The following is a 209,147-nucleotide window of genomic DNA, read 5'->3' as shown; positions in this document are numbered from 1 at the left end:
ATGACAAGCGCGACTACATCTTCAACGGCACCCTGACCGTCACCGCGATCGTCATCTGGCTTCGCGACATCGTCCAAGAGCCATCAGAAGGGCCCAAGCAGGCCACTCCGTCACAGAAGGTACGCCGGGAGTTGTGCCCGGCGTACCCGCCTGTGCGAGAGTCCCCCCACCATCAGTACACGTCGGTACACATCCGCATGGAGGCATTCGCTTCATGGTGTTTCTCGATCCCCCCACGGATGAGGAACTCACCCGCAGGGCCCAGTCCGGAGAGACCGCGGCCCTCGGGCTGTTGTTGGCCCGCCACCAGGCGCCGATGCGCGCGGTGGCGCTGAGCCTGCTCGGCCACGGCCCCGACGCGGAGGACGCGGTGCAGGACGCCGTGGTCACCGCGCTGCGGCGGATCGGCGACGTACGGGATCCGGCGGCCGTCGGCGCGTGGCTGCGCGCGATCGTGCGCAACACCTCCCGGATGCGGCTGCGCGCCGACCGGGAGGAGACACCCGGTCTGGACCAGCTCGACCAGCTCGACCGGCTGGCCCCGGGCACCGACGGACCGTCGCACCCGGAGCGGGTCGTCGACCGGCACGCCATGCGGGACTGGATCTGGAACGCGATGGCGGAACTGCCGCAGCAGCTGCGGCTGGTGCTGATGCTGCGGCACTTCAGCGGCATCACCTCCTACCAGGAGATCGCCGGTGCCTGCGAGATCCCGGTCGGCACCGTCCGCAGCCGGCTCAGCCAGGCCCGGGGAAAGCTCGCCGAGGTGCTGCTGAGGACCGCCACGGAGGCCCACGACGACGCGTCCCGTCTCGTCGAGGACAGCCGCAAGGAGGCCGAACTCACACTGGACGGCGCGATGCGCGGCCGTCAGCCCAGGGAGATCCTGGAGCTGTGGCCGGCGGAGACCGAACTGGTCGGCATCCTCCGCACGCCGGGCGAACGCTGCCACCCCTTCCCGGCCATGGAACGGACCCGGCAGAGCGGGATCACCCAGCACCTGCGCCATGTGGTGGCCAGCCCGGACATCACCATCTGGGAAATGACGACCGCCAACCCGGACGGCATCCCGAACCCGTGCCCGCCGAACCTCGCCTGGCTCATGATCCGCAGGCCCGACAGGAGGGTCCGGAGCCTCCGCGTGGTCTTCCCGGGGCGGCCCGCGTGATCCGGGAGACCGCCGGGGCCGCCCTCGCCGAGGACACGGCGCTCACCCTTGCCGCGCAGGCGGGCGAGGTGACCGCGCTCGGTCTGCTGCTCGAACGCCATCGTGCGGGCATGCGCGCGGTGGCGCTGAGCATCCTGGGGCCGGGCCCGGACGCCGACGACGTACTCCAGGAAGCGGCCCTGACCGCACTGCGGCGGATCGGCGACGTCCGTGATCCGGGGGCGGTCGGCGCGTGGCTGCGGATGATCGTCCGCAATGGTGCCCGCTCCCTGCTGCGGGCCACGGTTCCCGCCCGCCCGGTGGACGAGGGCCTGCAGTTGCCGGCGACGGAGGCCGGTCCGGAGCAGTGGCTCGAACAGAGCGCGCTGCGGGACTGGGTCTGGGAGGCCCTGGAGGAGCTGACCCCGGTGCTGCGGCTGCCGTTGGTGCTGCGCCACTTCACCACCGGGGTCAGCTCCTACGAGCAGATCGCCCATGCCTGCGGGGTCCCGGTCGGCACCGTCCGCAGCCGGCTCAGCCAGGGCCGGGCCAAGCTCGCGGCCGCGCTCGCCGCCACGGCGGACACCGCGCACGGCGACACCGGCCGGCGCGCCCGGGAGACCCGGACCCAGGCGCGGGAGACGCTGGCCGCCGCCGAGAGCGGGCACTTCGCCCGGCTCCTGACGGAACGCTGGTCCCCGGAGATCGCCCTGCTCAGGGGGAACGACCGGGTCGGCGGCGGCGACCTCCTGGTCCGTGCCATGGACGGCGACATCGAGGCCGGGGTGCGGCAGCGGCTCGCCCATGCCGTTGCCGGACGGACGCTGGCCGTCTGGGAGATGGACATCGTCAATCCGTCCGACGACCCGGAGCACTGCCCGCCCACGGTGGCCTGGCTGATGACGCTGGACGAGGCCGGGCGGGTGCACCGGCTGCGGCTCTTCCATCCCCGGCCGTTGCCGACCATGGAGCTGCTTCCGGTGCTGTGACCCGATGACGGGGCGGCCCCCCGGGTGTTCGGGCCCGTCAGGCGCCGGGGGCGGCTCCCGCATCGGCTCCGACCTCGACCTCGACCTCGGCTTCGGCTTCGGCTTCGGCGGCGAGGACCTTGGCGCGTACGTCGGGCGGGAAGACGCCGTCGAAGGTGGCCTGCCGGGCGCGGCCGTGGCCCTCCGCCGGGAGCAGCGCGTCGTGGACGACGACGGCTCCCCAGCCGTTGTGGAGTTCCTCCTCGGTGAAGCACGGGTACCAGGGCATGATCGGGCCGTGCCACTGTTCCTGGCGGAGGGTGGGATGCACGCGGGTGGCCAGTGCCCACAACAGGTCCGAGTCCTTGGCCGGGTCCACGTCGTCGTCGAGGACGTAGACGACCGGGGAGAGCCGCCCGACCCGGGTGCCGTTGAGGACCTCGCCGATGCGGTGGACGAAGCGGGCGGTGTCCATGCCCGGCATCAGGTCACGCCAGTCGGAGGGGACGGTGATGACGGTCCAGAAGCAGGCGGCGCCGAGCGGCAGCCAGGCCGTGGTGACGGGGAGTCCGGCCTTGCGCAGCTCCGAGACGACCTCGGCGGAGATCCCGGCGGCGGGTGCCACATGGGAGTCGTCGACGGGCCGGCCGGCCGGGGCGAGCGGCCAGACGGGGTCGCTGCGGTAGGTGATGGTCTCGATGCTGAAGAGCGGCTGGGGTGAGGTCTCGGGCAGTGCCCAGCCGTGGAACTCGGCGAACGGGCCCTCGACCGCGTCCCGCGTGGCGGAGAGGTGGCCCTCGATGACGACCTCGGCGGAGGCCGGGACCTCGAGGTCGTTGGTCTCGCACTTGACGACGTCGACGGGGCGGCCGAGGAGTGCGCCGAGGTAGGCGCCCTCGTCGACCTCGGTGGGTACGGTCATGCCGCCGACGACGGCGGCGCCTGGGTCGCCGCCCTGGAACAGGGCGTAGGGCATCGGCTGGCCGATGGCCTCCCATTCGCGCCAGATCATGCCGAGGTGCTGGCCGGGCAGGACCAGTCCGGTCATGTGCCGGCCGTCGATCATCATGATCCGGGAGATGGACCAGTTGGTCCACCGGCCGTCGGGGGTCCTGGCGACGATCACGCCCCAGGTGTTGACGTAGGGGCCGCCGTCGCCCTCGTGGACGACCGGGATCGGGAACCGGTCCAGCCGGGCCTCGTCGCCGGTGAGGACGTGCTGCTTGCAGGGTGCGCCGTCGCCGGTCACCCGCCTGGGCGGGAGCAGTTCCCCGGTGCCGGCCTGGGCGAGTCGTTCGACGAGTTCGGCGGCGGTCGTCGTGTACGGCAGGCCGAGCGAGAGGGAGATCCGGGCCAGCGGATGCCCGGGAATGCTGGACAGCGCGCCCGGGGCGCCGACCATGCGGAAGCCCTCGCCGGCGCCCTTGAGGTGCTCGAAGAAGGGGGCGGGACGGCCGTTCTCGGTGGAGCGCCGGGTGACGGCGGACGCCTCCAGGTCCGGATCGACCACCCGCGAGATGCGCTGGAGGTCGCCCAGCTCTTCGAGCCTGGCGAGGTAGGACCGGAAGTCAGTGGTTTCGGACATCAGTTGATTGCACCTTTCGGTTCCGAGGGGCGGGGCATCCCGTCCCAGCGCTGCGCGGACGGCACCTGGATGCCGAGCTGGTCCAGCACGCGGACGGCGATGTGCCCGACCAGGTCGTCGATGGTCGTCGGGCGGTTGTAGAAGGCCGGCATCGGCGGCACGATCCGTACCCCCATCCGGGAGAGCGCCAGCATGTTCTCCAGATGGATCTCGCTGAGCGGGGTCTCTCTCGGCACCAGCACCAGGGGACGCCGTTCCTTCAGCGTGACGTCGGCGGCGCGCGGGATGAGGCCGTCGGCGTACCCGGTGCGGATCCCGGCGAGGGTCTTCATGCTGCACGGCGCGACGATCATCCCGTCCACCGGGAACGACCCGGACGAGATCGCCGCACCCTGGTCGTTCCACGCGTAGGTCACGTCCGCGAGGTCGGTGACCTCGCGGACCGAGAGGTCGGTCTCCAGATGGATGGTCGCTCTGGCCCACTGGGACAGCACGAGATGGGTCTCCACGTCGGGCTGCTCCCGCAACCGGCGCAGCAGTTCGACACCGAGGACGGCGCCGGTCGCCCCGGTCATCCCCAAGATCACTCGTCGAGGCATGAACAACACCTTCCGTACGCGGTAAGTCCGTACACGGAATAACGTAGAACACTTGACTTGCGATGGCAAATGATCCGCGTACGGAATGACAGTAGGCGGAGGTAACCTGGGCCCATGACGACAGGGGCGCGCTACGACGGAACGCTGGAAGACGGCATGGCCCACCAGCTACGACGGGCCTCGCAGGCGGTGAACGCCTCGTGGCAGCTGCACTGCGGAGGCGACCTCACACCACCGCAGTTCGCCGTGCTGCATGTCCTCGACGAACAGGGAAGCCTCGATCAGAAGTCCCTCGGCGCACACGCCGCGATCGACCGGTCGACGCTCACTCCCCTGCTCGACCGGCTGGTGGCGCGTGGCCTCGTCACCAAGAACACGGATCCCGACAACCGCCGCCGGCAGCTGATCACGCTGACCGACGCCGGGCGCGAGCGGGCGGCGCTGGGCCGCGAGCAGGTGCGGGAGACGAGCCGCTGGATCGAGGAGCTCCTCGGTCCCGACCGCCTCGCGACCCTGACCCTCCTGCTCAAGGAACTCGGGGACGCGGGCCGCGCGCAGTAGCGCCCTTCGCGTTAATCCTCAAGTCATCGTGCCGTGCTCAGCGCACGGGCGAGTCGACGCGCTGGAGGATGCGCTCGGCGTCCTGGCCCAGCCGGCGAAGACGCTCGGGAGAGAGGTTGTCCACGACGAGATGCCGGACGTGGGCCGCGTGGCCGGGTGCGGCCGACTCCAGCTTCCGTATGCCGTCGGGCAGCAGCACGGCGTTGGTGAAACGCCCGTCGTCGGGGTCCGGTTCGCGCCGGACGTAGCCGCGCTTCTCCAGCCGTTTCACCAGGTGCGACAGCCGGGACAGGGACGAGTTGACGACCTCGGCCAGGATGCTCATGCGCAGGGTCCGGTCGGGGGCCTCGGAGAGCATGGCCAGGGCCATGTACTCGACCATGCTCAGATCCGCGTCCCGCTGCAACTGGGTGTCCAGGGCCCAGGGCAGCCGGGTGATGAGCCGTACCACCGACATCCATGCGGCCAGTTCGGCCGGCGTGAGCCACGGATCGGCGGGCTCGCCGGTCCCCGGCGACGCGTCGGAGGTCGTCATTTCGGGAGCGTACCAGCCTCCGAGCGCCGTTCGGGGGCCCGCGGGAGCGGTTCGGGCACGACGCCGCACGGGATCGGGCACGGCCCGCCCGATCCGGTCGGATCACTTGCCCCTTCATGTGATCCGATCCGTTCGGGGCCGGCCGGGCCGGTCCGGCGCTCCGGGCACGTCGGCCGGCGGCACGATCTCCCTCTTGAGGATCTTGCCGGTGGGCCCCTTGGGCAGGGTGTCCACGAGCCACACCCTCCGCGGATACTTGTAGGCGGCGACCCGGCCCTTGACGTAGGCACGCAGTTCCTCGGCGGTCGTCCGGGCCCCCGGCCGGAGCACGACCGCCGCGCCCACCTCCTCGCCCAGATCGGGGTCGGGGATGCCGACGACCGCGGAGTCGGCGACCGCCGGGTGCTCGTACAGCACGCCTTCGATCTCACGGGGGTACACGTTGTACCCGCCCCGGATGATCACGTCCTTCTTCCGCCCGACGATCCAGAGATACCCGTCCTGGTCCAGCCGGCCGAGGTCGCCGGTGTGGAACCAGCCGTCCCTGATCGCGGCGGCCGTCTCCGCGGGGCGCCGCCAGTACCCCTTCATCACGTTGTGCCCGCGGACCGCGATCTCGCCGGCCTCCCCCCGAGGTACCTCCCGGCCGTTGTCGACGTCGACCACCCGTACCTGGACCCCCGGGATCGGGACGCCGACCGAACCGGGCCTGGGCCCGGCCCGCAGGGTGTTGGCCGCGACGACCGGCGAGGTCTCCGACAGCCCGTAGCCCTCGAGTACGGCGCAGCCGAACGCGGCCCGGAAGTCGAGCTGCACCTGGACGGGCATCTCGGCGCCTCCGGCGAGGCACACCCGCAGCCGGGAGACGTCGTAGTCCGCCCTGCCGGGCTCCCGCACGAGCCTGCTGTACACCGTCGGCACCCCGGCGAAAACGGTCACCCCGTGCTTCTCGACCATCTCCAGGGCCCGCGCCGCGTCGAAGCGCGGCAGCAGCGTGAGACACGCGCCGGAGGCCACGGCTGCGTTGAGGGTGCAGGTCTGCCCGAAGGCGTGGAACAGCGGCAGCCCGCCGAAGATCACGTCGTCGGGCGTGAGACGGAGCAGTTCGGTGGCCACGACGTCGCAGTTGCGGGCGAGGTTCGCATGGGTCAGTTCGGCGCCCTTCGGCTGGCCGGTCGTCCCCGAGGTGTAGAGAACGACCGCGGTGTCGTCGTCATGACGATCCGTCATGTCCGACGGCAGCGAGGTGGCGTCCGGCAGTTCGTCGAGGGAGCCCGGATCGACGACGACCGCCTCCGCGTCGACCTGCCGCGCACCGGCCTGTGCCTCGTCGGCGAAGTCGTGCCAGGCGAACAGCAGCCGGGCGCCCGAGTCGCCGAGGTGATAGGCGACCTCCCGGGACTTGAGCAGGGGATTCATCGGGACGACGACGCCACCGGCCCGGAGTACGCCGTAGTACACGAGGGCGAACTCCGGCACGTCGGGCAGCATGATCGCGACTCGGTCGCCGGGCCGCACGCCACGATCGCGCAGCAGCCCCGCCATCCGCGCACTGCGCCGGTCCAGCATGCGATAGGAGACAGTGGCGTCCCCGAGACGGAGCGCGGGGCGGTCCGGATGCGTCCGGGCGCTGTCGACCACGTGGTGTGCGAGGTTCATGTGTGCCGACGCTAGGCGTGCGGCGCACGGAAATCACTGGGCCCGCGATACGACCCCGGGGCCCGAATTGGTGCCGCTGGACCATTCCGCGAGTAGCTTTGAGGAATGACTCCGGAGCACCCAGAAGTCGCAAAGCAACTGTCCGTGGTCGCGGCGAACGTAGGGTCACGTCTCCCGGAGGTCGGCAACGACATCGGGCAGTATGTTCTTGCCGAGATAGCGGAACTCAGGGGCGACTCCACCATTGTCACAATGCTGCAGGCGAGCGTCGCGGAAAACGCCGGCACACTGCTGCATGTTTTCGAGAACGACATTTCTCTGGACAAGGTCGAGGCGCCCGCGGCCGCGCTTGAGTACGCCAGGAGACTGGCTCAGCGGGGAATTCCCCTCAGTGCGTTGATCAGGGCCTACCGGATCGGGCACTGGCGTTTTCTGCAGTGGTGTCTGGACGAGCTCAACCGGCAGAACGCCGACGAGGAGCTGGCCGTCACGACCAACCGGCGCATGCTGCACGTGAGCTTCGGCTACATCGACCGGGTCACCGAGCAGGTCATCGCGATCTACCAACATGAACGGGACAACTGGCTGCTCAGCCAGACCGCGGCGCGCGCCGCCCGCGTGCGCGACATCCTCGCCACGAGTGACGTCGACCTCAACTCGGTGGAACCGGCGCTTGGTTACCGACTTCGGCAGAATCACCTCGGGCTGGTGGCGTGGCTGCCCGCCCTGACCGACGAGGGTGCCGGACTCGCCCGGCTGCACCGGATCACGGACGAGATCGCCCAGTGGCTCGGCTGCACCTCCAGGCCGCTGTTCGTCCCCCGGGACGCGATGGTCTCGTGGACCTGGCTGCCGCTGGGCGCGAACAGCGACGTCACGTGGCACGAGGTGTCGGACGTGCTGGAGCGCGGCGATCCTTCCCTGCACATATGTGCAGGGAGCGTGGGATACGGAATCGAGGGATTCCGCGCCACGCACCGGCAGGCACTGCGCGCACAGGAACTCGCGGCGGTGGCCGACCCGGTCCCCCGGTTCACCGAATTCTCCACCGTCGCCCCCATCGCCCTGATGGCCACGAACATCGACGACATCCGCGCATGGGTGTGGGGAATTCTCGGTCCGCTGGCCGTCGACGACGAGAACAGCGCTCGGCTTCGGGAGACCGCTCAGATCTTCCTTGACAGCGGGTGCAGTTACACCGCCACCGCCGCCGCGCAGATTCTGCACAAGAACACGGTGCAATACCGCATCCGAAAGGCCGAGGAGATGATCGGCCATCCGGTCCAGAGTGAGCACACCGATCTGGAGATCGCGCTGCGCGCCGTCCGGTACCTCGGCTCGGCGCTCCTGCGCACGAGCGCCGAGTGAAGTGGCCGGGCGTTCAGGGGGTGTTCGGGTCAGCGGCGCTGCCAGTGCGGTTGGCGTCGCTCCGCGAAGGCGTGGGCGCCCTCCTGGGCGTCGTGGGACGCCAGCACGGGTGCGGTGATCAGGTCCTGGTCGAGGAAGGCGTCCTGGTCGCTGAAGGCCCGCCGTTCGTTGACGACGCGTTTGACGGCCTCGATGGCCAAAGGCGCGTTGAGCGCGATGCTGCTGGCCAGTTCCAGGGCCCGCGTCAGGGCCTGGCCCGGTTCGGTGAGCTCGTTGACCAGGCCGAACCGCTCGGCGCGCTCGGCGGGCAACGACTCGCCCGTGAGGAGGAGTTCGAGCGCGATGTTGTGCGGGATGCGCTCGGGCAGCCGGACCATGCCCCCTTCGGGCGGCACGATGCCGTAGCGGACCTCGGTCTGGCCGAAGGTGGCGTTCCGCGCGGCCACGATCATGTCGCAGGCGAGCGCCATCTCGGTTCCGCCGCCCAGCGCGTAGCCCTCGACGGCGGCGATGAGCGGGGTCGAGATCCTGGCCCGGGTGATGCCCGCGAAGCCCCGGCCCTCGATGATGGGCAGGTCTCCGGCCGCGAAGGCCTTGAGGTCCATGCCCGCGCTGAAGACACCGCCGGCGCCGGTGAGGATGCCGACCCTGAGGTCCTCGTGGGCCTCGAGGTAGTCGACGGCGGTGGCGAGGGCCCGTGCGGTGGCCCCGTCGATGGCGTTACGGGCCTTGGGCCGGTCGATCGTGATCACGAAGATGCCGTCGATCTCCTCGGTGCGTACGGTCGGTGTGTTCGAGTCCGTGGTCATGACGTGTTTCCCTTCTCTCCCTCACGCTGCTGGCCGTGACGATCCCTCGCGCCGTGGGGCCCCGGCTTCATCCGACGGCCGCGGCCTTGCGCAGTTCCTCGATCCCGGCGGCGTCGAAGCCGAGGTCATGGAGCACGGAATCGGTGTGTTCGCCCAGATCGGGGGCCGGGCGCGGGGGGACCTTGGGCTCCTGGTCGAGCCGCACGGGGCTGTCGATCGTCAGGTGCGGTTCCGCGTTGCCGTCGTCGATCGGCACAAGGATCCGGTTGGCGACGAGTTGGGGGTCGTGGGCGAACTCCTCGAGCGTCTGGGCCACTCCGTAGGTGAGTCCCGCGGCGTCGAGCACCTCGCGCCACTCGGCCAGCGGACGGGCCGCGAACGTCTTGTCCAGCACGCCGACGATCTCGGCGGCGTGGGCGCGGCGGCTCTGCGAGTCGGCGTAGTGCGGGTTCTGGGCGGCCTCTGGGTGGCCGATGGCCTGGAGGAACAGGGGGACCTGCTTGTCCTCGTTGGCGAAGGCCAGCAGCAGCCAGCGGTCGTCCGCGGTGCGGTAGGCGTTGGCCAGCGCGTTCGGCGGGTCGGTCCGGTCGACCGGCCGGGGTGCCTTGCCGCCGACCAGTACGGCCTGCAGCCACATGCCCGCCGCCCAGGCGCCCTCGGCGACCAGTGACGCGGTGACGCGTGCGCCCTCGCCGGTCCGCTCCCGCCGGTACAGCGCGGTCATGATCCCGGCGAACAGGCTGATCGCCGTCGGGTGGTCGCCCGATCCGAACGCGTTGATCGCCGGCGGCGCGTCGTGCTGGCGTGTCACGTCCATGAGGCCGCTGCGCGCCCAGAACGCGGTCACGTCGAACCCGGGCAGGTGGGCGTCCGGGCCCTGTTCGCCGAAGCCGGTGACATCGGCGTAGATCAGCCGGGCGTTCAGCGGGGCCAGGTCGTCGTACTCCAGCCCCAGCTTGGCGCGGGTGTGCGGCGGGAAGTTGGTCACCAGCACGTCCGCCCAGGTCACCAGCCGTTCGACGACGGCCCGGGCCTCGGGCGACTTCAGGTTGAGGGCGATGCTGCGCTTGTTGCGGTTGTCCAGCTGCCAGGGGTAGTTGACGCCCTCGACACGGGGGTTCGGCGGTATACGGCTGAGCGACCGGTAGGCGTCGCCGGAGCCCGGTGGTTCCACCTTGACGACATCGGCGCCGAAGTCGCCGAGGATGGTGGCCGCGGCGGGCCCGGCGATGAAGCTCGCGAGATCGACGACGTGCAGTCCCTGCAGCAGGGGCGTGTTGCTCATGACGACTCCTTTGACGACTCCTTGTCCCCGATGTGTGCTCCATGGGCCGGGTCAGTGGTGGCTGGGCGCCACGGGCACGAAGGCGTTGTAGCCGGTGATGTCACGGCCGACGATCAGCGCCTGCACGGTGTCGGTTCCCTCGTAGGTGTCGATCGCCTCGATGTCGCAGAGGTGCCGGGCCACGTGGTAGTCGAGCAGGATCCCGTTGCCGCCGAGCATGTCGCGGGCGTCGGCGAGGATGGCCCGGGCCCGTTCGGTGTAGTGCATCTTGGCCAGCGCGACCCGGGGCATCGAGTACTCGCCCTCGTCCAGGAGCTGGCTCAGCCGGAACTGCATGCACAGCATGTCGGTGATGTCCGCGAGCATCCGGGAGAGCCGGTACTGGACGAGCTGGAACGCGGCCAGCGGCATCCCGAACTGCTTGCGCTGCTTGGCGTAGGCCAGCGCCGTCTCGTAACCGGCGACGGCGGCTCCGATCGACTCCCAGGCCACGCAGAAGCGCGAGGCCAGCAGGACCTTCTCGGTGTCACGGAAGGTGTGGACGTTCGCCAGCCGGTTCGCGGCCGGCACCCGGACGTCGGTGAGGGAGATCTGCGCGTTCTGGACACAGCGCAGCGCCGTCTTGCCCTTGATGACCTGGGCGTCGAACCCGGGCGTGCCCTTCTCGACCACATAGCCGCCCACATGCCCGTCGTCGCCCCGGGCCCAGATGATCGAGTAGTCGGCGAAGGTCGCGTTGCCGATCCACCTCTTGTGGCCGTTGATGACATAGAAGTCGCCGTCCTGGTGTGCGGTCGTCTCCAGCTTGACCACGTCCGAGCCGTGCGTGGGCTCCGTCAGGCCGAAGGCGCCGAGCTTCTCCATGCGAGCCATCGCCGGCAGGAAGCGCTGCTTCTGCTCCTCGGAGCCCAGCAGCGCGATCGACGTCATGGCCAGGGCCGAGTGGACGCCCATCATGGTCGAGATACTCAGATCGCCCCGGGCCAGTTCGAGGATCACCAGGCCGGCCGTCACATTGCTCATCCCCGGGCAGTCGTAGCCGGAGATCTGGAAGCCCGCGATGTCCAGCTGCCCCAGCTTGGGGACCAGTTCGAAGGGGAACTCCGCACGTTCCCAGTAGGGGTTGATGACCGGGATGACCTCCTGGTCCATGAACTCGCGGACCTTCTTCTTCAGGGCCCGCTGTTCGTCCGTGAGCAGGTTGTCGAGAAGGAAGTAGTCGGAGTACTCCGGTCCGCCCAGCACAGGCGGCTCGACCCCGGAGGAGTTTCCGTTGGGGCTCGGGAGAGCCTGGCCCTGGCCGACCGGTGCGCCGTGTGTCGCCTTCATCTGCCGTTCCTTCCGATCGGAGGTCCGATGGAGTCAGTACGAACGACGCTAGGAGGGAGCGCGGGCACAGCCACTGGGCGCGGGACACCACGTTGCCCGCCGATTTGGTGTCCGGGTACCAACGCGGAACACGCCCTGTGCCGCGGTACCAAGGAAGCATCCGAATCCTGGGCGCGCGGCCCGATGTGCCGGCCCTCCCGGCGGCCGAGGGTTGCCCCATGCACACCGCGCCCTTCTCGGACCGTCAGGAGCAGTGATCACTCATGGCAACGCACAGGCCCGTCCACCGTGTGGCGATCGTCGGGACCGGGACGATCGGCGCGAGCTGGGCGACGCACTATCTCGTCCGCGGTTTCGACGTCACGGCGACCGACCCGTCCCCGACCGCGGAGGCGGCCCTGCGGTCGTACGTGGAAGGCGCATGGGACACGGCCGCCTCGATCGGACTCGCGCCCGGCGCCTCGCCCGAACGCCTCGGTTTCACCGCCGACATGCGTCAGGCCGTCGCGGACGCCGACTTCGTGCAGGAGAACGCCCCCGAACGCCCGGAGCTCAAGGTCAAGTTGTTCGCCGACATGGACGCCGCCGCACCGCCGGACGCCGTCATCGCGTCGAGTTCGTCGACGATCACCATGAGCGTCATGCAGGCCGAGTGCCGGCACCCGGAACGGACCGTCATCGGCCACCCCTTCAACCCCCCGGACGTCGTCCCGCTGGTCGAGGTCGTCGGCGGCACGAGGACCGCTCCGGAGACGGTCCGGGACGCCATGGAGTTCTACGCCTCGATCGGCAAGAAACCGATCCACCTGAAGAAGGAGTTGCCCGGGCACGTCGCCAACCGCATCCAGGCCGCGCTGTACCGCGAGGTCGTGTACCTGGTCCAGGAGGGCGTGCTCGACGTGGCCGACTCCGACGACGCGGTGTCGTGGGGGCCGGGGCTGCGCTGGGGTGTCATGGGTCCCCATCTGCTGTGGCATCTCGGTGGTGGCGAGGGCGGTATCCAGCACTTCATGGAGACCCTCATGCCGGTCATGGTCGACTCCTGGAACAAGCTGGGCACCCCCGAGTTCACGCCCGAACTCCAGGAGACCATCGTGAGCGGTGTCCTGAAGGAGGCGGACGGCCACTCGGTCGACGACCTGGCCACCCGGCGTGACGCCATGCTCTCGGCCCTGCTGGCCGTGCGCGCGCAGCACGACCCGTCCGGCCCGACCGGCACGGCGGCCACACCGGACGCGAAGGAGGGATCGTGATGGGCGGGAACGTGGCGGGCGACAGGGAAAGGCTGTTCGTGCTGGAGGCGAGCGGCGGCGGCCGGCTGTTCTCCGTGAACCCCGACGGCTCCGACAAGAAAATTCTCGTCACCGGGTGCCGGATCCCCGACGGGGTGGCCGTAGACATGTCGGCCGGGCACATCTACTGGACGAACATGGGTGTGCCGTCGGAGAACGACGGCTCGATCGAGCGCGTGGACCTGGACGGCGGCAACCGGACGACGATCGTCCCCGAGGGGGCCACGCACACGCCGAAACAGCTCCATCTGGAGGCCGCGGAAGGGAAGCTGTACTGGGGTGACCGCGAGGGCATGCGGGTGATGCGCTGCGACCTCGACGGCTCGGACATCGAGACCCTCGTACAGACCGGGCAGGGCGACGAGGACAGCCGCGACGAGACCAACTGGTGCGTGGGCGTAGCCGTCGATCCCGTCGGCGGAAACCTCTACTGGTCCCAGAAGGGCCCCAGCGACGCGGGACTCGGCAGGATCCTGCGGGCCGGCCTCGCCGTGCCCGCCGGGGAGACGGCCGCCCGGCGCACCGACATCGAGGAGCTGTTCGACGGCCTGCCCGAACCGATCGACCTCGAAATCGACCTCGGAGAGCGGACGTTGTACTGGACGGACCGGGGAGACCCGCCGAAGGGCAACACCGTCAACCGCTCCCCGCTGGATCCGCCGGACGGTCTCTGGACGTCCGAGATCCTGCTGACCCACCTGATGGAAGGCATCGGCATCGCCCTCGACCCGGACGGCCACCACATGTATGTGACCGACCTGGCGGGGAGCGTCTACGCGGCCGGTCTCGACGGATCGGACCGGAAGGAGATCCTCGCCGCGCAGGGCAACCTCACGGGCATCGCCCGCGCCGTGCTGCACACCTAGCGCCGGGGACCGTCAGGACGCGAACGGCACCTGCGCCGACGGAACGTCGCTCCTGCCGAAGGGATGCCGCCACAGCCCCTCCGCGGCCAGGCGGGGCAGCACACCTTCCCCGAACCAGTACGCCTCCTCCAGATGCGGATATCCGGACAGCACGAACTCCTCGATCCCGAGGGCCGCGTACTCCTTGATGCGCGCGGCGACCTCCTCGTGCGAGCCGACCAGAGCGGTGCCCGCACCGCCGCGCACCAGCCCGATGCCCGCCCAGAGGTTGGGATGGATCTCCAGCGCGTCCCGCCGGCCGCCGTGCAGCGCCAGCATCCGCTGCTGCCCCGCGGACTCACTGCGGGCGAGCCCGTTCTGCACCGACCGCACGGTCTCCGGGTCGAACCCGTCGAGCAGCCGGTTCGCCTCCGCCCAGGCCTGCTCCGAGGTGATGCACCGCTATGTGCACCGGCTGCTGGCGGACCGCACCCCCGTCTTCTCGTACTCGACCGACGGTGCCGAGATGGGGAAGCTGATGGTCGCGGAGGGGCTCGGGGCGACGGTGCTGCCGGACTTCAGTGTGGTCGGGGACCCGCTGGAACGCGCCGGGACGATCGTGTGCCGGCCCCTGGCCGGGGACACCACCAGGGTGGTGCTGACGCTGCAGCGCCGACGGGCCGAGGCGGTGCCGCAGGCGGCGCGGGATCTGCTGGAGACGTTCGTACGCCGGGCGGCCGAACTGGGCGGAGCGGTTCGGCAGCGCCCGTGACCGTGAGGGCCCGCCGCGCGGTCCTCAGGTATCACCCGGTGCCTTCAGGCGGCTCCGCAGGGCCGTGGTGATCTGTTCCGCCGCGGCGAGTTGGTCCGGGCTGAGCGGGGACACGAAGAGTTCCCGTACGGCGCGCAGATGGGGCAGGGTCGCGTCCCGGAAGGCCTCCGCACCCTCCGGCGTGAGCACCACCTCGGCACCCCGGCTGTCGGTGACGCACTCCTCGCGCCGGACCAGCCCTCGCCGCTCCATGCGCCCGATCTGGTGCGAGAGACGGCTGCGCTCCCAGCCGACGCGGGCCGCCAGGTCGGAAGAGCGCAGCCGCCGCCCGTCCGCCTCCCGCAGTGCGAGGAGCACGGCGTAGTCGCCCGGCGACAGGGACGTCTCGCGCTGCAGGCGTGAGGAGAGCTCGGAGCGGAGCGCTTCCGTCGTCTCGATGAAGTCCCGCCAGACCCGCAGCTCATCAGCGGTGGGGTAGTCGTTCCGTCGCGCTGCCATCGTGCCGCCACTCCCCTCTTGTTGACACGTCAATCATATCGGGATGATGATTGATGCGTCAACCAATCGTGCGGCCGTGCCACCCACAGCCCCAGGACGCAGCAGGAGGGCTCCATGACCGCCCAGGGATTCGAACTGGGGCTCAACTCGTTCGGGGAGGTCGCGACCGATGCCGACGGCACGCTGAGCGATGCCGAGACCGTGCGTCTGATCGTCGAGGAGGCCGGACTCGCCGAATCCGTGGGGCTCGACGTGTTCAGCATCGGTGAGCACTACCGCCGGGGCCACACCGACAGCGCCACCCCCGTCCTGCTCGCCGCGATCGCCACCGCGACGCAGCGCATCCGGCTCGGCACCGCGGTGACGGTGCTGAGCACGAACGACCCGGTGCGGCTGTACACGGAGTTCGCCACCTTGGACGCCGTCTCCGACGGGCGCGCCCAGCTCGTGCTCGGCCGGGCATCGGCCACCGACTCGTTCCCGCTGTTCGGCTACGACCTCGCCGACTACGAGGAGCTGTTCGAGGAGAAGCTCGACCTTTTCATGCGTCTCCAGCGCGAGGAGACGGTGACCTGGTCGGGGCGGTTCCGGCCGCCGCTCGTCGGACAGCGGCTGCATCCCCGGATGCCGCCCGGTGGCATCCCCACCTGGATCGGCGTGGGTGGCAGCCCCAACTCCGTGCTCCGCGCGGCCCGCTACGGTCTGCCGGTGATGCTGGCCGTCATCGGCGGCCGCCCGCAGCGCTTCGCCGGCCACGTCGAGCTCTACCACCGCGCACTCGACCAGTTCGGGCACGCTGGGCGACCGGTCGCCCAGCATTCCCTCGGACTCGTCGCGGACACCGACGAGGAGGCGGTCGAGACCTGGTGGAAGTACTGGCAGCCGGTCGTGGCCCAACTCGCGGCGGAGCGTGGTTTCTACGAGCCGACCCGTGAGCGCTACCTGCGGGAGGTCGACACGGGCGCCCTCTTCGTCGGCTCGCCCGAGACCGTCGCCCGCAAGATCGCCACGATGGCCCGCGACCTGCGCCTGAGCCGTTTCGACCTCAAGTACGACGTCATGAACCTGCCCCGCGAGGCCCGGGCCCGCACCATCGAGCTGCTGGGCCGTGAAGTCGCCCCGCGGGTGAAGCAACTGCTCACGAAGGAGCCCACCCATGTCTGATCTCGTCTTCGGACTCGACACCTTCGGCGATGTGCCTCAGGACGACTCGGGAAAACCGGTGTCCGACGCGCGCGCCATCCGGCAGGTCGTCGACGAGGCCGTCCTCGCGGAGGAGAGCGGCGTCGACGTCATCGCCCTCGGTGAACACCACCGCCCGGAGTTCGCGATCTCGACTCCGGAGACCGTCCTCGCCGGCATCGCCACGCGCACCCACCGCATCCGGCTGGCCTCCGGCGTGACCGTGCTGAGCTCCGACGACCCGGTCCGCGTCTTCCAGCGCTTCGCCACCGTGGACGCGCTCTCGAACGGCCGGGCCGAGGTCATTCTCGGGCGCGGCTCCTTCACCGAGTCGTTCCCCCTCTTCGGATACGACCTGAGCGATTACGACGTGCTCTTCGAAGAGAAGATCGATCTCTTCGCCAAGCTGCTGGAGGAGAAGCCCGTCACCTGGAGCGGCACCAAGCGGGCACCGCTCGAAGGCGCCGACGTCTTCCCCAAGACCGAGTCGGGTCATCTGAGCACCTGGGTCGGCGTCGGGGGTACACCCCAGTCGGTCATCCGCACCGCGCGCTACGGCTTCCCGCTCATGATCGCCATCATCGGCGGCACCCCGGAACGCTTCGCGCCCTATATCGACCTCTACGAGCGCGCCGCCGACCAGTTCGGCACGACCGCCCATCCGGTGGGGATGCACTCGCCGGGCTTCATCGCCGACACGGACGAAGAGGCCCGGGAGCTGCACTGGCCGTACTACCGGGTCATCCGTGACCGCATCGGCGCGCTGCGGGGCTGGCCGCCGGTCCGCAAGTCGGAGTACGAGGCCGAGATCGAACACGGCTCCCTCTACATCGGGTCTGCCGAGACGGTCGCCCGCAAGATGGCCCGCGCCATCAAGGCACTCGGCGTCGGCCGGTTCGACCTCATCTACACCAGCGGGACACAGCCGATCAGCGCCCGCCTGCGCGCCGTCGAGCTGTACGGCACCAAGGTGATCCCCATGGTCCGCGACCTCCTCGCACACTGACGCCCAGAACGGACGGGAAACGGAGAAGAAATGGACACCACCACCGCGGCTGCCGTGCGCACGGTCGGCATCCTGGGCGCGGGGAAGGTCGGGACCGTCCTGGGACGGCTCGCCCTGGCGGCCGGCTACCGCGTGCTCATCGCCGGGTCGGGCGACCCCGCCGGGATCGCCCTCACCGTCGAGGTCCTCACCCCCGGCGCTGTCCCGGTCACCGCCGCACGGGCCATGGCGGAGGCGGACGTGGTCATCCTGGCGCTCCCGCTCGGCAAGTACCGCAGCATTCCCGCCGAGGCGCTCCGGGACAAGCTCGTCATCGACGCGATGAACTACTGGTGGGAGGTCGACGGCAGCCGCGAGGACCTCACCGACCCGCTCACCTCTTCGAGCGAGACCGTGCAGGCGTACCTGCCCGGTGCGCGCGTGATCAAGGCGTTCAACCACATGGGGTACCACGACCTCGAGGACGGCGCGCAGCCCGCGGGGACGCCGGGGCGCAAGGCGCTCGCGATCGCCGGTGACGATCCGGACGGCCTCGCCGTGGTCGCCCACCTCGTCGATGCTCTCGGCTTCGACCCCGTCCTGGCGGGCCCGCTCGCCGAGGGGGTACGGCTCGAACCGGGTACCGAGCCCTTCGGCGCCAACGTCGGCGCCGACGAACTGCGCGCGATGCTCGACCGCTTCCCGGCATCCGACCGCGGACGCACCGTGATCAGCGCCCGGACCGCTGCCGGGACGTCGACCGGACGCGCCGCCTGACCTGGCCCGATCCGGCCGGCTGCGGGCCTGGTGAAAAGCACCGAAGGCCGTCACTCACCGTGAGTGGCTGTGCGGTCAGGAAGATCGGGGCGCTCTGATCCAGCCCAGCGACCGTTCGACGGCCCGCTGCCAGTTGTCGTACTCCGACTCCCGGTGGCCGGGGTCCATTCGGGGCAGCCAGCGAGCGGCAGGGTGCCAGTTACGGCGCAGGACCTCGAGGTCCGGCCAGTAGCCGGCGGCGAGCCCGGCGGCGTAGCCGGCGCCCAGGGAGACCGTCTCGGAGACCATGGGCCGTACGACGGGCACGTCGAGTACGTCGGCGACGAACTGCATGAGCAGGTTGTCCGCCGTCATGCCGCCGTCCACCTTCAGCTCCTTCAACGCGACCGAGGAGTCGGCGTTCATGGCGTCGACGACCTCACGCGTCTGCCACCCCGTGGCCTCCAGGACGGCCCGGGCCAGGTGCCCGCTGGTGATGTAGGAGGTGAGGCCGACGATGACGCCGCGTGCGTCGCTGCGCCAGCGGGGTGCGAACAGCCCGGAGAAGGCGGGGACGATGTAGCAGCCGCCGTTGTCCTCGACGGTCCGCGCGAGCGTTTCGATCTCCGGCGCGCTGTTGATCAGTCCCAGCCGGTCGCGGAACCACTGGACCAGTGCGCCGGTGACGGCTATCGACCCTTCCAGGGCATAGACGGGTTTCCGGTCCCCGATCTTGTAGGCGACCGTCGTGAGCAGTCCGTGCCGGGACCGTATGACCTCGGTACCCGTGTTGAGCAGCAGAAAGCTGCCCGTTCCGTACGTGCACTTGGCTTCTCCCGGGGAGAAGCAGGTCTGGCCGAAGAGCGCCGCCTGCTGGTCGCCGAGTGCGGCTGTGATGGGAACGCCGGGGAGCAGCGCATGGGCCTCGTCGTAGGTCTCCGCGTTGGACCGGATCTCGGGCAGCATCGGACGGGGCACGCCGAAGAACGCCAGAAGTTCCTGGTCCCAGGTGAGGGTGCGGATGTTCATCAGCATGGTGCGACTGGCGTTGGTCGCGTCGGTGATGTGCAGACCGCCGTCGGCACCGCCGGTGAGGTTCCAGATCAGCCAGCTCTCCATCGTGCCGAACAGCACCTCACCGTCCTTCGCGCGCTGTTCCAGGCCCTTGACGTGGTCGAACAACCAGCGGATCCGCAGCGCCGAGAAGTAGGTGGAGGGCGGCAGACCGCACCGGTCGAGGAAGAACTCCTCTCCGGGCCGGTTTCTGAGCTCCTCGACGAGCGGCGCCGTGCGCGTGTCCTGCCAGACGATCGCCCGGCCCAGCGGGACTCCCGTATGCCGGTCCCAGAGCACCGTCGTCTCCCGCTGGTTGGCCACGCCGATGGCGGCGACCTGTCCCGCGTCGACGGCCGTACCGGCTCCGGCCATGGCCTCGGACACCACACGTCGCAGGTTGTGCCAGATCTCGACGGCGTCGTGCTCGACCCAGCCGGGCCTGGGGAAGTGCTGCTGGTGCTCTCTCTGCGCGACGGACACCAGGCGCCCGCCCCGGTCGAACAGGATGCATCGCGTGGAATTGGTGCCCTGATCGATGGACATCACATACCGTTCCACCATGATCGGGTCCGCCTTCCGATGGATCGCGGAGGTAGCCGGGGCCTTACCAGCGGGCGGCGCCCAGGTCTCTGGAGATCGCCCGCGCCGCCTCACGGATCAGCGTGATCAGGCCGGTCCGGGGGTGGCCCTGGCTGTCACAGACCCGCTCGACCGGACCGGACAGCCCGATGGCGCCGACGACCAGGCCGCCATGCCCGCGGATCGGCACGGCGAGCCCGGCCTCCCCCATGCTCATCTCCTGTATCTCGGCGGCCCAGCCCAGTTCCCGGACCTCGGCGAGTGCCCGGGTGAGTTGCTCCTGGGTGACCAGGGTGTGCCGCGTGTAGGCCTCCAGGCCCGAATCCACGGCGGATGCGAGAGGCGCCGTCCCATACGCCAGCAGCACCTTGCCCAGCGAGGAGGCGTGCAACGGCAGCAGCGAGCCCACGTCCAGAGTCTGGAGCGTGTCGTCGGGCCGGAACACGTGGTGGACGACCAGGACCATGCCTTCCAGGGGGGTGCCCAGGCGTACCGCTTCCCCACTGCGGGCGGCCAGGGCGTCGGCCCAGTTGATGGATCGGGACCGCAACTCGTTGACGTCGAGATAACTTGTGCCGAGGTGCAGCAGGGCAGCTCCGAGCTGGTACTTTCCGGTCGTCGCGTCCTGCTCCACGAAATCCACGTGCTGGAGTGTGCGCAGAATGCCGTGCGCGGTCCCCTTGGCCAGCCCGAGGGAGGCCGCCACCTCTCCGAGCCCGAGTCGGCGAGGCCCACCTGCGAGCAGGCGCAGAATCGCGGCCGCCCGTTCGATCGACTGGACCGGACCGGCCATGAAGCGAGCTTATTACCGTCGCGGACGGTCTGCCGTACGTGCGGGGGGCCGCCGCGGCACCGGAGCGGGCAGCGGCGTTCGGTAATGCCGACCGCCATTCATTGACCGACCCGGCGTGGCTCCTTAGCGTGCTAAGAGGCCCGGCAAAGCGCCGAGGCGTCTGACGCGGGGCCTGTGGCGCTCACCTCTGGAGACACAAGATGGCGGTACAGCTCAACACCCTGGTACGGGGGGCATCCGAACAGGTCCTGCCGATGCCGCCCTTCGCCGCTGCCGTCCCGGACGTACGTCGCCGGGCAGGCGCTGTCCTGGCCGCCTGGAAGGTGTCACCGGAGATCGTCGAGGACGCGCTGCTGGTGGTGTCGGAACTCCTCACCAACGCGATCGTCCATGCCGTGCCCCCGGCGGTGCTGCGGCTTTCGTGGATCCGCGAGGCCGGGCTCGGCACCCTGCGCATCGAGGTCACCGACGCGGGGCCCGCACGTACGGCGGGACAACCGCCCGCGGGGATCGACCCGGACGAGCACGGCCGGGGCGAGGAAATCGTCCACGCGCTGGCCACTCGGTACGGCATTGAGGTCCGGCCGGGCGGGATCACCCGGTGGGCCGATCTCGTCGCGGTGTGACCGGGCGCGGTGCTGGTCGCTCAAAGGGTGCCGATGCCGGCTCCCGTACCGTCAGCGGCCCTGACCCGATATGAACGCGGCGCCGCTCCGCTCGGCCGGTCGCCCTCCACCGTCCGGCCCCCGGCGGCTGACCGGCAGCTCGACACCACTGAAACGGACCCTCGTCCGACCTGGTCTCCCGGTTCCGGGACGGCCGCTCCCGGTACCGCCGACTCGGACGTGACCGGTTCGTCCAGGGTCTCCCTACGGAGCAGGAGCAGCGCCGCGTCATCGTGCAGCCGGCCACCCACATGTGCCAGCAGTTCGTCGTGGACCGCGGAGAGGACGTGTTCCGGCTCGTCGGACACGTGGTGGGCCACTCTTTGGGCCAGCGGGTAGAACTCACGGGCACGGTCGCGGGCCTCGGTGACCCCGTCGGTGTAGAGCAGCAGCTGATCTCCGTCGGAGAACGGCAGGATCTCGAGGCAGGGGGGCTCGTCGACGAGGGCGCGCAGGCCGAGGGGCGGAGCCGGACGGGTGGCTTCGACCGCGACGACGCCTCCTGACGCGGGTATCAGCAGCGGAGGCGCATGTCCGCAGTTGACCACTTCCAGTTGCCCCGGGCTCGGGTGTCCGACGACCACGGCGGTGACGAAGTCGTCGGGCCCCAGGTTGCGCGCCAGACTCCGCTCGATCCTGCCGACGACAGCGAGCAGATCGGGCTCGTCATAGGCTGCCTCGCGAAAGACACCGAGGACGAGAGCGGCGATCTCCACCGCCGTCAGCCCCTTGCCGCGTACGTCGCCGACGATCAGCCGCACCCCGTGCGGGGTGGGCACGAGGGCGTAGAGATCACCGCCTATTCGGGCTTCCGCCGCCGCGGCGCTGTAGCGGACCGCGACCCGGAACGGGCCCACGGTCTCCGGGATGGGTTTGAGAACCGCGTGCTGGGCGGCCTCGGCGACCGAGCGGACGGCGGCGAGCACCCGTTCCCGACGGCCGCGCAGTGCGCTGGCCAGGGCACTCGCCAGAGTGACGGCCAGCAGGGCCGAGAGCACGGCCGCCAGCTCGTGCCCCGGACCCCCCTCCCTGGTACCCAGGGTCGCGCCCAGCACCCCGGCGAGGAGTCCCACGCACAGGACGCCCCGGGGACCGTTGGTGCTGGCGGCCAGAGCCGGCCCGGCCGCCAGCAACGGCAGCCAGAAGATCCCTGATCCGCCGAAGACGTCCACGAACACGATGCCGGAGACGACCAGAACCGGGACAACGGGAATACCGGCGGCCAACGGGGCGGCGGCGCGTTTGGGAACCGCCGCCCCCGGGCCCGCCCGCCGTTCGCTGAGCGGCCGCAACGGCCAGTGGCCGCCACCATGGTCTCGCGCCTGCCTCATGTCGCTGTCCGCAATCCTCACCTACAGGGGGCTTTACTCCCGACTTATCCGTTTCATCCAGGAAAGAGGTTCGGTCGGTAAGCCACAAGGAGAGGATTTTCAGATAGTGAGCGAGAGGCCTCTGGTCACGCGGTCGGCGATGGGGAACAGGCGGGCCCCGATCTCCGTGAGTCGGGGGAGCCGATCCGCCGGGAGGGAGACGCCGAGCGAGCCGAGGACGTCACCACGGTAGATGGGTACGGCGACGCACACCGTGCCGAGGGCGTACTCCTCGACGTCGGTGACGGCCGGAGCCATGGGGGAGGACTCGAGCCTGCGGAGCAGTTCCGGGAGGCTGGTGATGGTCCGTGGCGTCAGATCGGCGAGATCGTGCCGGGAGAGGTAGTCACGGCGGGCGTCGTTGTCCAGTTCGCGCAGTACGGACTTGCCCAGCGCGGTGGCGTGTCCCGCGTCCTCGAATCCCACCCAGAGGTCGACCCGGGGCGCGCGGGGGCCGTCGACGATCTCGGCGACACTGATCTCGCCCTCCTCGTAGAACGTGAGGTAGGTGGCGGCGGCCAGCTCGTCGCGGAGCGCGGCGAGTGTCGGCCGGACGCGGGTGAGCAGCGCCTGCACGCGACCCGCGGTGTGCAGGGTCTGCAACTTGTCACCCAGGACGAAGCCGCCGTCGCCCAGCTTCCGCAGGTATCCGTCGTGGACCAGTGTCCGCAACAGGTGGTAGGCGGTCGCCAGAGGCAGCTCCGTCTCACGTGCCAGTTGTTTCGCCGGCGCGCCGTTCTCGTGGGCGCTCACCGCCTCCAGCAGGCGGAAGGCACGCTGTACCGACATGATGAGCGTGGGGCTCTCGTGAACGCTCATGCCACCAGCGTGCGCCGGTCGCCCGCCGCGGGCAAGGCGCAGCTCTCGCGAACACCATGTGGCACCGTCTGCGGCCGGCTGTTCCCGACCAGGTGTCCGGCGGGAGGCTCGCGTGTCCTCCCGCGCCATATGCTCGACGGCCACGTGGGCGAGCGCCCCGACGACCAGGCGCACCGTTTCGCGGGAACGCGACGTCCGGCTGCGTCGATCACCTCGGTCTTCGCCGTCGAGTACGGGCGGCATCGCCCCTCGGACATCGTCTTTGTCGTCGACACCGTGTTGCCGGCGTGTGGGGATCACATCGGCCGCTGTGGAGGTGTCGAAGGCGTGGTCCATATACGGCGTTCGGCGCTCAGTGGGTCGTCGAGGCTGTGCGGGGTGGTGTCCCAGGTCATCGTGGTGCGGCGCCTTTGGGTGTAGCGGGGCCAGTGGGGGCCCGGGTCCAGGTCGCGGACGAAGGCGACCCAGGCGCTGTGTATCGCGTCGGCGAGGGACTGCGGTGGATACGGGCCCGTCGCGGCCGTGACGCGTTCGGCGTTCAGGAGGTCGAAGGCGAACGGGATCTCGATGCAATGGCCGGCGCTGCCCCAGGTGAAGTGATAAAGCAAGGTGGGGAGTTCGTGCTGTGCGCGGGCCTCGGCGAGGGCGAGGGAGGGGCCACGGAAGACGGCGTCAACGCTGGCCCGGCACGGCCTCGGACCCGAAGCCGTGGGTGGCGCCGAGGTTGGAGCCGAGGCCGACGAAGGCGGAGACCATGCCGAACCGGCGGGGAGCCACCCGGTCGGCCATGACGGCGGTCAGCGGGGCCTGGATGACGTTCAGCAGTACCTGGACGGCAACCCACAGCAGCGTGAGCCACAGCAGGGTGGTGGCGTGCGAGATGGCCAGCAGGGCGAGGGTGGCGCCCACGGCGCCGAACAGCATCCAGGGGTGCGGCGGCCCAGACGGCCCCGGGTGCGGTCCGAGAGGGCACCGATGATCGGCTGGGCGAAGAGCGTGACGGTCGACGAGGTCATCGTCACCGGCGCGAGGTTCGATTCCTTCGCGGTGGCGTCGAGGTTCTGGATCTGGGTGGGGAGCAGTAACCGTCATCGTGGGTGCGGCGTCCCGACGCCGTTCAGGTGGTCATGGCCTGGTACACGAGGGTCCGCAACTGGCGGCGCAGGGGCGGGCGGTGCTTGCCCCAGGTGACCACCTGGGTGCAGAACACGGCCGTGACACCGTCGACCGGGTCCACGAAGAAGTGGGTGTTCGCCGCACCGGACCAGCCGAACTCCCCCTTGTTGCCGAACGAACCCGCGGCCACGGGATCCGTGACGACATAGAACCCCAGCCCGAACCCACAGCCGCGGTGTTCGTCGTCGGGGTACAGCCCGAAGGAGTTGAGATCGGCGCCGCCGGGCAGGTGGTTGGTCGTCATGAGCGCGAGCGTCCGGGGGCCGAGCAGCCGCTCGCCGTCCAGTTCGCCGCCGCGCACGAGCATGGTGGCGAACCGGTGGTAGTCCGCCAGGGTCGACACCAGCCCCGGAACGCCGCTGCCGGACGGGAACTGCGCCGGCTCGCGAAACGTGGGCCGCAGTTCCTCGTTCACGGCCAGTCGGCCCGATTCGGGTTCCGGGCTGTAGACCTCGGCCAGGTCCGTCACCCGCTCCGGTGCGAGCGAGAACGTCGTGTCGGTCATCCTGAGCGGGCCGAGCACGTTGGTCTCCATGAACCTGTCGAGGGTCTCGCCGCTGCAGACCTCGATGATCCTGCCCAGGATGTCGACACCGAGGGAGTAGTTCCACGCGGTGCCCGGTTCGAACAGCAGCGGCAGCCCGCCCACATCGGCACACATCTGCCGGAGTGTGGTGCCCGGCAGCGGAAGCACGTCCTGGCCCGCCTGGCGGTACAGCGCGTCCACCGGGTTCATGTGGGCCAGCCCCAGGGTCAGCCCGGCGGTGTGCGTGAGCAGGTGGCCCACGGTCACCGGGTGAGCGGCCGGGCGGACCCGCACGCTCCCCGGTGACCCGCCGTCGTACACCGCCATGTCCGCGAACTCGGGAATGTACGCGCTGACCGGGTCGTCGAGTCCGATCAGCCCCCGCTCCACCAGCATCATGACGGCGACGGACGTCACCGGTTTCGTCATGGAGTAGAGACGCCACAGGGTGGTGGGCTCGACCGGCAGTCCGAGTTCGAGGTCCCGGAGTCCGCCGCCCGCCGCATACACGGGTTCTCCGTCGCGGGCCACGAGCGCCGACCATCCCGGGATGACCCCGAGATCGGTCTGCCGGTCGAAGAACTCGCTGATCCGCCCCAGGCGTTCGGCGCTGAAACCGGACTGCTCCGGGGGCTTGGTGACGCCGAAACCGTCGGCGAACTGCTGCATGTGTGCCTCCGAGTAGTGGAGTTGGGGACCGCTGTCCGCGTCAACGGGCGACGGGAGCCGGGGTTCCGCCGACCCCGGCCGCCGCCAACAGCCGTCGTGTGTAGGGATGTTCCGCGTCGGCGTAGACCTCCTCGGTCGTTCCCCGCTCCACGACGTCACCGCGGTACAGAACGACGATCCGCTGGGCGAGGTGCCGGACCACGGCGAGGTCGTGGGAGATGAACAGGTAGCTGACGCCCGTCTCCCGTTGGAGGTCGGTGAAGAGGTTCAGGATTTGTGCCTGGACCGACAGGTCGAGCGCGCTGACCGGCTCGTCGCACACGATGAGTTTCGGCGACATCACCAGAGCCCGGGCGATCGCGATCCGCTGCCGCTGGCCTCCGGAGAACTGGCGCGGATAGCGGTCGGCCGCCGCGGCCGGCAGCCCCACCAGCGCCAGCACCTCCCGTACCCGTTCCAGGACCACGGCCCGCTCGTCACGCGAATGCACCAGAAGCGGTTCGGCCAGGGTCTGGCCCACGGTCAGCGCCGGATTGAGCGAACCGTTGGGGTCCTGGAAGACGGCCTGGATGCTCTTGCTCAGTTCCCTGCGGCGGGCGGCGCCGGCATGGGTGATGTCCTGGCCGTCGAAGAGGAGCGTGCCCTGCGTGGCGGCCGTCAGACCGAGCACGGCACGGCCCAGGGTGGACTTGCCGGAGCCGGACTCCCCGACCAGGGCGACGGTCTCGCCGGGCCGGATGTCCAGGGACACGTCCCGGATGGCCGGGGTACCCTTGCCGCGACGGTGGTACGACACCGACAGGTCGCGGATGTCGAGCAGGGGCCGTTCGGTCGTGCTCACTTCGGTCGTGCTCACGAGGACACCTCCAGCAGCTCTTCGCCCAGCTCTTCGCCTGCCAGGACGCAGCGGGCGACACCCTGGTCATCGGGCTGTGTCAGGGCGATCGGTGCCTCGGTGCACCGGGCGACACGGTCGGGGCACCGGTCGGCGAAGTGACAGCCGAGAGGCCACTGCCCGGGGGGTGGCACGGTGCCGGGGATGGTGGGAATCGGCTCGCCCACCGTCGCCAGCCGCGGATTCGCGGCGAGCAGCTTGCGGGTGTACGGGTGCATCGGCGCGGCCATGACGCGGTCCGTCGGACCGGCCTCCACCACCTGGCCCGCGTACATGACCAGGGCGGTGTCACAGGCCTCCGCGATGACGTCCCAGTCGTGACTGATCATCAGCAGTGCCATGCCCGTGTCCCGCTGGATCGTGCGCAGCAGCTGGACGATCTCGCGCTGGACGGTGACGTCGAGCGCGGTGGTCGGTTCGTCGGCGACAAGGATGCGCGGACGCCCCGCCAGCGCTACGGCGATGGAGACGCGCTGCGCCATACCGCCGGAGATCTGCGACGGGCGCAGCTTCAGGACCCGGTCCGGATCGGGGAGTTGTACCTGGGCGAGCAGCTCACGGGCCCGGAGCGTGGCTTCCTTGCGGGAGAGCTTCTCGTGGGTGCGCACCGCCTCGCGCAGCAGGTGGCCGATGGTGAACAGGGGGTCGAGGCCGACCATGGGCTCCTGCGAGATGAAGGCGATGGTGCCGCCGCGCAGTGCCCGCCACCGGGTCGCGGAGAACGAGCCGACGTCGGTGCCGTCGATCTCGACCGTGCCCGAGGAGACGCGGGCCCCGCTCGGCAGCAGGCCGAGCAACGCCAGCCCGGTCATGGACTTCCCGCAGCCGGATTCGCCGACCAGTCCCACCGTGCGGCCCTGCCCCACGGACAGGCTCACGTCGCTGATCAGGTCGACCTCACCGTGCTCGGTGTCCGCGGTGACAGTCACCTTGGTGAGCCGTACGACCGGATTCGGCTCCGCCAGCGGCCAGGCGTCGTCGGACTCCGGCACCGCCGCGGCGGCCATCGCCGGGGCGGATGCCTTGCGGCGCCGGGCCGGCGTCGTATGTGACGCACCGGACCAGCGCTCGGCGAGCATGTCGCGCAGGCCGTCGCCGAGGACGATCAGCGCCGCGGCCGTGACGGCGACCAGACCGCCGGTCGGGATGGCCAGCCAGAGGCTCTCGTTCAGAGTCTGCGCGGCGTCGGCCATCATGCCGCCCCAGGACGGAGCGGGCGGCTTCACCCCGAGGCCGATGGCGTTCAGGCCGGACGCGATGAGCAGGGTGTTCACACACGCCAGCGCCGCGTTCACCAGGATCAGGCCGGTGATCCGCGGCAGCACGTGCCGGCGGGCCACCCGCCAGGTACCGAGCCCGGACACCCGCGCCGCGGCGACGTAGGTCTCCCGGCCGACCGTCAGCGACGCCGACCGGACGACCCGCATCATGCCGGGTACCGACAGCAGGCCGATCACGACCATGGCCGCGGTCATGCTCTGCGAGAACAGGGCCAGCACGATCAGCAGCAGAATGATGCCGGGGATCGACATCACCACGTCGGCCAGCCGCATCAGCACCGCGTCGACACGGCCCCGACGCAGACCGGCGACCAGGCCGAGGGGAACCGCGATCACCAGGGTGATCAGCACGGCGATGGCGATCTCCCGGAACGTGTCCGAGCCGCCGTGCATCAGACGTGACAGCACATCGCGGCCGAGTCGGTCGGTGCCGAGCAGGTGCTTCGCGCTCGGCCCGGTCAGTGCCGCGGTGAAGTCCGCCTGCTGCGGTGGGTACGGTGCGAGCCACCGGGCACCGAACGACGCGATCAGTTCCAGGAGCAGGATCACGGCCGGAATCGCGATGCGCGGCCGGCGCAGGACGCGGCGCAGGACGGACACGTGAGGCGGGTGCGCCGGGGCGGAGGCGAGATCGACCGGAGCGCTCTCGGCCTGTTCGGGATGCTCGGGGTTCGTCATCGAAGTCTCCGATGTCTGCTGTGTGCTCATGCGGCGACCGCCTGTGGGTTGAGCCAGCCGATGGCGAGGTCGAGCAGGAGATTCAGTCCGACCACGATGAGGGTGAAGTACACCGCCACTCCCTGGATGACCGGAATGTCGCCGCTGGACGCGGCCGTGACCGCCGCGCTGCCCAGGCCGGGCAGGCCGAAGAGTTCCTCGATCACCACAGCCGATCCGAGGAGTCCGATCAGGTTGTTCCCCGCCACGGTCAGGACCGTGACGGAGATGTGCCGCAGAGCGTGCTTGAACAGGATCGAGCGCTCGCTGACGCCGTTGGCCCGCAGATTCCGTACGAAGTCCCGGCTCAGCACGTCGGCGAACTGCTCGCGCGTCTGCTTGGCGATCACCGTGACCAGGGCGAAGGCCAGGGCGGCCACCGGCAGTACCAGCGAGCGCGCCCAGTCACCGGCGGACGTCCCGAAGAACACGTATCCGTTGGCGGGCAGCAGGCCGAACCGGGTGTTGAAGATCCAGATGCCCAGCAGACCGACCCAGAAGGCGGGGATGGTCATGCCGGCGATGGAGGCGCTGTCCGCGGCGAGCCGCGTGGTGCGGCCACCCCGGGCGCTGGCCATGCCCAGTACGACTCCGACGACCAGCGCGAGGAGGGTGGTCGCGATCACCAGGGAGAGCGTCACTCCGAGCCGGGTGTCGAGGGCACCCGAAACCGACTCGTTGCTGCTGATCGACCGCCCGAGGTCGCCGTGGACCGCGTCCTTCAGCCAGGCCCAGTAGCGCTCCCAGACCGGCTGGTCGAGGTGGAGGCGGTGCCGCAGCGCGGCGATCGCCTGGGGTGAGGCGGTCAGACCTCCGATGGACCGGGCGGCGTCACCCGGAATGAACAACTGGAGGAAGAAGGTGAGGGCCGAGACGAAGAGCAGCAACGGCACAGCCTGCACGATCCGCATTCCGCTGGTACGCCACATGACGTGATGCCTTTCTGGTTGGGGTCACTTGGCGGCGTACAGGGACGTCAGATCCGGCGTGAGGTTCGTGGTCGAGAGGTCGACGCCCTTCAGGCCGGGCCGTACGTAGACGATCTTCTCCATGGAGACCATCGGGATCGTCCAGGACAGGTCGGACAGGCGCTGTTCGAACTTCTGCCAGCCCTGCTCCTGGAGCTGGGCGGTCGGCGCGGAGGCCGCCTGGCCGTAGAGCGTGTCGAGCTGCTTGTCGTTGACCTTGAGCGGGTTGCCCCAGCTGTACAGGAGATCGTTGCCCTGGGCGTACGGCGGGGCGATTCCGGCGCCGTAGTCGAACATCATCCCCGCGTACTTCGCGTAGGTGGAGAAGAGCTCGTTCACGTTCGCCGGGACGTTGATCTTGACGTTGATGCCGATGTTCGCCATCTCCGCGGCGAAGGCCTCCGCGGCCTGGGACTCTCCGACGCCCGTGAGGTTCACGGTGATGGGCAGGGTGAAGCCGTTGGGGTAACCGGCCTCCGCCAGAAGCTTCTTGGCCTTGGCGACGTCGTAGGCGTACTTTCCTTCGCTGCCCTGGGTGTAGCCGCTCGTGTCGGCGAGAACGGGATAGTCCCAGCCCTTGGCGTACGTGCCGTACAGGGCCTTGGCGATCGAGTCCCGGTTGATGCCGTACATCATGGCCTGCCGTACCCGCAGGTCGCCCAGGGCCTTGACCATGGTGCCCGCCCGGTCCTGGATCATCAGCTGCATGATCGAGTAGGGGCTCGAAAGGACCTGGAATCCGGCGGACTTCGCGGATTTCGCGGTCGTGGAGTCGCCGAGCGCGTAGTCGACCTCCCCGGAGCGGAAGGCGCTGAGCGTGGTGTTCTCGTCCTTGATGACCTTGACGACGACCTTCTTCCAGTGCACTCGCGACTTGTCGTAGTACGTGGGGTTGGGGACGTACGTATAGGTCTGGCCGGAGACGGTCCCCGACGCGTCGATCATGTACGGCCCGGCGCCGTGCGTGGTGGTCCCGAGTTCGCTCGTCTTCTCGAGGCCGGTGGGGCTGATGATCTCCCCGGTTGTCGGTCTGGAGAGATAGAGCGGCATCAGCGGATCGGACGTCTTGAGGTGGAGGCGGAGCTTGAGAGGGGAGAGGACGTCGATCGATCCCACGGGGGCCAGGTCGGCCGCCAGTGGACCGCCGGCCTTGGCGTAGTACTGAAGCGATTTCTTCACGCCGTCGGCGGTGAGTGCGGAGCCGTCGTTGAATTTCACGCCCGACCGCAGGGTGATGTCGAAGGTCTTGCTGTCGGAGCCGACGAAGCCCCATTTGGTCGCGAGGGCAGGCGTGTACTTCCCGTTCGGGTCTTGGCGGATCAGCGTGTCGTACGCCAGCTCGAAGAAGTACTGCTGCGGGTCGGAGGAACCGCCCAGAGCCGGGTTGAGGCTGTTGGGCGCGATCGCCGAGGCGACCGTCAGGACGTTCGGGTCCTGGGCTTTCGCGGTGCCGGACGAAGCGCTGTTTCCACCACCGCACGCGGTGGTCAGGAGCGCGAGCCCGGCGGCACCGGCCGTGACTGTGAGAGTAAGACGCGAGCGTGTCATCTGAACCTCCGGCGTTGAGGCAGCGAATGGGAACGCGGGGTTCACCGGGCGTGGGGAAGGAGGCCACCGTCATGGTGGACGCTCCGTGGTGTGGGTCCGCGCGAGGTTGAGGACGGCAGGACGGTCTCTGAGTGGGTGGGTGTCCGGAAAGCCGCAGGCATGTCCCGGCTGGATGCGGAACATCCGAGCCGTGTTCGTGTGGACTGCCTCCGCCGACGGGTGGCGCGGACGCGGCACGTTGAGTAGGGGCCGGACTCCTGAGGCCGGTGTTCGTGGTACTGCACCCAGTGCTGCGAGGACGCTGCTCAGTCGACTCTTGTGGAGGTCGGCCTGAGTAAGGCGTGGGGCGCGACGGGTGCGGTCGGTGCTTTCGCGGCGGTATGACGCATGAAGCCGCCTCTCAGCGGAGCCCCTGAAATCGAGTTCGCTCATTATTCGGCCAACCGGTCCGATCCCCGAACCGAGGTAGTCCGCTGAGCGGACCGCCGGCCAGATCAGGCGCGACTCCCCCGGGCACGTCCGCTCACTGATCGCTCATCGCGGTGACGGTTCTGGTGATGCGCCGGCCCGCCATGTCCAGGCAGCCGACCTTCCAGGACTTCAGCGGACAGCGGGACTGACCGCCCGACGTCACGCCTTCAGGCTCGGCAACGCCGACAAGGACCCGCTACCAGCCGACCGTCAACCCGGCCGAGCAGGCCGCACTCCCCTACGCCTAGCCGCCTGCCCAGACCAGCCCATCACCCTCGCCCGCTGTTGGGCCACTGGCCGCCGGTACCGTTGGATGAGTCAGCGGTGGCCATCGCCGTGGTCGCGGTACTCCCCGCCGCGACAGTGGCCCCAAGCGACCTCGTCGACAAGGCGGTAGGGGTCTGTCCCGCCCGCCCGTTAAACCACGACACTCCGCCGTTCACCCCGATCCCCCGAAGCGCTGCTCACGAGGGGCCTCCAGACCATGCCCCTTTTGGGCCAATATATCGAGACGCACGCCTCGTGGCCCTGTTTCGATGAGTGATGGCCAGCGGACGCTCGCAGCGCCGCCGCACCCGCTCTGACCGGTCCGCGGTGCATTGCGCGAGCCGTTCTCCTCCTCCGCGAAGGGACGTCTCCCTTTCATGCCCAACAACAAGCGCACTGCGTCGGCGCCGAGGAAATCGGCGTCCTCCCAGGACAAGCTGATCGACTCCTTGAAGCAGTACATCCGCACGCGCGGTCCGGACCTGCTCGCAGACCCCAACGTGTCGTCCGTCGGGATCGGGCACAAGCTCAAGAACGGCACCCGCGGGAAACAGATCGCCCTGCAATTCACGGTCGACAGGAAGGCCGAGCCGGAAGCCCTTGAGGCGCTGGGCACGACCCGGATACCGGAGACCGTCACGGTGGACGGGGTGGAGGTGCCGACCGACGTCATCGAACGCAGCTACCAGCCCCAGTTCCGCGTGGTCGCGGAGGCCGAGAAGCCGCAGCGGAAGACCCGTCTCAACCCCATCGTCCCCGGGGCCAGTGTCGGCGGTGAGACGGTCACGGCCGGCAGCATCGGCTGCATCGTGTTCGACAGGACCGACGGCACCCCGTACGTGCTCAGCAACTGGCACGTACTGCAAGGCCCGGACGGCCAGCTTGGCGAGGAAGTCGTCCAGCCCGGCCCGTTCGACGACAACCAGATCTCCCACAACCGCCTCGGCGTCCTGAAGCGGTCCCACCTCGGCCCGGCCGGCGACTGCGCCGTGGCCACCATCGAAGAGGGCCGGACCTTCGACCCCAAGATCATGGAACTTGACGTGGCACCCCAGGAGTTGGGGGAGGCGGCCCTGGGAGACAAAGTCGTCAAGAGTGGACGGACCACGGGCGTCACCCACGGGATCGTCCGCCGCATCCACACCCTGGCCAAGATCGACTACGGTGGCGACGTCGGTGAGAAGACCATCGGCTGTTTCGAGATCGGGCCCGACACCGAGCACCCGGCGGCAGACAAGCAGATCAGCAGCGGCGGTGACTCGGGTGCGATCTGGATGTTCAAGCAGAACGGCCGGGCAAGCAAGGTCATCGCCGGACTGCACTTCGGCGGCGAAAGCGCCGGCGACCCCGACGACCACGCGCTGGCCTGCGTCGCCGGCTCCGTCTTCGAGAAGCTCGACATCACCCTGCAGCAGCCCTCTCCCGAGGAGGTACAGCCCCTGCAGGGCTACAACCCGGACTTCCTCAGCGAGCAGATCGACATACCGCAGCTGACCGCGGAGATCAGCGGGGACGCCATACGCCTCAGTGGCTCCGAGGTCATCCCGTACACGCACTACTCGCTGGCCCTCAGCAAGAAGCGGCACTTCCCCTTCTGGGTGGGTTGGAACATCGACGGCGGGCGCCTCAAGAAGCTCAGCCGGTCCGGCATACCCTTCACCAAGGACCCGCGGCTTCCCGCGAACACGCAGGTCGGGAACGAACTGTACGAGGCCAACCGGCTCGACCGCGGCCACATAGCCCGCCGTGCGGACCTGATCTGGGGCAGCATGCCCGAGGCTCAGAAGGCGAACACCGATTCGTTCTTCTACACCAACATCACCCCGCAGATGGACGACTTCAACCAGAGCGCCAAGAGGGGCCTGTGGGGCGAGCTGGAGGACGCCATCTTCGCCGACGTCGACGTCGACGACCTCAAGGTGAGCGTCTTCGGAGGTCCGGTCCTCCAGGACGACGACCGCGTCTACCGGGACGTGAAGGTCCCCCGTGAGTTCTGGAAGGTCATCGCCTTCGTCGAGCGAGGCGAGTTGAAGGCCAAGGCGTTCTTGCTCACGCAGAACCTGGACCAGCTCGAAGCCCTGGACCTCGACGAGTTCCGCGTCTTCCAGGTCACCCTCGACGAGATCGAGGAACGAGTCCACATCCGCTTCCCCACCGCCCTTCACAAGGGCGACCACCTGCTCGTGCCGGAGGCGGTGGCTGAGCGCAGGCCATTGGACGACCTGGCCGACATCCACTGGGACTGACCGGACGGCCCGCCGGCGTGTCTCGTCGAGCAACAGCGCGCGGGACACGCCACCTCCTCACGGCTCAGGAACCACGGCACGCTCGTCTTCAACCTCGCCCCCTGCGGGACTACGCGCCCATCTGGACCCCGGTGAAACCCCGGGGCTCGAGATGCAAGGGAGCCGCGATTCCCATAATGTAATAATTGGACTCTTTTCGGGGTGTCTTCTCCCTCGTCGGGGAGGTTCGGCGGTAGTTCCCGTCACCGCAAGAATCACCGCACCGTCAGGAGACCTGATGGCCGCCCAGAAAACCCATCCTCGCGCTGTCTCGGTCTACGCGCTCGCCGGCATCCGGCTCTTCAACGGGGTCACCGGACTGCTCGCCCCCGACCTGCTCATCCGGCGCCTCGACCCCGATCGTGAGCCGCCCAGTCCGGCGGCGGTGTACGCCTTCCGGCTCTTCGGGATCCGTACGATCCTGCTCGGCCTCGATCTGCTGACCAACCGCGACGAGCGGTTGCGGGAGGACCTGCGCGACGGCGTCCTGATCCACGGCAGTGACACGGCGACGGCGGCCACGCTGGGCCTGAGCGGCCGGCTTCCCCCGCGTACCGCGGCGCTGACCACGCTCATCTCGGCCGCCAACACGGTCCTGGCCGCCACCTCGCTCGCCAACGCGGAGAAGGCGAAGCGGAAGTGACGGGAGGGCCCGGTGCCGATCCCCCGGCCGAGACGGGTTTCGACTACGTCGTCGTCGGCGCGGGGGCGGGCGGCGGACCGCTCGCGGCCAACCTCGCCGCCGCGGGCATGCGCACCCTGCTGCTCGAGGCGGGCGGCGCCCCGGAGAACGACAACTACCTGGTGCCCGCCTTCCACGCGGATGCCTCCGAGGACCCTGTCCAGTGCTGGAACTACTTCGTCCGGCACTACGCCGACGAGCCGCAGCAACAGCGCGACAGCAAACTCGTCCCGAACCGGGGCATCCTCTACCCGCGTGCCGGGACGGTCGGCGGCTGCACCGCGCACCACGCGCTGATCACCGTCTATCCGTACAACCGCGACTGGGACGCGATCGCGGAGGAGACCGGCGACGCGACGTGGCACAGCACGGCCATGCGCCGGTACTTCGAGCGGCTGGAACGCTGCACCTACCGGCCGAGGCCCAAGCAGCCACCCGCCAATCCGCTGCTGGCCGCGCTGCTGAAGGTCCTGCCCGGCACGGGAGCCCGCTACCGCAACGACGCACGCCACGGATTCGACGGCTGGCTGCCGACCGCCCTCGCCGACCCCCGACTGGCCGTCCAGGACGAACAGTTGCTGAAGGTCATCCTCTCGGCCGCGGAGGACGCCCTGGCCGACTTCCTCGACCGGCCGCTGTCCCCGCTGGAGGGGTTCGGCTCCTTCGTCGACCCCAACGACTGGCGGGCTCAGACGCGTGCCCTGCAAGGGCTCTGGCAGATCCCCCTGTCCACCGCGGACGGGCGGCGCAGCGCCGTACGCGAGCGGATCCAGGCCGTACAGCGATGCCATCCGGCCGGCCTGGTGGTCCGTACGAACGCTCTGGCGGCCCGGATCGTGCTGGACGGGAACGGAACCGCGGCCGGCGTCGACTATCTGGACGGAGCGCACGCCTACCGGGCCGACCCCGCGAACCGGCCGGACGCCGGGCCGCCGGTCCTGCGCAGGGTCCTCGCCTCCCATGAGGTGATCCTGGCCGCGGGTGCCTTCAACACCCCCCAACTGCTGATGCTTTCGGGCATCGGACCGCGTGAGGAGCTGCGGCGGCACGGCATCCCCGTACGGGTCGACCTCCAGGGTGTGGGCGCGAATCTCCAGGACCGGTACGAGGTCGGCGTGGTCAGCCGGATGGACCGCGAGTTCCCGGTCCTCAAGGACTGCGAGTTCCACGCGCCGCGACCCGGGACCGAACCGGACCACTGCTACCGGGCCTGGCGGCGCGGCGAAGGCCTGTACACGACCAACGGCGCCGTCGTCGGTGTCACCCGCAAGTCCTGTCCGGAGCTGGACGCACCCGACCTGTTCATCTTCGGCGGCCCCTTCGACTTCCGGGGCTACCGGCCCGGCTACTCGCTCGACCTGACACTCCACAAGGACCGTTTCACCTGGGCCGTCCTCAAGAGCCGCACCCACAACACCGGGGGCCGGGTGCGGCTGCGCTCCACCGACCCCCGTGACACCCCGCTGGTGAACTTCCACTACTTCGGCGAGGGCACGGACAAGGACGCCGTGGATCTCGACGCCATGGCCGGTGCCGTCGAGTTCGTGCGCCGGATGAACCGCAAGGCCGGCTCCGTGATCCTGGAGGAGCTGTGGCCCGGCAAGGAGATCGACGGCCGCGACGACGTCCGCCGTTTCGTGCAGGACGAGGCCTGGGGCCACCACGCGTCCTGCACCTGCCGGATGGGACGGCAGGACGATCCCTCGGCCGTCGTCGACAGCGAGTTCCGGGTGCGCGGAGTGGACCGCCTGCGGATCGTCGACGCCTCGGTCTTCCCCCGTATTCCGGGATTCTTCGTCGCCGCCCCCATCTACATGATCAGCGAGAAGGCGAGCGACGTGATCCTCGCAACCGCCCAAGGAGCAACCGCCCGAGGAGGACCGCCATGAGCAAGCAACGACGCGCCGCACGAGGTTCCGCGGCCGGATACCGTACGTCACTGCCCTGGCGGATCATCACCGCCGTCGCCCAAGCGGTGGACCGGCGCATCGGCTGGGACAGACTGCCCGTCATTCCGGGCCTGGTGACGCTGCTCGGACTGCGCGTCAGGCTTCGGCAGAAGAACCTCCACGACACCGGCCGGCTGCCCTCGGTCAACCTGCCCGACCCCGGACCCCCCTCCGAGACCCACAAGGTCGACCGGACCGCCGACGGCAGCCACAACGACCTCGACGAGCCTCGCATGGGCATGGCGGGCACCAGGTTCGGCCGGAACATCCCGCTGGACCGGATCGCACCGACCGCACCCGAGGACGTACTGTCCACGCCGAACCCGCGCGAGGTCAGCCGCGCCGTGCTCACCCGCGAGGGGCTCACCCCCGCCGAATCGGTCAACTCCCTGGTCGCCGCCTGGCTTCAGTTCATGGTCCGCGACTGGTTCAGCCACGGGACCAGCCCCACGGAACGGCCCTGGGAAGTCCCCCTCATGGACGACGACCCGTGGCCGGAACACCCCATGCGGATCATGCGGACCCCGGACGACCCGACCCGCGACCCGCAGGCGCCGGCCGGGACACCCGACACCCGCGTCAACGTGTCCTCCCACTGGTGGGACGCGTCGCAGATCTACGGGACGAACGAGACAGAGCAGCGCCTGCTGCGCGCCGGCAAGCTGGGCAAGTTGCATCTGTGGGACGACGAGCAGTCCCCGATCCCCTCGGACCCCTCCCGGGACCCCTCGCACGTCCCCGGCTTCTGGCTGGGCCTCGCCATGATGCACGACCTGTTCGCCCGTGAGCACAACGCGATCTGCGACCACCTGCACGGCGCGTACCCGTCCTGGAACGATGAGGAACTCTTCCAGCGCGCCCGGCTCGTCAACGCCGCGCTCCTCGCCAAGATCCACACCGTGGAGTGGACGCCTGCCGTGATCAGCCACCCCACCACCGTCAAGGCGCTGCGCGCCAACTGGTGGGGCATCGCGGGCGAGCGTGTCCACAACCTCTTCGGCCGGGTCAGCGACAGCGAGGTCGTCAGCGGCATCCCCGGCGGCGAAACGGACCACTACGGCGTCCCGTACTCCCTCACCGAGGAGTTCGTGGCCGTCTACCGCATGCACCCGCTCATCCGCGACGACTGGCACCTGCGCTCGGCCGCCGACGACAAGAGCCTGCGCCACTGCACCCTCCGCGACATCGCGGGCCCCGGGGCGCTGAAGGTCATGGAGACCACCGAGATGGCCGATCTGCTCTACAGCTTCGGCACGCTCCACCCCGGACTGGTCACCCTGCACAACTTCCCCAGGTTCCTGCAGGAGTTCGAGCGCCCCGACGGGCAACTGCAGGACCTCGCCGCCACCGACATCCTGCGCTCCCGGGAACTGGGCGTCCCCCGCTACAACGAGTTCCGGCGGCTACTGCGGCTGAAGCCCGCGGCGAACTTCCTGGAGTTGACGGAGAACCGGGCGTGGGCCGAGCAGATCCAGTGGCTCTACGACGGCGACATCGAGAAGGTCGACCTCATGGTCGGGCTGTACGCGGAGAAGCTGCCGGCCGGATTCGCCTTCAGCGACACGGCGTTCCGCATCTTCATCCTGATGGCCTCGCGCCGGCTGAACAGCGACCGCTTCTTCACCGAGTACTACACCCCCGAGGTGTACTCCAAGGCCGGCATGGCCTGGATCGACGACAACAGCATGATCACGGTGCTGCTGCGCCACCACCCGGAGCTGCGTACGGCTCTTTCGGGGCTGACGAACGCCTTCGTGCCGTGGCACACCGCCGCAGGGACGGTGATCTGACATGGCAGCGACGGACAGGTTCCGCGAGGAACGGGAGCGCCAGGTCGCGGCGGCCGCCGCGCGGTACGACGAGACCGGCGACGAGCGGCGGGCGGTCGAGGAGCAGCAGGACGCCGGGGTCGCCTTCCCGGATTCGGAGGAGGCACTCGCGGCGCGCGCGGCCCGGCTGCTCGACCGGCAGGCGGTGCCCGCCGCCATGGCGGTGGCGGCCGTCCGGGCGGAACCGCTGGCCGCGACCGCCGCGTACGAACGCATCCTCGGGGTGTCCAAGGACCTGCAGGCGTGGAGTTTCCTGCCGCGCGGCGCCCGCGCGGCACGTACCGTCGCCCGGATCTCGGTGCGGGAGAACGGCCGTGAGCTGCCTCTCGGCACCGGCTTCCTGGTGTCGCCGAGTCTGCTGATGACCAACCATCACGTGCTCACCGACGTGGAGGCCGCCCGGCAGTGCTTCGTGGAGTTCGACGCCCAGGTCACCGTCGACAACACGGCCCAGCCGCCGACGCGGCTGGAACTCGACCCGGACGGGTTCTTCGTCACGGACGAACGCCTCGACTTCGCCCTGGTGCTGGTCGCCCCCGGCCCGGACCCGCGGCCCCCTGGGGAGACGTTCGGCTGGAACCGGCTCAGCGCCCAGCCGGGAAAACTGGTGATCGGCGAGCCGGTCAACGTCATCGGCCATCCGATGGGGCGCCTGAAGGAGATCGCCGTACGCGACAACATGCTCCAGGTGCGCCTCGACGACTTCCTCCACTACAAGACGGACACCGAGCCGGGCAACTCGGGCTCTCCCGTCTTCAACGACCAGTGGGAGGTCGTCGCGCTCCACCACAGCGGGGTGCCCAGGACCGACGAACAGGGCCGTACCCTGCGCCGTGACGGACAGGTCTGGCAGCCCGGTGACGGCGACGACGCCATCGACTGGGTGTCCAACGAAGGTGTACGCGTCAGCTCCATCCTGAAGCACCTCGCAGCCCTGCCCCTCGCCTCCCGGCAGCGGGAGCTGCTGGCCGGGATGGGCCCGGAGTCGGGACTGCGCCTCGCGGAGGCCGTCGCCGGGCCGGTTGCGGCTCCGGCTCCCGCCGCCGGTCCGGTGACGGCCCCGGCTCCCGCCGTCGCGGCGCCGCGCCCGGCCGTCGAGAAGGCCACCACGCGTGCGGGCCTGCGCGCCCGGGACGGAGCGTTCGGCGGCACACGGCATCTGGTCTTCTTGCACGGTCGCTCCCAGGAGGGCAAGGACCCCGAGAAATTGCGCCGCGAATGGGCGGCCGGACTCAACCAGGGGCTCGTCCGCGCCGGGCTCCCTCCGGTCGACCCGGCGGACGTCTGGTTCCCGTACTACGGCGACCGGTTGGTGCAGTCCCTGACCGTGCACGAGGCCGTTCCCCACCTCACTGAGGCGCCGACCGCCAGGGCGGCGGAGGCGGTCGCACCCGCCACCGCCACCGCCCGCGCGGTGTACGAGGAGATCATCGGCGAGGCGGCCTCGAAGTGGGACATGCCGCCGGAGGGCCGGCTGGCCACCGAACGGATCGGCCTGGACGACGTGGTCGGGACCCTGCACAAGCGGCTGGGCTGGCTGGCCGCCAGGAGCGACCTCGATGCCTGGGCCATCGCCCTGGTCTTCCGAGACGTGGCCGCCTACCTGGACGACCGGCGCATCCGGGACGAGGTCCTGGACTGTGTACTGGAGACGATGCCGGACGCCGGGGAAGTGGTGCTCGTCAGCCACAGCCTCGGCACGGTCGTCGGCCTGGATCTCGTCACCCGGCTGTCCCCCGGAGTGAACTTCGTCCATCTGACCACGGCGGGCAGTCCCCTCGGCCTGGACAGCGTGTACAGCAGGCTCCTCGTCGGCGGGCCGAAGCGTCCGGACATCGTGGCGGACTGGCTCAACGCATGGTGCCCGACCGACGCGGTGGCCATCGGATGCCCGCTGGTCGACGACTGGGCGGACGGGCTGTCCGACCTCGCCGTCGTCAACGCCCGCGACCGGGCGCACAGCATCGTCGAGTACCTCGCCCACGCCGAGGTCGCCCGGTCGATCGGCGGCCACCTCGGCGACTGACACGTTCCGATGAGGAAGAGCGCACGAGGCTCGCGGGTCTGAGTCCTGGGTCAGTCGGCCAGGCTGTCCGTGCGGGGCAGGGTGGCCAGGACCGAGGCGTACATGCGTGCCTCGATGGTGCCGAGGGTGTCGCCGGCCTTGCTCAGCTGTGTCTCGGCGATCGCCACGGCCGTGGAGCGCACGGCATCCTCGGCGACCGCCCGGTCGACGAGGCCCACGGCCGCGGCATCCGCCCCACCGTAGCGGCGAGCGGTGACCATGGCCTCGTGCGCGGTCTGCGGCGCCAGGCGAGACCGGATCAGGGCGGGCGCACATGCCGGGCGTGAAGGGATCTTGATGTCGGCCTCGGGCAGACACCAGAAGCCGCGGTCCGCACGCGTGACACGGAAGTCGTGCGCCAGGGAGAGCATCGCACCGGCGGCGAAGGTGTGCCCCTGCAGGGCGGCCACGGTGATCACCGGCGTGGACAGCACGCGCGCGAAGAGTTGTGGACAGAGGTGGTGTAGCTCTCATGCTGGTCGGGGTGGGCGCTCAACCACTCCAGGTCCAGACCGTCGGAGTAGAACTTGCCCGTCGCGGCGGTCACCAGGGCCCGTGGCCCGTCTGCCTTGTCCACCTCGTCCAGGGCGGTGTCGACGGCGGTGAGCCAGTCGGGGTGGAAGCGATTCTCACCGTCTCCGAGATCGAGTACGAAGACGTTTTCCTGCCGGTGGAGGGTAGGCATGCGCTGCTCCCGGGTGTAATGCCGACTTCACGGCGAAATCGGACTCGATGACTCCACCCTGCGGGCTTCCCGCGCGGGACGGAATCACCGAATCGCGGCCACCGGTATGACCGCAGCGGTCAAACCCGTGCCCGCGGTCACCTTCGGCGAGGGCGCCGGACACCAGTGTCCCCGTGGCCCAGACGCCCGTGGCGAGCAGTGACGTCCCGACGTCGGCCCCTTGTCCCGTGCGCTCGCGGCGGTAGAGGGCGGTCGTGATCGCCGCGTAGATGGCGATCGCCGTCGTGTAGTCGCCGCTGCCCCAGACCGGCACGGTCGGCGGGGCGCCCGCGTCGCGGGTGGAGGCCAGCAGGCCGCTGCGCGACCAGAAGGCGGTCAGGTCGAAGCCCGGCTGCCGGGCGTCGGGGCCGGTGTCCCCGAAGCCGGTGAGGTCGGCGTAGACGACCCGCGGGTTCCAGCCGGAGACCTCCTCGTAGCCGAGGTGCAGCTTCTCGCGGGTGCCGTGCGGGAAGTTGGTGATCACAGGTCCAGCACCATGCCCCGCTTGTTGTGATTGGCCAGGTGCCAGCTGTCGGAGAGCACGGTCGCCGCGGCCGGTCCCGCGATGAACGAGGACGCGTCGAGGACCTTCAGGCCGGTGAAGACGGATGCGGTGGTCACGGTCGTCACCCCACGAAGGCGCTGTGGCCGGTGATGGACTTGCCGACGATGAGCGTCTGCATCTGGTGGGTGCCGATCAGTTCCTGAGGCAGCTCGGCCTTGCTCCAGGCGTCGTTGACCAGCGGCTTGGCCTCATCACGCATGAACGTACGGGCCTTGAGCAGCATCTTGCGCTCCTCGTCCGGCAGGAGCGACTCGTACAGGTAGAAGTCGGCGGCGAGCTGGTCGTCCAGCTGAGCAACGGGTGCGGCGGCGGTGGTCATCTCAGTTCTCCTTCTCGTTGAGGTTCTTGTCTCCCGGCGTTCGACGACGGGGCGTGCGGCCGACGGCGGTGTAGAAGTCGGCAGCCGAAGGCGTCCTGGACACGCACTTCCGTGGTGCTCATGACTGTGTTTCTCCTGGTGTTTCGTTGAGGCTCAGCGGGTTGCTGCCAGCTCGGCGAGGACCTCCGCGGTGTCCTGGCCCGGCACGGGAGCCAGCCGGCGGATCGTGGCGGGGGTGGCGGAGAACTTCACCGGGATCCCGGTGGTGCGGACCGGACCCTCGGTCCGGTGCACGACCGTCTCGATCAGGTGGCCCTCGCGGACGTAGGGATCCTCGTGCGCGTGGTCCAGCTCCAGCACCGGCCCCATCGCGACGCTGTGCTTCGCGCGGGTTTCGGCCCACTCGGCCGTCGTCAGGGCCGGGGCGCACTCGTCGACCAGAACGGACAGGTCGTCGGCGTCCAGCGGGTCGACGACGGCGCCGTTGACCCGTGGGTCCGCGACCAGGCCGGGACGGCCGGCGGCGGCGAAGAGGTCGCGGTAGTTCTGCGGGTTGGACGGGATCAGGGCGGCCACGCCGTCCTTGGTGCGTCGCGGTGTGTGGTGCTCCGCCAGCGACCGCGGGTAGCCCGTGGATCCCGATGGCGGCTCGAACGTGTGCCCGGCGAGATGCTCGACCAGGTTGAAGGCGATCATCGTGTCGGTCATCGGGATCTCGATCCGCTGACCGTGGCCGGTCTGGTTCCGGTGCACCAGGGCGGCGAGCGCACCGTAGGCGATGGTCAGGCCGCAGATCTTGTCGGCGAGGATGGTCGGCAGGTAGCGCGGCGTGCCCAGCGTGCGGTTGACGATGTCCACCAGCCCGGAGGCGGCCTGCACGGTCTCGTCATAGGCGGCGATGTCGGCCCGGTCCGAGTCGCTGCGGTAGCCCGCTGCCTGCGCGTAGACGAGGCCGGGGTTGGCTGCGGCGAGGTCTTCGTAGGTCAGGCCCAGTCGGGCGAGCGCGCGGGGGCGCATGTTGGTGATCAGCACATCGGCGGTGTGGATGAGCTGCACGGCCTGGGCGTGCTCGCTGTCGTCCTTCAGACAGGACGGGCAGCCGTTCCAGCGGCGGGTCGCTGATGGGTAGATGGACCAGCGCGAACGGGAGTCTGCCCTCGCGCACACCGACGACCAGGGCCTTGGAGCTGCCGGGCCAGCGCAGGAGCTCGCACGTCTCACTGACGCGCTCGGCGAGCGTGTCGACGAGCGACCTGAGTACGGGGTGCACTCCGGGAGGAATGCCCACGAACATGGTGCCGCGCTCGGCCCGGCTCACCTCGCGGAGCCGCCACGGAATGGAGTTGATCTCATCCAGTACGTTCCGGGCGATCGGCGGCAGCGCCTCGCCCGCGGGCGTGAGCGAGACGCGATGGGTGTCGCGCTCGAACAGACCCTGGTCGAGCTCCCGCTCGAGGTCCCTGATCCGCTGACTCAGTGGCGAGGTGGCCATGTGCAGTCGGCGGGCCGCCGCGGAGAAGTTCAGCTCCTCGGCAACTGCCACGAAATATCGCAAATGGAACATCTCCACCCAGTCACGTCACCCCCTGCCGCCGACCCGTTTCCGGGAGGGGCTCGCTGACGCAACCACCCGCCCCCCGGAGCCGGGCGGGTCTGCGGCGCGCTCGCCGATCAGGCGGATACGAGGTGGTTGTAGCGGCTTCGGAAGAACAGCAGGGGTGACGCCGCGCTGTCGGCGTCGAGGTCGTCGACGCGTCCGATGACTATGTAGTGGTCACCGGCGTCGTGCACGGCTTCGATCGTGCAGCCGATCCAGGCGACGACGCCGTCGACGACCGGGTCTCCGTGTGGCCCGGGGTGCCAGGTCACCTCGGCGAACTTGTCGCCTCCCGACACCGACAGAGCGCGGCAGATCCCCTCCTGGTCGGCGGCGAGGACGTTCACGCAGAAGGTGCCGCGCTCGGCGATGACCGGGAACGTCGACGATGTCCTGCCGGGCAGGAACGCCACGAGCGGCGGGTCGAGTGAGACCGAGGTGAAGGACGCGACGGTCATACCGACCGGCCTGCCCTGGGCGTCACGCGAAGTAATGGCGGTGATGCCGCTGGGGAAGTGCCCGAGGACGCTCCGAAAGCGCGCGGCGTCAGGGCCCGGACGCCGAGATTCGAGTGATGTAAGCATGCTGGTATTTTATAAGCATGCTTACTCTCATGCAAGCATGCTGATACTCCGGCCGCCAGGCCATATGCTGCATGGGTGACAAGCGAACTCCCCTACATCAACCCGTTCGACGACGGTCGGTCGCCGGCTGGAGCCACCGCCGGCATGGACGAGGCGTCCTCGATGATCGACGCTGTCTTTCGGTTCGAGCGGGCGGTCACCAGGATCGGCAACACGCGACTGCGTCCATGGAAGATGACGCTGTCCAGCTACACCGCGCTGCGGATCCTGGCCAATCAGCCTCATCTCAGCCTGGCTCAGCTGTCACGCCGCTGCTACGCGCGTCCCCAGACCATGACGCGGATCGTCACCCAGCTGGAGAACCGCGGCTTCGTGGCCCGTGACGCACATCCGGAGAGCGAGCGGGCGCTCTCGCTCCAGGTCACCGAGGCAGGCATGACCGCCTTGGGCGAGATGAGCGACGAGGTCCTCAAGATCAGCGACACGCTGAACACCATGCTCGGGCGGGACGACATCGTCGCCGCCGACCGCCGCCTGCGGGAGGCCGCACTCGCGGTGGAGAACGAACTCCGGGACATGGACCGCCGCGAGGACTAGGGCCCGTCCAGCGGATCGTGCCGCAGACGCGGGGTCTGGCACCGCCGCTTTCCCGCGACTTGATCCGCCGGACAGGCCCCAGGCGCTGACCGGCCGGACCGCGCCTGGCCGGCGTGTCGTGGACGACGGCCCACCTCCGCGATTCCGGCTCCGGCAGCGTCAGCTCGTCAACTTGAGCTCGGAGATGCGGAATTCGCGCTCTTCAGGCCGGGTGAGGCGCCGGCCTGGTCTCGGTCGCGGCAGTGCGTCCGGCCGCACGGCCGAACACCGCGGCGCGCATGAGGGCCGCGCCACCCGGATAGTCGCCGTAGAACAGACCACCGACAGCCTCGCCGGCCGCGTACAGACCGGGCACCGGCACCCCGTCCGGGTCGAGTGCCCGCCCGTCCGGGTCGATCCGGATGCCGCCGAACGTGAAGGTGAGCCCCGCGACGGCGTGGTAGGCGACGAACGGCGGCCGGTCGAGGGGCGAGGCCCAGTGCGACTTGGCCGGCGTGATGTCGGCCGTGCCGCGGTCCTCGCTCGTGTCGTCGCCGGGCGGGCAGGCGTCGTTGAACGTCGCGAGCGTGCGCACCAACCGGCCGGTGGGCACCCCGATCCGCTCGGCGAGCTCCGGGACCGTGTCCGCGACGATGGGCACCGCCGAGCCGGCGAACTCATCAGCCACCCGAGCCGCGGTCCGCTGGTCGAAGATCTCGAAGGCCTCGCACCCGGGCTGACGCATGATCGCCTTGCCCATCTTCGAGTAGTTCCTGACCCATGGGCCGGGGCCCTCGTCGACGAACCGCTCGCCGTCACGGTTGACAAGGACGCCGAGCCAGAAGCCGTGCAGCGGGAACGGCGGTGCGGCCGCGCTGCTCTCCGGTGCGGGCATGGTCGGGTCGACCGCGGCCGAATGGCAGCGCGACCAGCTCCCGGCTCTGTCCGCCCCGGCGCGAAGTGCGGCCTGGATCCCGTCACCCGTGGCAAGGCGGGTGCCACGCAGGCGCACCGTCTCCCACTGCGGCCCGAGATGCTCGCGGCGCAGGTCACGGCTGGCCTGGAAGCCGCCGGTGGCGACGACCACGGCGTCGGCGGGCAGAGTCCGGCCGCCGTCGCCGACCGCGACACCCGAGACCGTGCCGTCGCTGTGCAACACCTCCGCCAGCGGCGTGGACCAGCGGATCTCGACGCCGATCCGTTCCGCGTGCGCGAGCAGTGGCCGGATCACCTCGAACCCGCGCGACATTCCCTCGCCGGTGCACGTCAGGACCTGACCGGGTGGAATGTGCAGGACACCGTCGCGGACCTCGGCCCCCAGCGTGCGGTTGAAGGTGAACCGGACGCCTTTCGAGGCCAGCCATCGGACCGTGTCCAACGACCGTTCGGCGAGCGTGTCGACCAGTCGCGGCTCGGCTCGGCCGCTGCTCATCGCCATCAGTTCGGCCGCGAACGCCTGACGGGTGTAGGGCGGTGCCTCGATCCGGTCGGCCTTCATGCCCGGCTCGAAGTCGTGCGTGATCGACGTCAGATCGTCCGGTCCGTCATAGCGGAACAGAAACAGCCCGCCGGAAAACGCGGCGTTCCCGCCGACGTCCCGGCGGCTTCCCTTTTCCAGCAGCACGACGCGGGCGCCTGCCTCGCGGGCGGAGACCGCCGCGGAGAGCCCGGTCAGACCGGCGCCGGCAACGACGATGGTGGGCATACGTGTTTTCGTCACTGCTCCTCCTTGACCCATGACACTGCGGAGTCATGTGTTGGCCGGCTGTCACCAGGTGAAAGCGAGGGGTGTGCCGGGCCGGGCCGTGCTCGGTACGCAACCGGTCTGCCGGACGAATCCCCTACCGGGCACGCCGACCTCGCCGGCGAGCCAATTGGCCGCATCGATCAGGCCGGACAGGTCGATACCGGTGTCCACCCCGGACAGGTGGAGGAGTTGCACGGCGTCCTCGGTGCACATGCCGCCGCCGTGACTGCCGGGCATGGCCGGGTGGCCGCCACTGCCGGCGAGGGAGGTGTCGATGGCGTGGATACCGAGTTCGAGGAGCGGGAGCAGCGCGGCCAGGCCCATGCCGCGGTCGTCGTGGATCTGCACGGTCAGGTTCCCGGGCGGCACGTGCGCGAGCGCGGCGGTGACGAGTTCGTGGATCTGGGGCGGTGCCGCGTAACCGGAGGAATCCGCGAGGATCCAGTGGTCCACTCCGATGTCGAGAAGTCGCCGGGCCAGCGGCTGGAGTTCCTCGCCGCCACGGGCGGGGCCGGTCGGCCCACCCCAGGCGAAGATGACGTAGGTGCCGAGCACGACGTCCTGGTCCGCGGCGAAGGCGGCCATGCGCTCCAGTTCGCGCAACGAGTCGGCGGTGGACCGTCCGGTGTTGGCGCGGGCGAACTCCTCGTCGGCGGAGAGCAGGAAGGACGCCGTGTCGGCCCCCGCGTCGACCGCGCGGGCGAGCCCGCGCGTGTTGCCGACGCAGCAGCCGAGGCTGAGCCCGGGAACTCGTGGCACCCGGGCGAACACCTCCTCGGCGTCGGCCAGGCCCGGAATGAGGTCGGGCCGGACGAAGGAGGACAGTTCGAAGGCCCGCACGCCGGCGTCGATGAGCCGCCGTACGAGTTCGATCTTCACTTCGGTCGGGACCGTGTGGTTCTGGAAGGTCAACCGGGGCGCGATCTCGCGGATGCGTACCGTGTCGGGTAGGGACATGGTGGTTCCTCAGGTGTGGCGGGTGGGTCGCAGGCCCGCGGAGAGCGCGTCCCAGGCGTCGGTACGGCCCTGGTCACGCAGTCGGTGCTTGCGTACCTTGCCGTTCGGCGTGACGGGGAGCCGGTCGACGACGCGGTAGTAGCGGGGGACCAGGGGTAGGCGAGCAGGACCGACTCGACCTCGTGGGAGGAGATGTTCTCCCCCCGGCGGCGCAACGCGTCCTTCTTGCGGTCGACGAAGTAGAAGTAGCCGTCTTCGTCCGTGTAAGCCAGGTCGCCGGTGTGCCACCACAGATCCTTCATGGTCGCGAGCGTCGCCTCGGGATCGCGGTGGTAGCCGGAGAACATGATGTCCGCCAGGCGGGGCCGGTACACGATCTCCCCGGCCTGGCCGGGAGCGGCACGGTTGCCGGACTCGTCGTGGATCTCCAGGACGGACGATGCGGTGGGCAGGCCCAGCGAGCCGACCTTCCGGGCGCTGAGCGGGTTGTAGAGAACGTTCTTGATCTCGGTGAGCCCGTAGCCCTCGACGATCTGCACGCCGAAGCGCTCCTCGAAGGGATACAGCACCTGGGGCGGGGCGGGCGCGGCGAACACCTTCGTCACCTGGTGGTCGGGGTCGCGGTCGGACGGGGGCCGCGCCAGGAGCACCGGCAGCATGGAACCCAGCGCGTTGAACTGGGTGACCCGGTGGGTGCGCAGCTCGTCCCAGAACCTGCTGGCGCTGAACCGGCTCCCGAGGACCACGGTCGCCCCCGCGTAGAAGCCGTGCAGGGTGATGTTGATCTGCGCGGCGCCGTGGAACAGCGGTAGGCACGTGTAGAGCCGCTCCTCGGCGGCCGTGGCCATCTGTGTCGCGCACTCGCGGCCGGCGACCAGATGCATCAGGTGCGACTGCACCACGCCCTTGCTCCGCCCGGTGGTGCCGGACGTGAGCATGATCGCGACGGGGTCGCGCGGCGCGACGTGCGGGAGCTCTGTCACTGTGCTGCCGGCCGCGAGCAGATCGCTCCACGTCCGTACCGTCACCCCGGGTGGGACGCGGCCGGGCCGGTCGGAACCGAGCAGCACGACGGTTTCGAGGGTGGGCGGTACGTCCGGCAGGTCGGCGACGAGTTCCAGCAGGGCCGCATCGGTGACCAGCACGCGCACGCCGGTGCTGCGGAGTGCGTGGTCGAGGAAGGGGCCCTTGTAGGCGATGTTGATCGGGACTTCGACGAGCCCGGCGCGGGCCGCTCCGAGCCAGGTGAGCAGGTATTCGGGCCGGTTGGGCAGGAAGACACCGACTGAGCTGCCCGGGGCCGCGCCTGTCGACACAAGACCGCGCGCCATGTCGGTGACCGACCCGTCGAGGGCGCTGTAGGTCAGCACGGTGTCTTCGAAGACGAGGGCCGGCTTGTCCGGATGTGCCGCGGCGCGGGCGGCGAGGAGGCCGCCGACGGTGCCGTCGGCCAGATCGGAGAAGTCCTCAGGGCCTCGGGCGCGGTGGTCCGGAACGACGGTTGCCGTCATGCCAGCTCCTTCTTGGCACGGGCGAGAAAGCCCTCCAGCGACGGGTCCCAGGCCGCTTCGGCGCCCGTCGTGACGAGAAACGCGTCGACCCCGAGCTCCTGGTACCTGCGGAGGGTGTCCAGGACGCGCTCCTCGGTGCCGACCAGCGCCTGGGAGTTGGCGAAGCCGCCCAGGAGCTTGGTGAGCCCGGTCCAGAAGCAGTCGTCGTGCAACTCGTCGCCGGTGAGCGCGAGGGCCCGTTGCCGTCCGACGGAGGTGTCCGTCGACGAGGAGCGCAGGAAGGTCGTACTGCCGGCGGCCTCGGCGATCTGCCGCTCGACGGCACGGGCCTGGGCCCAGGCGTCGTCGTCGGTGTCGCCGATGAACAGGCGCAGGCTCAGCGAGAACCGCATCGGGCGGTGGTGGCGCTCGGCGGCCGCGGTGACCCGGTCGATGCGCTCCTTCGTACCGGCGAACGGTTCGCCCCAGAGCATGTACAGGTCGGCGTGCCGGGCGCCGAAGTCCACGGCGTCGTCGCTCTCACCGCCCATGAAGATCGGTACCTGCCCCTGCACCGGCTTGGTTTGCAGCTTCACCGCCTCGGCGGTGAAGTACTCACCGTGGTGGTCGAACGGCTCGGTCTCCGTCCAGGCGCGGCGGACGACGTCGAGGTACTCGACCGCACGCCGGTAGCGTTCGGCCTTGGGCAGGTCGTCCGATTCGCGGCGCAGATCCTTGTCGGAGCCGCCCACGACCACATTGACGGCGAGCCGTCCGCGGGCCAGCACGTCAAGGGTGGCGAAGTAGCGCGCGGCGGCCACCGGCGCCATCACGCCGGGACGGTGCGCGACGATCGGCGAGAACCTCTCCGACGATGCCAGCGCGAAGGGCGCCGTGGCGTGGTTGTGCGGCCAGGTGGAGGAGTATCCGACGAGGACCCGGTCGATGGCCTTCGAGCGGTCCAGTTCCTGAACCCTGGAGATCATTCGGGCGGGGTCGGTTTCCCCGGCCTGAAGGGGCTGCAGCCCGGTGAAGAATTCGACCATGGCGTTCTCAGCTTTCTGCGTGGGATCCGTTACGGGACGGTGATTGGCGCGTGAGCCAGGCCTCGTGGCCGGCGAAATGGTGCGGCCGGCGTGTCCGCAGCTCGGCCCGGGAGGTGGCCAACGCCGCGCCTGCGAAGGCCATTTCGGCGGAGACCTCCCACTCCCTGCCGACGTGCCGTTCGATCCGTGCCAGCACCTGGAGGGGCCGCTCGACCGGAACCGGGCGGAGGTAGGAGACCGCCAACGACTTGGTGACCAGCCGCGGTTCGGCCCGCAGCGCGACCATGTTGAGTACGTCGTCGAAGACGGCGGCCGTCCAGCCGCCGTGCGCGACACCGGGCCCGCCGCGCCAGAACCGTGGACAGACGACGTCGAACAGCACCTCGTCGCCCTGCGTACCGCTGATCTCGACGCCCAGGCGGCAGGAGCCGTGCGGAGCGCAGCCGCCGCACAGGAGTCGGCCCGACGGGGACGGCTCGATCGCGAAGGCGTCGGGGTCCTCAGACATCTCCGGCCACCTGGCGCAGGGCCGCGAGCACCGCTTCGGGCACATCGATGGTGCCTCGGCGCAGTGCCTCGTTCCGGCAGGTCACCGAGCGGTCGAACGGCACCCGGACCGGGCCGTTGCCGTCGACGGGACGGGTGGCGCGGACCGTTTCGGCGAAGGCCGCGACCCTGCGTCGGTAGTCGTCCGCGTCGGTGAGCGTGCCGGGGTCGAACAGCACGATGAAGAAGCCGCAGTCCGAGACACCGGGCGGGTTCGCGGCCGCGCCGGTCATCATGCCGAGCAACTGGACGACCAGAGCGAGCCCGGAGCCCTTGTGGCCGCCCCACACGCCGAACGCGCCAGTGAGCGCGGCGGCCGGGTCGAGCGTCGGGACCCCGGCCGCGTCGTACGCGTGGCCGGACGGCAGCTTCTCCCCGAGCCGCGCCTTCAGCATCACCTCCCCGTACATCACGGCGGAGGTGCCGATGTCCCAGATGACCGGAGCCGAGGTGGCCGGGAAACCGAACGCGATCGGGTTGGTGCCGAACCGGGCCTCGGTGCCGCCGTGCGGGGCCACGACCGCCGGCCCGCTGCCCGCGATCATCCCGGCGAGCCCGGCTTGCGCGGCCTTCTCCAGGTAGTACGAGAACATGCCGGTGTACCAGGTGTTGCGCGCGCCGACGACTGCCACTCCCTGAGTGCGGGCCTTCGCCACGGCCAGCTCCAGCGCCCGCATGCCGACGAGGTAGCCGACCTGGTCGCCGCCGTCCACGGTGGCCGACACCGGTGTCTCGCCGACGACTTGGATCGGTCGCGGTGGCTCCTCGGTGGTGCGTATGCGCTCCGCTATGGACAGCGCGCGGGCGAGCCCGCCGAAGGACAGCCCGCGCAGTTCGCAGTCGAGCAGATGGTCGGCGATGGTCTCCGCGGCCCCGGCGGGATGCCCGCACGCGGTCATCGTCGCCACGGCGAGCGCACGGGCATCGGACAGGGTCAGAGTCGTCATGAGCCGGCCTCCACGGACAGGGACATGGGCGAGGGGGAGGACTGCAAGCGCTGGGCGGCCCGGCGGGTGAGCGCGAACGCGTCGATCGCGCTGAGCGAGGCCGAGCCGAACACCGTGAACGACGACAGCAGCGTGGTCGCAGGGCTCGGCGCAAGGGAGAAGACGTGTGCCGGCGCCCTGCCGCCCTTGGCTCCGCCTAGCGCCTGAGAACGTCTAAGCATGCTGATAACTTATAAGCGTACTTGGTCAAATGCAAGCATGCTGATATCCCTGAAGCGGAGGAAGCCGCACGCCGGGGTACCTACGACGGCAGGCCCGCGCGAGAGCTTCACACGGGCCCGCCATGCGCATCAGGAAAGAGGTCACATCACGGCGTCGGTCTGGAGCGGGCCAGCGGTGATGCGGAGCTCCCGGATGCGAACCGGCTCTTCCTGGTCGAGGTAGAAGATGTGCATGAACGGGGCGCGCACCACCCGGTCCGGCTCGCTCTTCTTGGCCATGGTCGCCTCGCCACGAAGCAGGCGGACGCCGTCGCCGGCGGCCCAGTACTCCAGGACCTCATGGGTGATGTTCAGCGGTGCGTCGATCTTGACGAAGAACGCCTTGATGGCCTCGGCCCCGTGAATGCGTGCGGTGCCGAAGTACATGTCGGTATCCTCGATCACCGGTGCGAAGCCCTCATCGAAGTCCAGGGTGTCGATGGCTTCCATGAACTTCAGGACCCAGTCGGGTACGGCAGTCGCGCGTGCGGTGTCTGTCATGGTGGTGGTCTCCTGTTCAGGCCGCGGCGGGCAGGGCGGCGAGGAACGCGTCGATCTCGGCGTCGACGGCCTCCGGGTTCTCGCGCGCGGCGAGGTGGGCCGTGTGCTGCTCCGCGTCACATCGGAGTGATCAGCGAGGCCCGTCCTCGGCGGGTACCGGCCGCAGGGCGGAAGCCTCGACCGGCCGATGACAGCTGCTGCACGCGAGGTAGGGGTCGGTCGGGTTCCCGCACTCCGTGTGCACCAACAAGTGATGCGTGGCGTCGTCGTCCGCCGCGTTGGCCTCGGCCCACCGCGTGATGGTCACGATGGCGGGGACGACGAGTTCGCGGGCGCTGTCGGTGAGCTGGTACTCGTACCACGGCTTGTCCGGCCGGTAGGCGTGCTTGGTGAGCAGGCCCAGCTCGGTGAGGCTGTTGAGCCGCGCGGTGAGGATGTTGGCCGAGATGCCGAGGGCCCGCTTGAGTTCACCGAACCGGCCGACACCGAAGAACACCTCCCGCAGGATCTGGTAGTTCCAGCGCTCGGAGATCGCGGCCAGGAACTCCTGCCCATGCTGGAAGGTGACGTGACTCGTACGTTCGGACACGGCTTCTCCTCGTCGAATACCCGTTGTAGTATTGAATTGCAAGTAGTTCCCCAATGTTACTAGTGAACCTTGCACCTGGCACCCACCCACAGGGAAGCCCCCAGTGAAGGGGGAAGCCCGTCCGACAGCCCGCGAGGTCTGCGGTGCCTCCTTCTCGACGGTCCGGGCGGCCCGCCGGCAGACCGCATGAGCGACTACCGGGACCGGGCGCCGCTCGCCCTCGCCGCGCCGGCCGCGACGCCGAGTTGCGCGCCACGCACCTGCCCGACATCCGGTCCCCGGCACGGATCGCAACCGTGTCGAAGTCTCCGCCGGAGAGGCTGGACGCCGTGCCGAGTCCGCCAAACGGCACGGCATGGAGGGGCACAGCATGAAGGCCCGGGTCCTGGTCTCGCCGACACGCTGGTTCCTGCCCGAGACGCCGCCGACGACTCGGCCATCCGCTACACGCGCGTATGTGTGCGCCGAGACCAGGGCGAGGAGTGGGCGGCGGCCCGACCAGGGGCCGGCCCGCACGTGGGCACGGTCAGCGAGGACCGGTTCGGACGGCCAGCGAAGCGGGAGGTTCCATGACTCCGCACATGTTCACGTACTGTGCCCGCGATCACGCCCGGCAGCGGCACCACGGGCCCCTTCGAGGTAGCACACCGCGCCCGCCTCCCCGTCCGCGACCCGCTCCGTACTGATCCGTGCTGGTCCGTACTGATCCGTGCTGGCCCGTTTTCAGGAATCGCCATGAACGTTCGCGGACGCCGTCCGGGCGAGGGTGTCCGCCACCGTTGTGCATGCGAGCCGGGCCACGGAGCGCAGCTCGGCGTCCGAGGTGCCGGCACGGCTCAGTACGGCCAGCGACTGATTGACAGCGACGACAAAGACGGCGAGCTCATCGAGCGTCCGGCTGTCGGCAGAGGAGTCCGCCAGTGCCGCGCGCACCCGTTGGCGCTGTAGGTCGAGCAGGCCACGCACCTGCGCGCTGTTCTCCTCCTTCAGCGTCAGCGACTGCGCGGCGGACTGGGCGATGAGGCACCCCACGGGGACCGCCGGGTCGGCGATACGGTCCAGGACGACATCGAAGAACGCCTCGACCGCGCGCACCGGATCACCGGGATGCGCCCCGAGCGCCTGCTCGTACTGCGCGCCGTAGATCGACGAGTAGCGGTCGAGGCACTTGCCGAAGAGCGCTTCCTTGTTGCCGAAGGCGCCGTAGAGGGAGCCGCGGCCGAGGCCGGTGGCCGAACCGAGGGCATCGAGCGAGGCGTCCGCGTACCCGCGCTGCCAGAACACCCGCATGGCCTGGTCCAGCGCCGCACTGATATCGAACTGCTTTCGGCCGGTCACGGCGTGCACCTCCTTCGCGTCCCTGTCACGTCCCTGCTGTGAGACTACTCGCATCTTGGATCGATCGGTCGAATCATCTTTGACCGATCGATCCAAGATGGTTAGCGTGAAGGTCCTGGTTCTCGCACCCGAAAGGCCGCACGATGATCGACGACATCGCGTCAGACGTCCGCGTACAGGCTGTTCCGCCCGCCGACGGGCGCCGGACGCGCGCCGGGTTCTGGCTCATAGCCGGGGTGTACACCCTGGTCATGCTGGGCGGGACACTGCCGATTCCGCTGTATGTGCTCTGGGCGCCGGAGATGGGCTTCGGGCCCTTCACCACAACGCTGGTCTTCGCCGTCTACGCCTTGGGGACCGTGCTCGCGCTGATGGTGTTCGCGTCACTGTCCGACCGTGCGGGCCGCCGACCCCTGCTGGCTGCCGCTGTGCTCGCCGCGGCCACGAGCACGGCCCTGTTCCTCCTGGCCGACGATGTCGGGACCCTGCTGGCAGCACGGTTCCTGTGCGGCCTGGGTACCGGTGTCTTCACCGCCACGGCGACGGCGGCGCTGGGCGAGCTCGCCGGAGCCGGGCACGTCCGGCGGGTGTCGACCGTCTCCACGGCGGCGAACATGGGCGGGCTGGGGCTGGGTACCGTCGTCGCCGGCCTGTTCGCGCAATACGGGGCGGACCCCACGCGCCTGGTGTTCTGGGTCTACCTCGCCAGCCTGGTGCCGGCGTTCCTGGCTGTCGTCGTCACCCCGGAGACCGTCACGGCCCGGCAGCTCCCTGCGCTGTCCGTGCGCCGGCCGGCCTTTCCCGACCGGCGGGCGGCGCGGACCGAGTTCCTGCGGGCCGCCACAGCCGTCCTCGCCGCGTTCGCGGTCAGCGGACTGTTCTCGTCGCTGGTGCCTTCCTTCCTCCGTGAACAGTTGCACGTCCACAACGTCGCGGCTGTCGGCGCAGAGGTCGGGCTGCTGTTCATCGTGGCCCTGATCGCGCAGGTGGCCACCCCGGAGCGGTGGCTCTCCCGGCGCTGGCCGGCGCCGGCGTTCCTCGTGGCGGGCGTCGCGGTGTTCGAGGCCGGGCTGTGGACACGGTCGCTGCCGACGTTCGCCGCCGGAACGCTGCTGGCGGGTACCGGCATCGGCCTGGCCTTCCGCCGCGGTGTCGGGATCACCCAGCGGCTCGCCGACCCGCGGCGCAGGGCGGATCTGCTCTCCACGTACTTCCTGTTCGCCTACACCGGCACGATCGTGCCCACGCTGGCCCTGGGACTCCTCGACCAGACCATCAACCAGGACGTAGCCACCCTGATCCTCGCCGTCGCCGTCGTTGCGACGACCCTCGCCGGCACAGTGAGCCGCCCCGCCACCGCCGTCACCTGAGCGACCGCCGCGCTGAACGAAGGGGACGTACCGCAGTCACCGCGCACCCGAGTAGCTCTGTGTCATCCGCTCCCAATGGCGCACTCCGGCTGGACACCTCAGACGAGTCTGTAATGGCGTTAAACACGCGCACATCGCACACCGATGAAGGAAGACCATGACCGACCCTGCAGTCACCGCCCGTGTCTCCGACAACCCTGTCCGCGACCTGCCGTTGCACGACCTGGCCGGCTTCACCCACCGCTGGGTCGACGCGGGCGGTATCCGGCTTCATGCGGTCGAGGGCGGTCAGCCGGACGGCCCAGCCGTCGTGCTGCTCGCCGGATTCCCGCAAACCTGGTGGGCATGGCGAAAGGTGATGCCCCAACTGGCCGACCGATTCCACGTCATCGCGATCGACCTGCCGGGCCAGGGCCACTCCGAACGCCCGGACGGCAGCTACGACACGCACACGGTCGCCGCGTACGTCCACACCGCCGTGAATGCACTCGGCGTTTCGACATACTGGTTGGCCGCCCACGACATCGGCGCGTGGGTCGCCTTCTCCCTCGCCTTGAAGTACGAGAGCCGGCTGCGTGGCGTCGCACTGCTCGACGCCGGAATCCCGGGCATCACACTCCCCGACGCCATCCCGACCGACCCCGAGGTGGCGTGGAAGACTTGGCACTTCGCGTTCCATCTCGTGCCCGACCTGCCCGAGACACTGCTCTCAGGCCGCGAACGCGAGTACGTCGGCTGGTTCCTGAAGGCCAAGACCCTCTCCCCCGACACCTTCGACGACGCCGAGATCGAGCAGTACGCCGCGGCCGTCGCCGCTGATGGCGGGCTCCGCGCCTCCCTGGCCTACTACCGAGACGCCGCCGAATCGGCGCGGAAGAACCACGAGGCCCTTGACCGACAGCACCTGACGGTGCCGGTTCTCGGGATTTCCAGCAGCCACGGTTCCATCCCGGACATGGCAGCTTCCCTCAGGCCGTGGGCCGACGACATCACCGGGATTGTCGTGCCGGACGCAGGACATTTCATCCCGGACGAACAACCCGACGCCATCGCCGCCGCTCTGGCCGGCTTCATCACTCAAGGCGATTGACACCGGCCGAACTCGCCGTACACGACTCTCGATCCAGAGGGAAACACTCATGGCCCACGCAGACCGTATCGACGTCCACACCCACGTGGTGCCACCGTTCTGGGGCGAGGCACTGCCGAGCCACGGTGGGGACCCGTCGGGTTGGTCCACCCCGCAATGGAGCCCAGAGGCACACCTGAGGTTCATGGACGACAACCAGATCGCCACCAGCGTCCTGTCGCTCACCGCTCCCAGCGTCGTCGGCTGGCAGAGTCTGGAGCGCCGGGACATGGCCCGCAGGGTCAACGAATACGTGGCAGAGCTGGCCACCCGGCATCCGGGGCGTTTCGGCAACTTCGCCACCGTCCCCCTGCCGGACGTCGAAGGCGCCGTGTCCGAGGCCGAACACGCCCTCGACGAGATCGGCGCCGACGGCGTCGTGCTCCTGAGCAACTACGAGGGTGTCTACCTCGGAGACGCGAAATACGCACCGCTCTGGGACGCACTGAGCAGGCGGTCCACCATCGTCTTCATCCATCCCGGCCACCCCCTCGTCCCGCTTCTCGCGGACGTGCCCGGCCCTCTCGTCGACTATCCGTTCGACACCACCCGCAATGCTGTGCAGATGGTTTTCAGCGGCGTTCTGGACAAGTACCCCAACGTCAAGATCGTCCTCGCTCACGCAGGCGGTTTCGTGCCCTACGCGGCGCTCAGGTTCTGTGAACTGCAGCCGGTCCTCGACCCGGAAGGGCCCACCACAGAACAACTGCTCGCCAAGTTCAGGTTCTTCTACTGGGACACGGCGCTGTCGTCCGGACCCGACGCATTCCCCAGCTTCCTGGCCTTCGCGGACCACAAACGCATCCTCTTCGGCAGCGACTTTCCCTACGCCCCCACACCGGTCGCGACGAAATTCACCCGGATCCTCGACACCCACTCCGGACTCACCGACGAACAGCGGGCCGCCGTCAACAACGGCAATGCCAAGAGGATCCTGAAGCGACTCGCCTGACGACGTGAAGGATCATTTCCTTCCCGAGTGTGGCCACTACCCCACCGAGGAAGCTCCAGAGGCGATGCTGTCCACGTCGACGGCGTTCCTGGTGACCCGACGGGCAACAGCCCACCCGCCGGCGGCGTCCGGCGCGGACGGGGTGGGAACCGAATACAAGAGATAGGGGCCGTGGCGGTTGGTCCCGCTGGTCGGTGGAGAGACAACATCCGTGGTGGACCTTCGGTGTTCGGTCCCGCGTGCCAAGCCGCGAAGCCGAGCCCGCTCGGCCCGGTCCGGCCGGGCCGCGACCGTCTCGAAGAACCCGGAGTTGACCGCCGTGCGGATCGTCGCGGCCACAGCGGGCACGTCCGTCAGCTTCGGGAAGCAGCCGAGCCGCCGATACGACTTCAGCCGCACCACCAGGGCCGGCAGGCGCTGCTCGTTCTGGTTCTTACCGCGTGCCCACGCGACCTCATCCGCCGTCGGGTTGAACGCCTCGACCAGCTCCCGCCCGGACACCATCCGTTTGAACCGCGGATAGGCAGTCCGATCCATCGACGCCACACCCGCCGCCCCAGCGAGATCACAGCACCGGAACCTCACCGCGGCCCCTTTCTGGCGTATTCGGTTCCCGCCCCCAGACGAGCAGGAGTTCTCCGCAGACGCCTCACCGGACGGCCACGAGGACACACCCCGCGCTCCCCCGGGCCCGGACCGAACGCCCGCCTCGCGATCCGCTGTGACCCCAACCGGCCGCATAGGCGAGTGGGTCGGGGGTAATCGCGTCGCGAATGGCGGGTTCACGTGAATGGAGGCTTCTGGTGCTGATGGCTCACCCCGCGGTATTGAAGGACCTGGTCGAGCAGTACGAGACCCTGCGCGCACTGCACGCCGAGAACGGCAGCCTCGCCGCACGGCGGCGGATGGACGATGTCGCCTACACGCTGTGCGTCTCCACCGGCACACGGGATGCCGATGTCGCCCTCGTCGCCGCCCGGCACCAACTGCCCGGCGCCCGCCCCCAGGACGACTCCGTACTCACCATCAGCTGACCTCGTGCAGCCGCGAACCGTCGGTCACCCCATGCCGGCGAAGACACTGGAGTCCAGGTGCCCGAAGAGGCCGGCGGCGTCCCGGCAGACCGCCTGGGCACCGGCGGCCTTCACATCCCGGACGGCCGCCCACGAACGCGGCCCGGTGAACACCGCGTTCCCTGTGAGGAATTGGGGGCTCCACCCCTGGCCGAGCGTGCCGCCGAACACGGTCAGGGCCGCGGCGGCCCCGCTCAGGGTGATCGCGTCCCGCGGGGCGCGGGTGAAGAACCAGAACTGCGGCAGGGACACCACGTAGAAGGCGGCCCCGCCGTCCAGGAGGTAGGCCGTCGCGCCCAGGACGAGCGCGAGGACGGCGAGGTAGGCGCGGGGGTGCAGGAGGGGGTTGTCCAGCCGGGTGAGAACGACCGTGTGACACAGCGCGATCAGGGCGAGCAGGCCGAGCAGCCAGTACCTCCGGGACGGTGACGCGTCGAGCACGGCGACGGCCGGGGGCAGCAGACCGAACAGGATCCAGCCTGCCAGGTTCCAGCGAAGGACACGGTCCTGGGTGAGCCGGTCACCCGGCTGCTGCTGCCACTGAGTCACGCTGATTCACCTCGTTCGTAAGGGAGTTGAGAGATCGGCAGTCGAGTCGTTGAGCCTACCGATTCCAGGGTGCGGGGGGGCCTGTTCGGTGGTGCGGCGGGCACGGCGCACTCCGCGGGACGGCCACCAGTTGGCCTCGCCGAGCAGGAGCATCAGGGACGGCAGGACCAGCATGCGGATCACGAAGGCGTCCAGGAGGACGGCGACCGCGAGGCTGAAGCCGATCTGCTTCATCTCGATCAGGTGCAGGGCCGCGAAGCTGGCGAACACCGTGACCATGACCACGGCGGCGCTGGTCACCACGCCCGCCGAGCTGCCGATGCCCTCGATCACGGCCTTGCGGGTCGGGACTCCGCGCAGGGCGGCCTCCCGGATCCGGCTGATCACGAAGACCTGGTAGTCCATCGACAGGCCGAACAGGATCACGAAGAGGAACGCCGAGGACCGGGGCGGCGAGGGTGAGCAGCCCGACAACGGTGACCGTGAGCGTGGCGAGGGGTGCTTGGCGACGGGGCCCAGCACGGCGGCGGTCAGCCGGCCGGGGCCGGTCCTGTGCGCCTTCTGCTTCTTCGGCGCGAGCCCGCGGGCCGCCCGGCGCTCGGCACGGCGTTCGGCGCGCATGCCCAGTTTGGCGAGGACGGCGGGCAGCACGGTCAGGGAGCTGACGAGGGTGACGACGATCGCGCCGGTGGCGATGGACGAGAAGATGACGTCGTCGGCGAGGTAGAGGGTGGCGCTGGAGACGGCGACGGCGAGACCGGAGAGGACGACGGCCCGTCCGGAGGTGGCGGCGGCGAGTTCGACGACGGCCTGCGTGCTCAGTCTGCCGCCGGCGCGCGCCCGCTCCTCACGTTCACGCTTGAGGTAGAAGAGCGTGTAGTCGACGCCGACCGCAAGGCCGATGAGCAGGATGACGTTGGTGCCGACTCCCGCGTCGGGGAAGACGTGCGAGGCCACCATCGACAGGCCGACGGCCGCGATGATCGAGGACAGGGCGAGCAGCAGCGGAACGAGGGCCATCGCCACGGAGCTGAAGACCAGCAGCAGGGTGACGAGGGTGACCGGCAGAGCGATCACCTCGGTGCGTGAGAGGTCGTCGCCGCGCAGCTTGTCGACGCCCTTGCTGATGGAGGGCGATCCGGTCTCCTCGACGCGCAGCCCGGGGTTGGCCTTCTGGACGGCCGCGGTCTGCTCGATCAGCGGGTCGACGTGCTTCTTGCCCTCCAGCTCCGGACCCTTCATGGTGACGGTGACCCGCACCGCCGTGTCGCCCGCGCTGCGGACCGGGTCGGCGACGGAGAGCACCTCGGGCAGCTTGGCCATGCGGGCGGCGACGTCGGCGGCGGCCGCCTCGGCGGCGGCGACGTCGAGCTTTCCGGTGCCCGGCTCTGCGGTGATCAGGACGTGTTCGACGGGGCGCTGCTGCAACCCGCCCTCCGCGGCGATCGCCTCGCCGCGTCCCGCCTCTCCGATGCGGAAGTCCTCGACGGTCGCCGCGTTGGTGCCGACGGAGACACCGATACCGAGGCACAGAACGACGAACACGAACCAGCCGACGATGCCCCGCCAGGGGTGGGCGGCGCTCCAACGAGCCATGCGTACGGGAAGATTCTTCATGTCGTCCATGCTCTTCGTCGGGGGTGTGGTGCCGACAGCAGCGACCGGTTGAACTTGAGGTCCACCAACTGGTGGACCTCCGTCCTGCCGGGTAGTCATGAGGACGACGCGGCTCCTTCGCTCTGGTTTTTGATCATCTGCCGGAGGCTGGTGCGGGCTGCGGTGAGCTCGTCTTCGAGCTCGGTCACCCGGCGTGCGAGACCGTCGGCCTCGGCGGTCTCGGTTCCGAGGAGTGCTTCCGACTCGGCTTTGCCCTGGTTGAGTTCGTGCACCCGGAAAAGCCGTGCGGTGGTGCTCGACCGGCGGCGCCGTTGTGGCCGGGTTGCGGCAACGCGTCAGCCTGTGGGCGTGCCGATCTGGTTGTGCTCCAGGACGGAACGCAACTCCGAGAGGGCCTGCGCTGCGGCCGTCAAGGGGGACGCCTTGAGCGCATCCGCGATCAGTTCGGCCAACCGCTCGGTGAAAGTCGCTTCTGCCGCGTCGACCAACCGCAGGCCGTCGTCGGTCAGGGCCAGCAGGGAGGACCGGCGATCGGATGGATTCGGCTGCCGGACGGCCCATCCGTGCCTCTCCAGACGGTCGACGGTCTTGCTGGTCGCCCCGATGCCGATGGCGAATTCGGCGGCAAGGTCCGCCACGCGGGATCCGGGGTGATCGCGCAGGTGGCGCAGGGCCTCGAACTGTGAGGTGACGATCCCGTGCCGCTCACGAAGCCGGTCGTTGAGGGCGTTGTACAGACGCGTCTCGCATCGGACCAGGTCGGCGAAGAATCCCGGGAGGTCGATCGCGTCACCGCTCGATTTATATGCCATGGCATATAATGTAATGGAAGGCACTTACGGCGGGAGCACACTCATGAGCAAGGAACAGCGCGCCCGGGTCGACGCGATGATGCGGCAGCCGCGCCCCGAGGGTCCCCGGCCGGTCGAGGCGATCCGAGCCGGATTCAAGGCGCTGATGGCCCAGATGATCGTGCCCGACGGCATCCGCACCACGCAGACAGCGCTGGGCGACCGGCCCGCGCTGCATGTCGAGCCGGACAGCGGGCAGCGCGCCGGGACGATCCTCTACTTCCACGGCGGCGGCTGGGTGTTCGGCTCCCCCGAGACCGCCCTGTCCCTGACCGGCCATCTCGTCGTCAAGACCGGCTTCGGGGCGTACTCGCCGGACTACCGGCTTGCGCCCGAGCACCCGTTCCCGGCCGCGATCGAAGACACACTGGGTGCCTACCGCGCACTCCTCGACCGCGGCGAGGACCCTTCGGCCATCGCGTTCGCAGGAGACTCCGCCGGGGGCGGCCTCGCCGTCACCACCTGCCTCGCCGCCCGCGACGCGGGCCTCCCGCTGCCCGCCGCCGTCGTGACGTTCTCCGCGGGCCTCGACGCCACCCGCACGGGCAGGAGCATGGACGCCAAGGAAGGCATCGACCCGATCTTCACCCGCGAGTCCGTGGAACACACCGGAGCCATGTACCTCGCCGGAGCCGACCCGCACCAGCCCCTGCTCAGCCCGGCCGTCCTCGCCGACCTGACCGGCTTTCCCCCGATGCTCATCCAGGTAGGCACGAACGAGATCCTGCTGGACGACTCCACCCGCCTGGCCGCCCGCGCCCACGCGGCCGGAGTGGACGTGATCCTCGACATCACCGCCGACGTACCCCACGTTTTCCAGTCTTTCGCCGGCGTTCTCGACGAGGCCGACCAGGCACTGGACCGCGCCGCCCTGTTCCTCACGCAACACGTCCACGTTCCCGACACAGCAGCCGCGTCAGCCGGGTAACTGCTCGCGCCCCAGCAGCAGATGCTCATGGCCGCCGCCGTCCTCGCATCCCGCTACCCGGCCCTGCCCGTGGCCCTGGGACTCGCTTCCGCAGCACGCCTGACGCCTGACGCCTGAGACAAGCGGGACGTGGTCGGCCTGTCGGGACCGGCGCTTCAGGAGTGCGACGGGCCGTCGTCGTCCGGCCGGTGGCCCTTGGCAGACGGCGGAGCGGTGGCGTGCGCCTCTTCCTGGGCGAGCAGCGCCAGCAAGGAGGCTACGGTGAGTCCGGCTTCAGCCGGGTGCCGAAGAGCCGTGCCCGGTTCGATCCGGTAAATGTTGCCGCGCCCCTCACGGGTGTGGGAGAGGAAGCCGCTCTGCTCCAGATCAGAGATGATCTTCTGGACGGCTCGCTCCGTGAGCCTGCAGTGTGCGGCGATATCACGGACGCGGACATTCTGATCATCCGCGATGGCGGCCAGTACGCGGGCGTGATTGGTGATGAACGTCCACCCGGTGTGCGGTTCCGGTGCTTCACCCATGGGTACATCATACGACCGAAACTTCGCGCTCAAAAACGCGCGAATTTTATTTCCTGTTTCTCTTGACGTGTATCGCCGCCCGGGGTGAATCTGGATCTGGAGAGCGCAGGAATGCCGCGGGGAGCGGGACCATGCGGGAAGCAGAACAGTCCGGCGCCGGGCGGACGCCCGACCGAGCCGGTGCACGCGAGCTGCCGGGTCTCACGATCCGCAGCCGCGACGAGGGCGACCGGACCCTCGTCACGGTGTGCGGCGACCTCGACCTCACGACGGACCAGCAGCTCCAGTGCGCCTTGCGTTCGGCGCTCCTCCGTTCGCTGCGCGGACTCGAGCTGGACCTCGGCGGTGTCGGGTTCTGCGACTGCTCCGGGCTCAACGCCCTGCTGAACATCAGGCGACAGGCCCTCAAGGACTCCAAGAAGGTCACGATCCGCCACGTCAGCCCGGCCGTGGAACGGATACTGGAGATCATGGGCGCCCTGCCGCTGTTCACCCCCGACACCGCGCCGGACGGGCAGCGACACTCCGACGGCGCCCTGAACGCCCCGCCTCCTGTCGACGGTCACGGAATCGACGTGCGCACCGAGGTCGTACAACTGCGGCGGGCGCTACAGACTCGGGACACCATCGATCTGGCCCGCGGCATCCTGATGGCGGCGTTCGTCCTCACCCCCGAGGAGGCGTGGAGTGTTCTGGTGACCACATCCCAGAACACCAACACCAAGCTCCACCTGACCGCAAGGCAACTGGTGGACTCCATCAGGGGCGGCCCGCTGCCCGCGACCACGCAGGAGCAGTTGTCCGCCGCGGTCACTCAGGTCACCGCCGCGCGCGAGACAGCCGAGAACCCGAAATGAGCCGCCGGGCCGGGCACCACCCACAGGGGGCGCACGCCGTACGGCAGGGACCGGCGGCTCGCGTCCTCCGCCTCGGCCGGGTGGAGCGGGATCCGCAGGTCGTCTGAGCGCCGCCAGTCCCGCCAGGCCTTCCGGGGCAGCACACGCAGTGCCATGGGAAACCCGCGTGAGACCGGTCTGCCGAGGCCCCGACTTTCCCCGGTACCCCTCCTCATCCGCGCGACACACCATGCACAACCCGGTGGCCACCGGGGTACTCGGCAGCGGTCCCCACATGGGCGCCCGGATTGTCCTGGCGGAGGAAGTCGACTTCCGGGGTACCCGGTGGCCCGTACCGGAGGAAACCGCGCACCAGCCCGGAGGCCGGCCATGAGCACACGCGTCCCCGCAGACCCCCTAGACGGCCTGGTCACGGCCCTGCGCGCCGGAACCGACGCCGAGGTCCGGTTCGATCCCGGCAGCCGGGGCGCCTACTCCACGGACGGTTCCAACTACCGGCAGGTCCCGCTCGGCGTGGTCGTCCCCCGCACGGTCGAGGCCGGTGCCCGCGCGGTGGAGCTGTGCGCCGGTTTCGACGTCCCGGTGCTGTCGCGCGGCGGCGGCACGAGCCTCGCGGGGCAGACGACGAACGCGGCCGTGGTGATCGACTGGAGCAAGCACTGCGACGCGCTGGTCTCGGCCGACCCCGCCGCCCGCACCTGTGTGGTGGAGCCGGGCATCGTCCTGGACGAACTCGACCGGCGGCTCACCGGCCACCGCCTCCAGTTCGGCCCCAAGCCGTCGACGCACAGTCACTGCGCGCTGGGCGGCCTGATCGGCAACAACTCGTGCCGGGCGTCCGCGCAGGCGCACGGGAAGACGGCCGACAACGTGCGCCGGCTCGAAGTACTGACGTACGACGGGCTGCGGATGTGGGTGGGGCCCACCTCGCGGGCCGAGCGGGCACGGATCGCCGACGGCTTCAGCTGCCGCACGCAGATCGAACAGGGCGGCACCGGACGCCGGGCCCTGCACCTGGCGGAGGCGCTGGCCCTCGCACTCGACGGCCCCCTGCCGAGCGACCGGCCCGAACGGCTGGCCCGGCGGCCCGCCGACCCCTCCGGCACGGCCCGGTGGGCGGCCACCGCCGTCGCCGGGACGCTGGCGGCCACGGCAGCGCTGGGGGCCGTACGCCGGCTGCGCCGCCCGTAATCGCACGTCAACATCAGGAAAGGTTCCGAACATGTCGACGAAGGTCTCCGACTACATCCTCCAGCGGCTGCGCGAGTGGGACGTGGAGCATGTCTTCGCCTACCCGGGCGACGGCATCAACGGTCTGCTCGCGGCCTGGGGACGAGCGGACAACAAGCCCAGGTTCATCCAGTCCCGTCATGAGGAGATGTCCGCCTTCGAGGCCGTCGGCTACGCCAAGTTCTCCGGCCGGGTCGGTGTCTGCGTGGCCACCTCCGGGCCGGGTGCCATCCACCTCCTCAACGGTCTGTACGACGCCAAGCTGGACCATGTGCCGGTGGTGGCGATCGTCGGTCAGACCAACCGCAGTGCCATGGGCGGCTCGTACCAGCAGGAGGTCGATCTGCTGAGCCTGTACAAGGACGTCGCCTCGGACTTCTGCGAGATGGTCACCGTCCCGGAGCAGCTCCCGAACGTCCTCGACCGGGCGATGCGCACCGCCATGGCACGCCGCTCGGTGACCGCCGTGATCGTCCCGGCGGACGTCCAGGAGCTGGACTACTCGCCGCCCGGGCACGCCTTCAAGATGGTGCCCTCCAGCCTCGGCATGCCGCACTACGCCCCGGTACCGGACGACGACGACCTGCAGCGGGCCGCCGAGGTGCTCAACTCCGGCGGCAAGGCGGCCATCCTGATCGGTCAGGGCGCGCGCGGCGCCCGGGCGGAGGTGCAGGAGGTCGCCGACCGGCTCGGCGCCGGGGTCGCCAAGGCGCTGCTGGGCAAGGACGCCCTCGACGACGACCTGCCGTACGTCACCGGCGCCATCGGTCTGCTCGGCACCCGGCCGTCGTACGAGCTGATGCGTGAGTGCGACACACTGCTCGTCATCGGCTCGTCCTTCCCCTACACGCAGTTCCTGCCGGAGTTCGGCAAGGCGCGGGCCGTGCAGATCGACATCGACCCCCACATGGTCGGGCTGCGCTACCCCTTCGAGGTCAACCTGGTCGGCGACGCCGCGCGGACGCTGCGCCGGCTGCTGCCGCTGCTGGAGCAGATGGAGGATTCCTCCTGGCGGACGAAGATCGAGAACAACGTCAAGGACTGGTGGGAGGTGATGCAGCGGCGGGCCGATGTCGACGCCGATCCGATCAACCCTGAGTACGTCACCCACACCCTCAACGGGCTGCTCCCGGACGACGTCATCCTCTCCGCCGACTCGGGTTCCGCCGCCAACTGGTACGCCCGGCACCTGAAGCTGCGCGGGACGATGCGGGGCTCGCTGTCGGGAACGCTGGCCACCATGGGGCCGGGCGTGCCGTACGCGATCGGCGCCAAGTTCGCGCACGGCGACCGGCCGGCGATCGCCCTGGTCGGCGACGGGGCGATGCAGATGAACGGCATGGCCGAGCTCATCACCATCGCGAAGTACTGGCAGGACTGGGAGGATCCGCGGCTGATCGTCGCCGTCTTCAACAACCGGGACCTCAACCAGGTGACCTGGGAGATGCGCGCGATGGAGGGCGCCCCGCAGTTCCTGCCCTCGCAGTCGATCCCGGACGTCCGGTACGCCGACTTCGCCCGCTCGCTGGGTCTGACCGGCATACGGATCGACGAGCCGGGCGGGGTGGCCGGCGCCTGGGAGGCCGCGCTCGCCGCCGACCGGCCGTGTGTGCTCGACTTCGTGACCGACCCCGCCGTACCGCCGATCCCGCCGCACGCCACCCTCGATCAGATCGAGGCCGCGGCGGCCGCCGTCCTCAAGGGCGACAGCGACCGGCTGGCGATGGTCCGGCAGGGCTTCAAGGCCAAGGTGCAGGAGTTCCTGCCGCACCGGCACGAAGCGGGGCGAGGGTGAGCGACCCGCCGATCGCCGAACGGGTGGACAGCACGGTCCGCACCGTCCCGACGGACGCGCCGGAGGCGGACTCCACTCCGGCCTGGGACAGCACCACGCTCGTCCCGGCCACCGTCCGCTGCGGCGAGGTCACCGCACTCGGGTACACCTGCGCCCCGCCGTCGACCGCGAAGGTCATCGACGACCTGCTCGCCGACGTCGCCACCGGCATGCCGGCACTCCACGTGCCGCGCGCCAACGAGGCCACGCACCGCGCCGTACGCGACGCCGGTCTGCCGGGCGTCTCCGCGCAGGCGATCTCCGCCGTCGACATCGCGCTGCCGTCCTCGACCGCTACCTGGCCCGCACCGGCTTCTCCTCCCAGCAGACCGACGCCCCCCGCCCGCCGGGCCCGGACAATCTCTTCACCCCGGCCGACAACTCGCCGGCCACCGATCACGGCGCACACGGCTCCTTCGACGACCGCGCCCACGCCCACTCCTGGCAGGCCGCACTGGCCCGCCACCCGGCCGTCACGGTCGCCACGGCGACGGCGGTGGGAGCGGCCGCGATCGGGATCCGGCACCGCGCGGGTCGCCACCCGTGAACCCGTGGCGGCCCGGCGGACGACAGAGACGTCTGACTGCCGACAGCGTCGGCCCTCACAGCCATGGGACACGCCGCCATCGCCGGGATGACGGCCACCCTGGCCGTCGCGGCCTCTCGCAACGCGTGGCACCGGTCGGCGCGTCACCGGCGTCCTCACGGACCTCGATCACGGCACGGGAAACCGCTGGGCCATTCAGCTCACCTGTGCGTCGCCGTGCGCCACCACCGGCTCCAGCCCGGCGACCGACTCCTGCGCTACGCCGACGGCATCGTCGAGGCCCGGGGCGCGGAGGGCCGCGAGTTCGGGCGGGACCGCTTCGTCGACTCCATCGTCCGCCGCCACTCCGGCCATCGGACACTTCACGAGACCCCGCGCCGGCGTGCCGGACACCAGGACAGCCTCACGCCGTGGCCGGTGGCGCACGCTGCCGGGGCTGAACCAGGTTTCACGCCGGGCCCGTTGGACACTCGGACAAGAAGAAGAACGGGGGCAGAGAAGGATGAATCGGACCTCAACAGGCCGGACTCGGAAGGAAAGTGATCCGCCGTGACTGCGGAAGTCAGCAACCCGACCGCTGTTCGCCGCCCCGAAACGGGCTGGTCGCGGGCGCGCCGCCTGCGCGGGCAAGGCATACGCACCTGCATGCGCGCGACGCTCGACAACAACGCGGGACGGTTGCGACAGAGGGACGACTGGAACGTCGTACGAGGCGAGGACTGAGCCTCGCACATCGCGGCCTCCGACGGCCGCGACGCCGACGGGCGCCGGTATACCTCAGTCCTCGCCCCCGGCGGCGGTGTGGACAGCGTCCACGGGCCGGGACTCAGGGGATCCGCGCCGACGCAGGGTGACCGAGCGGCAGAACCTGGAACGCCCACCAAGCTGATCAACCGCCGCCTCGTCCGAGGAGTTCCGTTTCCTGGCCGGACCCAGCCCACAGGAATGGTGGCAGTCCGTTTCTCGTTTCGAGGGCCGAGCCGCTGCCGTCGGTCTCGACGGTCGTCGCGCAGGCGGTGATTTCCTGAACGGTCCGGCCCGCGACGCTGGATAGGGTCGGGTCGTGGAGCTCAGCAGCAGGCAGCCGGAGGACGCGTTCGCCGGGGAGGCTCGGGGCGAGTTGTCACTCCGTGCGGCCAGGGCGTTGTGGTGGGGGCCGGCTGGTCTGGTGCTCGGCGTCCTGGGCACCTCGGTGCTCGTCGCCGGCGCGGAGCACGGCCGGCGTCTGGCGGTGGCCGTGGCCCTGGTCCTCGTGCAGGTCTGCGCGTTGAGGTGGCAGGCGCGCGCCCCGGTCGCCGTACTGGCCGCGAATACGGCGACGGGACTCGCGGTGTGGGCGCTGCTGCCCGCGGTGAGCTTGACGGGGGCGTTGCTCGCGGCGCAGGTCTCGCTGTGCGTGCTGTCGGCCGTCAGGCCCCGGCGGGTGTCGGTGCGGGCACTCGTGGCGATGTGCCTGCCGGGGCCGCTGGCGTTCGCGGCCGGCGGCGGACCCGCGGGGCTGGCGGTCTATCTGCTGGCGGTGGTTCTGGCGTGGACCGCGGGGCAGTGGCGCGCGGCGCAGCAGGCACGGACGCGGGCGGAGTTGCGCCGGGCTGTGGTGGAGGAGCGGGCACGGATCGCGCGTGAGGTGCATGACGTCGTGGCGCACACTCTGTCGGTGATGGTCATTCAGGCGGGCGCTGCGGACGACGTGTTCGTCCAGCGGCCCGAACAGGCCCGCGAGGCGCTGCGGGCCATCGAGACGGGCGCCCGCTCGGCCCTCGGTGAACTGCGGCTGCTGCTGCGGGCGTTCGGGCCCGACGAGGGGGCGGACGAGGCTGCGGAGGAGCGGGAGCCGGTGCCCTCGCTTGCGCGCCTGGACGAGTTGGCCGACACCGTGCGCGCGACCGGGATGACGGTGCACATGCATCGCGAGGGCGCCACCGCCGGGCTGCCGGCCGCAGTGGACCTGGCGGTGTACCGGATCGTCCAGGAAGCCCTCACCAACACGCTGCGCCATGCGGTCGGCGCCGACGAGGTGAGCGTGCGCGTGACGGCCGAGAGGGAGTACGTGAAGGTCACAGTGGTCGACAACGGGCAGACATCGCAGGGCCGTTCGGCCGTGCCGGGAGCGGGACGCGGTCTGACGGGGATGGCGGAGCGGGCGCGGCTCGTGGGTGGCAGCCTGCACGCCGGTCCGCTCGCCGGAGGAGGCTTCGAGGTGGCGGCGCGGCTGCCGGTGGAGGGCGCGTGATGACGCTGCGTGTGGTGGTGGCCGACGACCAGGCCCTGGTCCGTACCGGATTCCGAATGATCATCGACGCCCGGGACGACCTGGAGGTGGTCGGCGAGGCGTCGGATGGCCGGGAGGCGGTGCGGCTGACACGGGAACTGTCGCCCGACGTGGTGCTGATGGACGTACGTATGCCCGTGCTGGACGGTATCGAGGCGACCCGGCGGATCGCGGCGTCGGGCAGTGGGGCCCGGGTGCTCGTGCTGACCACCTGGGACGTGGACGCGCACGTGGTCGCCGCCCTGCGGGCCGGGGCCAGCGGCTTCCTGCTCAAGGACATGCGCCCCGCCGAACTCGTCGACGCGATCCGCCTCACCGCGCGCGGCGACGCGCTGCTGGCGCCGACCGTTCTGAGCCGCGTCCTCGACCGGTTCCTGCGCACCACGCCCGACCCGGCGCCGCCGCCCTCCCTGCGGGACCTCTCCGGCCGCGAGCGGGAGGTGCTCACGCTGATCGGTCAGGCGCTGTCGAACGCGGAGATCGCCGACCGGCTGCACCTGTCGGAGGCCACCGTCAAGAACCATGTCACCGCGGTACTGCGCAAACTGGGCCTGCGCGACCGCGTCCAGGCCGTCGTCGCCGCCTACGACCACGGCCTCGTGCAGCCGCGCCGACCCTGACGACCCGGTCTCCTCCTCAGGGAGGAGACCGGGTCGCGGTCCTCCTGTGTTCCCAGTGCCGGCCCGTTCCCGCGGCCGATCCGCGGCCTGCGCGCGCGGCCGTAGCGTCGAGATGTGATCGACGACCTGGCCTGCCTCATGTATCTGCTCGCCCACGACAACGCCGCCGAGGGCCCCTACGACCGCTCCCGGACCGAGCTGTTGGTCCGGGCCGCCGCCCTGACCGACCTCGCGCTGCGCGGCCGGCTGGGAGAGGACGGCGGCACGGTCACCGTGACCGGCACACGGTCGACGGGCGACCCGGTCCTGGACGACGTACTGCGCGACGCCGCCGGGCACGGCTGGAAGCACCTCGTACGCCGCCACCGCAAGCGAACCCTGGTCCAGGTGGAGGACCGGCTCGCCGCGGCGGGAGTTCTCACCGTCAAGGCGCCCCGCACCCGCTTCGGCACCCGGCGGCTGACCGTGACCGACCGTGCCGTGCCCGCCGCACTCCGTGCCCGCGTGTCCGCGGTGCTGCACGGACACGGCCCCGTGCAGGAGGTGCCCACTGCCGACGCCGCGCTGCTGGCCCTGGCCGCGGCGGGCCGCATCCGCTCGGTCGTGTCACGGCAGGACCGCACGGCCTTCCGGGCCCGTATCGACGCCTGCACGAGGTCGCTCGCCGTCCTCGCGCCCGGACTGGAGAAAGCTGTACGCGCGCTGCCGACGACCATGATCGCCGCACAGGGCGGCATGGGCGGCAGCTGACCGAACGGGGAGACGATGAGCATGCACCGCGTCCTGACCGCTCTGGGCTGCGCCCTGACCGCCGTGCTCGCGACGGCCTGGTCCGCAGCGCCGCCGACCCAGCCCGACCGGCCCGCCGCAACGACGGTGCGTACCCACGCCGGCGTGGTGCGGGGCGCCGCCCACGACGGCTACCGCACCTTCGAGGGCATCCCCTACGCGGAGCCCCCGGTCGGCGGCCTGCGCTGGGCGCCGCCCCGCCCCGCAGCCCCCTGGCCCGGGGTACGGGACGCGACCCGGCCCGCGAGTGCCTGCCCGCAACCGGCCGGCGAGGTGCCCGGCGGCAGCGCCGACGAGGACTGCCTCCACCTGAACATCACGACACCTGACGGCGCGGGACCCGCACGCCCCCGGCCGGTGATCGTGTGGCTGCACGGCGGCGGGTTCACCACCGGGGCGGGCAGTTCCTACGACGCCCACCGCATGGCCACCCGCGGCGACGTCGTGGTCGTCACGGTCGACTACCGCCTCGGGGCCCTCGGTTTCCTCGCGCCCGGCGGGCTGCCCGGCTCCGGCACCTTCGGCCTGGCCGACCAGCAGGCGGCGCTGCGCTGGGTCCGCACCGAGATCGGCGCCTTCGGCGGCGACACGCACAACGTGACACTGGCCGGCGAGTCGGCGGGCGGCTACAGCGTCTGCGCCCAGCTCGCCTCACCGGCCGCCGCGGCGCTCTTCGACCGGGCGATCATCGAGAGCGGGCCGTGCACCGGTCGCCCCGACCGTCCGTTCGCCCCGTCCTCCGTCCCCCTGTCCACGGCACGCGCCACAGGCGCGGACCTGGCGGCAGAGGTCGGCTGCGGCTCCGCCCACGACGTGGTGGACTGTCTGCGGCGCGTGGCTGTCTCCCGTCTGCTCGCCGCCCAGGACACCGACCAACAGCCCGCGTACAACACTCCATTGCTGCCCAGCGACCCTGCGGCGGCGATCGCCGCCGGTCGCTTCCCTCGCGTCCCCGTGCTCATCGGCAACAACCATGACGAGGGCAACGGCTGGGCCGCCGGGATCGTCCAGGCCGGCAACCCCGTCACCCCCGGCACCTGGCCCGACGTCGTGTCCGCCTTCTTCCCCTCCCCAGGGCAGGCCAAGGCGATCGTCCGCGAGTACCCGGTGCACCGCACCGACGGGGGTCCGGTGTTCGGCGCAGTCATCGGCGACGCGAACTTCGCCTGCCCGACGGCACGCACCGGCGGCCTGCTCGCCGCGCGAGTGCCGGTCTGGCGTTACGAGTTCGCCGACGAGCACGCCCCGTCGCTCACCCCGGGCACGCCGCCGTTCCCGCTCGGCGCGCCGCACGCGAGCGAACTGCCCTATCTGTTCGACCTCGGCGGCCGCCCCCGCGACCTGACCGCGGCGCAACGCCGGCTGGCCGACACCATGATCGACTACTGGACCCGCTTCGCCCGCACCGCCGACCCGAACGGTCCGTCGTCCCCGCCCTGGCCCCGGCAGACGGTGCTGTCCCTGGCGCCGGACCACGTCGTCCCCACCCGCACGGCAGAACTCCGCCACCACTGCACCTTCTGGAACGCCCTCGGATGACCACGGACACGTGACCCGACTCGGCTCAGGCCCGGGGATCCTTCTCGTGAGCCCGTGACGGTTCCGGTCGCCGCCCTGCCGACCCCTCCAGGCGCGATCACACGGGCGAAGGCGTCCAGGACGTACGCCGTGCCCCGCAGGTCGACCTACGCCTGAATCTGCGGGCCATACCGGCCATCCACGCCTACGCCACGTCCAAGTCGGCACAGGTCAGCACGGCACCCCCGGCCACCATGGAGGCCCGGCACCACCTCCATGGTGGCCGCGCGCACTTCTCCACCCAGCTGAAGTGCCCGACCGCGATGCCGAGTGGCTGGCCGTTCTGCCCCCAACTGCGCTCTTCGTCCAGGCCCTGGGACTAAGCCTGGCGATCGGCTTCGCACTCGGCCTGATCAGCGGCCTGACCGCCGGTCTCCTTGGCCTTCTGGCCTCCCCGGCCGACACCGCACGAGCCGTCAGCCCCCTTGCCATCCTGGACACCGACCGGGCCACCGTCATCACACGAGGCGTCACACTGATGACGTCAGCGATCCTTGTCGTGCTCCTCTTCGCCTACACTTATTTGGAAACCGCAGCTGCAGAGACGTGGAAATACGTCGCGATCACAGTCATGATCTGGCTACCCGTCAGCCCCTTGGCCATCTTCCTCAGTTCCTGGTGCTGGCTCCTCATCACCCGACTGTGGCTGTGTACCTCCGGACGACTCCCCTGGCACCTCATGGCCTTCCTCGAAGAAGCCCACCAACGAGGCGTCCTCCGACAAACCGGTGCCGCATACGAATTCCGCCACGCACGCCTCCAAGAACAACTCCACGCCCCCTCCCCACAGGGACAGTCACCGCCGGACTGAACCAGAGCCGGTCGCCTCGATCAGAGGTGGGGGCGCATCCGAGGCGTGCCCCCTGGGGGACTTGGCGTTCCAGCTGGGCGCGGGGCCAGGGAGGCAACTGCTGCAAGACCCCCTCCATCACGTCGCGAGCGTGCCGCACGTCGTCGAAGGAGCTTCGTCGGCACGGAGGCAGGGCCGCGCATTCGAGGAACCTTGTCGCCGGGTCGGCTGGACAGCCGCGAATGCTCGCTGGTGCTGTGACCGCATAGACACCTCACGACCCCAGGTCGTCAAGCCGCAGCGGCCAAGGCAGTGGGGAATGCGGTGTTCTCATCGAACAGTTCGCGTCGCTGGAGGCAGTGGAACATCTGTCCGAGCATGCGGTTGCAGAGGTTGCGCCGGGCGGCAGCGTGCCAGTCCCCGTGCTCATCGCGGCGGCGACGGTAGTGGGCCATGGCTCCGGGCGAGGCCCGAGGGCGGAGAAGGCCCAGAGGTAGCCGGCGTGGTTGAGGCGGTCGTTCTTGACCCAGCGGCGGGTGATGCTGGCCTTCTTACCCGAAGCCCGGGTGATGGGCGAGGAGCCGGCGTATGCCTTCAGGCCGCGGGCGTCGGCGAAACGGCCGCGGTCGTCCCCGATATCAGCGAGCACCCGGGCGCCGAGCTGGACGCCGAGGCCGGGAGGTTTCAGTCCCTTGGGACTCTTTCTCATCTGCCGAGGGCGAATCCGTCTGGAAACACCCAGCGCAGCGAATCATATGCCTGGACTATCCGGCTTGGACCAGGTCTCCCGCGCCATGGTCACGGATGGATGGTCGGTCTTGCACACGGGTATCGGATTCGTCGAAGGCAGCGCAGGCAGTGTGCCAGTCGCTGGCCATTCCCCACTGACAGCTCGGCGCGCGTCTGACGGCCAGCCATCTCGACTCGGTACTCTGTCTCTGCCGACCGGGTCACACGGTCGCGTCCGGCACCCCGCCGGCCCGCGCGATCCGCGCCGAGTGCTCCACCGTGTCCCCGCCCAGAAGGATCTCGGAGACGAGGTCGTGGTCGTAGTCCAGGCCCAACCGCTCCGCGATCAGGAACGAGATCTCCACGGCGGCGAGGGAGTCCCCACCCAGCAGATGGAAGTCGTCCCGGGTGCCCACCTCATCCAGGTCCATCACCTGAGCCCAGATGCTCGCGATCAGCAACTCCAGCCTGGTCGACGGAGCTTCGAACTCTGTGGCAAGGTCCGGACGTCCCTGGGCGGGCGTCGGCAGCCGACCACGGTCCACTTTTCCGTGTGCGGTGAGCGGCAGCTCGTCGACGAGGAGGATGCGCGCCGGGACCGATCTGCTGGGCAGACGGCACATCAGATGGTTCATCAGGTCGCCCACCGGGTCGGGCAGGGCGTGCTCCGGGTCGAGGACGACATACGCCACCAGACCGCCGCGACCCGCCGCCGTCTTGCGCACCAGCGCACAGGCTTCCCGGACCGCGCCGTAGGTGCGCAGCACGTGCTCGGTCTCGGCTAGTTCCACCCGCTGGCCCCTGATCTTGACCTGGCCGTCCCGGCGGCCGAGGAACTCGATCTGGCCGTCGTTGGTGTACTTGCCGAAGTCCCCGGTACGGAAAGTACGCCAGCCTAGGCCCTGCACCGGCAGCGGCGGGGGTGAGAAGCGGTCGGCGTCCTCCTTGCCGACGCCCCGGTAACCGGCCGCGACCCCGAGGCCGTGGATGTAGATCTCGCCGGGTTCGCCGACCGGGCAGATCCGCCGGTCCTCATCGAGGATGTAGAGGTGCGTGTTGGTGATGGGCCGCCCGATGGGGACAGGGTGCCGCGCCGGGCCGTCCGCCGGGAAGTGCGTCACGTCGATGGACGCCTCCGTGGGGCCGTAGAGATTGTGCAGCCGGGCGGTGGACTGGCGACCGAACTCCTCGACCAGGTCGGCGGGAAGCGGCTCACCGCTGCAGAAGACCATGCGCAGCGAGGGGCAGCGGCGGGCCCCCTCCGCTCGCAGGAACAGCCGTAGCATCGACGGCACGAAGTGGGTGACGGTCACCTCGTGTGCGGTGAACAGCGAGATCAGCGTCTCCGGTGAGGTGTGCGCACCGGGCGTCACCACCACTGTGGCGGCACCGGCATACTGCGGCCAGAACAGCTCCCATCCGGCCACATCGAAGGTGAACGGCGTCTTGAGCGCCACCCGGTCGGTACCGGTGAGCGGGAACATCTGCTGCATCCAACGGATCCGGTTGGCGAATCCCCCGTGGGTGCAGACCACTCCCTTGGGCCTGCCGGTCGAGCCCGAGGTGAAGATGACCTGGGAGGGGGTGTCGGGACCGACGGCCACCGGTCGGACGGGTGTCACCGCGGCTCCTTCCGCGGGCAGCTCGAACTGCTTACCGAAGACAGGCCGTGGACCGTCGTGCGGCACCACGACCGCGGTGGCGCCGCTCCGCTCGGCGATGCCCTCGGTCCAGGCCCGCGGCTCGGCCGGGTTCAGGGGACAGTAGGCGTTGCCGGTGAGGAAGATCGCCTGGACCGTGGCAACCAGGTCGGCCGAGCGTTCCATCGCGACGCCGAAGACGGCCGGATCTCGGCCGCCAGGGAGGGGGAAGGCCTCCTGAAGCGCAGCGCAGATCCCGAAGACTCGCTCGCCCAGGTCCCGGTAGGTCCATCGGCGTGCTCCGTCAATGAGCGCGGTGACCGGTCCGCGTTCCATGAGGTGGCGCCTCACTTGCCGGAGGACCTCCTCGGCGTGGACGGGTTCCACCGCTCCCTGCAGTCTCTCGATGATCTCCCGGTCCCGGTCGGTGCATCGGCCCCATACCCCGAGGTTCGGCATGCCCGCAGTCTCCGTCTCAGAAGGTCCGTGCCGTGACCGCGTCCGCGGCGTCGGCCCCGAGCGGCCCCAGCCGCAGGTCAAGGCCGAAGTCCAGGAGGGCCGGAAGGCAGTCGCCCGCGTTCATCAGCGGGGCGACGGTTCCACGGACGGCCGCCAGGTCGATGTCCGGGTCCAGCCCCAGCGCGCAGATCTGGTCGGCGGCGCGCAGGCTGTACAGCAGCGACGGTCCCAGGTAGGGGAACTTCCGCGCCGTGTCCCGCACGTGCGGGACGTCGAGGCGCCCGGCCCGGTGCAGGAGCTTGACGTTGCTCAAGCCCTTCACGCCCGCAGTGCCCAGCACCAGGCAGTCCACATAGAGCCGGTGCAGCAGCACCCAGGACAGCACGCGGTCGGCGAGGGTCGGCACCTCCGTCCCGCCGACCCCCACCCATTGGAGCTGCTCCCACCACACCGGCTCCGCCGGTTTCACCCGGGTGCCGATGTCGTCGGTCAGCAGGTTGAGGCTGTAGTGCAGGTCGATGGAGAGCTTGAAGTGCAGCTCGCCGTCGAGCACGCAGAACTGGGTCGGCATCAGTTCCCGGACGCGGTCGGCCTCGTCCCGCAGTTCCGGTACGGCGACCAGCCGGTCGTAAGGTGCGCACTGGCCGAAGAGATAGACGGACTCTTCCGTCATCCGGCTGATCCGCGCGGGCAGTTGCCGCACCCTGCCGCTGTCGATCCTGAGCTCCGTCCGATACCCGAGGGACTCCAGCAGTTTGCGCGTCTCGGCCAGCCGGACCCGGCGCACCAGGACGTCGATGTCGTTGCTGAGCGAGGGGATGTCCAGGTTGTCCACCAGATGGTCGAGCACCACGCCCTTGTAGGCGATCCACTCAAGTCCTTGAGTATCGAACGCTTCGGCCAGTCGGGCCAGTTCGGCTACCTGCAGGGCACGCACGGCGAGGCCGATCCGCAGCGAGAGCCCGAACGGTCCCTGCTCGTCGCCGACCCCCGGATGCCGGCCATGAACCGCCAGTGCGGCATTGACCAGTTTGCGACGCCTCAGATATCCAAATACGGTATGTACGCCGCGCTCTTCGATAATACGCCCGAAATGCTCGTGATGAACACTGGAGGCAGGCTCGGGGAATGGTTCAAGAATGGATCGGACCAGGGCAATACGGTCGGCAACGGGAAGTGCCCGCAGCTCAGGCAATCCGGCTCCTCATGCCAGTGTGACGGTCAAGAGTTTTGGAATTCCGTATTCCGTCAGGCAAACACGGTTGAGCAGCTTAGATTTGAGCATCCATCAGGATCAAGGATCTTTTCGGCCATGACACCGAGTGCAGGTCAGTTCCGGCCAACATGACCGACCGCGATTGATCGCCGCTTCGAGCAGTGGCTAGAGTCCACAAAGTCGTCTTCGATCAAGCTGTTTGTCTGCGCATCTCAATGCTCGCGATTCCGCTTACGGCAGCTGTGTGAGGTTTCGAATGGAGAGCTCTCGTCTCGGACCGGCTATTTCGATCAGCAACCTGACGCGAACGTTTCGCGGATCCCAGGGGCGCGTCAAACGGGCCGTGGACGGGTTGTCGCTCAGTGTGGAACGCGGCGAGCTGGTCGGTCTGCTCGGGCCGAACGGCGCCGGCAAGACGAGTACCGCCAAGATCCTGATGACTGTCCTGCTGCCGAGCTCGGGGCGGGCCGAGGTGCTCGGCCACAACGTCGTCACCGAGGCACAGCGGGTACGCCGGCTGACCGGGGTGATCCTGGGTGGCGACGCGGGGCTGTACGCCCGTCTGTCGGGCCGAGACAACCTCCTGCTCTTCGCCGACCTGTACGGAATCCCGTACCGGGAGCAGAAACGGCGGATCCCGGAACTGCTCGAGACCGTCGGGCTGCTGGGCAGCGAGCGCAAGCGGGTCGAGACCTACTCGCGGGGCATGAAGCAGCGCCTGCACATCGCCCGGGGGCTGCTCCACGACCCCGAGGTGGTCATCCTCGACGAGCCGACCAACGGCATCGACCCGGTGGGCGCCCGGGAACTGCGGGGCCTCGTCCGGGAACAGCTCCGCCGCGGCCGCACCATCCTGCTCACCACGCACTACATGTTCGAGGCGGACGAGCTGTGCGACCGGGTCGCGGTCATGCGCGACGGCCGGAAGATCGCCGAGGGCACCCCCGACTCCCTCAAGAAGCGGACGGACGGCCAGGTCGTGCTGACCGTGCACGTCAACGGCGTGGGCGAGCATCACACGGCCAGGCTGAGGACGCTGCCCGGGGTCCGTTCGGTGAGCGTGTCGACCGGGGCCGCCGGCCAAGTGCTCGACGTCCACAGCGGCCAGGACACCGACGTGACCGCCGCCGTGCTCACCGAACTCCAGGGTCTGGCGATCCTCCAGGTGCTCAAACGCGAGCCCACGCTGGAGGACGCCTACGTCTCCCTGATCTCCGGGGCCCGCCGGTGACCCCGGCCCGACTCAGGGCGGGCGCCGGCTACCTCTTCCGGGCGTGGCGGCTGGAGCTGCGCCAGTTGCTGCGCAGCCGGCTGTACATCTTTCTGTCGGTCTTCCTGCCTCTGATCTTCGCGTCGCTGGCCTTCTACATGTTCCGCGGCTCTGGCCGGGACGTCGCCCCCATCGAAGTGGCCCTGAGCGCCGGGTTGATGGGTATGTGGTCCTCCACGCTCCTCGGCTCCGGCAACGCGATCAACCGGCTGCGGCTGACGCAGGTACTCGAACCCCTGGTCGCGAGCCCCCGCTCCACCTTCCTGATCACCCTCCCGTTCGCGATCGCCACCTCGTCCCTCGGCGTCTACGGCCTGGGCGCCACGCTGCTGTGGAGCGCCCTGCTGTTCGACATGCCGCTGGATGTCCAGCACCCCCTGCTGTTCGTTGTGGCGGTCCTGGCGACCGTCTTCGCGCTGGGCATGCTCGGGCTGCTGATGGCCTCCGCGTTCATCCTGTATCCGACCGCGCAGTCGCTGGCCAACTTCTTCGAGTATCCCGTCTGGATGCTCAGCGGCATGCTCGTGCCCGTCTCCACGCTGCCGGATCCCGTCCAGGCCGTCTCCCGCGCCCTCGCCCCCACCTGGGGCGTGTACGCGCTGGAGGGGGCGGCCACCGGGACGGCCGGGGCGGCCGCCCGGGCCGTGGGGATGTGCGTCGCGCTCTCCGTCGTCTATGTCGTGATCACCCTGCCACTGCAGAGGAGATTCGAGTGGTTGGCACGTTCCAGCGGCAGCCTGTCGCTGCAGTGACGTTACGGCTGTTCTTCGTCGCGGGATGGCGTTCCCACCTTGCGCTGTTCCGCTGGCTGCGGCCCTCGGCGTTCATCCCCACCGTGCTGGGCGTGCCCGTGGTCCAGCTGATCTGGTTCGTCCGCCTCGGCCGGTATCTGGACACCTATCCCACCGAGTACTACGTGGTGGGCAACGCCCTCAACGCCTCGGCGCTGGTGGGTCTGTTCGCGCCGGCCATGTCGGTGCAGGGCGAGCGGCTCAGCGGCACCCTCACGGCGGTGCTGGCCACCCCGGCCAACCGCGCGGTGATGTTCGCTGGGCGCATCGTGCCCCCGGTCCTCATCGGAGCGTTCGCCACCGCGGTGATGCTGGTCCTCGGGACCGCCCTGGGCTGGGTCTCCGTCCCGGTCTTCGCGGCCCTGCCGCTGCTCGCCGCGGTCCTGGTCACCGCCCTGTCGTGCAGTGCCTGCGGTCTGGTCATCGGAGCCGTCGGGCTGCGTACGCTGGAGTCCACGTTCCTCGCCAACGTGATGCTGTACTCGATGCTCCTGCTGTGCGGCATCAACATCCCCCTGGACCGGCTCCCCGGGTGGCTCGCGGCGCTGGGCACGGTGATGCCCATGACCCAGGGTGTCGAGGCTGCCCGGCGCGCCCTCACCGGGGCCGGAGGAATCCTCGGGCTGCTGGGCTGGGAGCTGCTCAAGGCGGCCGTACTGCTGCTGCTGGCGCTCCTCCTGCTGCGGGTGCTGGAGCGTAGCAGCCGGGCCAACGCCGCCTTGGACCGCAGGTGAGAGGGGTGCAGCGATGACACCGGAAGCCGGGGAAGCCCCGCTGACGTTCGGTCAGCTGTCCGTGTGGCGGGTCATGGCGGACTGGCCGCCCGAGCGCTGGCCGGAGACCTACCTGAGTACGGCGGTGCCGGCCCCGCCGGGCTGCTCCGTCGAGACCGTGGCCGCGGCCTGCCGCCGGCTGTGCGAGCGGCACGAGTCCCTTCGCACGCACTTCGCCGCCACCCCCACGGGGCCCGTCCAAATCGTCCGTCCCGGGCCCGGCCGGGTGGAGATCCAGGCCGTCGAGAAACCGGGCGCCACCGCGGCCGAGGCCGAGGCGGCGGCCCGCGTGCCGGCCGCCGAATGCTTCAGCAGGGCAACGGAGTTCGCCCGCCGTTTCACCGTGGTGACCAGCGAAGGGCAGCCGGTGTACGTGGTCGTCGTCGTCGACCACATCGTCGCCGACGGCTACGGCCTGCGCCGACTGCACCGCGAACTCGCCGCGCTTCTGGGTGACGCGGACGCCGAGGGCCGACGGCTCCTGGACGAGGACCCGCCGCAGCCGCGCGACCTGGCCCTCACCCAGCGCTCACCGGCCGGCCGCGTCCGGCACGAGGCCGCCCTCGCACGCTGGCACCGACTGCTCGACACGCTGCCTCCGCACCTCTTCCCGGTGCCCGACCAAGCCGGGCAGACCCCCGGGCGCATCGAAGCCGTGCTCCACTCACCCGGCGCCCGCCGGGCGTTGGGCACGGCGTACCGGCGGCTCGGGGTACCGCCCCACGGCATCCTTCTCGCGCTCACCGCGCTGGCCACGGCGGCGGTGACCCACAGCCCGCAAGTGGTCCTCACCCTCCAATCGAGCAACCGTTTCACCGCCCCGTGGAACGGCGTCGTCAGCTCCATGAACCAGTACGTGCCGCTGCCCCTGACCATCGGCGGCTCCGGCGCCTTCGCCACGTTCGCCAAGGACGTCCAGGCGGCGGCGCTCACGGCATACCGCTTCGGTTCCTACGACCTCGACACGGTCGCCGACCTGGTGCGCACCGAGCGCGGGATCACTCTGGGCTTCGACCACTTCTTCAACTTCATGGCCCACGACGTCGCCCAGGACAGCCCGGCGGACTCCGGCCCGCGGCCCGGCCCGGGGCACATCGAGGCGACGTATCCGAACCGCCACATCGGCCCCCGGCTGGACGTGAAGATCCGTGGCGGCCCCGACATGCCCGTGGTCGTCCGGGCCGACCCCCGGCTGATCCCGCAGCCCCGGCTGCATGCCCTCCTGGGCTGGTACGACGAGGAGCTGCGGCGGCTTGCCGATGCGGCGGACGCGGACCTGGACGCGGTCCTGTCCAGATGCGCGGCCGCGGCCGACGGGAGCCTGACGCGGTGAGCGGCACAGCACATCGGCCACGTTCCGCATCGACAGGTGAGGTGAATCGCGCGTGCTTCCACTCTCCTTCGGACAGCGCCGGCTCTGGTTCCTCGACCGTCTGGAGGGATCCAGCGCCGGCTACAACCTGCCCCTGGCGCTGCGCCTGACCGGGAATGTCGACATCGGCGCGCTCCGCGCCGCCCTGGCAGACGTCGTCGAGCGTCACGAGCCGCTGCGAACGATGTTCCCCGACCGCGACGGCGAGCCGTACCAGCACATCCTGCCCCCCGAGGCGGCCCGTCCCCGGCTGACGGTCACCGCCGTGCCCACCGAGCGGCTCGCGGCGACGGTGGCGGCGACCGCCGCCGAGGTCTTCGACCTCGGCGCGCGGCCTCCCGTCCGGGCCACCCTGTTCACCAGCGCACCGGACGACCACCTGTTCCTGCTGGTGATCCACCACATCGCCATGGACGGATGGTCGCGCACGCCGCTGCTGACGGACCTGGCACGCGCCTACCGGACGCGGACGGCCGGAGCGAGTACCGACGTGCGGGCGGCCGAACTCCCCCTCGGATACACCGACTACGCGCTGTGGCAGCGGGAGCTGCTGGACACCCCGGGTGTCCGGAACCCTCAGACCGCCTTCTGGCGGCGAACCCTGGAGGGGCTGTCTCCGACCACCGCCCTGCCGGCCGACCACCCACGCCCTGCGATGGCGAGCCACCGTGGCGCCCGGGTGCCCCTGCACTGCTCGGGCGAACGGTACCGGCGTCTGCTGGAGCTGGCCCGCGAGGAACACTGCACGCCGTTCATGGCTGTGCATGCGGCGCTGGCCGTGCTGCTGGCCCGGACCGGCGGGGAACACGACATCCGGATCGGCTCGGTGGTCTCCGGCCGCACGGAGAGGGAACTGCACCCGCTCGTCGGCTTCTTCGTCAACACCCTGGTGCTCCGCACCGACCTGTCCGGCGACCCGTCGTTCCGCGAGGTGCTGACCCGCGTCCGCGCCGCCGACCTGGACGCCTTCGCCCACCAGGACCTGCCCTTCGACCTGGTGGTGGAGGCCCTGAGCCCGGACCGCTCGCCCGCGTACCACCCGCTGTTCCAGGTCCTGCTCGCCTTCCAGAGCCACGAGCACGAGCGATACGACTTCGGCCCGGTGCGCGCCGAAACGTGGCCGGTGGCCAGTCCCACGGCGGCCAAGGTCGACCTGACCTTCCAGCTGGAGGAGACCGGGGAGGGCTCCGGGCGGCGGCTGGACGGCTACCTCGAGTACGCCACGGACCTCTTCCGTCCGGCCACCGCCGAGGCACTGGCCGCGCGTCTCCTGCGGGTCGTCGACGCCGTGACCGCCGAACCGGAGTGCCCTCTGTCACGGCTCGACCTGCTCGGGCCGGACGAGCTCCGACGCGTCCTGGTGGAGTGGAACGCGACCGCCCGCGACCTGCCGGTCGCCACCCTCCCCGACGCCCTGGCCGCGCAGGCCGTCCGGACCCCGCACGCGACCGCCCTCATCTGCGGCGACGCGACCCTCACCTATGCCCAACTGCACGAACAGGCCGACCTGACCGCCCGGCGGCTGGTCGGGCTCGGCGCCACGGCCGGGGACGTCGTGGCCGTCGCACTGCCCCGGTCCGTCGCGTTCGTCACGGCTCTGCTGGGAGTGCTCAAGGCCGGCTGCGCCTACCTCCCTCTCGACCCCGAACAACCGACGCGGCGTCACGCCGGCGTGCTGGAGGAGGTACGGCCGGTGTGCGTGCTCACCGACGGCCCGACCCGGGCGCGGCTGCCCGCTGTCCCGGCACCGGTGCTGCGCGTCGACGACCCGGCCGCCGCGCCACCCGCGGAGTTCCGCCGGCCGGACGTCACTCCCGGGCATCCTGCCTACGTCCTCTACACCTCCGGATCCACCGGCCGCCCCAAGGGCGTGGTGGTCTCGCACGGCGCGATCGACAACCGGCTGCGGTGGATGCAGGCCACCTATCCGCTGGCCCCCGGCGACCGGGTGCTGCACAAGACACCGTGCGGGTTCGACGTCTCGGTCTGGGAGTTGCTGTGGCCGCTGCGCGAGGGCGGCGTCCTGGTCCTCGCCGCGCCGGACGAGCATCGCGACCCGGTCCTGCTGGCCCGCACGATCCACGAACGGCTCGTCACTGTGGCTCACTTCGTGCCGTCGATGCTCGACGCCTTCCTCGCCGCGGCCGACGCCGGTTCGTGTGGCGTGCTGCGCCGGGTGATCTGCAGTGGCGAGGCTCTCGCGCGGGAGACGGTCCGGCGCTTCCACCGGGCCCTGCCCGGCGTCGCGCTGGAGAACCTGTACGGGCCGACCGAGGCCGCCATCGACGTGACGTACCACTCCTGCCGTCCCGGGGACGAGGGACCCGTGCCCATCGGCCGTCCGGTGTGGAACACCCGCGTGTACGTGCTGGACGAGTACCTCAGGCCCGCTCCGCCCGGCACGGCCGGAGAGCTGTATCTCGCCGGTGCCCAGCTGGGCACGGGCTATCTCCGGCAGGGCGCGGCCACCGCCGCGCGGTTCGTCGCCGATCCCTATGGGCCGCCCGGCACTCGCATGTACCGCACGGGCGACATCGCGCGGTGGCGCGCGGACGGCACCGTCGAGTGCCTCGGACGTGCCGATCACCAGATCAAGCTGCGGGGGCAGCGGATCGAACCGGGTGAGATCGAGAGCCGGCTGACCGCCGACGCCGCGGTGGGGGCCGCCTGCTGCGTCCTGCGCACCGAAGGGACGGGCGGAGCGTGGCTGGTGGCCTATGTGACGCCCGCGTCTCCGGCGACGCGGCCCGATCCGGACCGGTTGCTGGACGGGCTGCGCGCCGAGTTGCCCGCCTTCATGGTGCCCAGTGCCGTGGTCGTCCTCGCGCGGCTCCCAGTGACCGTCAACGGCAAGCTCGACCGCGCCGCGCTCCCGGCCCCGGAGCCCCCCGCACCGGTCCGGGGCACCGCCCCGCGCACTCCCCATGAGGACGCGGTCGCCGGGGTCGTCGCCCGAACTCTGGGCCTGCCGTCCGTGGATGTCGAGGCGGACTTCTTCCGGCAGGGCGGCACCTCGATGCTGGCTGTCCGGCTGGCCGCGCGGCTCAGTGAGCTCACCGGCGGGAACGTCCCCGTCCATGAGGTCTTCCGTAGCCCGACGGCCGCGGCGCTCGCCCGCCGCCTGTTCCGCCTCGACGGGGCCGAAGACCACGACGGCACCGGGCCCCTGCTTCCCCTACGGCCGCGGGGCACCGGCCGCCCGCTGTTCCTGGTCCATCCCGGCACCGGCCTGAGCTGGTGCTACTTCCGCCTGCTCCCGCATCTCCCCGCGACCATGCCCGTGTACGGCCTGCAGGCACAGGGCTTGACGGCGGATCGGAGCAACCCGGAGCAACGCGACGGTGCCGGCGGCGGAGAGAAACCACCGCGGACCATCGAGGAGATGGCCGAGGACTACGTCACCCGCATCCGGCAGGTCCAGCCGTCTGGGCCCTACCACCTGCTCGGCTGGTCGTTCGGCGGACTCGTGGCACACGCCATGGCAATCCGGTTGCAGAGCGACGGCGAGGACGTGGCCCGCCTCGTCGTCCTCGACGCCCGTCCAGAGCCGGCCGGGACCAACGCCGTCACGCGAGACGACGCCGCCCTGCTCGCCCTCGCCCTGCACAACCTACTCGGCGGGACGCCCCGACCGCCCGGCGAGGCGGCGCTCTTCGACGCGATACGGGAACGCTTTCCGCCGCTGGCGGGTGCCGACGCCGACGCGATACGGGCGGCCGTGCGCGTCGGGATGAACAACCTCCGGCTGATGGACCGGTTCGTGCCGGGCCGGTTCCGGGGGGATCTGATGCTGCTGACCGCACTCTCCGGTGCGCCGGAGGGCGATGGGGAAGCGAGTCCGTCCGCTGCCTGGCAGCCGTACGTCGACGGCCGGGTGAACGAACGGACCGTCGACTGCCATCACTTCGACATGCTGGATGCGGGTCTGCCCGAGGTCGGCCGGCTGCTCGCGGCCGTGCTCCAGGACACCGGGAATCCCGTACGGGAGAGGACCACCTCGTGATCCATCCGTTCGACGACCACAGCGCCCGCTTTCACGTCCTGGTCAACGCTGAGAAGCAGTTCAAGCAGTTCTCCCTGCGGCCGACGGCGATCCCGACATCCGAGGGCTGGTCGGTCGCCCCGCGCGACCACACCCACGCCGAGTGCACGACCTACATCGAGACCCACTGGACCGACCTACGCCCAGCAAGCCCGATCCGAACCATGGAGGGCTCCGGAGCCGCGCGGGAGCAGGCATGAAGGTCGCGCCGGGCGGAAGCGCCACCCCGGAAACAGAGCGCGGCACAAGCGGAGTGGCGGGAGGAGCCGTGTGGACCGGTTCGGCCACGCTCGCGGGGCTGTTCGCGGAGCAGGCCGCTCGCACGCCCCGGGCCGTGGCCGTAGAGGCCGGCGGGGTGTCGCTGACCTACGGCGAGCTCGACACGCGGGTCCAGCGCCTGGCCGAGGCGCTGGCCGAGGCGGGAGCCGGGCCGGAACGCCTGGTGGCCGTCGCGCTCCCGCGCTCGCCCGACCTGATCGTGGCCCTCCTCGCCGTGGCCAGATCCGGGGCCGCCTACCTCCCCCTCGACCCGTCCCACCCCATCGACCGTATCCGACATATCGTCACCGACGCCCGCCCCGCCCTCCTGATCACCAACGACGCATCCACCCCCCTGACCCCCGGCATCCCGCGCATCCACCCCGTCCCCACCACAGCCCCTGCCGTCCCCCCAGTCCTCGACGGAGAGACCGCGCCGAAGAGGCCGCCCGTACTCGACCACGAAAGCCGCACGAGTGGTGCGGGTGGGCGTAACGACCGAGCCGTAAGCGAAGCCCTCGCCTACGTTCTGTACACCTCCGGCTCCACCGGCGCCCCGAAAGGCGTGGCTGTCACTACCGCCAACCTCGTCAACCTCCTCGGCCACTTCATCCGCGCCCTCCCCCTGGCCCCCGACGACCGCCTCCTCGCCGTCACCACCGTCGGCTTCGACATCGCCGCCCTGGAGATCTTCGCCCCACTGCTCCGCGGTGCCCGCCTCGTACTCGCGGATGACGAGGACCGACGGGACCCGGCCCGCCTCAGCCGGTGCATCACCGACCATGGCGTCACCGTCCTCCAGGCCACCCCCTCCCAGTGGCAACTCCTGCTCGACGGCGCCCGGACGGACCTGTCCGCAGTGCACGCTCTGGTGGGCGGCGAAGCTCTGCCGAGAGAGCTGGCCCACGCCCTGCACGAACGCACCCGCCGGGTCACGCACCTGTACGGCCCCACAGAGACCACCGTCTGGTCCACCGCGGTCACCCTGAGCCCGGACACCCTGGCGCGCCCCCCGCTCGGCGCCCCTGTCACCGCGACCCGGATCCACGTTCTCGACCCCCTGCTCCGCCCGGTCGCCCCGGGACAGAAAGGCGAACTGTACGTCTCGGGCGCGGGCGTCGCCCGGGGCTACCACCGCCACGGCGCCCTGACCGCGGAACGGTTCGTGGCGAACCCCTTCGGTCCGCCCGGCTCGCGTATGTATCGCACGGGCGACCTGGTACGCCGTACGGCCACCGGTGACCTGGAGTTCCTGGGGCGAACCGACCATCAGGTGAAGATCCGTGGTTTTCGGGTGGAGCTCGGTGAGGTAGAGGCCGCGCTCGCCCGCTCCCCTGAGGTCGGCCAAGTGGTGGCGGTGGTCCGGGAGGACCGCCCCGATGACCGCAGGCTCGTGGCGTACGTCGTCCCCCGCCCCGGCCGGGACCCGGATCCGGCGGACCTGCGGGATCGTGCATCGCACGCGCTGCCGGACTACATGGTCCCCTCCGCCGTGATGGTGCTCGACCGGCTTCCCTTGACCCCGAACGGAAAGGTCGACCGCCAGGCCCTGCCCGTACCCGCCCCTGCCCCCGCTCCCGCTCCCGCTCCCGCTCCCGACGGGCCGGTCTCCGCCGACGCACGTCAGACAGCGCTGTGTCAGCTGTACGCCAACCTCCTGGGGCTGCCCCGGGTGGGCCCCAGGGACGACTTCTTCGCCCTGGGCGGCCACTCACTGCTGGCCGTCCGGCTGATCGGACGGATCCGCGACCTGCTGGGGTACGACCTCACGGTCCGGGAGCTCTTCGAGCACCGCACCCCCGCCGCGGTCGCCGCCCGGCTCACCCGACCGGCCCCCGAGCGCCCCGCCCTCGTCCGACAGCCCCGCCCGACGCGGCCGCCCTTGTCGTACGCGCAGCGACGGCTGTGGTTCCTGGACCGGCTGGAGAATTCCGGAGCGACGTACAACATGCCCCTGGTGCTGCGGCTGAACGGACCGCTGGACCATGCCGCCCTCACCGCCGCGCTGGGTGACGTGACGGCCCGGCACGAGGCGCTGCGCACGGTCTTCCCTGAGACCGAGAGCGGCGGGGAGCCCTGGCAACGGGTCCTGGACGCCGCGGACGCCTGCCCTGCTCTCCCTGTCTTCAAGGTCCCGGACCCCGAGTGGGCGGACCAGGTGCGCCGGTCCTTCCTGCGCAGGGGTTTCGACCTCGCCGCCGAGCCGCCACTGCGTGCCGCGCTGCTGACGTCGGCCCCCGAGGAACACGAACTGCTCCTCGTCGTGCACCACATCGCCTGCGACGGCTGGTCTCTGGCCCCACTCGCGCGCGACCTGTTCGCCGCCTACTCCACCCGGTCGGGGGGCACGCGCACGCCCCGGCCGGAGCTTCCTGTCCAATACACCGACTACACCCTGTGGCAGCGGCGGCTCCTCGGCGAAGCGGAGGCCTCCGGCAGTCCGCTGGGCCGCAAGCTGGAGTTCTGGCGATCCGCGTTACATGGCCTGCCGGCCCAGTTGGAGCTCCCGTCCGACCGCCCCCGACCCGCGGTCGCCTCCTACCGCGGCGGTACCACGACCCTCACCATCCGAGCCGACCGGCACGAGGCTCTGCTGTGCCTCGCGCGGCAGACCGGCACCACGGTGTTCATGGTCTTCCAGTCGCTCGTCGCCGTGCTGCTGACGCGTCTCGGGGCCGGCACCGACATCCCGCTCGGCAGCCCGGTGGCCGGCCGCGAGGACAGCATCCTGGACGATCTGGTTGGCTTCTTCGTCAACACCCTGGTGCTGCGCACCGACACCTCCGGCGACCCCACCTTTGAGACGCTCCTGCAGCGGGTGCGCAAGGCCGACCTCGACGCGTTCGAGCATCAGGACCTGCCGTTCGAGCTGCTCGTAGAGGCGCTGTCCCCGACGCGCTCGCCGGCCCGTCCCCCCCTCTTCCAGGTCCTGGTGGTAGCGCAGAACACCGAGCGGCTGGCGTTCCGGCTGCCCGGTCTCGACGTCGCGTCCCTCAGCACGCCACTCGGCATCGCCAAGTTCGATCTGTCGTACAGCGTCGACGAGCGGTTCACGCCCGACGGCGACGCCGCCGGAATCGACATCACCGTGGAGTACGCCACCGACCTCTTCGACCGGTCGACCGTCGAGCAGTGGAACCGGTATCTGCTGCGGCTGCTCACCGCGGCCCTGGCCGCCCCGGGCACACCGATCGGCCGACTGGACCTGCTGTGCGGCGAGGAGCGTCGACGCTTGCTCACGGACTGGAACGCGACCGAGCGCGCCGTGCCCGGTGCGAGCTTGCCCGAACTACTCACTGCCCAGGCCGCCCGTACGCCCGACGCGATAGCGGTCCGGTACGAGGACGAGCACGTCACCTACGCGGAGCTGGAGAGCCGGTCGAACCGGATGGCCCGGATGCTGGCCGCCCGCGGCGTCGGCCCGGAGGACACCGTGGCCCTGTTCCTGCCGCGCTCGGCCGACCTGGTCGTCGCCCTGACCGGCGTGGTCAAGGCAGGTGCGGCCTATCTCCCGGTGGACCCCGGCTATCCGGCCGAACGGATCGCGTACATGCTGGGGGACGCACGGCCGGCCTGCGTCCTCACCACGGCCGCAATGGCCGCCCGGCTCGCCGACGACACCGAGGGTGTCGTGGTAACGGACTCCGCCGAGTTCCGCAAGGAGGTGCGCGGCCGGTCGGACCGTGTGCTGACCGACGTCGAGCGGACGGCACCGCTGTGCCCCGGACACCCGATATACGTGATCTACACCTCCGGGTCGACGGGGCGACCCAAGGGTGTGGTGCTACCGCACGAGGCCCTCGTCAACCTTCTGGCCTGGCATGCCCAGATCATGCCAGGCGGCCCGGGGACGACGACGGCGCAGTTCGCCTCGCTGAGCTTCGACGCGGCGGCGCACGAGATCTTCACCGCACTCACCCTGGGCAAAACCCTGGCCGTCCCCGCCGACCACGTCCGCAAGGACACCCAGGAACTGGTGAGCTGGCTCGACCGCCACCGAGTCTGCGAACTGTTCGCACCCACCCCGGTGGTGGAGAGCGTCGCGGCGGCCGCCCGCGAGCTGGGGCTCACCCTGCCGCGGCTGACCGACATCGCGCAGGCGGGCGAGGCCCTGGTCCTGCACCCAGCCCTGTCGGACTTCTGGACGGCCGTACCCGGCCGCCGGCTCCACAACTTCTACGGCCCCACCGAGACCCATGTCGTCACAGCCCACACCGTCCCCCGCGAGGCGGCCGGGACGGAGCTGACGAGCCCGCCCATCGGGCCGCCGATCTGGAACACCCGCTGCTACGTGCTCGACAGCCGCCTCGGTCCCGTACCGCGCGGCGTGCCCGGCGAGCTCTATCTGGCCGGGTGCCAGGTGGCCCGGGGCTACCTCGGCCGGCCGGCACTGACCGCGGCCCGATTCGTCGCCGACCCCTACGGCCCGCCCGGCACCCGGATGTACCGCACCGGGGACCTGGCCCGCTGGAACCGCGACGGCGAGCTGGAGTTCCTGGGGCGGACCGACTTCCAGGTGAAGATCCGTGGATTCCGGGTGGAGCTCGGCGAAGTCGAGACGGTACTCGCGCAGCTCACCGGCGCGGACCGGGTCGTCGCCGTGGTGCGCGAGGACCGCCCGGGCGACCGGCGCCTGGTGGCCTACGTCGTGCCCGGTCCCGGCGGCCGGCCCGACCTCGCGGACCTGCGCCAGGCGGCCGCGGCCACCCTGCCCGCCCACATGGTCCCGGCCGCCCTGGTCCTGCTGGAGGGCGTCCCGCTCAACCCGAACGGCAAGGTGGACCGCGCTGCGCTGCCCGCCCCCGACTACGCCGCCGGGCGCAAGAGAGCCGAACCCCGCACCTCCGAGGAGAAGGCGCTGTGCCGACTGTTCGCCGAGACGCTGGGGCTACCTGACATCGACATCGACGCCGACTTCTTCGAGACGGGCGGGCACTCCCTGCTCGCCACCCTGCTGATCAGCCGGATCCGCAGCGAACTGCGCTGTGAGCTCGACATCCGCGACCTCTTCGACAGCCCCACCGTGCGGGGCGTCGCCGCCCGTCTCATCCGCCGTCCGGCGCACCGCCCGGCCCTGCGCCGGATGCGGCCCGTGCCAGGCGACCACCGAGGCCCGACATGACCCTCCTCGACGACCTGGGACTGGCCGACGTCGCGGCCGCCTGCCGCGCAACGACAGTGGCGCCCGTACCCCCACAGCCCTGCGCGGCGCCGGTGAGACAGCCGCATCTCCTCGCCCTGGGCTCCCGCTACTTGAGTTGCACGTCCGGGCGCGCGATGATCGACCGCATGTGCCGCAGACTCACCCGCGAGACCGCCACGAACTGACGCGAGACCTGAAGCTCGAACCAAACAACCTCACGAGGAGCCGAACGCTCTTTCACAAATCCTGGATGGTCAGGATGCCAAGAGCTGCCAACTCCCCGATGAACTCGGCGGCGTCGGCGAGAGCCTGCGCCTCCTTGATGCCGTACTCGGCGGCGACCACGGCCGCGACATCCTCCACGGTCCGATGCCCGTCCACACAGCGATAGATGAGTTCCGCCGAGCCGGACAGCTCCAAGGCCTGATCCTTGAAACCGATCACCAGGCCGCTGCCGACCCGGCGTACGCGAAATCCCAGGCTCCTGCGCGGCACGTCGGACGGGCCGACCGAGGCGGCGGTCACACGGTGTCCACGCGCATCGCGATTTCCTGACAGATAGTCAGGACATCGTTGATCCACGGGCGGGGGTCATCCGGGTCGTACCCGCGCATGGTCTCCAGAGCCCAGTAGTCCTCGAACGAGAGGAATTCCGAGGACACGGCCCGGAACCGGTTGGGCCGCCACTTGGGCAACGGACTCCCGTACTCACCCTGCCCTTCCAGAAGTGCATCGACGGCGAATCCCAGTGCGGCACGGGCGGAGAGGGTGGCGCTCTCCAGATTGCCCGCGTCCATCTGCCCCAGCGCGTCCTCGACGCAGTCATCGGCGGCACCCAGTGAGCGAGTCACGACGAACGAGCGAAAAGCGGACTCCGAGAGCCGCTGACGGCTGGCGTCGATCCATTCCTCACCAAGCAGGACCAGGCAGTTCTGTAGACGCGAGAGGGCCAGCTCCTCCCTGGGCGCCAGAACGCGGGCGGACAGGACCCCCCGGTTGTACTCGCCCCAGGACACCTTGGCGAACATTTGCTCGAATTGCCCCTTGAGCCAGTAGGTCGCCTCCCACCTCCTGTCGCTCGCGTAGAACGTCTCAGTCCGCACACGAGGAGGATTGAGGGGCATCGCTATGGTCGCGCAGCTGGTGGACTCCCACTCGTCCGGGCTCACGATGTAGACGTCGAAGTCGCTCCGTTCGTTGTGCCAGCCGCGCGCGGCCGACCCCACGACGAAGGCGGCCAGGCAGTCCCCCGGAATGAGTCCGCGTTCCCGAAGGGGCTGCAGCCAGGTAGCGGTGTCGACGTGTGGCACTCAAGGTCCTTTCGATTGCTGCGGGTTGAGGTCAGCCCGCCTTCGGCATCCGCGCGGTGTCGCTCAGCTCACGACGTCGGGCGACGGGGCTGAGCATGAGGATGGCGGGGGTCACAAGTGCCAGAGCGCATGCCGCCGAGAGTGACAACCTCAGACTGCCGAACGTGGCCAGCAGCCCTGCGAGTACGGCACCCAGCGGCACGGCACCCCAGGAGACGAACCGGACCGTCGCCATGACGCGCGCGAGCAGATCCGGCGGACTCTCGATCTGGCGGTGGGTACGCGTCAGAATGCTGCCGATCACCGCTCCGGCCGCGAGGCCGCCGTATCCGATCCCGAAGAAGTAGGCATTGCCGGGCCTTGTGGTCAGCGGCATCACGAGGGCCAGGCCGGCTCCACCCACGCTCGCGTAAAGGAGGGCGCGCGCGCTGCCCGCCTTCGCCGCCAGCTTCGTTGCGACGGCGGCACCCGCGAAGGAGCCCACCCCGTCCAGGGCGATGAGCACCCCGACCATGAGAGGCGACATCCCTGCCACGCGGACGAGATAGGTGGGCGCGAGCGCCGCCAGGGCCCCGATGACGAAATTCATGGCCGTCGCCCACAGCATGCACGGGAACATGACGGGGTGTCCGACGACGAAGGTCCACCCCTCGCGGATCTGCTGGAGAGGACGCGATCGTGGTGCACTGTCCGCGCGATACTCGGGCAGATCCCTGAGGGTCATGGCCGAGATCAGATAACTCACCGCGTCGATCACCATGGATCCGGCCGGGCCGACGAGCTGGATGAGGACACCGCCCAGCGACGGCCCGCCCGTCTGGGTCATCGCGACCGTCCCCGACATGAAGCTGTTGCGCGAGTTCAGTTCCGCCTTGTCGACGATCTTCGGCAGGAGCGTCGAACTGCCGATGTCGGACAGGACGTTCGCGAAACTGGTGATCAGCGTCGCCACCAGCAACTGCCCGTAGGTCAGCGTGTCCAGGACCCAGGCGAGAGGTATCGAGCCGACGGCCGCCATGCGAACGAGGTCCATGGCTATCCGCAGGCCCCGAAGAGGGAATCTCTGGACGATGACTCCGGCGGGTAGCCCCAGGACCAGCCAGCCGACCTGGCCGGCCGCCGCCAGCAAGCTCACCTGGAAAGTGGACACGTGAAGACTGGAGACCGCGACCAGGGGAACCGCTATCAGCGTTACCGCGGATCCGATGCCGCTGGCCGTGTTCGCCGTCCAGAAACGCCAGAAATATCTCCTGGACGCCGTGTCGTCACCGATGGCCACACTGCCCATTTTCGCCTTCTTCTCCTGCCGTCCGGCCAACGAGGCCTGCTTCTTCGAAGCGTTCTCGGGTCTTCCCGTCGTCGAGGGCTCCGACCTCGACGAAATAGCGGACAGAGCTGGCCGAGGCGTCGGCCATCTGACGGGCCAGTCGGCCCTTCGGCCAGGATTCCGCGAGAACTTGCTCAATCTGCTCGCTCGTCAGGCCGAGCGTCCGGAGATCCCGGGCCGCCCTGGTGTAGTCCGGTTCGAGGAACGCATGGATCGCCGCCGGGACCTGCGGTCCCACGGCTCTGCGTTCTTGTACGGTCAGGGCTGCCCAGAGATGGTGAAGCAGTGAGCGGAAGTAGACGTGGTGCCGCCCTTCGTCCTCGGCATGGTCCCGCACCTGGTCGCGAACCGACTCAGGCAGCCGGCTGTCCCGGGGAATGTCCGACAGAATTCCGGAGATCAGGGTTTCACTCACGATGGCGAAGAGCATCGCTTCCACCCCCCTGATCTTGTGGGGGAGTTGCTCACGTATCACGTCAAGACGCCCGACGAACGCCGACGGCTCGTCGTCCGGGAAAGCCCGCGGAACACCCGAAGCGAGCTCGATCTCGTGCGCGAAATCATACGAGACCTGGGCATGCCACGCCTCGTCCGTGACAATCTTGAACGCGTCCGCCTTCATCCGTTCTGGTAACTGCAGACCGGACCGCCCCCTGCTGATGGCTGTGGCGACCGGGATGACAGCCGCACTTTCGAGTTCCGATGTGAAGTCGAGATAGCCGTAGAGACGACGCAGCAGCAACCACTCCACCTGTCCGTCACCGCGGTCGGCGACCAGCGGGTGCATCGCCACCGGGTACAGTTCCGGCGGAAAGTAGACGGTCCCGGAAATCTCGAAGGACCGCTGCGGCTTGCGGCGGACGCTCGCCAGTTCGTTCCAGCGCCCGAACCGACTGGTGTAGGAGTTCAGTCGTCCTCGCACTTCATGTTCTCCACTGACCGGCGGCTCAGTTACCGTACCTCGGTACATGGTTCAGTCTCCCAGCGAGATGAAACCCAGATCGAGGAGACTGTCCAGGTCGCCGCTGACGTCCGCCATCTCGACATCCGCTGTGGACAGAATGTCGCTCATCTTGCTCACGCCGTCGATTTCCCGGAGGACTTGGAGCACAGGGGCGTTGCCTTCCAACACGAACTCGATCTCCCCGTTCCTGAGGAGATACCATTCGGAGCCGACCGGGTTGGTGAGCAGCAACGTGCCGTCCGTCAGCGACGGAATGCCACCCGCGTCCGGCTCGCCCGTTCGGAAGTGGTCGTCCGCTTCGGCAGCCGCGACGGAACTGCCGGAGTACTGCGCACGGATGGGCCCGGCGGACAGTTCTTCGAGAATGGGCGGATGCGCGGCCATTTCCGCGAGCAGCCCCATGTTCAGTACGCGCATGAGCATTTCCACGGACGGGGAATCCGTTGTGCCCTCCCCCAGCACCTTCACATACGCCCAGACGGATTCCGCGTCGATGAAGTCGCCGGCCCCGGGGGCAGCGAGGGCGCGCTCCACCAGCTCGTACGAGTTGGCCTTCATGACGTCTGCGAGCATGCGGTATGCGTGACGGGTTCCCGATCCGTAGAAGAAGGGGCCCTTGGGACGCTCGGCGATCCGGTCGGGCAGCCGGGTGCCGACCGCGTCCCGGAGTATGCGCTTGTTCCACAGGAGCCGTGGGCGCAACCGGTCCGGCACCACCGCGGTGAGCTCGACGAGTCGGTGGTCGAGGAAGGGCACTCGTGCCTCGATGCCGCTGCCGGCCGCCGTACGGTCCTCGTGCCAGACGTTGTACTGCTGGACCTTCATGTACTCGGACACGATGTAGGAGCGGTAGGTGTCACGCGGCGTGTGCGCACCGCGGCCGTCGAGTGCCTGCTCCGCGATGAAGGAGGGGCCCTCGGCCCACCAGTGACGCAGACGCGGGTGCCGGTCCCATCGCGTATTGCGGTGCAGATAGGCGAGCCCCGCCGCGAAGGAGTCCCAGTCGTCTCCCCCCATCACCTGGGAGTAGCCCCCGTTGAACTCGTCGCTGGCGGCGCCGAGGAGCATTCCGCGCAGCTCGGGTCGTTCCTGGCGGGCGAAGCGGTGGAGTTCGTGCTTGTAGTAGACCTCGGCCCCGCACATCGGGGTTTCCGTCAGCCACAGGAGCCGGACCCACTCCTCCGGTGCGGGGGCGTGGGACTGCGGGAAGATCACCTGATGGTTGGGGGCTCCCAGTTCGCGCGCGATCCACTCGGCGTGCTCGGCGTCGCCGTTGTCCCGGGTACCGCCCGTGAGGACGGTGAAGGTGTGCATGCCCTCGCGCCTGGGGCCGGCGAGTGCGAGCACAGCGGACGAGTCGATGCCGCCCGAGAGGAACAGACCGAGCTCGCTGTCCGCGGTAGCGCATTCTCGGACGGAGTCCTCCAGGATCTCGCCGTATCGCCGGATGAACTCATCCGCGCCGGTGGACTCCTCGGCGTGTGACGGCACCTCCCAGTAACGGTGCTCGGATGTGCGGCCGTCGCGAAGGTCGATGCGGAGGATCGTCGCCGCCGGGACCAGGTGGACGCCGTCGAACCAGGTGGTCACCGACGACTGGTGGAAGCTCGGCGCGGCGGCGAGGGCCGGGGTGGCCAAGGCGCCCTCCCAGTCGAATCGTCGTGGCGTGCCGGGGTCGGCGAACAGGCCCTTGATCTCCGATGCGAGCACGATGCGCTGGTCGTTGCGGTGGTAATAGAGCGGCTTGATGCCGAATCGGTCACGGGCGAGAACCAGCTGGTTGTTCACCCGGTCCCACAGGATGAGTGCGAACATACCCCTGACGTCACGCAGGAATTCCAGTCCGTACTGCCGGTAGAGATACAGCAGGACTTCGCAGTCCGAGCCCGTGTTGAGCCGCACGCCGCCGGGCAATGAGGCTGCGAGCTGCTTGTGGTTGTAAATCTCTCCATTGACAATCAGAACGAGGTTTCCGTCATCACTGACCAGGGGCTGACTGCCGTCTTGCGGGTTGACGAGTGAAAGTCTGGTGAAAGCCAGTCCGACCGGGCCGTCACGGAGTGTCTCCCGCTCGTCCGGCCCTCGGTGATCAAGTATGCGAACCAGTTCGTGCAATACGGCGTCGGCCTCTGGTCCGAGAGCATGTCCGTCCAGACGGGCCACTCCCGCGATTCCACACATGGTAATTCTCCCGGATGTCAGGCCCTGCATCACGGACCGCCTGGGCGAGGATGGGCGCCCTCGGGCAAAGGGCGCCCATCAACTGCTGTGATCAGACGAGGGACTTCAGAATGGTGCTCTGCGAGACCGGCTTCGCCGTCGGCTTGGTGTACTTCTGCATGGTGATCCACCTCCCCCGCGTAACTGGTTGCATTTCAAGGTGAGTTCCACAGACCACGGCCCTGTGACTGCTTTCCGGGGCCGGGGGACGAATGCTATCCGGGCCGGTCCGAAGCACCCACCGTGTTCGTTGACTGACGAACAGGGGTCCGACAAAGCCAGAGATGTCCGGTGGGGGCGGACGTCGCCGTCACGCCAGGGCGAGCTTGATCCGCCGCAGGACTTCGGCTGTCATTCCCTGCCGGGTCGTCGTGGTGGCGCTCCCGATGTGCGGAGTGAGCACCGCCCGGGGATTGCGGCGCAACTCGTCGGGGACCAGGGGCTCTTCCTCAAAGACATCGAGCGCGACTCCACCGAGATGCCCCGACTCCAGCAGCTCGATCATGGCCGACTGGGCAACCACTCTGCCCCGAGACGTGTTGACGATGACGGCTCCGGACGGCAGGGCCGCCATCACCGCCTTGTCGACCATCCGGTCGGTCTGTGAGGTCAGGGGAACATGGATCGTCAGAAAGTCACTGACCCTCGCGAGGTCGCCCAGCGTCGCATGTGGAATCAGGTCCGGTGCGTGGACGGCCTCGGGTCGATGCCGGAGACAGTGGACCTCCATGTCGAAGGCCCGCGCGCGCCTTGCCACCGCCTGACCGATCGACCCCATACCCAGCACCCCGAGCCTGTGGCCGGCGAGTTGCGCACCCAGAAACGCGTCGGGCTCCCAGCGCCAGTCCACCCCGGTCCGGACGAACCGGTCGGCCTCCACGATCCTTCGGGCACAGGCCAGCATGAGGCCGAAGGTGTGTTCGGCCATCGCCGACGCGAGGGTGCCCGCCGCTGTCACGACACGCACTCCCGCGCGGGCACAGGCTTCCAGGTCGACATGGTCCGTTCCGACGGAATAGGTGCCGACCACGCGCAGGCCGGCGCCGGCGGCGCTGAGCAGGGCCTCGTCGACCCGCTCGTTCGCGGTCACCAGCAGGGCATCGCAACCGGCCACCGCTCGCAACAGGCTGTCCCGCTCATGGCCGTGCCACCGTTGCGGGGACAGGGGCTGGAGCAGGGCGGTGGACAGGCCTGGGAGATCGGCGGTGATCAGGATTCTGTGGTCAGCTGTTCGCATCACGGCGCGGTCGCATCCCGTACCTGTGACGGCACAGCGTGGTCGGGAAGACCCGCCCGCCGTCGAGGTTGACCCACTGCCGGAGCAGCAGCCGGCCCTGGCCGCCGGCGGAGGCGTCGGCGAACGCCCGCCGGGAGTGCACGACCACGTTGTTGTTGACGAGCTGCAGGTCGCCCGCGCGCAGGGCATACTCGGTGACCGCTTCCGGCTCGGCCGCGAGCGCCTCGAAGAGGTCCAGGGCGTAGCGCTCCAGATCGCTCACGGGGACGCTGGTCCTGGTCCAGGCCGAGTCGACGTAGTCCCGCAGGAAGTAGCGGCAGGTGAGCTGTCCGTCGTAGTAGCCGAAGACCGCGTTGCGGTAGGCAGGTGGCTCCTCCTCACCCCGGTTCTCGTAGACGAATCCGTTGTAGTAGAGGCCGAGCAGCTCCGGCGCGCGTGTCAGCAGCTCGTTGTAGATCGTCATGGCACTGCTGATCAGCGATGCGCCTCCGTTCTCCGCGGGCCGTACGCACAGCAGCAGCGCGAGGTCGCCGTCGTCGGAGTGGAACCGCAGTGCGCTCGCGGTCTGGTGCCCCCGGACGGCGTTGTTGTCCAGACCGCCCTTGCCGTAGTCGCGCACATCGGCGATGTACTCGCCCTCGGCGTTCTGGATGACCGCGGTACCCATGACCGCGCCAAGCGCACGGTAGAGGCCTCGTATCTCCTCAGGCGACAGGTCGTCCACCGGCAGTCCGCGGAGGACCGCCGTACCGATGTGGGTCTCGGTTCGGTGTGCCGTCGCGTGCGTCAGCGCGGACAGTTCGGGCATCGTCTCCCGGGCGAGGTCGCGCCAGACCGCCCGACCTGCGTGCAGCGACAGTGCGGATTTACCGAGCGCGTTCACGAAGGCCGATATCTCACCGAGGTGCTGGGGCGTCAGTTCGTGCAGGACGCCCTCGGGCCGCGAGAGGTCGGCGGCGACCCACGCCGTGCCGTCCCTGACCGGCTCGGTGAGGATCGCTTGTGGCATGTCAGGAATCGTCATCCGTACTCAGTCTCCTCGTCATCACGAGTACCGTGCCGTCGGTGACCGGCTCGGTGAGGATCCCTTGCGGGAAGTCAGAAATCGCCCACGGCACCCGATCTCCTCAGCGTCAGGAGAACCGTCCCGTCCGTGGCGTCGTGGACGTCCTCACAGTCCAGGCCCCCCGCCCGGGCCACAGTTAGCAGCAGCTCGTCCCTGCTGAAGCGGGCCTCGCGGCCTCTGGCGCGCAAGTGCTTCCGCATCGTGTCACCCGAGATGGCGCCCCATACGGGAAGAGGGATGTCGCGGTCGGGGAGCACCGAGTAGTCGACCTCGCCCACGTCCGGCCGCCAGAACAGCGCCTGCTCCGCCGGTGTGAGAGCCGCGTGGATTTTCGAGTCGCGTGGGTACAGGCCGAAGCGTACGGTGACCGCCAGGATCCCCATCGGCGCGACAAGATCGCGCAGTCCACGGACGCCGGCCGGCAGATCATCCGCACTGAAGCGGTTGACCAGCCGGTCCGCGAGCACAAGCTCGTTCGCCCGCTTCAGGTGCTCAGGGATCGGCCGGGTCACATCAACGAGGTGCCGCCGGTCCTCGGCGAGCCCGAGCCACTGGCCGGCCGCCCCCAGGATGCCGGGGGCGAAGTCGAGTACGTGCAGGTCCGCGCCCGCCTGCTGGACCGCCCTGGACAGCGATACCGTACTGGCGCCGACCACTGCCGTCCGCGCACCGGGCCGAATCCGCCGTGCGAACTCCTTCTGGTGCTCGGGGGCGGGGCCGCCGTAGTAACCGGAGTTCCAGTAGTGGTCGCCGACGAGGTCCCAGGCGCGTGCCTTCCCCTCGCCGTTCACCGGGCCTCCTCCGTGACGGCGGCCTCGATCGCCGCCCGCAGCTTCGAGACGATCTCCACGACGTCCGTTGCGCTGGTGATCAGCGGCGGGCAGAGGGCGATCACATCGCCCAGATCCCGAACAATCAGGCCTGCCGCGCGAGCTTCGGCCGCGACCCGCCGCCCGATCCCGCGTTCGGGGTCGAAGGGCCGGCGAGCGGCGCCGTCAGCCATGAGTTCCACCGCGGCCAGGCCGCCCACGCAACGCACCTCGCCGACGACCGGCAGGTTCAGCAGCTCCTCCAGTGAGGTCTCGAGCAGGGACTCCAGCTCGGCGACGCGCATGTAGAGCTTGCGTTCACGAATGATGCGCAGATTGGCCCGCGCGACTGCCGCGGCGACGGGGTGGCCGCCGAAGGTCGATCCATGGCCCAGGACACCGTGTGTGTCGGCCGCCGCCGCGATCGCGGCGGTGAGGTCGGCGCCCAGCAGAACCGCGCCCAACGGGGCGTACCCGGCAGTGATCCCCTTCGCGACCGTCACCGCGGCGGGTTCGAGACCGAAGCGCTGGTAGCCGAAGAGATGTCCCAGGCGACCGAACCCGCACACCACCTCGTCGGACACCAACGGAATATCCAGTTCTACCAGCAGCCGCGCCATCGCCGGCCAGTAGCCGTCGGGTGGCACGAGCACGCCTCCCGCCGCCATGACCGGCTCAGCGACCATGGCGGCCACGTTCTCCGGCCCGGCTGCCACGATGCGCTCGCGTGTCGTGCGGACGATCCGGGTGACGTACTCGTCCTCGCTCTCACCGTCCAGGTGGTCGCGATAGAAGTGGACCCGGGGCACTCGAACCGCGAACGGCAGCGGCAGATCGAATCCGTCGTGCTGGCGCGGGATCCCCGCCAGAGTCGCGGCGCCGAGGGTGGTGCCGTGGAAACCCGAGTCCCGGGTGACGATGAGCTTGCGGGCGGGGGTACCGCCCGTGTTGCCGGCCAGCCAGAGGAACTTCAGGACCGATTCCACGGCCTCCGACCCCGACGCGCCGAAGTACACGGAGCGGAACTCCCCGCCCGCGGCCTGCAACAGCTCCTCGGCGAGGAGCACCGTCTCGACGCTGGTACGGCCCAAGGCACAGGCGAAGGCGGGAAGTTCGGCGTACGCCGCAGTCGCGGCCGCGATCAGGTCCGGCTCCGAGAAGCCCAGATTGGCGTGCCAGAGACCGGACAGCGCGTCGATGTACTCCGTGCCGTTGACATCCCGGACGCGGATGCCGTCGCCCTCGGCGATGATCAACGGCGGGTCCTGCCGATGCACGCGGTGATCGGTGAAGGAGTAGACGACCGGCTGGGTCGCCAGGCCGGTCATGGAGCGACCTCCGTCACGCGGATGTTGTCGATGAGGCGTACGCCGTCCAGTCGCGCGGCGGCGAACAGCCGTATCGGGACGCGGGAGTCCAGCGTCCGCACCTCGGTCAGCGACTCCTCCTCGCCGGCCACGAGGTACTCGACTTCGAATCCCCGCTCGATGAGGGTGTCGCGAGCCGCGGCGAGGACGGCCGACAGAGCGTCGCCGTCGAGCAACCTCGCCCGTGACTCCAGAAGAACCTGGTGTATGCGGGGTGCCACGGCTCGCGCGTCGGGCGACAGGTTCTTGTTGCGGGAGGACATGGCCAACCCGTCTTCTTCACGCCTGGTGACGCCCCGCACCACACGGACCGGTAGGTGGAGATCCTGGACCAGGGTCTCGATGATGCGCAGTTGCTGGAAGTCCTTCTCTCCCCAGTAGGTGCGGTCGGGTCGGACGAGATTCAGGAACAGCAGGCTCTCCGTGACCATTCCATCGAAGTGCCCCGCCCGTGTTCTGCCGCAGAGCTGATGGCTCAGGCGGGGCACGGACACATGGGTGCCGAAGTCCTGGAGGGTACGTTCGCGTCGCGGGAAGATCTCGGCCCAGTCCGGCAGGAACGCCACACTCGTGCCCCGCGCTTCCAGCTGCTTCAGGTCACGTTCCACGGGCCGTGGATAGGATTCGAAGTCCTCGTCGGGTCCGAACTGCAGCGGGTTGACGAAAATGCTGCAGATGACCAGGTCGCATTGTTCACGGGCCAGATCGACCAGGCTCAGATGGCCCTCGTGCAGCGCGCCCATGGTCGGTACATAGCCGATGACCGAGCCCGCCAGGCGTCCGGTGTCCCACTCGGCGGCGAGCTCCCGTACCGTGCTGATCACTCTCACAGAAGCCCACCCAGCTTCCCCTCGACCGCCTCGACGACTCGCCGGTGCACCTCCTCGGAGGTGCCCTCGGCCTCGATCCAGGTCCATTGGGACGCCTGTGGCAGTTCGGAGTAGGCCGCTCGCATGCGGCTGATGAACCCGAGGTCGATCCACTCCTCGGGGTCACGGGCCTTGACCCGGTCGAACGCCACGGAGGGCTCGAGGTCCATCATCAGGGTGAGGTTCGGTTCCGGCAGCCCCCTGAACATGCCCTCGATCAACCACCGGTTGCTGGCTCCCAGTGCCTCCGCCGCGGCAATCTGGCAGTAGGCGTACCGGTCGGCGATGATGAGGTCGGTGCCGGCCGGCGCGGTGCCCAGCGATGACATGGCGACCCACTTCACGGCCGCGGTCATGACCTTGTGGGTATCCGGGCCGAGCATGGCGAACCGGTCGGCGTGGCCGTGTTCGACGGCGATCTCGTCCAGCCGGGCCGACAGCCCCTGCAGGCTCGGGTTGGGGTGGACGAACACGGAGAGACCGCGGTCTTCGCAGGCGGCCTTCAGCATCTCGATCTGAGTGCTCTTGCCGGCACCGTCGAGCCCGATGAACGCGACAATCGGTGGTGTGGTCATCACAAGCTCACCTTCCGCTGAAGATGGTGGTCCGCGAGTTCGGCGAAGGTGGCTCGCAGCACCCTCGTCCGCCCGTAGCACGGCGCCGCGAACAGCATGATCAGCTCTTCCTCGAGATCGACGACGAAACTGGTGCCGGCGCGCCCCAGCCAGGCGAGACGGCGGGCTTCGGCCGGGCGGCAGTTGCGCGGCCAGATGCCGAAGTTCAGGCTGAATCCCCACCCCGGGCCGGGAATGTAGTCGGGCCCTGTGTCGTGCAGACCGACGATCTGGTCCGCCAGCAGCTCGGCACGCGTCGCCTCGGTCATGAAGGCGGTGCCGGGTGCGGGGAAGAACACGGCCTTGAGGAACGTCAGATAGTCCCGCAGGCTGGCCAGGCCGCCGCTGCCGGCGGACCTGTACCCCGTTCGGCGGTCCAGGTCCGTCAGCGACTCCCCGGTGGGCGGATCCATCGGAGGCTGGAGCACGGAGTCCATCCCGAGGCCCGGTGGCAGGAAGAACCCGCTCGACGCCATCCCGAGCGGTTCGAAGAGATACCGGCGGAAGAGCACGTCAAGCGGTGTCCCGAGGTGGTGTTGGAGCAGCAGGCCGGCCACATCGGCAGAACGGCCGTATTCCCACTGCTCCCCCGGCGGTGCCGAGAGTCGGCAGTCGAATATGCGGCGCAGGAAATCGATCTCGTCCGTGTCGTAGGCGCGGTCGGTGTAGTCGAACGGCAGGACGCCCGCCGCCCGGTACTCCCGCTGCATCTGTTCGTGTTCCTTCGATCCGGCCAGGCCGGAGGACATGTTCAACAGCTGGCGCAGCGTCATCCCGGCCGGCACCCGCACCTCGGACAACCCGGCCGCGAGCCCCTGGACGGGCATGTCGAGACCGGGCAGGAGGCCCGCGTCGATCAGGCGTAGTACCAGCGTGGCCAGCATCGGCTTGGTCATGGAGTAGAGGCGGATCACGCTGTCTTCCGAGACCGGCCGCCCGGTCGGCGCGTTGCGTCCGACGAACACCGCCAGGTCTCGGTCAGCCGCGACGTCATGAATGCATGCCGCACCGCCCACGATACGACCGGCCTCGGCCTCCGCCGTCAGGACGGCGCGACAGGCCTCAGCGATGGCTTCCGGCTCCGGGCGCATCAGCGACCGCCCTTGCCGGGGTGCGGCACCAGGCTCACTCGTCCGCTCTCGTGCCGCTCGGCGGCTGCGAGTGCGTCGTCGATGTCGTCGAGCGTGTACTCGGTCAGGGGGATCTCACGGAGTGGAGTCGGTCCGGACAGCAGATCGACGGCGGCGATGAGATGGCGCTGGTCATAGCGGATCACGCTGGTGACGGTGACACCCTTGCGCGTCAGCACGCCAGGTGTGAAGGACACGGTATCGGTGGGGCGGGTGTTGATGATTCCCATCATGATGATCTGGCCTCCCGGCCGGACCTGCTCCAGTGCGGTCACGAACGACTCAGATGATCCGGCCGCGACCACCACGACGTCGTAGACCCCGTCGAGAGGTCCCGCCGTCGGCGGCACCTCGTGCAGGGCACGCGCGTTCGGGAACCGCGCGGCGAGCCGTCGCCGCGCGGGGACACGGTCGTACACGTCCCACGTCGCCACGGCGGAACCGCCGGCGACGGTCGCGAGCCCCAGCGCGCCGGCGCCGATCACCAGACACGGTCCGTCCACCAGGTCGGGCCTGATCGCGTCCACCACCGCGAGCCCCTGCGCCACCGCGCAGTTGGCCAGAGCCGCCAGCTCGCTGGGCATCCCGGCCGGGATCTTGACTCTGATCTGCTCCGGGTGCATCTGGTAGTGGCTGGCGAACGCGCCGCGGAAATGTGGCCGCCGAAGGCTGGAGTGAGCCCATGAGTCGTAGGCGTGCTCGCACAGATGGGTGCGTCCGAGGATGCACATCACACACGTGCCGCAGACCCGGAAGTAGGTACAGACAAGCCGGTCCCCTTCGGAGAGGGGTTCCCCCCGGGCGTCGACCATCGGGGAGCCGTCCGTTCGCACGATCCGTCCGACGAACTCGTGGCCGAGCACGCAGTCGTGCAGGGTGGGGTGCCCGCCGCGCCATACGTGCACGTCACTGCCGCAGATGTTCGCCCGCTCCACGGCGAGCAGTGCGCCTCCGGGCCGTGGCGGAAGCAGCGCGTGTTCCCGCCGTTCGAGGCCGCCGTGCGCGAGAGCGTTCACTGTGACACCTGTCGGCATGGCGCCCCTCCGGCAGTCCTGAGGAAGTGGGTCTTCGGATGGCACCGGTCGGGCGCGGGCGCCCGACCGGTGTGGTCGGAAAGCTGTCGAGGCGTGGGCTCGTCGCGTGCGGTCATTCGAACGCGTGCTCAGGCCCGGGGAACGCGCCGGTACGCACCTCGCCGACGAATGCGCGGACCGCCTCGTCCAGCGTCCCCGCGAGATCGGCGTACCGCTTCACGAACCTGAGGGGCCGGCCGATCCGCAGACCAGCCATGTCCTGCCAGATCATGATCTGGGCATCGCAGTCGGCGCCCGCGCCGATACCGATGGTCGGCACGGGCAACTCGGTGGTCAGTTGCTTCGCCACCAGCGCGGGAACCATCTCCAGTACCACGGCGAACGCCCCGGCTTCGACCACCGCCCGGGCATCCTCCAGCACGTCGGAGACGGCCTCGCCGCGTCCCTGCACCTGATAGCCACCCAGTTGATGCTCGCTCTGCGGGGTGAACCCGATGTGCGCCATGACCGGGATGCCCGCCTGCACGATCCGGGCGATCTGCGGAGCCACGCGCCGTCCGCCCTCGAGCTTGACGGCCTGACACCCGCCCTCCTTCATGAACCGGACGGCGGTACGCAGCGCCTGTTCCGGCCCCTCCTCGTACGAGCCGAAGGGGAGGTCGCCGACCACGAGTGCGTGCTCCGTACTACGCACCACGGCCTTCACGAGCGGCAGCAGTTCGTCGACCGTGACGGCGATGGTCGTGTCGTGGCCGTAGACATTGTTCGCAGCCGAGTCGCCGACCAGCAGTACGGGCACGCCCGCGGCGTCGAAGATGCCGGCCGTGTACTGGTCGTAGCTGGTCAGCATGGCCCATCGATGACCGGCCGCCTTGGCCGCGCGCAGGTGTCTCGTGCGAACACGGCCACGGGTCGGCCATACGAACATCGCGGGGGAGTCTTCCCTGGACCTCTCAGGCATGACGAATCCTCTGAATCATGATGCTGCGGATCCCCTCGGCAAAGAAATTTCCACCGATACCCAAGGGGAAGTCCCTGAACGGAATGCAGCGGCCACTACAGCCGAAATGTATTCAACCCAGCCATCAATAAAGCGATTCCGATATCACAAGATCGTTTGAGCCGCTTCCGATCCTATCCGAGGCCGGGCGAGAGACACAAGAGTGTTGAACCTCACCCTGACTCTCCATCATATAAACCTGGCCGCACCGTGGTTGACTTCACCCCACCTTCCAGTGATCAACTGCACCCAGAACACACAAGAACTTTCCTCACATCAGGGAAATCCCGTGATCCGACTGCATCTTGATAACGAGAGCCTACGTTCAATCAGACTGGCACTCAGCCCGCTATGGGAGACTCTTGGCAGCCTGGCACTCTTAGCCCGTTATCGCGGCGCGGTTCCGACACCGTACGCAAGTTGGATGCACTACGCACGGCGATCGATGCGTCCGGAGATAATGGGTCCGCTTCTTGATCTGACACGCAGACAAGAAACTGCGTTCCTGAAACGCGCCTACGCCTACATTCCCGACCCGTCCCGGACAACCCTTGCGGCCGAGCTCAACTTCCTGCGACAGGAGGGAAACCCACCGGGCGACGAGCAACTGGTGGACCTGCTCGAACAGTACTGGCACGGAGCGATCGGCCCCTACTGGAACTCAATCCGTACCTCACTGGAGGAGGAAATCCTCTTCAGGGCGCGAACACTGGCCGTCGGCGGTCCGGAGGCGATGCTCGCCGAGCTGGGAGGCCGGGTGCACTGGCGGCGGCCGACATTGACAGCCCCCTACCACCTGGACCTCACCCGTTCTGTCTCCCATGCGCAACTGGTGTTGATACCCAGTGTGTTCTCGGGTAGTACGCGCATGTTTACCGTGAATGACATGGCCATAGCGATGTCGTACCAGGCCCGTGCGGCAGGGTTCCTCTCCTCGGTCGCAGGCAGGAAAGGCGACACGGAGAGCGAGGACCGTTTGGCGCTGCTCATCGGAACCGGACGAGCACGGATCATGAGAGCGCTGGAGATGCCCAAGACCACCACCGCCGTCGCCCAGTCGCTCGGTTTGGCGAAGAGCACGGTCTCCCAGCACCTGGCGGTACTCACCTCGGCAGGCATCGTCTGGAGGCAGCGTCTCGGCGGCCGGGTCTTCTATCAGCTCGATCACAGTGGATTCGCCCTTCTTGAACAGTTAGGGGATTGAGGCGTCGCGCTCGGCCCGGGGCCGGCCACGACCACGCGCCGGTTCCCTCCGGACAACCTTGTTCAGGCCGCGAGCCAGGAGCGGAACCGGTCCGCCACCTCGTGCGGACCGATGGTCGGTCTCCCCAGCCCGGAGACCGACCCCGGCGCGATGCGCAGATGCACCAGGTGGGGACCCTGCCAGGAGGTGAGCCCTTCGAGTACGTTCCTGAACCCGTCCAGGGTGTTGCACCGGGCGGCTGTCCGATAGCCGCACGCCGCGGCGATCCCGGCGAAGTCGACCCCCGGGGAGACCGTCGGCTGACCTCCCGTCGAGTCATGGCCGGCGTTGTCGAGGACGATGTGCACGAGGTTGCCCGGCTGCATGGCCCCGATCGTGGCCATGTTGCCCAGTTTCATCAGCGCGGCCCCGTCCCCGTCCAGGACGACCACGGGCCTCGGCGAGTTCAGAGCCACTCCCAGACCCACAGCGCTGACGCATCCCATGGAGCCCACCTGGTAGAAGTGCTGATCCCGGTCGGCGAGTGTGTACAGTTCACGGCCGCCCTTTCCGGTCGACACCAGGACAGCCGCCTCGTCGGGAACCCACTCCAGGAGGCTCGTCAGGGCCTGGAACCGGGTCGTTCCGGAGAAGGTCTCCCGGAGATCCGTGACTACGCCCGTCAACGGCGCAGTGGCGTGCGGCGCGCTCAGGGGCATGTCCGTCACCGACCCGGCGGCCATGACCAGCGCACTGGTCCGGCGGTCCGCAGCTGCCCGGACAGCCCGGTCCAGGGTCGCCCCGACGATGTCGTCGGCGGCGGGGAAGGACTCGTGCCCGATCTCCAACAGCTCGAGCAGCCCGGGGGTGATCCTGCCCATGAGTTCGTGCTGCGGCTCGTCCGGCTTCCCCGGCTCTCCCCGCCAGGTGCAGATGAGCAGGGTCGGGATGCGAAAAGGTCGGTTCAGCGAGGTCAAGGGGTTGACCATGTTCCCGAGGCCGGAGTTCTGGCACATCGTCACTGTCTGCCGGCCTGCCAGCCAGGCGCCGGCCGACAGGGCGACCGCCTCGCCCTCCGAGGTGGCCGGGACATAATGCAGGTGGTCATCGGAGATCACATGGTTGATCAGAGGTGTCAACAGCGAGCAAGGCACCCCGGAGCAGAAGTCGTAGCCGCGCTCCGCGGCGGACCGGACAAAGGTCTGGGCGGAGATCACAGGGCCTCCTCCCCGAGCGGCACGCTCTGTGGCAGATAGCGGCGCGAGGCCTCCTCCAACTCCCGGTAGCCGAGCAGTTCGAAGACCTCGCTCAGCGGTGCGATGCTGTGCTCCACCCCCGTCACCGTCCGGGTCTGCCTGATCTCCCGGCAGGCGGAGCGCATGGCCGCAATCGAGGCCCGCATCATGTGGTTGGCCCAGATCACCGCGGAGACCCCGTGCTCCTCAAACGCGTTGGTCGGGACAGTGTGGTACGTGGTGGGCGTCACGATGAGCGGGCACCGTTCGGCCCACTCCTGAGCAAACCTCAGGATCTCCTTGCCGTCTGTCTCCTTGGAATGGATGAACACGGCGTCGGCCCCGGCCTCTCGGTACGCCTCCGCTCTGCGCATCGCCTCGCCGAATCCATGGCCGGCCACCAAGGCCTCGACGCGCGCGACCACGCTGAAGGCCGGTACGGTCTGGGCATCCTTGCAAGCCTTGATCTTGCCGCAGAACTCGTCGATCTCCGCCAACGGATGGCGCTCCCCGACAAAGGAGTTCAGCTTGGGGAAGACCTTGTCCTCGATGCACACGCCGGCCACGCCCATGCGGCACAAGCTGGTGACGAGGCGTCTGGCGTTGTTGAAGTTCCCGAAGCCGGTGTCGCCGTCCATGAGCACCGGAGTGCTCACTGCCTCGGTGATCGAGCCCACGACGTCGAGAACCTGCGTCCACGACAGCTCGTTGCTGTCCCTGACGCCGAACGCCGTGGCTATGGAGAGGCCGGAGGCCCAGATCGCGTCGAACCCCTCGTCCTGAACGATCTTCGCGGACAGGCCGCTGTGCGCTTCCATGAGGAAGCCCAGCGAGTCGCTGGTGAGTAACTCGCGCAACTGATCGGCCGGTTGCGAAGAAGCGGGGCCGCGCGGGACCTGTGCTCCCGATCCCTTGACTGTCATCGATGTCTCTCCGTTCTCAGCATGACGCTCGAAGGGCCTGCGGCAGAGGACCGTGCTCACGCCACGCGGCCGAAGCGCGGCGGCTCGCCGGTGGTGAGGATGTCGGCCACCTGCTCGGCAACCCTCGTCCGCTGGCTCTTCTCCGCTTCCTCGGAGAGGAAGGCGCGGTGCGAGCTGACCACGACGTTGTCGAATTTCAGGATCTCCCGGTTGACCTCGCTGCGGTTCGGGTCCTCCGGCGTGAACACGTCCGCCGCGTAGCCCTGCAGTCGGCCTGTCCGCAGCGCCTCCAGCACCGCCTCCGGGCGGACGAGCCCGCCCCGGGCCGCGTTGACCAGTACCGCTCCGGGTCGGAGGTGGGCGAGTGAGGTCTCGTTGACGAGGTACCGGGACGAGTCGTCCAGCGCGGCGTGGAGCAGGACCGCGTCCGACTGGGTCAGCAACGCTTCCAGGCTGTGCGCCTTGCGGACGCCGTGGCCGACCATCAAGTCGCCGTGCACCCAGGGGTCGTAGGCGACGACTCGACCGTAGAAGCCCGATAGCCTCCTGCTGACGGCACGTCCGATGCGTCCGAATCCCACGATGCCTGCGGTCAGTTCCTGAAGCCGCCTCGGACGTCCGCCGGTGAAGATGTTCCAACGGCCTTGCTTCACCGCCTGGTCCTGCACGCAGATGTGCCTTTCGAGGGCGAGCAGCAGCGCCATTGTGTGGGTGACCACCTCGTCGACGCAGTAGTCCGGCACGTTGAAGGCCGGTATGCCGCGGCGGGCCAGGACCGGCCCGTTGAGATTGTCGACACCGACTCCCTGCCGGGCGACGACCTTGCACGTGCCGGCCAGCACATCGGCCAGTTCTTCGGAGACCTGGGCGCGATACACGACGACGGCGTCGGCTCCCGCGATCCACTCCAGGAATTCCGGCCCTTCGGTGACGAACTCCCCGTCGCGCATCATCCCGAGATCGAGTCGGACGTCGTCGGGGAGAGCGGTCCGCTCGATTTCCGCCAGTCGCGGATCTACCTCTCCGCGCTCGCCCAGCGCCCACGCTGGGTCTGTGTAGACGACTCGGTAGTCGGACATGGACTTCCCTTCACGGTTCGTCGGCACGGAAATCGGGTCGGGATCGGGTCTGCGCGTCGTCGTGCGGTGCGGCCCCTCAGAGGATGAGAGTCCGCAGTGTGGTCATCTCGTGGATCGCGAAACGTACACCTTCGCGTCCGACGCCGCTGTCCTTCACCCCTCCGAACGGGATGTTCGGCGAGTCGAACTGGGGACCGTCGTTGACGATGACCGCGCCGACCTCGAGTTCGTCCATGGCTTGGCGGACGGCGCTGAGTCGTTCGGTGAAAAGTCCGGCCTGCAGCCCGTACCGAGTGCCGTTGGTGATCGCGATCGCCTCGTCGAGCCCGCTGACCCGGATGACCGGGGCACACGGTCCGAAGGTCTCCTCTCGGACCAGCGGAATGTGGTGCGGCACCTCGTCGAGCACCGTGGGCCAGAACTGGGCGCCCTCCCGGCGGCCTCCGTGGACGAGCCTGGCCCCGGACCGCACGGCCTCCTGGACGCGTTCCTGGACCACCAGCGCCGCCGCCTCGTCGATCAGCGTCCCCACGTCCGTCCCGGGGTTCCGGGGGTCGCCGACCACGAGGGACGCTGCCTGCTCCCGCAGCAGTTCCACGAATTCTTTCGCCACGCCCTCGTGCACCAGGATCCGTTTGACTCCGCGGCAGGACTGACCCGATGTGGCAAAAGCGCCGGCCGCCGCCGCCCGGGCCGCCGACGGAAGATCCGCGTCGTCCAGGACGATCAGCGCCCCGCTGTCGCCGAGTTCGTAGGTGGACCGGCACATGCCGATGGTGGAGGCGATGTGCCGTCCGACGGCCGCGCTGCCGGTGAAGGTCACCATGTCGATCAAGTCGCTGGTGATGAGCGCCTCCCCCGTCTCCTCCGGCGTGCCGGTCAGCAGCGTCAGCATCGGGGCCGGCAGGCCGGCGTCCAGCAGGCACCGGACGAAGCGCACCGCGGTGAGGGGCGTCTTCTCGGACGGCTTGAGCACCACCCGGTTGCCCGCGGCAATGGCCGGCCCGACCTTGTTGGCCGCCTGGTTGAGCGGTCGGTTGAACGGAGTGATGGCGGCCACCACACCCACCGGGTCCCGCCTGGTCACCGCGGTACGCCGGAGGCGCGCCGCAGTGACGTCAGTGGGTATCGCCTCGCCGTGGATCCGTTTCGCCTCCTCCGCGCAGACCCGCAGCAGTGCGAGTGCGCGGCCGACCTCGCGGTCGGCGTCCTTGCGAGCCAGCCCGGATTCCAGGCAGATCGACTCGGCGAAGCCGTCCGCGTCCGCTTCGATCCCGGCCGCCGCCTCGATGAGAATCTCCGAGCGGTCGAAGGCCGTGAGCCGGGGACGGTAGGCATGTGCCGCACGGAACGCGGTGCGGACCTGGTCCGCATCCGCCACGCCGGCCTCGCCCACGACCTCGCCGGTGTACGGATTGCGGACCTCGACGGTGCGATCGCCGGCGACCCATTCGCCCGCTATGAGAAGGGTGTTCATCCCGCGGGCTCCTGGTCTCCCCAGCCGATGCGGTCATGGCGTCCGCGCCGCAGTGTCGCGTCGGTGTGGAAGGTGTTCGTCATCTCCATGCGGTCCAGGTAGGAGTACCCTTCTCCGCCGCTCATCTTGATGAGCGCTCCCTGACCGCTGAATCCATGGGTGACACAGGCACCCACCCAGAGGCTGTCGTCGACGCCGAGCTCGGTGGAGCGGCTCGTACCGTCCGAACCGGTCCAGTGCAGCAGCGGCGACCCCTCGGTGACGAGGTAGTGGGTCGGACCGTGCTCGCACAGATCCGGCTCGAACTCCGGGGACCGGTTGTCTACCAGGACGAAGAGACCGTACAGGTCCGGCAACTGGGGCGAAGCAGCCATCGAGGCGACGGTGTACGACCTGAATCTGCGAATCCCGGCGATGCTGTCGTCGAACGAACCGTACGTCTTGCCGACCGCGTCGTGGGAGCGGTGCACCGGCAGCAGCGTGCGATAGTCGAGTCCGAGACATCGGGACAGAGCGATGATGTCGGCGGGATCGAGGGCGCTCGTCCGGTCCTGGAGGTAGGCGACCACGCGCTCCGGGTCGACCCCCGCGGCCTCAGCGGCGATCGGCGCGTCGAAGCCCCGGCGGGCCAGTTCGATGGTGAGCAGTGCCGCTCCCTCGGGTGCCTCGCCCAGGTCTGCCGTCAGCCGGGCGAAGGCGGGCTCTCCCCAGGTGTTGAGCCCTTCCGTGAAGCGGTGAAGGTTGGAACGCGTGGTGTACGACAGAATCCGCGCGGGCTCCCTGGACGCCAGGGAGTAGGTGTGCGGACAGTAGGGAGGCTCGACGTAGGAGTCCCCCACGATCCAGGAGTCCGCCGGGTCCCGGTTCGCTCGCAGAACGCTCCACGTGGCATCGGAGAGTTCGTCTCCCCAGCGGCCGTTGATGTCTCCCGGACCGAGATTGACGGTGATGGCCGGCTCGAGGTGGCCGTTGTTCAGCTCGGGCAGCCGGTCGTGCGGGCAGAGGATGTCGAGGATGACCGGGGCGATCCAGCCCAGCGGCGCAGGCAGGGTGTAGTAGTTGTAGAACTCGATCCCGCCGCGTTCCACCGTTCTGCCGGTGGCTTTGAGCTGTTCGGCCGTCTGGTGAAGGACCGTGGGCAGGTCGTCGTCGCCGCCGAGCTGGCCGACCGTGATGTTCAGAAAGTCGGCCAGCTCGGCGGCGTCCCGGCCCGGGAGCCGCGTGCGCCGGTGACGCAGTATCTCGTTCAGGACGGCCGGACTCACCGCGGTGTGCGCGCCGACGAGGTCGGGCGTCACCTTGCGAGCGTTCAGCCAGTGCCTCAGTTTGTAGGGATCGACGACTGATCCGTCCATGTCATCCTCTCCGTCTCGGGGATTCGGGAACCTGAGCCGACTGCGCGCCCGATGCTCCAGGAGCTCATCACGCCGTCCACGACGAGATCGTGTGCCGCGACATATGCGGCTTACGGCGACGCGAGCACAGGACCATGTCCGCGATCTCCTCCGCCGTCCCGATTCGCTCTGAAAGGCTCTCGGCTGCCACGCGCCTTCGCCGGTCCACCTTCTCGCCGGGTCGCGTTGCCCACGTGGGTGTGTCCACGGGCCCGGGTGAGATCGTGTCGATCCGCACGTGCTCCGCGATGAACTCCCTCCCGGCGGCCAGAAGCGGAAGACCGGTCGAGACGGCTTCCGTCCGGCACCGGGTCAACTGGACGAGGAACAGACCGAATCGGCCCATCCGCACCTGGTACAGGGACCCTCGACGAGATCCTCGGTCATGGTGCCCGCTGCGTTGACCACGACGGTGAGCGAGACGGCATGGATGCAGGACCCGATGATCGCGAACCGCCGCCCATCCAGCCCCCCTGCCAGATATGCCACACAGGCGAGGAACAAGAGTGGCGGCACCGCCCTGAAGGACCACCATGCCAGTGCCGCACAGACGCCCGTGGTGGTGAACAGGAGAACCCGTGCGACGGCGCTCTGGGGATGTCCCTCGGCAGCCGCGGTCGGCAACCGGGCCGCCCGCAGCGGGTTCACGTCCGGTACAAAGCACAGCCAGACAGCGAGCATGTCGACTGTGACGGCCATTACGCCCGGGATGGACATGGGGTACACGAGTGCCCCGGCGATCCGCATCGCGGCGGCTGTCAGAAGGAAGAGGCAGCTCGGCAGCGCGCAACGCAGTGTCGTACCGACGGTCCAGGCCGGCGACACTGTGCCGAGACCGGTCCGCCGAGCGAGGATGCCGGTCGGTGTGCCGTCCCACCGAGCGAGCAGCCCACAGCCGGGCTGGGTCTCTTCGGCCGTCAGCGGGGAGTTCGTCTTCCGGGCCGGCAGAGTCGCCGGCCACCGGGTCGCTAAGACCACACACCCGGGGATCACGGCACCGAGGATGTGCTGTTGTCCGGGCTGGGAGGTCATGCTTTGCCCGAGGACCGGCAGCCGCGCACGCGTCCTGTGCCCGGCCAGGCCGGGCCGGGGGTCCTCCCTGTTCCGCAGCGCCGTCATCCGGACGCTCCCGACTCGGCGCCGACCGGACGCCGAACGCTTGCTCAAGCCCGACGGGCTGCACGCGCACGTCCCTGATGACGCCTAACCCCCGGATACCGGAGGCCTTCGTGGCCTTCGTGGCCTCCGTGGCAGTGATACAGGGATCGCTGGAGAGGCTCGTGACCGTGGCCGCGCCGCCGGTCCGCTCCCCCAGGTCGTCGATCGGCAGGTCATGGGGGACCCGCTCTTCCTGCAGGATGACGACACCGGAGGTGAGACGCTCCCTGTCCTGCAGATGGTGACTGATGAGCAGCGGCCCGATGCCCTCGCCCGAAAGTTTCGCCACGGCCGCGCGAAGCCGTTCGTAGACCTTCGACGGCCCGCTGACGACCTTCTTCCTCTCGCTGTAGTCACGGCCGACGCCGTCCACGATGAGCGCGGGGCGGGTCACCGTGCTTTCTCGTTCCCGGTGCCGAGGGATCCGGTCATGTCCTAGCCGGCGGCCCAGGGCAGCTGCCGGCTGATCCACCGTGACGGCGCGGGCCCCGCACTCCAGGCGCCGCTTCGCCGTGTCCGACGGGGGCACCGTCGGACACGGCGACCGTCCACTGGGCAGAGCAACCGGCCAGAGGGGGCTGAGTAAGACGCCGCGAGCCACCTTCGCCTTGCACGTCTCCATTCCGAGACGGAGCTCTGTGACACCTTTCCGCTGCGTATATCCGATTGGCGCGCAGTATTCGAAGAATTTGGCCATCAGTGCGTAATCGAGCGCCACCGTCCACACATAAAGCGCGTCACCGAATACATACAGATACGACAGCATCCCGTCATCACATGCATCGTGACCGTATTTGTGCTGCAACCGCCCAAGCGGCGGGACCGCTCCCTCGCAGCAGATCGCCGGTTTTCCCGCTGCGAGTTCATACTCCGCGTTCAAAAAGATGGCGTACTCACGTCTCGCAACGGTTATCGGCTTGCTCGGCGGAGTCGTCAGACAGCCACCGAAAGAGACACCGCGTTCGCCTCGGCGCCCCGCCTCCGCCGAGAAAGTACCAGGCAGCCCTAACTCGCACCCCCGCGGCGCTCTCACCACGGCCCATGCCTCCAGCTCGCACGGCAAGATACACAACCCCCGTCCACCGCCGCGATCACGTGCATCAATGAGGAGTAACCGACCCATAGATCGACACAGAATTAGATAAACTCTATGGGGGAAATGGCCACCCTCTCCAGGCGCACCCCTATTACCTAACCAGGACCACTCCACTCCACACAGTGAAGTGGGTCACACTACCACCAGCGCGACCGGATTGTCCGGAAATTAAGGTGCAACCCCCATTTTAACCTCAGGCAACCTGGACATTCCCGAATCGCCACTCCAAAAAAATCGCTTGCTCCCGCAACACCCGGGTGCTTTACTACTCCCGGAATCTAGTAGGGTGCCTTGCCATGCCCATCGTGCCGTGAACTGGATTTTCGGGTGACATATCAATCAGGCCTTGCGGATGCATTACTTCAGGGGAAATCATCAATGCCGACCGCACGCCGATGTCCATGGACGCCGCCCTTCCGGCTGGCGCTCGCGGGCCGGTCGTGTACGACACCCTGTCCGAAGAACTGCGGCGCCTCTCGCTCCCTGGACTTCGCCGGGCCTTCGGTTCGCCGTTCGACACCACCACCACTCATGGCAGAGCGCCTCGACAGACGGCGGAGCCCTGCTCATGATCCTGGGCGCCTCGCACGGGTACTGGGTTCATCCGACGTCCGCGGGAGCCGATTTCGTCGCCCCCGGCCCGTGGCCGACCGATACTCCGCACACCCGTAGTCGGCCCTGCTGCACGGTCCCGCTTGCCGAGTGCTGCCAGCGCGCAGGGCCGGCTCACGAGTGGGGCCAGGGTGCCCCCTGGCAGGCGCGGGACACCCGGGACGCCCCGCCGTCGCGGGCTCGCCCGGGGCTGCATCTGGTCGACATCTCCCGCGCCGACATCCTCGACCAGAACGACCGACCTGGGCTCCGCAGGGCACCGTCGCTGCCGCGGCCGCGGCAGCGACGGTGCGAACGTACAGTGCCAGGGTGAACCGAGGCGCTGGCCCGTCACCCCCATGGACAGTCGCGCCCGCGGACGACCCGGCCGATGCCCCGCCCCCGTCCTTCCCGACCTCACCTCGTGGTACACCGACCACGGAGCCGACGTCGTCCCGCCCACACTGGGGGTTTTTCCCGGAGGCAGCCGATCCGGGCGAACTGAGCACATGGCGGCGGTCAGCAGCCTGTGCCGGCAAGCGGATTTCTCTCTCGGCCCATCGTGATCCCCGCTCAGGAGAACACCATGTCCTTCATCACCATCAGTACCCCGGCCGCCCCGGAGCCGGTCGGAGCCTACAGCCAAGGCCGCCGCATAGGCCCCTTCCTACAGGTCTGTGGTCAGATCGCCACGGACGCCGCGACCGGTGCGGTCCTTCGAGCCGACATCGCCGAACAGACCCGACGTGCCCTGAAGCAGGTGGAAGCGGTCCTGGCCGCCGATGGAGCCGGATGGCAGGACGTCCTGATGGTCCGTGTCCATCTCGCCCACGACGACGACTTCGAAGCCATGGACGCCGCCTACCGCGATGTCCTCGTCGGGCCGTTCCCCGCGCGTACCACCGTCACCGTCGGACTTGCCCCCGGCGCGCTCGTCGAAGTGGACGCGCTCGCGGTCCGTCCGTGACCGCCGGCTTCCAGGGCTGCCATGTCCACGCCGCGGCCGGGCGGCGGTGACCCGGTGACCGGCTCGCCCGGCGAGCGCGCGTCAGGCACCTGGCCGACCGAGGACGACCCGGCAGGTTTCGCCGACGCCTGGCCCGGCCTGAAGCGCATCCCTGGCCACCCGGCAGCCTATGTGGGCCGTGGGGCCGCGGAATGTCTGGGGGAGGCGCTGGCCCAGCTACGCGTCAAGCGGCTCCTGGTGGTTCACGGCCGGACCTCCTATGAACGCTCGGGCGCCCACCGGTTCATCGCGGCCCTGTCAGCGCGGCACGAGGTGGAGCACTTCGACGGCGTACAGCCCAACCCGGGCATCGAGCAGATCCGGGCCGGGATCACCACCATGCGGCGCTTCGAGCCGCAAGCGGTGATCGGTATCGGCGGCGGCAGCAGCCTGGACGTGGCCAAGGCGATAGCAGTCTTGGCCGAGCAGCGTCGCAGCCCGGAAGAGTGTCTGCGGCACCCCGAGGTCATCACCGAAGTCCGCCGGTGCGCACTCGTGCTGATGCCCACCACCGCGGGCTCCGGGAGCGAGATGACACAGTTCGCCACTGTTTACGTCGAAGGGCGCAAGCAGTCCCTCGACGTGGACCAGGCCAGGGCCGACCTGGCCCTCGTCGACCAGGACCTGACCGAATCACTGCCGCTCGGGGACTCTGTCTCGACCGGTCTCGACGCCCTGGCTCAAAGCATCGAGTCGTACTGGTCCGTCGCGGCTACGCCGGCCTCACAGACGCTGGCGTTGGACGCGCTGGGCAAGCTACTGCCCGCGCTCGCCCTCGCGGCGGACACCGGCGTCTTCTCGGATCCACGGGTACGCACCGAGTTGGCCCTTGGCGCCTCCCTGGCGGGGGCCGCGATCAACATCAGCCGCACCACGGCGGCACATGCCTTGTCGTACGACCTGACCCTGCGCCTCGGACTGGCCCACGGCACAGCCGTGGCCCTGCACCTGCCCTGGCTGCTGGAGCGGCACGCCAGGCTGACCGACCCGGACTGTCGGCATCCGCAGGGCTCCGCGGCCGTGCGCGACGCGGTGGCCGACATCGAGAACATCGCGCACACCCAAGCCGGGCGCGGGGTAAGGCAGTTGACCGAACAGCTACTGGCCTTGGCCGACCGACCGACCGGAATCGAACAACTCGCCCTGCCCGCGGACCGTTGGCTTGCCCCCATGACGGCGGCTCTGGCTTCCGGCCGAGCCGCCAACAATCCCTGTGTGCTTACTGTGGCCGACTTGCTGCCACTCCTTGACTGAGTGATGAGGGAGTCTGGAAAGTTGCGGCCTCGCCTCGCAATGCCGTGCAGTTGCTGAGCCCTTCCAGCGGGGCCACTGATCGGGTGACGACACAGATATCCGCAATGCACGAGGCTCTCGTGCCGTTCTCGTCGGCAGTCGGTGTCTCCTGTGACGGCGGCCTCTACGGTGGAGTCGACCGCGCCCGCGGACTCCCACACCGAAGCCATGGTGTTGAGCAGAGTCGGTTGGGCGGGCTGCCTCCCAGAGTCGCACCTGGTCGCAGGTGGCCTCACCATCCGTCAGCGACCGCGAAGCCACCGGGACCGATCCACACCGAGCGCCCCGCTCCCTTGCGCGCCACGCGAGCCGGCGTGGCGCGTTTTCCGCGTATTGCCACGCCAGTCCGGGTGTTCTAATATCTCGCGACGATAAGTTGGAAAATCCAACTCTGCGCGCAACGCGCGGATGGAGCTGCCGCATGGGTGAGTCAACGCTCAGTCCCATCGCCTCGACGCTCGACCCCGCCGAAGCGATGGCTGCACTCGGTACCCCCGCGGGCCGGGCCAACCCCTATCCGATCTACGAGGCGTTACGGGCTCACGGCCCGGTGCTGAACCTCGGCCCCCTGGCCGTCCTGACCGGCTACGAGGAGTGTGCGCGGGCGCTGCGCGAACCGGCGTTCGTCTCCACCGACCCGACGATGCGCGACCGACTGGTGCCGGGGTGGCGGGAGCAGCCCGCCTGGCGGTCCATCTGCACCACCATGCTGTTCCACAACGACCCGATCCACGAGCGGCTGCGGCGGTTCTCCACGACCCCGTTCAGCCCCACCGCCGTCAGCGCGATGCGGCCCATGCTGGAACGGCTCACCGAAGCGGCCGTCGACCGGGTGGAGAAGCTCGGCGCGGGCGGCGAACCGGTCGAGTTCATGGACACCTTCGCCTGCCGACTGCCGCTGGCGGTCATGGGTGAGCTGCTGGGCATCCCGCCCGAGGAGCAGCCGGCGATCCAGCCGCTGCTGCGCCCGGTCACCGAGGGCCTCGACCCGTTCGGCGACCCGGCCCTGCTCACCTCGGCCAACCACGCCGTGGAGGAGCTTGCCGCCTACTTCGCGGACCTGGTCGCCCGCCGCCGCGCCACACCTGAGCAGGACCTGGTCTCCGCGTTCGCCAAGGCCCGCGACGACGGCGCGGACCTGAGCGAGGACGAGCTGATCGCGACGTACATGGTGCTCCTGGTGGCCGGGACCGCCGCGCCGTTCGACCTGGTGGGCAACACCATGGCGCTCGCCGCCCGGCACCCCGAGCACGCGGACCGGGTCCGCGAGGATCCGGAGCTCGCTGCGGCCTTCGTGGAGGAGGGGTTCCGGTACGACCCGGCCGTCCAGGTGCTCAACCGGGTGGTCGCCGAGGACATCGAGTACTTCGGCGTCCCCCTGCCCGCCGGAACCGCCGTCCTGCTGCTGATCGCGGCCGGCAACCGGGATCCGCGTCGCTTCGACGCCCCGGGCCGCTTCGACCCCTCCCGCCCCAACGTCCAGCCGCTGACGTTCGGTCTCGGCGCCCACTACTGCCTCGGCTCGGCCCTGGGACGGCTGGAAGGTGCGATCGCCCTGAACGCCCTCGTCCGGCGCTTCCCGAACCCGGTGATCCACGGCGAGCCGACATACCGTGACCAGTTGGTCCAGCGTGGCTTCGAGACGTTCCACATCCGGGTCTCGTGACCCGGACCGCCAGACCCGCCTCACATACTTGAGTGGAGAACGATGGCTCAGCAGACATCAGCCGCCGCGGCGAAGGCGACGAACCCGGGGTTCCGGCTCGTCTTCGCCCTCGTGGCCGCCGGCGTGGCGATGTCCAATCTGGATCTCTTCGTCGTCAACGTGGCGATGCCAGACATCAGCGCCGATTTCCACGGCACCGCGTTATCTTCTCTGTCCTGGGTGCTGAACGCCTACGCCGTGGTCTTCGCCGCGCTGCTCGTCCCTGCCGGAAGTATCGCCGACCGCACCGGTCCGCGGCGCGCCTATCTGCTGGGCGTCGGCGTCTTCACCGCCGCCTCCGTGCTGTGCGCGGTCGCCCCGGGCGTGTGGTTCCTCGTCGGGGCCCGCGTGGTACAAGCCGCGGGGGCGGCCCTGCTGATCCCGGCGTCGCTCGGGATCCTGCTGGCCGCCGCCGCGCCGGAGCAGCGCACACCGGCGATCCGCAACTGGGCCGCCCTCAGCGGCCTCGCCGCCGCGCTGGGGCCGGTCATCGGCGGCGCGCTCGCGCAGCTCGACTGGCGGTGGATCTTCCTGATCAACCTTCCGGTGGGAGTCGTCACCGTCATCTTCGGCCTGCGCGCCCTCCCCCGCACCCCGGGCCACGCGACCGGCGGCCCCGTCGACCTGCTGGGCGCGGGCCTGCTCACCGGTGGCGTCGGCGCCGTCGCCCTGGGCCTGGTCAAGGGTCAGTCCTGGGGCTGGGCCTCCGCCGGTCCCGCGATCTGCCTGGGCGTCGCCGTCGTCCTGTTGGCGCTGTTCGCCCTGCACTCGGGGCGCCACCCCTCGCCGGTGCTGCCCCTGGACCTGCTGCGGCTGCCGTCCGTGCGCCCGGCCATGCTGGCGAACCTGCTGTTCGCGGTACCGTTCGCGACCATGCTGCTGTCGGTGACCCTGTGGTGCCAGGACGTGTGGTCGTGGTCGGCCCTGACCACGGGCCTGGCGATCGCCCCGGGACCGCTCATGGTGCCTCTGCTGTCGAAGTACGCCGGGATGGTGGGGCGGCGAATCGGGCTGGGTGCCACGGCCACGGTCGGCTGCGTGCTGTTCGGCCTCGGGCTCGCGTGGTGGCTGGTACGCCTGGACCCCTCCGACCACGACTACCTGACCGGGCTGCTGCCGGGCATGCTGCTGACCGGGATCGGCGTCTGCCTCGCGATGCCCACCCTGGTGGCGACCGCCGTGAGCAAACTGCCCCCGCAGAACTTCTCCACCGGGTCCGCGCTGGCGACCATGGCCCGGCAGGCCGGCGGCGTGATCGGGGTAGCCGGGCTGGTCGCCGTGATCGGTGAACCGCGCGGAACGGACGCGCTGGTCCACGCCTTCGACCACGGCTGGGTGTTCGGCCTCGCGGGCACGGTGGCCGCGACGCTCTCCTGCTGTCTGTTGCTGCGGCACACCCGCCCCGCCCCGCCCGCCTCCCCCGCACGTCCGACGACCGACAGCGTGAAGGACGTATCCCATGGCCGATGACCCGCTCAACGCGCTCTTCGCCTTCGTGCGGAAGAACTCGCCTTTCTACCAGGAGCTGTACGCGGGCCTCCCGGAGACCGTCGACAGCCTCTCCGAGTTACCGATCGTCGACCACGCGGCCTTCTGGGAGGCCAACTCCCTCACCGGCAACCGAGTCCTGACCGCTCCCCTCGCCGAGGCCGTTGTCTACAAGAGCGGCGGCACCACAGGGGCCCCCAAGTTCTCCTGCTACACCCGCGACGAGTGGGACCGGCTCGCCACGGCACTCGGTGCGGGGCTGGTCGAGATGGGACTGCGGGACGGCCACCGGGTGGCGAACCTCTTCTACGTCGGTGAGCTGTACGCCAGTTTCTTCATGTTCGGGGACTCCCTCACCCACGTGCCGGTGGATACCGTACGGCTGCCCGTCGGCGGCGCGGCCTCCCCCGAGACGGCCGCCCATGTGCTCCAGGAGTTCGCCGTCCAGGTCGTCGGAGGCACACCGACCACGCTGTGCGGGGTCGCCGGGCACTTGACCGCCCGAGGCGAGTCGGTGCCCTCTGTCGAGCTGCTGTTCTTCGCCGGCGAACCGGTCTTCGAGGACCAACGGCGGCTGCTGGCACAGGCTTTCCCGCGCGCGACGGTGAGCCCGGCGGCGTACGTCAGCGTCGACGCGGGGCAGCTCGGGCATCCCAAGCCGGACGGCGAGGGGCGCCATGTGTACCGGGCGCCGACGCAGGACATGATGCTGGAGATCGTCGACGAGGACACCGGCGAGCCGATCCGCACGGCGGGGCGGCCCGGGCGGATCCTGAAGACCGACCTGAGCCGTCGGCTTATGCCACTGCTGCGCTATCCGGTGGGCGACCGGGGCGAGTGGCTGGACGTCGAGGCGGGTCTCTTCCGGATCCTGGGGCGGCACGAGGAGGGTGCCCGGATCGGGCCGGTGACGGTGTACGTCGAGGACATCCGCCGCATCGTCAACGAGGCCGATGGCGCCGGCGACATCGTCGGCGTCCAGCTCGTCGCCCGGCACTGGGAGGGGCGGGACGGCCTGGTGTTACGGCTGGCGGGCCGCCCTGGCTTCACCGACAGCGGTGCCCTGGCCGACGCCGTGGTGGCCGGGCTGGACGCCGGGCGCCAGCTGTACGCCGAGAGCGTGGCGGCAGGTTACGTCCACCCGGTCACCGTGGAGTGGACCGACCACGCCGGTCTCGCGGTGAACCATCGCACCGGGAAACTGCTGCGGGTGGTGGACGAACGGCCGAACGCCTGACGGCCGTTCACAGCTGGTCCATCACGAAGTCCGCCTTGGCGGCGCCGCACTCAGGGCACTCCCAGGCGTCCGGGATGTCCTGCCAGGCGGTTCCGGGCGGTATGCCCTCCTCCGGCAGTCCCAGTTCCTCGTAGTAGACCCATCCGCACAGCAGGCACATCCAGGCGCGCTTGCCGTCGGTCACAGCCTGGTCCTCCCGCCTCGTCGGTCCGCCGTGTGCTCGGCGACGAAGGCGGAGACCAGTGCCCGGACGTGTCGGGACACGAGGATCGCCAGGTGCCCCTCCCCCGGCGCCCTCTCCAGGCGGGCTTCGCTCAGCCCGGCCACGACAGTCTCGGCGTCGGTGTACGGAACCATCGGGTCGTCGGGGTCATGGATGGCCAGCACCGGGCATTCCAGGGACCGTCCTAGGCCCACGGCGTCCCAGTGGGTCACCGGGACGCCGTTGCGGCGGTGCAACTCACGGCGGATGCCGTCCACCGTGGCGCTGGACAGCCGTAACCCGGCGCCGTCCCACCGCTCCAGCACTCCCGCCAGTGTGCAGGTGGGGGAGATCAGCACCAGGCAGTCCAGGGGCGCGCCGCGCGCCGCCGCCGCGGCGATCGCCGCGATCGTGCCCAGGGAGTGCGCGACGACCACCCGCACGTCCCCCAGCGTGTCCAGCACCGCGCCCACCGCGTCGGCGTACTGGGACATGGTCGCCTGCGAGCCCGCGCGCACCCCGTGCGCCGGGGCGTCGAAGGCGGCGACGGTGAAGCCCAGGTCCCGCATCGGCCCGACCAGCGGATGCATGCTGCTGCTGTCGGAGGCCCAGCCGTGCACGAGCAGGGCCGTGCCCGCGGCGGACCGCTCGCCCCACAGGTAACCGCTCGGTGAGTCGGGGCAGTTCTCGACGGAGAACCGCGCCGCCCCGATGGGCAGCAGGTTGTCGGGCCGGATGCGCAGCGCCCGGGTGTCGCTGAAGACATCCGTCGCCCAGCGAGACACCGCCCCGGGAGCCACGGCCCCCAGGGCGGCGTACGCGATCCCGCGCAGCGTCCGTCCCGCCGACAAGCCCGCTGTCATGAAGCGCGCTTCCCGGTGACCGCGGCCGGCTGCGTCTCCGGCTCCACCTTGGCCCGTGAGAGGTCGGTGTAGAAGCCCGACTCCGTGTCATAGAAGTGGAGTCGGCGCACGATTAGCCACATCTGTTTGAAGGAGAACCGGCGTTCGCGCACCATGCCCGGGTACTGCCGCTTCAGCGCCTGCTGGGCCCGGGGCAGGTTGTAGAAGGGCACCACCGGAGCGACGTGGTGGGCCGTATGGATGGAGATGTTGTGTGTCAGGAACAGCAGCCACCTCGGGTACACGTAGTCCGTGGTGACCAGCAGTCGGCTGACGTTGCGTGTCCAGTGCTCCGCGGTCAGGTAAGGCACGTCGCTCGCGCTGTGGTGCATGAGGGTGGTGGCGCTGAACCAGGCGTGGGTGACGAGCCAGGGCGCCACGAAGCAGACGAGGATGCCCTCGACGCCGAAGAACCAGCCCAGCATGGTTACATACGGCACCGCCACCAGCAGCACGAAGGCCATCGAGCGCCGCACCTCGCGCCGCTGCTGCCGCTTGGGGAAGAACCCGGGGCGGAAGCCGGACTTCAGCCAGTAGTCGATGGTGCCGCCCCAGAATGCCCAGGTGCGGGTGGAGAGGTAGACCAGTTTCTGGCGCAGGGACATCCGGTCGTACATGCCGGCCGGCAGCGGCCGCCAGTCCGTGTCCAGCTCCAGGTGGTTGGTGCTGCTGTGGTGCATGTTGTGCACGTGCCGCCATGCGTGGAAGGGGTAGACGATGGGCAGCAGCGAGATGTGCCCCACGGCGTGGTTGAACCTGCGGGACCGTGAGAAAGATCCGTGTCCGCAGTCGTGCGCAATGCAGTGCAGCCCCCAGCCGCCGAGGCCCGCCACAACCCACAGCGGAATCCGGAGCCACCAGTTCGGGCTCCAGAGGAGACCGGCGACGGCACCGGCGTACAGCGCCCAGCTGACCGCGAAGCCCAGCAGGCCCCGGGCCACCCGCGGCTGGAAGTACTCCTTGGGGATGGCGTCGGCCAGCCGCTCCCCCTCGATCTGCCGCGACCGGCGGAGAAAGTCATCGAAATGTGCGTCGGGTGCCGAAGGAAAGTTGAACGCGCCCATGTCGCCTCCCGCTAGAGCCGGAGTTCCCGCGCCAGGTACTGGCTCAGTTCGTCGATGGACTGGTACTCGTACAGCAGCCCCGGGGACAGCCGGTGCTCAACCACCTTCTCCAGCGCGCCGGAGACCTGTACGGCCACGCGCGAGTCGAGACCGTACGACTCGAAGGTCTTCCTGGTGTCGATGGTGCCCGGGGCTACGTCAAGGCGCGCCGCGAGGTACTCGACCAGCCACTGGTGCAGAGCCTTCTCCGTCAGCGGGCCCTCGGGTTTGGGCACGGTTCGCTTCCTCTTGAACATGTCCGCAACTCCTGCTCCGGGTAGGGGGTTGGCGTCAGGCAGCCGTGGTCCTCTGCCGGCGTTCCTTGCGGCGTGCGATCGCCGCCTTGTCCGGTCCGCGCAGGCTCCATACGACCCCGAGCCTGCCGAGTCCGGCGACCAGCCAGCCGCTGAGGTCGGGTTCCCACCAGGTGACCCCGTGCCGGTAGGAGCCGGGGAACGCGTGGTGGTTGTTCTGCAGCCCCTCGCCGAAGGTGAGCAGGGCGACGGGCCAGTTGTTGGCGCTGCGGTCCTCGTTGTCGAAGGGGCGGCCGCCGAACGCGTGGCAGACGGAACCCACGCACCACGCCGCCTGGTTGGCGACGAAGATGCGCGCGAGGCCGCCGAAGACCAGACCGGTCAGCGCGGACATCGCGGTGCCCTCGACGGCGAAGCCGATCAGGGCGGGCGCGAGGAGCCCGGCGAGCACCCACACCGGGTAGGTGCGGTGGTAGTACATGAGCCGGCGGTTGCGCAGGACGTCCGGCCCGAAGACGGTCCACTTGCTGGACTCGGGGCTGAGCATCCACGGCATGTGGGCGTACCACAAGCCGTGCAGACGCTCCTTGAAGGTACGGCCGTGCAGGTTCGGGGAATGCGGGTCGCCGTCCCGGTCGCTGAAGCGGTGGTGGCGGCGGTGCGTGGTCACCCAGAACATCAGTGGGCCCTGGGCGCCCATGGAGCCCGCGACGACGAGCACTGCTTCGAAGGCGGGGGAGGTCTTGAACGCCTTGTGGGCGAGGTAGCGGTGGAAGCCGACCGTGATTCCGAACATGTGGACGAAGTACATCGCACCGAACAGCCACAGGTCAGTCGCCGTGTACATCCCCGCCCACAGGAAGTACACCGCGCCCGCAGTACCGATGAGCGGCAGCGTCATGGTGGTCAGGGCGGAGAAACGTTTGATCCGCAGGCTGGCGGGGTCCAGCCTGATCACGCCGGGCGACAGTGCGCCCGGGGTGGCCGTGCCCGTGGACATCAGGCAACTCCTCTCTGCTGGGTCTTCTCACGGGGCCGTTCGTGCTCGGGGTACCGCGCGTCGGACACCAGCCCCAGGGCGTCGAGGACCCGGATGACCGACCCGGTGGGGTCGATCTGCCACAGCCCGTGCCGGTTGTGCGCCAGGGCGGGACGCGCATGGTGGTTGTTGTGCCAGGAACCGCCGACCGAGATGGCCGCCAGGGGCGCCACGTTGCGGCTGTTGTCCCGGGTCCGGTAGGGACGGTTGCCCAGGGTGTGGCCGAGGGAGTTGATCCCCCAGGTCACCTGGTCGAGGAGGAAGATCCGCGCCAGTCCGCCCCACAGAAGGCCGCCGAGGGCGCCGCGCGCGGTCCCGGTGCACAGCCAGCCCAGCAACGTCGGCAGGGCGAGTCCGGCCAGGACCCACCAGAAGTAGTACTGGTTGAGCCGCACGACGAGCCGGTCCCTGACCAGGTCGGGGACGCGCTTGCCCCAGTTCTGGCGGCGCACCGAGAACAGCCAGCCGACGTGTCCGTGCCACAGGCCCCGGAGCCGGGCGCCCCGGCCGGAGCCGATCGGCCGCGGCGAGTGCGGGTCGCCGTCCCGGTCGGTGAAGGCGTGGTGCTGGCGGTGGGTAGCGACCCAGAACAGCACCGGCCCCTGCGCCGCCATGCTTCCGGCGATGCCCCACGTGGCCGTCACGACAGGGCCCGCGCGGAAGGACCGGTGGGAGAAAAAGCGGTGGAAGCCGCCCTCCACGCCCAGCGAGGTCACCGCGTACATGCCGACCAGCAGCAGGCCGTCGGTGAGAGTGAAGCCGTACCGGAGGGAGAAGACGACGGCCGCGACGAAGCCGACCGTGGGGACGCCCACCGTCACGAAGGCCAGCCGCCTGGCCGCCGGGTCGGCCTCCCCTGCGGGCGAGGCCGACGGGCCGGGTGCCGAGGTGGTGCCGCGTGCTGGGCCGGTGCCGCCGGGGCCGCTCCCCGATACGGCGCCGTCAAAACCACTCACCGCACCAGCCCCACCGGAGCCGCTCCCCGCGGAGGGCGTGGGCCCGGTCACCGGACCGGTGCCTGAGGCCGGGCGGCGGGCCGCGGGAAGGACTTCAGTTCGCCCGCCAGCCAGGCGGCGCGGGTGGCGGCGCGGCGAACCTTGCCGCTGGTGGTCATGAGCACCGTCCCCGGCGGCCCGAAGTGCAGCGCCGCGGGGCGCACCCCGTGCTCGCCGGTGATCTCGGCGGTGACCCGGTCACGCAGTTCGCCCTCCTCCCGAATGAACTCCTCGGCAGGACCGCGGAATTCGGCGACCACGACCACCATCTCCTCGACGCCGTGCTCGGCGGGCACGGAGAAGGCCGCCGTCCTGCGCATCGCGGGGTGGGAGCGCCGTACGGACTCCTCGACGTCCTGCGGGTGGATGTTGCGCCCACCGACGACGATCAGGTCCTTGAGCCGTCCGGTGACGAACAGCTCGCCGTCGAACAGGAACCCGAGGTCGCCACTGCGGAGGTACTCCGGCCTGTCGTCGGCCAGACGCGCGCCGAACGTGTCGTGGGTCGCGTCCGGGCGGTCGAGGTAGCCCGCCGCCACGTTCGGCCCGCCGATCCACAGCTCGCCGATCCGTCCGGGGGGCAGCTCGCGTCCGGTGGCGGGGTCGACCACGCGGACCTCGTGTCCGTCGGCCACGGCTCCGCAGCTGACGAGTTCCACCGCGCCCCCGTCGGCGGCTTCCGCGTGGCGGGCCTCACCTTGTTCCAGGGCCCGTTTGTCGAGTCGTTCGATCCTCGGGTGCCCGCTGGCCAGCGTCTTGCCCGCGACGAAGAGCGTGGCCTCGGCGAGGCCGTAGCAGGGGATGACCGAGGACGCGTCGAAGCCGCAGGTCGGCCCGAAGCGGTCCGCGAACTGCTGGAGGGTCGCGCCCGACACCGGTTCGCTGCCGCAGAAGACCTGGCGCAGCGTGCTGAGGTCGAGGGTGCGCAGCTCGTCGTCGTCGATGGCGGAGGCGCACAGGTCGAAGGCGAAGTTGGGCCCGACGGTGATGGTCACCCGGTGGTCGGTGATCGCCTTCAGCCAGCGGTAGGGGTGCTGCACGAAGTGCAGCGGCGACATCATGACCAGCGGCCAGCCGCCGTGCACGGCGAGCAGGATGGTCCCCATCAGTCCCATGTCATGGTAGGGCGGGAGCCAAGAACAGCCGACCCGGTCGGGATCGGCGCCCATGTGCCGGGCCAGCGCCTCGCAGTTGCTGACCAGGTTGGCGTGGGTGAGAACGACGCCCTTGGGGTCGCCGGTGGAACCGGAGCTGTACTGCAGCAGCGCCGGGTCGGCCACCCTGAGTGGGGTGTCCGAGGGGGCATGGAAGAAGTCCTCGTCGGGGAAGATCCAGCGGGGCCGCGGCAGCCCGGCCGGGAGCTGCTCCTCGAACTCGGCGACGTGCGGGGCGAACCGCGCGTCGGTGAGAACGGCATCGGGGGCGCAGTCGGCCACGATGGAGCGGAACCGGGCCAGCGAGCCCCGCCCCACCGGGGGGAACGACGGTACGGCGGTGGCGCCGGACCGGAGGATCCCGAACAGGCCGGCCACGTAGTCGAGGCCGGGGTCGAGGGCCAGGACCACCCGGCCGCCGTCGACGCCGGCGCGGTTCAGCTCGCCGGAGACCGCTCGGGCACAGGTGGCCAGTTCCCGATAAGTCCAGTCTGTTTTCTGGTCACTTGTTCCGTCCGACAGAAAACGGAAAGCGATCTTCTCCGGCTGTTCGTCGGCTCGTTTTTCCATGATTTCGGGCATGGAAGTTCCCGTGCAGTTCTTCGAGGCGTGCACAGAAAAAACCTTTCTGCCACATTCGAATTCAGAAAGGAACCTTGCAGGATCAGCCCTGCCGCACGACACGCAACTGATGGCCGGAACCCAGATGCGTTCCGTCCGGATCCCACGCGTCCATGGTTTCGTCGACCCATCCTCCGGAATCGGCCGACACCGTCCGCGCCCGTACCAGGACCCAAGGGGAGTGCGCACCGGACAGGCCAGCCGCAGGCCGTACCGTCAGCTCGACGGTCGGGACGAGGACGAGGGTGGAGAGGATCGCCGTGTACGACGGCGCCAGGGCGTCCATGAGGAAAACGAACCGGAGGACATCCGGCGGGTCGTCGTCCTCGGTGAGCCGCACCCAGGCCGTCAGCTCGGGTTCGTCGCCGCCCGCGTAGGGGCGGCCCGGTCCCACCGGACGGATCTCCATGCTGGTGGAGATGGGCAAGAACTCCCTGGGGATGACGAGCGGTTCGCACTCCTCGGGTGCGGGTGCCGCCGGCGCGGAGGCCGTCACGACGGGCGACGGGGGTACCCCGGCCGCCCCGAACACCGCGCTCGCCTCGATATGTTTGGCCGCATCGGACTCGGCTGCGGCGGTCACGGTCCTGGTGGTCCTCCCGGACCGGGCCAGGCCGCTCGTCACATGGAATCCGGACCGAATGGGCCTGCCGAACGTCGCACTGATGCTCCGCAACTCAAGGCCGGAAGCGTGCGTTCGCATAACGGATCCGAGGAGTGCGAGCGCGAATCCCCCGTGAAGGCCCCCGAAGCCGTGCAAGTGCTGTGGAGCGTCTACCTGATCTGCCACCGGTTTACGCAGAATTCTGCCCGGCGGATCTAAGTCGACTCCGTCACTTGTTGACATATACCAACGGTAACACCAAAGAGAGTTGAGGGCATGTGATCCACCTCACATCTCCGTGAATGATCTACCGCACCGCCCCGAGACGAGTCACCCGCGCCTCGGCGGAGACAGGCGCGCCGCACTCTCCACACACCGTCACGGGATGCAGTTCGGAACCGCACTCACAGGCGAACGCGGTGGGCGCGGAACCTTGGCGAACGTAACGATCGCCCCATTCCATGAGGCTGAGCAGGATGGGACCGAGGGCTCGGCCCGCCTCCGTGGGCACATACTCATAGCGTGGCGGGGACTGCTCGTACTGCACACGCTCCAGTACGCCGCGCTCGACCAGCTTGCGCAGTCTGCTGGTCAGGATGTCCCGGCTGGCCCCGGTGGCATGGACGATCAGGTCGAAGCGCCGGACGCCGAGCAGGATCTCCCGCATCGCCAGCAGACTCCACCGCTCGCCGACCACTGACAGAGCATCGGCGATCGAGCATTCGCGCCCACCACGCGGCATTGACCACACCTCCCGCGTGACCGAGACCATACGTCTCCACCCTAATGCACAACCCAGCACTCCAGAGAGCTCTTTCCAGCCTGAACTGGTGGGTTGTGATACCCAACTCAAGGGGTGGGCGTCGCCGACCGGTACGCCTGGCAGGCCGAGACCGGGGCCGACCTGGCCAAGGTCAACATCCACGGCGGGACCACCGCGATCGGTCACCCCCTGGGCGGCACGGGGCGGTTGATGACCACACTCCTGTCCGTCCTCGAACAGCGTGGGGCGGTACGGACTGCAGACCATGTGCGAGGCCGGCGGACCGGCCAACGCCACCATTGTCGAACGGCTGCCGCAGCCCGGGCGTCTTCGACTCCGCCCCGCAGGAAGGCCGCCGCGTCGTGGCGGAGGCCGGGGCGCGAGCGAGTGAGCCTTTTCAGTGTCGCCGCTCCAGGCTGAGGATGGCGGCGGAAATCAACGGCATTCGATTCGGGCTGCACCGGACCCTGCGAAAGGCTGACGTCCGTCATGGCGAGCGTGGGGAAGAAGAAGCCGCGTCCTCGCCACTCGTTCACGTCGGAGTTCAAGGCCGGGATCGTCGAACTGTGCCGACGCTGGGACCACTTGGGCGGCCAGGTCGCCAAGGACTTCGACCTGACCCAGACCGCGGTGCGCGACCGGGTCAGGCAGGCCGAGGTCGACAACGGCGAGAGCAAGGGCCTGCCCAGCAGCGAACGCGGGGAACCGGCCCAGTTGCGGCGGGAGAACCGCCGCCTGCGGGAGGACGTGGAGATCCACGAGCGGGCCAGGGCTTTCTTCACAAGGAGACCCAGGACGGTGCAGCCGCTCATCGAGGCGGAGAGGCAGGCGGGCCGTACACCGCCCGACAAGCCCAGCAACGAGGAACACCGTCACCGCGACGGACACGGGCCTCACGGCGTCGAGTACGCAGGTACGGAACGCGGTGGGCCGGGTTGCCGACCGCAGGCGACGCACCCCTGCCCGACCGCCAGTCGGCGCCGAGCGCCCTGAAGCGGGAAGTGCCGCCGCCGCGATGCTCCCTGTCGTCTCGCTCCGCGACGATCAACGGCGTCCGCAGCATGCCATGTGGCCTAATTCAGAGTGAACTGGGGCAGCCGTCCGTCTCGGCCCCGACGGGGCCGAAGTCGGTGTCATCAGGGGGGTGTTGCCGTAGCGGTCCATGACCTGAACTCGCGCGCCCACCAGGTCCCCGCATCTACAGCGCGTTTGTTTCTGGTCCTCGCCGGGCCGTCCTGGCAGCCGTCCGGCGTCGACGCGACCGACTCCCCCAGCCCCGGGGCGCCACACCTTCCTTTCTGGAAAGCCGTGCGGGCCCCGTGGTCTCGAGCAACAACCGGAGGGAGCCGGACCCGCGCCGGGCGGAAGCAGTAGCGGGCCCACCGAACTTCGTTCGAACTGAGATCACGTTCGGGGTGGTTCCAGCAGTTTTCTCCGAAAAACAACGCCAACCGCGCGCTGGTCCCTCCACTTCTGGCATGTCGGTTGACATCGGATATCATTCGGAATGGGAAATCATCGTCGAAGGTGCCCGGACTCGCGGAAGCATGTGCGACATTTACCCACAAGCGCCACACTGTGGCGTGCATCACAGTGCTTTCTGGTCACAGGTATGTATGATCGGTCGCCGAATTGTCGGGGCTGCAGGCGCGGCCCAATTCTCCGGAAAATCACCCGTAATGCACGGCTTCAACCAACCGACGTTGAAGGTGCTTTGTGTCCAATTTATCTCCCCTTCGCTCCTTTGCCGAAGTGGAATGCAAACTCAACCGAGATGCACCTACAGTCACCCTGTTCAGCGGTGGACTCGACAGTGCCTACCTCCTGCTCCGGCTCCGCGACATGGGATTCACCGATGTTCACGCGGTCAGTGTCAACGTCGGCGAAGCCGAAAATCACGACCAGAAGACACAAGTAGCCGAGGCTTTGGGCGCCAAGCTTCACGTCCTCGATTGTCGAGAGCGATTCGCCAGGGATTTCGTAGCCCCGGCCATCTCCGCTCAGGCGGTCTATCTGAACCTTCATCCAGTCAGTTCCAGCTTGAGCCGCCCTCTGATAGCTCAGCGTGCCGTCGAATTTTCCATATCCCTCGGTGCACAAGCCATCCTTCACACGGCGAACAGGTCTCAAAATACGCTGCGCCGCCTCAATGGTGCCCTGCAGGTCCTGGAATACGACGGCCTGTACGGCAGTCCGTACGACATGGAGCCGGTTGACCGTGCCGACAAGCAGACCGCCCTGGCTGCCGCGGGCATCGATCTGCTCCGGGATCGCGCTATCAGCGGCGACTCGAACCTCTGGTGCCGAGAATTCGAATCCGGAATCCTCGATGACCCGGAAAATCATCGCGTTCCCGACTCGTTGTTCCAATGGAGCGCGACCAGGGAGGATACCGAGCCGTGCAGCATTTCGATCGGCATTGAATCAGGAATTCCGGTTTCAGTCGACGGTCGCCGTATTCCCTTGGTGGATCTGATTTCCGAACTCAACGATCGTGTGGGGGCCTACGGCATAGGGAGGTACTCCGGGCTGGAGCACCTGGACAATGGAGAAAAAGTCCTCGAAATCCGGGAAATGCCCGCAGCCTGGATCCTGCTGCGTACCTACCGCCATGTCGAGGCGGCGTGTCTGGACGCCGAACTCCTAAGGGAGAAGCAGCATCTGGAGCAGCTCTGGGTGCGAGAGGCGCTCGAGGGCCGCTGGTTCGGCGACCTGCGGCGTGCCGTACAGGCATTCATGAACACGTGTTCCGAGCGCACCACCGGGACGGTCACGTGGGAGCTACGCCAAGGCGGGGCCGACACCCGTGCGATCAAGGCTCCCCACCCCCGCTACCTCCGCGACCGCGAGCGCTGGGAAAAGCAGTCGATCGAGGCGGAATCCGCCGTACACCGGTTCTTGCCGGCTCAAGCGCAGAACGCGGTATCCGGGGTCTGATTCCCGCCTCACGGCCCGACGCGGACTGATCGCGCTTCCGTGGCGGACACGAGTTCCAGTCCGGCCGACAGTGCCCTGTGCCGCACCGCCCCATGGCGCCGGCCCTTACCGTCCCCCGCGCGGCATGCGGCCTGCCGATGCGCCCCGCAACTTGCCGATAACACAAGGAGGATCACCCTTGCGCGTGCTCGACATTGACCGCAGCACCTCGACAGAGATCGCGACCTTCGTGAACTCGGTCCTCGACAACACCCCCTCGCAATCTGACATGCGATTCGCCGAGCAGGTGCTCAGACAGGGAAGGACCGTTGTCCCGGCCCTTGCCGAGGCGTTATACAACGCGCCCTGGGAAGCTGTCCTGATACAGGGGCTGCCCACGTTCGACATGGTGGCACAGACGAAGATCCTGACGCTGCTTCTGGCAGACTGCGTGGGCCGGCTGACCGCCTACGCGGACTTCAACGCGTCCGTGCTCACCGACATCCGCCCGAACCCCCAGTCGCGAGAGCAAAACGCCCAGCCGGAGCGGCTGGGCATGCACAACGACTTCCCCTTCATCACCGACAGGTCCCGGCCCGGGTTCATCGTTCTGGTCACGCACGAGGCGTCGGGGGAGATACCGCGCACGCTGCTCGCGCCGGCCGATGCCATCGTCGAACGACTGGACCACAAGACCGTGGCGCGCCTCCAGCAGCCTCGATACACCGCACTCGTCGGCACGAAGCTGGCCTGGCCCGAACCGCGCCGGTTCACGTTCCCCCTCTTAGTCCGTACCGGTGACCAGTGGCGGGTGCTCTACCACTTCGACACCATCAACACCGACCCCGACCTGCCCGCCGACGAGTTCGAGATCTTCGACGCGGCCCGCCGTCGGCTGGGGGCGCTGGCCGACGAACTCGGCGACCAGCACGGCCACGCGATCCTGAAAGGCGAGGCCCTCGTCGTGCCCAACGACCACTACCTGCACGGGCGCGAGCAGATGGAGACCGGACGAAGCGACCGCTTGGTGTTCAGGGCCTACGCGACACATCCCGACGCCCGACCCGAGTGGGAATCCCTGATGGTCCGGCTGGGCGATGAGTGACCGCACGGTGATCGTGGGCGGCGGGCATGTCGGGCTCACGTTGTACGCCGACATGAGGCGGACCCGCCCTACCGCCGACGTGCGTGTGGTCTCGTCCAGGGTGCCGGACCCGGCCGAGGTACCGCTGACCATGCGCGACATCCTCACGGACGAGATCCACACCGTTCCGAGCAGGCGCACGGACTTCCTCCGGGACGACCCGGCGGTGTCGGAAGCCCTGGCCGCCGCCGACTGCGTGCTGGTCACGGTGCCGGACATCCCCAAGGTACGGTCCTCCGTGGTGTCACGGCTGTTGGAGCTGCTGGCCCACCGCCCGGTGCCGATCGTGATGATCCGTGGCGGCCAGGGAGGCGCCCTGTGGCTGGCCGAACGCCTGGCGGATCCGCGCGCGGCCGCCTGGGAGGTGCTCCTGGTGGAGGACTCGCTCTACGGGTGCCGGGCGCAGGGTGGCCACATCGAGTACAAGCGCAAGGACCAGATCGGTGCAGCCCATTACGGGCAGGACCCGAAGCTCCCGCTCGAGGCACTTGCGCGCGCGCTGGGTGAGCCGGGGTGGCTGAGCAGGTTCGCCCTGCGCACTCCGAGCGAACTCGTCTTCGACCCGCTCGGCTACTACATCCACACCGCCGTCGCCCTGGACCCCAGCAACGTGGTGCGGACCGCGCGCGGCGAGAGGTACCTGCACTACAGCGAGGGCATCGACCCCACCCTCGGCGAGCAACTCGACGCGATGGACACCGAGCGGGTCGCGCTGGCCGGGGCGTACGGTGTCGAGAGCGACACCTTCCCCCAGATCCTCAGGCGTCAGTACGGGCACCAGCCCCGGTCGAACTTCTACGCCACCATGGCCGCGACGCGTGATCTCTACCGCTCGCTCTCGCCCTCGGACGTCGGCAGCCTCCGGCTGTCGCGCACGCTGCGGGAGGACATCCCCGCACTGTTCACGATGCTGGAACTGGCCCGGGTCCAGAACATACCCATGCCCACCACCAGCGCGTTCGCCGACGCCCTGCCGTACCTGCTGGACCGGATCGGCCTGGCCATCACGGACATCGACCGGTACCCGCCGCCGGCCCGCGGCATGGACGGCGAGGCGGTACGGCGTCTGCTGGACGACCGCACGAAGTACCCGACCAAGGAAGACTCATGAGCGTGCAACAGACCGAGACCACCGTCCGCGACACCGTCGCGGCGCACTGGCTCGCCGCCCTGGAGTACGACGACCCCGAGCCGAACGACGACTGGTTCGACTTCGGCGGCGACAGCCTGGGCGCCGTCCAACTGCTGGGCCGGCTCGAACGCGAGGGGCTCGTGGCCGAGATCTCGGACTTCTTCCGCACCCCGACCCTGGACTCGCTCGTGCGACTCGTCGGCGACGCCAAGCCGACCGACACGGCCGCGCAGCCGGCGCCCCGCGAAACGTCGGCCGGGGCTGAACTGCCCTTGACGCCGACCCAGTTGTTCACGGTGGTCACCGACGGCGATACCCGGAACTGGCACAACGACCACCTCACCGTCCGGCTCTGCGAGCACGCCACCTGGGAACGGGTGAACCACGCGGTCCGGACTCTGGCCCTCGCCCACCCTGCCCTCACCGCCCGGTTCGCCTTCGCCGACGGCCAGTGGACGCAGCAGGTGCTCCCCGCCGACCAGCGCGTCATCCCTGTGGTCGCCGTGCCGGTGAAAGGGCACGAGGCCATCGGCCCCGTCGACGCCGCAGTCCGGGACCGAGGGACCCGTTTCGACATCGCCCGCGGTGAGGTGTCCGCCGCGCTCATCTGGGAGGAAGAAGGCAACCCGATCGGGCTCACCCTTCTGTTCCACCACCTCTGCGCCGACGGTCACAGCGCAGACGTGCTGCAGCACGACATCGTCGCAGCCCTGCACGACCCGGCCGACGCGGCCCCGCCCGAGGACAACTACGTACCATGGCTGGCCCAACTCGCCGAACTGACGGTGAGTCGACAGGTCGTCCTACCCGAGACACCCCACGACGACGAGATGGCGTTCCCCGTCAGCGGGCTGCGGCACACGACCGTCCACCTGGAGGTCGGCGACCTCACGTCCCGGGAGATCGCCCCTGCGCTCCTGGCGGCGATGAGCCGCGGGGTCCGGCATCTGCCCGACCCGCGCGCCCGCGGCGTCGACATGACCTGGCACGGCCGCGACGCGATCCGGGGCTGGCCGTCGCTGGCCACCACCGTGGGCTGGTTCTCCCAGCTCAGGAGGCTGGAGCTGCCATCCGACGCAGCCTGGACCGTGCCCGACGCCCTGCGCGCGCTGGAGACGTTCGAACAGGACAACGAGTCGTTCGTGACCGGGGGCTCGGCCACCGCCCTGCTCTCCACGCCCGCCGCGCTCTACCTCAACTACCGTGGCTCGCTGCGCGGCACGCTGTACGCGCCGGTGCACGACTGCCTGCCTGTCGACATGGACTTCGGCCCGCAGTCGTCGCCCGACGCGACCACGCCTTATCACCTGCGCTGCGTCGCTGACCGGATCGACGGTGGCGTCCGGCTCGGTATCAAGTACCGTCCCGATTCTCCTGTCGCCGCCGGCGTCATCAAGTCCCTCCGAGCGGGAGTGGCACAGTGAGCGGGGCGTCCGCCGGGGCCGGCCCGAACATCGGGCTTCTGGTGGGGACTACACCGTCGGTGCCCTTCGCTGACCTGTTCACCCAGGCCCGCGACCGGAGGCTGCCCGTACTGGTGCCCGCCGCGGTCGTCGCGTCGGCGCCCGAGGTCACCGCCCTGGCCGACTCGGTGGGAGCACACTGGGAGGTGGCCGGTGACGACCTGGTGGCCGTGGGACGCGAGCGCGGGCTGGACACGATCCTCACCTTCGACGAGCGATTCGCCTACGAGTGCATGGCGGCCACGGTCCGGCTGCAGAACGCCGACGCCCCGCGGCCGCAGGACAAGTTGGATATGCGTGTGCTGCTCAACGAGCACGGACTGTCGCACACCCGCGCGTGGGAGCTCGCCTCGGACGACGACGTCGCCGCGGCGCTCCAGGAGGTCGGCACCCTTGTGGTCAAGCCCCGCCGGGGCGTCTCAAGCCGTGACGTGGTGATCGTCCGCGACCTGCCGTCCTGGCAGCGGGCCGCGGCCGAGCGTGACCTGGACCTGTCGTCGGGCGAGCTGTACGCCGAGGAGTTCCACGAGCACCTCCCCTTCGGCGAGCACCGGAACTGGTACGCCTCCTATCTCGCCGTCGACGTCATCCACGGCATCCAGGGGACCGTGTTCCTGCCCGCGGACCGTAGGAAGCAGGCGGCCAACTACGGCGAGACCGGTTCCCTGGTGCCGTCTCGGATCGGCGCGGAGGAGCGCGCCGCCCTGGAATCCTGGGCCGGCGCCATCGCCGCGTTGTGGCAGGGCATGTGGCCGGCCTTCCACATCGAATTCGTGCACACGGCGCAGGGCTTCCAGCTGATCGAGGTCAATCCCCGGCTGGGTGGCCACCTGCACGTCATGGTCAAGGCGGTCTCGAAGGACGGGGACCTCATCGGCGCGGTACTCGACGCCGTCTCGGGAGGCGAATCACACCTGCCGGAACTACGGAGCCATGCCAGCTACATCCTCGTACACCCGCCGGAGGGTGCCCTGACGGTCGACGCCCCGCCGGACTACCGCGGCCTGCTGCGCGATCACCCGGGGGTCACCGTGGCCCGGCGGCGCCGCGCCGGCACCCGGTTCGACCCCCGTGACGGAACGCTCAACGCCCTGTGCGAACTCCTCGTGACAGCACCGGACGCTCAGGCGCTCCGGGCAGGGATCGACCGATCGCACGCACACGTCATCTCGTCCGCCCGCTTCAGCTACGGAAACCTCGCATGACCCTGTGGACCCGCGTCGCCGAGCTCGCCGCAGCCCGGCCTGACCGTCCCGCCTACAGCGGAGCCGACGGCGAGCACACCTACGGTGACCTGCTCTCAGACGTCGCCGACCTGTCCCGGACGATCGAGGCCCTGGCCCCGCGCGACCACGTGGTCGCCGTCTCCGGGCAACGGGCCTACGGCACCCTGACCTGCCTGCTGGCGTGCCTGGCCACCGGCCGGACGTACCTACCGGTGGACGAGCGCTGGCCGGCCCACCGCATCGACCTCGTCGTGTCCGAGGCCGGTGCCGCGGCCCTGGTGGAGGTGGGTGACGACCAGAAGCCACGCGTCGCCGCCATCTACGGCACGGGTACGGCGGCGCCCCGGCCGGGACTGGGATACGTCATCTTCACCTCCGGCTCCACCGGTCTGCCCAAGGGCGTCATGGTCGAAGAGGCCATGCTCGAGGAGCGGCTCGTATCGCTGACGCCTCTCCTGGCCGACGACGGGACCGTCAGGTTCGTCCTCAACACCTCCATCTCCTTCGATATCTCGCTGATCGAGCTGCTGCTCCCGCTCCTGGTCGGCGGTACGGTCGTCTGCCCACCGCCGCTGAGGGCCGATCCCCGGGGCTTCGCCGATTTCATCGCCCGGCACGGGGCCACCCACATGCAGGGGACGCCGAGTTTCTTCAAGCTGATCGAGGCATTCGACGTCGGGCTCCCTGCGGACCTGGAAGTGTGGTGCGGGGGCGAGGCGCTGGACACACGGCTCGCCGGGCGGCTGGTCGACCGGTTCGGGATCGTACGGAACTTCTACGGCCCGACCGAGGCCGTCATCTGGTGCACCTTCCACACCCTGACCCCGCACGCCCTCGACTCGGTCGGCCTGCCCTTCGGCGGCACCGATGTGCTCGCCCCCGGAGCCGACGCACAGCACCCGGCCGAGCTCGTCCTCGCCGGGCGCGGGCTCGCGGCCGGCTATGTGCGCCCCGCTGACGACGAGGGCCGATTCGTCGAACTGCCCGAGCACGGCCGCGCCTACCGCACGGGGGACCGCGGATGGGTCGCCGGCGACGGAAGGGTCCATGTCGCGGGACGGGTCGACCACCAGGTGAAGGTCAACGGCTACCGCCTGGAGCTGACCGAGATCGAGTCCGCGGTCGAGAGCCACCCCGCGGTGCGTCAGTGCGCCGCTTTTGTCCTGCCGGGTTCCGACGAGGGCTCCGTCCGGCTGGCCGCCCTGTATGTCTCGGACGAGAGCATCCCGGTACGTGAGCTGCGTGAGCACATGCGCCGCACCCTGCCGTCGTACGCCGTGCCCCAGCAATTGCGCAGAGTGGGCGAGCTTCCGCTCACCACCGCGGGGAAGGTGGACCGGCGACTCCTGCGTGAGACGGCGGCCTCGCAGGCCCCGCAGCCGACCGTGAGGACGGCCCGATGACCATGCAGCAGACGATCGGAAGGATCGAGCCGGCCTCCCGCACCGACTGGGTCCTTCCCGCCGACGTGGCCGGGGCGCCCGGCGCCGAGCGCCTCCAGGGGAAGCGTATCGGGGTTGTCGGCGGCGGTCTCGCCGGCCTCACCACCGCCTTCGTGCTGGCCGGGATGGGCGTCCACGCGGACCTCTACGAGGCCGCGGAGCGCTTCGGCGGACGCGTTCTGACCCTGCGTCACGGCGACCCGCTGCCGGACGATCCGACCCGCAGAGTCACCCTGCCGGACGGCCAGCTGGTAGAGGCCGGCGCCACCCGCGTCCACCCGCACATGGTGACCATGGAGTACCTGCGCCTGCTCGACATTCCGATCGCCCCCCTGGTCACCCGCAACGACGACGCCCTGCTGCAGGTGGGTCAGGGCACCGGCTCCCAGGTGCTGCGCCAGCGGGACTGGTGGCAGGAGGTGCTTCGCGCCGCTGTGCGCCCGGACGTAGCGGACGCCTTCCCGCACCTCGTGGCGGACGGCGCCGCGGATCAGGCACCGCACCGCACCCGGCGCGCCTTGGGCGCCCTGAGCGACGTAGGGGATCCGACGGCGCCCCCGGCCGTCGGCCGGGAGCCGTGGGAGGCACGGCTTCTCGTGGACGGCGCCCCCGCCCGGTCCCTGCTGGCCGACCTGTCGGCACTGAAGTCGACCACCCTGTTCCGCATCGTCGGCGGCAGCGACGTGCTGGTCTCCCGACTCGCCGAGCGCCTTCCCGCCGCCCAGCGGCATCTGTGCCACCGGCTCAGCTCGGTCGTCACCACGCGAGACGGCATCCGACTCGGCTTCGCCACCCCGGAGGGAGCACGGCACGAGACGTACGACCACGTCATCCTGGCGCTACCGCCACACCAGCTCGCCTACGTGGTCGAGGACTTCCCCACCGATCTCCGTACCGCGCTGGAGGTACCCGAGCCGCGACCCGCTGTGAAGGCGTTCGTCGCCTACGCCCAACGGTGGTGGGAGCACGAGCTGGGCATCTACGGCGGCACGTCGTACCCCGATTCGCCGGTCGACCGCCTGTGGTATCCGAGCGCGGCCTGGCACGGACCGGGCGGCATCCTCACCGCCTACTGCCTCAAGGACAACGCTCGTGCGCTGGACGCCGTGGACGAGGAGACCCGGCATCGGATGGTCGTCGACCGGATCGCCGCGCTCCATCCCGGAGTGTCGGCGGCCACGGAGCCGGTGGCGGTCCACTCGGTGTCGTGGTCACGAGTTCCGCATGTCCACGGGGCCTGGGTGAACTGGCCCGGCTACGAGCATCCGGCCTTCCGCCGGCTGCAGCAGGGCCTGGGCCGGATCCAGTTCGCCGGGGACTGGCTGAGCCCGCTCACCGCCTGGATGGCCGGGGCTTTCTCCTCAGCGGGAGAGGCATTGCTGAGAACGATCGAGAACGCAAGTGAAAGGAAGTAGGGCCGTGACATCGGTGTTGCTCATCGGTTCGGACAGGTACTTCGCGGAAGCCTGTGTCGCACGTGGTCTGGAGGTCATTGCCGTCCGGAACGCCAGCGCGATACGCAACGGAGTACTCACCTTCCCCGAGGAGGTACGGCAGGTCCCGGTCGCGGACCAGACCGACACCGAGGCGGTACTCAGCGGCCTCGCCCACGCTGGGCTCTCCCTGGGCGACTTCGACGGGATCTACACCAATTACGAACTTGCCGTGGTGATGACGGCCGGCCTGGCGCAGGCGGCAGGGGTGCCCGGGCCGGGTACCGACGTGGCCGTGCTGATGCGCGACAAGTACCTGCAGAAGCAGCGGCTCGCCCAGGCAGGTGTGCCCGTGACGCGGTCCCAGGTGTTCTGGACCCCGCCGACGCCGGCCGACGTCGCACAACTCGGATATCCGCTCGTGCTCAAGCCGGTCGCCGGAGTGGGAACCGAAGCCACGGTGCGGGTCGACGACCCCGAGGCCTTCCGGAAGGCCGTCGCCTCGTTCTTCCCCTCCGGGACGGCGTACAAGGGCCTGCAGGTCGAGCAGTTCGTCACAGGCGAAGAGTTCTGCCTCGACGGCTGGGTGCACGACGGCGTGATCGGATTCAGCTCGGTGGGCCGCTACGCGCGGACCTGCCTGGAGGCCGTCGAGGCCGGAGCGTCCTTGCGGGTCTGCCGCTGCACGGAAACCACACACCCCGGCCTGGCCGCCGAGGCCGATCGGCTGGCCGCCGACGCACTGACCGCCCTCGGCCTGCGCAACGGGGTCTTCCACCTGGAGTTCTTCCGGCTCCTCGACGGGCGGCTGATGTTCAGCGAATGCGCCGCCCGGCGCGGCGGACCGTTCAACGAGGAGGAGGTGCGGATCTCCCGGTCCACCTCGCTGGCCGCGGCGTCCGTGGCCCTCTGCCTGGACGAGCAGCCGAAGGCCACGCCGACCGAACCAGCCCGCGAGGTGGGATCGGTCCACCCCAAGCTTCCCTCCGGCGTGGTCCTCGACTTGCCCCGGGCCGAGGAGCTGGCCGCCCTGGACGGCGTGGAGTACGTCCGCTACTACACCTATCTGGGTGCCACTTACAGCGGCCCGTCGAGTTCGCTGTACCAGCCGGCGGCGGCGATGCTGGTGAGCGCGCCCACGGCGGCCGAGCTCGACATCCGCCTCGACCAGGTGGAGTCGGCCTTCGTGAAGGGTGCGGTGGTGAGCCCGAACACGTCCCCCCGCCACATGCGCGACTTCCAGAGCGAGATGCTCGGGCGGGATGATCTGCGATACCGGCCTTTCTCGGCCGGCCCAGGGCACGACGGACAGGGGCAGGACATATGAGCACGACGCTGGATCACCACGCACCGGGCCGGATTCTCGTCGTGGACCCGGCGCTGGGTGACCAGGCGTTGACGGAACTGACCGCCTTCATGGACCTCGGCCTGGTGCCGACGGTCAACCTCCGACGAGTGGCGGACGCCGCGCTCCGTGCCCGGATCGAGGCCGCCTGGGAGACGGTGGACTTCGACGGGTTCTCCGAGGAGGAGCTGGCCCGGCGCCTGGAGGACGAGGGGCGCGGCTATCACGCTCTGAAGTGCCGGGCCGGAATTCCGCTCACCGAGGCGGTGCTGGAGCGGGCGACGCAGGACGGTCTGCGCCGGCGCCTGGCACTGGTCGGGCGGGCCGCTGCCGGATTCGACACCTTCGACCGGGCGGCGGCACAGCGCCTGGGAGTCGCGATCCGGACGACACCGGGAGCCAACGCGGCCGCAGTGGCCGAACTGACCGTGGCCCTCATCCTCGACACGCTGCGGGGCGTTTCACGGCGGTCGGACGCCCTGCGCGCGGGCTCGTGGAGCGCGGCAGTCGAGGACCTGCCCGCAGGCAGCCTCGCGGACGCGCGGGTGGGGCTTGTGGGCTCCGGGGCGATCGCCCGGCGGGTCGCCCAGCTGGTACGCGCGTTCGGTGCCGAGGTGTGGGTCTTCGGGTCGCCGCGCTTCACCCAGGAACGGGCGGTCGGGTGGCCCGGTCGGCGGGCGGAGTCCCTCGCCGAGCTGCTGACCGGCTGTGACGTGGTGTCGGTTCACGTGCCGGCCACCCCGCAGACCGACGGTCTCATCGGGGCGGAAGAACTGCGGCTGATGCGGCCGAACTCGATCCTGATCAACACGGCCAGGGCGAGCGTGGTGCGTGAGGAGGCCCTGGACCAGGCGCTGCGAAACCCTGCCTCCGGACCCCGGCGAGCCGCGGTGGACGTCTTCGAGGTGGAGGGGCCCGGCTTCTCCTCGGTCCTCTCGGACAACCCTCACTGCACTCTGTCCCCTCATGTTGCGGGCATGACCCGGTCCGCGTTGCAGGCGGCGTCACACCGCCTCCTGGAGGAGCTCGAACGCTTCCTGAAGGAGACAGGGCTGTTGAGCGGTGGTCCGAGCTGATGCCGGGCTGGGTGACCCCGAGGCGCGCCCTCGGCTGGGCGACGCTTGTCAACATGTCGGGAAGCGGCGCCTACATTGCCGGCCTGACGGTCTTCCTCGTCCAGACAAGAGACGTCTCGGCAGCGGTCGCGGCTGCCTGCATTCTCGTCAGCACGCTGGGCGGCAAGTTCGGCGCGCTCCCCTTCGCCTCCGTGATCGACCGGCTCGGCGGCAGGACGACGTACGTCTCCACCAAGGTCGTGAGCGGGCTGGCCACGGCGGCACTCCTGACCGTGTCGTCGCCGGTTGTGATCACTGGGTGTCTGATCGTCTACGGCCTGTTTTCGGCGGTGGGGGGGTCGGCGCGCAACGTCGTCATCCGGGACATCGCCCAGACCGACACCAAGATCTATCGCGCCAAGCTCCGGAGCCTGGCCAACACCGGAATCGTGCTCGGCAGCAGCGTCGCCGCCGCCGCGCTGGCCTGGGACGTCCCGCGGGGTGCGGTCGCCTGCATGGCTGTCAACGCGGTGTCCTGCCTCGCCTGCGCCGGTCTGGTGGCGTCAGGTGTTCCGGCGGCGGGGCCGGAGCGGCCCGGGCCCACCCACACCGAGGAGGGGCAGGCCACCTCTCATGCCCTGTCCGTGTGGCGGCTGCTGGTCCGCCCAAGGCTGGCCGTCTTCCTGGCGGTGAGTGCGGTCTTCTCCCTGATGACTCCTGTGCTCACCTACGCCGTTCCGCTGTGGATCTCTCGGTACACCTATCCGCACGACGCGTGGCCGGTGGGCATCCTGGTGGCCACGAACGCGGTCATCGTGATCGTCCTGCAGGTGCCGGTGGGCCGTATGGTCGACCGGCGGGACCGGCCGGAAGCAGTGATGGTGCTGGCGGGCGTGACGCTGGGAGCGGGCCTGACGACGGCCGGAGCGAGCGCCCGGGTGTCGGGGCCGCTCTCACTCGTCATCGTTTGGCTGGCTGTCGTGCTGGTCTCCCTGGCCGAAGTGTTGTTCTCCGCGGCCACCACCGAGCTGCTCTTCGCTCCGGAGATGGCGAGTCATCTGAGCCGTACCTCGTCGCTCTTCACCTTCGCGTGTGCGGTCGGAGAAGCTGTCGGCCCGGCACTGCTGCTCGCGGTCGCGCTGCGCCCCGCCGCGACGGGCTGGTTCGTAGTTGCGGCCGCAGTGTGGGCGTGTGCACTCCTTTACCTGCGCGCCACCGCTCTGCTGCGGTCCCGGGAAGCCGGTGAACGCGCGGCTGCCGTCTGACCGCACCGCTCGTGTTTCCTAGGTGGTCCCCGTTTCACCACCGCGCGCGGTCGGCAGCTCACGGCAGCGTCACGGCCATGGCGACGAGCAGCCACGGGTTGAGCGCGACGGCCAAGACCACGTACCTCACCGTGAACGCCGAGCCCAGCGGTCAGCCGGATCGACTGCGGGAGCCGCTCGGACGCCCTCTTGACGCCGACGAGCATGACGAAGACGAGAACGGTGGTCAGCGTCCGCAGCAGACCGAGCACGCGCACGCCGTTGACGGGGCTTCATCACGCTGGTGAAGCGCGGGATGAAGCCCGGCGAAGAGGCGGATGCGGACGTTGCGCACGCGCAGCGGCGAGTCCGCGGACGCGGACTTCGCCTTCTACCACTTCGTCAGGTCTGTCACGGAGTCAGTCCCTCATGCGGTTGTGCGGAGAACACGGAGGATCGGGCACCGTCCCGCGCGGACCCGGCGGAGGCGAAGACGTCGAGGTCGACCATGCGCGCCCCGCGCAGCCCGTGGCATGAGTGAGGGATGTCGAGGCGCGGTGGACGGGCGTGGTCGGTGAAGTAGACCGGCTCCAAGGCACGGGTGGCGTCGACGGCGATCACCGGATGGGCCGCGAGGAAGTCACGCAGCGGAGCGCTGTCCCGCCCGCAGCGCAGCAGGATCCTCGACTCGCCCAGCTCGCCTCGGGGGATCTCCGCGGTGGTGCCCAGGTGACGCTTGCTCTGGAAGGTGCCCTTGCGCAGGAAGGGTTCACAACCCTGGAAGTCGACGCGGGAGAACCCCGCGTCACGGGCCCAGTCGAGCAGGAAGTGGTTGGCCGTCTTGAGTGCCTCCCGCTCCAGGTGGATCGGGTCCCCGTCGAGCCATCCGACCAGTCGCGCGTTGCAGACGTCCGTGTCGACATGACACAGGACCGCGGCCACCGGGCGCCCGTCGTCGGCCAGGACCTGGAAGAGGAATCCCTGGCGGAACAGGGAGTCGAAGGCCGCCGCCTTCCCCGTCGACCTGGCGTGCGCGCCGTGCCGGACATCCATGGTGGGAAGGTGCATGCGCTCGTAGAAGAACTCGAAGTCGGCCGGATCGTGCGATATCGCGGAGGTGTAGCCCCACGCGCGCACCCGGCGCCGTTGGCGCTTGCGCTCCTGGGCCGAGATGGCTCCGGCCGGGGTGGTCGGGTCGGAGGCGCCCGGGGCCGAGGCGGCCGGCGGCGTCAGGTGGGCGACGAGGTGGACGCGTAACGGGAGGACCACGTCGCCGGGCAGCACCAGGGGCGGCACGCCGGGGTCACCGACACCGCCGCGTGGGTCGGCGGGGCAGACCACGGCGATCAGATCGTCCTCCGGATCCACGGGGATGGCGGAGAGCAGATCGGACACCGAGCCAGAGCCGGACGGCACCGCCCCCTCGCGGACGGAGACCGGAGACCCCCCGAACGCCGCGGTGCGCAGATACGGCTCCAGATAGCCCATCGACGCCTTGAACGCGACACAGAGCAGTCCGAAGTCGCGGCCGTAGGCCCTGCCCCGACTGCGACGGTAGATCACTTCAGGCACGCCAACCCCAGGATCTCGCTCGGCCGCACCCCCGTGCTGAACGTGCGGAACAGACTACAATCGCCCGCGATCTTCCAGGGCCGCGGTACCGCGTCAACGGGGCCGGGCCCCAGCCAGGACCGACCACAACCGGCGCTCCATGGAAGGACTTCCATGACCACTGAGACCTTGATGATCATCGGCTCCGGGGCGCTCGCCCGGTCCGTGTGCTGCGGCTTGGCGACCGTCGGTGGTCCCGGGTTGCGTCTGGTCGTCGTGGGCAGGGACCGGGCGCGCACGGACGAGACCGCGTATCTGGCGCGGGCCGCCGCCGCGGCGGCGGGGCGCCCGGTGACCGTCGAGCCGTGGTGCGCGCCGGACAGCGACGTCGAGCAGTTCGCGGAGGCCGTCGCGCACCACCGGCCCGTCGGCGTGGTCGTCTGCGCCTCGTTGCAGTCGCCCTGGGAGCGCAACGCGGCTCCTTCCGCGTGGACTTCGCTGCTGGCCGAGGGCGGGTTCGGGCTGAGCCTGCCGCTGCAGAGCGCCCTAGCGCTGCGTGCGGCCAGGGCTCTGCGGGCGACCGGATCCGATGCCTGGATGGTCAACGGCTGCTTCCCGGACGCCGTCAATCCGCTGCTGGCCGCGCTCGGTCTCACGCCGTTGTGCGGCATCGGGAACATCTCCACCATCGCGGAGTCACTCCGCGCGAGCTTCGGCCCGAACGAGCGGGACTCGGTCCGTGTCCTGGCGCACCACCTGCACCTGGGAACGGTCGCGGAGGAGCTCGAGGCCGTGGCGTTCCTGGAGGACGAGCGCCTGTCGGACGTCACGGTGCGGCTGGCCGGTCAACGCACCTGCGCCCGCACGGAGCTCTCGCGCGTGGCCGGCGCCGCCGCGGGACGTCTCCTGCACGCTCTGGTCACGGGGGTCGAGATCCGCGCGCATGTGCCGGGCCCGCTCGGGCTCGCCGGCGGATACCCCGTACTGGTCCGGCATGGAGCGGTCCGGCTGGACCTGCCGGCCGGTGTGTCCCAGGAGCAGGCCGCGCAGTGGAACGCGCTGTGGGCGGTCCATGACGGCGTGAGCGTCGACGGGGAGCAGGTGTGCTTCCCGGAGCAAGCCGCTTTGGCGCTGGGATCGTGGTTGGCGGACCGCGCGGAGGGCTTCCCGGTCACGGCGATCGACGAGGTGATCGGGGAGTTCGGCGACCTTCGGGAGAAGCTGAGAAGGGACGCGGACCCCTCCGGCGGTTCGGCTGCCATGGCCGGAGTGACGGGCCGTCATTCCTGACCCCGGCCCTGCGAGGCCACAGCGTCTGCGGCCCGGGACGGCGACCCGGGCCCGTCCGGCCTCGACCAGGCTGTCGATGTGGAACAGGGTGTCCTTGACGAACTCCTCCGCCTCGTAGCGGCGACCCGCGCAGAAGTCCGGTGCGTCCAGGGGTCGTGGGATCTCCGTGAAGGCCGGCACACGCACGCCGTGTGCGGCGAGGTGGCGCTTCATGCCCGCCTTGTCGCGCACCTGCGGGACCTGCGCGAGGACTGGGCCGGGCACGTTCAGCCGCTCCCGCATCCGCAGCCGCGCCGCGGGAAGCAGCAGGGTCTCCGAAACGGCGCCCACCCGATGCACGGCCGGGCCCCGCGACAGCGCGCCGACCTGGGACTCGGTGTCCTCGAAGTCGGCGATCGGGAGCACGCTCTCGGCGCAGCCTTCCGGCAGGTGTGTCCGGTGGGGTGGCACCAGCGCGGTCACCCGGTGGCGGGCGAGGGGCAGGAACGGACTCCCGTCGGGACGGCGCGACCGGCCGCACCCGGACTGGTCGAGCATCACCACGTGCTCGCGGCCGTCCACGAGGTCCGTGGCCCCTGCCACGCTTGCAGCCCTCCCAACATCTTGATCAGCTCGGGCTCCCGGCCGTCGGGCCGACCAGGGTGTCTCCGACGGCATGGGACGGTCCCTCCAGCGGTCACTCGGTGGTTCTTCGGTCCGGCTCTTCTTCGTTGTGCTGTCCTGCGCGCACGCCGCGGTCATCGGCGGGGGGAAACCACAAGCGTGTTGAAACGGACGGTGGACTGGGCGATGGTGACGAGCCCCTTCGCGTCGGCGAGGTCGTAGCGGACCATGCAGCCGCCGTCCTGACCGTCCACCACGTACGGGCTGATCACGCCGGACAGCGCCGTCTCGACGACGGACTCGGACGCGACGTCCCACAGTCGCATCGGCATGCTCAGCGACTCGTGGTACTCCTGGACGATCCAGGTGCCCTCGTCGATGGCCTGCGCGCAGGCATCCACCCACTGCGCGGGCTGTGTCAGCCGGCCGATCACGACCTGCCGCCCGGAGTCGCCCACGCCGTTCTTGAGCACGAACGACTCCTGCTCCGCGGCCAGCAGGCCGGCGGTGGCGCGGGTCCTGCCCCGGTAGTCGACCGGACCGTCACGGACGAGCCGACTCCACGGGACGTACCGGCGCACCAGTTCCCGCTCGCGGGAGCTCATCCACGGCAGGCCCTCCGAAAGCAGTGCGAGCATCTGCTTGTTCGCGAGCTGGTACGAGGAGTGGGGGGCCAGGGTGAGTGCGCCGCCGGCCCGGGCACCGACCACGGCCTCGAGCCCGGAGCCGTCGTGGAGCCGGTCCAGCGCCACGAACTGCTTGAGCACGATCCCGAACCGGCCGTTCTCCGCGGCCCGCACGGCGAGATCGTCGACCAGCAGGTGCTCGGCCTTGAAGCCGTGCCGGAGCAGATGCGAGACCTGGGTGTCGTAGACGGCCTGCTCCGCCGGATCCGGCCTCGGCTCGCGGAGGATCGCCACGCTGCGTTCGAGGCCGAGGCGGGCACACAGCCTTTCCAGCGCCGCGGTACGGGCGGCGAAGGGGCTCGAGCAGCGCAGCCCGGCGTCGGCGTAGATGTCCAGCCAGGTGCGCTGCAGTGCGTGGGTGTGCGGCATCCCGCCGGTCGCGGCGCTCACGTTGAACTCGATGAACCGGGGGCCCTCCGCGGTGAGCAGGACATCCGGCCGGTACTGCCAGTCGGCGTAGGCGTGCTCGTATTCGGGCGCCCCGTACAGGGGCTCGAACTCCTCCGGCATGCCCAGCCGCCGGTTGCGTGCGACCGGAGTATCGCCCAGGCGCCACACCGCCCGCTTGAGCAGGTCGGCCAGCGCCTGGGCGGCCCGCACGATCTCGTCGTAGGCGGCGGCCGCCATGACGACCGGTGTCAGGGGAATCTGCGGCTGCCAGTAGAACGGCAGCTCGCTCATCCCCTCCTGCAGTCTCCGGACGATCTCCTCGGGCCCGTGCGGCGGAGGCACCATGATCATTCCGGCGGCATGGTCCTCTTCCGGAGCGCCCGTCACGAGGCGGTCTCGATCAGGTCGAGCAGCGCCGCGGGACCATCGATCTGGACGCACCGGTCGGCCGGCAGCGGCGGCACGGCGGCATCCCAGTAGGAGCCGGAAGCGTGCAGCACGATGTGCGGGGTCCGCACGAGGCCGCGGTCGATCGCGTTGAAGACGCCGGTGAGCACCATCAGCAGCGACCACTCGCGCAACTCCGCGGTGTCCTGCGGCAGCAGGTCGAGTTCACCGAGGAACTCGCGGACCTCGGCGAAGCGGGCGACGCATTCTCGCCGGGAGACCACGATGCCGCCGCCGAAGCGGCCGCGGATCAGCTCCGTCATCGCCGGGGCCGTCGGAGGGTTGCGGGTGTAGAAGGTCGCGTCCAGCACCTCCTCCGGGTCGTCGGTCTCGAAGGGGAAGTCCGGGTCGCTGTGCTGGACGAACGGCCCGTCCGGCTCGGTGCGGGTGTACCTGGGCGGACCGTCCTGGCGGGTGCGCTGGTGGAGCACCATGTCCGGGGCGCCGAGGTGTTGCACCAGGAAGTACCCGCCCTCGGGCAGCGGCGCGGAGTCGGCGCGCAGCGCCTCACGGCCGAGTTCATAGCCGAGGAGCCCGTATGCGCTGGAGACGGCGTGGGCGTGAAGCCGCGCACCTTCGGCCGGGGCGACGCCCGCCGCGATGGCGTCGTACTCGACGAAGGCCCGCATGGTGTCGGCGAGACGGTAGTTGTCGAGCGCGAGGGTGTACCAGTGGTCGACGTCGCGGCGGTCGAGCTGCTCGGTGACCTTGAAGACCATCTCCTTGAGCTCGGCTCCGCTGGAGACCTCAGCGACGGCCACGGGGTTGTTCCGGGTGAAGGACGCGTCCTCGTCGGCGGAGCAGAGCCTCAGCTTGCCCGCCGAGGCACTCGGCACGATCATGACCACGCGCACCAGCTCGGAGCCGGGCAGTGCCAGTGCCTGCGCCCTGGCGAGGGCGTCGCGAAGCGCTGTTCCCTTGTTGCCGGAGGTCGGCGTGACGATGGTCAGCGGCCTGCCGCTGGAGCGCGCGTGCAGAATGGCCCGGGCCATGATCGTGTTGGAGGCCAGCGACTTCGTGGTCCGGGTGCCCGGGGTACCCATCAGGTCGAGCAGGTCGAAGCGGTGGCCCCGGTAGGACGGGAGCCTCAGGTAGCGCAGCGGCGTGGCGCCGAAGAACGCGCTCCACAGCGGGTCCTCGGGGTCGGGCACGGCGAAGGCGGGCTCGAAGCCGGCGCGGGTGGCCACGGCGGCTGACTCCATTTGCCGGGCGACGTTTTCAAGCCGCCGGTGGTACCGGTGCAGTGGGTCGGCGATGGTCAAACCCACGCCGGAGCTGGTCTGGATGCTGGTCACACGCACTTCCAAGGTCTAGTCGGGAATCGCCGCCTCGGCGCGGCAGGGCAGGAACGACCTGGGATGTCAGAGCTCGACGACGGCCTTGCCGAAGTTCTCGGCCGTCTTGTCGAACAGGCAGAGCAGGGCCTCGGGGGCCCGGTCCAGCCCGCGGAAGACCGTCTCGGCCGAGCGGAGAGTTCCCTCCGCGAGCAGCGGCTCGGCCGTCGCGAGGAACTCCGCACGCAGGTCCTCGTGTTCGCTGATGACGAAGCCCCGCACGGACAGGCGCTTGCCCACGATGAGCGGCAGGTTGGCCGGGCCCGGCAGGTCCCGCTCGACGTGCGCGATCATGCCGCAGGCGATGATGCGGCCGTGTGGCCGCAACGCGTCGATCGCGGCTTCGAGATGTCGGCCGCCGACATTGTCGAAGTACAGGTCGATCCCCTCGGGCGCGCGACGCGCCAGGGCCTCGCCAACGTCCTCCTCGTGGTAGTCGAAGGCATGGTCGAAGCCGAACTCCTCGACCAGCCGCGTGGCCTTGGCGGCCGAGCCGGCGCTGCCGATGACCGTTCCGCCGGACCGTTTCACCCACTGCCCGACCGCGGAGCCGACCGCGCCCGCCGCCGATGACACGTACACCGTCTCCTGTGCGCGCAGGCCGCCGAGGCGCAGCCCGGTCCACGCGGTGAAGCCGGGCATGCCCAACACTCCGAGGTGGGCGGAGACGGGGAACGCGCCGCTCACCGCGCGCGCGTTCCCAGCGTCCACGAGAGCGAGATCGCGCCAGCCGAGCCCATGGACCACGATGTCGCCCTCGCGGAACCGCTCCGAGCGGGACTCGAGCACCTGCCCCACCGCTGCCCCGTCCAGCGCCGCACCGACGGCGAAAGGGGCCATGTGCACCATCGCCTCGTCCATCCGGCTGAGCATGTAGGGGTCCACGGACATGTAGCCGTTGGCGACCAGGAGTTGCCCCTCGGCCGGCGCTGGAACACGCGTCTCGACGAGCTCGAAGTCCCCCGGGGTCGGCATGCCGACCGGGCGCCTGCGAAGTCTGATCTCGTGGCCGGGCTTCATCAGACCTGCTCCCCCGCGAGCCCGAGCGCGACGTGGGCGATGGCGTGGCCGGCCTGGCTGACCTCCTCCTCGCTGCGCGCCAGGGCGACGCGGAAGTGGCGCAGTCCCTCGTCGCGCCGCGCCCAGTGGAACGGCGAGCACGGCAGGACGTGCACGTTGTGCTCGAGCATCGCCTCGTAGAACGCCTGGGCGTCCACCATGCCCTCGGGCAGCACGACGCGGGCGACGCTGATGCGCGCGTCGGCGTCCGCGAGCGACAGACCGGTGCCTTCGAGGGTCTCCGCGAGGAGCTCGCGGTTGCGCTGCACCAAGGCGTGCAGGTCCGCGTAGCCGCCGTCCACCGCGTCCTCCGCGAGACGCGAGATCAGTCGGAGGATCACCGGGGAGACCGACAGCAACACGTCACTGAAGGCGTCGACCAGGTCGAGCTCGATGCCCTCGCTCCACGCCAGGAAGCCCGCCTTGAGCTCCAGGACCGGCCAGAGCTTGCCGGTGTCCTCGATCACCGCCCACTGGACGCCCGTCTCCTGGAGCACCCGGTAGGTGTCGTACTGGGCGCGGGGGTCCTGGGCACGGAAGCAGGTGTCGAGGACGAGCACGCGCCCGGTCTCGGCGCAGTGCTTGGCGATCACGGCGAGTGCCTGCTCCGGCAGGACCCAGCCGGTCGGGTTGTTCGGCGTGGTGATGAAGACCGCCCGGACGTCGTCCGGCAGCTGCGGCATTCCGCGCTCGAACTCCTCCTCGGCGACCGGCACGAGCTCGATGCCGCGCGCCTTGAGCAGGTCGGGGATGTTGTCGAAGGTGGGGTGCACCAGGGCGACCCGGCCGCCGCGCTCGGCAAGAGTGCGCGCGACGATGTCCATCGCGACCGAGGAGGAGTAGCAGCTGAGCAGACGGCCGGTGCCCACCGGCGCACCCTGCTGACCGATCCCGTGCAGGAAGACCGTCTGGGCTTCCCTTTCGATCTCCTCGAACGGCAGCTTGTCCGCCTCGTCGAACAGCTCGGCGAGCTGCTCGACGATCCTCCGCTGCGGTTCGGTGAGCGGCATCCTGGGGTGACCGTCGGAGACGTTGAGACCGCCGCGCAGGGCGAGCGTCTCAAGGATGGTCAGGTTGCCGGGTTTCTCCTGATGGCCGGTCATATCGAAAGTCCTTCGGCTGCTGTCGCCCGGCGCCGCAGTGCGAGCTGTCCGAGCAGCTCGAACGCGATCACCGAGGCGGCGTGGCTGGTTATGTCCGCGTGGTCGTAAGCCGGTGCCACCTCGACGATGTCGAAGCCGACGTAGTCGAGCGGTCCGAGCGCGCGCAGCAGTTGCAGCGCCTGATACGAACTCGGGCCGCCGACCTCCGGGGTGCCGGTACCGGGCGCATAGGCGGGGTCGAGGAAGTCGATGTCGAAGGAGACCAGGACCTTGCGGTCGCGCACCCGCGCGGCGATCCGCCGTCCCACCTCCTCGGGCGCGGTCGAGGCCAGTTCGGGCCAGGGCACGACGTCGTAGCCGAGAGCCTCACCGGAGCCGACGTCGTCGGGATGGACGGACCCACGCATGCCTAGCTGGATGCTGAAGGAGGGATCGACGACTCCTTCCTCCACGGCGCGGCGGAACATCGTGCCGTGGAAGTGCTTGACGCCGTAGTAGTCGTCGAGCACGTCGCCGTGGGCGTCGAAGTGGACGACCGCGATCTGCCCGTGTACGGCGGCCATGGCACGCATCTCGGCGATGGTCAGGCTGTGGTCACCGCCGAGCACGAGCGGAACGATGCCCGCTCGGTAGTAGGGAGTGAGGAACTCCTCTAGCCGACTGAGGGTCAGCTCGTGGTAGCCGGGTACCACCGGGGCGTCGCCCGCGTCGACCATCGACAGTTCACGGGTGACGTCGACGCCGGTGGCCGGGTTGTGGTCGCGCAGCAGGATGCTCGCGGACCGGATCGCCTCGGGACCGAAGCGGGCGCCGGAGCGGTAGGAGACGGCCGAGTCCGTCGGCACGCCGATCACCGCCACGTCCACCCGGCCCTCGTCGGCGACCGGATCGTCCACCCAGGGCAGCCGCATGAACGTGCGCGGTCCCGAGGCAATCCGCGGCTTCGTCATGCTGTCGCGGGGACGGTAGTGCTGGCTCATCGGTCGGCCTTGCGCAGCAGCCAGCCGATCTCGAAGCCGGTCGAGTCCATGGCCGGGTCGGTCAGTCGGCGCGCCACCACGCGCAGACCGCAGGACTCGAAGAAGCGCTCCCACCACTCGGCGGTCTCAAGGCGCTGGCTGGTGAACGGGTGCATGAGGAAGTAGGCGTTGTAGTAGCGCTGCGCCAGCGGGTGGCTCATCCGCTGCTCGTCACCGGAGCCGAGGTCGATGTCGACGATGGCGAGGTCGAGATCCGGCGAGGCGTCGAACAGGGAATCGAGCAGCCGCCGCACGCCCTCCTCGCCCTCCTGGCCGAGCACCTCGTGGATCACGAAGCCCAGCACCGCGAGGTCGGGCTTCTCCGAGACGGCAGCCAGCCAGTCCAGCGCGCCGGTCTGCTCGACCGTGATGCGATCGGTGAAGCCCTGCGAGGCGACCCACTCGCGCGCCGCCTTCGCGCCGTTCTCGTCGGGCTCGATGCCCACGGCCGTCAGCTCGGGGTAGTCACGGCAGAGTTCGGTGAGGTACACGCCGCTGCCGCAGCCGAGGTCCACCAGGTGGTGGTACTCGCGACCGGAGTCGGCGAGCAGCAGGCGCAGCAGCGGGATCGAGTCGTGCATGCTCATCCCGCAGCTGCCGCTGCCGACCAGGCCGCCGACCCGCGGCGTCGGAGCACTGCCCGCGGCCAGGCTCTCGCCGAGGCCGCGGAAGGTGACGCCGTAGCCGCCGACCATCATCTCGTACCAGGGCCGGGCCTCGTCGAAGGAGCGGCCGTACACGGTGCGGGTGAGCACGCCGTCCTCGCCGCGCCGGACCAGTCCGGCCGCGACGAGGTAGTCGAGGAACGCGTCGAGCCGGGCGCGGTCGAGACCGTGCGTCTCAGCCAGCTGCGCGGCCGTGGTGCCGCGGTCGAGGTCGGCCTCCAGCCCACTGTGCTGCAGGGTGAAGATCACATTGGCCAGCACGAATCCGTGGAACGGCTCCAGCGCGGCGACGAGCTTGCTTTCCTGAATGGGCATGGCCGACTCCTTGGTGCGCGCCTAAGGGTGCGTGTGATGGTGGGTGTGGCGGTGTGGACGGCCCGAGGTTCGGGCTAGGGCCTGTCGAGGATGCGAGGGAGCATCGCGGAGCTTCGCTGCGCCAGGTAGTGGTCGTAGAAGACCCCGCGGAACACGTTCGGGGGGCCGAGGAACACGCGCTCGTACAGCACCTGACGGCCGCCGAAGCGGTCGAGGGCGAGGTCGGCCGCGACCCGGAGCAGAGCGCCGTGACCGGTCCCGTCGGTGTCCGCGCCGGCGAAGTAGGTGTCGAAGAACTCGTGTGCCGGGGAGCCCGCCTGGACGTCGGCGGGCACCGGGTGCATCACCAGCCCGCTGCTGACGACCAGTTGCAGCAGTTCGACGGCGCGCGAGTAGAGCTGCGCGTTGAGCATGCCTGCGGCGGCCAGCGGGACCGGGTCGGGGATCACCTGGCCGCGGCTGTCCGTGCGGTGCCCGGACTCGGCGGAGTGCACCAACGCCCGGAAGGTCTCGACGATGCCGGCGAGCTCGCCGAGCTGCTCACGCACCGTCGGCTGGGCGGTGCGGCCCGCGGCGGCGGCGCAGGCCTGCGCGATCTCGAAGACGAACTCCGCCTTCACCCAGGCCCGGGTGGCGGACTGGTGCCAGGCGTAGGCGGTCATGCCGGTGCCCGCGCGCAGGGTGTTGGCGCGCTCCACGTCACGGTCGATGAACACCCGGTCCCAAGGGACGACCACATCGTCGAAGACGCAGACGGCGTCCATCTCGTCGAAGCGCTCGGCCAGCGGCTTGACGCCGGCGTCGCCGACGCCCAGCGGGGGGCGGCAGTGCAGGGTCAGCCCGGGGGCGTCGCAGGGGACCGCGAAGCACAGCGCCTGGTCGGCCTCCTCCGGGCGCAGCTGACGGAACGGGTAGACCAGCAGGTCGTCGGCGAAGGGAGCGAGGGTGGCGAGCATCTTGGCTCCGCGCACCACCAGTCCGTCCGGCGTCTCCCGCACCGCTCGCACCGCCTGCACCGGCCCGGCCGAGGCGAGGTGGCGGTCGGCGGGAGGATCGCTGATGGCGTGGGTGAGGACCAGGTTGGCGGTGCGGGCGTGTTCCCAGTAGGCGATCACCCGGTCGGCGGCGTCACCGAAGTGCTCCGCCCCGGCGCGCCAGCCGGTCAGCACCGTCGCCAGGAAGTCCGGGCTACGTCCCATAAGTCCGCCGCTGCGCCGCGCGGTCTCGGCGAACGCGCGTCCGCGCCGCGCGAGTTGCTCGCCGTCGGCGGCCAGACCGTAGGCGAGCGGGGTGCCGTCGGTGTCGGCGAGCTCCGGACAGGTGCGGCATTCGTCGATGTAGTCGGCGAGGTGGGCCGCCATCCTCGCGAAGCCCGGCTCCGTGGCGGGGTCGTCGATCAGGCGCCCGGAGACGGATATCCTCCGGCCCTTGAGGCCGGACAGGTAGTCGCTTCCGATGCGGGGGGGCACCACGGTCACAGAGTCCCTTCCTGGAGGTTGGACACCGCGACGCGGAAGGTCGCGGCGAGCGCGGGCAGGTCGCACGGGATGCGCGGGCCCGGAGGCTCCGCGGCCGCCTCCAGCCGGCAGTGGATCAGGTGAGGACCCCGCTCACCCGTGGGCACGAGCGCGCGGGCGAGCCCGTCCGCGTCGGAGACGGTGCACGCCCGCGGGTAGCCGCAAGCCAGCGCCATCGCCGCGAAGTCACAGGAGGCCGAGTGCGTCGGTTGCCCACCGGTGGAGGCGTAGAGGCCGTCGTCGAGCACGATCTGGGTCAGCGGCGTCGGCGGCGCGCCGCCGATCGTGGCGAGGACCGAGGCGTTCATCAGCACGCTGCCGTCCCCGTCGATCACGTACACCCGTCGGCCGAGGGTGGCGGCCAGGCCGGCGCCGACGGCCCCGGCCAGACCCATGGATCCGGTCATGTAGAAGTTCTGCGGACGGTCACCCATCGCGGCGGCGATCCGGGACGCGTAGCCGGTGGTGGTGACCACCGGAGCATCGCCGGCCGCACCGAGGACCAGTCCGATCGCCTGGGACTTGCGCATCTACGCCGTCGCCTTCCAGCCGAAGAGTCCGGGGCTGATCAGCAGCGCGGAGCTGCGCCCGGCCCGGAGGTCCGCGGCCGCCATGGACACGATCGGACCTGGGTCCCGCGCGGGCAGGGCGCGGGCCGTGATGCCGAACATCCGGAGCAGGTCTTCGGTGATCCGGCCCATGACCAGGTTCTCCGCGGTGTCGTCCGCGTCGGTCCCGCGCATGCCGATGACCAGGAGCATCGGGAGCTCGTACGGCAGCACCAGCGAGGCCAGTGCGTTGACGCTCTGGCCGAAGCCGGAGTTCTGCATCAGCAGGACCGGTTCCCCGCCGGCCAGCCGCGCTCCGGCGGCGAGGCCGACGGCGATGTCCTCGCGCACCACGTTCTCCAGCCGTACGACGGACCCCAGGCTGTCGATCAGCGGCGCCTGCAGGCCGTCGGGGGTGACGTAGAAGGGCCCTGAGAAGTGCTCGGCCAGGGCCGCCGCCACCTCCCGCGCCAGGGGGTGGCCGGAGTCCTCGGCGGGCTCCGCGGTCGACGTGCCCGCACTCGCGATGGTGGTCATCGGGTCCAGTCCCAGTTCTCGGCGAGTTCCAGATCCGCCTCGACGGTTTCCGCGTCGCGGCTCCACAGCAGCACTGAGGCGCCGAAGCGCCCTGAGTCGCCGAGATTGCCCTCCCTGCCGGACCGCTTGATCTGGACCAGGGATCCGCCGGTGAACGAGGGGCCGGCGCCGAACATCTCGCCGGGCATCACCGGCACCCACAGCCAAGCGGCCGCGTAACCGGTGGGGGCCGGTCGGCCGACGGGTGCACCGGCCTGCAGGGCGAGGTTGGCCTGCTCCAGGTTGACGCCCGCGTGCAGCCGGGAGACCTCGGCCACCAACGCCCCCGGGGCGCGCGCCGCGACCTCTAGCACCACCGGGGTACCGTCCGGCCGCTGGATGTATTCGGTGTGGACCACGAAGGAGCCCTCGCCGCCCAGGGCCGCGACAGCCGCCTCGTTGAGCCGACGGCCCGTCACAGACTCGGGGCCGTCCGGGGGAAGCGTCGAGGAGCCGACCCGCTGCCCTTGCCCGAAGCCGAGCAGCGGGCCGACGTACCGGCCGACCTGGACGTGTTCGACGTCGCCCTCGCGCACGATCGCGTTGGCGTGGAACTGCCGGCCCTCCAGGAACTCCTCCCAGTGCCAGCCGGCCTCGCCGGCCCGCCGCCGCTGCCAGTCGAGCAGCTGGTCCAGGTCGCGGAGCACCTCCACGCCGCGCGAGTTGGCCTCTTGCCGAGGCTTGGCCACCAGCGGCAGACCGAGCTCCTTGACGGCTTGTCCGGCCAGGTCCGCATCGACGCGGACCTGGTCGAAGGCCAGGAAACCCGCGGTGGCGACGCCGGCGGCGTTGAGCGCCTGTTTCATCGCGACCTTGTCCAGGTAGTTCGCCAGCCGAGCCGGATGGCGTGGGACCAGGCCGAAGGCGGCGCGCAGCGCGGCGCAGTCCTCAAGGCAGTACTCGTCGTTGGTGACGACCTGCGCGACCCGTCCGGCCGCGTCGGCCTCGATCCACGCCTGCCACTCGGAATGCGGCACGTGGCGGACGGGGACGGCGGACTCGACGTCCTCTCGCAGTACGGCCTCCATGCCTGCGGCGGCCACCACGACGATCTCGGCGTCCGGCCAGGGGAATGCCGCGGCCGGATCGGCAGTGAGCGGTTGTTTGGCCACGAGGACGTAGACGACCTGGGGCTGAGAAGTCATGCGACGCACCTTTGCCTTCGTGTTGTCCGGACTCGTTCCACGGCGCGATGCCGGTCGCCCGCGGCGCCTGCCCCTGCCGGCAGGTCCCCGTCCGCGGCCAACGTGTCGGCCAGCAGGGCGAAGTCGTCGAGGAACGACATCCCGCTTCCTCCGCCGCGCCCGCTGCGCCAGGCGATGTGAGGGCTGATCCGCACGGTCGGCAGGGCGAGGAGGGGGTGGCCGGGGGGCAGCGGTTCCGGCTCGGTGACGTCGAGCGTCGCGCGGGCCCTCCCGGTCGCGCACAGCTCCAACAGGGCTTCCTGGTCGATCAGTTGTGGCCGCGACACGTTGACGATGTGGATGCCGGGACGGCAGTGCCGGAGCACCTCACGGTCGAAGATCCGGTGCGTGGACTCCGTCAGGGGCAGCGCGACGACCAGGTGGTCGACGTCCACGATCCGGCGGGGGTCGTGGACGACCTCGACCCCCGCGGTCGACCCGTCGGACCCCGACCGGCGCAGCACGACGACCTGGGCGCCGAGGGCGCCCAGCACCGCGCCGACGCGGCGGCCCACCTCGCCCCAGCCCGCGATCCCGACGCGCGTCCCGAAGACCCCTGACTCCGCGCCGACGGAGAACTCGGGCACCGGAGCCCCGTCCCCGGCGCAAGCCTGCCTCGGGTCGCTCTGCTCCCACGGAACCGCACCGGACCACTCACGGCTCAGCACGGCGTGCAGGACGTACTCCGCCAGGGGCGCGGCATAGCAGCGCCAGCTACGGGTCAGCAGCGTCTCCCCCGGCCACGAGGCGAGATCCATGAAGTCGACTCCGGCGGACGACAGGTGCACCCAGGACCAGTGGCGCGCGTGCACGATCCGCAGGCGTTCGTCATCGGAGTACTCGTGCGGTGCCAGGAGGAGGATGCCGCCGTCCTCCCCGCACTCCTGCCACAGCCGGACCTCGACCCGGCCGAACGGTCCGAGCGGCCGCTTCCCCGCCGTGTCGCGGGCCTCCTGGGGCAGCGCGGCCCAGATGACGGCGTTCACCGCGGCTCCTTCGTACGCCAGTCGCCGACGAGTCCTTCGAACAGACCATCGACGGAGTCCGTGCGTTCGCGCCCGCGCCGTATCCCGAGCCGCACCGGCAGCGGCGTCAGCGCACCGACCCGCGTGTCCGCCTCCGCGACCGAGGCGGCCAGCAGGCCGAAGAACAGGTCGGCGAACCTCAGAGCGGTTTCCTGGCCGAGCAGCGCGGGCCGGGTCTCCAGCTCGAGTGCGAGCCGGCCGCGACGCCACCCGAGGCAGCAAGTGAGGTCGTAGCGGGCGGAACCAGTGACGATCTTCGTGGTGCGCAGGCGCAGCGGGCCGAAGCGTGCGTCGGGCAGCGGGGTGTTCTGCACGATGAACATCGTCTGGAAGTAGGGCGTCCGCCCCTCCTGCACCGGCGGCTGGAAGCGGTCCACCAGGACGCCGTAGGGCACGTTCTGATGCCGATGGCCGCTCATGGCCTGCGCGTGCGTGCGCCGGACCAAGTCGCGCAGGGTCTCGTCCGGATCGAACTCGTAGCCGAACACCAGAGTGTTCGCGAAGAAGCCGACGAGATCGTGCCAGCGCTGGTCGGTACGTGCCGCGTACGGTGAGCCGACGGCGACCGAACGGGCGTCGAGAAAGCGGTGCAGCGCGACCTTGTACACCGCGAGGGTCCAACCGAACAGCGTGGTCCGCTCAGCGGCGGCGGCGCGACGCAACGCCTCGACCAGCTCCTCGGGGATCGTCGCCCAGGCCATGTCCCCGGCCCACCAGGGTGCGTCCTTGTCCCGGTCGTCCGAGGGCCACTGCGCCGGGGGCGCCGGTTCGGCGAGCCTGTCGCGCCAGTACGCGATCTCCCCGTCGAAGCCGCCCGCGGTGAGCCTCCGGCGCTGCTGCATCGCGAAGTCGGCGAAGACGTCCTCGAACTGTGCCGTGCCCGCGGCCCGGCCTTCGGTCAGTTCCTGGTACCGGTCCGACAGGTCGCGGAAGAACACGGGGGAAGACCAGCCGTCGAAGGAGGTGTGGTGAACGTTGAGGACCAACGCCGTCTCGTCCTCGCGCAGGCGCACCACATGGGCCCGCATCGCCGGCTCCGCGGCCAGATCGAAGGGACGTGCGGCCTCGGTGGAGCCGATCCGGGCAAGCTCCACTCCGAGTTCGAGTTCCGTGGAGCCGCGCAGGTCGTGTTGGGTCACCGGCACCGACTCCGCCGGGTGCGGCACCCCCCGCAGCAGGCCGCGCTCTTGCACGAAGCTGCAGCGCAGCGGCTCATGACGCGCGGCGACGGCCCGGAGCGCCGCTTCGAGGGCGGTGTGATCCACCGGACCGGTGAAGGTCGCGGCGATCGGCACGTTGAAGGCCGCCGAGTCAGGGAAACGCTGCTGGTAGGCGAAGTGCCGCTCTTGGCCGAGGGAAGCGATCCAGGCGGCGGAGGAGCGGGACGAGCTGTTCATGCGCGACCTCCGATCGCCTCTGCCAACGCTCCCACCGTCGGCGACTCGAAGAGGTCGGACACGCTGAGCTCCACCCCGAGCCGGTCCTGCAGCCGGGAGACCAGCTGGATCGCGACGAGCGAGTCGCCGCCCACGGCGAAGAAGTCCGACCCGGCGTCCAGGCCGGGCGTGCCGAGCGTCTCCGCCCACACCTTGATGATCGTGTCGATCAGCTCGTCGCGACTCGCACCCGCCCGGATGCCCGCCGGAGCCGGGGCCGTCGCCGCGGCGGACACGGCGGACTCCGCAGCCGCCGTCGACGCTGTGGCGACGCGGGCCCGCGGCACGGACTCGGCCTGGACGCCGTCCTCTTCGGCCCACTCGCGCGCCGGCACGACGACGGCTCGCGGCCCCATGCCGACGTGCAGCAGCGCCAGCAGCGCGGCAACCGCCTGATCCCGGTTCACCCCCGTGGTCAGGCCGACCCGCGGCGCGGGCCGGGACACCGCCGTGGTCGCCGCACGCTCGTCCCGGTCGGATGCGGTCAGCCGGATCTTGGCGAAGCCCTCGATCTCGACCAGCACGCGCCCACGCGCATCGCACACCACCGCGTCGACGACGGAACGTCCGTCCGTCTCCGGGCGCAGGCTGTGCCGGGCGAAAACACGTTCGGGCAGGTCGTGGTGGACGGTGATGCGCTTGTAGGCGAAGGGAATGTGGTCGCCCGGACGCAGCTGCAGCGCGAGCGCCCGGTCGAGCAGCGCGGGGTGCAACTCGTGGACCATCAGGTCCTGCTCGAAGTCCTCGGGCAGTTCGAGCAGGCCGACGGTCTCGTCCGGGTCCGCACCGCGCCACCGCTCGGCGATCACGTCGAAGCGAGGACCGAACCGGAAGCGTGAGCCCTCGACCGCGGACGGCTCGACCGCGGACCACCCCTCGGTGCGGGCGGCCAGGTCGAGTCGGGCGGCCGTGGCCACGTCCGTGCACCGGACCTTGCCCGTGACGTGCAGGCGTGCGGCATCTCCCTCGCCGTCCGGCCAGGAGCGCATGTTCACCTGGAAACCGGCGCCCTCCTCGGTGAGCGTGACCTCGACCTCGGTGGCGCGTTCGACGGTCAGCGGCCCGACCAGCGTGAGCGCGGTGAACTCGATCGGATCGCCGTCCCCGGCACACAGCGCCCGCACCGCCCGGACCAGCAGTTCGATGATCCCGGTCGCAGGCAGCAGCGGCACCTCGTCGAGGCGGTGCTCGGCCACCACCCAGTCCTCCGGCTCGATCCGGGAGCGCCACACCCGCTTCCCGGCGTCCGGCGCTGCCATCCCGACACCGAACCAGGTCGGCCAGTTGACGCTGGTGACGACCGTGCGGCCGTCGCCGCCGGGTACGTGGGCAAGCGCGTCCATGAAGGCGTTGGCCGCCGCGTAGTCCGCGCTGCCGACAAGGCCGTTGAGCGCCGCACGGCTGGAGAAGAGCGACAGGAAGCGGATGGACGGAGTGGCCAGAGCCACCTCGCGGAGCGCGAGCGCACCACCCACCTTCGGGGCGAGCACCCGCGCCGCGTCGGCGAGGGTGCGGTTGGCCAGGATCGCGCCGCCGGGGACACCGGCCGCGTGGAAGATCCCGTCGACCGGGCCGTACTCCTCGGCTATGCGTGCGAACAGCTCGCCGACCCTCTCCGGATCGGTGACGTCGGCCCGTTCGAGGTCGACGGTGGCGCCCGCCTGCTCGATACGGGTCAGCTGGTCGTCGGTCTCGGGGTCGAGTTCGCCGTGTTCGGCGTTGCGCGAGACCAGGACCAGGTGTGGCAGCAGCCCGGTGTCGGCGAGCGCCTCGGCGACGGCGAGCCCGACGCCGCCGAGGCCACCGGTGATGACGTACCGGCCGCCCGGTTGCAGCAGCGGCGTGGCGTCCGTCGGCAGTGGCAGCACGCGCCGGCCGGGCCGCCAGACCATGTTGCCGCGCACCGCGAGTACCGGCTCGGCCGGCTCGGAGCCGATCTCCCGGGCGAGCAGGGAGGCGTCCCCTGCCGCGAAGTCGATGAGGCGTGAGCGGCCCGCGCCGCTCTCCAGCACGGCGGAGCGCACGACCGCGGCCGCCGCCGCGCGGGCGGGGACCACCGGTTCGGCAGCCGTGAGCTGGACGGCGCCCTGGCTCAGGACCAGCAGCCGGGGCTCTTGTCGCGGCCTGCGGGCGACGTGGCGGTGCACCTGGAGCACCGAGAGCAGCGCGTGTTGAGCGTGTTCCGGGTCCAGCGCGTCCTGTGCGCCGCAACCGAAGGCGTGCACCAGCAGGTCGACGGAGTCGTCGAGCAGCCGGTCCAGTGCGGCCTGTAGATCCTCCGGATCACCGGGGCGGACGGTGGCACCGTGCCCGCCGGTCCGCGATTCCGTGCCGACCACGACCGGCACTACGCGGTATCCGGCGTGCTGCAGCGAGGTGCGCACCAGCGCGGCGGCCGCCCGGTCCGCCGGCATCAGCACCACGGCTTTGCCCCTGCGGACGGAGCCGGGCTGAACCGGCGTCAGGATCCCGGCGGGCTCCCAGACGGGCAGCGCGATGACCGGCTGGGCGTCGTCGGGTGAGGTGGGGCCGCTCCGGGTGTCCGCGGCCGCCGCTGAGGCCTCCGGTGCGGTCGGCGTCGCCGAGGACGGCACGGCGGCCGCCGCAGCACGCGAGGCGTCCGGGAGCAGAAACCGGGTGCGCCGGTACGGGTAAGCGGGCAGTGGAAGGCGGCGTACCTCATCGGTGCCGGGCAACCGGCCCAGGTCGATGTCGGCACCCTGGCACCAGATCTCACCGAGCGAGTCCAGCACGTGGTGACCGGGCCGGTCGGGCAGCAAGGAGACGGCCCGGGCGCCTTGAGCCGCGAGCGCGGTGTGTCGACGTGCGAGCCCGGTCAGCGACGAGCCCGGACCGCACTCGATCAGCAGCGCGTCGGTGACCGGCACGTTGCCGAACGCGTCGGCGAGCAGGACCGGCTCGGCCAGCTGTCGCGCCCAGTAGGACGGGTCCACTGCCTGCTCATCCGTCAGTTCCCGGCCGGTCACCGTGGAGATCAGCGGCAGGTCGGGGGCCCGCAGCCGGGTGCCGGCGAGCGCGGCTTCGAGCGGCGCGACGGCCTCGTCCACCATCGGGGTGTGGAAGGCATGGGAGGTGGCGAGGCGCCGGTACTTCAGCCCCTCCCGCTCCAGCTCCCGTTCGACGGCCTCCACCGCATCGACCGCACCGCCGAGCACCGTCTGGTCGACCGCGTTGCGCGCGCTCAGCCACACCTTGCCGTGTGCCAGGGCACTGATCGCCGTCTGCGGCGCGGAGACCGCGAGCATCGCCCCGGTGGGCATGGCCTGCATCAGGCGGGCGCGCTCGGCGATGATCCGCACCGCGTCGTGCTCCGTGAACACTCCGGCCACGGTCGCGGCCACGAACTCGCCGACACTGTGCCCGAGCACGGCCGCAGGCTCCAGCCCGAGCTCGGCGAGGGCACGCGCGGCGGCGAGACCCACCGCGTACAGCAGGGGCTGCGCGTGTACGGTGCGCGCGAGGACCGACCGGTCGGCCTCGTCCTCCCAGACGCGCACCAGGTCGACGCCGAGGATCCCGCCGAAGTCGCCGAGCAGGGAGCGCACCAGCGGCCCGAAGCCGGGAAGCGGGGACTGGGCGGCTACGCCCATCGCCGGATACTGAGATCCCTGGCCGGGGAACATCAGCACCGCTCTGCGCCGCTGCCCGTCGCCGAGCACGGTGCCCTGTCCCGACTCCAGCATCCGCCGCAGCGCCGCCGAGTCGTCCGCGCGGAGGGCCGCACGGTACCGCAGGCCCTTCCGCCCGGCGCGGCTCGCACGGGCCGCCCCGGCAAGTCCCTCCGCGCCGCTGCCAGCGGCGACGCGCAGCAACCGTGCGCCCATCTGCTCGCGTGCGGCCTCGTCGACACCGGACCAGGTCAGGAGCTGCGGGCCGGAAGTCTCGCAGGGCACGCCGGGCGCCGTGGGCGCCTCCTCGAGCACCGCATGCGCGTTGGTGCCGCCGAAACCGAAGGAGCTCACCCCCGCCCGGCGCGGCGTGCCCGGAACCCGCGGCCACGGCCGGGCCTCGATCGCCGGGACGAACGGGGTCAGCTCCAGCTTGAGGTCCGGGTTCACCCGGTTCACGTTGATGGTGGGCGCAATGGTCTCGTGGCCGAGCGAGAGCACCGTCTTGATCAGTCCGACCACGCCGCTTGCCGGTCCGAGGTGGCCCAGATTCGACTTGACCGAGCCGATCGCGCAGGTGCCCGGCTCCAACTCGCGGCCCGTGGCGAGCCGCATGCCCTCGTGCAGACCCCGGATCTCGATCGGGTCCCCGACCTTCGTGCCCGTGCCGTGCAGCTCGACGTAGGAGATACTCGACGGGTCGACCCCCGCCACCGTGATCGCCTCGGCCACCGCGAGGCTCTGCCCCTCCCAGCTGGGGGCGGTGAACCCGGCACGCTCAGCCCCGTCGTTGTTGACCGCGGTGCCGAGGATGACGGCCAAGATCGGATCGCCGTCGGCCTGCGCGTCGGACAGCCGCTTGAGGGCCACCACACCGCCGCCGCTGCCGAACACCGTGCCGCTGGCGTCCGCGTCCAGTGGTCGGCAGACCCCGTCCCTGGTCTCGATGCCGCCCTCGACATGCAGATAACCGCGACCGTAGGGCGTCTCGATCTCGACGCCGCCGGCCAGCGCCAGGTCGCAGTCGCCCGCACGTAGCGCCTGGCAGGCCAGGTGTACAGCGACCAACGAGGTTGAGCACGCGGTGCGGACCGCGACGCTCGGGCCGCGCAGGCCGAGCTTGTACGAGACGAAGCTCGCGAGGTAGTCGATGTTATTGGAGACCAGCGCGATCATCTCGCCGACCTGCGCCATGAGTTCCGGGTTGGCTCGGATGTGGTCCTCGACGAACCGGTCGCTCGCGCAGCCGCCGTAGACGCCGATCGAGCCGTCGAACCGGCCCGGGTCCACCCCGGCCGTCTGCAGAGCGGTGGAGCACAGTTCGAGGAACAGCCGGTGCTGTGGATTGCGCAGCAGGGACTCGCGCTCCGGCATCTCGAAGTAGCTGTTGTCGAAGCCCCACGGATCGTTCATCAACGGGCGGACCGGGATGTAGTTCGGCGCGTCGATGACCGCAGCGTCCTCGCCCGCCTCAAGTAACTGCTCGCGCGTCAGACGGTGGATGCTGTTGCGCCGGGCCAGCAGGTTGGCCCAGAACTGCTCGACGTCGTCCGCGTCGGGGACCCTGGCCCCGATCCCGACCACGGCGATCCGTTCCATGCTCATGACTCAGCGCACCTCTCTGGCAGTGGGAACTGGCCGCGCCTGCGAGGCGCGGCGGCGCAAGGCCCGGCGCAACGAAAGTTCCTCGGTGTCCTGCTTCCTCGCGAGACGTCGCGGGACCGAGGTGCCCGCGGCTCGTCCGGCCAGATCGCGGGCGGTGGGATAGCGGAAGAAGTCGGCGATGGTCAGCACGTCCCCGGCCTCGGAGCGGACCGTCTCGAACAGTCGCAGCAGGCTCAGGGAGGACAGGCCCGCCGCGAACAGGTTGTCGTCCGGGCCCAGCTCCAGCCCGGGATGCAGAGCCGCCGTCGTGCGCAGCAGGAGTTCGACCAGCGCGGTGCCGCCGAGCGGCTTGGCCATGTCAGTGGGGGCTTCGGGAACGGTACGCCGGATCAGTTCTCTGGTATCGATCTTTCCCCTGGGGGTCAGGGGGAGCGCGTCGACGTGGATGACGAGAGGCACGGACGGCTCGGGGAGCCTGGAGCGCAGCACCCCGCGGATGTCGGCGTCGGTCACCCGGGCCGATCCGGTCCACCACGCGAGGAGGCGGACCGTGCGCTCGTCCACAGCGACATGGCAGCTCTCGACTCCGGGGACGGCGCCGAGCACCGACTCGATGCCGTCGAGCTGGACGCGGTGTCCGCGTACCGCGGACTGCCGGTCCGCCCGGCCGGCCGGCTCGATCAGCCCCGACGGCCGTTGCCGGGCGAGGTCACCTGTGCGATAGCGGTGCGAGAGCCCGACATCGGCGCCGTCCGCCCCGCCGTCCAGGGAGAACCGGGGATCGTCGGGTGAGCCGAGACCGAGCCCGTGCCCGCGCACCACCATCTCGCCGAGGATCCCGACGCCTCGGGCACCCTGCGGTCCGACCACCTCGACGGCGCGGCCCGGTGCGGTCGGCCCCAGCGGCACGGCGTCGCCGGGCTCTCCGGTCTCCTCGGCCCCGATGAGCCGCAGCGAAGCGGCCTGCGGCGTCTCGGTCGTCCCGTAGAGGTTGTACAGGCGCGCGTTCGGCGCGAGCCGCCGGGCCGCCTCCACTGTGCCGTAGCGCAGGGTCTCGCCGTGCAACACCACCGCTTTGAGCGCGTCCAGGACGCGGACGGGCTCGGCGGCCACGGCCAGCTGTATCTGGGAGGGGGTGACATGCAGAACGGTCGCGCGCACGTCGTCGAGCCAGCGCACCAGACCGCGCGGATCGCGGTCCTCGGGACGCGGCAGATGCACGGTCGCGCCGAGCGCCAGCGGCAGGACGAGGTCACGGAAGACCGGATCGTGCCCGGGGGCCGCGACCAGGGCGAAGACGTCGTCGGCCGTCAGGCCGAGTTCGGCCCGGTAGCCCGCCAGCAGGCCGGGCAGGGCGTCCGCGGGCACCTCGACGACCGCCGGTACGCCTGTGGTGCCTGAGGTCGTCAGTAGGTGGCCCGGGGCGCGAGCCGCATCGCCCTGCCGGGTGTCGTGCCTGGTGGTCGACCGGTCGACCGGCCGGGACAACTCCGTCGGCTCGAGTACGAGCCCGACGCCCGCCGCCCGTTCCGCCTCGGCCCGCCATGCGTCCGGGAGCCCGGGGTCCAGCAACAGCGGTACGGCGTCCGCGAGCCAGCACCCGAACAACTGCGCGGCGAAGCCGACCGAGCTGCGGGCGGAGACCGAGACGACCAGCCGTTCGGCCACGGTCCGCTCGGCGGCCGCAGCGATCGAGGAGCGCACGTGGCCGATGTGGTCGGCGAGCCGGTCGTAGCTGACCGCCTGTCCGTCCGCAGGTACCAGTGCGGGGCGCGTGGGCGTCGACTGGGCGTGGCTGAGCACCGCGCGGGCCAGATCGGTGTTGGTACGCCCCAATTCGCCGGGCAGCGGCCGAAGTTCCCCCTCGCGCGCGGACGGCGCCATGGCAGCGCCCCCCACCAGCGCGGCGAGGTCGTCGGCGCACTGGCCCAGGAACTCGGACGCGGTGGGCTCGTCCCAGACATCTGTGCCGTAGGTGAGCCGCAGCCTCATACCCGTCTCGCGGTCACGGTACAGATACATGCCGATGTCGAAGAGCGACCAGCGGTCGGGCGGGTTCAGCACCTTCGCGGAGGCCGTGCCCAACCCGTCCGGCAGATCGGCGTGGCTGACATCGTTGCACCAGACCTGGAACAACGGGTTGTAGGACAGCGTCCGACTCCGACCCGTCGAAGCGACGATCTCGTCGAAGGGTACCGACGCGTGTTCGGCCGACGTGTAGAGCTCCTGGGCCGAGCGCCGGACGTCCTGTGGCTCCAGGGCATCAGCAGAGGGCGAGAGACGGACCGGAACGGTTCGCATGAAGTTGCCCAGGGAAGCGTGTTCCGCCTCTGATCGGCGGCCCGACACGGGAACGCCGACCACGAGGTCGTCCGACCCGGTCCACAGTGCCAGCCTGCGGGAGAACGCGGTGAGCACCGTTGTGAACGGAGTGACCCCCTCACGGGCACAGAACTCTTCGAAAACCTTGGTGAGCCGGGGGCCGAGAGACACGTCGCGGGAGTCACCGCGGTAGGACGGTGACGCGGACCGGGGCCGGCGGAAGGGGAGTTCCACACGCTCGGGTGCGTTCCTGAGCCGCTCACGCCAGAAGTCCAGCTCATCCTGGGATCGCGTCGGCTCATGTCCCCAGGCCGAGCGCGGAGCCGGGAGATCGCTCCCCTCGTAGAGTGCGGCCAGTTCCCCGAGCGCGAGGCTCATCGCGTGCTGGTCGGCCACGAGGTGGTCCATGGCGAGCAGGAGTGTGGCCTCCCCCTCGGGGCCGTGGGCAAGCCCGGCCACGAGCCGCGGCAGCGCGTCCGGACGGAAGACGTGGTCGAGGACCGGGTCGGTGATCTCGGCCGCCGGACCCACCCGCAGGACTGGTGTCGCTTCCTCGATCCGGTGGGAGCGCAGCTCCACGTCCGTGCCGTTGTCGTAGAAGGTAGCCCGAAGGACCGGGTGCCTTTCCACCAGCAGACGCAGCGCCCGTTCCAGGGCCGCCACGTCGACCGGTCCGTCGAGGCCCAGCAAGGCACGGACGTTGTAGGCGGGACAGTCCGGGAAGAGCCGCGACCAGGTCCAGAGTCCGCGCTGGTGCGGCGGAAGCGAGGTGAGTTCGATGTCCCGGTCGGCGACCGCGTCCGTCGCCACGCCGGGATGGGCCTGCGCGATCAGGGCCCGCAGTCGCGCCAGGGAGAAGCCGCCTCCGAGGATTTCCCCCAGGGGCACCCGGATCCCGTACTGCTCTTGTAGCACCCCGGCCAGTCGGGCGGCACTGAGACTGTGACCGCCGCTGTCGAGGAAGCCGACAGTGGCGTCTGGCGACAGGAATCCCGTGGCAGTGCGCCAGAGGTGGTCGGCGGACGGCTCGGAGCGATCCGCCGGCATGTCGGTGGTCGCCGTCGGCTGTCCCTCGAGGAACCGGGCTTCGAGCCGCTCCTCGATGATCTCCTTCACGCGCAAACGGGCGACCTTGCCGCTCTCGCTCAGCGGCAGCGCATCCACTTGGAACACGACCGTCGGCACATGGTTTGCGGGAAGGGTGAGCTGCAGAGCGGCCCGCAACGCCTGCCCGTCGACGGCCGTGTCGGAGCCGGCGCCCGCGCTGTCCTCCGTGGGGGTGACGAGCGCGCACAGGTCGGTGAACTCGCCGCGGGACACCGCTGCCGCGGCGGCGTCGGCGACGTCAGGGAGTTCACGCAGGGCGTCCTCCACCGCAGTGAGCTCGACCCGCTGACCGCGGATCTTCGCCTGCGAATCCCGGCGTCCCAGATATTCGAGTCCGCCCAAGGTCTGCCGTACCAGATCTCCGGTGAGGTAAAGCCGCCGCACGCCCGCCCACGGGGGAGCCTCGACGAAGGCTCGGGCGGTCAGCTCCGGGGCGCCGAGATAGCCGACGGCCAGCGGCACGCCGCCGATGGCAAGCTCCCCTGTCTCACCGAAGGGCACCGGTGCGAGGCCGGGGCCGACAACAGCGAGCGTGCAGTTGGCGACGGGATGGCCCAGCAGCGTGTGCTCCAGGGCGGGATCGCGTGGGCAGTGCCACCAGGTGACGTCGATCGCGGCTTCCGTCGGACCGTAGAGGTTGTAGAGCTCTGTGGCGCCCAGGACGGTGTAGAAGCGGCGCACATGTCCGGGTGCGAGCGCCTCTCCGCTGCAGAAGACCGCACGGAGCGACGTGCAGAGCGCTGCTCCGGGCTGGCGGAGGAACTCGCCCAGCATCGACGGAACGAAATGGCACAGGGTGATGGCCTGCTCGTTGATCCACCGCGCGACCTCGCCCGGATCGGAGTGCGCGTCCGGCGGGAGCATGACCAGCGTGGCACCCGCGATCAGCGGATTCCAGAACTCCCAGCCGCTGACATCGAAGGTGTACGGCGTTTTCTGCAGGAACCGGTCGGCGGAATTGAACTGGAACTGCTCCTGCATCCAGAGCAGACGGTTGATCAATGCGCCGGACGGGAGAAGAACACCCTTCGGCTTTCCTGTGCTTCCGGAAGTGAAAAGTACGTACACCGGATGAGAGTCGCCCCGATCGACCGGATCCGGCAGTACGGATTCCTCGTCGGTAATCTTCGGCAGTTCGTCTCCGAGGAGTAACGAATCAATGCCGTCGCTCGGCTGCATAAGCTCGGCAGTGCTCTCATCGACGAGGACCAGCCGTGCGCCGGAGACATTCAGCAGTTGCAGTCTTCTTGCCGCCGGATCATCGAGGGAAAGTGGTAAGTACGGCATTCCCGCCTTCACCGCGGCCAGCAGGGCGACGATCAGGAGACGTCCGCGCGGCAGGCAGACCGCCACCACGTCTCCTGGCTGACCTCGGCCGAGCAGGCGCGCCGCAAGCCAGTCCGACCAAGAGTCCAGCTGAGCGTAGGTCAGGCAACCGGCCGCGTCCTGGACAGCTACGGCTCCCGGGGAGCGCAGAGCGCTGCGGCGGAAGAGCCCCGGGATCCCGGCCACCTCGGGCCATGTGCGACTAGGTCCGACTTCTACCGACTCCCGGTTTTTCACCGTTCAGCCTCGCAGCATCCTGGGGTATCCCGGAAATGTATCCGGGAAGCGGTCCACATGCTTGTTGCGAAAAATAGCGGCAAGTGCATCTTCGCAACTCGCCCGACCGGCGGTTCGAGCTTGTCCGGTAAATGCACGTCGATTTCCCCGCCGGTCGATGGTGCACACTTGATTCGGTTGGTGCTCGGCACGCAATTGACGACCATAGTCGATCACCAGTGACTAACGCAAGCATGTCAAGCGGAAGAAGTCACTCCGATGTAACGGGCACTCATGGGGCTCGGCGACCGCAAAGAGATAGTGCTCGAAATCGGCCGAGGAAGGGGCAATATGCGCGCTGCGACCGGTGGGCATGGCGCAGAAGATCACGTCCATGCAGGTCAGCGGCTATGGTCAGGCTGGCGACGCGACCACGACATGAGCGCCTCCCGTAGACGTCGAGGAACTACTTTACTGCTTCCGAATTTTCAGTTCATTGACACAATGGGAGGCATTTCGATGGTTTGATCGGGTCATTGCGGGCCAATCCGGAGGGGGTGGCGCCGTATCCGGATGAACTCGGCGCCGGGTGCTGTACACGGCGGAGGCGCGGCAGCTCGAGCAGGGCGGGATCGCCCCCGACACCGAGGGCCGCAGGCATCTCCAAGGGGCGCGTCGACCCTCCTGCCGACACCGGAAAAGCGTTCGCCAGCCAGCCCGGAACCAGCAATGATCCGCGCATGACAACGTTGAGCAGCTCATGGTCGCGGCCGCCACCCGGAACAACGCCGAGTGGTGCGCAGTGAGGAACCGATCGCACGGCCTGGTGTGCGAGTTCGGCCTGGAGGCTTGAGCGGCTCCGGCCCCCACGCCGCGGTACTACCCCGACGCGGTGACGCTCGTGCCCTGGGGTCGGCCCAGCCGCCCGACCGCGGCCGGCTTCCGCGTGTGGCAACTGCGGTTCCGCGGTGCTCGGCGAGATCCGCGAAGAGGTCGGTGATCACCTGCCATAGGGGGAAGCGGGTGCTGAGGCCGGCATGCCGGCCAGGCACGGCAACTCGGAGTGACTCCGTCTCGGTGGCCTGCCCGTCAGTCGTGCGATCCCAGCCCAGTCGTCGTCGATCTTCACGTACAGTGCGGTCACCAGGGTGGTCAAATTCGTTGTCACAAACGGATGTTGAGCACCCTCGTCTTATGCCCGCGGGCACGTGGAGAGACTCGTCCAGAGGAGGCAGGCAGTGACCCGGCCCAGCCCGGCGCCACGTTCCAGACTCCGGGACTACATCGCACCTGTGCGGGAGCAGTCGCGCGTGGTTGTACTGCCGCACGCCGGCGGCACGGCGAGCTCCCCCCGTCCGCTGTCGCCCGCGTGCGTGGCGCCCGAGACGCGCCACCAGCTGAAGGTACGCCGACCCATGGCCGTCCACGGTGTCCGCCTCCGCGTGCGGGGCACCGCCCGAGCTGCTCGACGCATCGCGACTGAGCGCGGCGTCTGCCAGGCTCGGCGGCACCCGCCCACACCAGCTGTCGCACCAGAACTGCCGACGGGTGCGCCCACCGGCGATGCGCGTCGGCCTTCGGGGCCGTCGCACTGCCGCCGCGCGGCCGTCGGCTGCGCCGTCACGGCCGCGCTCAGCGAAGGCGTCCGGCGCGTGTGCGCCGCCCGTACCCGGCCCGCCCTCACCACCGGGACATGTGCCCGGCACGACTTCCGAACAGGCCGTTTCCGCCTGACCGGCCGCTTCCCGGCGGTCGCACCCGCTGACGCCGTCATCTCCTTCCACACCGCAATCCCGAGGGGCACACCATGACCGCTCTTCCCTGGACACTTGGCCCCATGGCCCTCCTGAGGCAGGCTGGGTACCCGTTCGACCTCCTCGCCGAGTTACGAGACGAGGCACTGTGCGATCTGGCACGCGCGGCCCTGAGGGGTGAGGAGGCCCTACGGGCGACCGCCGGGACTTTCAAGGCCGAGCCCGTGGAGCCCGAACAGCGCAATGCCCACGGCGCCGCGCTCAGCCGCGTCGGCCAGCTGGTCCCGATACGGCGGAGCACCGTGCAGGCCGCCCGGGACGCGGGGCACGACCGCCGGGCGGACAGGTACGAAGCCTGGAACGGCGAGGTGGACCGGGCCGACGCCCAGTGGGCCGAGTTTCGCACCGCGTACGCAAAGTCCCTCGGCACCGGCCGGGACCAGACCCTCGACCTTTTCCGGAACGACGCCTCCCTGCGCGATGCCCTGCTGCTCTCCAACGACGACGGCTTCCCGGTGATCGTGGACACACTCTTCGCCCCGGACCGCTCTCCCTCGGCCACCGGGCGCCTGGGCGACCTGCTGATCCGCTATCTCCAGCGGGTGACCTCCAAGAACGAGACGCATGCCCACTTCGGCCCGTACACACCGGTCCGGCGCGAGGGCGACGGCGCCATCGGCTTCGGGACGGCGGGCACCGCAAGCCGGGTCACGCTCCTCAGCCACTGGGCTGCCCAGGCGATCGCCGACGTCTGCGCGGCCGAGGGCCTCGCCAGCCGGGTGCGCCGCTACCCCTTCGCGTTACTCACCGGCCGCCGACTCATCGTGTACCGGTACACCGACGAGGACGGACACCCCCCGCGGTACGGATACCGGGTTGCCGCCGAACTGAATCTGGACGACGACGAGGCGGAGGTCTTTCAGGCACTCCGGGCGCCCATGGAACGCGGCGCGCTCGCCGCCGCGCTCACCGGACCGGTCGGGGATCGGGGTGAGCGGGCCGACCGGGCCGTCGCCCGGCTGCTCGAGGCCGGGGCGGTCGTCGAGGGCATCGAGGTACCGGTGGGTTGCCCGGACACCTGGGGGTGGCTGCAAGACGTGCTGAAGCCCCACCGGCAGTGGCTCTCCGCGACCACCGCGGCCGGCCTGGACCAGCTGGATGCGCTGCTCGGGCAGTTCACGTCGGCCGCATACGAGGAACGCCCGCGACTGCTCGCTGAACTCAAGGCGGTGTTCACGGCGCACACGGGGCACCAGGCCAACCGGGGCCGCGGCCACCACTACGCCGACCGGAGCCCCGTCTTCGAGGAATGCCGCAGCGTGTTGACCGACGCCAGCTTTGGCAGTGCGCTCGCCACCGTGGTCGAAAGGGACCTGGGGCTGGCCTACGACCTGGTGCTGGCCGGCCCTAGGCTCCGGTTCTCGATGGAGCGCCGGATCCTGCACGACTGGATGACCGAGCGCTTCGGTGTCGGCACCCGCACCGCGTACCCCGAGGTCTTCGCCGCCTTCATCGCCGAGCGCACGGAGATCGCGAACCGCTGCCGTGCCGTGGCCGAAGCCGTGGAGGAGTTGCACCGCGACGTCCGGGCACTGGTCGAGGCGAGCGGGGAAAGATCGGCGTCGGTCGTCGAACTTGACCCCGTCGCGCTGGACGCGTTGCTCAGCCGCCATCCCCGTACGATCCCGGCGCTCTGCAATCCGGATGTCCTCTTCCACAGCGCCGGTGCCGAGTCCATGGCCGAGGGCCGGTTCGTGGCCGTGCTGGGTGAGTGCCATGCGACCCGCGAGCTACTGACCCACAGCAGTTGGGCCCACCTGTTGCAGCGTGAGTATCCGGCACTGGCCGAGGAGACCGCCGCGCTCTACCGCGGGCTGCTGCAACCGCACGAGGTGCTGGCCGATCTCGCGGGGGTGCACCGGAACAAGACCTTCGCCCAGGTCGACCTGCCCGGGCTGGTGCTCGAGGCACGCGGGCACATGGAGCGTGCGCAGGGCGAGGTCGTCACACCCCACGAGCTCGTCATCGAGACAACGGATTCCCGCCTGCGGTTGCGCGACGGCGCGGGCCGTGAGCTGCGCCTGACGGCGCCGCCGGCCGGCGACCTGACTGTCATGGTCGATCCGCTCATGGCGTTCTCCTTTCCGCGGCACTTCAGCGGAGGGCCCGTGCCGCTGCGGGACAGGCATCTACCCCGCTTGATGTGCGGCCGGGTCGTACTCCAGCGGGAGTGCTGGTCGGTGCCGGTCGAGGAGTTCGGCCTTCTCTCGGACGACACCCGCTTCTTCGCGGCGTGCGACCGGCTGCGCAGGGAGCTGGGCATGCCTGAACGCTGCTACGTCAAGGTCGCAGCGGAGCAGAAGCCGGTGTACGTGGACTGGACGGCGCCGCTGCTGGTACGGCAGCTGTGCCGACTGGTCCGCAAGAGCACCGAGCCCGTCGTCGTGTCGGAGATGTTGCCGGCTGACGACGGGCTCTGGCTGCGAGTGGGCGGCCGACTCCACACCTCGGAGCTGCGCTTCAGCGCCTTCACCACCGGTACCGGGTCGGACTGGTAGGCCGGGGCCGGGACGGCGATGAGCGACTCTCACACAACTGTGCGCCGGACGACGTCTAGCGGCTTCGGCCGCGACTGGTACCTCTACTGGTCGGCGGGCACCGTCTCGGTGCTGGGCGATGGCATCTTCGTCGCGGCGCTGCCTCTCCTCGCTGCGGGACTGACGCGGGACCCGCAGCTGATCTCCGGACTGACGATGGCAGGGACACTGCCGTGGCTGGTCTTCTCCCTGCAAGCCGGCGCGATAGCCGACCGCTCAGACGGGCGTCGGCTGCTGGTCGGGGCACAGGGTCTGCAACTGCTGTGTGTCAGCCTGCTGGGCCTGTACGCGCGCTGGCCGGCGCAGGGCATGTGGCCGTTGTACGGGCTTGCGTTCGCGGTGGGCATCGGCGCGGTCTCGGCGAGAAGTGCGGGGCAGGCCATGCTGCCCACGGTGGTGCCGCCCAAGCAACTGGTCGTCGCGAACAGCAGGCTGTTCACAGCCGAGTCGGTGGCGCAGACCTTCCTGGGCCCCGCGGCGGGGGCCGCGCTCTTCGCGGCGGGCCGCTTCCTGCCGTTCTGGGTGGACGCGGGTACCTTCGCGCTGTCCATGCTGCTGATCGTCAGGATGTCGGCCCGACCGGCCGCGCCGCCGCGACCGCGTCGGCCGATCCGTACGGAGGTGCTGGTGGGCTTGCGCTGGCTTGCCCGGCACCGGCTGCTGCGGACCGCCGTCGCCCTGGTTGCCGTCGCCAACTTCGCCAACTTCATGACGACTTCCACCCTGGTGCTCTTCATCGGACCACATCGCTACGGACTCCTGCTCAGCACGACCGCCCTGGGCGGCATTGTGGGCGCTCTCGCGAGCCGTCCGCTGCTGGCGCGGATCGGCGGCCGACGTGCGGTCTTCGGCACCATCACCGTCGCACCCCTGTCAATGATCGCTGTTGCGGCTGTCGGGCCGTCCCTGATCGCCGTGGGGGCCCTGACCGCGCTGTCCAGCGCTTGCGGGACGATCTGGACCGTTGCGGCCGTCTCCCAGCGGCAGCGGCTGGTGCCGGCGGATCTCCAGGCCCGGGTCGCCTCGGCGAGTCTCATGCTGGCGTGGGGTGCACAGCCTCTCGGCGCACTCGCGGGGGGCATGGTCGCTTCGTACCTCGATCTGCGAGCCCCCTGGCTGATCGGCGGCGCCGTGCGCCTGGCCGCGGCCGTTCTCGCGATACGCCCGCTGCGTCTCTGGGAGGACTGAGCCACAGGTGCGGACCACGATCACGACGACCACCGTCGGACAGGTCGACGGCAGCGAGTTCCGCCTCGTCAGCGTCGCCCCAAGACGCTTCCTGGACTACGTCGAGCCCTATGTACGTCGAGTGCAGCTCTTGTGAAGTGAAGGTCGTGGATCAGGCAGTGAGTGTCTATCCGTCCTGGTTGGGGCTGGGGCTGAGCCGTTGGCGTTCGCGCTGGGTGTGGAAGGTCCAGTAGGCGTCGAGGTCGTTGCTGGCGGTGAGGGCGCAGACGGGGGACGGCTTCGGCTCCTTCGAGGCCCCAGCAGGCGCCGGCGATGTCGAGGCGGTCGCCGATGAGGGGGCGCCAGCTGCCTTCGACCGCTCCGGTGGCGATGGGCCAGCCGACTTCGAGTGCGGTGTAGTGGAGCTGGTCGAGGTGGCCGGTGAAGTAGCGGCGACGGCCTGGCGGCGTTGGCCGGACAGGCGTTCACGGTCGCCCTGGGCCAGCATTCTCGTCGGCGGCGCGGAGTGATTCGCCTGCGAGGATCGTAGTGAGTTGGTCGGCGGCCCAGATCTCTGCCTCGTGGCTGCCGGGGTGTGGAAGGCGTGCACGGCGGCCCAGACATACTCCGCCAGGTAGATGAAGTCGAGCAGGACGTGGACGGTGATGTTGCGGCGTTCGGCTTCGGCGTGGATGAGGCTGAGCTGGTGGTGGGCGCCGTCGACGAGGACGATCCATGGCCGGTGGTGGTACGGGTCGCGGTCGTGGGCCCGGACGAAGGCGTCGACGATGACCTGGGGAGAATCCGGGGAGTACGAGCAGCTCGAGCGTGAAAGGCCCAGAAAGACGGATCGGCCCAGGTCAGAGAGGTTCGCAGCAGCATCACCGCAGGTCAGCGCCACCAGGTAGACGACTTCAAGAAGATCTCTTCGTCCCCCCGGCTTCGCGCATCACGTTCCGTCTTGAGCGAGACCCTCTCCGACTCCGGCTTCACCCAGTTCACGACCAAGATCCGGACCATATGCGGGCCAGAGCCCGCGAGCCCTGCTTCAAAGCCCGCATTCGTACTGGTCAGAGCCATGTAAGTCGTGTACCACCAGCAGACGAAGAACCTGCAGGGAACCTCACGTAACTGACCGATGCTGGCCGCTATCACAGCAAAATGACCAGCTACGCCTGCGCGTGCCGGGCCCCGAGGGCGACCGGGTGGAAATCGTGCTCAACAGTGAGTTTCTGCCTTATCAGTGGTGAACAGCGCCCGACAGGCTTTCCTCCTCCCGGGTATCCGCGCCCCTCTATGAGACAACGACACGGACTCAGGAGTCGACATGACCGACGAATCGCGCCCCCCATTTCCTCCGTTCACCCGGGAGACGGCCATCGAGAAGGTACGTCTGGCCGAGGACGGCTGGAACTCCCGCGACCCGGAGAAGGTCGCTCTCGCCTACACCGTGGACTCGCGCTGGCGGAATCGCGCCGAGTTCGCCGACGGCCGCGAGGAGATCGTCGCCTTCCTCACGCGCAAGTGGAACCGGGAGCTGGACTACCGGCTGATCAAGGAGCTGTGGGCCTTCGACGGCAACCGGATCGCGGTGCGCTTCGCCTACGAGTGCCACGACGACTCGGGCAACTGGTACCGCTCGTACGGCAACGAGAACTGGGAGTTCGACGACAACGGCCTGATGCGCCGGCGCTACGCCTGTATCAACGACCTTCCGATCAAGGAGCCGGAGCGCAAGTTCCACTGGCCGCTGGGCCGCCGCCCCGACGACCACCCGGGTCTGAGTGAACTCGACCTCTGACATCCGTAGGACCAAGCGAAGCTGATACGACCACACCTGGGAGCCGGGTTGTTCGGCGGTGCTGCAGATTTTTAGCGCCGCCGAGCAACCGGCCGGCCCTTAAGGCGTCGGCTGTACTCAGTCCGAGTGGGACTGTTTCACTAAATTCTGCATCCTCGCAACATGCAAGCGGGCACCGAGTTTCATGCGATTGAGCTTGGAGCGCATGAGGGGAGGTACTGTGGTCGGATGGCGTGAGGTTTTCTCTGAGTTTGCCGGGACCGCGCTCCTGCTGCTTTTTGGCCTAAGCGCAATAGTTATGGATTTTTCGCAGGATTCCCCCATGACGTCACTCATTCCGAGCGGGGAGTTACGGAGACTCCTCACAGCTGTAATCTTCTCTCTCTGTGGAACGACCTTGGCCACCTGGAACTCCACCGTTCTCTCCGCGCCGGGGAATTCAGCGGCGGTGTCCGCACTCCAGTCGATCACCGCCGTACCTGTCAGGTGCAAGGTCCTGCCGACCTTCCAGTCGATGAACAACAGGCCCGCGGCCGGGTTGACGGTGAGATTTCCCAGGGTCATCAGCATCGTGTTCCCCTCGTAATCGGGCCATTGGACCCGTTGCGGGGACAGGCTGCTGACGAAGCCGGGGTTGCCGCCGCGATGGGAGGCATCGGCGTCACCCGCCGTGGAAGCGGAGGCAATGAAGAACGTGTCCGCGGTGTCAATCATCCGGCGCTGCTCCTGGATGTATTTGGGGCAATTGCCGTATGCCTGGTCCACTGAAAGTCTGAATCCACCTGCCGCGGGCACGGTCCGACCGTTGATCCTCAGTCGTCGACGGTTTTTCAAGTCGATGGCAAGAGTGCCCACAAGTGCAGGTGCCGCCAAGACCACCGCCAGCGGGTCGACATCCAAAAGGCGCGCTCCGATGAGCACCTCGCGAGGGCCAAGTGCCTGCGTGCAGTTGCTCCGACAACCAGGAACCGCAGATCGGCAAGGAAGTCGCGGGCACCACGGGGAAGTCTGTCACTGATGATCGGGCGCAGGTGATCGGCGTGCTCACGGAATCCTGCGCGGTCCTGAGCGGCCAACTCACCCTTATGGTAGGAGGCCAGAGGGGAGCTGCTATTGCGCATGGTGGCATTCCTAACTGCTGTCAGCGCCTTCAGGCAGCGGCGGCATACGGTCGGAAGAAGAATTTTTTCATGCCGCGAATGACCACGCTAGAGCTGGCTACCCGCACGGCCGACGATCCGATAGGTGGGAGCGGACGGTTCATTCCAGCGTAGACCCGCAGCCATCGCGAGGCGGCGCAGTGATAGGTGAAGACGCATATTTGAAGTTCGGGCCTACCCGAGTATTTGGCGCTGCAGACAAGTTGCGCTCCACAGAGCGGGACGGTGACCCTCCGCAACCTCCTCGTGCCTTAATGCATCCGCGATTCTCGTTTCTCCATCTGCAAAGAAAATCTAAAAGGTCGCACTTATCCGTCTCTGTGTTGCTGTCCCCGGGGGGCGGGTCTAGCGTGAACACGCTGTGCCCAACGCCATCTGTCTCGAGGCGCCACGCCGCCGAGGGGAAAACACTCCCGAGCCTGAGCAGGTGACCACCCCTCCCGATCATCGCAGCGAAAGGGGTTGCCTGCGGGCGGATTTGACGCATATTCCGCGCTCGAAGATCCCAGGAGGTCGTCATGCTCTCCACGCACCACAAAACAGCGACTGTTAACGGCCAAGAGGTCTTCTACCGCGAGGCTGGTCCCACTGAAGCACCGGTCGTCCTGCTGCTGCATGGATTTCCCAGCAGCTCACACATGTTCCGTCATCTCACCCCGGCACTGGCCGACCGGTATCATGTGATCGCTACCGATCACATCGGCTACGGCCAGTCCTCCATGCCCGAGGTCGGAGAATTCGACTACACCTTCGACAACCTGGCCAATATTACTGGGGGGCTGCTCGACCAGCTGGGCATCAAGCGCTTCTCCATCTACGTGCACGACTATGGGGCACCTATCGGGTGGCGGCTGGCCCTCAGTCCCTCCTATGAAGTCACCACGATTATCTCGCAGAGTGGCAACGCCTACATGGAGGGGTTCGCCAAGCCCTTCTGGGACGACCTGTTCGCCTACGCAACCGCTCCCGGACCCGACACCGAACCGGGCGCGCGGGCCAAGTTCGCCCCGGAGACGACCCGCTGGCAGTACGAGAACGGTGCCACCGACAAGAGCCTGGTCAGCCCGGACAACTGGCTTCACGACCAGGCCCTGCTGGACCGGCTAGGCAACGACGAGGTGCAGCTGGCACTGTTCCGTGACTACCCGACCAACATCGACGGCTACCCGCAGCTGCAGGAATACTTCCGCACCAGCCAGGTGCCGGTGCTCGCGGTCTGGGGCGAGAGGGACGAGATCTTCGGGCCGGACGGCGCGCGGGCGTTCTCCCGTGACCTGCCCGACGCGGAAGTCCACCTGCTGCCGGCCGGGCACTTCGCCCTGGAGACGCACCTGGATGCCATCAGCGGCTACATCCACGGGTTCCTCGGTCGCGTCCTCACCTGAGGCGCGGACGGAATCCTGGGCTGCACCTGGGCGAAAAAGGAGGAGGCATGACTCATGAAACAGCCCAGGAGGCCAGCGTCCGAGAGACCGGCGGGAGGTTTTTCCGGCTGCTCGGTGACTGCGTCGCCGACGTCTTCGCCGAGGAGATCGACTGGTTTGTGCCTGGAGACCAAAGCATGCTGCCGCGGGCAGGTCGGCGCACGCGACACGAACAGGTTCCCCTTCAAGACCCTGTGGCCGGTGTTCGTCCCGGAAAAGAGCGAGACGAACATCGACAAGATCCTCGTCGACGGCGCCGACGCGGTGGCCTTGGCCCGGTTCAGCCCTGTCGTGAAAGCGAACGGCCGCCACCTCAGCATGCTCGTCGCCTTCCACTTCACCGTCGAGTCAGGGTACTTGGTCCGGCTGCACCTGTACGAGGACACCGACCTGGTCGCCAGGGCCGTGACCGCAAGCGACTGAGACGGCGGCCAAGAGGCCCGGAACCGATGCAAGTCGCTTCCCTGTCAAGGCTCTACCAGTTCCTGACATGGGAAGTAGCGGTAAGAGAGGTGGCGTGGTGGCCACGTTGATGGCAGTGAACGTCGGGATGCCCCACGACGTGCCCTGGCACGGCAAGACGGTGCACACCGGCGTGTACAAGCAAACCGTCGCCGGGCCGCAGATGGTACGGCGCCTCAACATCGATGGCGACGGCCAGGGTGATCTGGGCGGGCATGGCGGCGAACAGCGGGCGGTACTGGTCTACCAGACCGATTCCTACCTGTTCTGGGCGAAGGAGCTGGGCCGCGACGACCTGGCGCCCGGCCAGTTCGGGGAGAACTTCACCGTCGACGGACTGCCGGACGACGAGGTCTGCATCGGCGACCGCTACCGCATCGGCGGCGCGCTCTTCGAAGTCACCCAGCCCCGGGTGACCTGCTACCGAGTGGGCTTGCGTATGGGAGAGCCGCAGATGGCGGCCCTGCTCGTGGCCCACCACCGCCCCGGCTTCTACCTGCGGGTGATCGAGGAGGGCCAGGTCGAGGCCGGGCAGGAGATCGTCAAGGTCTCCACCGGCCCCGAGGCGATGACCGTCGAGGAGATCGACCGGGTGCTCTACCTGCCGGGACACACACGCGAGCAGGTCGAACGGGCCCTGCGGATCCCGGCCCTCAGTCCCGGCTGGCAGGGCTCCATGCAGACTCTCCTGGACCAGGCCGACAGCGAGGCGGCCGACGGCTCCTCGGGCAGCGCCGGGCTGAACAAGGCCGCCACTGCCCCGCCGCCCAGCTGGCCCGGCTTCCGCCCGCTGACCGTCACGCGCATCCAGCCCGAGAGCCGTAGTGTGTTCTCGCTGTCCCTGGCCGCAGCCGACGGTTCAGCACTGCCCACTGCTTTGCCCGGTCAGTTTCTCACCGTGAAGGTCCCGCTCGAGGGACACGTGCCGCCTCTGATCCGCAGCTACTCCCTGTCCGGCGAGCCCGGCACCGGCACGTACCGCATCAGCGTCAAAGTCGAACCGCACGGCGCTGCCAGCAACGAGCTACGCGCCCACATACGCGTCGGCGACACCCTGGAGGCCGCCGCGCCCCGCGGAACGTTCTGCCTGTCCAAAGGCGACAACCCGGTGGTGCTGCTGTCCGCGGGAGTGGGGGTGACTCCCGTGCTGGCCATGCTCCACGCGCTCGCGCGTGACCGCTCCCCGCGCCAGGTGTGGTGGCTGCACGCAGCCCGTGACAGCACCGAGCATCCCTTTGCTCAGGAGAGCCACGACCTGATCGAAGGCCTTGCGAACGCCCGGTCAAGCATCTTTTACAGCAAACCGAGCGACGCCGACCGCAAGGGCGTCGACTACACAGAGGCCGGCCGGCTCTCGGCCAACCGCATCTTGGGTCTAGGCCTGCCGACCGACGCCGACGCCTACCTTTGCGGGCCCGTGGGTTTCATGAACAGTGTCACCACCGCGCTCGTCGACGCCGGGCTGGAAACGTCGCGAGTGCACACCGAGATCTTCGGCGCCGGGCCCTCCCTCACCCCGGGAGTGAAAGGTTCCTCGACCGCACCCGCGCCCCACCAGCCCGCAGGCCCCGTCGGCACCGGTCCTCCCGTCTCCTTCGCCCGTAGCGGTCTCACTGTCCCCTGGAACAACAGTCAGGACTCCCTGCTCGAACTCGCCGAAGCATGCGACGTCCCCGTCCAGTGGTCGTGCCGCACCGGCGTCTGCCACACCTGCGAACTCGCCCTGATGTCCGGCACCGTCGACTACTCACCTGATCCGGTCGAACCACCAGCCGAAGGCAACATCCTCATCTGCTGCTCCAAGCCCACCGAAGGCGTCGTTTTGGATCTGTGAGTCGACCGGGATGCCGGTGCACAGACCGGCATCGTCACCGCGAAGCGTCGTGGTTCTACAATCCCCACCGAGGACGCCCCAGGAGCCAGGAGTGATCTACCCACGACGACACGTGCCCCTCCTTTCCTTCGACGGACCGCGGCAGAGGGCATGCCACACAGGACGGAGATGGTCGACATGGTCGACCCGGTTGAGGAGTTCGACCTGCTCGTCGTAGGCGGCGGAAAGGCCGGCAAGACGCTTGCCATGGATTGGGCCAGGAGCGGCAAACGGAGGCCGTGGAGTACCTGGCCGGGCAGCTCGGCATCGCCGACGCCTCGTGCGTGAAGCGGTACCCGGAGCGCCGATCGACGGTGTACGAGCACGCGGCGGAGATCCAGAAGCGGTTCAAGTACCGGGACTTCACCGATCGGAAGTGGGGTCGGGAGTTCCGCGGCTTCCTGTACGGGCGGGCGTGGACGCATGCCGAGGGGCCTGTGGCGCTGTTCAACCACGCGGTGACGTGGCTGCGGAAGAACCGGGTGCTGCTGCCCGGCGCTTCGGTGTTGGCCCGGCAGGTGTCGGAGGCCCGGACGGTTGCCGAGCGGCGCTTGTACGAGGCGGTGGCCCGCGCCGCGTCCCGGGCCGATCCGTCGCTCGCGCCGGCGCTGGCTGAGCTGCTGGTCGTGCCGGAGGGCAAGCGGGTCTCCGAGCTGGAGCGGCTTCGTACTCCGCCGACGAAGTCGACGGGTACGGCGATGGTGCGGGCCATGGAGCGGGGGGAGAAGATCTCGGCGTTCGCGCTGGGGCGGGTGAACCTGTCCCGGGTGCCGGTGAACCGGCTGTCCACTCTGGCCCGGTACGGACAGTTGAGCAAGGCGCAGACGATCGAGCGGGCGCCGGAGCCGCGGCGGACCGCGCTGTTGACGGCGGTGGTGCGTCAGTTGGAGGCGCAGGCGGTCGATGACGCGCTGGACCTGTTCGCGGTGCTGATGGCGAACCGGCTGATCAGCCCAGCCCGCCGGGCGTCGGACCGGGACCGTCGCGATGCTGCCGCAGCTGGAGAAGGCGGCCCGCGTCCTGGCGAAGGCGTCGAAGATCCTCACCGAGGAGCTGGACCTGGTTGCCGAGGCCGGGACGGACCTGGACGTCGGCGCGTTGTGGGCGGCGGTCGAGGAGGCCGTGCCGCGTACGGCGGTCGTGGGGGCGGTCGCGACCGTGGAGGCCCTGGTGCCGGAGGACGACGGGTCGGCCGAGGCGGCGATGCGGGAGAAGCCGGCCCTGCGCTACAACACCGTCCGGCCCTTCCTGTCCCTGCTGGGTGAGTCGGACGCGCTCGGTGCGGCCCCGGCCGGGCGGCGGGCGCTCGCCGCGGTACGCCGGCTGCCCGCGCTGTCGCGGCGGCGGGTCAAGGACCGGCCGCTGCTGCCCCGCGAGGTCGACGCCGAACTCGTGCCGGCGATGTGGAAGCGGGCGGTGTTCTCCAACTCGAAGCTGCCGCAGGGCGCAGTCGACCGTGACGCGTACGTGGTGTGCGTGCTGGAGCAGCTGCACCGCGCGCTGAACCGGCGGGACGTGTTCGCCTCGCTGTCGAACCGGTGGGCGGACCCGCGCGCGAGGCTGCTGGACGGGCCGCGGTGGGAGGCGATGAAGGCGGACGTGCTGGCGGGCCTGTCCCTGTCCGAGGACGCCGCCGAGCACCTGGACCAGCTGGTCCGGGCCCAGGATGCCGCGTGGCGGCAGATGGCCGACCGGCTGGAAGAGGCCGGGGACGACGCGAAGATGGAGGTCGTCGTCCCCGAGGGCGGCGGCAGGGCCAAGTTGTCGGTGGACAAGCTGGGTGCGGTGGGTGAGCCGGAGTCGCTGACCTGGCTGAAGAACACCACGGAGGCGATGCTCCCCCGGATCGACCTGCCGGACCTGCTGTTCGAGGTCCATTCCTGGACCGGGTTCCTCGACGCCTTCGGTCACGTCTCCGAGCGGCGCACCCGCATGGAGGGCCTGCTCGTCTCCCTGGTCGCGCTGCTGGTCTCGCAGAGCTGCAACATCGGCCTGACCCCGGTCATCGACACGGAGAACAAGGCGCTGACCCGCTCACGCCTGTCCCACGTCGACCAGAACTACGTGCGCGCCGACACCATCGCCGCGGCGAACGCCGCACTCATCACCGCCCAGTCCCGCATCGAGCTGGCCCAGATGTGGGGCGGTGGGCTGCTCGCCTCCGTCGACGGCCTGCACTTCGTCGTCCCCGTCAAGAGCATCAACACCGGCCCCTCGCCCAAGTACTACGGCTACAAACGCGGCGTGACCTGGCTCAATGCAGTAAACGACCAGGTGGCGGGGATCGGCGCGATGGTGGTGCGCGGCACGCCGCGCGACAGCCTGTACACGCTGGAGACCCTGCTGAACCTCGACGGCGGGGTGAAGCCGGAGATGGTCGCGACCGACAACGCCTCGTACTCGGACATGGCCTTCGGCCTGTACAAGATGCTCGGCTTCCGCTTCGCCCCGCGCTTCCGGGACCTGGAAGACCAGCGGTTCTGGCGGGCCGACCTGCCCGACGACGGGGAGACGCCGGCCGCCGGGTACGGGCCGCTGGAGGCCGTCGCCTGCAACAAGGTCAACCTCAAGCGGATCGCCACGCACTGGCCGGACATGCTCCGGGTCGCCGGGTCGCTCATCACGAACCAGGTCCGGGCCTACGACCTGCTGCGGATGTTCGGCCGTGAGGGCCACCCCACCCCGCTGGGGGCCGCGTTCGCCGAGTACGGGCGGATCGACAAGACCATGCACCTGCTCGCCCTGGTCGACCCGGTGGACGACACCTACCGGCGGCTCATGAACCGGCAGCTTACCGTGCAGGAGTCCCGCCACCGCCTGGCCCGCGCGATCTGCCACGGCGGCCGGGGCCAGATCCGACAGGCGTACCGCGAGGGCCAGGAGGATCAGTTGGCCAGTCTGGGTCTCGTTCTCAATGCCGTCGTGCTGTGGAACACCCGCTACTTGGACGCTGCTGTTGCCCGGCTCCGCGCCGAGGGCCACGCCGTCAAGGACGAGGACGTCGCCCGGCTCTCCCCTCTCAAGGACCGGCACATCAACTTCCTGGGCCGCTACCTGTTCAACATCAAGGCCAGCGGCCCGGCCAGGGCCTGCGCCCCTTCCGCGACCCCGACGCCGCTGAGGACGACGAGGAAGAGGCCTGACATCCTGGGCGTATCCGGGACGTCAGGCCGTTCGTTCGCTGCTGGCTACCGGGCCCTGGGGCCGGGGGCGGGCGGGGTGCGCGGTCGCAGGCGCTCTCCCTGCGGCCCGAACATGATCAGGTATTCGACCGGGCCGCCGGGGCCGGCGTTCGCGACCCCGTGGGGATTGCGGGTGTCGAACTCGGCGACGTCCCCGGCACTCAGGAAGAGGTCCTGGTCGCCGAGTGCGAGCCACAGCCGCCCGTACAGGACGCACAGCCATTCCCAGCCGTCGTGGGAGACCTGCCGGGGCCGCGCGGGCGGCTCCTGGACGGCGGGTAGGACGTGTTTGTGGGCATGCAGGCCCCCGACGTACCGGGTCAGCGGCAGCACCGCCTTGTCGTCGCCGAAACGCTGGAGCGCGGAGGTGCGGGGCTCGGCGGCGGGAGCGGTGCCGGCCAGCTCGTCCAGGGAGACGCCGTACTCCTTCGCCAACTGCAGCACCACTTCCAGGGTGGGCTTGCGTCGGCTGGTCTCGATCCGCGACAGCGTGCTCGGGGCGATGCCGGTCGCGCAGCTGACGCCCGTGAGCGTGGAGCCGCGGTGTTCGCGTGCGGCCCGCAGCCGGGGGCCCATCGCCGCCAGCGTGTCGGCCACGTCGTCGCCTGTCACCCGCTCTGCCCCCTTCCGGACGTGCCGCTCCACCATCCTGTCCTGCAAGTTTGCCAGATTGGCAAGGGTAATCGCGGTGGACGGTCGCTGCGCCGCATGATCGATGCGTACCTGCGTCCACCCGCGAACCGAGAGAAGACCCCATGCAGCCCGAGCCGTCCGCCGCACTCCGCCACCGCACCGTCGAGGCCCCTGCCGGGCGCCTGCACCTGGTCGAGCAGGGCACCGGCCCGCTGGTCCTGCTCGTGCACGGCTTCCCCGAGTCCTGGTACTCCTGGCGCCGCCAGCTCCCGGCCCTCGCCGCGGCCGGCTACCGGGCGGTGGCGCTCGACGTGCGCGGCTACGGCCGCTCCTCCAAGCCTGCGGAGACCGATGCCTACCGGATGCTGGACCTGGTGGAGGACAACGTCGCCCTCGTGCACGCCCTCGGCGAGGAGAACGCGGTGGTCGTCGGCCACGACTGGGGCTCCAACATCGCCGCCACCTCCGCCCTGCTCCACCCCGAGGTCTTCCGGGCCGTCGCCCTGCTGAGCGTCCCGTACGCGCCACCCGGCGGCCCCCGCCCCACCGACATCTTCGGCCAGATCGGCGGCCCCGAGCAGGAGTTCTACGTCTCCTACTTCCAGGAGCCCGGCCGCGCCGAGACGGAGATCGAGCCTGACGTGCGGGGCTGGCTCGCGGGCTTCTACGCCGCCCTGTCCGCCGACACCATGCCCGCCCAGGGCGAGCCCGACCCGCACTTCGTCGCCCACGGCGGCCAGCTGCGCGACCGTTTTCCCGCCGGCATCCTCCCGGCCTGGCTGGCCGAGGACGACCTCGACGTCTACGCCGGAGAGTTCGAGCGCACGGGTCTGACCGGCGCCCTCAACCGCTACCGCAACGTGGACCGCGACTGGGAAGACCTCGCCCCCCACCGCGGCGCCCCGATCAAGCAGCCGTCCCTGTTCATCGGCGGCGCCCTGGATGCCTCCACCACCTGGATGTCCGACGCTATCGACGCCTTCCCCACCACCCTCCCCGGCCTGACCGCCTCCCACCTCGTAGAGGGCTGCGGCCACTGGATCCAGCAGGAACGCCCCGAGGAGATCAACCGTCTGCTGACCGGCTGGCTCAACACCCTCACGGGCTGAACCGCCAGGCGCGGCCGGGGCTTCTGCACACGGAACAGTTCGGCCCGCGTACCCAAGCGCAGCGGCTACGGCCGGGTGCTGCGTGATTCTCACAAATGACCAGTTGCGAGAGTTCTGCGAACACACCGGTGCTGCTCACTAATCCGCAGGCGGCCGTTCGCAGAACCCCTCTCAAAACCAGCGTGTTGTGCGAGACAGTTCTGACAGACTGCGCGGGTGGACCTGACGCCCAATCAAGCAGCAAACGCGGTAGAACGAAACGACTGTCCCGAAGTGTGAAGCCCCGGCGGGCAGCGCCTGCCGCACTCGGAGCGGGAAATGCGTAACGAAGTACCACACCGCCCGCTTCATCCTCGTCCCCGCGCTCCGCGAGGAACTGGAGGTGACCGTCCCCGAGGACCGCGGCCCGGGGCGGCCGTGGAAGGCGGGCCCGCCCGCCGAAGCTCCGCCGGCCGCCGCGACGGCCAAGCCGATCCGGATCGGGTACGCCCGCTGTTCGACCGCCCAGCAGGAACTCGCCTCCCAACTCGCCGCACTCGAACCGGTCTGCAAGCGGATCTTCTCCGAGAAGATCTCCACCCGGATCAAGACGCGGCCGGAGCTGGAGAAGGCGTTGAAGCTCGCGTACGACATCAAGGAGGCCGCCCCCGACCAGGAGGTCATCCTCACCGTCCACGAACTCAAGTGCCTTGCCCGCAACGCCGCCGAGCTGATGACCCTCTCCGGCCAGCTTCAGGACGCCGGCGTCCAGCTCGAACTCCTCACCGGCCCGCTCACCGGCATCTACGACCCCAACGGCATGGGCGCGATGTTCTTCGCCGTGCTCGCCGTCGCCGCCCAGCTCGACCGCAACTACATCCGAGAGAAGACCCTGGAGGGCCAGCAGACCGCCGCTGCCAAGGGCAACCACGGCGGACGCCCCAAGGTCATCGACGACGACATGCTCACCTTCGCCGTCGCGCTGAAGAACAAGGGTGTCCCCGTCCCCGACATCGCGAAGAAGCTGACGATCAAGGCGGGCAAGAACGCGGGACGCCACCCGTCGGTCGCCTCGCTCTACCGGGCGCTCGCCGAAGCCGAGGAAGCCGACGCGTCCGACGACGCACAGGTCATCGGCCCCGCCGCCCGGTCCGCGCCCGCATCACCGGCCGCGGAAGCGGCACCGACCCGGAGCTGATGGAACGGCTCACCGCACAAGTCCTGGACGGCGACACCGTGAGCCTCCGCCAACTTGAGACGCAGGTCAAAGGGCTGGCGTGAGGGTCGCCCCAGGTTCTCACGCTGGTCGGAGGCGGCAGTCTCCGGAGTAGATCGTCTGTCAGCGGTTGACTCCCGCCCAGAACCGGTCTCGATGTTCTGCCCGTTCTGTTCTTCAGGGCCGGTGACCCGGCACCGCCGGTCTCAGGACCAGGCGATCTCGCCATGGCGGTCGATGAAGCGTCCGGTGCCGGCACCGGGCCCCTCGGTGGCGAGGGCGACGATCGCGTCCGTGCCCTCGGTGACAGTCTGGGAGCCGCTGTGACCGTTTATGTCGGTCGCGGTGTAGCCGGGGTCGGCGGCGTTGACGCGAATGCCCCTGAGCCCCTTGGCGTACTGCGTGGTCAACATCGTCAGCGCCGCCTTCGAGGAGGCGTACAGCGGCACGGCGACGAGCGACTCGGACCGGCCGGGGTCGTGGGTGAAGGCGAGGGAGCCCATGCCGCTGCTGACGTTGATGATCACGGGGTCGTCCGAACGGCGCAGCAGCGGCAGGAACGCGGTGGTGGTGCGGACCACGCCGATGACGTTGACGTCGAGGACGGCGTGGGCGTCGGCGGCGGTGAGGTCGCCGGGATCACCGAAGGGACCCTGGACCCCCGCGTTGTTGATCAGGACGTCGATCCTGCCCTCGTGCTCGGCGACGTCCGCGGCGGCGGCGGTCACGGACGCGTCGTCGGTCACGTCGATGGGGACGAAGCGTGCGCCCAGCGCGGCGGCTGCCTCCTCACCCCGCTCACGGTCGCGGGCTCCCAGGAGAACGGTGTGACCGCAGGCGATGAGGCGGCGGGCGGTCTCGCGGCCGATGCCCTTGTTGGCTCCGGTGATGAAAGTGATCGTCATGCCTTCGATGGTTGCCTGGACGAGGGAGCCGGACCAGGGACGCTTCAACGGTGGGAAGACCAGTACCACCCTCGCGCCCCCGCATGTGATCGGGGATGCAGGAGGATGGAGAGCATGACGACGACACCCCCCGGCGCCGGACTGGGCGCGGCGATCCGCACGTGGCGGAACCGGCTGCCCCCGTCGGCCGCTGGGCTGCCGGTCGTCCACAAGCGCCGGGCTGTCGGCCTGCGGCGCGAGGAACTGGCCGACCTGGCCGGAGTGTCGGTCGACTACGTCGTGCGCCTGGAGCAGGGGCGGGCCACGACACCCTCGGCGTCGGTGGTGGCGTCCCTGGCGCGCGCCCTCCAACTGTCCACCGCCGAGCGGGATCACCTCTACCGGCTGGCCCAGATCGTGCCGCCGGCGGACGGCACGATCTGCGACCATCTCCCGCCCGGTATGCAACGAGTGCTCGTCCGCCTCGGAGACGTACCGGTGGCCGTGTTCGCGGCGGACTGGCAACTGGTGTGGTGGAACCACGGGTGGGCCGCCCTGCTGGGAGACCCCTTGGCCTCGCCGCCGCGGATGCGCAACTTCGCCCGCGACAGGTTCCCGGTGGGCGCCGATCACACCCCCCTCGCGTTGTGGCCGGTCACCGAGACGGACCCCGACACCGCCGACGCCGCCCTCGTCTCCGATCTGCGCCGCGCCACCGGCCGCTTCCCCCGGGACAGCCGCCTGGCGGCGCTGGTCCACGACCTGAACGCAGGCAACGAGAGGTTCGCCGAGCTGTGGGCGAAGGGAGAGGTGACCGCGAACCGCGAGGTCCGCAAGACGGTCGAACACCCGTCGGTGGGCCCGGTCACGGTGGACTGCGATGTCCTGACCGACGGCGACACCGAACTCAAGATCGTCATCATGACCGCCGCGCCGGACAGTGAGGACGAGACCAAACTCCAGCTCACCACCGTCGTCGGCCCACCGGCCAGCACGCGCAACTGATCCGCCCCGCGCGTCGGCCGACCGACGCCTCACAGTCCCCTGTCAATTCCCCTCGCCTCGCGGTGAACATTTCAAGCGGCCAACTCCACGGAGGGGTCGGCAGTGGGGCACGGCGCGACGAGACGCCAGGCTCAGCACGGCACCGATGACGTCGTGGCCCAGCTGCTCTCACAGGCCCGGAACGGAAACGCACAGTGATCCCCGTGCCGCTGCACCGCTGGAAGGATCCCGATCTCCTCGGCGCCACCGGCCCCGGGGAACACGGTCCCTTCGGCCCCTGGCCCGAACCCGAAGAGGATGAGACCGCTGCCGTATGCAGCACACCCGGGCCTCATCAGGAGTGGGGAACCGCAGCAAGATCAATCTCACCGGGATTTCCTGTACCTCAACTACTCACACCCGATGCAGCCGGGCGCTCATGATCTGGACCGATAGGTCAAGAAGGATGTATGCTGTTGAACATGGGACGACCGCGGAATTTCGACGAGAACCAGGTTCTGGAGTCTGCGCGCGAGCAGTTCTGGAATCAGGGCTACGCGGCGACGTCACTGCAGGACCTCACAGGCGCCACGGGACTGGGCAAGGGGAGTCTGTACGGGGCCTTCGGCGACAAGCGGCAGCTGTTCCTGCACGTGCTGGACGGCTACCGCGACGAACAGCTCAACAGCGTCCGGGCGGTCCTGACCGGGCCCGGTACGGCCTTCGAACGCCTGACCCTGCTCGTTGAGGGCGTGGCCAAGGGATTCACGGAGGACCCGCAGCGGCGCGGCTGTCTTCTGGTCAACAGCACGTCCGAGCTGCACAGCAATGATCCGGACGTCGTCTCCCGGGCCCGGAGCAGCTACCAAGCGGTCGAAGATCTTCTGATCGCCTGCGTGAAGGAAGCCCAGGACGAGGGGACGATCGAACCGGGGGCGGACGCCCAGGAGGTCGGGCGGCTGCTCCTTGCCGTCATGCAGGGCATCGAGTTTCTCGCGAAGACCGGCATGGACGGCTCAGCTCTGCTGCAGATAAGCCAGGCCGCCCTCAAGCAGCTCTCCCGACACTGACCATCCTGCGGGCCAGCACCTTCACAGGTGACGTACCGACCGGCAGGGACCCGGGTGGGCCCGCTTGAGTCGGCTGCGAGCACGCGCATTACCTGCCCTCCGAGCACCCCCACGAGTGGCCCGGGCGCCCGCCCCAGCGCGGTTGACGGCCTGCCCCTATCACCATGCCCTTGAGCAGGCACTCCGGCCGGGCGGCTGCGCCATCGACTGCGCCGCAACGCGGGCCGGACGACGCTCCGGCAGCCGACGGCGCCGGCCCATTGCGCACGGGCCCTGACGGCAAAGTCTCCAGGCTACCCAAGTCCGCGCGGGACCTCGCTCGCGCCTCACTTCCGCACGCCGACGGCGATTCGCCAACCGGTGCATTGATCCACTGACTTCGCAATGCACCTGAAGAGGACACAAGTTCTTGACCGTGTGGTCCATAAGCTCTACGTTTGGCCTACGACCCGCGGATTCGCTATTGCAAGTAGACGTCGGGTCGGCGGCAGACGGGCACAGACTGTTCCGCTGCACGGCACAGAGAAGCCGGGCGGAATGCGCGAGGGGTCTCGCGTGCCCACCGCAAACGCCTGCACCCGCCCAAACGAAAAGTGATCACCATGACCACCGCTGCCCAGCCGCCCTTCCCCTACAGCCTCCACAACGTGACGATTTCCGTCAGCGACCTCGACGCGTCGATCCACTGGTGGAACCGGGTGTTCGGCCTCACCCTGCTGGCTAAGTCCCGCTTCGACGCCATCGGAGCGGACGTCGCCTTCCTGGAGGGCCCCGGGTTCCGGCTCGAACTCCTTCAGCCCGCAGACGGTGTGCGGATCCCCGAACTGACGGCAGAGCCCCCCGCCCACATCCGCCCGATCGGCACCAAGGCCCTGGTCTTCCGCGTCGAAGACCTCGCCGGCGTGACCCTCACCTTCCGTGACCTGGGCGTGACGACCGTCTGGGAGCAGATGGACCTCGGCGGCGGCAGCATCTCGACCGCGATCCGCGACAACGACGGAAACCTCATCAACGTCTTCCAGCAGGGCGCAAGCCCGATCGGCTGACACGGCGAACCGATCGCCCAGGCTGCCGAGCCAGTTTCAGGGGCTCCAGACATGGTTGGAGGGCGAAGTAGGTGTTGCCCACAACGGCGTGGTCGGGGAAGGGGAGGCACAGCTCGGCGAAAAACTCCGGGCCTGCAGGAACAAGAGGGGTCTCCGGTAGGAGGAAGGGCCTGTGCTAGCGGCGTGGACCGGGCAGGGCTGGTCTGCTGGTGGTGCTCCAGCGCGGGACGCTGGCCGCGGGGAGCGCGGCCGGGCGGCGGGACGCCGCGGTCCCGCTGCACATCGAGCGGGGTGGGGGCCGGCGGGCCGGGCGGAATGATCGAGGTGAGCTGGGCCATGCCCTTGATGTAGCTGAAGGTGTTCGCGCGCCACCGGGGCAGTGGAGCCGGATCGGCGACGCACCGGGTGACGGCGGTGAGCAGGGCGACGGGGGTGTCGGTGCTGGCCGTGGCGTACCAGACGGGCCGGTCGATGGAGTTGCCCGCCCACAGCTGCCAGCGGGCCTCGCGTGTCGTCAGTTCGGCTTCCGCGTCGAGGTCGCCGGTGGTGAACTCCAGCCCGGCGAGTGCGTCCGGGGCCTGGATGGCGAAGACGCCCCAGCGGGGGCGGTCGATCTCCCAGCCCTGCTTCAGGAGGGGCACGACGGCGAGGAAGGGATCGTGTTCGTCGCTCCCGGAGACCGGCCGGGCGAGGTAGCCGTCCGGTCCCTGCTGGTACGCAGTGGCGAGGGCCGTGGTGAATGCCTGGACGAACTCGGTCGGGGCACGGTCGTTGAAACAGACGCCCCAGGTCGGCAGCCCGAACGGATCGCGGTGGGCGTTGATGCGCCAGAGCCCGTCGTCCTCCCCTTCGAGGAGGTAGCCCAGGCGGACCTTGCGGTCGGGGGCGTTGGCATAGGCGTTGCCGATTATGTGGAATCAGGTTTGTCAAGGCTCACTGAGCGCTCACTGGGTCGAGAACATCGCATCAGGGACAAGATCATCAACCACCCGCCAGACACTGCCCGACGCCATCCCCAACTCCCAGCCGCCGCACCGAAGTCATTCTGAAATGATCAGTTAGGCGCGGGCTTCTGCGGCCGTCCGGCGGTGATCATCGGCCATCTGCACTGTCTGTGGTTCCGACACGCTGCCGCTGTCAAGGCCGCAGGTGCATCGGACCACTGCGTCCCCGGTCGGGTCATGCTCGATCCATCCTCCCCGGTGGGTTCTGTTCCGGGTGATGGTGTGCACGACTGTCGTGTGTTCCGCCATGCGCCCATGCTGATGGCCGGGCTCGGCCTGCCAACATGACGCCCGCCGAGTGGGCGACCGCTGCGGGCCAGCCGAGTGGGCGACCGCTGCGGGCCAGCCGAGCGGGCACCCTCGCCGAGCCAGATGGCTGTCACGCGGGCGTGTCGGGGATCAGCTCGTCTGCGTGTTCGCCCGTGACCAGGTAGACCATGCGCTGGGCCACCGACACCGCGTGGTCGGCGAATCGCTCGTAGTAGCGGCCGACCAGAGTGACGTCCACGGCGGTTTCCACGCCGTGCTGCCACCGGTCGTCCATGAGGTGCTGGAAGATCGTGCGGTGCAACCCGTCCATGCGGTCGTCGTCTTTCTCCAGCTGGAGTGCCGCATGGACGTCCTGGGTGATGATCACTTCGGCGGCCTGCGCCATCAGGCGCTGGGCGAGCCGGCCCATCTCCAGGACCGTACGGCGTAGATCGCGCGGCACGGCGCGGTTAGGAAACCGCATCCGGGCAAGCTTGGCCACATGCTGGGCCAGGTCACCAGAGCGTTCCAGGTCCGCGCTCATGCGCAGCGAGGTGACCACGACCCGCAGATCCGTGGCTACCGGCTGCTGCCGTGCCAGCACCGCGATCGCCCGGTTCTCCAGGTCGCGCTGGAGGTCATCGACCTTTTCGTCGGCTGAGATCACGCTCTCGGCAAGCTGCAGGTCGGCATCGAGGAGAGCGGCCGTGGCCAGGCCGATGGCCGAGCCGACCAGGTTCGCCATCTCCACCAGACCATCACTGATCGAGGCCAGTTCCTCGTGGTAGGTCTCCCGCATCGCGTCCTCCCCGTCCAGTCGTGTGCCGGCCTTCGCCCGTTGCCAGGCTCGCACACATCGCGCGCAGAGCACTGGCCGCCTAGCGCGACCTGGCGGCTACCCAGATCCGGGGGACCATGGAAGCACTGCGAGATGCATGGAACAGGCCGCAGCCTGAAGCAGAGCGGGGCCGCGTGCCGCGCCGGGCAGGCGGAGGGAGTGCCTGGGATGAGGACAGCCGACCTCTTCGGGGGCGAGGGCGACCAGGCGGGCGCCGGGCCGCCGCAGCGCAGTGGGCTGCTGGATCTGCTGAGTGTCGCGGCGGTGCTGCTGGATGCCGAGGGCCGGATCGTGTTGTGGAGCCCGCAGGCCGAGGAGCTGTTCGGCTACACCTCGCAGGAGGCGCTGGGCCAGTACGCGGCGCGGCTGCTGGTCGACGAGCAGAACCTGGACCTGATGATCAGGCTGTTCACCGAGGTCATGAGAACGGGCCAGGGATGGGCCGGCGCCTTCTCTGTCCGGCACAAAGACGGCAGTACCCGGCTGGTGGAGTTCCGCAACATGCGGCTGCTGGACGACCGGGGTGACTTCTATGCCCTGGGCATCGCCACCGACGAGGCAATCCTGCGCCAGGTGGAACGGGACCTGGCCCTGTCCACGCGGCTGGTATCGCAGTCCCCGATCGGGCTGGCCGTCTTGGACACCGACCTGCGGTACGTGGCCGTCAACCCGGCGCTGGCGCAGATCAACGGCGTCCGAGCCGAAGACCACCTCGGGCGACCAGTCCGCGAGGCCCTGCCTTTCCTGGACGTCGATCCGATCGAGGCCGCGCTGCTGCATGTCCTCACGTCCGGAGAGCCCCTGATCGACCAGCACAGTGTGGGACGCACCCCCGCCGACCCCGACAACGATCACGCCTGGTCAGCCTCCTACTACCGGCTCGACGGTCCCGGCGGGCGGGTACTGGGGGTAGCCGTCGTGCTGGTGGATGTCACCGATCGGCATCGTGCCCGGCAGCGCTTGGCCCTGATCGCCGACGGCTCCGCCCGTATCGGCACCACCTTGGACGTCGAACAGACCGCCCGCGAGCTGGCCGACGTCGCCGTCCCCGAGCTCGCCGACATCGCGGCCGTTGACGTCCTGGACTCCGTCCTGGACGACCGCCAGCCGACGGCACCCGGCGCCGGCCGGGCACTCTTCCGCGCCCTCGCCGTGCAAGCCGCGTACCCCACCGAGGCCGTCCGCGCCGCCGACCCTGCCGGCCACCTCGCCAGCTACGGCGCCCAGCGCCTGGCCACTCAATGCGTGCGGACCGGCCGCCCCATCCTGATACCCCACGTCGGCGAGCGGGACCTGGCCCGTATCGCCCGTGACGCCGAGGCCGCCGCCATCCTGGCCCGCGCCGGCGTCCACAGCTATCTCATAACGCCCCTGACCGCCCGCGGCGAGGTACTCGGCACCCTGGGCCTCACCCGCGCCCGCAACCCGCTGCCTTTCGACAACGACGACCTCACCCTGGCCGGTGAACTGGCCGATCGAACCGCGGTGTGCATCGACAATGCCCGGCTGTACCAAGGCGCACGCAACATCGCTGTGACCCTCCAGCGCAGCCTGCTGCCAGACCTCCCACCCAAACAGGCGGGCCTGGAGGTCGCCTCCCGATATCGGCCCGCCGGAACGACCATCGAAGTCGGGGGCGACTGGTTCGATGTCATCCCCCTCACGGAAGACAAGACCGCGCTGGTCGTCGGCGATGTGATGGGCAGCGGCATAAGCGCCGCCACCACCATGGGACGCCTGCGCACCGCCACCTCCACCCTGGCCGACCTCGACCTCCCACCGACCGAGGTGCTGCACCACCTCGACAAGATCACCGCAGACCTGGAGCAGTACGCCACCTGCGCCTACACCGTCTACGACCCGCACCGCACCCTGTGCCACATCGCTGTCGCCGGACACCTGCCCCCCGTGCTGATGCGCGCGGGCGAGCCCCCCGAACTGCTCGATCTCCCCACCGGCGCACCCCTCGGGGTCGGCGGTGTCGCCTTCGAAGTCACCACCTTCGGCCTGGCGCCCGGCGACCAACTGGTCCTCTACACCGACGGCTTGGTCGAGACCCGCCACCACGCCATCGACGAACGCCTGGCCCTCCTCCTCCAACTGCTCCACAGCCCCGACCGATCCTCGGAAGAAACCTGCGACCGGCTCCTGGACGCACTGCGCGACCCGGACGACCACGACGACGTCGCCGTACTCATCGCCCGTGCCCGACGCTGGCCCCGCCTTACTCATCGTTTCTGAATGAGTTGAGCTCCGGGTCTTGTGCTCATCACCCGGTCCACCGCGCTCCGGCTCGTGGCAGTGGGAGACCAGGAGACCGTCACGGTGCCCTGGCAGGGCGGCCGACGCGCGACCGGGGAGCTCCCCGGCCAGTCGGTGATCTGGTCGGGCTGATCCTCGGTCCCGACCTTGGGCCCCAGCGCTGACGCCGACAGCGGCGGACAATGAGCAGGCGGGAGGAACAGGCCCGGTTCACCGGCTGTCACCGCGGTGCAGTCGGCGGCGGCCCGCCGACCCCGATGGTGGAGGCGAGGTGGCGCGGAGAGACGAAGACGTCTCCGTCAATCGTGTGCAGTTCGTCGTGAGAGGTCACAGGTTCCTGAAGGGGTGAAAGCGCAGGTGGGTCAGGCAGCGAGCATCAGGGCTTCCTGGAGGACGTTGCTGGAGCCGGTGTAGTGCAGCGTCCGCAGGCCCCAGCGGGCGGCGGCCTGGCAGTTGTCGGCACGGTCGTCCACGAACAGAACGCGTCGGGGATCGCGAACTCCGGTGGCCCGTATGGCGTGTTGGTAGGCAGCGGGGTCGGGCTTGCACACCTCAAGGCGGGCTGAGTACAGCGCCTGGGTCATCATGCGTCGCCACCCGTGCGTGTCGAGCACGGCGCTGAGATGGGCAGGTGCGTTGGACAGCAGCACCATCGGTAGTCCGGTGGCGTGGGCGCTGGCGTAGGACGGCCAGGACGCTCTCGTAGGTCTCGGTCCACATGTTCGTGTCCGCGGCGAGGAGTTCGCGCAGCAGGCGGGGGCCGGGGTGGGCGCCGAGGACGTCTGCCCAGTACGCCAAGTCGCTGAGCTGGCCGGCGTCGTAGAGGTCGCGGGTGTTCCAGAATGCTTGCTGGAAGCTGGTGAGATCGTCTTCGGGCCAGGAGGCGGTACGGGCCAGTCGGAGCCAGTGGGCGCGGCTGGGCTGTCTTCCGATGACGCCGTTGTAGTCGAGGATGACGGCGTCGGGGCTGGTGGGGTGGGTCAAGGGGCGGTGTTCTCCAGTGCACGGTGGGCGAGGGCGGCGAGGGCTGCTGCCAGTGCGACAGCTCCGCTGATCAGGAGTGCGGGGAGGCGTTCGGGCCGGGCGAGCCGGCCTCCGGCCTGCAGCCCGGCGACCATGCCGGCAGCGGCGGCGAGCAGGACGAGGGAGAGGCTGCCGGTCGTCAGGTGGGCGGCGTGCTGGACGGCCGGCATGCGGGCGCCCCAGACAGCCATCACCACACCCAGACCGAGGAAGTAGCCGGTCAGCAGGATGCGGCTGCGCCGGAGGGCTACGTCGTTGTGGCTCATGCAGGGCGCCCGCCAGCGATACGCTCCCCGGCCGGGAGGGGCTGTACGTGGATCCGGGTGCGGCGGACTGCTTCCTCGGTGCGGGCTTGTGCGAGGTCTGCGGTGGGCGCGGTGGTGATCAGGTAGCCGATCCGCGCGGTCCACATGTTGCCGCCGTCGGCCGGGAGGAGCAGCTGGTCGCCGGCCTGGTGCTGGAAGTGCACGCGGTCCAGCCAGTCCGGTGTGGTGCCGTCGAAGCCGAGGCGGAGCAGGGTGCCGGAGGTGTCCGGGTAGAGCAGCTGGATGGCGGCGGCCGAGGACCTGGTCGGGGTGAGGTCGGGGGCCCGGCCGCAGGCGATGTCGTAGGCGGCGCGCGGCAGGTCGATGCCGGTCGCGAGCCGGACGAGGTGGCCGATCATGTCGCCGCCGATCCGGCCGTTGACCTCGATGAGCCGCGGCCGGCCGTCGACCAGGCGCATCTCGACATGGCTGACGCCGTCGGTGATCCCCAGGGCGCTGATCGCGGCCTGTGCCACGGGGGTCACGACGTCGAGCAGCGGGTCTGCGGCGTCCACGCAGTGGGCGAGTTCCTCGAAGAAGGGCGGAGCGCTGACTGTCTTGCGGGTGACCGCGACCACGGTGATCTCGCCGCGGTAGGTGACGCACTCGACCGACATCTCGGGCCCGTCGAGGTACTCCTCCACGAGCACGCTGGTGGATTCCCGCCCGAGCCCGGCCGCCTGGTCGGCGAACGCGAAGGCAGCGGTGAGCTGGTCGGGGGTGTCGGCGCGGATCACGCCGATACTGGCCGCGTGCGCGGCGGGCTTCAGCACGAGCGGGTAGCCGATCCGCTGGGCCGCCGCCTGCGCCTCGGCGAGGGTCCGCACGCTCACCGAAGCAGCCGACGGCACGCCGTGCCGTGCGAACAGCGCACGGGACGTGGCCTTGTTCCGGCACGCCTGCATGGCTTCCGGGGCGGTGGTGGGCAGGCCGAGCTGGCGTGCGAGGCGGGCCACGGGCACGAGGTACCACTCGGTCCAGGTGAACACCCCCGCCAGGTCGTGACGTTCGGCGAGCATCCGGCCGGCGGCGGACAGCGCGGCCTGGTCGGCGGGGTCGGAGAGGACGACGCAGTCGCGCGGGTACGGCACCTCCCACGTGGGCTCTTCGCTGGTGATCAGGACTACGTCATAGGCGGCGGCCACGGACTGAAGGCAGTACGCGCGGTATGCCTCGGCCTCCATGCCGGCTGCGGCAACGACGAGGACGGCGGGGCGGTCGGACAAGGGCAAGCTCCTTGGATTCGGAGGATGGAAAGGTGCGGGGAAGCGGGCGAACCGCGGTGGCACCGGGACAGGTGCACGGTCGGCCGGGAGGGGTGGGGCCTCGGGCTGCGGCTGCTCACGCAGCCCGTGCGCTGGAGGGGGCGCGTGGGTGAGGCGGCCCCGTCAGGCGGTCTTTGGCTGGCAGAGGGTGCGAGGGCGGTGGCGTGGGAGGGGTGTCAGGCAGCGCGGCGGCGGCGCAGTTCGAACACGCTGGCCCGGTGAGGGTGGTTGTCGATCAGGCGGCGGGCATAGAGGGCGGTGTAGTTGTTGTTCAGCCCATCGACGCCGTACGGAAGTTGGCGGCGCAGGTCCTCGAACAGGTCCTTCAAGCTGACGCGGGTCGCGCCGGTGGCCAGACGACGGGCGGTCATGCGTTCCAGAGCGCGGTAGACGTGCGGGTTGCGGGCGTTGAAGGCATGGAACTGCTCGCAGGCTGCCGTATTGCATTGAATGCAACACATGTCGCGCTGGGCCAACTCGCTGAGCTGCAGGTGATGCTCAGGCTCACGCCGGGTTGGCTGCTGGTGGGGATACGCTGCCCAGGCACCCGTTACCGACTCAACGATGATGCGTTAGATGCATCGTGAGTGCTGTCGTTGATATGCCAGGAGCTGCGCATCTGGTCCTTGCCGACGGAGTCGTGCACCTGGACCCCGAACCGGCCGTTCTGGAAGCCATGCTGGAGGGCTGGGCACTGCAGCAGCGCACGCGCTTCTTGAACTGGGAATCGACGATCCGCCCCCGGATCGCGCTGATCCGTCGGCTGGCCCGCTTCACCAATGAGTACCCGTGGCAATGGGACTCCGCCGAGGTGGAGGCCTTCTTCGACGACCTTCGTACCCGGCGTCCTGGCAGGCCGCTGGCGGTGTCGACTGCACGGAACTACCAGAACGACCTACGGCTGTTCTTCGACTACATCACCGACACTCGCTACGGTTGGCCGTCCACATGCAACGAGCGATTCGGGCGGGCCCCGGTCCAGCTCCTGCACGAGTGGAACACGGTCACCCACACCAGCGAGTACGAGGGATCCGCCGAACGTCGTCCGCTCACCTACGACGAAGTCCAGACCCTTTTCGACGCCGCCGACGGCCGTGTCGAGGAGATCCGTGCACGACGACGCAAGGGCTCGCTCGCGGCCCTACGCGACGCCACGGTCTTGGAGACGGTCTACGCCTTCGGCTTGCGGCGCCAGGAAGCGTGCGGCCTGGACCTGTGCGACCTGCGCCGGAATCCCAAGGTCGCCGAATACGGCCGTTTCGGAGCGATCTTCGTCCGTTACGGCAAGGCCTCCAAGGGCGGACCTCCCAAGCGTCGCAGCGTTCTGACCGTCCCGGAAATGGACTGGATCGTCGGCGTTCTCGACCAGTACGTCAGCGAGGTCCGCCCCGCTTTCGTGCCGGGCAAGCACCCGGCGTTCTGGATCACCGAGCGGCGCGACCGGATGTCCCTGCGACGGCTGAACGAGGCATTCGAGACAGCGCGCCGGTCCGCCGACCTGCCGATGGAACTGGACCTGCACTCGCTGCGGCACAGCTACGTGACCCATCTGATCGAGTTCGGTTATCCAGAGAAGTTCGTCCAGGACCAGGTCGGCCACGCCTACGCCAGCACCACTGCCATCTACAGCCACGTCTCGGACGAGTACCGAAACCGGCTGCTGCGACGCTCACTGCAAGCCCGGTACGGCGATCTTTGGGGGCAGGAAACGTGATCAGGAAGATGGGCATCGACTGGCAGCTACGGATCCGGATGGCGGAGAAGGGCATGTTCCAGACCACGGAACTGGTTCCATTGCTGGCCGAACGCGGCGTGCATCTGTCACGTGAGCAGGTCTTTCGTCTCGTGACCCAGACACCGCAAAGGCTGTCCATGGACACGCTCGCCGCGCTGTGCGACATCCTCGCGTGTGAGCCTAACGACCTGATCCGGGTGGAGGTCACCACCGCTGAGGTGCGCAAGACTGCCGGCGAGCAGCCGGCGTCCCGGCCGCGGGCGCGTCGCACGACGATCCGGCGCCCTGGCGCGGAATGACCGCTCCCCTTCGCCTCGACGAGGCACATCGACAGGTCGTCGCCCACCTGGTCGCCCGGCTCACGGAGGTGACCGAAGAACAGGCAGCCCATGCACTGGAGCGCGGGAAGATCACAGCACGTTCCTGCGTCGGCCTCGCCCGCCATTTCCAGGAGCATCAGAATGCCCTGACGAATCCGGGCCCTACGCCCCCGCAGAATCTGGTCCGGCTCGCGCATGCGCTGGCGGACGCCGGGCACGGCCCGGTCACCCTGCCGACATGCGCTGGCTGCGGAAGGATCTCGCGCGAGCTCACGCATCGCCTCCCGGCCGGACACTGCTGTTCGGCCTGTGGTCAACGGGCGCGTCCGCCGAAGACCTGCTCGGGTTGCGGCCGACAGATGAAGATCAATGCCAGGGGCCCCAACGGTCCGCTCTGCGGTACCTGCTACGGCAAGCACGTTGCCACCACATGCGGACAGTGCGGGCGCATACGCCGCGCGACCTACCGCATGCCCGACGGCAGTGTCCGCTGTCAGGGGTGCCACCCACGCCCCAAGCGCACCTGCGTCGGGTGCGGAGTTCAAGCGCCTGTCCAAGCGATCTCGGCGGACGGTCCGGTCTGCCGACGCTGCTACCGACAACCTGAGCGCCGCTGCGGCAGCTGCGGAGAAGTACGCACGGTCAACCGGCGCGGTGGCGACGGCAGGCCCGATCTGTGCTCCCGTTGCTATCACGCACCGCCGGTCGCCTGTTCCTCCTGCGGCCGGCTCCGGACCTGCGCGCGCAGGGTGGCGGGCAAGCCGTTTTGCCAGAGCTGCTGTCCCCGCCCTACGGGCCCATGCGCACGCTGTCTTCACGACCGTCCTGTCCAGGCCTACTGGCCGATGGGCCCGGTTTGCAAACACTGCTACGCGGCAGTGCGCGCACGTCCCGGCGCCTGCGCTCAGTGCGAAGAGCGATGTGTACTCATTGGTTCCACCGAAGCAGGGGCTGGCATCTGTGGGCCCTGCGCCGGAGTCGATCTCACCTACGCGTGCCTGGGCTGCGGCACGAGCGACAGGATCTTCCGCGAGCAGTTGTGTACCCGTTGCTTCGCCACGAAACGATTGGCCGAAGCTCTCGGTGCACAAGACACAACGGTCCCTACACAGCGGCAGAACTTCCACTCGGCTCTCGCCGCGGCAGGACACCCCCGCAGAGTGGCGCATTGGTTGACCTGCGCCGGAGTGCCCGCCCTCCTGTCCCAGCTAGCCATTTCCGATGAGGAGATCACCCACCAACAGCTCGACGATCTACCCAACACGCCGACCACTCGCTACATCCGAGACGTCCTCGTCGTCGCCGCGGTGCTGCCGCCGCGGGACGAACGATTGGAGGCCCTGCCCCGCTGGGCGGACGCCCTCTTGGCCCAGGCCCCGCTCCCCCAGCGGCAGTTCGTCACCCCCTTCACTCATTGGTATCTGCTCCACCGCATCCGCCGGGTCCACCGGCACCGCCAGCTACGCGCCAGCACACAGCACCAGATGCGATCGCGACTGCGCCGGGCCCTGGAACTGCTCGACTGGCTCGACGAGCACGGCACCGCTCTCGGGGAACTCACACAGCCAGAACTCGAGATGTGGCTGGAGGAAGGGGCTGCAGAACGTCGTGAGGTGCGTGCCTTCGTCACCTGGGCGCGAGGTCGGGGTCTTGTCGCCGAGCTCGTAGTTCCCCGGGCTCGCATTGCCGCACCCAGTGTCTTCATGACGGACGAGGAGCAGGCCGAGCAACTGCACCGGTGTCTCGGCGACGATACTCTGCCTCTCGATGTTCGTGCGGCTGGTGCCCTGACGCTCCTCTTCGGGTTGCAGCACACCAAACTGCTCGAACTCACCGTGCGCGACGTCATAGACGACAACGTGATGGTGGCGCTCAACCTCGCAGGCCATCGCCTTCCGCTGCCGCCCGAAGTCGCCCAATTGGTCCGTGCGCTACGCGACCAGTGCCAGGCACGCTGGCAGCTCGATCAGACAGCCAGCACAACACCGTGGCTGTTCCCCGGACAGGAGCCCGCTCGCCCTCTCGGAGCCACCTACCTCAATTTGAAGCTCCGCCGACACGGCATCACGCCGCGCGCCGGCCGCAACAACGCTCGTCTCGCGCTGGCCACCGACCTGCCGGCATCCGTCCTCGCCGACTTCACCGGCACCAGCATCAGCAACGCCATTCGCTGGACCGGATACGCGAGACGCGACTGGCTCGACTACATCGCGTCCCGCACACAGATCTGACCGCTCTCCTGGACGGCGGCCGTGGTCAAGAGGGACCACCGCGAGTTGGGGGCGGTCATAGCGCCTCGGCGCATTCGTCCACGAACGCGCAAAGTCGGCGAATGAGGCTCAAATTGGAGGGGGTGGGGTCCGAGTCGTCCTGCATGTGAGGTGCATCCTGGAGCCACTGCTGCCACAGGCCACCCGGTTCCCGAAAGCGGTCGGCTTGACCACCTCCAAGGTTCAGGTCGATGAACTGGAGAGCGCCCATGACGACGGTTTGGTCGTATCCGAGGTCAGGGCGACGGAGGTAGCGATCAAGGTAGGCGGCGAGCAGATCAGCGTCGCGCTCCGTTCCGAAACTGGCCAGGGTCACGCTGTAGGCCAGTCCAACGCAGCAGACCTCGCTGGCCAGCAGGAGTGATCCGAAGCGCTCCCGGAACTCGGTCCGGCGTGAGACAGCTACGAGCCAAGCCGCAGTCCTCCGCTCTCGCCAGCCGCCCTCAAGAAGCTTGGCGATCTCATCTGCGGTGATGAGTCCCGCGTCCTCACGGAGATCTCGCATGAATCGGCCGTATGCAGGATTCTCCATGCGCAGCAAGCCGCCGCCGAGCTTCAGGTAGCGCCGCTCGGGCGTGACATAGCGGCGAACCAAGGCCAGCAACTCGGCATCATCGTGAGGATTGCGTATCACACAGTCGATCTTGCCTTGCCGCCGCGAAACAGAGCCAGCCCCTCCCTGGCCCTGATGTGAGTGAGTACGGCAGTTGGCACTTGTGCCGAAGTAAGTGCTCAGATCCAAGGCCCGCAAGTCAGCCGCCGTAGAGGCCCCACTCGTCGAGGCCCCCGTAGATGTGCGCTTCGAGGCATTGCGGGGCGTCAAGGCCCACGGCCTCACCCCGGTACACGGCGATGAGCGAGTCCTTGCCCCGCCACCAAGAGTCGGTCACGCCCTGTACTTCGGGCACTGGCTCGAATTCGCCGAGATCCAGTGCAGCGACGGCCTTGCGCGTGACTCTTGTGACGGTTGTGGCCCAGCGGCGGGCATGAGCGGCGAGCGCTAGGGATTCCACCCACCCGTCAGTGCTGGCATGCAGGGGCGTCCAGCGGTAGGCGTCGATACCAAACGCACCGTCGGGGCCGATCACGAAGCTGTAGGCCATGGACACCCGGCAGTCCCCTGCCGGGAACGACCAGCCTTTTGCGGGCATCTCCTCGGGGCAGTCGGCGTCCAGGACGCGCGGACCGCCCTCGTAGAACGGGGCCGGTGGCAGGGCGAGGCCGCCCCAGCGGTCCTGGAAGGCAGTGGCCCGTTCGATCTCCGCAGCGGGGACCCCGTGCTCGATCCACGCGGCGCGGTGTCGCCGGAAGTCCTGCCGGCGAACGCGGATGCCCTCCGTCTCGATGAACCGCTGGGCCCTGCGGCTCAGGCCGGCAGGCGCGATCGGGACGGGCGATACGGGCTGGTCAGCCATTACCGCTGCTCGCCATCACCGGCGTGGAGCACGGTTGACGCAATCTCCCGCACGCGCTCCAGGCTGATCCCTGTGCGCTGCTCGATGGCGAGGGGGTGGTCGGTGGGCTCCAGCTCGACGAAGGGGCGCTCGCCGACCGGACGGGTATGAACGCGCGTCTTCAGGTTGAGCGTTGTCGCCGGGTACACCGGAAGATCGGTGGTGAGCCAGCCGAAGTACGGCTTCTCGGCCTCGCGGCCGGGCCTGTCCCACAGATCTGAGGCCCGGGAGAAGCTTTCTCGGCTGAGCGAGACCCAGACGCCCCAGGAGAACACCTCGTCACTGCCGATGACCGGTATCTCGATCAGGCCCTTGACGAAGTAGTGCTGCCCGCGGACCACGCACTGGTCCGTAGAGAGCAAGCAGTCGTCGGCGTCGGCGAAGGCTGGATCCCACACGGCGGGGGCCTCGGCTGTGTAGTTCATCAGCAGCTCAGGGTGGTGGGCCCCGCAGCACGCACAGGTGAACCCCAAATCACTGGTCATGGGCCCGGAGCCTAGCGACGGACTTCAGACGTACCCGAAGGGGGCTTGCCCGGCCACCGCTCTCTGCGCGGCCAACTACCGCGCTACCCGACCACAGCTGGTTGCCCGAGGACAGGTGATGGCAAGCGGCTTCCCTGGCGCCTTGGCACTGGAATACCGCAGTTACGGAACAAGTGCACTCCGCCAACAGTGATGCTGCGGCCGGTCGCGCGGTGCGACCCGAGGGCGGCGATGGACATGACGTTCTCCACAGGCTGGGGCGCAGCGGGTTCAGGTGCGCAGGGTGGGATCCGTGCGCGGGAGTGTAAATCTAACGGCGGATCCGGAGATCATGGGAGAGACGTCAAGTGACTGACACCGCCGTGGAGTTGGAGACCGTGGAACCTGTCGAGAGTGTCCCGTCCGGGCAGCCTGCGCCCGTGTCTGACGAGCAACTGGTCGCGATGCTGATGGAACGGGCCCGGTCGGAGGGACTGCAGCTGACCGGGCAGGGTGGGCTGCTGCAGCAGCTGACCAAGCGGGTCTTGGAATCTGCCCTGGAAGGCGAGATCACCGATCACCTCGGCTATGAACGCCACGATGCTGTCGGCCGGGGCAGCGGCAACTCCCGCAACGGGAGCCGGGCCAAGACCGTGCTGACCGACGTCGGGCCGGTGGAAGTGAAGGTGCCTCGCGACACTGCCGGCAGCTTCGAGCCGCAGATCGTCAAGAAGCGACAGCGGCGCCTGACCGGCGTCGACGAGATGGTGCTTTCCTTGCCCGCAAAGGGTCTCACTCACGGAGAGATATCGGCTCATCTCGCCGAGGTGTACGGCGCCGAGGTCTCCAAGCAGACCGTCTCCACCATCACCGACAAAGTGATGGAGGGCATGGCCGAATGGCAGAACCGTCCCCTCGACCGCGTCTACCCGGTCCTGTTCGTGAACGCTATCAACGTCAAGATCAGGGTTCTGTCGACGATCTTGTGATGCGGACGTCTGAACGGGCCGTGCCGACTGTTCGCGATCATGCATCGCGTGCTCTC

At 69.6% G+C, this 209,147-nt stretch carries 172 protein-coding genes and 13 pseudogenes; 81 read left to right on the top strand and 104 right to left on the bottom strand.

Annotated elements, in window-relative coordinates:
• Positions 1-214 precede the first annotated feature (214 nt).
• Both ACGFZQ_RS42475 and ACGFZQ_RS42470 read left to right on the top strand, forming a co-directional pair.
• Positions 215-1,168, top strand: a complete 954-nt coding sequence (locus ACGFZQ_RS42475; RefSeq protein ID WP_393844940.1) for an RNA polymerase sigma factor — start codon at positions 215-217, stop codon at positions 1,166-1,168.
• The gene (locus ACGFZQ_RS42470; RefSeq protein ID WP_393844939.1) at positions 1,165-2,136 is read left to right on the top strand and encodes an RNA polymerase sigma factor; all 972 of its coding nucleotides are present in this window, start codon (positions 1,165-1,167) and stop codon (positions 2,134-2,136) included. The genes ACGFZQ_RS42475 and ACGFZQ_RS42470 overlap by 4 nt, the downstream gene beginning before the upstream one ends.
• 37 nt (positions 2,137-2,173) lie before the next feature.
• Here ACGFZQ_RS42470 and ACGFZQ_RS42465 read toward each other — a convergent pair whose 3' ends face one another.
• A complete protein-coding gene (locus tag ACGFZQ_RS42465; protein WP_393844938.1) occupies positions 2,174-3,700 on the bottom strand; it encodes a UbiD family decarboxylase in 1,527 nt (508 codons plus the stop codon).
• Positions 3,700-4,299: a non-oxidative hydroxyarylic acid decarboxylases subunit B gene (locus tag ACGFZQ_RS42460; RefSeq protein WP_351736387.1), complete on the bottom strand. Its 600-nt coding sequence runs from the start codon at positions 4,297-4,299 to the stop codon at positions 3,700-3,702. The genes ACGFZQ_RS42465 and ACGFZQ_RS42460 overlap by 1 nt, the downstream gene beginning before the upstream one ends.
• A 114-nt stretch (positions 4,300-4,413) precedes the next feature.
• On the opposite strand from ACGFZQ_RS42460, the gene ACGFZQ_RS42455 reads away from it, so the two are divergent.
• Positions 4,414-4,860, top strand: coding sequence for a MarR family transcriptional regulator (locus ACGFZQ_RS42455; protein ID WP_351736389.1), 447 nt, complete (start codon positions 4,414-4,416; stop codon positions 4,858-4,860).
• A gap of 37 nt (positions 4,861-4,897) precedes the next feature.
• On the opposite strand, the gene ACGFZQ_RS42450 is transcribed toward ACGFZQ_RS42455, so the two are convergent.
• Entirely contained in the window at positions 4,898-5,395 is a 498-nt protein-coding gene (locus tag ACGFZQ_RS42450; RefSeq protein WP_393844937.1) for a MarR family winged helix-turn-helix transcriptional regulator, read from the bottom strand.
• A gap of 114 nt (positions 5,396-5,509) precedes the next feature.
• Positions 5,510-7,054 carry a long-chain fatty acid--CoA ligase gene (locus tag ACGFZQ_RS42445; RefSeq protein WP_393844936.1) on the bottom strand — a complete coding sequence of 515 codons (1,545 nt, stop codon included), beginning with the start codon at positions 7,052-7,054 and terminating at the stop codon, positions 5,510-5,512.
• Positions 7,055-7,159: 105 nt separating this feature from the next.
• Here ACGFZQ_RS42445 and ACGFZQ_RS42440 point away from each other — a divergent pair, with 105 nt between their 5' ends.
• A complete protein-coding gene (locus ACGFZQ_RS42440) occupies positions 7,160-8,422 on the top strand; it encodes a PucR family transcriptional regulator (protein WP_393844935.1) in 1,263 nt (420 codons plus the stop codon).
• 29 nt (positions 8,423-8,451) lie between these two features.
• On the opposite strand, the gene ACGFZQ_RS42435 is transcribed toward ACGFZQ_RS42440, so the two are convergent.
• The 3 genes from ACGFZQ_RS42435 to ACGFZQ_RS42425 all read right to left on the bottom strand — a co-directional run bounded on the left by ACGFZQ_RS42435 (position 8,452) and on the right by ACGFZQ_RS42425 (position 11,845).
• The gene (locus tag ACGFZQ_RS42435) at positions 8,452-9,231 is read right to left on the bottom strand and encodes a crotonase/enoyl-CoA hydratase family protein (protein WP_393844934.1); all 780 of its coding nucleotides are present in this window, start codon (positions 9,229-9,231) and stop codon (positions 8,452-8,454) included.
• A 67-nt stretch (positions 9,232-9,298) separates the two neighbouring features.
• Positions 9,299-10,516: a CaiB/BaiF CoA transferase family protein gene (locus tag ACGFZQ_RS42430; RefSeq protein WP_393844933.1), complete on the bottom strand. Its 1,218-nt coding sequence runs from the start codon at positions 10,514-10,516 to the stop codon at positions 9,299-9,301.
• A gap of 51 nt (positions 10,517-10,567) precedes the next feature.
• Entirely contained in the window at positions 10,568-11,845 is a 1,278-nt protein-coding gene (locus ACGFZQ_RS42425) for an acyl-CoA dehydrogenase family protein (RefSeq protein WP_393844932.1), read from the bottom strand.
• 263 nt (positions 11,846-12,108) lie between these two features.
• Between ACGFZQ_RS42425 and ACGFZQ_RS42420 the strand changes: the two genes are divergently transcribed.
• Complete coding sequence (locus ACGFZQ_RS42420) at positions 12,109-13,098, top strand: 3-hydroxyacyl-CoA dehydrogenase NAD-binding domain-containing protein (RefSeq protein WP_393844931.1); 990 nt, start codon at positions 12,109-12,111, stop codon at positions 13,096-13,098.
• Positions 13,098-14,003: a 3-hydroxyacyl-CoA dehydrogenase gene (locus tag ACGFZQ_RS42415; protein WP_393844930.1), complete on the top strand. Its 906-nt coding sequence runs from the start codon at positions 13,098-13,100 to the stop codon at positions 14,001-14,003. Before ACGFZQ_RS42420 ends, ACGFZQ_RS42415 begins: the two co-directional genes overlap by 1 nt.
• 12 nt (positions 14,004-14,015) lie before the next feature.
• On the opposite strand, the pseudogene ACGFZQ_RS42410 reads toward ACGFZQ_RS42415, so the two are convergent.
• Positions 14,016-14,435, bottom strand: a pseudogene (locus tag ACGFZQ_RS42410) (LLM class flavin-dependent oxidoreductase); the annotation flags it as partial.
• On the opposite strand from ACGFZQ_RS42410, the pseudogene ACGFZQ_RS42405 reads away from it, so the two are divergent.
• Positions 14,434-14,754 (top strand): annotated as a pseudogene (locus ACGFZQ_RS42405) (LysR substrate-binding domain-containing protein); the annotation flags it as partial. The pseudogenes ACGFZQ_RS42410 and ACGFZQ_RS42405 overlap by 2 nt on opposite strands.
• Before the next feature lie 24 nt (positions 14,755-14,778).
• On the opposite strand, the gene ACGFZQ_RS42400 reads toward ACGFZQ_RS42405, so the two are convergent.
• Positions 14,779-15,252 (bottom strand): MarR family winged helix-turn-helix transcriptional regulator, encoded by a 474-nt coding sequence (locus ACGFZQ_RS42400; protein WP_393844929.1) that lies wholly within the window; start codon positions 15,250-15,252, stop codon positions 14,779-14,781.
• Positions 15,253-15,366: 114 nt separating this feature from the next.
• On the opposite strand from ACGFZQ_RS42400, the gene ACGFZQ_RS42395 reads away from it, so the two are divergent.
• From ACGFZQ_RS42395 to ACGFZQ_RS42385, 3 genes are read left to right on the top strand one after another with little or no spacing between them, the layout of a single operon-like run.
• A complete protein-coding gene (locus ACGFZQ_RS42395) occupies positions 15,367-16,416 on the top strand; it encodes an LLM class flavin-dependent oxidoreductase (RefSeq protein ID WP_393844928.1) in 1,050 nt (349 codons plus the stop codon).
• Complete coding sequence (locus ACGFZQ_RS42390; RefSeq protein ID WP_393844927.1) at positions 16,409-17,440, top strand: LLM class flavin-dependent oxidoreductase; 1,032 nt, start codon at positions 16,409-16,411, stop codon at positions 17,438-17,440. The genes ACGFZQ_RS42395 and ACGFZQ_RS42390 overlap by 8 nt, the downstream gene beginning before the upstream one ends.
• A 30-nt stretch (positions 17,441-17,470) precedes the next feature.
• Entirely contained in the window at positions 17,471-18,196 is a 726-nt protein-coding gene (locus ACGFZQ_RS42385) for an NADPH-dependent F420 reductase (protein WP_393844926.1), read from the top strand.
• Positions 18,197-18,271: 75 nt separating this feature from the next.
• Here the strand turns inward: ACGFZQ_RS42385 and glpK are convergent, their stop codons facing one another.
• Entirely contained in the window at positions 18,272-19,792 is a 1,521-nt protein-coding gene (gene glpK / locus ACGFZQ_RS42380; RefSeq protein WP_393844925.1) for a glycerol kinase GlpK, read from the bottom strand.
• A gap of 43 nt (positions 19,793-19,835) precedes the next feature.
• Positions 19,836-20,603: an IclR family transcriptional regulator gene (locus ACGFZQ_RS42375; protein ID WP_351736422.1), complete on the bottom strand. Its 768-nt coding sequence runs from the start codon at positions 20,601-20,603 to the stop codon at positions 19,836-19,838.
• 200 nt (positions 20,604-20,803) lie between these two features.
• Between ACGFZQ_RS42375 and ACGFZQ_RS42370 the strand changes: the two genes are divergently transcribed.
• Complete coding sequence (locus ACGFZQ_RS42370; protein ID WP_393844924.1) at positions 20,804-21,229, top strand: ATP-binding protein; 426 nt, start codon at positions 20,804-20,806, stop codon at positions 21,227-21,229.
• A 20-nt stretch (positions 21,230-21,249) separates the two neighbouring features.
• Here ACGFZQ_RS42370 and ACGFZQ_RS42365 read toward each other — a convergent pair whose 3' ends face one another.
• From ACGFZQ_RS42365 to ACGFZQ_RS42325, 9 genes are all read right to left on the bottom strand, one after another.
• A complete protein-coding gene (locus tag ACGFZQ_RS42365; protein ID WP_393844923.1) occupies positions 21,250-22,599 on the bottom strand; it encodes a PP2C family protein-serine/threonine phosphatase in 1,350 nt (449 codons plus the stop codon).
• 99 nt (positions 22,600-22,698) lie between these two features.
• Positions 22,699-23,457 carry an IclR family transcriptional regulator gene (locus tag ACGFZQ_RS42360; RefSeq protein ID WP_393844922.1) on the bottom strand — a complete coding sequence of 253 codons (759 nt, stop codon included), beginning with the start codon at positions 23,455-23,457 and terminating at the stop codon, positions 22,699-22,701.
• A 296-nt stretch (positions 23,458-23,753) separates the two neighbouring features.
• Positions 23,754-24,065 carry a hypothetical protein gene (locus ACGFZQ_RS42355; RefSeq protein ID WP_393844921.1) on the bottom strand — a complete coding sequence of 104 codons (312 nt, stop codon included), beginning with the start codon at positions 24,063-24,065 and terminating at the stop codon, positions 23,754-23,756.
• Positions 24,066-24,129: 64 nt separating this feature from the next.
• Positions 24,130-24,381: a hypothetical protein gene (locus tag ACGFZQ_RS42350; RefSeq protein ID WP_393844920.1), complete on the bottom strand. Its 252-nt coding sequence runs from the start codon at positions 24,379-24,381 to the stop codon at positions 24,130-24,132.
• Between the two features lie 193 nt (positions 24,382-24,574).
• A complete protein-coding gene (locus ACGFZQ_RS42345) occupies positions 24,575-25,828 on the bottom strand; it encodes a serine hydrolase domain-containing protein (protein WP_393844919.1) in 1,254 nt (417 codons plus the stop codon).
• 40 nt (positions 25,829-25,868) lie between these two features.
• Positions 25,869-26,684 (bottom strand): ATP-binding cassette domain-containing protein, encoded by an 816-nt coding sequence (locus ACGFZQ_RS42340; RefSeq protein WP_393844918.1) that lies wholly within the window; start codon positions 26,682-26,684, stop codon positions 25,869-25,871.
• Positions 26,681-28,681, bottom strand: a complete 2,001-nt coding sequence (locus tag ACGFZQ_RS42335; protein WP_393844917.1) for a dipeptide/oligopeptide/nickel ABC transporter permease/ATP-binding protein — start codon at positions 28,679-28,681, stop codon at positions 26,681-26,683. The genes ACGFZQ_RS42340 and ACGFZQ_RS42335 overlap by 4 nt, the downstream gene beginning before the upstream one ends.
• Before the next feature lie 26 nt (positions 28,682-28,707).
• Positions 28,708-29,649: an ABC transporter permease gene (locus ACGFZQ_RS42330; protein ID WP_393844916.1), complete on the bottom strand. Its 942-nt coding sequence runs from the start codon at positions 29,647-29,649 to the stop codon at positions 28,708-28,710.
• Positions 29,650-29,673: 24 nt separating this feature from the next.
• Complete coding sequence (locus ACGFZQ_RS42325) at positions 29,674-31,236, bottom strand: ABC transporter substrate-binding protein (protein WP_393844915.1); 1,563 nt, start codon at positions 31,234-31,236, stop codon at positions 29,674-29,676.
• A 1,115-nt stretch (positions 31,237-32,351) separates the two neighbouring features.
• Between ACGFZQ_RS42325 and ACGFZQ_RS42320 the strand changes: the two genes are divergently transcribed.
• From ACGFZQ_RS42320 to ACGFZQ_RS42300, 5 genes are all read left to right on the top strand, one after another.
• Positions 32,352-34,220, top strand: coding sequence for a DNA/RNA non-specific endonuclease (locus tag ACGFZQ_RS42320; RefSeq protein ID WP_393844914.1), 1,869 nt, complete (start codon positions 32,352-32,354; stop codon positions 34,218-34,220).
• 277 nt (positions 34,221-34,497) lie between these two features.
• Positions 34,498-34,902, top strand: a complete 405-nt coding sequence (locus ACGFZQ_RS42315) for a hypothetical protein (RefSeq protein ID WP_393844913.1) — start codon at positions 34,498-34,500, stop codon at positions 34,900-34,902.
• Positions 34,899-36,830, top strand: coding sequence for a GMC family oxidoreductase (locus ACGFZQ_RS42310; RefSeq protein WP_393844912.1), 1,932 nt, complete (start codon positions 34,899-34,901; stop codon positions 36,828-36,830). Before ACGFZQ_RS42315 ends, ACGFZQ_RS42310 begins: the two co-directional genes overlap by 4 nt.
• Positions 36,827-38,680, top strand: coding sequence for a peroxidase family protein (locus ACGFZQ_RS42305; RefSeq protein WP_393844911.1), 1,854 nt, complete (start codon positions 36,827-36,829; stop codon positions 38,678-38,680). Before ACGFZQ_RS42310 ends, ACGFZQ_RS42305 begins: the two co-directional genes overlap by 4 nt.
• 1 nt (position 38,681) lies before the next feature.
• Positions 38,682-40,745 carry a trypsin-like serine peptidase gene (locus ACGFZQ_RS42300; RefSeq protein ID WP_393844910.1) on the top strand — a complete coding sequence of 688 codons (2,064 nt, stop codon included), beginning with the start codon at positions 38,682-38,684 and terminating at the stop codon, positions 40,743-40,745.
• 50 nt (positions 40,746-40,795) lie between these two features.
• On the opposite strand, the pseudogene ACGFZQ_RS42295 reads toward ACGFZQ_RS42300, so the two are convergent.
• From ACGFZQ_RS42295 to ACGFZQ_RS42265, 7 genes and pseudogenes are all read right to left on the bottom strand, one after another.
• Positions 40,796-41,469 (bottom strand): annotated as a pseudogene (locus ACGFZQ_RS42295) (enoyl-CoA hydratase-related protein).
• The gene (locus ACGFZQ_RS42290; protein WP_393844909.1) at positions 41,414-41,992 is read right to left on the bottom strand and encodes a CoA transferase; all 579 of its coding nucleotides are present in this window, start codon (positions 41,990-41,992) and stop codon (positions 41,414-41,416) included. The pseudogene ACGFZQ_RS42295 and the gene ACGFZQ_RS42290 overlap by 56 nt, the downstream one beginning before the upstream one ends.
• Positions 41,989-42,129 carry a hypothetical protein gene (locus ACGFZQ_RS42285; protein ID WP_393844908.1) on the bottom strand — a complete coding sequence of 47 codons (141 nt, stop codon included), beginning with the start codon at positions 42,127-42,129 and terminating at the stop codon, positions 41,989-41,991. The genes ACGFZQ_RS42290 and ACGFZQ_RS42285 overlap by 4 nt, the downstream gene beginning before the upstream one ends.
• A 5-nt stretch (positions 42,130-42,134) precedes the next feature.
• Positions 42,135-42,392 (bottom strand): hypothetical protein, encoded by a 258-nt coding sequence (locus tag ACGFZQ_RS42280; protein WP_393844907.1) that lies wholly within the window; start codon positions 42,390-42,392, stop codon positions 42,135-42,137.
• A 153-nt stretch (positions 42,393-42,545) separates the two neighbouring features.
• Positions 42,546-43,559: a CaiB/BaiF CoA transferase family protein gene (locus ACGFZQ_RS42275; RefSeq protein ID WP_393844906.1), complete on the bottom strand. Its 1,014-nt coding sequence runs from the start codon at positions 43,557-43,559 to the stop codon at positions 42,546-42,548.
• A gap of 229 nt (positions 43,560-43,788) precedes the next feature.
• Positions 43,789-43,956 (bottom strand): annotated as a pseudogene (locus ACGFZQ_RS42270) (LysR family transcriptional regulator); the annotation flags it as partial.
• A 107-nt stretch (positions 43,957-44,063) separates the two neighbouring features.
• Positions 44,064-44,573, bottom strand: a complete 510-nt coding sequence (locus ACGFZQ_RS42265) for a flavin reductase family protein (protein ID WP_393844905.1) — start codon at positions 44,571-44,573, stop codon at positions 44,064-44,066.
• A gap of 75 nt (positions 44,574-44,648) precedes the next feature.
• Here ACGFZQ_RS42265 and ACGFZQ_RS42260 point away from each other — a divergent pair, with 75 nt between their 5' ends.
• Positions 44,649-45,170 carry a MarR family winged helix-turn-helix transcriptional regulator gene (locus ACGFZQ_RS42260; protein WP_393844904.1) on the top strand — a complete coding sequence of 174 codons (522 nt, stop codon included), beginning with the start codon at positions 44,649-44,651 and terminating at the stop codon, positions 45,168-45,170.
• Between the two features lie 202 nt (positions 45,171-45,372).
• Here ACGFZQ_RS42260 and tcuA read toward each other — a convergent pair whose 3' ends face one another.
• The 8 genes from tcuA to ACGFZQ_RS42220 all read right to left on the bottom strand — a co-directional run bounded on the left by tcuA (position 45,373) and on the right by ACGFZQ_RS42220 (position 52,643).
• On the bottom strand, positions 45,373-46,869 hold the full coding sequence (gene tcuA / locus ACGFZQ_RS42255) for an FAD-dependent tricarballylate dehydrogenase TcuA (protein WP_393844903.1): 1,497 nt from the start codon (positions 46,867-46,869) through the stop codon (positions 45,373-45,375).
• Between the two features lie 48 nt (positions 46,870-46,917).
• Positions 46,918-47,853, bottom strand: coding sequence for a pyruvate carboxyltransferase (locus tag ACGFZQ_RS42250; protein ID WP_393844902.1), 936 nt, complete (start codon positions 47,851-47,853; stop codon positions 46,918-46,920).
• Positions 47,805-49,364 (bottom strand): AMP-binding protein, encoded by a 1,560-nt coding sequence (locus ACGFZQ_RS42245; protein ID WP_393844901.1) that lies wholly within the window; start codon positions 49,362-49,364, stop codon positions 47,805-47,807. Before ACGFZQ_RS42245 ends, ACGFZQ_RS42250 begins: the two co-directional genes overlap by 49 nt.
• Positions 49,361-50,389 (bottom strand): LLM class flavin-dependent oxidoreductase, encoded by a 1,029-nt coding sequence (locus tag ACGFZQ_RS42240; RefSeq protein WP_393844900.1) that lies wholly within the window; start codon positions 50,387-50,389, stop codon positions 49,361-49,363. Before ACGFZQ_RS42240 ends, ACGFZQ_RS42245 begins: the two co-directional genes overlap by 4 nt.
• Before the next feature lie 7 nt (positions 50,390-50,396).
• Positions 50,397-50,897: a PaaI family thioesterase gene (locus ACGFZQ_RS42235; protein WP_393844899.1), complete on the bottom strand. Its 501-nt coding sequence runs from the start codon at positions 50,895-50,897 to the stop codon at positions 50,397-50,399.
• Positions 50,890-51,882 (bottom strand): Ldh family oxidoreductase, encoded by a 993-nt coding sequence (locus ACGFZQ_RS42230; RefSeq protein WP_393844898.1) that lies wholly within the window; start codon positions 51,880-51,882, stop codon positions 50,890-50,892. The genes ACGFZQ_RS42235 and ACGFZQ_RS42230 overlap by 8 nt, the downstream gene beginning before the upstream one ends.
• Positions 51,879-52,103, bottom strand: coding sequence for a hypothetical protein (locus ACGFZQ_RS42225; protein ID WP_393844897.1), 225 nt, complete (start codon positions 52,101-52,103; stop codon positions 51,879-51,881). Before ACGFZQ_RS42225 ends, ACGFZQ_RS42230 begins: the two co-directional genes overlap by 4 nt.
• A 141-nt stretch (positions 52,104-52,244) precedes the next feature.
• Positions 52,245-52,643, bottom strand: a complete 399-nt coding sequence (locus ACGFZQ_RS42220; protein ID WP_393844896.1) for a nuclear transport factor 2 family protein — start codon at positions 52,641-52,643, stop codon at positions 52,245-52,247.
• Here ACGFZQ_RS42220 and ACGFZQ_RS42215 point away from each other — a divergent pair.
• Positions 52,642-52,773 carry a hypothetical protein gene (locus ACGFZQ_RS42215; protein WP_393844895.1) on the top strand — a complete coding sequence of 44 codons (132 nt, stop codon included), beginning with the start codon at positions 52,642-52,644 and terminating at the stop codon, positions 52,771-52,773. The two genes, ACGFZQ_RS42220 and ACGFZQ_RS42215, sit on opposite strands and share 2 nt — an antisense overlap.
• Here ACGFZQ_RS42215 and ACGFZQ_RS42210 read toward each other — a convergent pair whose 3' ends face one another.
• Both ACGFZQ_RS42210 and ACGFZQ_RS42205 read right to left on the bottom strand, forming a co-directional pair.
• Positions 52,774-53,232: a winged helix-turn-helix transcriptional regulator gene (locus ACGFZQ_RS42210; protein WP_393844894.1), complete on the bottom strand. Its 459-nt coding sequence runs from the start codon at positions 53,230-53,232 to the stop codon at positions 52,774-52,776.
• Positions 53,233-53,955: 723 nt separating this feature from the next.
• Entirely contained in the window at positions 53,956-54,570 is a 615-nt protein-coding gene (locus tag ACGFZQ_RS42205) for a TetR/AcrR family transcriptional regulator (RefSeq protein ID WP_393844947.1), read from the bottom strand.
• A gap of 143 nt (positions 54,571-54,713) precedes the next feature.
• Here ACGFZQ_RS42205 and ACGFZQ_RS42200 point away from each other — a divergent pair, with 143 nt between their 5' ends.
• The 3 genes from ACGFZQ_RS42200 to ACGFZQ_RS42190 all read left to right on the top strand — a co-directional run bounded on the left by ACGFZQ_RS42200 (position 54,714) and on the right by ACGFZQ_RS42190 (position 58,021).
• Positions 54,714-55,940 carry an MFS transporter gene (locus tag ACGFZQ_RS42200; protein ID WP_393844893.1) on the top strand — a complete coding sequence of 409 codons (1,227 nt, stop codon included), beginning with the start codon at positions 54,714-54,716 and terminating at the stop codon, positions 55,938-55,940.
• Between the two features lie 157 nt (positions 55,941-56,097).
• Complete coding sequence (locus ACGFZQ_RS42195; RefSeq protein ID WP_393844892.1) at positions 56,098-57,030, top strand: alpha/beta fold hydrolase; 933 nt, start codon at positions 56,098-56,100, stop codon at positions 57,028-57,030.
• A gap of 49 nt (positions 57,031-57,079) precedes the next feature.
• Positions 57,080-58,021 (top strand): amidohydrolase family protein, encoded by a 942-nt coding sequence (locus ACGFZQ_RS42190; protein WP_393844891.1) that lies wholly within the window; start codon positions 57,080-57,082, stop codon positions 58,019-58,021.
• 36 nt (positions 58,022-58,057) lie between these two features.
• Here ACGFZQ_RS42190 and ACGFZQ_RS42185 read toward each other — a convergent pair whose 3' ends face one another.
• Positions 58,058-58,558, bottom strand: coding sequence for a DUF4158 domain-containing protein (locus ACGFZQ_RS42185; RefSeq protein WP_393844890.1), 501 nt, complete (start codon positions 58,556-58,558; stop codon positions 58,058-58,060).
• Positions 58,559-58,824: 266 nt separating this feature from the next.
• Between ACGFZQ_RS42185 and ACGFZQ_RS42180 the strand changes: the two genes are divergently transcribed.
• Positions 58,825-59,055, top strand: coding sequence for a DUF5133 domain-containing protein (locus tag ACGFZQ_RS42180; RefSeq protein ID WP_351736465.1), 231 nt, complete (start codon positions 58,825-58,827; stop codon positions 59,053-59,055).
• A gap of 24 nt (positions 59,056-59,079) precedes the next feature.
• Here the strand turns inward: ACGFZQ_RS42180 and ACGFZQ_RS42175 are convergent, their stop codons facing one another.
• From ACGFZQ_RS42175 to ACGFZQ_RS42160, 4 genes are all read right to left on the bottom strand, one after another.
• Positions 59,080-59,643, bottom strand: coding sequence for a hypothetical protein (locus tag ACGFZQ_RS42175; RefSeq protein WP_393844889.1), 564 nt, complete (start codon positions 59,641-59,643; stop codon positions 59,080-59,082).
• A gap of 6 nt (positions 59,644-59,649) precedes the next feature.
• Positions 59,650-61,260, bottom strand: a complete 1,611-nt coding sequence (locus tag ACGFZQ_RS42170; RefSeq protein WP_393844888.1) for an MMPL family transporter — start codon at positions 61,258-61,260, stop codon at positions 59,650-59,652.
• Between the two features lie 95 nt (positions 61,261-61,355).
• Positions 61,356-61,532 (bottom strand): hypothetical protein, encoded by a 177-nt coding sequence (locus ACGFZQ_RS42165; RefSeq protein ID WP_393844887.1) that lies wholly within the window; start codon positions 61,530-61,532, stop codon positions 61,356-61,358.
• 63 nt (positions 61,533-61,595) lie between these two features.
• The gene (locus tag ACGFZQ_RS42160) at positions 61,596-62,072 is read right to left on the bottom strand and encodes a MarR family transcriptional regulator (protein ID WP_351736517.1); all 477 of its coding nucleotides are present in this window, start codon (positions 62,070-62,072) and stop codon (positions 61,596-61,598) included.
• 43 nt (positions 62,073-62,115) lie between these two features.
• On the opposite strand from ACGFZQ_RS42160, the gene ACGFZQ_RS42155 reads away from it, so the two are divergent.
• Positions 62,116-63,039 carry an alpha/beta hydrolase gene (locus ACGFZQ_RS42155; RefSeq protein ID WP_393844886.1) on the top strand — a complete coding sequence of 308 codons (924 nt, stop codon included), beginning with the start codon at positions 62,116-62,118 and terminating at the stop codon, positions 63,037-63,039.
• 155 nt (positions 63,040-63,194) lie between these two features.
• Here the strand turns inward: ACGFZQ_RS42155 and ACGFZQ_RS42150 are convergent, their stop codons facing one another.
• Complete coding sequence (locus ACGFZQ_RS42150) at positions 63,195-63,560, bottom strand: helix-turn-helix transcriptional regulator (RefSeq protein WP_382532255.1); 366 nt, start codon at positions 63,558-63,560, stop codon at positions 63,195-63,197.
• Between the two features lie 131 nt (positions 63,561-63,691).
• Here ACGFZQ_RS42150 and ACGFZQ_RS42145 point away from each other — a divergent pair, with 131 nt between their 5' ends.
• The gene (locus ACGFZQ_RS42145) at positions 63,692-64,417 is read left to right on the top strand and encodes an ANTAR domain-containing protein (protein WP_393844885.1); all 726 of its coding nucleotides are present in this window, start codon (positions 63,692-63,694) and stop codon (positions 64,415-64,417) included.
• Here the strand turns inward: ACGFZQ_RS42145 and ACGFZQ_RS42140 are convergent.
• Positions 64,375-64,572, bottom strand: a complete 198-nt coding sequence (locus tag ACGFZQ_RS42140) for a hypothetical protein (protein ID WP_393844884.1) — start codon at positions 64,570-64,572, stop codon at positions 64,375-64,377. The two genes, ACGFZQ_RS42145 and ACGFZQ_RS42140, sit on opposite strands and share 43 nt — an antisense overlap.
• 214 nt (positions 64,573-64,786) lie before the next feature.
• Here ACGFZQ_RS42140 and ACGFZQ_RS42135 point away from each other — a divergent pair.
• The 10 genes and pseudogenes from ACGFZQ_RS42135 to ACGFZQ_RS42090 all read left to right on the top strand — a co-directional run.
• Positions 64,787-65,407 (top strand): annotated as a pseudogene (locus ACGFZQ_RS42135) (FAD-binding oxidoreductase); the annotation flags it as partial.
• A 232-nt stretch (positions 65,408-65,639) separates the two neighbouring features.
• Complete coding sequence (locus tag ACGFZQ_RS42130; RefSeq protein WP_393844883.1) at positions 65,640-67,442, top strand: thiamine pyrophosphate-requiring protein; 1,803 nt, start codon at positions 65,640-65,642, stop codon at positions 67,440-67,442.
• Positions 67,439-68,119 (top strand): hypothetical protein, encoded by a 681-nt coding sequence (locus tag ACGFZQ_RS42125; RefSeq protein ID WP_393844882.1) that lies wholly within the window; start codon positions 67,439-67,441, stop codon positions 68,117-68,119. Before ACGFZQ_RS42130 ends, ACGFZQ_RS42125 begins: the two co-directional genes overlap by 4 nt.
• Positions 68,092-68,571: a SpoIIE family protein phosphatase gene (locus tag ACGFZQ_RS42120; RefSeq protein WP_393844881.1), complete on the top strand. Its 480-nt coding sequence runs from the start codon at positions 68,092-68,094 to the stop codon at positions 68,569-68,571. The genes ACGFZQ_RS42125 and ACGFZQ_RS42120 overlap by 28 nt, the downstream gene beginning before the upstream one ends.
• 6 nt (positions 68,572-68,577) lie before the next feature.
• Positions 68,578-68,751 (top strand): hypothetical protein, encoded by a 174-nt coding sequence (locus ACGFZQ_RS42115; RefSeq protein ID WP_393844880.1) that lies wholly within the window; start codon positions 68,578-68,580, stop codon positions 68,749-68,751.
• Between the two features lie 340 nt (positions 68,752-69,091).
• Complete coding sequence (locus tag ACGFZQ_RS42110) at positions 69,092-70,261, top strand: sensor histidine kinase (protein ID WP_393844879.1); 1,170 nt, start codon at positions 69,092-69,094, stop codon at positions 70,259-70,261.
• Positions 70,261-70,920: a response regulator gene (locus ACGFZQ_RS42105; protein ID WP_393844878.1), complete on the top strand. Its 660-nt coding sequence runs from the start codon at positions 70,261-70,263 to the stop codon at positions 70,918-70,920. The genes ACGFZQ_RS42110 and ACGFZQ_RS42105 overlap by 1 nt, the downstream gene beginning before the upstream one ends.
• A gap of 114 nt (positions 70,921-71,034) precedes the next feature.
• Positions 71,035-71,670: a GPP34 family phosphoprotein gene (locus ACGFZQ_RS42100; protein ID WP_393844877.1), complete on the top strand. Its 636-nt coding sequence runs from the start codon at positions 71,035-71,037 to the stop codon at positions 71,668-71,670.
• Between the two features lie 15 nt (positions 71,671-71,685).
• On the top strand, positions 71,686-73,248 hold the full coding sequence (locus tag ACGFZQ_RS42095; RefSeq protein ID WP_393844876.1) for a carboxylesterase/lipase family protein: 1,563 nt from the start codon (positions 71,686-71,688) through the stop codon (positions 73,246-73,248).
• 289 nt (positions 73,249-73,537) lie between these two features.
• On the top strand, positions 73,538-74,098 hold the full coding sequence (locus ACGFZQ_RS42090) for a hypothetical protein (RefSeq protein ID WP_393844875.1): 561 nt from the start codon (positions 73,538-73,540) through the stop codon (positions 74,096-74,098).
• A gap of 269 nt (positions 74,099-74,367) precedes the next feature.
• On the opposite strand, the pseudogene ACGFZQ_RS42085 reads toward ACGFZQ_RS42090, so the two are convergent.
• The 3 genes and pseudogenes from ACGFZQ_RS42085 to ACGFZQ_RS42075 all read right to left on the bottom strand — a co-directional run.
• A pseudogene (locus tag ACGFZQ_RS42085) lies at positions 74,368-74,756 on the bottom strand (transposase); the annotation flags it as partial.
• A 271-nt stretch (positions 74,757-75,027) separates the two neighbouring features.
• Positions 75,028-76,905: an amino acid adenylation domain-containing protein gene (locus ACGFZQ_RS42080; RefSeq protein WP_393844874.1), complete on the bottom strand. Its 1,878-nt coding sequence runs from the start codon at positions 76,903-76,905 to the stop codon at positions 75,028-75,030.
• 16 nt (positions 76,906-76,921) lie between these two features.
• Positions 76,922-77,842 carry a nucleotidyltransferase family protein gene (locus ACGFZQ_RS42075; protein WP_393844873.1) on the bottom strand — a complete coding sequence of 307 codons (921 nt, stop codon included), beginning with the start codon at positions 77,840-77,842 and terminating at the stop codon, positions 76,922-76,924.
• On the opposite strand from ACGFZQ_RS42075, the gene ACGFZQ_RS42070 reads away from it, so the two are divergent.
• From ACGFZQ_RS42070 to ACGFZQ_RS42030, 9 genes are all read left to right on the top strand, one after another.
• Positions 77,786-78,253, top strand: a complete 468-nt coding sequence (locus ACGFZQ_RS42070) for a hypothetical protein (protein WP_393844872.1) — start codon at positions 77,786-77,788, stop codon at positions 78,251-78,253. The two genes, ACGFZQ_RS42075 and ACGFZQ_RS42070, sit on opposite strands and share 57 nt — an antisense overlap.
• Before the next feature lie 211 nt (positions 78,254-78,464).
• Positions 78,465-79,352: an ABC transporter ATP-binding protein gene (locus ACGFZQ_RS42065; RefSeq protein WP_393844871.1), complete on the top strand. Its 888-nt coding sequence runs from the start codon at positions 78,465-78,467 to the stop codon at positions 79,350-79,352.
• The gene (locus ACGFZQ_RS42060) at positions 79,349-80,143 is read left to right on the top strand and encodes an ABC transporter permease (RefSeq protein ID WP_393844870.1); all 795 of its coding nucleotides are present in this window, start codon (positions 79,349-79,351) and stop codon (positions 80,141-80,143) included. The genes ACGFZQ_RS42065 and ACGFZQ_RS42060 overlap by 4 nt, the downstream gene beginning before the upstream one ends.
• On the top strand, positions 80,140-80,916 hold the full coding sequence (locus ACGFZQ_RS42055; protein ID WP_393844869.1) for an ABC transporter permease: 777 nt from the start codon (positions 80,140-80,142) through the stop codon (positions 80,914-80,916). Before ACGFZQ_RS42060 ends, ACGFZQ_RS42055 begins: the two co-directional genes overlap by 4 nt.
• 13 nt (positions 80,917-80,929) lie before the next feature.
• Positions 80,930-82,288 carry a condensation domain-containing protein gene (locus ACGFZQ_RS42050; protein ID WP_393844868.1) on the top strand — a complete coding sequence of 453 codons (1,359 nt, stop codon included), beginning with the start codon at positions 80,930-80,932 and terminating at the stop codon, positions 82,286-82,288.
• A 52-nt stretch (positions 82,289-82,340) separates the two neighbouring features.
• Positions 82,341-86,330: an amino acid adenylation domain-containing protein gene (locus ACGFZQ_RS42045; protein ID WP_393844867.1), complete on the top strand. Its 3,990-nt coding sequence runs from the start codon at positions 82,341-82,343 to the stop codon at positions 86,328-86,330.
• Positions 86,327-86,569 (top strand): MbtH family protein, encoded by a 243-nt coding sequence (locus ACGFZQ_RS42040; RefSeq protein ID WP_393844866.1) that lies wholly within the window; start codon positions 86,327-86,329, stop codon positions 86,567-86,569. The genes ACGFZQ_RS42045 and ACGFZQ_RS42040 overlap by 4 nt, the downstream gene beginning before the upstream one ends.
• On the top strand, positions 86,566-91,749 hold the full coding sequence (locus ACGFZQ_RS42035) for an amino acid adenylation domain-containing protein (RefSeq protein WP_393844865.1): 5,184 nt from the start codon (positions 86,566-86,568) through the stop codon (positions 91,747-91,749). The genes ACGFZQ_RS42040 and ACGFZQ_RS42035 overlap by 4 nt, the downstream gene beginning before the upstream one ends.
• Positions 91,746-91,955, top strand: a complete 210-nt coding sequence (locus tag ACGFZQ_RS42030; RefSeq protein ID WP_393844864.1) for a hypothetical protein — start codon at positions 91,746-91,748, stop codon at positions 91,953-91,955. The genes ACGFZQ_RS42035 and ACGFZQ_RS42030 overlap by 4 nt, the downstream gene beginning before the upstream one ends.
• Before the next feature lie 52 nt (positions 91,956-92,007).
• On the opposite strand, the gene ACGFZQ_RS42025 is transcribed toward ACGFZQ_RS42030, so the two are convergent.
• The 14 genes from ACGFZQ_RS42025 to panB form a co-directional block, all read right to left on the bottom strand.
• Complete coding sequence (locus ACGFZQ_RS42025; protein WP_393844863.1) at positions 92,008-92,295, bottom strand: PqqD family protein; 288 nt, start codon at positions 92,293-92,295, stop codon at positions 92,008-92,010.
• On the bottom strand, positions 92,292-93,080 hold the full coding sequence (locus tag ACGFZQ_RS42020; protein ID WP_393844862.1) for a nucleotidyltransferase domain-containing protein: 789 nt from the start codon (positions 93,078-93,080) through the stop codon (positions 92,292-92,294). The genes ACGFZQ_RS42025 and ACGFZQ_RS42020 overlap by 4 nt, the downstream gene beginning before the upstream one ends.
• A gap of 31 nt (positions 93,081-93,111) precedes the next feature.
• Positions 93,112-94,368: an MFS transporter gene (locus ACGFZQ_RS42015; protein ID WP_393844861.1), complete on the bottom strand. Its 1,257-nt coding sequence runs from the start codon at positions 94,366-94,368 to the stop codon at positions 93,112-93,114.
• Positions 94,346-95,329, bottom strand: a complete 984-nt coding sequence (locus tag ACGFZQ_RS42010; RefSeq protein WP_393844860.1) for a diiron oxygenase — start codon at positions 95,327-95,329, stop codon at positions 94,346-94,348. Before ACGFZQ_RS42010 ends, ACGFZQ_RS42015 begins: the two co-directional genes overlap by 23 nt.
• A 51-nt stretch (positions 95,330-95,380) precedes the next feature.
• Positions 95,381-97,552, bottom strand: coding sequence for an asparagine synthase (glutamine-hydrolyzing) (asnB, locus tag ACGFZQ_RS42005; protein WP_393844859.1), 2,172 nt, complete (start codon positions 97,550-97,552; stop codon positions 95,381-95,383).
• A 349-nt stretch (positions 97,553-97,901) separates the two neighbouring features.
• Entirely contained in the window at positions 97,902-98,828 is a 927-nt protein-coding gene (locus ACGFZQ_RS42000) for an NAD(P)-dependent oxidoreductase (protein WP_393844858.1), read from the bottom strand.
• A complete protein-coding gene (locus ACGFZQ_RS41995) occupies positions 98,815-99,837 on the bottom strand; it encodes a TauD/TfdA family dioxygenase (protein ID WP_393844857.1) in 1,023 nt (340 codons plus the stop codon). The genes ACGFZQ_RS42000 and ACGFZQ_RS41995 overlap by 14 nt, the downstream gene beginning before the upstream one ends.
• Before the next feature lie 89 nt (positions 99,838-99,926).
• Positions 99,927-100,685 (bottom strand): hypothetical protein, encoded by a 759-nt coding sequence (locus tag ACGFZQ_RS41990; protein WP_393844856.1) that lies wholly within the window; start codon positions 100,683-100,685, stop codon positions 99,927-99,929.
• Positions 100,682-102,031, bottom strand: coding sequence for an aminotransferase class III-fold pyridoxal phosphate-dependent enzyme (locus ACGFZQ_RS41985; RefSeq protein WP_393844855.1), 1,350 nt, complete (start codon positions 102,029-102,031; stop codon positions 100,682-100,684). The genes ACGFZQ_RS41990 and ACGFZQ_RS41985 overlap by 4 nt, the downstream gene beginning before the upstream one ends.
• Positions 102,028-102,900 (bottom strand): pantoate--beta-alanine ligase, encoded by an 873-nt coding sequence (panC, locus tag ACGFZQ_RS41980; protein WP_393844854.1) that lies wholly within the window; start codon positions 102,898-102,900, stop codon positions 102,028-102,030. The genes ACGFZQ_RS41985 and panC overlap by 4 nt, the downstream gene beginning before the upstream one ends.
• Positions 102,897-103,514, bottom strand: a complete 618-nt coding sequence (locus ACGFZQ_RS41975) for a dTMP kinase (RefSeq protein WP_393844853.1) — start codon at positions 103,512-103,514, stop codon at positions 102,897-102,899. Before ACGFZQ_RS41975 ends, panC begins: the two co-directional genes overlap by 4 nt.
• Positions 103,514-104,644, bottom strand: coding sequence for a serine hydrolase domain-containing protein (locus ACGFZQ_RS41970; RefSeq protein WP_393844852.1), 1,131 nt, complete (start codon positions 104,642-104,644; stop codon positions 103,514-103,516). Before ACGFZQ_RS41970 ends, ACGFZQ_RS41975 begins: the two co-directional genes overlap by 1 nt.
• Entirely contained in the window at positions 104,644-105,699 is a 1,056-nt protein-coding gene (locus tag ACGFZQ_RS41965) for an alcohol dehydrogenase catalytic domain-containing protein (protein WP_393844851.1), read from the bottom strand. The genes ACGFZQ_RS41970 and ACGFZQ_RS41965 overlap by 1 nt, the downstream gene beginning before the upstream one ends.
• Positions 105,700-105,829: 130 nt before the next feature.
• Positions 105,830-106,645: a 3-methyl-2-oxobutanoate hydroxymethyltransferase gene (panB, locus tag ACGFZQ_RS41960; protein WP_393844946.1), complete on the bottom strand. Its 816-nt coding sequence runs from the start codon at positions 106,643-106,645 to the stop codon at positions 105,830-105,832.
• A gap of 496 nt (positions 106,646-107,141) precedes the next feature.
• On the opposite strand from panB, the gene ACGFZQ_RS41955 reads away from it, so the two are divergent.
• A complete protein-coding gene (locus ACGFZQ_RS41955; protein ID WP_393844850.1) occupies positions 107,142-107,921 on the top strand; it encodes an ArsR/SmtB family transcription factor in 780 nt (259 codons plus the stop codon).
• Between the two features lie 62 nt (positions 107,922-107,983).
• Here ACGFZQ_RS41955 and aepY read toward each other — a convergent pair whose 3' ends face one another.
• From aepY to ACGFZQ_RS41925, 6 genes are all read right to left on the bottom strand, one after another.
• Entirely contained in the window at positions 107,984-109,117 is a 1,134-nt protein-coding gene (aepY, locus tag ACGFZQ_RS41950; protein ID WP_393844849.1) for a phosphonopyruvate decarboxylase, read from the bottom strand.
• Entirely contained in the window at positions 109,114-110,118 is a 1,005-nt protein-coding gene (gene aepX / locus ACGFZQ_RS41945) for a phosphoenolpyruvate mutase (protein WP_393844848.1), read from the bottom strand. The genes aepY and aepX overlap by 4 nt, the downstream gene beginning before the upstream one ends.
• Complete coding sequence (locus ACGFZQ_RS41940; RefSeq protein ID WP_393844847.1) at positions 110,115-111,137, bottom strand: C-terminal binding protein; 1,023 nt, start codon at positions 111,135-111,137, stop codon at positions 110,115-110,117. The genes aepX and ACGFZQ_RS41940 overlap by 4 nt, the downstream gene beginning before the upstream one ends.
• A 76-nt stretch (positions 111,138-111,213) precedes the next feature.
• The gene (locus tag ACGFZQ_RS41935) at positions 111,214-112,614 is read right to left on the bottom strand and encodes an aldehyde dehydrogenase family protein (protein WP_393844846.1); all 1,401 of its coding nucleotides are present in this window, start codon (positions 112,612-112,614) and stop codon (positions 111,214-111,216) included.
• Positions 112,611-113,969: a histidine kinase gene (locus ACGFZQ_RS41930; protein ID WP_393844845.1), complete on the bottom strand. Its 1,359-nt coding sequence runs from the start codon at positions 113,967-113,969 to the stop codon at positions 112,611-112,613. The genes ACGFZQ_RS41935 and ACGFZQ_RS41930 overlap by 4 nt, the downstream gene beginning before the upstream one ends.
• A gap of 351 nt (positions 113,970-114,320) precedes the next feature.
• A complete protein-coding gene (locus tag ACGFZQ_RS41925; protein ID WP_393844844.1) occupies positions 114,321-114,707 on the bottom strand; it encodes a hypothetical protein in 387 nt (128 codons plus the stop codon).
• Positions 114,708-117,439: 2,732 nt separating this feature from the next.
• Between ACGFZQ_RS41925 and ACGFZQ_RS41920 the strand changes: the two genes are divergently transcribed.
• From ACGFZQ_RS41920 to ACGFZQ_RS41900, 5 genes are all read left to right on the top strand, one after another.
• Entirely contained in the window at positions 117,440-117,820 is a 381-nt protein-coding gene (locus ACGFZQ_RS41920) for a RidA family protein (RefSeq protein WP_393844843.1), read from the top strand.
• A gap of 21 nt (positions 117,821-117,841) precedes the next feature.
• Positions 117,842-119,113: an iron-containing alcohol dehydrogenase gene (locus ACGFZQ_RS41915; RefSeq protein WP_393844842.1), complete on the top strand. Its 1,272-nt coding sequence runs from the start codon at positions 117,842-117,844 to the stop codon at positions 119,111-119,113.
• A 460-nt stretch (positions 119,114-119,573) separates the two neighbouring features.
• Positions 119,574-120,818, top strand: a complete 1,245-nt coding sequence (locus tag ACGFZQ_RS41910) for a cytochrome P450 (RefSeq protein ID WP_393844841.1) — start codon at positions 119,574-119,576, stop codon at positions 120,816-120,818.
• Between the two features lie 42 nt (positions 120,819-120,860).
• A complete protein-coding gene (locus tag ACGFZQ_RS41905) occupies positions 120,861-122,327 on the top strand; it encodes an MFS transporter (RefSeq protein ID WP_393844840.1) in 1,467 nt (488 codons plus the stop codon).
• Positions 122,317-123,582 (top strand): phenylacetate--CoA ligase family protein, encoded by a 1,266-nt coding sequence (locus tag ACGFZQ_RS41900; protein WP_393844839.1) that lies wholly within the window; start codon positions 122,317-122,319, stop codon positions 123,580-123,582. The genes ACGFZQ_RS41905 and ACGFZQ_RS41900 overlap by 11 nt, the downstream gene beginning before the upstream one ends.
• A 7-nt stretch (positions 123,583-123,589) precedes the next feature.
• Here the strand turns inward: ACGFZQ_RS41900 and ACGFZQ_RS41895 are convergent, their stop codons facing one another.
• From ACGFZQ_RS41895 to ACGFZQ_RS41855, 9 genes are all read right to left on the bottom strand, one after another.
• On the bottom strand, positions 123,590-123,766 hold the full coding sequence (locus ACGFZQ_RS41895) for a rubredoxin (protein ID WP_393844838.1): 177 nt from the start codon (positions 123,764-123,766) through the stop codon (positions 123,590-123,592).
• Positions 123,763-124,647, bottom strand: a complete 885-nt coding sequence (locus ACGFZQ_RS41890; RefSeq protein WP_393844837.1) for an alpha/beta fold hydrolase — start codon at positions 124,645-124,647, stop codon at positions 123,763-123,765. Before ACGFZQ_RS41890 ends, ACGFZQ_RS41895 begins: the two co-directional genes overlap by 4 nt.
• Positions 124,644-125,750 (bottom strand): fatty acid desaturase, encoded by a 1,107-nt coding sequence (locus ACGFZQ_RS41885; RefSeq protein ID WP_393844836.1) that lies wholly within the window; start codon positions 125,748-125,750, stop codon positions 124,644-124,646. Before ACGFZQ_RS41885 ends, ACGFZQ_RS41890 begins: the two co-directional genes overlap by 4 nt.
• A gap of 11 nt (positions 125,751-125,761) precedes the next feature.
• On the bottom strand, positions 125,762-126,025 hold the full coding sequence (locus ACGFZQ_RS41880; protein WP_393844835.1) for an acyl carrier protein: 264 nt from the start codon (positions 126,023-126,025) through the stop codon (positions 125,762-125,764).
• A gap of 55 nt (positions 126,026-126,080) precedes the next feature.
• The gene (locus ACGFZQ_RS41875) at positions 126,081-127,043 is read right to left on the bottom strand and encodes an acyl-CoA desaturase (RefSeq protein ID WP_393844834.1); all 963 of its coding nucleotides are present in this window, start codon (positions 127,041-127,043) and stop codon (positions 126,081-126,083) included.
• Positions 127,043-128,038 (bottom strand): acyl-CoA desaturase, encoded by a 996-nt coding sequence (locus ACGFZQ_RS41870; RefSeq protein ID WP_393844833.1) that lies wholly within the window; start codon positions 128,036-128,038, stop codon positions 127,043-127,045. The genes ACGFZQ_RS41875 and ACGFZQ_RS41870 overlap by 1 nt, the downstream gene beginning before the upstream one ends.
• 47 nt (positions 128,039-128,085) lie before the next feature.
• Complete coding sequence (locus ACGFZQ_RS41865) at positions 128,086-129,813, bottom strand: fatty acyl-AMP ligase (RefSeq protein WP_393844832.1); 1,728 nt, start codon at positions 129,811-129,813, stop codon at positions 128,086-128,088.
• A gap of 82 nt (positions 129,814-129,895) precedes the next feature.
• Positions 129,896-130,699 carry a thioesterase family protein gene (locus tag ACGFZQ_RS41860; protein WP_393844831.1) on the bottom strand — a complete coding sequence of 268 codons (804 nt, stop codon included), beginning with the start codon at positions 130,697-130,699 and terminating at the stop codon, positions 129,896-129,898.
• A 64-nt stretch (positions 130,700-130,763) separates the two neighbouring features.
• Complete coding sequence (locus ACGFZQ_RS41855) at positions 130,764-131,228, bottom strand: winged helix-turn-helix transcriptional regulator (RefSeq protein ID WP_393844830.1); 465 nt, start codon at positions 131,226-131,228, stop codon at positions 130,764-130,766.
• 105 nt (positions 131,229-131,333) lie between these two features.
• On the opposite strand from ACGFZQ_RS41855, the pseudogene ACGFZQ_RS41850 reads away from it, so the two are divergent.
• From ACGFZQ_RS41850 to ACGFZQ_RS41790, 13 genes and pseudogenes are all read left to right on the top strand, one after another.
• Positions 131,334-131,532 (top strand): annotated as a pseudogene (locus ACGFZQ_RS41850) (steroid 3-ketoacyl-CoA thiolase); the annotation flags it as partial.
• Between the two features lie 176 nt (positions 131,533-131,708).
• Positions 131,709-132,212, top strand: coding sequence for a hypothetical protein (locus ACGFZQ_RS41845; protein WP_393844829.1), 504 nt, complete (start codon positions 131,709-131,711; stop codon positions 132,210-132,212).
• A gap of 723 nt (positions 132,213-132,935) precedes the next feature.
• Positions 132,936-134,156, top strand: coding sequence for an argininosuccinate synthase-related protein (locus ACGFZQ_RS41840; protein WP_393844828.1), 1,221 nt, complete (start codon positions 132,936-132,938; stop codon positions 134,154-134,156).
• Positions 134,157-134,340: 184 nt separating this feature from the next.
• On the top strand, positions 134,341-135,240 hold the full coding sequence (locus ACGFZQ_RS41835; protein WP_393844827.1) for a TauD/TfdA family dioxygenase: 900 nt from the start codon (positions 134,341-134,343) through the stop codon (positions 135,238-135,240).
• A complete protein-coding gene (locus ACGFZQ_RS41830) occupies positions 135,233-136,390 on the top strand; it encodes an NAD/NADP octopine/nopaline dehydrogenase family protein (protein ID WP_393844826.1) in 1,158 nt (385 codons plus the stop codon). Before ACGFZQ_RS41835 ends, ACGFZQ_RS41830 begins: the two co-directional genes overlap by 8 nt.
• Positions 136,387-137,835, top strand: a complete 1,449-nt coding sequence (locus ACGFZQ_RS41825) for a phosphopantetheine-binding protein (protein ID WP_393844825.1) — start codon at positions 136,387-136,389, stop codon at positions 137,833-137,835. Before ACGFZQ_RS41830 ends, ACGFZQ_RS41825 begins: the two co-directional genes overlap by 4 nt.
• Positions 137,836-137,894: 59 nt before the next feature.
• Positions 137,895-139,079, top strand: coding sequence for a hypothetical protein (locus tag ACGFZQ_RS41820; RefSeq protein ID WP_393844824.1), 1,185 nt, complete (start codon positions 137,895-137,897; stop codon positions 139,077-139,079).
• Entirely contained in the window at positions 139,076-140,503 is a 1,428-nt protein-coding gene (locus ACGFZQ_RS41815; protein ID WP_393844823.1) for an AMP-binding protein, read from the top strand. Before ACGFZQ_RS41820 ends, ACGFZQ_RS41815 begins: the two co-directional genes overlap by 4 nt.
• A complete protein-coding gene (locus ACGFZQ_RS41810; RefSeq protein ID WP_393844822.1) occupies positions 140,500-141,957 on the top strand; it encodes a flavin monoamine oxidase family protein in 1,458 nt (485 codons plus the stop codon). Before ACGFZQ_RS41815 ends, ACGFZQ_RS41810 begins: the two co-directional genes overlap by 4 nt.
• Positions 141,958-141,961: 4 nt before the next feature.
• Positions 141,962-143,302 (top strand): acetyl-CoA carboxylase biotin carboxylase subunit family protein, encoded by a 1,341-nt coding sequence (locus tag ACGFZQ_RS41805; RefSeq protein ID WP_393844821.1) that lies wholly within the window; start codon positions 141,962-141,964, stop codon positions 143,300-143,302.
• Complete coding sequence (locus ACGFZQ_RS41800) at positions 143,299-144,396, top strand: NAD(P)-dependent oxidoreductase (RefSeq protein ID WP_393844820.1); 1,098 nt, start codon at positions 143,299-143,301, stop codon at positions 144,394-144,396. Before ACGFZQ_RS41805 ends, ACGFZQ_RS41800 begins: the two co-directional genes overlap by 4 nt.
• The gene (locus tag ACGFZQ_RS41795; protein WP_393844819.1) at positions 144,396-145,640 is read left to right on the top strand and encodes an MFS transporter; all 1,245 of its coding nucleotides are present in this window, start codon (positions 144,396-144,398) and stop codon (positions 145,638-145,640) included. Before ACGFZQ_RS41800 ends, ACGFZQ_RS41795 begins: the two co-directional genes overlap by 1 nt.
• A 77-nt stretch (positions 145,641-145,717) precedes the next feature.
• The gene (locus ACGFZQ_RS41790; protein WP_393844818.1) at positions 145,718-145,927 is read left to right on the top strand and encodes a hypothetical protein; all 210 of its coding nucleotides are present in this window, start codon (positions 145,718-145,720) and stop codon (positions 145,925-145,927) included.
• A gap of 103 nt (positions 145,928-146,030) precedes the next feature.
• On the opposite strand, the gene ACGFZQ_RS41785 is transcribed toward ACGFZQ_RS41790, so the two are convergent.
• Entirely contained in the window at positions 146,031-147,191 is a 1,161-nt protein-coding gene (locus ACGFZQ_RS41785; protein WP_393844817.1) for a hypothetical protein, read from the bottom strand.
• A 153-nt stretch (positions 147,192-147,344) separates the two neighbouring features.
• Between ACGFZQ_RS41785 and ACGFZQ_RS41780 the strand changes: the two genes are divergently transcribed.
• Positions 147,345-148,460 carry a hypothetical protein gene (locus ACGFZQ_RS41780; RefSeq protein ID WP_393844816.1) on the top strand — a complete coding sequence of 372 codons (1,116 nt, stop codon included), beginning with the start codon at positions 147,345-147,347 and terminating at the stop codon, positions 148,458-148,460.
• A 737-nt stretch (positions 148,461-149,197) separates the two neighbouring features.
• On the opposite strand, the gene ACGFZQ_RS41775 is transcribed toward ACGFZQ_RS41780, so the two are convergent.
• The 14 genes from ACGFZQ_RS41775 to ACGFZQ_RS41710 form a co-directional block, all read right to left on the bottom strand.
• Complete coding sequence (locus ACGFZQ_RS41775) at positions 149,198-150,430, bottom strand: hypothetical protein (RefSeq protein WP_393844815.1); 1,233 nt, start codon at positions 150,428-150,430, stop codon at positions 149,198-149,200.
• A gap of 92 nt (positions 150,431-150,522) precedes the next feature.
• Positions 150,523-151,854: a DUF6002 family protein gene (locus tag ACGFZQ_RS41770; protein ID WP_393844945.1), complete on the bottom strand. Its 1,332-nt coding sequence runs from the start codon at positions 151,852-151,854 to the stop codon at positions 150,523-150,525.
• Between the two features lie 93 nt (positions 151,855-151,947).
• On the bottom strand, positions 151,948-152,940 hold the full coding sequence (locus ACGFZQ_RS41765; RefSeq protein WP_393844814.1) for an NADP-dependent oxidoreductase: 993 nt from the start codon (positions 152,938-152,940) through the stop codon (positions 151,948-151,950).
• Complete coding sequence (locus ACGFZQ_RS41760; protein WP_393844813.1) at positions 152,940-154,082, bottom strand: aminotransferase class I/II-fold pyridoxal phosphate-dependent enzyme; 1,143 nt, start codon at positions 154,080-154,082, stop codon at positions 152,940-152,942. Before ACGFZQ_RS41760 ends, ACGFZQ_RS41765 begins: the two co-directional genes overlap by 1 nt.
• Entirely contained in the window at positions 154,079-155,062 is a 984-nt protein-coding gene (speB, locus tag ACGFZQ_RS41755; RefSeq protein WP_393844812.1) for an agmatinase, read from the bottom strand. Before speB ends, ACGFZQ_RS41760 begins: the two co-directional genes overlap by 4 nt.
• Positions 155,059-156,081 (bottom strand): methyltransferase domain-containing protein, encoded by a 1,023-nt coding sequence (locus ACGFZQ_RS41750; RefSeq protein WP_393844811.1) that lies wholly within the window; start codon positions 156,079-156,081, stop codon positions 155,059-155,061. The genes speB and ACGFZQ_RS41750 overlap by 4 nt, the downstream gene beginning before the upstream one ends.
• Before the next feature lie 74 nt (positions 156,082-156,155).
• Positions 156,156-157,559 (bottom strand): 4-hydroxyphenylacetate 3-hydroxylase N-terminal domain-containing protein, encoded by a 1,404-nt coding sequence (locus ACGFZQ_RS41745; RefSeq protein ID WP_393844810.1) that lies wholly within the window; start codon positions 157,557-157,559, stop codon positions 156,156-156,158.
• Complete coding sequence (locus ACGFZQ_RS41740) at positions 157,556-158,128, bottom strand: thiamine pyrophosphate-dependent enzyme (protein WP_393844809.1); 573 nt, start codon at positions 158,126-158,128, stop codon at positions 157,556-157,558. Before ACGFZQ_RS41740 ends, ACGFZQ_RS41745 begins: the two co-directional genes overlap by 4 nt.
• Positions 158,129-158,683, bottom strand: coding sequence for a hypothetical protein (locus ACGFZQ_RS41735; protein WP_393844808.1), 555 nt, complete (start codon positions 158,681-158,683; stop codon positions 158,129-158,131). It abuts the gene before it with no gap.
• Complete coding sequence (locus tag ACGFZQ_RS41730; RefSeq protein WP_393844807.1) at positions 158,680-159,867, bottom strand: acetyl-CoA carboxylase biotin carboxylase subunit family protein; 1,188 nt, start codon at positions 159,865-159,867, stop codon at positions 158,680-158,682. The genes ACGFZQ_RS41735 and ACGFZQ_RS41730 overlap by 4 nt, the downstream gene beginning before the upstream one ends.
• A complete protein-coding gene (locus ACGFZQ_RS41725; RefSeq protein WP_393844806.1) occupies positions 159,864-160,892 on the bottom strand; it encodes an NAD(P)-dependent oxidoreductase in 1,029 nt (342 codons plus the stop codon). Before ACGFZQ_RS41725 ends, ACGFZQ_RS41730 begins: the two co-directional genes overlap by 4 nt.
• Positions 160,889-162,328 carry a condensation domain-containing protein gene (locus ACGFZQ_RS41720; RefSeq protein ID WP_393844805.1) on the bottom strand — a complete coding sequence of 480 codons (1,440 nt, stop codon included), beginning with the start codon at positions 162,326-162,328 and terminating at the stop codon, positions 160,889-160,891. The genes ACGFZQ_RS41725 and ACGFZQ_RS41720 overlap by 4 nt, the downstream gene beginning before the upstream one ends.
• Positions 162,325-167,601, bottom strand: coding sequence for an SDR family NAD(P)-dependent oxidoreductase (locus tag ACGFZQ_RS41715; protein WP_393844804.1), 5,277 nt, complete (start codon positions 167,599-167,601; stop codon positions 162,325-162,327). Before ACGFZQ_RS41715 ends, ACGFZQ_RS41720 begins: the two co-directional genes overlap by 4 nt.
• 3 nt (positions 167,602-167,604) lie before the next feature.
• The gene (locus tag ACGFZQ_RS41710; RefSeq protein ID WP_393844803.1) at positions 167,605-172,542 is read right to left on the bottom strand and encodes an amino acid adenylation domain-containing protein; all 4,938 of its coding nucleotides are present in this window, start codon (positions 172,540-172,542) and stop codon (positions 167,605-167,607) included.
• 1,867 nt (positions 172,543-174,409) lie between these two features.
• Between ACGFZQ_RS41710 and ACGFZQ_RS41705 the strand changes: the two genes are divergently transcribed.
• Genes ACGFZQ_RS41705 through ACGFZQ_RS41695 form a run of 3 tightly spaced genes read left to right on the top strand, consistent with a single transcriptional unit; the run spans position 174,410 to position 178,247 of the window.
• Positions 174,410-176,884 carry a lantibiotic dehydratase gene (locus ACGFZQ_RS41705; protein WP_393844802.1) on the top strand — a complete coding sequence of 825 codons (2,475 nt, stop codon included), beginning with the start codon at positions 174,410-174,412 and terminating at the stop codon, positions 176,882-176,884.
• 18 nt (positions 176,885-176,902) lie between these two features.
• Complete coding sequence (locus ACGFZQ_RS41700) at positions 176,903-178,111, top strand: MFS transporter (RefSeq protein WP_393844801.1); 1,209 nt, start codon at positions 176,903-176,905, stop codon at positions 178,109-178,111.
• Between the two features lie 7 nt (positions 178,112-178,118).
• On the top strand, positions 178,119-178,247 hold the full coding sequence (locus ACGFZQ_RS41695; RefSeq protein WP_393844800.1) for a hypothetical protein: 129 nt from the start codon (positions 178,119-178,121) through the stop codon (positions 178,245-178,247).
• A 30-nt stretch (positions 178,248-178,277) separates the two neighbouring features.
• On the opposite strand, the pseudogene ACGFZQ_RS41690 reads toward ACGFZQ_RS41695, so the two are convergent.
• Positions 178,278-178,919, bottom strand: a pseudogene (locus tag ACGFZQ_RS41690) (ISKra4 family transposase); the annotation flags it as partial.
• 498 nt (positions 178,920-179,417) lie between these two features.
• Here ACGFZQ_RS41690 and ACGFZQ_RS41685 point away from each other — a divergent pair.
• A complete protein-coding gene (locus ACGFZQ_RS41685) occupies positions 179,418-179,891 on the top strand; it encodes a DUF1348 family protein (RefSeq protein ID WP_393844799.1) in 474 nt (157 codons plus the stop codon).
• Between the two features lie 117 nt (positions 179,892-180,008).
• On the opposite strand, the gene ACGFZQ_RS41680 is transcribed toward ACGFZQ_RS41685, so the two are convergent.
• Positions 180,009-180,812 carry a pyridoxamine 5'-phosphate oxidase family protein gene (locus tag ACGFZQ_RS41680; RefSeq protein WP_393844798.1) on the bottom strand — a complete coding sequence of 268 codons (804 nt, stop codon included), beginning with the start codon at positions 180,810-180,812 and terminating at the stop codon, positions 180,009-180,011.
• A 757-nt stretch (positions 180,813-181,569) separates the two neighbouring features.
• Between ACGFZQ_RS41680 and ACGFZQ_RS41675 the strand changes: the two genes are divergently transcribed.
• The 4 genes and pseudogenes from ACGFZQ_RS41675 to ACGFZQ_RS41660 all read left to right on the top strand — a co-directional run.
• Positions 181,570-182,436 carry an alpha/beta fold hydrolase gene (locus ACGFZQ_RS41675; RefSeq protein WP_393844797.1) on the top strand — a complete coding sequence of 289 codons (867 nt, stop codon included), beginning with the start codon at positions 181,570-181,572 and terminating at the stop codon, positions 182,434-182,436.
• Positions 182,437-182,676: 240 nt separating this feature from the next.
• On the top strand, positions 182,677-182,898 hold the full coding sequence (locus tag ACGFZQ_RS41670; protein WP_393844796.1) for a nuclear transport factor 2 family protein: 222 nt from the start codon (positions 182,677-182,679) through the stop codon (positions 182,896-182,898).
• A 109-nt stretch (positions 182,899-183,007) separates the two neighbouring features.
• Positions 183,008-184,771 (top strand): MOSC domain-containing protein, encoded by a 1,764-nt coding sequence (locus ACGFZQ_RS41665; protein WP_393844795.1) that lies wholly within the window; start codon positions 183,008-183,010, stop codon positions 184,769-184,771.
• Positions 184,772-185,049: 278 nt separating this feature from the next.
• Positions 185,050-187,953 (top strand): annotated as a pseudogene (locus ACGFZQ_RS41660) (Tn3 family transposase); the annotation flags it as partial.
• 45 nt (positions 187,954-187,998) lie between these two features.
• On the opposite strand, the gene ACGFZQ_RS41655 reads toward ACGFZQ_RS41660, so the two are convergent.
• Positions 187,999-188,604 carry a helix-turn-helix domain-containing protein gene (locus ACGFZQ_RS41655; RefSeq protein ID WP_393844794.1) on the bottom strand — a complete coding sequence of 202 codons (606 nt, stop codon included), beginning with the start codon at positions 188,602-188,604 and terminating at the stop codon, positions 187,999-188,001.
• A 143-nt stretch (positions 188,605-188,747) separates the two neighbouring features.
• Here ACGFZQ_RS41655 and ACGFZQ_RS41650 point away from each other — a divergent pair, with 143 nt between their 5' ends.
• Together ACGFZQ_RS41650 and ACGFZQ_RS41645 are read left to right on the top strand one after the other, a co-directional pair.
• On the top strand, positions 188,748-189,734 hold the full coding sequence (locus tag ACGFZQ_RS41650; RefSeq protein ID WP_393844793.1) for an alpha/beta fold hydrolase: 987 nt from the start codon (positions 188,748-188,750) through the stop codon (positions 189,732-189,734).
• Between the two features lie 382 nt (positions 189,735-190,116).
• The gene (locus ACGFZQ_RS41645) at positions 190,117-190,911 is read left to right on the top strand and encodes a recombinase family protein (protein WP_393844792.1); all 795 of its coding nucleotides are present in this window, start codon (positions 190,117-190,119) and stop codon (positions 190,909-190,911) included.
• 224 nt (positions 190,912-191,135) lie between these two features.
• On the opposite strand, the gene ACGFZQ_RS41640 is transcribed toward ACGFZQ_RS41645, so the two are convergent.
• Positions 191,136-191,834: an SDR family NAD(P)-dependent oxidoreductase gene (locus tag ACGFZQ_RS41640; protein WP_393844791.1), complete on the bottom strand. Its 699-nt coding sequence runs from the start codon at positions 191,832-191,834 to the stop codon at positions 191,136-191,138.
• 105 nt (positions 191,835-191,939) lie between these two features.
• Here ACGFZQ_RS41640 and ACGFZQ_RS41635 point away from each other — a divergent pair, with 105 nt between their 5' ends.
• The 3 genes from ACGFZQ_RS41635 to ACGFZQ_RS41625 all read left to right on the top strand — a co-directional run bounded on the left by ACGFZQ_RS41635 (position 191,940) and on the right by ACGFZQ_RS41625 (position 194,913).
• Complete coding sequence (locus ACGFZQ_RS41635; protein WP_393844790.1) at positions 191,940-192,818, top strand: helix-turn-helix transcriptional regulator; 879 nt, start codon at positions 191,940-191,942, stop codon at positions 192,816-192,818.
• Positions 192,819-193,279: 461 nt separating this feature from the next.
• Positions 193,280-193,867 (top strand): TetR/AcrR family transcriptional regulator, encoded by a 588-nt coding sequence (locus ACGFZQ_RS41630; RefSeq protein WP_393844789.1) that lies wholly within the window; start codon positions 193,280-193,282, stop codon positions 193,865-193,867.
• A 602-nt stretch (positions 193,868-194,469) separates the two neighbouring features.
• The gene (locus ACGFZQ_RS41625) at positions 194,470-194,913 is read left to right on the top strand and encodes a VOC family protein (protein WP_393844788.1); all 444 of its coding nucleotides are present in this window, start codon (positions 194,470-194,472) and stop codon (positions 194,911-194,913) included.
• 175 nt (positions 194,914-195,088) lie between these two features.
• Here the strand turns inward: ACGFZQ_RS41625 and ACGFZQ_RS41620 are convergent.
• Positions 195,089-195,821 (bottom strand): annotated as a pseudogene (locus ACGFZQ_RS41620) (DUF317 domain-containing protein); the annotation flags it as partial.
• A 475-nt stretch (positions 195,822-196,296) separates the two neighbouring features.
• The gene (gene phoU / locus ACGFZQ_RS41615; RefSeq protein WP_393844787.1) at positions 196,297-196,965 is read right to left on the bottom strand and encodes a phosphate signaling complex protein PhoU; all 669 of its coding nucleotides are present in this window, start codon (positions 196,963-196,965) and stop codon (positions 196,297-196,299) included.
• A gap of 207 nt (positions 196,966-197,172) precedes the next feature.
• Here phoU and ACGFZQ_RS41610 point away from each other — a divergent pair, with 207 nt between their 5' ends.
• Complete coding sequence (locus ACGFZQ_RS41610; RefSeq protein ID WP_393844786.1) at positions 197,173-199,245, top strand: SpoIIE family protein phosphatase; 2,073 nt, start codon at positions 197,173-197,175, stop codon at positions 199,243-199,245.
• A gap of 383 nt (positions 199,246-199,628) precedes the next feature.
• Here the strand turns inward: ACGFZQ_RS41610 and ACGFZQ_RS41605 are convergent.
• From ACGFZQ_RS41605 to ACGFZQ_RS41590, 4 genes and pseudogenes are all read right to left on the bottom strand, one after another.
• A pseudogene (locus ACGFZQ_RS41605) lies at positions 199,629-200,250 on the bottom strand (HAD family hydrolase).
• A 29-nt stretch (positions 200,251-200,279) separates the two neighbouring features.
• Positions 200,280-200,555 (bottom strand): annotated as a pseudogene (locus ACGFZQ_RS41600) (MFS transporter); the annotation flags it as partial.
• Positions 200,552-201,778: an ATP-grasp domain-containing protein gene (locus ACGFZQ_RS41595; protein ID WP_393844944.1), complete on the bottom strand. Its 1,227-nt coding sequence runs from the start codon at positions 201,776-201,778 to the stop codon at positions 200,552-200,554. The pseudogene ACGFZQ_RS41600 and the gene ACGFZQ_RS41595, both read right to left, overlap by 4 nt.
• Positions 201,779-202,035: 257 nt before the next feature.
• Positions 202,036-202,320, bottom strand: a complete 285-nt coding sequence (locus ACGFZQ_RS41590; protein WP_393844943.1) for a hypothetical protein — start codon at positions 202,318-202,320, stop codon at positions 202,036-202,038.
• Positions 202,321-202,460: 140 nt separating this feature from the next.
• Between ACGFZQ_RS41590 and ACGFZQ_RS41585 the strand changes: the two genes are divergently transcribed.
• The 3 genes from ACGFZQ_RS41585 to ACGFZQ_RS41575 all read left to right on the top strand — a co-directional run bounded on the left by ACGFZQ_RS41585 (position 202,461) and on the right by ACGFZQ_RS41575 (position 206,145).
• Positions 202,461-203,573: a tyrosine-type recombinase/integrase gene (locus ACGFZQ_RS41585; RefSeq protein WP_393844785.1), complete on the top strand. Its 1,113-nt coding sequence runs from the start codon at positions 202,461-202,463 to the stop codon at positions 203,571-203,573.
• Positions 203,570-203,893, top strand: a complete 324-nt coding sequence (locus ACGFZQ_RS41580; protein WP_393844784.1) for a helix-turn-helix domain-containing protein — start codon at positions 203,570-203,572, stop codon at positions 203,891-203,893. Before ACGFZQ_RS41585 ends, ACGFZQ_RS41580 begins: the two co-directional genes overlap by 4 nt.
• 1,208 nt (positions 203,894-205,101) lie before the next feature.
• Complete coding sequence (locus ACGFZQ_RS41575; RefSeq protein ID WP_393844783.1) at positions 205,102-206,145, top strand: hypothetical protein; 1,044 nt, start codon at positions 205,102-205,104, stop codon at positions 206,143-206,145.
• Positions 206,146-206,200: 55 nt separating this feature from the next.
• Here ACGFZQ_RS41575 and ACGFZQ_RS41570 read toward each other — a convergent pair whose 3' ends face one another.
• The 3 genes from ACGFZQ_RS41570 to ACGFZQ_RS41560 form a co-directional block, all read right to left on the bottom strand.
• Positions 206,201-206,818, bottom strand: a complete 618-nt coding sequence (locus tag ACGFZQ_RS41570; RefSeq protein WP_393844942.1) for a DUF6000 family protein — start codon at positions 206,816-206,818, stop codon at positions 206,201-206,203.
• 118 nt (positions 206,819-206,936) lie between these two features.
• Complete coding sequence (locus tag ACGFZQ_RS41565) at positions 206,937-207,599, bottom strand: hypothetical protein (protein ID WP_393844782.1); 663 nt, start codon at positions 207,597-207,599, stop codon at positions 206,937-206,939.
• Entirely contained in the window at positions 207,599-208,063 is a 465-nt protein-coding gene (locus tag ACGFZQ_RS41560; protein WP_393844941.1) for a DUF2199 domain-containing protein, read from the bottom strand. Before ACGFZQ_RS41560 ends, ACGFZQ_RS41565 begins: the two co-directional genes overlap by 1 nt.
• 503 nt (positions 208,064-208,566) lie before the next feature.
• On the opposite strand from ACGFZQ_RS41560, the pseudogene ACGFZQ_RS41555 reads away from it, so the two are divergent.
• Positions 208,567-209,070, top strand: a pseudogene (locus ACGFZQ_RS41555) (transposase); the annotation flags it as partial.
• Between the last annotated feature and the right edge of the window lie 77 nt (positions 209,071-209,147).

The sequence above is a fragment of the Streptomyces sp. NPDC048254 genome, assembly GCF_043201895.1.
GTDB lineage: Bacteria > Actinomycetota > Actinomycetes > Streptomycetales > Streptomycetaceae > Streptomyces.
Note: the sequence above shows the minus strand (reverse complement) of the source record. Positions and strands in the feature narration are given on the sequence as shown.

Excerpts from the sequence above, each read along its gene's own strand:
- ACGFZQ_RS42475 (WP_393844940.1), top strand. The coding sequence starts at position 215 with ATGGTGTTTCTCGATCCCCCCACGGATGAGGAACTCACCCGCAGGGCC.
- ACGFZQ_RS42465 (WP_393844938.1), bottom strand. The coding sequence starts at position 3,700 with ATGTCCGAAACCACTGACTTCCGGTCCTACCTCGCCAGGCTCGAAGAG.
- ACGFZQ_RS42460 (WP_351736387.1), bottom strand. The coding sequence starts at position 4,299 with ATGCCTCGACGAGTGATCTTGGGGATGACCGGGGCGACCGGCGCCGTC.
- ACGFZQ_RS42455 (WP_351736389.1), top strand. The coding sequence starts at position 4,414 with ATGACGACAGGGGCGCGCTACGACGGAACGCTGGAAGACGGCATGGCC.
- ACGFZQ_RS42450 (WP_393844937.1), bottom strand. The coding sequence starts at position 5,395 with ATGACGACCTCCGACGCGTCGCCGGGGACCGGCGAGCCCGCCGATCCG.
- ACGFZQ_RS42445 (WP_393844936.1), bottom strand. The coding sequence starts at position 7,054 with ATGAACCTCGCACACCACGTGGTCGACAGCGCCCGGACGCATCCGGAC.
- ACGFZQ_RS42440 (WP_393844935.1), top strand. The coding sequence starts at position 7,160 with ATGACTCCGGAGCACCCAGAAGTCGCAAAGCAACTGTCCGTGGTCGCG.
- ACGFZQ_RS42435 (WP_393844934.1), bottom strand. The coding sequence starts at position 9,231 with ATGACCACGGACTCGAACACACCGACCGTACGCACCGAGGAGATCGAC.
- ACGFZQ_RS42430 (WP_393844933.1), bottom strand. The coding sequence starts at position 10,516 with ATGAGCAACACGCCCCTGCTGCAGGGACTGCACGTCGTCGATCTCGCG.
- ACGFZQ_RS42425 (WP_393844932.1), bottom strand. The coding sequence starts at position 11,845 with ATGAAGGCGACACACGGCGCACCGGTCGGCCAGGGCCAGGCTCTCCCG.
- ACGFZQ_RS42420 (WP_393844931.1), top strand. The coding sequence starts at position 12,109 with ATGGCAACGCACAGGCCCGTCCACCGTGTGGCGATCGTCGGGACCGGG.
- ACGFZQ_RS42415 (WP_393844930.1), top strand. The coding sequence starts at position 13,098 with ATGGGCGGGAACGTGGCGGGCGACAGGGAAAGGCTGTTCGTGCTGGAG.
- ACGFZQ_RS42400 (WP_393844929.1), bottom strand. The coding sequence starts at position 15,252 with ATGGCAGCGCGACGGAACGACTACCCCACCGCTGATGAGCTGCGGGTC.
- ACGFZQ_RS42395 (WP_393844928.1), top strand. The coding sequence starts at position 15,367 with ATGACCGCCCAGGGATTCGAACTGGGGCTCAACTCGTTCGGGGAGGTC.
- ACGFZQ_RS42390 (WP_393844927.1), top strand. The coding sequence starts at position 16,409 with ATGTCTGATCTCGTCTTCGGACTCGACACCTTCGGCGATGTGCCTCAG.
- ACGFZQ_RS42385 (WP_393844926.1), top strand. The coding sequence starts at position 17,471 with ATGGACACCACCACCGCGGCTGCCGTGCGCACGGTCGGCATCCTGGGC.
- glpK (WP_393844925.1), bottom strand. The coding sequence starts at position 19,792 with ATGGTGGAACGGTATGTGATGTCCATCGATCAGGGCACCAATTCCACG.
- ACGFZQ_RS42375 (WP_351736422.1), bottom strand. The coding sequence starts at position 20,603 with ATGGCCGGTCCGGTCCAGTCGATCGAACGGGCGGCCGCGATTCTGCGC.
- ACGFZQ_RS42370 (WP_393844924.1), top strand. The coding sequence starts at position 20,804 with ATGGCGGTACAGCTCAACACCCTGGTACGGGGGGCATCCGAACAGGTC.
- ACGFZQ_RS42365 (WP_393844923.1), bottom strand. The coding sequence starts at position 22,599 with ATGAGGCAGGCGCGAGACCATGGTGGCGGCCACTGGCCGTTGCGGCCG.
- ACGFZQ_RS42360 (WP_393844922.1), bottom strand. The coding sequence starts at position 23,457 with ATGAGCGTTCACGAGAGCCCCACGCTCATCATGTCGGTACAGCGTGCC.
- ACGFZQ_RS42350 (WP_393844920.1), bottom strand. The coding sequence starts at position 24,381 with ATGCTGTTCGGCGCCGTGGGCGCCACCCTCGCCCTGCTGGCCATCTCG.
- ACGFZQ_RS42345 (WP_393844919.1), bottom strand. The coding sequence starts at position 25,828 with ATGCAGCAGTTCGCCGACGGTTTCGGCGTCACCAAGCCCCCGGAGCAG.
- ACGFZQ_RS42335 (WP_393844917.1), bottom strand. The coding sequence starts at position 28,681 with ATGACGAACCCCGAGCATCCCGAACAGGCCGAGAGCGCTCCGGTCGAT.
- ACGFZQ_RS42330 (WP_393844916.1), bottom strand. The coding sequence starts at position 29,649 with ATGTGGCGTACCAGCGGAATGCGGATCGTGCAGGCTGTGCCGTTGCTG.
- ACGFZQ_RS42325 (WP_393844915.1), bottom strand. The coding sequence starts at position 31,236 with ATGACACGCTCGCGTCTTACTCTCACAGTCACGGCCGGTGCCGCCGGG.
- ACGFZQ_RS42320 (WP_393844914.1), top strand. The coding sequence starts at position 32,352 with ATGCCCAACAACAAGCGCACTGCGTCGGCGCCGAGGAAATCGGCGTCC.
- ACGFZQ_RS42315 (WP_393844913.1), top strand. The coding sequence starts at position 34,498 with ATGGCCGCCCAGAAAACCCATCCTCGCGCTGTCTCGGTCTACGCGCTC.
- ACGFZQ_RS42305 (WP_393844911.1), top strand. The coding sequence starts at position 36,827 with ATGAGCAAGCAACGACGCGCCGCACGAGGTTCCGCGGCCGGATACCGT.
- ACGFZQ_RS42300 (WP_393844910.1), top strand. The coding sequence starts at position 38,682 with ATGGCAGCGACGGACAGGTTCCGCGAGGAACGGGAGCGCCAGGTCGCG.
- ACGFZQ_RS42280 (WP_393844907.1), bottom strand. The coding sequence starts at position 42,392 with ATGACCACCGCCGCCGCACCCGTTGCTCAGCTGGACGACCAGCTCGCC.
- ACGFZQ_RS42265 (WP_393844905.1), bottom strand. The coding sequence starts at position 44,573 with ATGCTTACATCACTCGAATCTCGGCGTCCGGGCCCTGACGCCGCGCGC.
- ACGFZQ_RS42250 (WP_393844902.1), bottom strand. The coding sequence starts at position 47,853 with ATGTCCCTACCCGACACGGTACGCATCCGCGAGATCGCGCCCCGGTTG.
- ACGFZQ_RS42245 (WP_393844901.1), bottom strand. The coding sequence starts at position 49,364 with ATGACGGCAACCGTCGTTCCGGACCACCGCGCCCGAGGCCCTGAGGAC.
- ACGFZQ_RS42240 (WP_393844900.1), bottom strand. The coding sequence starts at position 50,389 with ATGGTCGAATTCTTCACCGGGCTGCAGCCCCTTCAGGCCGGGGAAACC.
- ACGFZQ_RS42235 (WP_393844899.1), bottom strand. The coding sequence starts at position 50,897 with ATGTCTGAGGACCCCGACGCCTTCGCGATCGAGCCGTCCCCGTCGGGC.
- ACGFZQ_RS42230 (WP_393844898.1), bottom strand. The coding sequence starts at position 51,882 with ATGACGACTCTGACCCTGTCCGATGCCCGTGCGCTCGCCGTGGCGACG.
- ACGFZQ_RS42225 (WP_393844897.1), bottom strand. The coding sequence starts at position 52,103 with ATGCTTAGACGTTCTCAGGCGCTAGGCGGAGCCAAGGGCGGCAGGGCG.
- ACGFZQ_RS42215 (WP_393844895.1), top strand. The coding sequence starts at position 52,642 with ATGGTGGTGGTCTCCTGTTCAGGCCGCGGCGGGCAGGGCGGCGAGGAA.
- ACGFZQ_RS42220 (WP_393844896.1), bottom strand. The coding sequence starts at position 52,643 with ATGACAGACACCGCACGCGCGACTGCCGTACCCGACTGGGTCCTGAAG.
- ACGFZQ_RS42200 (WP_393844893.1), top strand. The coding sequence starts at position 54,714 with ATGATCGACGACATCGCGTCAGACGTCCGCGTACAGGCTGTTCCGCCC.
- ACGFZQ_RS42195 (WP_393844892.1), top strand. The coding sequence starts at position 56,098 with ATGACCGACCCTGCAGTCACCGCCCGTGTCTCCGACAACCCTGTCCGC.
- ACGFZQ_RS42190 (WP_393844891.1), top strand. The coding sequence starts at position 57,080 with ATGGCCCACGCAGACCGTATCGACGTCCACACCCACGTGGTGCCACCG.
- ACGFZQ_RS42185 (WP_393844890.1), bottom strand. The coding sequence starts at position 58,558 with ATGGATCGGACTGCCTATCCGCGGTTCAAACGGATGGTGTCCGGGCGG.
- ACGFZQ_RS42170 (WP_393844888.1), bottom strand. The coding sequence starts at position 61,260 with ATGAAGAATCTTCCCGTACGCATGGCTCGTTGGAGCGCCGCCCACCCC.
- ACGFZQ_RS42160 (WP_351736517.1), bottom strand. The coding sequence starts at position 62,072 with ATGGCATATAAATCGAGCGGTGACGCGATCGACCTCCCGGGATTCTTC.
- ACGFZQ_RS42155 (WP_393844886.1), top strand. The coding sequence starts at position 62,116 with ATGAGCAAGGAACAGCGCGCCCGGGTCGACGCGATGATGCGGCAGCCG.
- ACGFZQ_RS42150 (WP_382532255.1), bottom strand. The coding sequence starts at position 63,560 with ATGGGTGAAGCACCGGAACCGCACACCGGGTGGACGTTCATCACCAAT.
- ACGFZQ_RS42145 (WP_393844885.1), top strand. The coding sequence starts at position 63,692 with ATGCGGGAAGCAGAACAGTCCGGCGCCGGGCGGACGCCCGACCGAGCC.
- ACGFZQ_RS42140 (WP_393844884.1), bottom strand. The coding sequence starts at position 64,572 with ATGGCACTGCGTGTGCTGCCCCGGAAGGCCTGGCGGGACTGGCGGCGC.
- ACGFZQ_RS42130 (WP_393844883.1), top strand. The coding sequence starts at position 65,640 with ATGTCGACGAAGGTCTCCGACTACATCCTCCAGCGGCTGCGCGAGTGG.
- ACGFZQ_RS42120 (WP_393844881.1), top strand. The coding sequence starts at position 68,092 with ATGGGACACGCCGCCATCGCCGGGATGACGGCCACCCTGGCCGTCGCG.
- ACGFZQ_RS42105 (WP_393844878.1), top strand. The coding sequence starts at position 70,261 with ATGACGCTGCGTGTGGTGGTGGCCGACGACCAGGCCCTGGTCCGTACC.
- ACGFZQ_RS42095 (WP_393844876.1), top strand. The coding sequence starts at position 71,686 with ATGAGCATGCACCGCGTCCTGACCGCTCTGGGCTGCGCCCTGACCGCC.
- ACGFZQ_RS42080 (WP_393844874.1), bottom strand. The coding sequence starts at position 76,905 with ATGCCGAACCTCGGGGTATGGGGCCGATGCACCGACCGGGACCGGGAG.
- ACGFZQ_RS42050 (WP_393844868.1), top strand. The coding sequence starts at position 80,930 with ATGACACCGGAAGCCGGGGAAGCCCCGCTGACGTTCGGTCAGCTGTCC.
- ACGFZQ_RS42035 (WP_393844865.1), top strand. The coding sequence starts at position 86,566 with ATGAAGGTCGCGCCGGGCGGAAGCGCCACCCCGGAAACAGAGCGCGGC.
- ACGFZQ_RS42030 (WP_393844864.1), top strand. The coding sequence starts at position 91,746 with ATGACCCTCCTCGACGACCTGGGACTGGCCGACGTCGCGGCCGCCTGC.
- ACGFZQ_RS42015 (WP_393844861.1), bottom strand. The coding sequence starts at position 94,368 with ATGGGCAGTGTGGCCATCGGTGACGACACGGCGTCCAGGAGATATTTC.
- asnB (WP_393844859.1), bottom strand. The coding sequence starts at position 97,552 with ATGTGTGGAATCGCGGGAGTGGCCCGTCTGGACGGACATGCTCTCGGA.
- ACGFZQ_RS42000 (WP_393844858.1), bottom strand. The coding sequence starts at position 98,828 with ATGCGAACAGCTGACCACAGAATCCTGATCACCGCCGATCTCCCAGGC.
- ACGFZQ_RS41995 (WP_393844857.1), bottom strand. The coding sequence starts at position 99,837 with ATGCCACAAGCGATCCTCACCGAGCCGGTCAGGGACGGCACGGCGTGG.
- ACGFZQ_RS41985 (WP_393844855.1), bottom strand. The coding sequence starts at position 102,031 with ATGACCGGCCTGGCGACCCAGCCGGTCGTCTACTCCTTCACCGATCAC.
- ACGFZQ_RS41975 (WP_393844853.1), bottom strand. The coding sequence starts at position 103,514 with ATGACCACACCACCGATTGTCGCGTTCATCGGGCTCGACGGTGCCGGC.
- ACGFZQ_RS41970 (WP_393844852.1), bottom strand. The coding sequence starts at position 104,644 with ATGCGCCCGGAGCCGGAAGCCATCGCTGAGGCCTGTCGCGCCGTCCTG.
- panB (WP_393844946.1), bottom strand. The coding sequence starts at position 106,645 with ATGTTCGTATGGCCGACCCGTGGCCGTGTTCGCACGAGACACCTGCGC.
- ACGFZQ_RS41955 (WP_393844850.1), top strand. The coding sequence starts at position 107,142 with ATGCACTACGCACGGCGATCGATGCGTCCGGAGATAATGGGTCCGCTT.
- ACGFZQ_RS41940 (WP_393844847.1), bottom strand. The coding sequence starts at position 111,137 with ATGTCCGACTACCGAGTCGTCTACACAGACCCAGCGTGGGCGCTGGGC.
- ACGFZQ_RS41935 (WP_393844846.1), bottom strand. The coding sequence starts at position 112,614 with ATGAACACCCTTCTCATAGCGGGCGAATGGGTCGCCGGCGATCGCACC.
- ACGFZQ_RS41930 (WP_393844845.1), bottom strand. The coding sequence starts at position 113,969 with ATGGACGGATCAGTCGTCGATCCCTACAAACTGAGGCACTGGCTGAAC.
- ACGFZQ_RS41925 (WP_393844844.1), bottom strand. The coding sequence starts at position 114,707 with ATGGCCGTCACAGTCGACATGCTCGCTGTCTGGCTGTGCTTTGTACCG.
- ACGFZQ_RS41920 (WP_393844843.1), top strand. The coding sequence starts at position 117,440 with ATGTCCTTCATCACCATCAGTACCCCGGCCGCCCCGGAGCCGGTCGGA.
- ACGFZQ_RS41915 (WP_393844842.1), top strand. The coding sequence starts at position 117,842 with ATGTCCACGCCGCGGCCGGGCGGCGGTGACCCGGTGACCGGCTCGCCC.
- ACGFZQ_RS41910 (WP_393844841.1), top strand. The coding sequence starts at position 119,574 with ATGGGTGAGTCAACGCTCAGTCCCATCGCCTCGACGCTCGACCCCGCC.
- ACGFZQ_RS41905 (WP_393844840.1), top strand. The coding sequence starts at position 120,861 with ATGGCTCAGCAGACATCAGCCGCCGCGGCGAAGGCGACGAACCCGGGG.
- ACGFZQ_RS41900 (WP_393844839.1), top strand. The coding sequence starts at position 122,317 with ATGGCCGATGACCCGCTCAACGCGCTCTTCGCCTTCGTGCGGAAGAAC.
- ACGFZQ_RS41890 (WP_393844837.1), bottom strand. The coding sequence starts at position 124,647 with ATGACAGCGGGCTTGTCGGCGGGACGGACGCTGCGCGGGATCGCGTAC.
- ACGFZQ_RS41885 (WP_393844836.1), bottom strand. The coding sequence starts at position 125,750 with ATGGGCGCGTTCAACTTTCCTTCGGCACCCGACGCACATTTCGATGAC.
- ACGFZQ_RS41875 (WP_393844834.1), bottom strand. The coding sequence starts at position 127,043 with ATGTCCACGGGCACGGCCACCCCGGGCGCACTGTCGCCCGGCGTGATC.
- ACGFZQ_RS41865 (WP_393844832.1), bottom strand. The coding sequence starts at position 129,813 with ATGCCCGAAATCATGGAAAAACGAGCCGACGAACAGCCGGAGAAGATC.
- ACGFZQ_RS41860 (WP_393844831.1), bottom strand. The coding sequence starts at position 130,699 with ATGTCAACAAGTGACGGAGTCGACTTAGATCCGCCGGGCAGAATTCTG.
- ACGFZQ_RS41855 (WP_393844830.1), bottom strand. The coding sequence starts at position 131,228 with ATGGTCTCGGTCACGCGGGAGGTGTGGTCAATGCCGCGTGGTGGGCGC.
- ACGFZQ_RS41845 (WP_393844829.1), top strand. The coding sequence starts at position 131,709 with ATGGCGAGCGTGGGGAAGAAGAAGCCGCGTCCTCGCCACTCGTTCACG.
- ACGFZQ_RS41830 (WP_393844826.1), top strand. The coding sequence starts at position 135,233 with ATGAGTGACCGCACGGTGATCGTGGGCGGCGGGCATGTCGGGCTCACG.
- ACGFZQ_RS41825 (WP_393844825.1), top strand. The coding sequence starts at position 136,387 with ATGAGCGTGCAACAGACCGAGACCACCGTCCGCGACACCGTCGCGGCG.
- ACGFZQ_RS41815 (WP_393844823.1), top strand. The coding sequence starts at position 139,076 with ATGACCCTGTGGACCCGCGTCGCCGAGCTCGCCGCAGCCCGGCCTGAC.
- ACGFZQ_RS41810 (WP_393844822.1), top strand. The coding sequence starts at position 140,500 with ATGACCATGCAGCAGACGATCGGAAGGATCGAGCCGGCCTCCCGCACC.
- ACGFZQ_RS41800 (WP_393844820.1), top strand. The coding sequence starts at position 143,299 with ATGAGCACGACGCTGGATCACCACGCACCGGGCCGGATTCTCGTCGTG.
- ACGFZQ_RS41795 (WP_393844819.1), top strand. The coding sequence starts at position 144,396 with ATGCCGGGCTGGGTGACCCCGAGGCGCGCCCTCGGCTGGGCGACGCTT.
- ACGFZQ_RS41790 (WP_393844818.1), top strand. The coding sequence starts at position 145,718 with ATGGCGACGAGCAGCCACGGGTTGAGCGCGACGGCCAAGACCACGTAC.
- ACGFZQ_RS41780 (WP_393844816.1), top strand. The coding sequence starts at position 147,345 with ATGACCACTGAGACCTTGATGATCATCGGCTCCGGGGCGCTCGCCCGG.
- ACGFZQ_RS41775 (WP_393844815.1), bottom strand. The coding sequence starts at position 150,430 with ATGAGCGAGCTGCCGTTCTACTGGCAGCCGCAGATTCCCCTGACACCG.
- ACGFZQ_RS41765 (WP_393844814.1), bottom strand. The coding sequence starts at position 152,940 with ATGAAGCCCGGCCACGAGATCAGACTTCGCAGGCGCCCGGTCGGCATG.
- ACGFZQ_RS41760 (WP_393844813.1), bottom strand. The coding sequence starts at position 154,082 with ATGACCGGCCATCAGGAGAAACCCGGCAACCTGACCATCCTTGAGACG.
- speB (WP_393844812.1), bottom strand. The coding sequence starts at position 155,062 with ATGAGCCAGCACTACCGTCCCCGCGACAGCATGACGAAGCCGCGGATT.
- ACGFZQ_RS41750 (WP_393844811.1), bottom strand. The coding sequence starts at position 156,081 with ATGCCCATTCAGGAAAGCAAGCTCGTCGCCGCGCTGGAGCCGTTCCAC.
- ACGFZQ_RS41740 (WP_393844809.1), bottom strand. The coding sequence starts at position 158,128 with ATGCGCAAGTCCCAGGCGATCGGACTGGTCCTCGGTGCGGCCGGCGAT.
- ACGFZQ_RS41735 (WP_393844808.1), bottom strand. The coding sequence starts at position 158,683 with ATGACCACCATCGCGAGTGCGGGCACGTCGACCGCGGAGCCCGCCGAG.
- ACGFZQ_RS41730 (WP_393844807.1), bottom strand. The coding sequence starts at position 159,867 with ATGACTTCTCAGCCCCAGGTCGTCTACGTCCTCGTGGCCAAACAACCG.
- ACGFZQ_RS41720 (WP_393844805.1), bottom strand. The coding sequence starts at position 162,328 with ATGAACAGCTCGTCCCGCTCCTCCGCCGCCTGGATCGCTTCCCTCGGC.
- ACGFZQ_RS41715 (WP_393844804.1), bottom strand. The coding sequence starts at position 167,601 with ATGAGCATGGAACGGATCGCCGTGGTCGGGATCGGGGCCAGGGTCCCC.
- ACGFZQ_RS41705 (WP_393844802.1), top strand. The coding sequence starts at position 174,410 with ATGGCCCTCCTGAGGCAGGCTGGGTACCCGTTCGACCTCCTCGCCGAG.
- ACGFZQ_RS41700 (WP_393844801.1), top strand. The coding sequence starts at position 176,903 with ATGAGCGACTCTCACACAACTGTGCGCCGGACGACGTCTAGCGGCTTC.
- ACGFZQ_RS41685 (WP_393844799.1), top strand. The coding sequence starts at position 179,418 with ATGACCGACGAATCGCGCCCCCCATTTCCTCCGTTCACCCGGGAGACG.
- ACGFZQ_RS41675 (WP_393844797.1), top strand. The coding sequence starts at position 181,570 with ATGCTCTCCACGCACCACAAAACAGCGACTGTTAACGGCCAAGAGGTC.
- ACGFZQ_RS41665 (WP_393844795.1), top strand. The coding sequence starts at position 183,008 with ATGGCAGTGAACGTCGGGATGCCCCACGACGTGCCCTGGCACGGCAAG.
- ACGFZQ_RS41650 (WP_393844793.1), top strand. The coding sequence starts at position 188,748 with ATGCAGCCCGAGCCGTCCGCCGCACTCCGCCACCGCACCGTCGAGGCC.
- ACGFZQ_RS41640 (WP_393844791.1), bottom strand. The coding sequence starts at position 191,834 with ATGACGATCACTTTCATCACCGGAGCCAACAAGGGCATCGGCCGCGAG.
- ACGFZQ_RS41635 (WP_393844790.1), top strand. The coding sequence starts at position 191,940 with ATGGAGAGCATGACGACGACACCCCCCGGCGCCGGACTGGGCGCGGCG.
- ACGFZQ_RS41630 (WP_393844789.1), top strand. The coding sequence starts at position 193,280 with ATGGGACGACCGCGGAATTTCGACGAGAACCAGGTTCTGGAGTCTGCG.
- ACGFZQ_RS41625 (WP_393844788.1), top strand. The coding sequence starts at position 194,470 with ATGACCACCGCTGCCCAGCCGCCCTTCCCCTACAGCCTCCACAACGTG.
- phoU (WP_393844787.1), bottom strand. The coding sequence starts at position 196,965 with ATGCGGGAGACCTACCACGAGGAACTGGCCTCGATCAGTGATGGTCTG.
- ACGFZQ_RS41610 (WP_393844786.1), top strand. The coding sequence starts at position 197,173 with ATGAGGACAGCCGACCTCTTCGGGGGCGAGGGCGACCAGGCGGGCGCC.
- ACGFZQ_RS41595 (WP_393844944.1), bottom strand. The coding sequence starts at position 201,778 with ATGGAGGCCGAGGCATACCGCGCGTACTGCCTTCAGTCCGTGGCCGCC.
- ACGFZQ_RS41590 (WP_393844943.1), bottom strand. The coding sequence starts at position 202,320 with ATGTGTTGCATTCAATGCAATACGGCAGCCTGCGAGCAGTTCCATGCC.
- ACGFZQ_RS41585 (WP_393844785.1), top strand. The coding sequence starts at position 202,461 with ATGCCAGGAGCTGCGCATCTGGTCCTTGCCGACGGAGTCGTGCACCTG.
- ACGFZQ_RS41565 (WP_393844782.1), bottom strand. The coding sequence starts at position 207,599 with ATGGCTGACCAGCCCGTATCGCCCGTCCCGATCGCGCCTGCCGGCCTG.
- ACGFZQ_RS41560 (WP_393844941.1), bottom strand. The coding sequence starts at position 208,063 with ATGAACTACACAGCCGAGGCCCCCGCCGTGTGGGATCCAGCCTTCGCC.